Origin of the sequence: Brevibacillus sp. BD137 (assembly GCF_041644655.1) — a bacterium.
In the GTDB taxonomy this organism is placed as follows: Bacteria; Bacillota; Bacilli; order Brevibacillales; family Brevibacillaceae; genus Brevibacillus; species Brevibacillus brevis_D.
On the sequence record NZ_JAOTNO010000003.1, the window covers coordinates 403,701 to 634,386 of the forward strand.

Below are 230,686 nucleotides of genomic sequence, written 5' to 3' on the forward strand. Positions count from 1 at the left end.
AAACCTGCCAAATACCCTAATTCCAGTAAGAAAATAGGAGATTATTCAGGAATGTATACCTATGCATGAAAATTTATATGCTTCATTCGGGACTTTTTGATCAAAAAAAATTGCCTGCCGAAAATAATTTTCAGCAAGCAACTTTTATTACATTAAGAGCAACGGAACTATTTTCCCGTCATTTACATCAATCAACCCCAGATCCGTCAGCTTTAAGGCTGGACTGACTGGTAAAGAATGCGTGCTGATCGACATGATCGGGTTGTAATGATTGTAACCGAGCGATTCCATAGCACGGCGAAGCTGCTCGACTTCCTTTGCAGTCTTTTCCAATGGTTCCTCTGTCAAAATGCCTCCGACTGGCAAATGAAGGCTCGCGATCACCTTGCCATCCTCTACCACGTAAAAGCCGCCCTGATTGCGGATGACTTCATTGGCTGCGACCATCATATCGTGCGGATTGTGTCCGACAACCAAGAGATTGTGGTTGTCATGCGAGTAGCTGGTGGCTACCGCACCTCGCTTGATCGTATCGCCGCTGATCAAGCCGTAACCTCGATTGCCGTTTATGCCATAGCGTTCAAAGACGGCAACCAAGCCGTACGGGCTCTCCTCCCACAAGAGTTGCCCTTCCCGAACCTCAGCGATTCCACGGTGATCCTCAGTAAATGTAGAACCGTTTTGAACGAGCATGACCCGACATGGATAGCGATTGTCCGGCACATCTACTGTGACACGGAAGTCTTGCTCTGTCAGTGGCGATAGCTTGATGCTCTCATAAAAATGTGCAGGAAACTGCTTCTCTTTGACTGCTTGTCGGTACTCTTCCTTGGAATCGTAAGCTTTCTTCCCCTTTTTGTAGACGCGCTCGATCTTGAGTTCATGCAGGTCAGACAGCAGCAGGAAGTCCGCTATTTTGCCAGGAGCAATCGCCCCTCGATCCGTCATGTTCATACGTCTGGCTGGGGTAAATGTACTTGCGTAGATCGCACGTTCTGGCTGCATGCCCATTTGAATGGCTTTTTTCACGATATGGTTCAAATGTCCGCGATTGACCAGAGAGTCAGTCATCACATCATCCGTCACAAAGCAAAAATGTTCGGAAACATCTTCTTTGATCAAATAGTCCATGACTTCATCCGTCATCGATTTTTCTTGAATCTCCAGAAACATGCCCGCTGCAATTCTCGCTTCCATACCCTCACGCGTCTGGTGCGTATGATCGGAATCCACCCCCGCATAAATGACGCGATGCAGGTCCAAATCAAGCAATTTCGGGACATGCCCCTCGATGACGAGCTTTGGATACGTCTTGCGGATATGCTCCAGGATGCGATTCGTTTTGCAGTCAGGGTCCTTGATGATGTCTACGTAGTTCATGATTTCGCCGAGGCAAATGATCTCTTCGGAGCGTAAGAGCTCGTCCATATCTGCAATCTCGACAGACCCACCTGTCGTTTCCATCGAGGTAGCTGGTACAGAGCTCGGGATCGCGTACAGCATATCAACGACACAATCACGGCTCGCACGAATCATTTCTTTGATCCCTTCGATTCCGAAAACATTGGCCATCTCATGCGGCTCCGGTACGATCGTCGTCACTCCGTTTTGAATCAAGCCAAAGGAAAACGTCTCCGGCGTCACCATCGTGCTCTCAATATGCAAGTGAATATCGACCAGACCAGGAATCATGTAGCGGCCTTGTCCGTCCACGATCTCGGCAGCTTCAAATGTTTCTGTACTGCGCTCACCAATATAGAAGAATCGTTCATCCAACACAGCGACGTTTCCTTTGATGAACTTTTTAAAATAGCTGTTAAACACTTGGACGTCTTGAATCAACAAATCGACCTTCACGAAAATAACCTCCTGTCTTTAGTCCACGAGTACCACTTTGTCTTTTGGAAACAGCAGATTGACGTTTAGGCCAGTCTTGTACGGCGTCTCCATCTCTTGATTGACCGTGAAGTCGCCCAGCTCTGTTTCCACGACATATTGATAGCTGCGTCCCAAAAACGTGCTTACCTTTACCGTCCCACGCAAACGGTTCATTCCCGGATCGGCGCTCTCTTCTGTCGTTACGAGAAGGTCATCTGGTCGCATTGCGCATTTTTTGCCGGACGGATTCGCCGTACCCGGATTTTTGGACGCGGTAAAATGATGGTCACCGACACGCAAGCCAATTTCTCCGTTCTGCTCGGTGCGCTCTGCGAAATCGATGAAGTTGGTAAAACCAATAAAGCGAGCGATAAACTCGGTCTTCGGATATTTGAAAATTGTGGCTGGATCGTCAAGCTGCTCGATCACACCCTTGTTCATAATCGCCACCTGATCAGAAATGGAGAAGCACTCCTCCTGGTCATGCGATACATACACAGTCGTAATTCCCAACTCCTGCTGAATGCGACGAATTTCTACGCGCATGTTGATCCGCAGGTTGGCATCGAGGTTACTGAGCGGCTCATCGAACAGCAGCAGGTCAGGCTGAATCACCAATGCACGCGCAATTGCCACGCGCTGTCTTTGACCACCGGACAGCTCTTTCGGGAAACGCTTTTCGTAGCCGCCGAGGCTCACGACTTCGAGGATTTGCTGCACCCGGGTCTTTACCTCTGTTTCATTGACCTTGCGCAGGCGCAAACCGAACGCCACGTTATCGAAAACAGAAAGGTGCGGAAACAGTGCATAGCTCTGAAACACAAACCCGAAGTTGCGCTTGTTGACCGGAACGCGCGTATAATCTTTTCCTTCAAACATGAATCGTCCATCTTTTGCTTCCAGAAAACCCGCAATCAAACGCAGCGTCGTCGTCTTTCCGCAACCGCTCGGACCGAGCAAAGAGATGAGCTGTCCTTTTTCGATATTGAGATTGAAGTTTTGCAAAATATATTGATTGTCATAGGCAACCGATACGTTTTCCAGCGTGAGCAATGCCATGAGTTGATGCCTCCGTTATCGTTTTGTAAAGTAGGAAAGCCCCATCAGACGTTCAATGATGAACATGAGAATAGCCGTAAAAATCATGAGCAGCACGGAAATCGCGGCGATCGTCGGATCGAAGTTGTTTTCTACGTACGTCAGCATCTGGATCGGCAGCGTGCTTACCCCTGGTCCCGTCATGAAAACAGAGATATCTACGTTGTTGAACGACTCCAGAAAAGCGATCAGAATCGCAGCAATAATCCCGGAGCGAATATTCGGCAAGACGACTTTGAAAAAGGTTTCGAGGCGACCTGCCCCAAGGCTTAACGCCGCTTCTTCAATGGCGAAGTCAAAGTTGGACAAGGAAGATGCAATGACGCGAATGATAAACGGAAGCATCAGCACCGTATGACCGACGAGAAGTCCCGCATAAATCGGCAAATGATATACAACAATGACGTATTTCAGCATGGCAAAGCCCATCACGATACCCGGAATCAGGACAGGTGAGATGAAAACGCCATTCAAGATGCCTTTGCCGCGAAAATCAAAGCGACTGAGCGCATAGGCTGCCGGAATCCCCAACAAGAGCGCCAAGAGATTGCCCAGCAAGGAAACGAACATCGACGTCTTGAACGTCGTCATGAACATTTCTACATTAAAAATGTTTTCGTACCACCGCCAGGAAAAGCCCTCCGGCGGAAACTTCAAGACGCTCCCCGGTTCAAACGACGTAAAAGAAATGATAATGAGCGGCCCTAGCAAAAACAGAAAGACGAGAGAGGTAAACAGGGCCAACCCGCGATTTTTCTCCTGCATAGCTTCTACCCCTTCGGATTTAATTTCGTCGCCAGCTTGTTCATGAAGTAGATGACAACAAATGTAATGACAATCATGATCGTGGCAATGACGGATGCCAAATGCCAGTCATTCAGCGTAATCGCATTTTGATATAGGAATGTGGAGATGACCCGCTGTTTTCCACCTAACAGGGCAGGTGTAGTGTAGGCGGTCAAGCTTCCGACAAACACGAGTATGCTACCGATAATGAGTCCGGGTACACTAAGCGGCACAATGACTTTCCAGAAGGCAGTCAACTTGGAAGCACCCAAGCTTTCCGCCGCCTTCAGCAAGTCTGGATCGATGTTTTCCATCACCCCTACCAGCGTAATAATGATCAGCGGCAGGAACAGATGAATCAAACCAATCATCATCGCAGTCGGCGTATACAATATTTCCAACGGCTTATCGATGAGCCCGATTGCAAGCAGCGAGCTGTTCAATAAGCCCTTTTTTCCGAGAATAATCATCCAAGAGAACGACCGCACGACAGAGCTGGTCAGCAAAGGAAAAATCGCCAATGCCAGCAGGATGCCTTTTTTGCGTGGGCCGAGCTTGGAAATGTAGTACGCGGCAGGAAAACCGATCAGAACACACGCAATCGTCGTGACCAGACTGACCTGCAACGTTGTCAGCATAATTTTCAGGAAGTACGCATCGGTAAGAAATTGGAGATAGCCTTGGATCGTAAAGCTACCCTCTTGATAAAAGGTGGACGCAATCGTCATCACGATCGGAATGACCATGAACAGCGTCAAAAACAGCACACCCGGCAACAGCAATAAATAAAGACCCGTTTTTCTCATCTGATTAACTCCTGTTCACGGTATCGTCAGGCTTTCAATGCGCCGAGAAAACGCGCAAAGAACGCATCTGCATCTACGTCCAGACAGACGTTTATGTTCGGTTCTTTTTTCAGGCGGTTTTGAAAGTCGCAAACCGTTTGCCCATCACACAGCTCACTTCTCGTTTCGATATCTACATACAGTTTCTGCGTCTTCACCAGCTTCGGATCGAGTGCGACCGCGACAGCCAACGGATCATGCATGGCGCACGCATAAATGCCATTTCGCTGAAAATAGCGATGAAGGTAATCAGACGTACTCTGTCTCACGTACTCGCCCATCGGGGTATCCCCTAGCCCGCGAATATGCTCCTCATTCAGCAGCACTCTTCGGGTTACATCCAGGCCAACCATCGTCAATTGCGGGAATCCGGCATGAAATACAATCTTCGCTGCCTCTGGATCGACGTACATGTTGTACTCCGCAACTGGCGTCACATTGCCATGCTCGCGGACCACTCCACCCATGAAAATGACTTCCTTGACGTGTTGAACAAGCTCCGGACATTTTTTCACCGCCAAAGCCAAATTGGTCAGCGGCCCCGTCATGACGAGCGTAATTTCTCCAGAATGAGCGAGTACGTTTTCTACGATGAAATCAGGGGCAAAGCCAGCAGTCGGTTCCTTGTAAATCGGAACTCCGGCAAGGGCACCGCCCAAACCATCCTCACCATGTACGGCATGCTCGAAAAACAACGGCCGCAACAACGGTTCAGACGCTCCACAGATGACAGGGATTTGCTCGCCGACTTGCAGGAAATCAAGAATTTTGCACGTGTTTTCCGTGGCTTTTCGCAGCGACACGTTGCCATTCACCGTAGTAATACCAACTAGATCGAATTGCCCGCTTTTCACAGCGAGAATAATGCCAAGCGCATCATCAATGCCCGTATCGACGTCAAGAATGATCTTTTTCACAAGTGGTCCTCCTCACGTTCATTCCTCATGAAAACAAGGGTATATCCGAATTGTCTATACCCTCGCCCATTGTTTTTCTATCGTACGTTATTGCGTTATTGCGTGATTTCACGATTCCAACGGTCAATCCATGCTTTGGAGTGCTCGTTTACGAATTTCATGTCCAGCATTTTCAGCTTGCTTACGGTTTCTTCCCCGTACGTTACACCTTTTGCTTCTTCTTCTGTCAGTTGAACGGTCTTGTTTACAGGGGAATCGATTTTCGCTTTTGCTGTTTTCTCTTGAACTTCCTTGCTCAGCTGATAGTTGATGAAGTCTTCTGCGAGTGCTTTGTTTTTCGAGCCTTTTACGATGTTAACCGTATTCATAACCGCATATCCGCCGCTTGCAGGTTGTATGAAAACAGCCTCTGGAACAGCAGCTTTGATGTCTTTGAAGTACATTTCCATGATCGGTCCTACGCCGATTTCTTCTTGTCCAAACATGTTCACGTATTCGGAGGTCTTATCGTAGAACTTCACGACACTTTTGTTGACTTCTTTCATTTTCGCGAAGGCTTGATCCTCGTTAAATTCCTTGCTGCCCGCGATCGCAGAAGCACTGTCGAGAACCATCGGGCCAGTTGTGGACGTAATGCTTGGCAGTGTCAGCTTGCCTGTCAGCTCTGGGTTCCACAGATCTTTCCAATCCTTGATCTCGGTTTTTACGATCTTTGGATTGTAGGCAATCCCGAATTGACCAACCGTGTAAGCTGGACCGTACTCCTCGCCCAGTGGTGCTTTGGCAATGTCGTAGATTTGATCCAGGTTCGGGATGCGGCTGCGGTCGATTTTTTCAAATGCGCCACTCTCAATCCCTTGCTGTGCATAGTAGTCAGAGAGGTAGATCAAGTCTACATCGGAGCTTCCTTGGCGGACCTTGTTCAGACGCTCTGCGTTGTTCCCGATTTCCAGCACGATTTTCACGTTATGTTCTTTTTCAAACGGCTCATATACTTCTTTGCGGAAAAAGTCTTCGGAGAAGCCCCATGTGGAGATAACCAGCTTTTGTGGCTCGCCCTTGGCTTCGCCGCCAGCTCCTCCCGCTTGTGGTTGATCATTGCTGCCACAGCCAGCGAGAGCCAGTGACATCATAGAAAAAGACAGGATTCCAGCAAGTAATTTCTTCATCGTAATTCTCCTCCAGTTGGGTTCATTTGATGACAAAATATGGTGATACAATAAAAAGAAAAGTACCCTTGATTAGAACGTATCATTCTAAACAAGAGCACTTTTCTTCGTAAACAAAGAGAAGTGACACCCGTTTTTACGCAAAGTCTACGGTCTCCCCTTAAGATAGATCAAAAGAGAAAATCCGAACGATTGCGTCAGGTATTCAGTTCTGATTCAGCTAAAATAACATTCGTGATCGCCCACTGCGTAGGCGCATCATAGTCCCTCAGCACGGCTTCCAACGGCAACCCCATCTCTTCTTCCAGTCGTTCTCTCAGTCTCTTCTTATAAAGAAGGGACATGCGAAAATCGACTTCGAGCTTGAGGGCCGGTGCTTCTCCTTCCAACGCTTGTGAGCGCGGAGAGCGGCGATGCTTAGCTTGGAACGTAATCATCTGATTTTCAATCGTGACTCGGAGCAAAGTCGTTCCAAATCCGAACAACTCTTTTGCTATCTCATTATAGATGGCAGACAGCTTTTTTCTAGTTTCATTGGAGTCCACGAGAGTCATGTCATCACCTGCGATAGCTGGCATCGGGTTCATTCGCTCTCATTATACATATGATTTTTTCATTCTTCAATAGAATATTCGTATTTAGATCAATTTCACATTTTTCCACCAAGTCATTCGTTTGCAAAAACTGTTGACACCGAAAAAATCAGTCGTTATAATCCAACTATCCAAATAAGAATTAACAACAATGTTTGGAATGATAATTTCATAGCACATTCTCTTATGAAGAGAGGTTGAGGGACTGGCCCTATGACACCTCGGCAACCTATCGCAAACGATACGGTGCCAAATCCAGCGGAATTTATTCCGACAGATAAGAGAGGTATTGTTGCAGTGTGGTTACATACTTGCAGTTTTCGCCTCTTCTGTCGGAAGAGGCTTTTTTCTTTTCCATCTTACATCCAGAGAAAAGGGGTATTTTCATGAAAAAAACTGGTCTACTGCTCACTACACTACTGCTCGCTACATCGCTCGTAACGGCTTGCGGGGGCAAACAAGAAGCTGCGCCTGCTAACGGCGGCACTGCTGCTGAACAAACCTCACTCAAAGTGGGTGTCACTGGCGGCCCACACGAAGAGATTCTTAACAAAGTAAAAGAAGTCGCCAAAGGCAAAGGACTCGACGTCGAAGTCGTCGTTTTCAACGATTACGTACAGCCGAACCAAGCTCTCGATAAAGGAAATCTCGATGTAAACAGCTTCCAAACCATCCCGTTCTTGGCGAAGTTCAATCAAGATCACAAAACAAAGATCGTCGAGGTCGGAAAAACCGTGACGTACCCGATGGGCCTGTACTCCACCAAGCATAAAAAAGTCGAGGACATCCCGGCAGGCGGCGTTGTCGGCATTCAAAATGACCCGACCAACCGAGCACGCGCCTTGCTGCTCTATCAAGCAGCTGGCTTGATTAAGCTCAAGGATGGCGTGGGCGACAACGCAACACCACTGGACATCGTGGAAAATCCGAAAAATTTGCAATTCAAAGAGCTGGAGGCTGCTTTCCTGGCACGCTCGCTGAGCAACGTAGAGGTTGCTTCGATTAACACAAACTTCGCGATGGAAGCTGGCTACTCCCCGAAAAAAGACGCGATCTTCGCTGAGACGGCTGACTCTCCGTACGTAAACATCTTGGCAGCCAACGAAACCAACAAAGACAACCCAGCCGTCAAAAAGCTGGTGGACATCTACCGCTCGGAAGAAGTGAAAAAATTCATCGACGAACGCTTTGAAGGAGCTGTACTGCCGTCCTGGTAAGATCGACGCCAGGAACATCAAGAACAACAAGGAGAACTCGTTATGATACAGCTAACCGATATTCATAAGTCGTATCAAGTAGGAAACAAGCAGGTAGAAGCATTGAAGGGCGTATCCCTGCAGGTGGAAAAAGGGCAAATCTACGGGGTGATCGGCTTTAGCGGAGCGGGGAAAAGTACCCTGCTCCGTACCATCAACCTGTTGGAGAAGCCGACCAGCGGTTCTGTGATCGTCAATGGCCAGAACATGCTGACCCTCAAGGAAAAAGAGCTGCGGCAAGCTCGCAAAAAGATCGGGATTATTTTTCAACACTTCAACCTGCTCTCTTCCTATAATGTCTTTGACAATGTGGCGGAAATCTTGCGGATGAATCACGTCCCCAAAGATGTCATAAAGCGCAAGGTAGAAGACCTTCTCGGATTGGTTGGCTTGTCTGATAAAGCAAACGCTTATCCTTCTCAGCTATCCGGTGGACAAAAGCAACGGGTGGGCATCGCTCGTGCACTTGCCACCGATCCGGAAATCCTGCTCTGTGACGAAGCGACTTCCGCTCTCGACCCGCAAACAACCGAATCCATTCTGGAGCTGTTGCTCGACATCAATCGAAAGTTCAACCTGACCATCGTGCTGATTACCCATGAAATGCAGGTCATCAAGAAAATCTGCGACCAAGTAGCCATCATGGAAAACGGCGTCGTCATCGAGCAAGGCTCTGTTCTGGATGTGTTCAGCAATCCGCAAGAGCAAACGACCCGTAATTTTATCAAAACAGTTTTTGACGATCAGGTACCACAGGAGATTTTGTCCAAGATAAAAGAATCCGGACCCGTTTCCAAAATTGTTCGCGTTGCTTTTCGCGGAGATGCCGCTCTCGATCCTGTTCTAGGTACCTTGTCCGCACGCTTTCCGATTAGCACCAATCTGTTGTACGGCTCGATTACGACCATTAAGGGAACAGCCCTTGGCATTTTGCTTTTGCACATTTCTGGTGAAGACCAGCCCATTCAAGATGGCATTCGCTTCTTGCGTGAATCCGTCTACCGCGTAGATATTGTGTCCCCAGAGGAGGTGCGTAGCTAATGGAGCGTTTGATTGAAATGATTCCGGTATTCGGGCAATCCCTGCAAGAGACCGTTATCATGGTTGGGTTTTCGTTGTTCATTGCGACACTGATCGGGATTCCGCTCGGGATTTTGTTGGTCATCACACAGGTTAACCACCTTTTTCCGAATAAAATCATTTATCACACCCTGAATACGATCATCAACATTGTGCGTTCGTTGCCTTTTATTATCCTGATGGTTGCAATCATTCCTTTTACAGAGTTGATCGTGGGCACATCGATTGGGATTGAAGGAGCCATTGTGCCGCTCATCGTCTATACGGCTCCTTACATCTCACGCCTGATGGAAACGGCCCTGCATGACGTAGATCGCGGCGTGATCGAAGCGTACCAAGCGATGGGCGCATCCCGGACGCAGATTATTTTTCGGATCATGCTGCGTGAAGCACGGCCTGGCATCGTCCTCTGCCTGACGATCGCGACCATCGGTTTGATCGGTGCTACTGCTATGGCGGGCGCAGTTGGTGCCGGCGGACTGGGCGATCTCGCCTTGCGCTACGGCTACCAGCAATGGGACATCGAAGTCATGATCATTACCGTCATTATCCTCGTCGTCTTGGTCCAGCTCATTCAATCGTTGGGTAACTGGGCAGCCCGAAAACTGAAAAAGAGCGCGTAAATCGAAGAACCCCTGACGAGATCGCTTGTCAGGGGCTTTTTTGTCGGTATTTAAACCGATCGTCACTGAAAGTGCATTGGAATTTCGTTCGATATTCATGTAGACTTATATGTACAAGTCATTCAAATGAGAGGTGCTACCTAAATAACATGAAAAAACTCATCATGATGTTGGTTGCCGTAATGCTCGTACTCGCTCCGGCCGGAGGATTCATTGATCACGCCGACGCGAAAGGCTATAAGTCCGGGAAAAAATCTTTTAACTCTAATACGGCTCCCACCAATACACAAACACCCAACAAAGCCGATTCAAATGTAAACGCATCAACCAATAAAGGTACGACAACAACTCCTGCTGCTACCGCAAGCAAAAGCGGCGGATTCATGAAAGGTCTCATGATTGGTGGTCTGGCTGGTTTGCTGTTCGGATCCCTATTCGGTGACATGGGTATCCTGGGCTCCATCCTTGGCTTCATGATCAACCTGATGGCGATCCTCGCAGTGATTATCCTGATCCGCAAAGCGTTCGTTTACTTCAAAAACAAGCGTGAGAAAGAACAGGAACTGAACGCATGGAAAAGATAACCTTTTCTGAACAAGATATCATTAACGCGATTTGCATTCATGCAGCTTTCAAAAAGCAGTTGAAGCCACAAGACATCTCCGTCGAGCTGATGTGGGACGAGGAGTATGGCTTCTCTGCTGAAGTACACTGGATGGATCGCCAACAAATCTTCGTCGAGATTAACATGATCGAAGCGATTCGCTACTACCTGGAGACCCAGATGCAGCGCAACCCTTATTCGGCCGGCATCGAGCTAGTATTGGACGACGAAGAAGGGATCATCGCTCATATCACCTACTAATTCAGGATAATCATTTGTTAACCCAAGGCCAATTTGTTCACACATGTGAGCAGGTTGGCTTTTTCATATTGAATTTGACCTCATTCCGTTATATACTTTACCTTAGTGAAAATGATTATCATTGTCTTTGTTTACACATACATGTACATACTTTCCTAAAAAGGAGTTGGCCCATTGTGGAGCGCTTATACACGCAAAAGCTGGACATCGGATACGGTGAGCTTTCCATTGTCAAAGACTTGAACATTAGCATTCCTTCTGGAAAAATCACTGCTCTGGTCGGTGCAAATGGTTCTGGTAAATCGACGATCCTCAAAACTCTCGCGCGGATTATGAAACCAACCGGCGGACAAGTATTTTTGGACGGAAAGTCGATCCATCAGCAATCGACCAAGGAAGTCGCCAAGCAACTCGCGATTTTGCCGCAAAACCCAACCGCACCCGATGGCTTGACCGTGTCTGAGCTCGTTACCTATGGCCGCTTCCCCCATCAAAAAGGCTTCGGCTCTTTGACCAAGGAAGACAAGGAGATTATAAACTGGGCTATCTCCATGACCGGGATGGCAGATTTCCATGATCGTCCGGTTGACCAGCTATCCGGCGGTCAGCGCCAGCGCGCCTGGATTGCGATGGCACTGGCGCAAGGAACAGACATCCTGTTCCTTGATGAGCCTACGACCTTCCTGGATATGGCTCACCAGCTGGAGGTTCTCAAGCTCTTGCAAAAGCTGAATGACGAAGAAAATCGTACGATCGTTATGGTCGTCCACGATTTGAATCACGCAACCCGTTATGCACAGCACATGGTTGCCATCTCTCGCGGTACCGTCGTCGCTGAGGGAAGCCCTACTGAAGTCATGACGCCTGAGATGCTGCGCAAGGTATTCAACATCGAAGCAGACATCCTGATTGATCCTCGCACGGGTGTACCGCTCTGCCTCCCATATGAGCTGTGTCATGCTGTGGACCAAAAACAAGCAAACGAAAACACGACCCAACCTGTTTACACGGAAGAGCGCAAGCTGGTTGGAGCCAGATAACCGTTAAATTCCGCTAGCAAAAAGCCGGTTTTCACCACGTTTTACGGTGTAACCGGCTTTTTGCTATACCGACTATTTATCTTTCCTCGTTACAGCAGCCGGCGTTTCCTCTGGTATCGACATGGCACTCCAACTAGTTGCATGGGAATTGGGAGAGGATATGAGCAAAGGGGTTCAGTTGATCTTGGAATACGATCCCCAGCCACCGTTTGACTCGGGGTCACCAAAGAAGGCACCTGCTTTATTGGTAGAAGAAATAAGAAGGATGTTACAAGAGTTTGCCAAGCGGGAGCCCCGTGTATAAATGAATCAGCACGTTCTATAAAATGAAAAGGCGACAGCCCTGGGAATGTTTTACTCCCTTGGGCTGTCGCCACTTTCCTTTCTAGCCTCTTACCACTTCACTTCTTTCAGAACTTCTTCTGCCATGCCAGCGGTGGATTCCAATCCGCCACCAGACAAGTACCAGTTGCTAGAATCCAGGTAAATGATGTTGCCAGTTTTGAATGCTTTCGTGTTCTTAATCAGATCGTTTTCTACTGTTTGCTGTGTAGAAGTAGACACTTCTTTATTCTTGGAAATCGCGTTACCACGATCAATTACGAACAGGTAGTCTGGATCTTTTTCTGCGATATATTCAAAGGAAACACTTTGACCATGATTTTCTACAGAAATGTTTTTGTCTACAGGCGTAAATCCGAATTCACCGTGCAGGATACCAAAACGGGAACCAGCGCCGTAAGCGTTCAGCTTGCCTTCGTTAACCATTACGATCAGAGCAGTCTTGCCGCTTGCCGTTGCTTTTGCATTCAATTCTTTGATAGATGCATCGATTTTGCCCAGCTCTTCTTCTACTTGTGCTTCTTTACCGAAGATGGTACCCAATGTTTTCATGTTCTCTTTGAAAGATTCCATGTACTTCGCATTGTCTACACCCATGAAGATGGTTGGAGCAATTTTGTTCAGCTCTTCGTAAGCATCTTGTTGACGACCAGAAATGAAGATGACATCTGGTTTCAATGCATTGATTTTTTCAAAGTCTGGCTCTTTCAAACCACCAACATTTGTGTATTTCGCATCTTTGAACTTTTCCAGGTACGCAGGAATGCTGGTAGACTGTGCAACACCCGCTACTTCAATACCCAATTTGTCCAAGGAATCCAGAACACCGAAGTCAAATGCTACAACCGTTTTTGGATTCTTTTTCAGTTTTGCTTCACCTAATTTATGCTTGATCGTAACTTCTTCGGATGTTTGTGCCGCTTCAGGTGCTTTGGTTGCGTCCGTCGCAGATGTTGCAGGAGCAGCGTTATTGGAGCCGCATGCAGCCGTGAATACAGCCAACAGTACTGCCATAAATAGCATGAGTAATTTTTTGTTCACTTCTCTCACCTCTATATAGAATGTAAAAGTATATAAAATTATTGACAGCTTGCTGATGAAACCCCCGGCAGGCCATCAAAATTTTAACGATAGGAAGATGGAGCTTACGCGAAATAGACACAGATTTTATTTTCTTCAATGTCTTCAATACGGATATCCATGTCATAGACATCTTTCAAGATCGGTTGGGTGATGATCTCGTCTGTAGTGCCTTCCTTCACGACCTTTCCATCCTTGAGAGCGACGATATAATCCGAATAGACGGAAGCAAAGTTGATATCGTGAATGACAATGACAACCGTTTTGCCCTTTTCGTCTACCAGACGTCGCAGCACTTTCATGATCTGGACGGAGTGCTTCATATCCAAATTGTTGAGCGGCTCATCCAAGAGGACGTATTCCGTATTTTGAGCGACAACCATCGCGATGTAAGCGCGTTGACGCTGACCGCCACTCAACTGGTCGAGGTACTTGTGTTGAATGTCCGTGAGCTCCAAATACTGGATAGCCTCGTCTACATACTTCCAATCCTCTTTTGTCAAATTGCCTTGTGAATACGGGAAGCGACCAAAGCTGACCAGCTCACGAATCGTCAACCGCACCGTTATGTGGTTCGATTGCTTGAGAATCGAGATTTTCTTTGCCAGCTCACTACTCTTTGTCTGCCCAATTTCCTGACCCTCAATGAAAACCTCGCCTTGATCCTTGGTCAATAGGCGACTAATCATCGACAGTAGCGTGCTCTTTCCAGCCCCATTGGGCCCGATAAAGGACGTGATTTTCCCTTTGGCAATCTTCACAGAGACTTTTTCCACGACATTTTTGCTACCATACTGTTTTGTGACATTCCGGACTTCTATCACGCTTTATTCTCCTTTAACAGAAGATAGATGAAGTAAACTCCACCAATAAAGTTGACGATGACACTGAGCGTCGTGGAGAACGCAAGTACACGCTCCACAATCAACAAACCGCCAACCAGTGCAATCACACTGATTAAAGCCGAGCCCACCAGCAAGTATTTATGCTGATAGGTTTTCATAAACTGATGGGCGAGATTCGCTACCAACAGTCCAAGGAAGGTAATCGGTCCAACAAGCGCTGTCGCGATCGATACGAGAATGGCAATGATGACGAGGAACCGTTTGATGACAAAATCGTACGGAATCCCCAAATTGATCGCCTGATCTCGACCGAGTGATAACACATCCAAGTACTTGATGTATCGCCAGAAGTAAATCATGATTCCGATGACCAGAGCAAAGCTCGTAATCAACAGGTCTGTTTTTACATTGTTGAAGCTGGCGAACATTCGGTCTTGCACAACCAGAAACTCATTCGGATCAATCAACACTTGCATGAACGTGGACAAACTGCTGAACAATGTGCCCAAGATCAAGCCGATGAGAAGCAGGAAGTAAATGTTTTGCCCTTCCCTCTTAAACAGGAATTTGTAGAGCAAGCCTGCGAAAAGCACCATCCCACCTGTCGAGATCAGAAAGTTCACGTTGTTGTTCATCAAGGTGAAATGGGTGGAGCCAAAAACAAAGATCACAAATGTTTGGATGAACATATAGAGCGAATCAAGGCCGATGATGCTAGGCGTCAAGATTCGGTTGTTCGTGATGGTCTGGAAGATCATCGTTGAGAAGGCGATGATGCAACCGGTTAAAATGATGGCAAGAATTTTCTTAGCCCGCCGAGGAAGGACGTAATCCCAGTTGCCACCGGCGTCAATCATCATAAAAATGGCTATCAAAGCAATGGCCACAATCGACAGGGCAGCTATCTTCGCTTTCATTGTTCATATGCCTTTCTTCTCATGAGTAAGTACACGAATATCCCGCTGCCTATGACCCCAACCATCAAGCCGATGGAAATCTCGTATGGGAAGATGATGAGGCGTCCCAGGATATCACAAGCAAGTACAAACACCGCGCCAAGCAAAGCGGTATGAGATAAGCTTTTTTTCAGGTTATCTCCCAGGTAGATCGTAACCAGGTTGGGAATGATCAGCCCCAAAAACGGGATTGTCCCTACTGTGAGAATAACTACCGAAGTCACACAAGCGACAATGACCAGTCCAATGTTGACGACATGCTTGTAGTTCAACCCGAGGTTGATGGCAAACTCTTCACCCATTCCGGCAATAGTGAACTTATTCGCATACAAGTAAGCGATAATCACCAGCGGAATGCTTATGTATAAAAGTTCGTAGCTGCCCTTCATAATGGTGGAGAAATCTCCATGCAACCAAGCAGACATGTTTTGCATCAGGTCATGCTTATAAGCGAAAAACGTCGTGATGGATCCGACGATGTTTCCAAACATCAATCCCACTAACGGGATGAAAATGGAGTCTTTAAATTTGATTCGTTCGAGAATCTTCATAAAGACAAAGGTTCCCAAGAGAGCAAATGCAAAAGCAACGAGTAGCTTCACCCAAGAGCTCGCATCAGCGAATACCAAGAGTGAAACCAATATTCCGAAGCGAACGGAGTCCTCTGTCCCTGCTGTCGTCGGAGAAACGAACTTGTTTCGGGTCAGCTGCTGCATGATCAATCCGGCGATACTCATGCTGACCCCTGCGATGATAATACTAATCAAACGCGGAATTCGGCTAATCCACAGCACTTGCACTTTGTCATCTGTGAGATTAAACAGATCCCACGGGGATATATCTTTCACGCCAATAAAAAGTGAAACGAACGATAGCAAAATAAGTGTTACAACCAAATATCTCTTTTTCATCGCGTCCCTACTCTTCTTACTTTTTCATGGAGTAATGTTCCGTATTGACTCGAGCATTTACCGAAGAGAATAATTCTCATAATCATTAATAAAGAGATTCATTCTCAATTAGAACTACATTTGTTATAGTAGCACTTCTTTATCGGAAGGGGAAGCTTTTTTTCATTAGTCGGCTAATTTTTTCCTCAACCTGTCAAAATACCGCCACAACAAGAAAACCGCCAGGGCAAAAACCCTGACGGTCCTGATTATTTGGATGTGTACGAACCTGTTACGTTTTGAACGAACCGATCTCCGCTCCCGTCACTCTCAATCAGCACATTTCCTTCGACTGTATCAATGACAATATCACCGCTTTGGTCCGATATCGTAACATCACCCTTATGCTTCCTCATATACATATCACCGGATTGATCGTGAATCGCTACGTTTCCACCCGTATTTTCCATGACGATCTCACCTGAATCGTCTTCGATCAGTTTGAGGGCTGACGCGTCCTTGATCTTGATATCACCGGACTGGTCACGAATCTCTACCTCTCCGTTCGTATTCGTTAATCGAATATCACCTGAGTCATCCTCAATCGTGAGCTTTCCTGTTAGATTCGTCATGTCAATATCCCCTGATCCATCGGTAAGGGCTATCGGTAGCTTGGCAGGAACAATTACCGTTATCGTCATATCCACATAGTTAAAACCGATATCTGTGTTCACTTCGGATCGTAGTGTTGCGGCGTTATTCCCATCCTTTTCGAGTGTAAGGATGATTTCTTCGGGTTTGACATTTTTCGATTTGATTTCAGCCTCTACATGAATCGCGGTTGCTTTTTCATCACCCTTGACGACCAAATCGCCCGAATCGGTCACAATATTCAACGCCTCGATGGACTCCGCAGGCAATTCAAGCTGTCTTTTTTCTTCTTCAATCTTGATCACGTTATTGTTGATCGTGCAGCCGGCCACGCCGATTCCCACAGCAATTAGGCCAACCCCTATCCACCGCTTCATTTGTTTCATCTGTTTCCCCTCGATACTTGGTTATTTTTACAAGATAAGTTCTTTTAACATCGTAGCAAAACAGCGTAGAAGAGAAATCAGGCTACAGGGTTGTTCTCTCGTCAGTCCGCAGACGGATATTCCATTGTAGAGATCCCGTCTTTTCCCTACACTACAAGTAAGCATATTTCTCTAATTGAGTTGTCGCGGAGGGTAAAACAATGGACTTGAATCGAATCCAACTTGTGACGGATGCTTTTCCGTGCTTTTCCCTTGTTCCGGAAGCCGCATGGCGCCATCCTGACATAACAGTGGAACGCTTTTCTCCCCAGCTTACGATGCAGCAGGGTCATCTGTTTGCCCATGCCGCTTTTGTATTGTCAGGCAAGGTCCGTATCTATATCATCAGCGAGACAGGACGTGAGGTTACGTTATATCGGGTACAGCGCGGGGGAGTCTGCGTCCTCATGATGGCCAGTATTTTAGGTGAGACGGGCTATGAAGCATCCGCACAGCTAGAAGAGGAAACCGAGCTGCTGCTTTTGCCTGTAGATGTTTTCAAAGACTGGATGGATCACTATAAGGACTTGCGTCAGTTTATTTACCGGAACATGATCAACCGAATGGTCTCCGTCACATCTCTGGTCGAGGATATCGCGTTTAAACCGATCAACGCCCGCATCGCCGAATTATTGCTCCGTCGTACCACAGATTCTCACAATCATCTTTCCATCACCCATGAAGCGATTGCCATAGAACTCGGAACTGCCCGAGAGGTAATCAGTCGGTCACTCAAGGAGTTTGAAAAAGCCGGGTGGCTTCAGTTAGGCCGAGGCCGAATCACAGCTATTCGCCGTGATGCCCTCCAGGAAAAACTTTTTCCTAGTGATTGGTGAGATTGGTGAGTAAGTTACAGAAGCAACCATTTTCTCTCTCTACAATAAAGTCGTAGTGACTACCCATGAAAAGGGAGAGGATGTTTCATGTCAAAAGCACGTTCGTATTATGAATCAGCAAATTTGTCGCATATCCCAGAATTGATGAAATTGGCGCCTGACGCTGCCGCTTCTTATTTTTCTTTCGAGCGGCAAATCTACCAGCAATCCCACCAGCTTCCGGTCAAAACGAAAGAGTTGATTGCCATTGTGGTCGCTCACGTGACTGGCTGCCCTTATTGCATCGATGTTCACGTCAAAAAGTATAAAGAACTGGGCGGCACCATGGAGGAAATTATGGAGGCTCTACTCGTTGCCGCAGTGACACGTTCCGGTGCTATCTTAAGTCATGGGGTCAATGCCTTGCTCGCCTATCATGATGCTCCTGGCAAGCCAGATTGCTTTTGCTAACCGAATACATGACCCATTTGGAAAAGCTAAACAAACGAATCCAGTTTTATCAAAAGCTGGAATTCGTTTGTTTTTTTGTATGTTTGTACACTTTTTATGATCAAATGATTGCGACATTTTTCCTATAAGTGTTATGGTAAAATTAGACTGCTCACTTACTAAGGTTAACTAACCGTTTCGAAACAGGAGGCTTTATGGCTCGTATACTGATAGCAGACGACTCCCTTGTAGTACGAGATTACATGAAAATCATTTTGGAACGGGCGGGCCATCAAGTCATTGCAGAAGCAACGAATGGATTGGACGCCTATCAAAAATATACGGACCACCTCCCCGATGTGGTGACGATGGATATCAATATGCCAGGAATGAATGGCATAGAGACTGTCAAAAAAATCATCGGCACCTTCCCCGACGCCAACATCATTATGGTCAGCACCAACGGATTAAAGCCGCTCGTTTTTGAAGCAATCAACGCTGGAGCGCGCCATTACATTCTAAAACCGATCGATGAAGAACGGCTTTTGGCTTCCATTACGAATTCTCTTTAGTCGATCAAACAAAAAACTGAGGCACTGTCGCCTCAGTTTTTTCTATGGATCTAGTGAATTTCTTCCAACGGAATACGGAAGGTAAAGCGGGTCCCTTCTCCTTTTTGGGTATGAACCTGGAGGGTTCCTCCCAACTGCTCAACCTCTTGTTTGACAATGGACAGGCCAATTCCTCTGCCCGATACGAGACTTGCATGTTCTTGTACCGTGACATCCTCAGCCAATGCCAGCTTCAGCTTTTCCCTATCTCCGCCACGTCCATCATCACGAATCGTGACGCACAGGGAAGTATCCTCTTGCCAAATGCGGCACTGAATCTTGCCGCTGCGTTCTTTTCCGCACGCTAATCGTTCTTGCTCTTCTTCCATTCCATGATCAATGGCATTGTTGAATACGTGAACCAGGCTCCTCGCAAAATTCTCGAATCGCTCCGGATCGACCAGTACTTCTTCCACATCCCATTCGACCGGATCGATGGTCTTATTCAGACGGATAGCGAGCTCGCTTACATAGTCTTCATAACGGGACAACATGTCCTTCATGGGACGATAACGCAGCTTGCGGATGCGGTGGAGCAGCTCCTGCTGAGCTTCCCCCTGTACCAGACTGGTAATCTCGTGCTCGAAGCTTTCCCATCGCTCTTTTGCAATGGTGTGCACATGCTCGTTATGATCCAGGAATCCGACCCCGAGCTTGTGCTGCATGATCGACAAATCCTGTTGCATCGCAGCTTGAACCTCTGCGAATGACTGCTGGGCACGCACATCCTCGTCGGACAAGCGTTCCTCGGACTTTGCCCATTGAATCAACCACGACTCCAAATCATGCAGCTTTTGTGGTGTATGAATCAGGTGTAATTGGCTGAAGTCACCTTTAAACTGATGAATCTGAGCGACCAATTTGAATAGCTTCTCGGATTCCGCCATCGCTCCTCCGAGGATCTGCTTCCACCCCTCCTCAACGAAAGCGTTAAAAGCTCGCAGTACCTTTTGGAAGAGCGGGAGACTAATCGCTACCGTTACGACCATATTCAACCTTTGCCATTCTCGCTCCATCTTTGATTTGAGCGCCCGCTGCTCACTCATATCAGTCAGAATCAGCATCAAGCCCTCTGGCGAATCTCGCCGATCTTCATAAATCGGCTTACATGCCAGCTTCAACGGCATTTGATTGATCTGGACTTCCGTAGGAAAGAGGCTGAGATACAGCTCTTTTTGCCCTTGGTCTTTTGCTTCAAAGTACTTTTCCAAAAGAGATTCAATGAACACGCTGTCCTCTGGACGATCTGGGTATAGTAGCTCTGCAACCGAAACTCCAGCCAGTTCTCTCCCAAAAATCCGCAGACATTCCCGACTGTATTCAGAATGGACTAGCAGGTTTTTGGAAAAGGAAAGGAAGCCTTGTCCCGCATTGTTTAACAGATTTTTATTCGCCTGCAAAAGTGCCTGAATTTCATTGGTACGCTCTGTCACAATCTTTTCCAAGGATTGATTCCATTGCTCCAATTGATGATACAGTCTCGCATTTTCAATAAAGATTGCAATTTGCGAGAAGATCAGCCTGAGGGGCTCTGAGCGTTTTTCGTTGAACACGTGTGTCGTCTCGTTGTTCTCCAAATAAATGACACCAATCATTTTCCCTTGCTGCCATAGCGGGGAGCATAGAATCGATTTCGGCTGGTGCTTCGCAATGTACGTATCACGGAAAAAGACGCCTTCAACCGAAGCGTTGTGGAGCACCAGCATCTCTTCTGTACGAATCGTGTAATTCACGACAGCGACAGAGAGCATCCCACTATGCTCATACGGGACAGACTGCATAATCTCCACGTCCAAATCGACAGAGCCTGCCGCTTCGATGAGCCAGTCACCATCTTTTTTCAGCAGGAGGATTCCTTTCTCCGCACCTGCATTGCTCATCACCGTGCGCAGCATCGTCGCCAACAGCATTTCCAAGCGGAGCTCGCTAGCAATCGTTTGCGACGCTTTGATGACACTCATTAAATCGACGAGGTCTGCTGTCTGGTCAGTCGTGGCAATCTCAGCGGAAGCCCCCAAGCTTCTAACCCGTTGCAAAAGATAAGGGTACCGTTCCCCAATCTCTCGTGCCTTGGCGACTGCTCCCCATAGCATGTAAACCTCGTGCGCCTCCGTCATGTATGCCTTCGCAATCGTTTCCATTCCAAGTGCCAAGTAATGCTGGGCAGCCAATTCATTTGCCATTGCCTCGTTTTGCAAGAAAACATCCTTTTTGGCGAGTTGAACCGCCTGTTCATAAAAAGGACCCGCTTCTTGTTTATGCTCTGTGACACGGAGCCACTCAGCATGCATCAGCAACCACTTGTGCTGAAAATTTTCCGGGCATTCGTTTGCCCACGTCTTCATCTTTTTGAGATTTGCTTTGATTTTTTTCCCATACCTCGATTTTTCCTGTCCGTTGGCGTTCTCATAGAGCCCCGTCAATGCCAGTGTTTGCATAAAAACTTGCTGGCTGACAAGTACTTGTCCGCTGACTGAATCCATCCATTGCTCCGCTTCAGCCAGCAGCTGGGCTGCCTCCAGGTGGTTCCCGTACATGAGGTGAACCATCGATTTATAGTAGTGGTACATGTACCGTTTGTAGCTGTTTCCTTCTTTTTGCAGGTTGCTTACATAGGCAACTTCATCAAAGCCATCATGGCAAAACTCCGTTCGTTCATTGTCCGTCCACCTTGTAAAAGTATGCAGCGCCTGGCGCAATAAGAGGAGCCGGTCATCGTGATCAACGACCTTGATTTGTTGAATCATATCGCTGTATTCCTCGATTTGCTGCTCCAATTCTTCTACTGGCACACCACAATAGAGCATGGCCTCCAAAAGCCCATGGGCATTGTAGGCAGCATAAATGTTTCCTCCGCCGTCCAAGCCGAGTTGAATCGCTTTTTTCAGGAGAGGGATGTTCGTCCGCGCATGCTCGCACCAGTGATTGATCAGTAGGGCAAACGCGCCATACGCCTTCGTCATGGCAATCGGATCGGCGAAGCTGTCTGCTACACGGCAAGCCAATTGTCCAAATTCATAAGCCTCTCGATAATTTCCGAATTGAGCAGCTTGTACAATTCCGTAACCGGTATAACCATTTGCCGAAGCGACTGCGTTTCCGTGCACGAGTGACAGATGAAGGGCACGCAAAATCGTTAAAGCAAACCAATTGAGATTGACATAGTAAGCTGATGGCCCGGCGTAGCTGATGATGCTCATCGCCATCTGATAATTTTCATCGGGAACATCCGGCAAATATAGCAACTCATCTATTTTTCTGCCTTTGAGGCGTCGCTTGATATGAAACATTTCCATAATGATATCGAGCTTGCCAGGCTTTTTCGGAATCGGTACCCCCAATAACCCCAAGGCTTCGCTTGCGATCTCCATGACACGCGGAAATTCAGCCAGTCGTGTATACATGCGAATTTCCATTTCCAAAATGCGAACGCGTTCCCGGTCTGTTTTGGCATGCTGCATCCCGCGTTCAAACAATTGTTTTGCCTCATCCAATTGGTTACAGAGGTACGTCGTCTCCGCAGACAACGCACACAGCTCCATGGTCAGATCATGATTGTGCTGCCAGCCCTCTTCCCCCACTAGCTCTAGTCCGCGCTGGAAATACTGCAAGGCTGACTCAAATGCCGCAGAGGATTTCGCTTTTTGTCCAGCGAGCAAATGACAATGCGCTACATGCATGCGCTCCGCTTGATCCTCCAGTATCTCTTTGCCCCGATACATATGATCGCAAATTTCGAACAGGAAGCCAGATTCGCTCCCTTGGGACATTTCCCACATCATTCTGCCCAGCTTGACGTGGATCTGTCCGCGCTCTGCCTCTGCTAACAACGAATAGGCGGCCTGTTGAATTCGATCATGCACAAAACGGAAACGAATCCTCATCTGAGACGCGACTTCTTCTTCCACGAGCGCAGCGTATGTCAGATATCCCGCTCCTTCAATCGGATAGATGAGACCTTCCTCAATCGCAGGCGATATATGCTGAATGGCTTCTGACTCCGTTTGATTCCGTGACTTGGCTATCAAATGAAGCAAAAACGAATTGCCCAGACAAGCAGCATAAGCGAGCTGCTGCTGAGTAGATTCAGGCAATCTTCTCATTTTTTCTACGAGAAGATCGGCCACATTTTCCGTTGTACCCAGCTTCTCGATTTCGACCAAATCCCATTGCCAGTTCCGCTCTTCTCTTCCATACCACAACAAGTTCCGATCATACAGCGTCTTAATGAATTCCCTTACATAAAACGGATTCCCGGCTGTTTTTTGCATAATAATCGTAACCAGCGGCTTCGTCATGTCCGTATCGCTATGCAATGTATCGGCTACTAACGCATTGAATTCGTGTTCTCGAAGCGGCAATAACGTGAATTGGCGCAAAATGCGGCTCTTGATGCCTGTCTCTGTCAAAATGGCAATCAACGGATTCATCATACTGCCATCATGCTCACGATAAGCGCAAATCAATAGAAAATGACTGATCTGCCTATCTGCAATCAACTCTCGGATCAGGAAAAGCGAAGAAGAATCCGCCCACTGCAAATCATCCAGGAACAAGACGAGTGGATGCTCTGGACGCGCCCAAATCCGAATAAAGCGTTGCATCACCCATTGAAAACGATTTTTTGCTTCTGCTGCAGGCAGCTCAGGTACAGCAGGTTGCTTGCCGATCACTGCTTCAAGCTGTGGAATGACATCCACGATCACTTGACCAAGGCCTTGCATGGCGTCGAGGATCATCTCTCGCCAAGCAAGCAGCTCGCGTTCGTGGCCTGCCAATAACTGCTTGATCAAATCCTGAAAGATTTGAATGAGGGCCGAATACGGAACAGCTTGATTATATTGATCGAACTTTCCTGAAACAAAACGTCCCCGGCCTCTCAAAAACGCTTTTTGCGCTTCCAGCACGAGGGCAGACTTACCCACACCGGGAGATCCACTGAGAAGAACCATCCTCGTAGCGCCGTTCGTGACTTGCTCAAATGCATCGATGAGCATCTGGATTTCTTGCTCACGTCCATACAGCCTCTCTGGAATCCGCAAGTGATCAGCACGATCTTCTAAAGCAAGCGGAAAAGGCGTAATCAAACCGTTTTGTTCAAGCTGGTCATAGCAACGCTGCAGGTCTGCCAGTAAGCCAGACATGCTAAAGTAGCGATCCTCTGTATTTTTTGACAGACACTTCATCACAATGTCCGATAGAATCTCTGGAACGGATGGTTTTACACTGGAGGGAGCGAGCGGCTTTCTCGCCATATGAGCATGTATGAGTTCAAGCATGTCCGAAGTTAAAAAGGGCAGCTTTCCCGTCAATAACTCGTAGAGCGTGACACCAAACGAATAAATATCGGAACGGTAATCGACGGTGCGATTCATTCTCCCCGTCTGCTCCGGCGACACGTAGCGAAGATTTCCCTTCCATTCTTTTGGATTCATCACACTTTGGTATTCTTGGTGGGATTTCGTCGCCAACCCAAAGCTACCAAGCTTTACCTCATAGGTTTCAGGATGAACCAGGATATGTTCGGAATTTACATCCTTATGAATGATTCCGTGCTGATGGATTTCCTTCAAACAGGAAGCCATGCGGACTGCAAGGAAGAGCATCTCCTTCAGTGACAGTCCTTTCATTTTCATAAGCAAGGAGAGCGGCACTCCCCCGAAATCTTCCGTAATCATTACCGTCTCACGGTTGTGATTAACCAGTTCGATGATCGTTTCCACTGCATGGGATTCCAATGATTGAAGAATGCGATATTCATGCTTCAGTTTCCACAGAGATTCCTTATGGGAAGGTCCTTCCATCGGTACTTTGAATAAGACAGGGAGATTGTCGTTATTTCTGTAACCCCGATAAATTCCCAATTTTGAATGAGTGGAAAGAAACTCTGCCACCCTATAACCTGGAACCACGATCATGCCGCTCATACTATCCACTCCATCTTTAGGTAGAACATCCTATCTTTCTAATTGTTGACCCGGAACAAATAATCTATATTTAATCTATATTCTGTCTTAATATAATCTCTTTTTACTATTTTTCAAGGAGGTATAGTTTTGTCAAATCTAAGTCGCAGTGTAAGCAACCCGCACAATAACGAAGTGGTCACCTTTTTAAAGACAACGGAAGAAACGAATGGCGAATATTTGTTATTTCGTACCGATCTCCCACCGGATAATGGGATTTTTCTACACTATCATACAAAACTTGTCGAAACCTTTGAAGGTGTAATTGGAAATTTAGAGGTAACCATCGATGGAAAAAAAGTAATCCTGAAGCCGGGAGAGAAGCTAAACATACCGACGGACAAGGTTCATGGGTTCCACAATCCCTCTAACGAATTCGTCAGCTTCCATGTCGAAATCCGTCCGGCAGGTACTTTTGAAGCATTTGTCCGCTGTGGATACGGGCTCGATACAGACGGGCGCAGCTTTTATTTGCCGTTTATCAAGCAAAATATCCCGAAAAATATTCTCCTCTTGGGAACGATCTTTCAGATGGGGGGGTTTTACCTCCCGATCATTCCGCGCTTCCTGCAAAAAGGCATGTTTGCTGTGCTCGCTGCATTGGCTCGTTGGACAGGCTCAGATAAGTCGCTGGAAAAGTACTACAAAACCCCAGTCTCCCATTCCAAGGTCGAGCAAACAGCGCAAAAGACGTTACAGGGATAAAATGAGAAAAGACACCATAGGGATTACTCCAGCTCTGGTGTCCTCCACGCTTCTTATATCCACATATTGCAGGATCAGGTAACTACTTCACCGTAGCAGAGCATAGAGCTGCTCTTGCACATTGTTTTGGCACATGCCTCCATGATAACAAATGATGCTAGTAATTTCCAAGTTCTCAAACTTTTTTAATGAGTTTACTGCCATTTCCATATCGAGAGTGTTTTGCGGAATCGGTCCTCGCAGTGCTTCGTTCATGTACACCATAGCATCGCCTGCTATTAAGGTCTTGCTATCTTGTACATATAAGCTGATATGCCCCGGCGTATGGCCGGGAGTATGAATGATGCGGATTCCCCCACAATACGGCAGAATCTCTTCGTCTGCCAGTGTCTTGTGCACCATTGCCTTGGGCGGATTTTCGCAAAGCCATTGCAAGTACTCGCGCTCCTTTTCAGGCAACATCGCAAGTAAAGGAGCCATGTTTTTGGGGTCTGCTTTGAGGAGTGGGCGTGTGCCTTCGATGTACGGCTGATCCAGCTCGTGCGCGTATATTTCAACCTGTCCGCCAAGCTCACGAACGATTTCTGGAAGACTGCCGATATGATCAAGGTCCTGATGTGTCAAAATGATAGCCTGTAAACGCTCAGGTGGTATGCCAGCGCGGCTCATTTCCTGACGAATGATCTCCCATGAACCCGGCATTCCTGTATCTACCAATACCGCTCGGTCATCATCCCAAAGCAAGGTGGGATAGATCACCATCGGCTTGCCAAATGCCTCTCCTTGTAGCGGAATCATTTTCACACCTGTGTTCGCTTTCATACCCTATTCCTCCTCACACCTTTTTATCGCACAACTACTTTTTATCACGGAGCGAGGAGTTTTTTCAACAGTAAAATATTTTATTATACCACAAATAAAAATATTTGTCAATATATGATCAAGGCGTCTTCTTGTACAAAAAAGACCCCCAAAATACGCGGTCGCTCCTACCCGAGCAGACCGCGTTGGCCTTCTATTATCTTAGGGTGTCGTTGTTTGAACAGGCGGTCCACCCGTAGATGCATCTTGGCTTCGCTCCCTAATAACACCACGGACAGGTTGGATGTCAGGCTCGTCCACCATCAACCGATAAACCGGCACGAACACAGCCGGTGGGCGAGTCGGTTCTGGCTGTGTTTCAGGTGGCTGTACGTGCGTACTCGTACCTCCCCAAACCATATAGCCTCCCCACGCTCCGGCACCTAGCAAGACAACTGCGCTGGATATCACCGTAGCTTTGTGCCGAAACAGCTTCACGAGCGGATTGGCTGTTTCGCTGCGTACCTCGTCCAAAAGCTTGCGGAAATCAGCATTTCGGATCGCATACCACCGTTTTCGCCATTCTTTATCCCGCAATCTCTTGCCTTTCTCTTCAAGGAAAAAGACCTTCAATGCTTGTCTGTATGCAGGCAGCAAATGCTTCCCTTCGAAAAACATCCGCTGGCTCATCGTCCATTGGATAAAAGACAACGTAACGGCTTCCCCACCATTTTGCTGAACATATCCTAGCAATTCTGCAAACTGGAATCCTTCCTGACCAAAATGATCTTCCCTGTAAAAGACCAGTGGGACCTGTGGGAACTCGTCTGCATGGAGTGGTTTACTCAACATATTCTGGATCATTCTTTGTTGCACAGAAATCGCTTCCCGATCCCATTTTCGGAAAAACTCTGCCGGATGTTGCGTGCTTCTCTCTTCGTGCAGCTTCGCCAGATTCATGAGCATTTCTTGCTTGTGGCGACTCTCCATATCCAGCGTTCCGAAAAAGCTCTGTGGCTTCTCCTCTAAGAGGGCGATGAGAACCTGGAAATCATCCTTGGATAGCGTGTCTAGCGCGACGAGCTTCATCAAGGATTTGTCCAGCTCATCCAACAGCTCATCGGCATAGCCGCGTGCCCCATCGATGTTTTCAAAGAACTGGTGGATGGTAATGGCGGCAGCGAGCTTTTGACGTTCCCGTGCAAAGAGACGCAAAACTTTTTCTGTTGTCGTAGCAATAAAGACGGCATTGCGTATCGCTTGCGGTTCTGTTTCTGACCAAAACCGGATTTCCTTTATCATCTGGTCCAAGCTGATCACGGCGGATACCCGCTCAGTCATATAATCCTCAAAAAGCGGCTTCACCAACTGCGGATAGCCAAAAATCGTCCGCATCATGAAGCCAAACAGCTCCCGGTTGCTGGACAAATGCTTATACACCTCTGCCACGTAGCTACTCTGTCTTGCGGTCTTGGCCTTCATCAACACGTCCATCAGGAAGCGGATCAAATCCATTTGCAAGCGTTCCTGCTTGGTGACCTGGTAGGATTCAATTATTTGCTTAATCGTCTCGCCGTCGGGCAGCCGTTTGGACGAAAGCGCCTCTATTTCGATCCGCATCAGCATTTCCTGAAGCTCGATCAGCCGTTTCTTGCGGGTCAAGCTACTGTGCCCCAAATAGCTGTTCAATGCCTGCCAAACGCCCGCCCGCTTGCTCTCATACACGGACGTTCGTCCCTTTTCAATTAAATACAGTGCGCACAGCTCATAGTACGTGCGAAGGTTCAAGGCTAGTGCATGGTCTGCTCCAGCCAGCACATCCTCACAAAAATCGTGAAAGGCATCCAGAATCCGTGGCTCATTGACATACTCCCAGGCAAAGTCGAGGTATTCGTGTCCTCCGTCCTGCAAATCGACGTTTTGAACGCGACCAAGGGAGAAGTCAAACAAAAAGTCTTTGTCGCTGTGCCCCCCGCCTGGGCGTAGGCTTCCTTTTTCTACGAACGTAACGTGGATATGCTTCTTGCTCTGCGGCTCGTTGCTAAACGTGAGAAAACCAAAATGTCTGCGCATCTCATAAGGCAGACAACTGTACAAAATCTCCAACAAGTGAGCAGCACTCTTGGATGAGGCACTAATATCCACGTCCAGGCTGATGAACACCTTCTTTTTCGCTGCGAGCGAGGACATCACCGCAAAGAGGAGCTGTTTGAATAAACGCTCATCGACACCCAACTGTCCAAGTAGCTGTTTTCGGTCTTGCGGCAAGCCTTTTTCTGAAGGGATGTCATCGACGGTAGGAAGCTCCTTACCCGCTGCATCATCGTGACGATCTGCAAAAGTACGGACTCCGAAGATCTTGCTCGGATTCTTGATAAACTCATCTCGACGCTCTACCGGAATGACATAGTTGTGACTGAAAAATGTATTGCGCTGCCCAGTAAAGTCCGCTCCGACAAATACACTTCTACCGAGAACCATCTCTCCTGATTCGGCTTGGAAGCTGACAAGCGCCTCCGGAAAGAGCGCCAGATTGCTTTCCGCCCGCTCTTGAAGCTGCCGCGGCGCGTCGTACACGCAAAACGGATGGAGCGTCTTCTTGATGAATTGGTTATCCAGCCCTGGCGTCTTGGCGACAGTATCGTATCCTTCGTTCGAACGGAAAACCCCTTGTCGCCCGCGGGTGTAGTACTGCTGCAAAATGGGCTGACGGTTGCTCACTACCGCTCCCTCCCCTCGATGTAATCAAGCTGGTGCATCAACCAAATAAACGGTTCGTCGACGCGAATCGGGGTCACGACACCACTTACCCTTTGATTGACGGGATTGCTCCCCAGCGCAGATACAGCGAAATAGGCCGTATTCGTAAAGTAAACATCCAACGCGTCTTTAAACGGTCTATCTACCTTTTCGATGAATCGGCGGATTTCTCCATCGATGTTCTCAAATTCAGCCGTATTTAAATATTGTTCATGGACAAAATTGCGGAAAACATTGCTGTTGGACTTGATGTATTCACCATCGTCTTCTTTGATCAGATGCAGCATGTCGCTCTTCGTCAACACGACAGCGGTCGGAATATGGGTTTTGCTCTGCTCCTGATAGCCGATGAAATTCTCAAACAGCGTAATGACAACCTCACGCGGCTCGTCGTACCTTGCCGTGAATTCCCCTGGCTCATCCCCAGCTTGCAGCATGACCCGATCGCGAATGGTCTTGATTTGCAGCGGATCGACTAGGAACAGGATGCCAGACGAGTTTTTCACATGCGCCGCATACAGCTCCAAATACTCGCGGTCGACCATTCCCTCGCCTGCTACGTCGAAAAACACCAGGATCAATGGTGCCTTGTCGCTATCCTTGAAAATGAATTGGAAGATGAAAGGCTCCTGACGCTTTTCTTTTTGCGTGGAATCAAGCAGCTGTCCGCGCTCAAACAAGGGTGCCTCGTAGTTCTCCCGGAACTTGCGGCTAATTTGCGCATTGAGCGGCATACACGCTGCATCGAAGTGATTCGCAGTCGTGTTCTGCAACGTATGGATCAGTGAGGTCATGTACACGGACTTACCGACCTGAGACGCCCCGACAATCGAAATAATGTTACTCGGCGCTTTCCCTGCCGTAATCGGTAGCTCGTTGTGGCATTTCGGGCACAGTCTGCGCTTGGAAACCATGCCATACCGGTCAGTCACACCTGCGAGGACGTTATCGACGTACAAATGGTTTTCCGACGGGATGGATTCTGGATCGATCACCGCTTCCAGCTCGTCGATAGCATCCAGGCCGAATTTATCCCGATACGCATTGAGAATCTCATCCTCCTGCAACGCGTAGTCTTCGTCGTCCTGGCGATGATGCGTGGCACGAAAGACAACTTGGTCCGGTCCGTATTTGGCGAAGCAGTACGGGCAGACAATATCGTAAAAAGGAAGCCGTTCCTTGACCTGCGGCTTCTTCTCAAACATGTTTTTCAAAAACGACAGCATGGCGCATCCCCTCCTATTCAGGAATCAGTTCGTACATTTCTCCGTATGTTTTCCCGTCCGTAAAAAACAGGCGGACGACGTCTTTTTTCCTGACCTCGATCTCCGGCATCAGATTGACACCGGGCTCGAGATCACGAATGAAATTGTATCGGGTACCGTCATCCTTGTGGGCGGGAGGAGAGCCTTCTTTTTTTACGTAGCAGAGTACGTCCCGCGCGATCGGAATCTCTGAAAAAATGCGAATCTGCAACGATTGATGCTTGCTGAACCAGCTTCCGCCCCGTTTGAACGAGTAGTAGATTTTGGCCTTTCCTGTGCTGACGTGGATCACATGGGCATCCCCGTCTGGCATGAGCAGTAGTGGCTTACCATTTTCCAATCGGCAAGGAAAGATGCGGTATGTGTACCTGCCGATGCCGTCTGTTTTTTCCCGCAGCCCTTTGTGGACTTTGTATTCCTCTCGGGTATACAGCTTGAACTGACGATCATCCAGCTCGCTTATGTCAAAAGGGGCGCCAAACTGCGACTTGTGTACGTACACGCACGGAATATCCTGCGCCCAATGCCAATTGAGCACGTATTCGCTCCCTTGATGCTGGCAGGTGACGTCCTTGATGAAGATTTCTGTTGTTTCCTCCCGATTAATCATGTTTCATCATGCTCCCTTTACTCAAACCGCTTGCTGCTTTGGTTCCCGGCGTCCAACGCACGAGGGTTTTGTCTGTTGTTCAGTCTGCGCTTTGCAAAAGACGATCCGCCACTCGTGGAAGCTGGCACAAAGAGAGTGAACAATATCAGGATGACGGCGAGCAAGGAGCACGCCAGCAAACGTACCACCATATCGAGCAAGTCGATCGACGACAGACCCATTTCCAAAACGAGTCCAGCTAACAGTCCTGATACCGCCCCGCCAATCGTGAAGCTTTTGGCCAGATGGCGATTGTCAAAAATCAGACCCAGCCCCAAGCCGAGCAAAGCACCGAGGATCAGAACACTGACCACACGGGTAATGGCGTAAAACATGCTTTCTTCTGTCGCTCCTGTCCGCTCGGAAACAATATTGCGGTCTGTTCGGCTCATATCGTAAATCTGACCAAAGATTCCTGTCATTTGGTCAGCGTGTTCAACATTGAAGTAGCTACCGCCAGTCTCAGCAGCGATCTTTTGAAGCAGCGCCGTTCCGTCTGCATCAATTTGGCTCATGCCTACCGTATGGACAATCACTTGGTTTTGCTTGTAGGGTGCCAGTGCGGCAGGGACATCCAGATCACTATAGCCGTCTGACATCAGCACGACCGTACTGTTCGCCATTTGATTAGCTTGCAGCTGGTCCAGCCCCGCTTGCAATGCCATGTCGATCCGCGTGCCTCCATCCGTGCGCGGAAATTGGAGTAGCTTCTTCACAACCTCATCCTTCACGGACTGGCTACTCAGCTCGGTGAGGGGTTGCAGCACGTTCGTTTGATCGTGAAACGTGACCACAGCTATTTTCATATCACTATCCATGCGCTGTACCATGTCGGCTGCTGCTTTGAACAATTGGTTATCCGGGTCAGACGACTGCATGCTGCCTGACGTATCCAGAACCATGACAATATTGTTGGCACCACTAGCCTGTTGAAACGATGACCCGTACAGCAGCTGAAGCAAGAGCGCCGCTACGCCCACCATCAAAAATGTGCTGGGCACGAGCATTTTCCAAGAAAAGCCCAGATAACGCTGCTTCCAGCCGATTCCATTCAGTCGTGGCGAGATCATTTCCGCAATGAGGCACATCAATCCTACGAAAAAGGCATATTGACCAAAATAAAGTCCCATTAACAACCATTGCGGTATTTCTCCGGACAACTTGCCGAGAATGACTTCCCCGACCAAAAATCCGATCACGCCACCTACCAGACTACACACCAGCATGAGTAAGCTTACTCTTCTCTGGCTCATGACGACTCATCTCCTCCCACACGGCGAAAGACAAACCCGCTATCCTCATAGGAAGCATGGTATTTCTTGTTATTGCGGTAAAACATCAACTCTTCCATGCCGAATCCACCCATCAGGTTCATTTTTTCTATCCCGCTTTTTTGTTCCTCGTGGATGCAGCCCAGCTTGTAGGTTCGCGTGCTCTCATCCTTGTGCAGCGCATACTGGACGAAGTCGTTGTGAATATCGGCAAACAAGTACTTCTCCTCATAGCGATGCTTTTGCAAGAAATGGAACACTTCGATGTGAACCGCCGCCCGCTCCTCCAGCACCAATGCCAGATCGAGGAATAAATCCTCCTTCGTCAGCACGGTTCGGTTATCATAAGCAGCCCCGACGTTGGCACGAGCCAGCAGCTCCGCCTCAAAAGATAAAGCAAATGGCGCACGAGTGAGAATCTCGTTCCGGCAAAACTGACACAGCCTCTCCACGAGTCCGGCGAGTCGATTCCCGCTGAGCAGAGCGCCGCTGCCAATATACCGTTGTTCCATGTAAAAATCACTGCCGCGTGAAGCTTCCAATGACCGGATCGTTTCCTGGACGACCGATTCGTAATATTCATCCACGTTTTTGCCCAAGTAATCAGTCGCTTCCCGAACGCTCGTCTGGGCGATTTCCCGGAGTTGCTTATGCAAGGCTTCCAACTGCTCGACTTGCTCACCTAACTGCCGGTGAATCTGCTCTGCCTGTTTCTCATAGCTCACCAGGATGGAGAGCATCATCTCCCAATCCAAAAGCTCCAGCTTTTTGCCATAAACAGCGTCCAGCAAATGGCGAATGAAGGTCCGCACACGCTCCTTATCCCGTGTGAAAAACCCTCCTACGCGAATGTCCTGCCGATCTACCCGCTCTTGGTAGAGATCGACCAGCTCGGCTTTCAACTGTTCAACCTGTCGAGATGTCTCGCGAATGCCTGTGCGCAGCTCATCCAGCAGGTTTGCTCCATTGGCGTGCTCTGCCGTGAGATAGTAAGCCGCATACAGCCCAAGCCGTTCATCCTCGATGACTGCTTTCTGAATCAAATCAGCCAAGGACTCCTGAGACAGCATGTGCTCCAGACGTTTACGCGCCCCAGAAACGACATTCGCCTCAAAAAAGGCTTGGCTGCTGCCGTCAAACAAAGCCAGCTCCGCTTCGCGCATATTCATAATGCAAAGCTCACTGTAGCTGATGCCAGAGGTCATGAGCCCCGTCATTTCCTCCAGAATGTGATCCTCCGGGAGAATGCCAGCCAATTTTCGCTGCAAATCATGCGCAGTCAATCCGAGCTTCTCTCTCGCTTTTGTTTTCGGCAAAACCTCGCCGTCCTGGAGTCGCTCCCAATAGCGGTCAAATACTGCGGACAGCACCGTCAGGGCAATAGCATGAGTCGGTCGCTTTACTTTGGATAGGCCAGCAGACGCGAACTTGGTCTGCCCGTGTTCAACCGAGATGCTGCGCATAAATTGCAGCTTGTTATAGCAGTCATTGCTTTCATGGAACTCCGGCTCTACCTTTTTGTTGTTCAAAAGCACCAGCTTGCTGATCAGCTCGTAATTTTCCTGCATGCCGCTTTCGATAAACAAGCCATGCTCTGTCTTGTCACTCAATAGGTACGCCAGCGAAAATAACGGTGCGTTCACATGCTCCACAGGCAGCTTCACGAGATCCTCCGTTACCAAGAGATTCGCTCGATAGCTGTAGTCACTCCGCTGATAGCGATTGACCTCTTCCAAAAAGCTGACCGAGAGCGCTGTCGAGAACCCGAATGCTTCCCCGTTGTTCTTTTCTTGGAGCAAGACATACAGGTCGACGGATACGTTTTTAAACAACTCATTGAGGTAGCTCTTGAGTAGTAGCGTCAGCTCTGGCAAAAGGATCGTGGCAGGGTCATCTGCCCTTGCCACGACGGAAATATTGACTTGCTGAAAAGCAGTGAACAACTTGCCCATTTCCGCTACACGCACGCTTGCCAGCTTCATGACCTTGTTCAGTTCCATGGTGACAGCCTCATCGAGTAAAAAACGCTCGTGGATCGAGGTACGCATCTTTTTCTTGTCGTCATCTGCCTGTGGCAAGCGGCAGCCAATTACTTGCGGATGCTCCCACGTTTTGTCCTGATACGCATGGACATAAAGAACACCGTGACCATTTTGCCAACTGCGTTCGTTGTGGGCACGAACAGCTTGCAGTGCCTCTACGCTCTTATCCCCGAGAAAAAGGAAGAGCACGGGGTTTTGAATGCTTCGCTGTCCGTTTCCGCTATCCAGTTGTCTTTCCAATTCCGTAACGTATTGGGTCGCGAACTCTCCAATCAAATCCCTCATGCGTCCTCCTCGGTTATCAAACGATCCTTATTGTTTATTGCAGCGTCTTGCGCATATCGTTTACTTTTGACCAAACTTTTTTGTAGAACTGGAACAGCTCTTCACCGTTTACGTATTCGTCGCGATCGTATTCCAGATCGTTTTTCGTTTCTTGGAAAGCAGTTGCGATTTCTTCGAGTTTTGCCAGCAACTGTTGCGTATCCTCTGCGGAAGTCATCGCATCACTGCGTTTTGCAGCCTTGCGCTGGATGGTTGCCATGCTCTTGTGATCCAATGCGCGGAATTTTTCATAGATAGCGAATTCGAAGTGCTTGTTGACCTTCATCAGGTTGATGAATGGCTCCCACGCATCTTCTTCCTCATCCTTGTCATAGACGTACAGCGCACCGCGCTTGCAGATGGTGCCTGTGTAAAGGGCTTCGATGAATCGGGTCACCAGCTCTTCTTCGTCCTTGATAGCACCTACGATCTGCTCCAGCTCCTGGATTTTGGCCTCGATTTCTTCGTATTTGCGCACTTCTTGCTCGATCAGACGAATCTGCTCTGGATAGCGAATCAGGTTTTCTTTTGCCATCTCTTCATTGATACTACCGAACACATCACGTGTAAATTCTTGCTGCAGACCCTCTCTCATGAAGCCTTTGAGCTCAACCAATGCACGCTTGATCTCGCCAGGGCTCAGCTTGGTCGCGTCTCCTTGCGCTTGGTGCTTAGCCAGGAAGGCGGCAAGCGAGAACGGTTTCGTCACGATGGATTCATAACGGTTGCTGGTCTGGCTGTCACTGCCTTTTTCGCGGATGGCTCCGTAGCGCACGGCACGGTCAAACAGTTCGCGTACTTTGGCGTTATACGCTTTGATCCGCCCGTTTTGGTACGTATCTCCCCACGATTTTTCCGGAATAGGGGATGGGAGGTACGCCCAGTTGTTCTTTTCCGTTTGAACGAGGTGGCGTCCGATACCCTCTCTGTCCAGAATTGTACGTTCGTAGCTTTCCTCGTAGACCTTCAGCGGTGTGTAAGCGAACAGTGGGACACCGTTTTTCGTATTCAGCCAGAAGATGCGGTTTTTGACTTGGCTTTCTTTGACGGTAAAGCGCGATCCGCTAATCGCTGTATTTTGATAGTTTTTAATCCCCTTCAAGATCGATGGTGCTTGCAGCGGTACGGATACAAAGCCCCAGGAAGGGAAATGCATATTGCCGAGATTGTTGCTCAGATGGAAGACCGGAATCGCCTCTTCATCTAGCTTGCTGGCAATCTTGCGCTCTACGATGCGATCGAGCGTCTCGTCTTGGCCGTATTTGATCACGAGGAATTCTTCCATCGACTTGGTGATCACCTCACCGAACTTCTCCGAGAGGAATTCGGAAATCGAGCTGACGATATCCAGCTCCTGCTCTTTGACCCACTGATCGGAGTGTCGCAGCAGCTCGCTGGTGAAGTCGCGGATCAGGTCATCCGCATCCTTTTGCTCCAGGATGTTGCTGACGACTTTGGAGATATCTGGCACACTGACGATGTTCCAGTAATACGTTTTGTTGCCAGTGCGGTCGCTCTCTTCTCCACCGTTGATCAGGATGTCGCCGTTTTGCTCGAAAATCTGATTGAGTGCGTTCAAAATCTCAGTAAACACGTTATAAATGCGGTTGTTTTCTGCATTCAACAAACGGTGCAGCTCTTCGTAGAATTCGATCATTTGCTCCAGCTTTTCCTGATCAGCCAGGAGCTGGTATTCGTTGATCTTCGCTTCGATATAGCTGTTTTTCTTCTTCTCCTTGGAGATGAAAGCACTGCGGGCATCACCCAGTTTTTCGTTCGCATTTTCGCGCGCACCCTCGATCTCAGGCGGGAAGCTCTCCAAATTCGCCTTGAGGCTCTCGATGTAGGAAAGGATCATTTTCATCAGGCAGTAGCCTTTGTCCGAATGAATCAGACGGGACGCATAGAATGGTCCTTGCTGCGGGTGCAGGAATACACGTGTGATCATTTCGCCAAAAACAGAGATCATGTCGCCTGGCATCTGCTTTTTAGACTTGATGTACGCTTCGCGCGCTTTGGCGAGATAGCCTTGTTCCAGCTCGTGGTCGATGCTGACGACTTGCTGGGTAATGACGTTGCTGTAGTTCAAACGCTCGCTGTTTTCATAGCCTGGCAACGGTTCAGGAACGCGCTCCTCGAACTTGCGGGAAATCGAGTCGATGTCGATTCCGAGCTTGCGGGCGAATTTCTCTGCATCTTCTTGCGTTGGTGCTACCGTGAACATTTTTTCCATCTTTTTAAACAAGCGATAGGCCAGGTACGTTGTCATCTCTTCGATCGGCAAGACAGCAGAGGAAGCACCGATGACGTTGTACTGATAGTTGGCTGCGTACGCTTTGGGCATCTGATTGATGTTCGTACGGATGTTGCTGATATAGTCGTGGATCGCAAACTCTTCACCCGAGCGCTTTTCTTCGCTCGCCATGAAGTTCGTAATGTTTTCCGCGGTCACGTTCATGCAGTAATCGTAGGCGTTTTCCAATGCTTTGCCTTCCAGATTGGTCGCAGAAATCAAATGGCACAGGTTGAATGGCGGCATCGGCGATTGTACGGTGAGCACATTGCCGTATTGCTGGCGGAAACGCTCGTTTCGCTCGTCCGCATTCATCCAGTAGTCCAGCTCTTTTAAAGCCGCATAACCATTTTTCATGATGTAGTCACGTGTGTGCGAGCTGAGACTCTTATTCGACAGGTTGACGTCAGGCGTGAACAGGTAGCCTAGCGTATTCACCTTGTCTACTCCCGCACTTCCGAAGTCGCGCTCCAAAATGCCGCGAACGATATAGGCAATGTCGAGGAAGCAACCGCTCCCCGTTCCCCCGGACAAACCACTCAAGAGGAATACAGTCAGCTTTTTGTTCGTGCCCTCACACAGCATCTTGACCTTTTTCTCAATGGTTTGGACGACTTGCGTAATTTTCGTAAAGAGGAGAAGTCGCCCTGCCTGGCGTACACCGGATGCGCCGCTGATTCCGTCCGTAATTGTCAGCTCTGGTGAGAGCCAGTCCGTGATGTACGGCTCCAGAATGCTGCGATTCTGCAACACACCGCCGATCTCAGGATTGGACAGGAGTACGAACTCCGTCACTGGGTCGAGTCCGATGCCTTTGTACTTTTTGTTGCGGTCATGCTCATTCGTTTCAAACGCGATGAATTCAATATTGTCCGGCTTTTCCTTGCGCTTCTTGGAAAGCTGGTCTACCGGCAGCTTGAAGCGTCTGTTCACTTGGTATTTCAGGCGCAAAAGCGCATCAATCCCTGTACCGCCTAGACCGATGACGAGCATCGGGTTATCAATGGTATCTACACGAATCTTGTCACTGACGATTCCCCCGCCGAGGGATACGTCCAATTGTTGAATGTGTTCTCTCACAACTGCTTTCATATTCGACTCACTCCTAGACGATGTAATCTACATATAAGGACTTGTTCACATTCGTTAACGAAATTTTGATACGATCGTTTTTCTTCAGCTCCTTGCCTTTGCTTGCATCGAGGACACGTCCTGCCTTTTCGATCCGGCAGCTCGAACGGTTTTCGATGATCAGCGTATCGTTTTTCCCTGGTAAAAAGATGACCTTCTCTGTCTCCGCAAACTCAGGGGCGAGCTGCATGAGCTGGTGCAGCTTCACTTTTCCTTTGAACGCGTTCAGTTTCTTGTACTGCGGATTGGACTTTTCGCCTGTATCCTCATCCACGATCTCGATGGCGATTTGGCCCGCGAAGCCCTTGTTCGCCTTGCGATAGATCGACAGTGCGTACAAGCCTGCACCGATCAACAGGAGGAGAACCACGATACCTCCTACTACGGTCAGCCATGGAAATGGTTTCGATTCTGCCGCAGGATCAGTGGTTGTGCTCGGCTTGCTCGTTCCAGAGCCTGCCGTTTTCGCAGCATCTACAAGGAGCGGCTTTGTCTCCCGGTAAAAGCTGGTGTCTTCTGCCTTGATCTTTATTTCGTAGGTATGGTCTGCAGGGATTGTGAAGCTGCCTTCGAACCCGCTGCCCGTATTGTTCAGGATGACCTCGTTTGTCTTATTGTCCGTCTTGTCATTGACGATCAGTGTCGCCTTCATTTGCTTGTACAGATCAGGACTCGCTACCTTCTGTCCGTTTGAAACAAGTGCAGCCTTGATCGGTACGACATCGCCAGCCTTGTAGCTCTTCGCTGTGACTGGCTCCATCTCCAATTGCAGATCGTAGTTGAAGATGAGGTTAATATCGATTTTTTCCTTCGGGACACCTTTTACCTGTAGCTTCCAATCACCCTGCTGTGGCTTGACCAGCTTGATCATCGTGTACGCATTGGACTTCGACAGTCTGACCTGGTTGGAAGGGATTTTTACTTCCTTGCCTGCTGGGTCATACAGCTTCACTTCCACTGCTTTTTGCGACATGATCGAGATGTTGGCTTCCATGACGCTGCCATTCGGGATGGGGATCGGAATCTCCTGAGCTTGGCCGTTTGCGATGAAGCTTTTAACCGGGACAACCTTCAGCTTCAGGTGATTCGCAAAGATTTCGCTCAAGATTTGCGGGAGCTTGTCCGCTGTACTCGTTTCGAAAAATTTACCATTTGTCTCCGCAGCAATCTGCTGTAATGTCGTGCGGTTAAGCTGACCGTCTGCGTTCAAGCCAATCGTGTAGACCGGATAGCCTTTGTCTTTGGCCTCTTTCACTGCTTGCTGCAGCTCTTGATCAGACTTTGCTTGGGTACGGCTTGATGCCTTGTTCAAAAAATTGTTTCCGTCTGCCAGCAGCACGATGATCGGCGCATTGTTTGGATTGCGTCCCGCATCAAGGATTTTTACTGCTTCCGTTACCCCGACAGCGATATCGGTGTAGGCTCCTTTTTGCAAGCTGTCGATGAAGGCTTTGATATCGTTCTTGTCTTCTTCGGAATTAATCTCAAGCAGTGCTTTTTCCCGCTCGATCTTGTCGGTATAGGCGACAACACCAACCTTGTTCGCTTGGATCGACGTCATGTCGACGAACATTTTCATTGCTTCGTTGCTGACTTTGTTCTTATCGCTCTGGGTCATGGAGTTGCTGACGTCCACGACCAGGACAGCGTCCATATTGTTTCCGCTCGTTTGCGCAAAACCTGGGTGAGTACCAGAGAGGACGCTGACCAAGAGCAGGGCAAGACATGCTACGTATCGATATAACATTCGGAATCGTATTATCTGCATAAGAGCTCCTTTTCTTGTTCGTTACAAAGAATTTGTGAAGTGTTGCAAAGAAAGTAAGACTATGACACTATTTCAAGAAGTAGAAGACAGATGATAAAAAAGTACTAGAATGATTGCCCCTTACTCGTAATACGATACGACATGATTCTTTGTTACAGATTTCGACAACTTCGTTAGGAGAAATTTTATGTTAACTTACTTTCTTTTGTTTGCGGCTTTTTTGCTGCTAGCGGTCCGGTTCCTCAAGCTGCTACGACTGAAACGGCGCAATCTCTCCAACGCCGAAATCGATCAGCATCTTCATGCCTTACTGAATGAGAAGAGGGATTCACCATGAGAAAACGAATCGGCGTCCACTTTCGCAAAACCCGTAAAACCACTCATACTTATGAAAGAATCCAAGCGTGCACGCGATGCCATACGTACCATGTCCTGTGGGAAACGCATTGCGAGAGTTGCGGGAGAGCCTACACACCGATCCGCCAGGTATCCCATACGGTGACACGCCGCTATGTGCAGACGCGCTTTTTGCTCTTGGGCTTGTTCGTCTGTCTAGCTCTCCTTTCTGCGGATACCCTTTTGCAATTGGCTCTCGCAGGTGGTATTGGCTGTGTGTTGTTCGTCTTGTTTTTCCTGATACAGAAAAAATACGGCATCTATGAAAGAGACGTACAATTCCAACACTTTTTAACACGGGAAATAGAGACGCTCAAGAAGTCACTCCTCCGTCATTTGGAGGAAGTGGGCAACGACGTCAAAGAAGGACATCTCAAGGAAGCTTATGAAAAAACGAGAGAGATCGGGCATTTCGTCGATTCCGATACGATCAAGATACGCAAAATCATGTTCCTCAATCATTACGTCCTGCGCAAAGACATGGAGCTAGAGCTCGAAACGCTCATCCCGTCTATGTACGACAAGGACTTCATGGAATATGTGCGCGAGGTCATCAAGGTCCAGCCTTCACTCGTCAAAAAATCCGTGCTTACTTATGTTAGACGTTATAAAAATCAAATATTGTTGCTGGAAAATGGGGATCAGCTCATCGGTCAAGTGGCAGGTGCGGCGCTCCGCATGAAGTCTTATGTGGACGAGTATCAGGATCTGATTATCGAATTCATCGATTTTTTGCCTCGCGAGCGCCTTCTGCGATTGGCAAAAATGGTACAAACCCATAAGGATGAAGGCTGGGAACAACTATATCATTCTACCAAAAACAGGGTGGATACGCATTACGCGTTTGACCCGGATTTCAAAGGCTTACTGTGAAGGAGGAGCCTTTTATGTTGCCTATCTCTCCCTATCATAGGTCCCTGTGGGTCCGTAATATTTTTCTCGGACTCTTTGCCTTGGGTTTGATCGCTGTTCTGTTCAAGCTCGGATTCGGGTACAAGCAGATTACGTTGTATAAACAAGCAAAGGCGTTTTATGAAAAAAAGAACCTGCTGCAAGCCGAGGAAACCTTTTCTCGTGCGCATGATATGGCCGTCCTGTCCTACGGGGATGACGAATGGAACTCTATCATGTTCCAACTGGCTTCGATCCGTACTGAGCTGGATGGGCTTCAACAGCAATCGCGGGCGGCCATTTTGGAAAAGAAGGTCGCAGAAATCGGTGCGGTCTATGAACAATATCAAGCTGTCAAAAAGAATTACCAGAATCAAAAGGACGTACCAGCAATGTTTTTCCAGCAATTGTCCGCTCGCTTGGGTATGGATAAGAGCTTTTCCGATTATTACTTGAGTGCCTTGCAAACAGCGAAGGCTCAGGCACAATCGAATCTCGAAAAGGAAAACTACCAGGACGAATCTTTCATCGAAACACTCCTTGCCGTTCCAGATGAATACTACGGCGGTAAAAAGAAGAAGCAGGCTGAGCTCACGGCCTTGTTCCAAAACTATGAAAAGACGAAGCTGCGGAAATTAATCGCTTCTGCTCCTTTTGAAGAAGTCATCACCAAGACGGCTACAAGCATACGCCATTACGAAAAGCTGGGTATTGAGACAGATTGGTTAGTGGGTCAGTTGGAAAAGTATGCGCTAGCTGAAATCAAGGAAGTCATTCGTTCAAAGGATTTGAGTGCCTTCGTTGACATGGCAGCCGCCTATCGCAAAATCGAGGATGTGCTTTCCAGTGATTCACCTGTCCTCGATTCGATCACCCGCTATCTGGAAGGCAAGCTCAAGCAGGCAGAACAATACATCAAGTCGTTTGAGTTCACCAAAGCGCGTGAATTATACGAACAGTTGAATCCGCTCCAGGATACGGCTACACTCCTGTCCGATCTGAATAAACTCTGGTTGGAATACGATCCAGCACGCTTATTGCAATTGAGATATCCAGACAGAACGTTCACCGACATGTTCTCCGGCACAGATCGCTGGGGAGCAAAGCTTTACTCATTTGGACTCTCTGGAGCAGATCAACGTCTTTACTTCGCAGCGAAAATGCCCAATGACTCGGTCCTCTATCTGGATAAGTCACTGGATGTGGACTTAAAAACGGCCAGGGCTAAGATCGACGATACTCTCGGTAGTAAAGAAAAGCCTGTGATTATCGTGAGTGCATCCGGCAATAAGCGTATTAACGCCTACACGGCACTCTCTCCGAATTTGACTAAAGAGTCGCTCGACAAGCGTTTTTCGGTTGAGGCAGATGAACTCAGCGTAGAAGACTCCGAGCATGTGATCCTAAAAAATGCAGTAGGGAAAGGGGAAAACGAAATCGCTTTGTTCAAGCTCGAGGACAATGGCTTGGCTTACATCGAAAAGCTGGCTGACTTGGAGCAGAGCTCCGAAGAAACGACCGAGGGAACTGGGTCAGGAGAAGCGCCTTCCCCTGCTGACAGCTCAACAGAGGCGACGGATCAACCTTCCCCTGCCACTCAAAAAACCGATGTTTTTGCAGGTCCCGGTGAAGAATATGAAAAGATCGGTCAGGTAGCAGCAGATGGTTCCTTCCAAGTCATCGCAGATCTGAATGGCTGGTACCAGATTGTGTTTGACGGAAAAGAAGGCTGGATACGCGCTACCGAATCAACGCCGTAATCAGTCCGCTTGAATAATGGGCTCCTCTCGCGATCATGGCACACACCCTTGATCTGCGTCAGGAGCTTTTCCTCATTTTTCGCATTGCGCCAGGTGTCTGATTATTCTATAATTTATTGTTGTTTTATAGACAGATGGGGAGTGAGAAGAGATGTTTGGAATCGTTCATTATGAAGCATTTCTGATGACCGCAATCATGCTGAACCTGATACCCGGCTCAGACACAATGTACATCATCACCCGCAGCATTTCGCAAGGAAAACAGGCAGGTATTCTTTCGGTTCTCGGCATTTTGACAGGCTCACTCATTCACACGCTCTTGGCTGCTTTCGGCTTGTCGCTCCTTTTGGCGCAATCCATCGTGCTTTTTAACATCGTCAAAATATTGGGGGTCGCCTATCTCGTCTATTTGGGCATTCGCATGCTCATGACGAAGGAATCACCAGCCTTTGACGCAGCCGATTCCAAGAAGCTAAAGGGTGAAAAGGTCTATCTACAAGCGATCCTGACGAGTGTCACGAATCCAAAGGTCGCCTTGTTTTTTATCGCCTTCCTCCCGCAATTTGTTAGCGCGACAGAAGCCGGACCACTCCCTTTCCTTATTCTCGGCCTCACTTTTACCGTTACGGGTGGCATCTGGTGTAGTCTCCTCGCCCTGTTTGCTTCCTTCGCTACGAAAAAATTGCGTAATAATCAGAAGTTCTCTGTCATTCTCAACAAGCTGACGGGGATTGTTTTTATCGGGATGGGGTTGAATCTGTTGCGGGCGAAAGCGAATCCTTAGGAGGTTGTCTGTGAAAAAGATTATTTCTGTACTCGTACTCATTCTTTGCTTTGCTTTTTTCCCTATTCAAATGATTGAAGCTCATCCAGGCAGAACAGATGCAAATGGTGGACACACCTGTAGAACAAACTGTGAAAAATGGGGATTACAGTATGGGGAATATCACTATCACAACGGTGGCGGTGGTTCTTCCAACAGCCAAGTGAAAAAATCGACCCCTCCAAAACCAGCGGCCCCCCGTACACAACCAAAAATACTCTCTTCAAAAACAATTGTAGCTGTAGACAATGCTACCGTTTATTCTGCTCCATCCCTTGACTCTGTCATTGCTGCAACCCTTTGGTATGGTTTTGAAATCAAAGCATCCGGTACACAGCCGGAGTTTATCTCCATCGATCAAGGTTACATTTCCAAAACAGTGGTCACCTCGTATACACCGATTACTCCTAAGACTGTCAAGATCCAAGGAGAGAAAGGCTACTTCTTCTCGACCCCTTCCACAGAAAGTCTAGGCAGGGGCTACGCTATCAAAGATGCACTTGTTCAAGTAGTCGGTGAATGTGGAGATTGGTATTACGGCTCCACCGTTGATGCAAATGGGAAGGTTTTAGTTGGATTTGTTTCGAAAAGCGTCGCCTATTAACCATAGAATGAAGACCAAAAAAGCCAGAAAGGAGATACTTTCTCCTCTGGCTTTTTTCATGTTCAGAAATTGTATAGTTCGAAAGATTATGATACCTCTAGGCATTTTTTCATAATTGGAACAGCAGGTGAATCTGTTGTTCTCGACTAGCAAGACTTGTACAACGAAGGATGCCCTTGCCGAACATAGTTAACGAAAAATTGGGACAAGGGGGGAAAGATGAATTGAGTTAACGGTGCGAAAAGGGAGTTGAAGAATGTGCGAGTGCTGTTAAGTGCCGGGTTTATCCTGGCAGGCTTATTCCTCCTTTTCTATCCTCAATGGGAAACGGCGGTATCTGCACAAAAGCAGGAACAGCTCATCGAAGCGTTCGAACAACTGAGCAACGTCAGCGAGCAAATAGAAACAGCTACATCTGAGGACCCACCAGCTCTTCAGATACAAGAGCCGCTCGCTATGTTGGAAGGTGCCAGAGGCGTGATTCGGATTCCCAAAATTGATCTGGAAATGATGATTTTTGAAGGCGCGGACAAGCATGCCTTGAGTAAAGGTGTTGGCCTGATCGAGCCAGACAAGGAATTCGGCGTGAACAATGTTGGACTGGCAGGTCATCGCGGGATTACTCACGGTAAGCAATTCAATCGCTTGGACGAACTAGCACCTAACGATGAGATTGAGATCAAGACGAAAACGGCAACCTACCAATTCGTTGTCGTGAAAGCCTTTATCGTAGATCGTACACAAGTAGAAGTTCTAGAGGATCAAAAGAAGCCATTGATCACCTTAGTCACATGCACCCCTGTTGGAGCAAAGGATCCGAAGGACAGACTGATCGTTCAAGCTGAATGGAAACAAACGACTTCATCTCAGCCCTAACACGTCCTACTAAAAGACGGAATGAGCTAGTTTTATTTAGTACAGGAGGAGCATATGCAAAGGAAATCTTGGATCGTTGTGGTGGCACTTTTGCTCATCATCCAAAACTTTTTCGGTTTCACGACAACCACGTATGCCCAAACACAAGGTGAGGTTGTCGTAGAGAATAGTGGGGAGCCGGGAACGGGCAACCCTACTGATCCGGGCACTGGGACTCCTACCGATCCGGGCACAGGCAACCCTACTGATCCGGGCACTGGAACTCCTACCGATCCAGGTACAGGGACTCCTACCGATCCGGGCACTGGAACTCCTACCGATCCGGGCACTGGAACTCCTACCGATCCGGGCACTGGGACTCCTACCGATCCGGGCACTGGGACCCCTACCGATCCGGGCACTGGGACTCCTACCGATCCGGGCACTGGGACTCCTACCGATCCGGGCACAGGAACCCCTACCGATCCGGGCACTGGGAATCCTACCGATCCGGGTACAGGGACTCCTACCGATCCGGGTACAGGGACTCCTACCGATCCGGGCACTGGAACTCCTACCGATCCGGGTACAGGAACCCCTACCGATCCCGGCACAGGTACTCCTACCAATCCAGGTACAGGTACTCCGACTACGCCACCTGTTGAACCACCAGTTCCTCTACCAGAGGTTCCGGTACCAGTTCCTGACCCTGAAGACAACATCGTCAAAGACAACATCATCACCAGCGTAGTCATGAAGGACAAAGACGGAAACAACATCGAAGACATCCGCCCCGATCAGGGCTCGCGTGTTCAAGTTGATTTCACCTGGAAAATCCCTGCCGGACATCCTTACTCAGAAGGTGCCACCTTTACCTTCCCCCTCCCAGATAAGTTCCGAACCGATCGCGTTTTGACCGGAGATCTGAACGGAGGCTACGGTACCTATGAAGTGACAACAGACGGCACCGTCACCTTCACTTTCAGTGATGCCATCAATGATGGCGCTGAGATCAATGACGGAACGTTCTATGTGTGGCGGGAATTCGATGAGAAAAAGTTTGAGGGCGGCACGAGACAGGAAATCGATTTCAAATTCGATGGCATCGCCCCGATTTCTGTCCATTTCAAAGGCAAAAACAACAATGAAATCGACAAGAACGGAAAAGCAAACAAGGGAATGAATCCTAGCTTTCTCGACTGGACCGTCGATTTTAACTTAGGTGAAAATCCGATTAAAGGCGCTGTCTTTACGGATGAGCTTCCAAGCGGTCTGGATATCGACATGAGCTCGATTAAGGTCTTCCCATTAGACGTTCAGTTGAATGGCTCTGTTAAACCAAAGGCTGAGGTAACTACCTTCACTCCTGAGAAATTGACAGAAGGAAATGGGTTCAAAATGAACTTTGGAGACATCGACGGTGCTTATCGCGTCACGTACAAGACCAACGTCACCGGTACGACAGATACAACCTACACGAATAAAGCCACTGTCACAGGAACGAACCTTCCAAAGGATTTAATCGATTCCGCAAATGTCTCTGTCCGATTTAGCCAGCCTCTGAACAAAAAAGCGATTGACTATGATTACACCAAACAGACGATCACCTGGGCTATTCAGTACAACTACAATGAAAAACTAATCAAGCAAGGTGATGCATGGCTCGAGGATCGCTTTGATACCAGTCATCAAGAGCTCGTGAATAATTCTTTTACCGTTCATAAAATGACCATCGACGACAACGGAAACGGAACAAAAGACGGGGCTGCCATCACAGGTTACAATGTAACCGAGTCGGCTACCGGCTTCCGCTTGGAGTTTGATCATGACGTATCGGCTGCTTACGAAATCACCTACAAAACCAAAGCTAAAAATCGGGTCCACCAAGACAGCTACCTCGTGAAAAATGAAGTAGAGATCTACGACGGAACCAAAAAAGATGCATCCAAAGAGATCACTCAAGCAATCTTCTGGAAAAACGCCAAAAAGGAAAAAGTTGATTACCTGAATAAAACAATCGAATGGACGCTGAGTCTAAACGAGGACAATCAGGTGATGGATGAAGTCGTCATTACCGACAGTTATGCGGGTCAAGGGCTGACTCTTCTTCCTGACAAAGTAAAAATCAACGATTGGACAAAGGATTTGGAAGAAGGTCCTGACAAAGACTACAGCATCTCTCCGAATCCAAAGTACGAGGATGGACTCAAGATCACCTTCCACAAACCAGTCACAAAAGCCCTTGTGATTACGTACCTGACGAAGTTCGATCCTACTTCCAAGGACCGTCCATCCGCGTACAAAAACAAGGCTGAACTGAACTGGAAGGAAAACGGGAAAGCACAAGACCCTATCACGAAATCCGCTACTGTTAAACCAGACAGCTACACCAGCAATAACGGCAACAAAACAGGTAAATACGACGCCCGCACAAAAGAAATCACGTGGACAATCGATGTGAACTATAACCTTCACAAGATTAACAACGCGATCATTCGGGATTTTTATACCGGAGAACAAACTTTTGTGAAGGACTCGTTACGCGTGCATAAGTTGTTGCTTACAGGTGGAGCAGACGGTGTGAAAGTGGTCGAAGGACCAGTTGTTCCTATCAAATTCGACCCATTAACCAACGGTTTTGAGCTGCATCTTGGCGAGATCGACTCAGCCTATCGCATCACGTACACAACCAGTTTGGCTGATCTGCCTGTCGGAGAAGTGTACGAAAACAATGCCACTATGCATGATAGTGACATAACTGGCACTCCACTCTATAAAGGCAAGACGACCGTCAGACCGACATACGGTGGGCAGTACGTCCTCAAAACAGGCGCACAAGGTACAGGAGCAGATTCAGAGTATGCAACATGGACAGTAAAAATCAATCCGAGCCAGTCGTACATTTCGGCAGGTGCTGCATTGACCGATACGCTGTCCAGCAATCAAATTCTGATGAAAGACTCCTTCAAGCTCTTTACGACAAACGTCTCTGAATCCGGTGCCCTGACTATCGGAAAAGAAGTGACCTCTGAGGACTACACATTAGAAGTAGTCGGCAACACCTTTAAACTGACTTTTAAAAACGACCTGCACACTGCCTACATCCTGGAGTACCGCTCCTTTATCAATGCTGATCATGGAGAGGTCATCAAAAACGAAGCCTCTTTTGCAGGGAAAACAGTTGTAGGTAAAGGGAAAGATGGACAAGAAGGTGTCAAAGTCAGCTTGTCCGGTGCTGGTGGCGGAGCCGGCACGCCTGGTAAAGGCGACTTGAAAATCGTCAAAACAGACGCAGATACGAAAAAAGCATTGGCAGGCGCCACGTTTGGTCTGTACGACAAGGCAGGGAAAACCTTGCTAGAAACAGTCGTGACCGATGAAAATGGCATTGCCACCTTCAAAGGCTACAAATTTAAAGCGTACAAGTTAAAAGAATTATCCGCTCCTGTTGGCTACGTCATCGCAGACGAGTACAGAAACGGAAAAGACATTACGCTAAAAGCTCCTGCAGGTGCTGACCCTGCTATTCCAGTTACGATCGAAATGACCATCGACAACAAGCTGCTCCGTCAAGGATTTGAGTTAACCAAAGTTGATGCAGAGAATGCTGGAAATGCACTGGAAGGCGCTGTCTTCAATCTGCAGGTTGAAAAGGGCGGAGCATTCGAAACGATCGCTGAGCTGACAACCGGCTCTGATGGAAAAGTCTCCAAAGGCGATCTGGCAGAAGGAAACTATCAGCTAGTCGAAACGAAAGCTCCGAAGGGATACAAGCTGGATGCGACTCCGATATCATTCAAAATCGCCTCCAACCAGACAGAAATTGTAACCCTTACGAAAAAGAACGCCAAAAATATCGGGTCCGTTCAATTGTTGAAAGTGGACCACTACACCAAAGAGCCACTTCCTGGCGTAACCTTTGAGCTTCAGGATGCTGACGGGAAAGTACTGCAAAGTGGACTCACAACGGATAAGAACGGTATCCTTCTCCTCGAAAACCTGAAAGCAGGATTCTACCAGCTCGTGGAAACAAAAGCCCTTGCTGATTATGAGCTTGCTGAACCACTGAAATTCGAAGTGACAGAGGAAGGCATTGCCTCTCTTACGTTGACCAACAGATTGAACCCAGGGTCTGTGAAACTGACCAAAGTAAGAACGGGATACCCAAATCATAAGCTCAAAGGAGCTGAATTTACGCTCCGAGATGAAAATGGTCAGGTAGCCAAAGATATGAATGGTCAGGAGCTTACCAAGCTGACAACAGATGGCAACGGAGAGCTGATTGTCGAAGGACTGAATCCGGGCAAATATGAGTTTATCGAGACGAAAGCACCTGCTGGTTATGTAAAAAGCAGCAAGCCAATCGAGTTCGAGATTAAAAGAAACCAAGTAGCTGGCGACCATGTGTTGGTCATTGTCGAAAATGACGCGACCTCCGGTGGTGGAGGCGGTGGTGGCGGTGGCGGCGGAAATCCTGAGCCAAAACCTGAACCGGAGCCTGAAAAGCCAGAGCCGAAGCCAGAGCCTGAACCAGAACCAAAACCAGAGCCCGAACCGGAAAAACCAGAGAAGCCGGATAGACCAGACAAACCAGATAGACCAGACAAACCAGGTAAACCTGGCAAACCGGATCAACCTGGCAAACCAGACCAACCTGGTAACCCAGACCAACCTGGTAACCCAGACCAACCTGGTAACCCAAACCAACCTGGTAACCCAGACCAGCCTGGTAACCCAGACCAATCCGAAAACCCAGACCAACCTGGTAACTCGGATCAACCTGGCACTCCTGATGCAAACAACAACAACAACACCAACACTTCAGGAGAGTCGAATCAAACAGAAAATACGACCAAACCGAACGATTCGGAAGCTGCTAATAACTCCAACGTCCTGGAAACCAGCAACGAATCTCCATCAACAGGTAAAGTATTGCCTCAAACGGGAGAGCAAGCTAACCCACTCCCTATCGTTGCAGGTATCGTTTCGATCTTGATCGGTATTTCGATCATGTATCGCAGAAATAAGAAGGCGTAGTTCATCTAAAGAATGGACCGAGTCCAGGGATCTTCCCGGCTTGGTCCTCTTTTTTCCCCCTACTCTAGCAATTGCCGGAGAAGCGGTTCACTTTTATACAAAATCTCCAGATGTGTAGCCTCTACGTAATAACGCTCCCCTTCTAGTGCGAATACACTGTTCGCCATGACACTCCCATCCCCAGCATCACTATTGATCGAGCCCACTACTCTTCCATCGACCCATTTATCGGGAGAAAGCGAAGGGACTGTTCGCAGGTAATGAATCGTTTCATGTCCGATGCCAGCTACCAGCGTGACGCGAATATTGCGGGCTGCGATAATCCCCATCGTTGCGTTCAAATTGTCCATGTATTGATTTTTCACGACCATCTGTTCATAAGGCACAAAGGCTTCTTCTCCCTGTTTTTTCTCCAACAAATAATCGCCATATGCTGCTGACGGAGTAAGGTCAAGGAGACTGGGAAAGTGTCTGTGAATAGCTTGTATGCGATGAAAAGGGATGCTTTGCTCCAAATAGGCCAGATATACGCTCATGTATAGCTCCACGACATTTCTTTTGCCAGAAACGGAGCGCGGCAGCTTCCCTCCCGCCCAATAGCTGTAGGCAACAGGCGATCCTGCGTTAGGAGTCGCAAAGATGAGCAGCTGATCCACATCGTTTTGATAAAATTCCCCCTGGACATAGGCTCTAGCAACAAGCCCCCCCATGCTATGGCAAATGAGATTGACACAAGGGGCACCAGTCGTTTGCTTCGCTCGCTCGATGACAGGCAGTAAAAAGCGCTCGGCTGAAATATCGATCTGCCTTCGCCAATCATAAAAAGCTACAAACAATTGTTCATTGAGAGGGTAACCCATTTTTCCAAGCAAACGGATAAATGGCTCGTAAGCCGTTCGAGCAAACCCGAAGCCCCAGTCACCAGTACCCGGAATAATTTGATCACTCATCGACCCAAACAGCCCCGGAACAAAAACAATCGGTGCCTTTGGCGCAAGAAAAGAACTCATGCTTGCACTCCTTTCCCTCTCTTTTGTCCCATGGCCAGAAGGAAAACAACATATGCTTTTGCCTATGCCAGTGAAGCTTGGGAGGTTCCCTTGCTTCGATGAGTCTCATCATTTTTTACCGAAATGGAGCGAATCGTTACAATAATCTTCCCACTTGAGCGTAACAAAGCGATATAATAAAGCGTCTAACGAATTGGCTAATGTAGTAAGCAAATCTATACTTGTCGGAGGATTGGCAAAAATGAAGGTACGCAAGTGGTTTATGCTCTTGCTAATGTTCGTACTATGTATTCCAACGATGGGGATATCCGTGCAGGCCGCGCAGACATCCTCTGGCATCAGCATCTATTTGGACGGGCAACAAATCAAAAGTGACGTCGCTCCGTATATTGTTCCAAAAGCAGATGTAACGATGGTTCCAATGCGGGTGATCGGTGAAAATCTGGGAGCCGAAGTAAATTGGGAGCCAAAGTCTCAAACCGCAACGATCAGTAAGCAAGATACCTTGTTGTCCCTAACGGTTAATCAAAAGAACGCTCGCGTGAACAACAACAGCATCCCACTCGATGCTTCGGTTCAGAACAAACAAGGGAGAATTATGGTTCCGCTGCGTTTTGTCTCTGAGCAGTTGGGCCTTGCGGTAAACTGGGAAGACAAAACAAGAACCATTCGCCTGCAAAGCGGCAACGTCGCTACCATGACTCCGCCACCACAGGATATATTGAGTGAAAACGGCGCGATGGAACCAGGCACACCTGTCGTGACAAATGGAAATTTGCGCGGGGTATGGATATCTACAGTCTACAACTTGGACTGGCCTTCTTCCGGTTCATACGGAAATCCAGCAAAGCAGCAACAAGAATACATACAGCTGCTCGATGAGCTGCAAGCCATGGGAATGAACGCTGCCTTCGTGCAAGTTCGCCCATCTGGAGATGCACTGTATCCTTCTACACTCACTCCATGGTCGAGATTTTTGACGGGAACTCCAGGGAAAGATCCTGGCTACGACCCGCTTGCCTTTATGGTACAAGAAACGCATAGACGCGGGATGCAATTCCATGCTTGGTTCAACCCGTTCCGTGCCACTACAGATGCAAAAACAGACCAATTGCCAGCGAATCACGTGATCAAGCAGCATCCTGACTGGATTGTGAATGCCAACAAAAAGCTGTACATCAATCCGGGTGTTCCGGCAGCACGTCAGCAAATTATTAATGAAGTAATGGAAGTCGTACAACGCTATGACATCGATGGTGTCCATTTGGATGATTATTTCTATCCTTCCAATGTCGCCTTTGCAGACGATGCAGCATTCAAGGCTTACAACAGCAAAAAAATCGTGTCCAAAGCAGACTGGCGCCGCGATAATATCAATCAGTTTGTTCAACAAATGAATCAGTCTATCAAGAGCGTCAAGCCTCACGTTCAGTTCGGGATTAGTCCATTCGGTGTATGGCGCAACAGCAACGTCGATCCGACGGGCTCCGATACAAAAGCTGGCGTTACTGCTTATGACCACATGTTTGCCGATGTGCGCACGTGGATTCAACAAGGATGGATTGATTATGTGACTCCGCAAATTTATTGGAGCTTTTCCTTCGCCCCTGCCCAATACGACAAGCTCGTTACTTGGTGGGCAAACGAAGTACAAGGCACGAACGTCAAGCTCTACATCGGTCATTCGCCATATAAGCTGGGAACGGCCGAAGCTGGCTGGCAGAGTGCCCAGGAGATTATCAACCAGTTGAATTTCAACGCGATGGTTCCTCAGGTTCAAGGCAGCATTTTCTTTAGTGCCAAGGACTTGCGGAAAAATCCATTGGGTCTGCTCCCAGCTCTTAGCAGCTATTACAACCGCTAAATAAATTACCCCCGAATACTCGTAGCAGAGCATACTTGCTACATGTGTTTCGGGGGTTTTCTTCTACGTTGTTATTTTTTTGCCGACAAACGTTTGTACTGTATACACCCTCCGGATTGGCATCATCTCCAGACCATGCACTGGTAAAAATGTAGTCTCCCGCAAAGTCCGGGAGTGTTTCTAGCGAGACCTCAAATCAGAGCTCATCGCCAGTACTTTTTCTAGCGATGTTCCGTCGCCCACGCTTTCGATACCATCCAGCTTCCCTTTAAAATACGGGTTTCCCATAGCATGGTCCGAGATACCCTTTACAATCCGGCATAAAAAAATGCCGCGAAGCATGTTCGCGACATTTGAGGACCTTATTTTTTGCCGAGCTCCGGCTTGTCTTGGTAAAAGAAATTCGGCGTATGAATGGTGTTGTCGTACAGACTGTGGAAAATGTGTGAAGCTGTTCCGGAGATCGGCGGAACCAGCCATGTCCAGTCACCCGTAACGGCTCGACCACATTTCTCTTCTCTTTCCTCAAATCGTTTGAATTGCTGGCTTGCCGTATGGTGATCGACAATCGATACTCCTTTTTCCTTGAAGGAATGCAGGACGGCTACGTTCAGCTCGATAAGCGCTTTGTCTCTCCACAGCGTCACTTCCCTGCTCGTATCGAGCCCCATGACCTCTGCGACCTTTGGCAGCATGTTATATCGCTCTTGATCGGCAAAATTGCGCGCACCGATCTCCGTCCCCATGTACCAGCCGTTAAAAGGCGCGGCCAAATAGTCGATACCGCCAATCTCCATGCGCATATTCGAAACAATAGGAACCCCATACCATTGCAATTTCATATCAGCAAAGCCCGGCAAATCGGGATGTACGATCGGCACCTCCAAGACCAGCTCCTGAGGAATCTCAAAAAACTGCGGCGTCCGATCTCCAATTTGCACGACAAGCGGCAAAACGTCGTAGTTTGTACCTTTCCCTTGCCATCCCAGGCTCTCACATAGCTTCGTCAACGAAAGCGAAATCGGGTCACCCAGTATGCCGTGCTCTGTCTCGTATCCCGCGTAGCGAATCAGTTGGTCATTCCAGATACGCATGGGAGCTCTGCCTGCTACAGTAGGTGCAAAAACGGTGATGGTCGGGCGTATTTTCCCGCCATTGGTAGCAAAGTTGATGTGCCGGAGCATGGCCTGTGCCATCTCCTCTTCTGTTTCGACATGCCGCTCATCTATCACCACTAACGATTCCCAAAAGAATCGCCCAATACATCGATTGCTATTGCGCCAGGCCATTTTCGCTCCATGACGAAGCTCCTCGGCCGTATGCTCATAGTATCCCTGCTGGTGAATCAGCTGTCGTACTTCTTGCAGCCGTTGCTCGGTTTCGTCCGTTGTCTTGTCCAGTTCACGATAGCATGTCCGGATAAATTGCTCTGCCGCTTCCATCAATTGAATTGGTTCCATATTACCCTCTTTTCACGCTGAAGGGTGTCACTTCGCTGTTATTTTCTTCATCGTAGAATTTTGTTACTTACATTATAAAATTACTCTTGTGTGATTACCAATCATGTAGGCATATGGACACATATCTGTAAGAAACATGGATGGATGGCAAACCAGATAAAATGGTAGGCAGAAGGGCGTAAAGATTTATTACATACAAAACGGTCATGACCGTTTTGTTGACCGCAAGCGGTCGCATCCACCTTTATGAAAAACGTCGAGACGTTTTTCACAGAAAAAAGACAGATGCTTTCACACCTGCCCTTTCTCTTAAACCGTCATATGGTTCCACATCTCCGACTTACTCAGCGAAACAGCATCCGCGCCACTCTTCAACGCTTCGTTGACCTGTTCCATATTCCAAATCAATCCACCCAAAATAATCGGCTGCGACAAATGCTCCTTCATATAAGAAATAATAGACGGCGCTATCCCCGGCATGATTTCAATCGCATCCGGCTGGTTTTCCAATACGTTTTTGATAGTCGTCGTGAGAGAGGTCGAATCGATCAAAAAGACTCGCTGGATCGTCAGCATCCCTTCCTTTTTGGCCGCGCGAATCATTGGACCTTTGGTAGTGACAATGCCCGTTGGTTGGATATAGGTGGACAAAAAACGAAAAGCCTCCTTGTCATTGGACAAGCCATTCATGAGGTCTGTGTGCAAAAAAATCGGCTTGCTCGACTGACGGATGGTTTCGGCTTCCTCCATCAGCTTAGTCAGCTTTCCGTACATCAAAAGGATCGCGCAAGCTCGGGACGTCATCGCCTCTCCCAAGCGATCCTGTTCGGTTGCCGCAATAACCGGATTCGTTTTCAAAATCGTTTGCATGTCCATGTTATTTGCCTCCTGCCCTCAGTAGCCGTTCCACACTTACCTCAGCGCAGCCAAGCTGCTTTGTCTCTACAACCCAATGACCCGCAAAGCCATTGTCTTTTAAAAGTGACAGGATAGGCTCGAACGGGATCGTTCCTTCCCCCACTGCCAAATGATCGTCGAGCTTGCCAAAGTTATCACTCAAGTGCAGAGCGGACAAATAAGGAAGCACCTCCTGCAATGCATTGATCGCATATCCTGAACGAATCAAATGGGCATGACCCACGTCGTACACGATTCCCACTCGGGAGGAGTTTACATGACGGCATATACGCATGAGATCCTCGACGTTCCACCCCAGCACTTTTGGATAAGGGGGTACATTTTCGACCGTCAGTATGGTTCTACTCTCTGCGGACAGCTCGGAGGTCAACACGTGGAGTGCCTGACTCACATTTTCCACACCTCTGGCACGCTCTGTTTCCGCGAGTCGATCTTCTACCTCCCCTGCATGCATCACGACGTGCGTGCAGTCGAGAAAGCTGGCAATCTCCAGGCAGCGCTTCATCGTGTCCAACGTTTGATCCCGGGTTGGTCCTGCATCCGCCGCCAGATTGCAGCCACTAATCGGCGCATGAATCGACCAGGCAATCCCTCTCTCGTTTCCCTGCTGCTTCAACTCTTTCAGCTGCTCCCAGGACCAGTCCAAGAGGTCGACATGATTCTCTTCACACATAATCTCGATGCCCTTCCAGTCTTTTTGCAAAAGCTGAACAATCGCATCACGCAAGGGCAGATCAAATAACGCATAGGTGGATACGGCAAACGAGCCTTTGTCTCTCATGATTCATGACCCTCCCTCTTATTTCACGCCGGAGTGGATGAAGCTGTTGATAAACTGCCGCTGGAACAACAAAAATGCCAGCAACAAAGGAAAAATCACCATGACCGTTGCTGCACTTACCTCGGCCCACTGCGCCCCCGTCTCAAACGATTGGGCAAAAATCGCCAGACCGACCGTCAATGGACGATTTTCCACGGAATTCGTAATAATCAGCGGCCACATGAAGTTGTTCCAATGGTAGCTCACCGAGACCAAACCAAAAGCAATGTAGGTCGGCTTCGCTAGTGGAACGTACACCCGCCACAAAATCTGGAACCAGGAGCAGCCTTCCATCCGTGCCGCCTCCTCCAGCTCGTTCGGGATTGTCTTGAAGGTTTGCCGCAACAGAAAGACCCCGAAGGCCGAAGCGAAGTACGGCAGCATAATGCCGATTTTGGTATCCAGCAAAGATAAGTCACGCAGGACGTTGTAGTTGGGGAAAATCAAGATATCTGCCGGGACCATGAGCTGAACCAGGAACAGGACAAACAACACATCCTTTCCCCAAAATTGCAGCTTCGCAAAGGCATAGGCTGCCAGTGTAGCCGTAATCATTTGCGCCACCAAAATACCGGTCACGATCAAAAAGGTATTGATGTAGTACTGGTCAAAGGGTGCTGCGTCCCACACCTTCGCAAAGTTATCGAGTGTAAAATCTGTACTGAACGACCACGAAGTCGCCAGCTCCCTCGGGCGAAAGGAAGTCCAGACCGCCCAGAGCAAAGGAAACAACCAGAGAACGGCCAAGCCGTACATTCCAACCGTTGTGATTTTGCGAAGCATCTGCCATCCCCCCTAGTTGTAATGAATCTTTTTATCCATACCAAAAAACTGAAAAGCAGCGACTAGCAACAACAGCACGACCATGACAATCGTCAATGCCGAAGCCATTCCTTGATCCCAGAAAGAAAACGCCGTCTCGTATATGTAGTACAGCAAGAGATTGCTGGCATTATCCGGCCCGCCTTTGGTCATGATCACCAAATGGTCTACCAGCTTGAAAGAGTTGGTGAAGGCGATAATACTGACAAACATCGTCGTTGGCATAAGCAATGGAAAGGTAATGCGGCGAAAAACCGTCCAAGACGATGCCCCTTCCATGGAGGCGGATTCGTATAGCTCCTGTGAAATGTTTTGCAGCCCAGCCAAATAGAAGATCATGAAATAGCCCGCTTCCTTCCAAATGACCATGAAGATCATCGCCCACATCACATTTTTCTGATCGCCGAGCCAGTTCATGTCGCCTTTTCCGAACCACTCCATCACATGACTAAGCGCTCCGTACTCCGGTGTGTAAATAAACAGCCAGATGTTCGCCACGGCAATCATCGGAACAACTGTCGGGTAAAAATAAGCCGTGCGGATAAAGCTCTTCCCTCGTAATGCCTTGTTGGCGAACAGAGCCATAGCCAGAGCGAGAGCCACACTCGTCGGCACTGTTCCGATGGCAAACCAGATATTATTGGTCAACACCTTCCAAAACACTTCATCTTCCAGCATTTGTTTATAATTATCTATCCCGTTAAAAAACGGCTCTGGAGAACCCAGATCCGCTTGATGAAAACTGAGTATGAACGTTTGTATAACCGGATAGAAGGTAAACAACAGCAGGAAGATGAGGGAGGGAAGGAGCAAGAGCCAGGCGTACATGTTCACTTTCCATTTTGCGCGTAGTTCCCCCATTGTCGCTCCCCCATTGCCTTGCTTGATTATTTGTTGAACGGCGCCAGCATCTTGTCCGCTTCTTCCTGCGCTTTTTTCAATGCTTCCGCAGGCTCAGATTGACCAGTGATCACGGATTGCAGTGTGTCGTTCAAGAGCTTTGTCACTTTGCCGTTATTGTGCGTAGACAGCTCAGCATGTCCGTATTCCAGCTGGTCACGAGCTACTGCTGCTGCCGGGAAGTCCTTAACGTATTGCTTCATCGTCTCTTCTTCGTATGCAGATTTGCGTGTAGCAACATAGCCAGTATCGACACTCCACTGAGCAGCACGCTTAGACTCGGTCATGAAGCGAATGAACTTCCATGCCGCTGCCTGTTTCTTTTCATCGGTTCCTTTGAACATGTAGAAGTTACCGCCGCCTGTCGGGCTGCCGTAGTTCTTTTTCGCTGGCAAAAACGCTACGCCAAAATCAAACTTCGCGCTTTTCTTCACGTTCGTCAGATTCCCTGTCGTATGGAACATCATCGCCGTTTTGCCTTCCAAGAAATCAGAAGGCACAGTCGCCCACTCGTTGACACCTTCAGGCATGACTTGATGCTTTTTGGACAAATCTACCCAAAATTGCAGAGCTTCTACATTTTCTGGCGTATCCAAGAACACTTTCTTCCCATCTTCGGACATCAGGTTCTTGCCGTTTTGCAGGGCCAGCGCTTGGAACATCCAATACGTAAAGCTCGAGGAAGGAATCTCGACGCCGTAGCGCCCGTCCTTTTTCAATTTGGCCGCGTACGAAACCAGCTCATCCCAGGATGTCGGCGGTTTTTCCGGATCAAGACCGACTTCCTTGAACGCGTCTTTGTTGTAATAGAGCACGATGGTGCTGCGCTGGAACGGGATGCTGTATGTCTTGCCGTCTACTTGGGAATTCGCTAAGAAGCCTGGGAAGAAATCATTTACGTATTCGCTGCCGCCATCCTTGGCAATGAGGTCGTCCAACGGAAGGATTGCATCCATGTCCATCATCGTATGCAGCTCAGTAGAGAGCATCACTGCTACGTCGGGAGGAGTCTTGCCCTGTACAGCCGCCTGCACTTTTGTCGTTGTATCCTGATAACTGCCCGTATAGACTGGCTTGACTTTGATATCTGGATTTTCTTTGTTAAATTCTTCTGCCATTCCGTCCACGATCTTGGTCAAAGGACCGCCAACCGCAACTGGATAATAGAAGGACAGCTCTGTTGTGCCAGACGAATTGGCTCCTTGCGTCGCGTTGTTCGTGGACGAAGAATTGCCACTGGAGCAACCCGTGATCAGACTCATACTCATGACGACCGCAAACAAGCTTTTGACAACTTTACGCATCGCAGTACCTCTCCCTTTTCTTTTCTCAATTGGTCGTAACCGCTAGATTTTTTCCGGTTTCTCCATCAAACACGTTCACCTGAGCTGGATCAAAACGAACATGCATGGTTTCGCCTCTTTTGCAGTGCCATTGCCCGTTCCATTTGGCCTTCCACAGCTTGTCTCCCACGGTGAATTCCACAATGGTCTCAGAACCGAGAATCTCTACTCCTTGTACGGTGACAGGGAACTGGAAGGAAGCATCGACAGATTGCCCTTCAAGGGCGGGTTGAAGTGACTCTGGACGCAAACCAAGAACGACCGGGGTCTGGTCCTTGATACCGTGAAACATAGGGAGCGGCAAAAACTGCTGACCTGCCAGCTCAATTCCTGCCTGATCGCCTGCCCGCCAAATGGCAGGAAACGTATTCATCGGGGGTGCCCCCGTAAACTCCGCCACGAACAAATTCGCTGGATGATTGTAGACATCGAGAGGTTTTCCGACTTGCTGAACCTCGCCGTCGCGCAGGACCATCATGCGGTCTGCCATCGTCATCGCTTCCACCTGATCGTGCGTAACGTAAATCATCGTGATGCCCAGCTCTTGCTGCAAGCGACGAATTTCCGTGCGCATGTGCCCGCGCAGCTTGGCATCCAGATTGGACAAAGGCTCGTCCATCAAGCAAATAGGATGCTGACTGACGATGGCCCGTCCGAGTGCAACACGCTGTCGTTGTCCCCCGGATAATTCCTTCGGCTTGCGTTGCAATAGATGCGCGATGCCCAGCATCTCTGATACACGCTCCAACCGCTTGCCCTGCTCTGCTTTGTCTACCTTTCGCACCTGCAAACCAAATAAAATATTATCTTTTACCGTCAAATGCGGATAAAGTGCGTAATTTTGAAAGACCATGGAGATGTTTCGCCCACTCGGAGGGACTTGATTCATCGGCTTGCCGCCAATCAACAGCTCTCCCGTGCTGATCTCCTCCAGCCCGGCAATCATGCGCAGTGTGGTTGATTTCCCACAACCAGAAGGCCCTACCAGCACGAAAAACTCTCCTGGTAGAATACGAGCACTCACTTCATTGACTACCTTCTGGCCCCCATACATCTTGGAAATGCGCCGCAATTCCACTTCAGCCACGACTTTCCCCCCTGAATCTCTCGCTGTTTTTTACGTATCCCTCGACTATACCAATTGCTTACTGAGGTAATATTTGGGTATTGTAAAGTTTTTGTGCATAGTCGGTAATGATTCCCCCGACTCCCGCCTCGGTTGCCCGCTTCATATCCGCTTCCTCGTTGACTGTATACACGGTCAAAATGATTCCCCGATGCTTGGCGAAGCGGATTAGCTCTGGCGTGACAATCTGATGGTTGATATAGTATTGGGCATTCAGTTGAACCGCGTCTGTTATCTGCTTTTCGGCATACTGTTCCAGCTGTTCCTTCGGCTTGGTTCCGCTCAAGGTAAAGCCGAGTCCCAGTTCCGGATTGAGCTTGGCAAAACGCTCCAATACTTCTGAGCTGAAGCTGCTGACAATCACATCTTCAACCATGTCGTGCTCCTTGATGACCTTCGCCATTTCCTTTTCGTACCCAATCCCCTTTGCTTCCAGAATGACCACCGCTTTGCCCTTGGCCGCTTCCAGCAATTCATCCATGGTAGGAATGACAGCATCGGTAATTTCAGGCTGGTACCAGGAAGGATTTGCTGGATCGAGCTTGTTCGCATTCAATTCACGCAGTTCCTTCAGCGTGAAATCCTTTACCTTCCCAGTCCCGTTGGTGGTACGCTCCAGATCAAAATCATGGATCAGGACAAGGTGGCCATCCTTTGTTTTGTGGACGTCTGTCTCGATGATTTCTACACCCAACTCCATCGCTTCTTCAAAGGCGTACATCGTGTTTTCCGGCTTTAAGGAAGGGATACCTCGATGCGCCATGACCATCGGAGGTTGCGTGATGCTTTTCTCTGGGTAAGCAGCAAGCAGCTCATGCACCTCTTTTGGATCGTGTGAGACAACCCCCGCCACTCCCATCTCGATCATTTCACTCGCTTGGCTCTTGTTCGCCCGATCAATTCCCCACACGGACAACCCGCGATTGCGGAAGTAACGAATGACATCCTCCGTCATTGCAGTTTGCGAGAGAACGATCACATTGGAACGACTGCTCCTGGCTGAGCGTACGAGCTCCTTTTGCTTCTTTTCGTTCAGCTTGCCGTCGATATATACGAGGGCACCACGGTATTCATTGTTTTTCTCCCGCATCTCTTGGACAATTTCCGGTCGGGAAGACACAATGTGCACATCAGTGAGATTCTCTTTCTGGAGCAGGTGATCAACCTCGGCTACCAATTTCTTGTCCTCGATATGAATCACCGGGATCGCCTTGCCCTTGATCTGCTCCAATACCTCGTCCAGCGATGTGCCGTCCTGAGTGACGACTCCGTTCTTCCCGGATTTTTTCACCGGAATAAAAACGGAAGACGCTTCTGCTTCTAAAATTGCATCGAGCTCGGACTTCTTGTCGTACATGGCAATCACCGTCGGCGGAAGGACAATTCCCGTCTTAGGTTCAGGGACAATCAGCACGTCGTCTTTTAAGTCAGAGACTGGAATCTTGTCTTTTTGGGCATTCGGTCCAAACAACAACTCACCAGGGGTTGGCTTGGGCTGATCAACAAAATCTTTGGAAGCATCATTCGTATCCTTTTCCGTCAGGCGTTCCATCGAGTGTCCGCCAGCTACTCCCGGATGAGAGATGACTCCCGGAACCTTCGCATCCATATAAGCCATCGAATCCACCACATTGTACGCAGGGTCCATCAGAATGACGTGGTCGCCGCCATTGGCCAAATAAATGCTGCCTGTCGCCCAATCCGTCGGCAATAGCTCAGGGACGTCCTCCATGGAATCGAACAATTCAAAATCTGGCGTGACGCCATGGCGTTCCACGATTCCGTCTGCATAGCGGGAAATGACAATCGTCTGGTAAGGCTCAATCATGGTGCCTTCCGGAAACGCATGCATCCCTTCATTTCCGCCACGCTTTTCCTCGTCGCCGATCATGTATCCACTCAAATCAATCGAATCGTTAGAGATATTGGTGATTTCGATAAACTCGCCTGTGCTTTCATCAAAAAGAGGATCATTGACAACTTCTGTGATGAGCAGGGTTTTGCTCACCGCGCTTTGCGCCATTACGGACGGCATACTGCCTGTCACCAGACTTGCTGCCATTAGTGACCACAACCACTTTTTGCTGCTCTTTCCCAACTCCATCTCCCTTGCCTCCTCGTTTTCCTACTCGACTTGCACCATGGCTTCCATCGTCGGAAGGATGTAATCTGGCTGAATCTCTGTGGCTTCCAGTTCGCGGCTGGTCGTCACACCCGTCATGACCAGCGCCGTTTTCATGCCGCTGTTTTTCCCAAGTAAAATATCTGTCTCCAAACGATCGCCCACCATGACGCATCTTTCTGGCTGCACTTGAAGCAGTTGAAAAACCTGATCGGCGTAGTACCGAGACGGCTTGCCAGTCATCGCCCAGACAGAGGCTCCACCAGCCGTTTCAATCGCTCTCGCCAACGCCCATGTATCAGGAATGGCCCCCCCTGGCACCGGACATACGGGATCGGGGTTCGCTACGATCAGGAGGGCTCCCTTTCGTACAGCGTCAGCAGCCTGTTGCAGTTTTTCATACGTAAATCCACGGTCCATTCCAACCAATACATGCGTAGCTTCCTCCGCATCTTGCACCTGCTTTATATGAAAGCTCGCAATCTCTTCCTCCAATGCAGGCTCTCCAACAATCAGGACACGCGCTTGCTCCGCATTTTCTTGAAGATACAATCCCGCTGCGTAGGCAGCCGTCATGATTTCTTCCCGCCCGGCAGCCAATCCGAGCTTCTGGAGGCGAGTTTGACAAGCTGTTCTTGTCTGTACCGTCGTATTGGTCAAAAACATGATTTTCTTCTGCTTCTCCCGCAGCGTGGCAAGTGTCTTTTCCACCCCAGGGAGTAGTTCGTTCCCGAGAAAAATCGTTCCATCCAAATCAAAAAAATACGCTTCGTACCTATCTGTATCTAGCAAATCCCCTGCTCGCTCCTTTCATTCGAAAACACAAAAAGCCCTCATACACGGCAATAGCACAAAGAAACAAACCGATCGAACGGTCTTTTTCAATCTATTGCTGTATGAGGGCTTTCTCCACGTCTCGACCCACTTACAGACGTTATTCATTTGGTTGATAGCTCGATCATAACAGGTCATTGTTAAGGGATTGTTGAGCTATTTTTGGTTTTATGTGAACAACACCAAAACTATCCATTGGTAGTTAGCCAAAAAAAGATTGCAAACTGTCTAAGAAAGAGTAAAATTCTTTGTGGATGATAATGATATTCATTATCGCAATATAATCTTATAATTATACACTTATATCATATGAAGGGATGTCTTTTCATGATACAAAAATGGAGTTATCCACTCGCGGCAGTTGTTCTCGGCTCTTCCTTGCTCGCTGCTTGCGGAAACGCACAAACACAAACCGAAGAGAAAAAACCAGAAGCTACGCAGCCTGACAAGCCTGCCGCTGCTGATCAATCCGCGACAGCGAGCACTACTCCTTCTCCTGAGCTGCAAGCCTCTATTGATCAATACCGAAAATGGGTCGTTGACCAAACCGACCAATTCGTAAAAGCAACAGAGAGCTTTACCAACGCCGTCAAAGCAGGCGATATGGAGAAAGCGAAAAAGGAGTATGCTCCAGCCCGTGCTTACTTTGAGAAAATCGAGCCTATCGCTGAATCTCTCGGCGATTTTGACCCTTGGATCGATGCCCGCGAAGGCGATGTGCCTGACAACGAATGGCGCGGCTATCACAAATTGGAGAAAGCTCTCTGGGAAACCAAATCGGTTGCTGACCAAGGTAAAGTTGCGGATCAACTGCTGCAAGATGTGAAGCAGCTCCGCGTGAAGGTAGAGAGCGTCGAAATCGATGTGCCTATGCTGGTAACGGGTTCGGTAGAGCTCTTGAATGAGGTATCGTCAAGCAAGGTGACTGGTGAGGAAGAACGCTATTCCCACACAGATTTGTACGATTTCGCTGCAAACGTGGAAGGCGCTCACGAAATTTACAAAGTATTGAAGCCTGCTGTTACGGAAAAAGACGCTGCTCTTGCAACTGAAATTGAAGCTCGCTTTGCTGATTTGGACAAAGCCCTCGCACCATACCGCAAAGGCGACGGCTATGTGCTATACACGGAATTGAAGGAAGACCAAGTGAAAAAGCTGAGTCAGTCCCTCGATGCATTGGCTGAGCCTTTATCCAAAATGGGTAAGATCGTAGGAGGCTAACAAGATGAATGACAAGCATCTCGAAAACACCACAGCGAACAAATTCACACGTCGAGAAGCTCTGAAGTTGGCTGGTGTCGGGGGGATTGGACTGCTGTTAGGAGCGACTGGGGTTAATACCCTTATGCCCTCCTCTCCTAAAAATGAGCAGACGAGTGCCACTCCGACCGGTGCAGATGAGGTCATTCCCTTTTATGGCAAGCATCAGTCCGGGATCATTACACCTATGCAGGATTTTATCTGCATGGGTGCTTTTGATTTGACGACGACCTCGCTAGGGGATGTCCGCAGCTTGTTTCAAAGCTGGACGCAGGCAGCAGCACGCATGACTGCCGGCAAAAACGTCGATGAGGAGAGCGATCACGCCCTTCTTCCTCCTGTCGACACGGGAGAAGCCATGGGCCTGCGCCCAATGAAATTGACGATCACATTTGGACTTGGCGCTTCTTTCTTTGACGAGCGCTTTGGTCTCGCATCCAAACGCCCAGCTCCTTTGGTCGATTTACCTCGCTTCAACAGCGATGAAATGCGAAAGGAATGGTCGGGTGGCGATATTGTCGTACAGGTCTGTGCCAACGATCCACAGGTCGCCTTCCATGCCCTGCGGAATTTGGCCCGGATCGCTCGAGGCAAAGCTGTCCTCCACTGGCTACAGGAAGGCTTCCAGCGTACCAGTGCATCCGACCCGACTGGCTCTACACCACGAAATCTGCTGGGCTTCAAGGATGGCACGAACAATCCGCAGGTGAACGATCCTGCTACCGCCAATGAAGTCGTCTGGGCAAACACGGCTGAAAGTCCCGCGTGGATGGCAGGCGGAAGCTACATGGTTATGCGTCGAATCCGCATGCGGATCGAGGTGTGGGATCGCTCCTCCCTTTCCGATCAGGAGAATACATTTGGTCGTCACCGTTTAACCGGAGCTCCTCTTGGCAAAGCAAATGAGTTCGACGAGCTGGAGCTGGATCGAAAGGATGCTAAGGGTAAACCCGTTATTCCTGTGAATTCCCATACCGCCCTGGCCCATATGGAGGGCAAAGTGAAAATTTTGCGGCGCGGATACTCTTATTCAAGTGGAATGGATCTCAAGACTGGTCAGCTCGATGCTGGACTGTTGTTCATTTGCTTCAATCGTGATCCACGCAAGCAATTCATTCCGATGCAACAAAAGCTCGCATCTGTCGACCTGCTCAATGAATATATCACCCATGTCGGCAGTGGTTTGTACGCCTGTCTACCTGGTGCAAGTGAGGGCGGATACATCGGGGACACGCTATTTTAACCAACTACCTGAGATGGAGTGAACACCTTGAAACGCTATCTGTTTATCCTTTGTACATGCATGCTGCTATGGACATCTGCTCTGTCTGCCGCTGTAGCCGCGCCGCTGGTGCCAGAGCAGCTCAAGCAAATGATCGCCCTCTCTAGCGATGCCTTGATTAGCAGTGGAGATAACAACTGGGAAGAAGCAGCGAAAGCGATCAGCGGTATGAAGAGCGTCTGGGAGGGCAATTCGGAAGAAACCTCGGCAGATGCAAAAGCTTTGACGCAAGCAATCGTGGAAGCAGAACAAGCCCTTGCTCAAGCAAAGGCGAATCCCGACACTGCAAAAGCAGCCATCTCCACTTTGGCAAAAGCAACAGATCGTTACGTCTCGTCCAAAGAAGAAGGCGGTCAGCCAAAAGAACGCGCACACAAGCAAATTGCGGCTTTGCTCCCGCTCTTGCAAAACAGCATGACAGCCATCACGGAAGGCGATCTGACAAAAGCCAAGCAATCATACAACAGCTTCGTCGCCGGCTGGTACAAGGCAGAGGGTCTTGTTCGAACGGAAAATGCCGCCGTCTACGGGGATATGGAAATCAAAATCAGCGGTGCTCGCATTGCCCTGAACACTGAACCACCCGATCCTAAAAAGAGCGCAGAGAAAGTACAGGCACTCATTACTACCGTGGACAATTATTTGTCAGGAAAGGCAGTCAAACAGGACGCTGCGAGTCCTTCTTCCGAGCAGCCCACCATCTCGTCTCTACTGGCACTCCTTGCATCGGTAGAAACAGATATCGCCAATCAGGACGCAAACGCTGCTTCGGACAAAATGGAGACCTTTATCACCTCTTGGCCCTCTGTAGAAGGCGTAGTCATGACCAAATCGCCTGCTATCTACAGCAGTATCGAAGCCAAGATGGTCGCCGTCCCGACACTCATTCTGTCCAATCCCCCGCAATGGGAAAAGGCGTCCGCTAATCTTGCGGAAATGAAGACAGAGCTTGAGCCATTTGCGACAGCGTCCTCATACACCGCGTGGGATGCGGGACTCATCTTGTTCCGCGAAGGACTCGAGGCTATCTTGATCATCGTCTCTCTCCTTACTGTCCTGAACAAGTCAGGCAATGCCGACAAGCGCAAATGGATCTGGTCTGGGTCAATTGCCGGGATCGTAGTTTCCGCTATTCTTGCCGTCATCCTCAGTGTCGTCTTCTCCAACCTGTCCACAGGCAACTCGCGAGAGACGATTGAGGGAGTAACCGGACTGGTTGCCGTCTTCTTTATGGTGACGATCGGTGCCTGGTTGCATAAGAAGTCCAATTTGCAGGCATGGAATCAATTTGTCGAGAAATCGATCGGCTCTTCTTTGGCAACAGGAGCTCTGTGGTCACTCTCATTTACCGCGTTTCTCGCTGTCGCCCGCGAAGGGGCAGAAACGATTATCTTTTATATGGGAATGGCCGCTACCATCTCCATGACAGACCTAATGATCGGCGTTTTGAGCGCGCTTGTCGTCTTGGCCGTGATTGGCTTTGTCATCATCAAGCTCAGTGCACGCATTCCGGTGCGTCCGTTCTTTTTTGTTGCCAGCCTATTGCTCTATTACATGGCATTTAAATTCGTCGGCGTCAGCATCCACGCTTTGCAGGTGACGGGAAACTTATCTGCACACAGCAGCGATTACTTGTTGTACGCACCGACTCTCGGCATTTACGCGAGCTGGGAAACGACGATCCCGCAATTGATCGTACTTGTGATCGTTCTTTTCAATTTGTTCCTGTATTCTCGAAAAAAAGCCGCCACTCCTATTCCACGGGTGAACTAAAAAAGAGAAAACCTGAAAAACGCAGCTCCATCACGAGGGCTGCGTTTTCTTATAAACCCCGCTATTATTTTTGACAATCATTCTTTCTCGCAAGTTCACATTTTTTCTGTTATCCTTAAATTTTTATGGAGGAAGTTGTGTTACCATATTACAGGTGTAACCTTCTTTTTACATTTATCGTCATTAGAAGGTACAAGATTCGATATTAGGATAGGGGTTAGATATGGGGGCAACATCAAATTCTGTTAAAGTTGACGTCAAAACAACGCCACGCGTTCGACAAAATATGGTCTACCTATTAGTGAAGCAGCTTCGTCCACATCAATGGACGAAAAACTTGCTTGTCTTTGCTGCCTTGCTATTTTCCTTGCACAAAGTAAGTCCGGATGTCATCGGAAAATCAGTGCTGGCCTTCCTGCTGTTTTGTTTTGTATCCGGCTGTGTGTATATCCTCAATGATTTTGTCGATATCAAAAATGACCGAAATCACCCGGAAAAACAGTTCCGGCCCATGGCTTCTGGTGCATTGCCGCCAGCCCTCGCATTAGCATTCGGTGTATTTTTGCTACTAGGTTCCCTGTTTAGTGCTTATTACTTTGACCGATTATTCGCGCTCGTACTGCTGGTTTACTTTGTGCTCAATGTCGCTTATTCGCTGAAGCTGAAGCATGTGGTCATTCTGGACGTCATGATTATCTCAGCCGGTTTTGTTTTGCGTGCCATCGGTGGAAGTCTGATGATCCAAACACCGTTCACGCCGTGGTTTCTGCTCTGCACGATGCTGCTCGCGCTGTTTTTGGCCATCAGCAAACGTCGCCACGAGTTGATCTTGTTGCAGCAAGATAAAGGAACGCATCGCAAAGTACTCGACAGTTATTCGTCCGAGTTGTTGAATCAGTTGAATACGATTGTGACGACCATGACAATCATCAGCTATTCCTTGTTCACTTTTACATCGGGACGCACGATTCACTTGATGTGGACCATTCCGCTCGTGATCTTTGGTATTTTCCGTTACCTGTATTTGATCACCGTTGCAGGCCAGGGCGGCAGTCCGGAAAAAGTTTTGTTGCAGGACAAGCCGATTCTCATTACGGTGTTCCTGTATGTCGTTATGGTAGCCGGGATTATTTACGTATTTGAATTGAAATAAGGAAGTAAGGAAGTTCAAAAAGTTGTCTTTTGATCACGAAGTAGTCTAGAAAGCTATTTCGACATCGAATATGGCGTTCACCTCCGAAGTCCGGTGCTCATGTAGATTACCTACACTGCGCTCCTCCTTCGTTCGGTTCTCGCCATCTTCTCGGTGCTGAAAAGCCAAATTTTTGAAATTGTTTTGTACATGAAGTTACTTGCTCAGATAGGTTGTGGATCAGACTATGCCATCAATTGTTCTCATCATCATTTCTGTGATCCTCAGTGCGTGTGGACAAGTCGCGATGAAGATGGGCGCATCCTCGCTCACCAGCAACAATGACATGCTGCTACTGAAGTTCCTGCACTATTTTACGAACCTGCCGATTATGGTGGGACTTGCGCTTTACGGACTTTCTGCGTTTATCTGGATTGCTGCGCTCGAAAAGGTGCAGCTCTCCTATGCTTATCCCATGGCAGCACTCGGATACGTGTTGGTAGCTGTGCTGTCCTTCTTGATCTTCAACGAACCGTTGTCCCTTACACGTATTGCCGGTCTGGCGATTATCGTCGTGGGCGTCGTCGTCATTTCTCAATCGTAATCATCACGTAGAGGAGTTTTCTCATGTTATATGCGCTAGCGCCGTTTATCGGCTGGCTCGTGTCCGGAATAACCAAATTTTTGATTAATTACCTCCGTTTTGGGTCCCGGGCCAAAGAAATGGTCGGGAACGGCGGATTTCCCAGCACGCACACAACTGTCATGGTCACGACTGTGTTTTTGATTGGTTTGCAGGAGGGCTTTACTCATCCTGCATTCGGGCTGGGTGTGGCTGTGACATTTATTGTGATCATCGATGCGACTGGCTTGCGCAGAGCGGTAGGAAAACATGCAGAGGCACTTAACAAGCTCGCAAAGGAACATCCGGACGTGTTTCCCACCAAGCCTTTGCGTGAAAGCATGGGACATACCAGATGGGAAATTGCCGGGGGTCTGGTGCTCGGGGTACTGCTTGCGACCGTATTGCATCTGCTGGCAGCGAACCTCCCTAACCTCATTGGCTAGTAGATTCGTAGACAGGAGATTATGTTCATGAATAACCGTACAGCTACGTACTCGTTCCTGCTCGGGACGGCTTTGCTATTGTTTATGGCTACGATTGTGCTTAGCACATCGGTTTTATTTTTGTTCGGCGTATCCCTGACGGCCGCCAGCTTTTGGATTGGCCTCTTTGCGGCTTTGGCTGCGATGGGCGCGATGGTGTCGGTCTTCGTAAGTTCACGTCGTCGGGCCTGGTTTTTCTCCGTGTTGGCTGGACTGGCGATCGTTTCAGGCATCAGCTACTTCATCAGCGCTAATACGTTTGATCTCTCTTTTGACGGACAAACGTATCATCAAGAAGCAATCGTGAAGATAACCAACGGCTGGAATCCGGTTCATGACCAGCCCATCCTCAAGCCTCCTGGTTCAAAAGAAGTGGATGAGATGGATAATCGGGAGGTTCTCTCAGCCTTTCACCTGTGGATCAATCATTACGCCAAAGGTCCATGGATGCTCGATGCGGTCATGTATAAACTTACTGGTCAGATTGAGGTTAGCAAAATATTCAACCTGTTGTTGATTGCATCGTCCTTTTTCCTGACACTCGCTGCCATCCGAACTGCTTTCCCTGAGAGAAAAGGGGCGGCAATTGCGTTCGCGCTTCTCGCAGCGTTCAATCCCACGGTGATTACGCAATCGACTTCCTTCTATATTGACGGACAGCTTGGTTCACTCGTGCTGATCCTCTGTGCTCTCGGGTATCTGCTGTATAAGCGCTACCATGCCTGGACGCTACTAGCACTATGCGCAGCGCTCATGCTGCTGGCGCAGATCAAATTCACGGCATTAGGATATGCCGGATTGCTCGGCTTGGCTATTCTCGTGCTCTTCTTTTTCTATGATCGCCGTCAGCACATCAAAAGCATGCTCGTGTGGCTTTCGATTAGTCTGGTTATCACTGTAGGGGTTGTCGGGTTCAATCCGTATGTCACCAACACGCTAACGAAGGGACATCCGTTTTATCCGTTGGCGGGCAAAGGTGCCGTTGACATCATGACCTCGAACAGCCCGCATGGCTTCAAAGACAATTCTGGTATAGAAAATCTGGCTATCTCCTTATTTTCCAAATCGGAGAATATTGCAACACCCCATAGCCCTACATGGAAGGTGCCATTTACCGTCACCTTGAAAGAGCTCACCGTGTTCTACTCTCCTGACGTGCGTGTAGCCGGATTCGGACCGCTTTTCGGAGGAGCTGTGATTGTTACATTGCTGCTTCTTGTCGCCTTGCTTTTGGGGACCCATCGAAAAAAAGCGGCACCTTTCTTGTGGATCAGTCTGGCGCTCTTCGTGACCGTGCTGATTAACCCGGAAAGTTGGTGGGCGCGCTATGTTCCGCAGCTTTGGTTGATTCCACTCTTGATTGCGCTGGCAGTCTGGGATGTTCAGAAGAGCTTTTTCCGCCATGCGGGCAAGGTTCTGGTCGTCATTTTACTCGCCAATATGGTGATGGTAAATGCTTCTCATATCATTGGACAGTCTGGCGCCAATACCTTGGTGAAAAAGCAGCTTGAAGAGATCAAAGCAAGCAACAAAACGCTGGTCGTAGACTTCCACCATTTCAATGCGGTGAAAGTCCGTCTGCAAGAAGCTGGCATTCCTTTCGTCGAGCAAAAGCTGGATAAAGGTGAAGATGTCAAAGGCTTTATGACTACGCGTGCGGTTTATCTTTTGAAATAAAAGATAGAAGGGGCGTCTCTCAGTCGGGAAATCGACTTTTGGGACAGCCCCTTTTTCTTATTAGCTGTGTGTAGTGGACGAGACACCCGTTTGCATAAATGTAAAAATTTCCATAATGGTCATTAGAAAACTATGGTAGAGTTTACTTGTGTTGATTATCCAGAAGGGAGTGTGCATCATGCCTGTTGAAACATTCAAAGCAACTGCACATCTACAGAAGGGAATGGTTGTGAAGGCCAGTTCCAGAAATTTCGAGATAACCATCGATGAACCGAAAAGCTTGGGAGGTACGGATACCGGCATGAACCCGGTTGAACTGGTACTCTCCGCATTGGGCGCCTGCCAATCTATCGTTGCCAGAGTATATGCCAGGAAGTTTAACGTTCAACTCGACGATTTTTGGGTGGAAGTTGAAGGCGATCTCGATACGGATGGCTTCATGAACAAATCTGATGTCCGACGTGGGTATTCTGAAATCCGATACACCTTTCATATCAAAACCGATGCTCCTAGAGAGCAAGTCGAGTCTTTTGTGGAATTTTTAGAACAGACATGCCCGGTTGGAGATACGATTGCGAATCCTGTCACTCTTAAATTAAACGGTATTGTTATTGAAAAGCCGAGCGAGATAAAGGCGAATGATTAGTATAAAATAAGGCTCCCAACTGGGAGCCTTTTTCGTCTTTTTGATTTTACATAAACCCACAGTAAATGACCGCTGCCATTGAAGAGATTAAGGCCAGCAACAAAACGCTGGTCTTAGACTTCCACCATTTTAATGCGGTGAAAGTGCGTCTGCAAGAAGCTGGCGATGCTGAGGTTGTCCACGATCGGCATGATCAGCAATTCACGAATCACCTGCCATCCAATGTGTACGTTTTCACTGTAACCCCTCCCGTTTCCACCCTACCTTCACTGAAAATTAAATAAAATATAAATATTGCTATAAAAAATCAGTATTGGTAATATATAGTAGAAATATAGATTTGATAAAAGGGGATGTACATAATGAAAAAACTAGCTGTTGCTCTTACTATTTTTGCTGTTTCTCTCGTAGGAGCTTCAAGTGCCTTTGCGACTGAACCTGTCGCTGAATCAAAAGCAAGTGTTACCGCAGTTAACTCGTTTTCACAAACCTTGGCCCCTAAAGGAAAATCCGGTGATTATGAATTATATGAGTTTTACGTGGTTCAACAAGGCAATGTAACCGTTGACCTAACACAGCAAAGTACTGCCGGAGCCAATGGAAGTTATCTCATTCTCAGAAATTACGGCCCAGACCAATGGGTATCTTCCGGAAATCCTGCCACAGTCTTTACTGGGAACGGGAGCTTTTCCTTTACCACAACAAACCCTCTTCAACCAGGACATTACGCACTCAAGATGACCAATCGTACAAATGCAAAAGCGACAGTGAACGGTACTATTACCTCCCCATAAATTAACAGAAAATGCTATTGGACAAGCACCCTTGTGGTGCTTTTCTTATGCCCAAAAATCGAAGCAAGACAGTTAAAGGCTTATGATCAATTAAATCAGTCTCAGGTTGGTTATTTTCGTTTTTTGGCTTTAGTAAAATAGAGGGATAAATTACCACAGAGAGAAGCGATGAAGGAGTGACATGATGCCCTTACTCCCCCCTAAAACTTTAACTAATTTCCCGATCGGAGCTATAAAAAATCCCGCAATAGTCAAACAGATAGACGCAACTGGACTCGAGGAGCTATACATCGACGTGAATGTCCTCGGAAACCTGATCATTTGTTTTGACGCAAAATCCGATGCTACAGTGGTTTCGGCAGGTGAAGAGCACCTTCTTCCTGCGCGTATCGAACGGGTTGATCGTACTCTTGTTATTGAAGGACGTAATATCGGGACATACTTTCGCCATAGACAGAAGCAAAAAATCCTTTCAGAGGTTCATGTTCCCATACAAACAAAGGTCAGTGCCTCATTTACCGGGGGCGTTATGATTTTGAATGGTGGAGAAGGAGATGTAGCGATACAAGGTCAATTCGGAGAAGTTGCCGGAATCACACACTCCAAAAACATTAACATTCAAATGCGTGGCGGTGACGTCTCCCTCAATGAGTTATCAGGAAATGCTTCGATTCACCTTTCTATTGGGAGTGCCACTTTGGGTTGGACAGAACTACGAGGAACCGAGCAAATCAATATCCAATGCGGATTTGGTGGGGTTGGTTTATTGTTCCCTCCTCACATTACTCCTGTTGCAGAATCTGGCGGACCCTTCAAAGGGAAGAAAATTACTACTCTTCCGGGTACAAATATCCATGCAAGGGTTGGTTTCGGTGGATTAGATCTTTTAAATTGGGCTTAGAAGAATCGGATGAAAAGGAATAATAACCTCCCATTCACTTCAAAAAAGCCGGTTAACGCTTAAAGCGTAACCAGCTTTTTTTACCCTACTTTTATGGATCTTACATAAACACAAAGTAAATAACTGCTGCCAGCACCAGACGGTAAATCGCAAAAGGTGTCAGCTTGATGCGATTAATCAGCTTCAAGAAGAATCGGATCGACAGGAGCGCAAACACAAACGCGCTAATAAAACCGATGACGAAAAACGGAATGCTGTCCATTGTAATCGCATCCCAACGCTTCAACAGCGACAAAAAGCTCGCGCCCGCCATGATCGGCACCGCCATAATAAACGTGAAGTCTGCCGCCGCCCGATGGCTCATGCCCAACAGTACGCCCCCTGAAATCGTGGAACCCGAACGGGAAAAGCCAGGCCACAGGGAGAAGCATTGAATAAGTCCGACCAGAAATGCTTGCTTGTACGTAATCTGATCAACCGACTCGATCTTGGGACGTCTTGGTCGGAACCAATCCGCAGCCAACATAAGCAAAGCGCCCAGCACGAGTCCGATTACCACAGTCTTCGTCGAGAACAAATACTCATCGATGTAGTCGTCAAACAGAACACCCAGAATCCCCGCAGGAATCAAACCGACAATGACTGTAGCCAAATTCAGTCGAGGTCCTGCCTGAACCTCACGCTTACCCGCCAGTCTGTTGAGTCCGAGCAAGCTCATGAACCGATCCCACATCAGAACCACGACAGCCAAAATCGAGCCGAGCTGAATGACAATTTTGAAGGTGTTGGCCACTTCAGGTGAAAACAAATCTTTCGTGTGGAACAAAAAGTCATCCACGATGATCATGTGACCCGTAGAGGAAACAGGGGCAAACTCAGTCAAACCTTCTACTAGCCCCAGCACAATCGCAACAAAAGCTTCCCAGAGACCCAAAAATTCCACGCTCCTATGAATGATGTCCAAAATCAATAGGCAGCAGCCGCCCTGTAAAAGAGCAGACTACCGCTTCTAGCATTATAACGTTCATCTCCGGTACAAAGTTACATCCTGATCGAAAAACATTCTAGTAAATTCCGGATAGATTGTCCCCACAGTGATAGCCATCTTGCTTTTCGTATTTCATTTTTCTTCGCAAGATGTGAATCCAGAGCCGCGTAGGAAGAAGCGAATTTCCAGTCAAGCGCCTCTGGAGCCCGCCCCAGCGTAGAAATAAATGGCGGGGAATTTAAGCTTCACTTATGAGTGACATCCTCGAAACTTCTACGTTTGAAGCGCTCCCGCCATTTATTCCGAAGCGGACAGTCAATCCCCCCTTGCGGGGCGTAGGCCGAAGCGTAGACTGGAAATTCGCTTCTTCCTTCCACCACAGCCCCTCATCGATTCACATATTGCAACGTCCCATCCCCCATGTCACCAAGTCGCCAAAGCGCAATTTTCTCAATACCCGCTTTCTTTGCAACCGCAACCCATTGGGACAGCGTTTCTTCATCCGCATACCAGACTGTGTGCTTTTTGCCGTCTTCACCGATATAGTCAAAGTACAGACTGCCGCTCGCTTTATCCCGCTTGGGTGGCTCGATACTCGACACAGCAAAGTCTGCTGCCTGCTTTTCCGTCACTGCCGTCACTTTTCCATCACTAGCCCAGTCAAATCCGCCTACAGATAGGGCCATGACTTTATCACCCGGCACTTTTTGCATGCGATGGGCAAGCTCCTCAATAAATGCATGATCAGCTTTGGGACCTGGCTCTGTATTCGTACCGAACAAATTATAAGCCATCATGACGTAAGTAGGACCCTTTGGCAATGCCAACTCTTCAATCGGCGCGCGCGGCTCCAATACGATGCGAAGCGACTTCCCCTCCTGCTCCATATGCTGATACAGGGTATGGATAAAAGTAAGGAAGTTGTCCCAGTCTTTCTCGTTAATTCTCTCATAATCGATTTCTAAACCATGAAAGCCATTCTGGATCACGGCATTCTTGATCTCCATAATGTGCTTGGTACGGCTTGCATCTGTCGCCATGAGCCGGCTGACAATCGACGGGTCCTTTTGAACCTGCGTACCATTACTGTTAAGGCGATCATTCACAATGGTCAAATCGAGATCGACATAGCTACCCTGCTTCGATGCTTCCTTGATCTCAGGCATCGCCTTGGTCATGCGATCAGTAAAGTGCAGCTTGTCATTTTCATCAAAATACGCCGCGAAGACCTGCACACTGGATAAGCCATCCGTTATCCTGCGGAAATCCTCCAAACCGGATTCCCACTGCCAGTCTACCACCCAGGCAGACAATTCGGTCGTGTTGTTAGCCGCATTTACGCTCTCTAAGCTTTCGGTATCATTCCATTTCATCATGTACCATACGAGGATGACACACACTACTATCAGAAGAGCAGTCAAAATGATCGATCGTTTCTTGATGTTTGACACCTTACACGAATCCCCCTTGTTTTGGATTTAAAAGGTGTCGATGACCCAGTCCACTGCGGCAGAAATAGCTTTCTTGGTTGAACTAACGACTCCTGCAAGCCCTGTCTGCACATTACTGAACAGCATCTGTTGCTCACCATTTGGTTGTTCCAGGGATGCAATCTGTACGTCCGCAAACACCCCGTCGTAAATGTCGTCCTTTTTGTTCACATCACTATAGGCCGCTTCCAATGCAATACCACCGCTGCTAATGCTTGGGTCGATCTGTTGCTTGTCCAAGAGTATTGTCTTATCCACGGAAACACTGAGACGATCGCCTTGAACAGTCATTTCGATTGGACGCGTATTTTTAATGTTGATCGGGTATTTTTCCAGCTTGGGAGCACCAGACTCGCCTTGCTCTCTCGTATAAACAGAGGCACGGTCGAAGGTCAAATCCTCGGGATTCCAAATCACTTGGCTCAATTCCGTCTTGAAAAGCTCCTGTACTCCGCCTTTTTCCTTCTTCTGCTCGACGCGCAGCTCATTATCATGCAGGACGACTCGTACAAAGCTGCCTTTTTCCCGATCATAGCGCAAATATATGGACTGTTTGCCAATTACATTCCCTTCCAGCTTGGCAGAAAGCTTGATATCCTTCTGGCTGTCGCTGTTTTTTAAATATAACATGCCAGAGCCAGCGGCTGGAGAGGTCAAGACGATCTGATCCTCCATAAATTGCGCGGTGCCACCGAGACGGTCCCACTCTTTGGCTTGCTCTTCATCGCCGCGAACGAAGCGAATCTTCTCGCCGGTGTCTTTTTGGATGCGCATCAACAAATGATTGGTGTACCAGTAAGGCTCTGGCTGCACGCGAGTCAGGTTGTACAGATCGCCCTCGCTGTCGTTGTAGGCGGTTCCTTCCCGGTTAAAGTGCATCGTAAAATACTTTTTGATATTCGCGTCGTTCGCATCCGCTACCAAGCGATTCATCCCGCCATACAAGGTGTTCGCATGCATGATCATATAGGCACCCGGGACAAAGCCCAATTGATTCATATACGTATCATTCATCAGCTTGTAGTCTTCGTTGATTCTCGCTTCCATCTTGCTTCTGTCTTCTATCGGGATCATATTGCTGTCACGGATAAAGTCCATCAAGTAGTGATTATAATAGCCTACCTTTGTTTTATTCGATAACTCACTCTCATCCTTCACCCCGATGAAATTGCCCTGATCATCAAACACATTGATGTACGTCAACCGATAGCCGTTGGAACCGAGCTCCCAGAAGCCATTTTCCATCATTTTTTTCATGTCTTCCGGCTGCAGGAATTTGTTCTCGCTGTTTCCCATCTTGTTGCCGTAAGACAATGCCGTTGCTTTGAAGTTGTACTTCTCCAAAAGCGGTTGGGCAAACAAGCTCGAATCGTTGCGGCCATCTTCAAAGGCTAAGAACAGCGCCTTCTCAGGAAGTGGCTTCTTTTTCTTGTAAAAGTCCAAAATATCTTGTTGCGAGATCGTTTGATAGCCCTGGTCATACAACGCCTGCAGCTGCTCGTCCAATTGCTCCTTGGCTACTAATTTCGGTGTACCCGTACGACCTACGCCAAAATAGGAGATGGCGATAAAGCCTTTGTCATTCGTCCAGCTTGCTTTATTCGGCTCCTCATACTTCTTCCAATCAAATACGGCATTATATAACATGACACCCAGGACGACTAAGATAGCGACCTGGCTCAGCGTTTTGATGAATTTATTGCGATCTTTTTTCCGATAGTCCAAGACATCGCTCGTCGTTTTCCCCATAACTCCTGACACCCTCACTCCCTTTGTCTTTCCCTCTTAAAATGGCAACCCAAAGCCTTTTTTGTTCTTCTTTCGGGCTTCTTTTTTCAATCTCGCTTCGACGTCCTGCGGCGTTTCTCGTGTACCCCACGTAGATTTCCAGAATGTCACCCAAGCCACAGGCATCTGCCACAACAGTACCAGCTCATAAAACACACAAAAGACAATCCCGAAAACCCATAGCTTGCTTCTGCGGAAAAACAGATGGGCCAAGCTCATTAAGAGCGCCATCAGTAGCAAGCCCATTAAAAACGTGCCCGGGAAAACGTGATGAACGAGCGGGACGTATATGAGGTTGTATAGTACGATGACGGGAGCAGCGATAGGAACAATCAGACCAATGTAAAAGAAGATCGCCATAAAAGGCTCCTTGCGCCAAATAAAGCCGCTGGCACGCAAAGATTCCCTCAACCACGAACGCTTCCAGCGCATCTGCTGCTTCAAAAATACATTCATGTCAGATGGCACAATCGTCGAGCAAATCGCGGAATCCTGATAGCCTGTCCGATGTGTTCGCAAAATAAAGTTGGTCATGCTTCGGTCATCGCCAAAAGTGGCAGGCTGCCCTAGAAACTTCTGATTCAGCCATGCTTCGGAATGCTGCAAAATCAATTCCTTGCGATAACAAGACAACGGCCCAGACAAGCAAGTAACACTGTCAAACCACGACTCAGCCGCTTTCATGATGCGAAAGGCAATGTAGTAACGAACGGTTTGCAGCTTGGTGATCGCGTTGGTGAACTTGTTTTCCACATCTGTACGCCCTGCAACACCACCCATTTTCGGGTCTTGGAAGGGCTGTACGAGGTTGCGAATCGCAGTCGGTTCCAAAAAGCTGTCTGAATCAACAAAGACAACCAAATCGTGCTTGGCCATTTCCACACCTTTGACCAAAGCGACCCGTTTCCCGCCGTTTTCAGAGAGAATATGCATCTTTACGCGCTCGCGGGTCATATAGCGCTCGGCCTCGTTATGAATCATATCGATGACCTTTTGAATCTCTTCTGCTGATCGGTCTGTTGAGCGGTCGTCTACCACGATGACCTCCAGCTTATCAATCGGGTAGTTCTGATTCACACAACTCAAAATCGTCCGGTGAATCCACTGCTCTTCGTTGAAGCACGGAATAATGATGCTCACGCCCGGTGTATAGTCCGGATTGACAGGAATCCCCCGATAAAGAGCACCGAATAAATACCGTGTCAGCAAAAAGGCAGCGGCAATCAAGCTGTACAAATACAAGTACATGTTGTATTTGAAATAAATCACACTCTCCGCGCGCATGAGCACGATAAACGCCGCAGCGAAAAACAGGAAAGTACTTGCAATATAAATGGCGTATCCCCAGCGTTTTTTGCGAAAATAGTCAGTCAGCGGTTTGGAAAACTCGAAGGCGAGCATGAACTTCTGACACCCGTCCTCTTCCTGGGTAAACGAGCGAACAACCGCTGCATCCAGCTTCACCGTTGACTCATAGCCTTCTGGCATTGTACCCGGCGGGATTGTGCACTGGATCATAAACACTTGTCCCACCTGGATGTCTTCCCTCTCCGAATCTAGTTCAACTAATAGTCCAGTCGAAGAAATGTCGACGGCTCTGGCCTTGATTCCGTCCTTGATCCGCTGCTTTTTGGTCAATAGCGTCACCGGGAAATCCGCCATATAGCGCAGACTCAGCATCCGAATGCGATTCAGGTATTCCGGGTCCTCCAGCTTTCCTGACTCATCCGAATCTTTAGCACCGCGGCGGTCCACTTGGACACGAATTTTCTCCGGGTCCGGCACATTCGATAGCACGCGCCTCTCTGTTTTGGAAACCGTCAGTACTTCTTCGATTTTCTCTTTCTTTCTCCGCTTTATTTTCTCTATCAACTGTTTCATGACTGCCGCTCTCTCCCCTCCACTGCTTTATAAGCTCCAGTAATGAAATCCACTGTTTACAAAGTCAGCTTTGGAATAAATCTCTTTTATATCGATCATGATTTTTGCCGCATTCTTGCCGTACATCGTGGCAAAATCAGCGACTTCCATCTGGGCAAAGGGAGCATGCGGGACCGCTACAACCACAATGTCCAAATCGTGGAGAGCCTTCATCTCTGACAGCTCGATGCCGTATTCCTCGAATGCCTCCCGCGGATTCACCATCGGGTCCACGACTAACGGATTCATGCCGTATTCTTTCAATTCTCCAATGATATCCGTCACCTTTGTATTTCTAATATCTGCGCAGTCTTCTTTGTAGGACAGACCTAATATGCCGATCCGTACATTTTGAAGATCAAGCTTCGCGCGAACGGCCATCTTAATAATTTGTTGGGCGACATATTTCCCCATGCCATCATTAATGTGTCTAGCTGCCAAAATGATGCGGGAGCGATAGCCGCTGTCTTCTGCTTTGTACGTTAAATAGTAAGGGTCGATACCAATGCAATGTCCTCCGACCAACCCCGGTGTAAAAGGGAGGAAGTTCCACTTGGTTCCTGCCGCTTGCAATACTGCTTTTGTCGGAACATCCATCTGATTGAACAGCATCGCCAGCTCATTCATAAACGCAATATTGACATCCCGCTGGGCATTTTCAATAACTTTTGCTGCTTCCGCTACCTTGATGCTTTCCGCTCGATAAACGCCCGCCTTGATCACGAGCTCGTAGACGTTTGCAACGATTCCCAGTGTTTCTTCATCCATCCCCGATACGATCTTGACGATGTTTTCCAGACGATTTACTTTGTCTCCCGGGTTGATGCGTTCTGGTGAATAGCCGATCTTGAAGTCTATACCACAACGCATGCCCGATTCCGTCTCCAAGATCGGCAAGCAGACATCTTCGGTTGCCCCAGGATAAACGGTTGATTCAAAGACAACGACTGACCCTTTTTTCAACTGTCTGCCCACCATGCGGGACGCGCTTTCTACATATTTCAGATCTGGAACATTACCGCTTTTGACCGGGGTAGGCACGGCCACGATAAAAAATCGCGCTTCCTGCAATCTATTTTCATCTGAAGTGAATTCAATAGCAGCTTCACTCATCAGCTCCTGATTCACGTCCGCATCATGAAAGTTTCCCTTTTGATAGGCTGCTACCTTCTCTTTGTTTACATCAAATCCGATCACAGAAGCACGTTTAGAAAGTGCCATCGCTATCGGCAATCCTACGTACCCAAGACCGACGACAGCAATTTTTTCCTTCCTCTCCACAATCCCTTCGTACAAATTCATAAGCTGGCTCCCTCTCCCTGTTTTATTTTGGGCTTTATTGGCCAAACATCTCTGTCATGGGTACAAGTGTGTATCCTTTGCTTCTTAGCTGGTCAATTACGATTGGTAACGCCTCTATTGTGTGAATGTCATCAAGCATGTGTAGTAGAATCACGCTTCCGCTCCGCGTCTGCTCCATAATGTCTTTGACGATATCGTTCGCACTTCGTTTCTTGTCGTAATCGGACGGCGTCACATCATAAATCGTAATATCCTTGTAGCCCGTTGCCGCAATCGCTTGGAGTGTCTGTTCGTCGAACGCCCCGGTTGGCGGTCTGAAATACATCGTCGGCTTCTGCTGAATTGCTTCGGTAATGATCTGATGGGCTTTGACAATTTCTTTTTGCAATTCTTCCGGCGCAATTTTGGTATTCACCGGATGAGAATAGGTGTGATTGGCTACATCGTGTCCCGCTTCGGCAATCGCTCTCGCCAAATTTGGATTCCGCTCTACACCATCTGCGCGAAGGAAAAACGAAGCCTTTACTCCTTTTTTGTCCAAAATATCGAGAATCTTCGTAACCGTTTGATCCGTACCCCAATCATCGAAGGACAAGGCGACCATCTTTTTGTCTGTTTCTTTTCGATAGATGAGATTTGGCTTGGCTTCGTAATAAGCCGCATTCATTTTTGCTGCATCAAAACCCGGAATTTCTTGCAGCGGCTTACGCTCCTGACCTTGTGCAATCAACTTATGTAATGGGACGAATCTGTATCCGACATCAGTAGCTGCCTCTGCGAGAAGACGGATGTTTTCGATTACAGACTTGTTCTCTTCTGTATCCATCTCAATGATGCCGCCGCGATTCATATATTTTCGTAAATAGTGTCTCTTGTCAGCTTCCGTCTCTTTTTGCCAATTGTGCAGAAACAGACTGGAGGACACGACGGCTTCTTGTCCATTGTGAGCAGCTACCAAACGGAGATCGTCGTTGTATTCACCCGACTTCGTTCTGACATACCGCGGTGTTTTGCCCGTTTCTCTTTGAATAACCTCATTGGTCAACTCGATGTCTTGGTACATTTTCTCGTAAGGTTGGCCTTGTAAGTCCGATTTGTTCAACGTATTGTTTTCAATCTCGTGACCTCTGGCGACAATTTCTCGTGCAATGTCAGGCTCCTCAGCTACTCTCATTCCTGGCATGAAAAAAGCTGCCTTGATGTGGTACTTGTCCAACTCATCTAGCAATCTATTCATCGTGTCCTTATCCGCCATCCCATTAAAAGTAAGAGCAAGCTGTCTTTGCGTCGTGTAGACCATCGACACTGCCTTGCTCTTTTCCCCTTGGTAACGCTCGATTTTTTCAGGTTTGGCTGGCGCAGGCCCGTTATCTGCACCGTTTTCATTCCCCTGAAACGGTGAACATCCTGCCAACAATGCCACGATCGCTACCAGGGAGATCCAGTGAAAAAATCGGAACCCACTGGCCCCTTTCCAATGACTAATCATGATTGTCCCCTTTTCATGTAAGAAATGCCCTTTACGCATAAAAAAACGACTATTTCATCTGCGCAACAAGCCAAGTGTAATCAAACACTCCTCCGCAAAAATGAACATAGTCTACCTCCACACGCTAGACTAACATAACCATCTAAACCAAACAACTTTATGAAGCGGTTTCATATATGACAATTTATGGTGATGAAAAAATTCTCCTTCCAGACGCTATTTTCAAAAAAAGACGAGCCTCATCGGCCCGTCATTCGCTGTTACAGCTTGATCGCGATTAACTTTAGTTCCGTTAATTCCTCGACCGCGTACTTGATACCTTCGCGGCCAAAACCACTGTCTTTCACACCGCCATATGGCATGTTGTCTACGCGGAAGGTCGGGATGTCGTTGATCATCACGCCTCCGACCTCCAGCTCTTCCGCTGCGCGCATAGCCGCGTGAATGTCACTCGTATAGATGCCTGCCTGCAAGCCGAATCGGGAGTCGTTTACCGCTTCAATCGCTTCGTCCATCGTCTCAAACGGTGTAACGACTACGATTGGACCGAATACCTCTTGGCAAGAGACGGAAACATTCGCACCCACATTGGTCAGAATCGTAGGGGCAAAGAGGTTGTCACTGACAGGCTTCCCGCCAGTAACTACGTGTGCGCCTGCTTCTACTGCTTCCTGTACCCATGCTCCCATGCGTTCATGATCCTTGGCGGAGATCACGGAGGACATGTCTGTCGCTTCGTTCTGCGGATCACCTAGCACGAGCTTTTCTGTGCCAGTCTTAAACTTCTCCAGGAATTGTTCGTACTTGCTCTGGTGTATATAGACGCGTTGCAGCGAGATGCACACTTGACCACTAAAGGAAAAAGCACCCGTCACGCAACGATCAATCAACGCTTGCGTAATTTCCACGTTGTGGTCGATGATCACTGCGGAGTTGGAGCCAAGCTCCAAGGTCACGCGCTTGAGTCCCGCTTTGTTTTTCATGGCGATTCCAACCGCAGGGCTTCCCGTAAACGTAATCGCGGCAATTCGGCTGTCACTGACCAGCTTTTCGCCTACGACTGCGCCTTTTCCAGGCAAAATGTTGAGCGCTCCTGCTGGCAAGCCTGCCTCTGCGAAAATATCAGCCAGGATCAGCGAGCTAAGCGGCGTCTGACTCGCTGGCTTCAGCACGACGGTATTTCCTGCGGCAATGGCAGGCCCGACCTTGTGCGCCACGAGATTGAATGGAAAGTTAAAAGGCGTGATCGCGCCGACTACGCCAATCGGCTTGCGTACCGTAAAAGCAAGACGACCTTCACCACCCGGTGCTGCATCGAGCGGCACCGTCTCTCCGTGAATGCGCTTCGCTTCTTCCGCCGCGAACTTGTAGGTCTGGATTGTCCGAGCGATTTCTACACGACCTGTGCGAAGTGGCTTGGCGGCTTCCTGTGCGAGAATGACCGCCAATTCCTCCTTGCGTGCTTCCATAATCGCAGCGGCACCCTCCAATATCATGGCGCGCTGACTAGCTGGCATTTTTGCCATGACTTTGGCAGCAGTTTTTGCCGCCTTAATTGCCTCGTCGACGTCATGATCATCTGCCTGAGCGATTTCAGCCAGCAGCTCCCCGGAATAAGGGGAGTAGAGCGGCGCGTATTCTTTTGCTTCTTTCCATTGTCCGTTGATGTAGAGATGCTTTTTCATGAGTATGGAGACCCCCCTCGGGCGTTTTAGTTCGTCACGTATTGGCTTTTCAGAACATCCGTCATAATGTCCAGCGCCTCTTCCAGTTGCTCGTCTGTAATAACCAGCGGAGACAAGAAGCGCAGTACGTTGCTGTGAACGCCAGCAGAAAGCACGATGACGCCAGACTCGTAGCAGCCTTTGGTCAAGCCAGCAACGAGCTCTTTCGCTGGTTGTTTGGTTGTGGGATCGATAAATTCTACGGCGCACATCGCACCCAGTCCGCGCACCTCTGCGATTACAGGGAACTCTTTTTGCAACGCGTGGAAATGCGCTTTGATCTTGTCCCCGATCACCTGTGCACGGCCAGAAAGGTCTTCGCGCTCCATTTTCTCAATGACTGCCAACGCTGCTACGCAGCCAAGCGGGCTTCCTCCATAGGTACCGCCGATCTCACCCGGGTTTGGCGCGTCCATGATTTCTGCGCGTCCCGTAACCGCAGAGATGGGCAAGCCTGCCGCGATGGATTTGGACATGGTGATGATATCTGGCTCGATACCGAAATGGGTAGAAGCAAACATGGCGCCAGTACGACCGAAGCCTGTTTGGATCTCATCGGAAATAAATAGGATTTGATGCTTTTTACAAATGTGATAGACACCTTGAACGAAGGACACAGGCGGAACAATAAAGCCGCCTTCTCCCTGAATTGGTTCCATAATCACGGCAGCCACTTCTTCCGGTGCAACCTCGGTCAAGAGGAAGTCCTCGAACTGACGCACGCAGAATTGCGCGTACTCATCATCTGTCATGGATTCTGGCTTGTTCAGTGGATACGGGAATTGTGCTTTATAGGTAGCGGGAGCGAATGGACCCATCTGGAATTTGTACGGCTTCACTTTGGAAGTCAGTGACATGCCGAGAAGCGTACGACCATGGAAGCCGCGGCTAAAAGAAATGATGCCTGGGCGTCCTGTGTATTTGCGGGCAATTTTCACCGCGTTCTCTACTGCTTCTGCTCCGCTGTTTGCGAGCATCGTCTTCTTTTCAAAGCTGCCTGGGGTGATTTGCGTCAGCTTCTCAGCCAAGGCCACATATGGCTCATACATCCCTACATGGAAGCAAGGATGAATGTATTTGTCGAGTTGCGCTTTCAGTGCCTCAACTACTTCCGGCGGGCAGTGTCCGGCATTCAGTGTCCCGATCGCTCCGGCAAAATCGATGTACGTATTGCCGTCTACATCCGTAACCAATGCACCTGAAGCTGACTCTACAAAAACAGGGGTGTTGTTGCCGACACCTTTTGGAACGAACTGCTTTCTTTTTTCAATCAGGGCCGCTCCCTTTGGACCTGGCACACCTGCAGCTACGTTTACAAATTGACGTTGTTTGGACATATCGTTTCCTCTCCTCGTTCGAGATGGTATTGGTTGGATTGCTTGTTTGTAAACTCAACTACGATATGTAGCAATACCTATGCCAAACGCCAGAGCATGATGAAATCACGTTTCCCACACTACGGGTATATCAAATTATTCAAAAATGAATCAAAAACACCAGAATGCTCGATTCATTTTTGAATAAAATATTCATTTTCGAATCATCTGGAACGAATCCGATACTTTTGCAGCTTCCGTACGACAGAGGGCTGGCTAATGCCGAGAAACTCCGCGATTTCTCCCGTGGTCCGGCAGTGCTCGGATGCATAGCGCAGCCATTTTTCCTCTACCTGCTCCAGTGCCTCCCGAAGCGACATCTTGGAAGTAGCCAGACTCGGCTCCATAGCTGCCTGCTCTTCCCCTGCCAACCTGATTTCCGCAGGTAGATGCGAAGAAGTGATCACCTCTTCGTCCGCTGTGACCACCATTCTCTCCAAGACGTTCTCCAGCTCGCGCACATTGCCGGGCCACTCGTGCTGCATCAAGGCTTGTGTTACAGCCGGGTCCAGACGCTTGTCCATTCCATAGCGTTCATTGAGCGAGCGCACGACGCGCTTTAGGAGAGCTGCGATATCCTCTGGCCGATTTCGCAACGGCGGGACGTGGATCGGGACAACATTTAGGCGGAAATACAGATCCTGCCGGAACTTCCCTTCCTTCACCATCTTCTCCAAATCGCGATTGGTTGCAGCAATCAGCCGAAAATCCACGTCGCGGTACTGTGTGCTCCCAACACGTTGCAGCCGTTTTTCTTGAATCACCTTCAACAGCTTGGCCTGCAACGTCAGCGGCAATTCCCCCAGCTCGTCCAAGAGGAGAGTCCCTTGGTTCGCCATCTCGATAATCCCTTGCTTGCCCTGCTTGGCGGCTCCTGTAAACGAACCAGCCTCATAGCCAAACAGCTCGGATTCCAGCAAGCCCTCCGGGATCGAGCCACAGTTGATCTCCACGAATTGTCCACCCGCACGACGACTATTGCGATGAATCTCTTTTGCGATCACATTTTTCCCGACCCCCGATTCCCCGAGGATCAGGACAGTCGAATCGACAGCCGCCACTTTTTTGATGAGACGCTCAATGGCTTGCATCGGCTGACTCACTGCCACGAAGCCCTCCTGATGCTTTTCGCGCAGCTCCTCAATCTCGGTTTCAAACTGCTTGAGCTGTTCTGTCAGACCTTCGTAGCGCCGTTTCAATTCCATAATTTCAGTCAGGTCATGGGAATAGCTGATGACCGAATGCATGCTGCCATCCTCGTTCCAGACGGGAAATGCCGTCACCATCAGCTTTCGACCGCCGGGTATTTCCTGCATGATCGTCTGCGGCGTCTTGGCATCCATGACTTTTCGCGTGACAGATGGAGAAAAGACTTTCCTTTTTTCCAGCTCGATGACGTTCTTGCCCAAGAGCTCTTCCTTCCCGATGCCGTACACTTCATAGGACGAATCGCCAACCAAGCGGATGTACCCCTCATGGTCCGTAATTAACAAATGATCGCGAGACGTTTCAACAATGGCTTCCAATACGCGGCTCATCCACTTCTGTGTGCTCTCTTCTTTCTTCATTTCTTCGCCGCCTCTCACACGCCGTTATGTCCGATCTGTGTTTATTTTTTCATTATAGAAAACAGCAAGAACAACGACAACCTATGAAAAATATGTAAAAATGGCGATAATAACATGCCCTGCAAGATAGAGAGGATGGTAGGAATGACGCCCACAGTCGGAGACATCTACTGTGTTTTTGTTGAGAAGCTGCAAAAGTACGCAGCTTGCCAGGTCACATCGATAAAAGAGTCGGGCACGAGTAAATCCAACCTCATCAGTATCCTCGGGCTGGACTGGAGCAGCGATACATTGCCTGATGAATCAGAGCTGTACCAGATGAAGCCCTTATATTGCGACTACTTCTTCTGGAACAACAAGCTCGATCATATGTATGTTGATCCAGCGGTGCCCAAGGGTTACATAAAAGTAGGGAATGTTCCACCTCTCGTGACAGAAGAGACGAGGAGTTACGGCAGTTGGGATGTCGGAGGGAGCCTGTACCGCCAACACAAGTGGAATCAAATTCCCGAGGAACGTCGCAAGCAGTTTAAACAGGCCGCAAAGGATGACCAGATGATTTCGTTGGGCGGAACGAGCCTACGCCGATCTAACAACGTCATTCATGCTGACATCCTGCGAAGCCTGACGGACATCTCTGAATTGGAAAAGCTCCCTTGCCTGACAAGGATCTATGCAGAGGAGCCGACCGATTCCTTGCTTGCCTTTGTCAAAAGCAATCCGTTTATTCTGGAGCTTCACCTGGAAAAAGCCAATGGCTCCTCTCTAAATCTGACAGGAAGCCGTCTCAGTAAATTCTCTCTCCAAAACGTGGACGGGCTGGAGTCACTGCATCTGAACGATTGTTTAAGAGATCTCATACTGGGCAAGGGCATTTCATCCAACCTGTTCATAGAAGCCGAGCAGGGTGGGCATTGGCTGACCGCCTCATTCTCAGATTCGCTGCCGCTTCACCGTGGACTAGACCAACTAGGGGGACTCAATCTGCACAATGTAGTGGAGCTGGATTTGCAGCCACTCGTCCAGCGATATCCTTCGCTTCAGGACATCCGTCTGCGGGGCAAGCCTGGTACCCTCAGCAATCTGGGCAGTATCAAGCACTTGAAGGAGCTACTGACGTTTACGACCTACGATCTGTTTGGCTTCTCCGGGGACGAGTTTCCTTCGCCAGATCAATGTCCCAAGCTCTCCAGTCTCTGGATGACAAGCCTCCCAGCGGAAGCGGCTAAGACCATTAAAGCCGCCTACAAAAAAGAAGTGAAAAATGGGCTGGATTTGTCCATCACCAAGCCGCGCAAGCCCGAATGGCTGGCCAATAATTTGACCAATCCGTTTCGCGATTGGGATGGCAGGGAGCACATCTCAACAACCCACGCCAACAAAGCCGCCAGTCTGTATAAAAAAATGAACACCGCGATCAGCGCGCTCGAAAAGCAAAGCAGCGAAGACGCGACAAATGCGGTAGAAATACAAACTGCTTTGCGTGCATTGGTTAAAGAGTACACAGAGACTTTCAACAAAATGGATCGCCGGACTGGCTTTATTGAAACGGTTGAGCGGGAAGAAATTTTCGTTGTGCTGGATGAGCTGCTTCAGTCGGCAAAACAGAATTTGGCTACTGCGGGTGTAGAAGTAGATGTGGACGAGCTTTTTACTATTTTTGATCAGACACGTGATTTTTGAGTGAGAAAAAAGACGCCGCCTCTCCTACAGGAAGGCGGCTTTTGGTGCTTAGCCATTCTTTTTGATTACCCACGTACTCATGCAACGCTGTCCGGCTACATTCACCGTTTTGATTGGCTCCAGAAACACGCCTTGCAGTTTTTCCGTCATACCTAGCATCGTCCGTTCATTTACGAGAAAACGAGTGCTTCCGTCCGGCAACAAATAACGTTCGTTTCCTAGTGGCTGTACAGCATCCTCAATCCCAATCGAGGAAGCAAGACGCATGAATAGAATGCCTCCTGGCTTCAGTACCCGCCACAGCTCCTCTAGCATCTGGCGAAAATGCTCTTCGTTTTCAGCAAAATGTAGAACGGCATTACTGATGATGAAATCAAAGCTTTCGTTTTCAAAGCTCATGCTCTCAATCGGTTCCACACGAGCGTGCTCCGCTGACCAGCTCGGCGCCAGTTGCGATGCCATTCGCTGTACAGCCTCGATGGCTTTTACCGATTGGTCAACGGCGTACACCGAATAACCATTTCGCAAAAAGTAGACCAAATTCCGCCCCGAACCGCAACCGGCATCGAGTATCTGCATTTCCTTCGTAACCCGTCCCTTTAACAACTGATCAAACAAGTAAATATCCATATCGCCAAACTGCTCGGCCAGATTCATCTCTATCACAGCCTTTATCCGATTTTTCTTCAGTGTATCAATTCGCTCGTCATCCTCCAACGATGCTCATCTGGAACGGATTTACAAAATGATAGTTGACACCCAATGACTACAAGTGTAATCTTTAAAACAGAATCAACGACTACAAACGTAATCGAGGGAGGTGTCTTACATGGACGAGCAACCGCGAATCTCGGATGCCGAGTGGGAAATTATGAAGGTCATCTGGGCAAAGTCACCCGCTACAGCAGCCGAAGTCATCCACGCCCTGCGAGACAACAAGACGTGGAAAGACAACACAATCAAAACCTTGCTCAGCCGCCTGTTGCAAAAGGGTATTCTCACCTATGAGCAGGTCAATCGAGTCTACTATTACTCCCCTGTGCTCACTGAGGAAGAATGCAAGCGCCAAGAGCGCCAATCCTTTTTGCAGCGCGTGTATGGCGGAGCCTTAAAGCCCATGCTGGTTCACTTTTTAAAAGAGGAAAAGCTATCCTCCCAAGAGATTGACGAGCTGAAAAAAATCCTTTCCGAAAAGGAGAAATAAGCGGGTGGATTGGCAATGGCTCACACTCACCCTCAATCAAGCATTTACGTGGACACTGTATAACTCCCTCGAGGCTAGTCTTCTTGTGCTCCTGATCTTGCTCTGCCAGCAGCTCGGCAAAAAGCATTTCTCCATCCGCTGGCACCACGCCGTATGGTTCCTGCTTCTCTGGAAGCTCGCGGTTCCTTGGTCGATAGACAGCTCGATCAGTTTGTATAACTGGCTGCCTCCTTCGCCTTGGACATCCATGCAGGAAGCGCACCCGCCTACAGAACCGATTGTTCTCGCTGCTGAGGCTTTACATCGGCAAGAATCTGCCCTCCAACCAGATGCCTCTCTGGCAAACGAAACGAGCTTTTCCTGGATCAGCCTGCTATCCCTCATCTGGATCTGCGGTGTGGCCGTTTTCGCTATCACCATGACTCGCAGTATATATCGATTGCTCTCTCAGCTAAAAAACGATCTGTTCGTACAGGATGAAGCTGTTTTGCGCGTCTTTTCCCAATGCCAAAAGCAGATGGGCATCTCCAAATCCATTCCCCTGCGCACGAGTCATCAGATGACAAGCCCAGCCTTGATGGGAATCTGGCGACCGCAAATCTGGTTGCCGGCAAATCTTTTGGACAAGCTCAATGAGCATGAGCTGCGCCACATCTTTTTACATGAGCTGGCGCATTGGAAAAGACGAGATATTCCTGTGAACAGCATCATGAGCGTGCTGCTGATCCTCAACTGGTTCAACCCTTTGTTATGGTACGCCGCTTCCCGCATGCGTCAGGATCAGGAAATGGCTTGTGATGCCTTGGCTTTGACTTATTTACAGGAGACAGAGATACCTCGCTACGGATACACCATGATCAAAATGCTCGAGCTGTATGCCGACCCCAAACAGCTTCACTTCACAGCCGGGTTCTCCAGCTCCAAAAAACAAGTAAAAAGGAGAATAGAAATGATTCGTCACTTTCAAAAACGGGCGTATACGTGGACCTTATCCGGTATTGTGGTCGTCTTGGCTTTAGGCTTCTTTACTTTGACAGACGCAAAAAAAGCGCTAGGGAACGAGCAGGCCTTCGTCGTCCCCGCAGAAGGTACAATCAAAAGCCCTATGGATCAAACAATCGGCTTGCAAATCTTAAATGACCTGAATACACCCGTTCAGGCAGCCGCCTCCGGTAAGGTAGTCAAGGCTGAATACGATACAAACACAGGGAAGGGCAATCAGGTCATTCTGGAGCATGAAGGCGGGTATCAAACCGTTTACTCTCATTTGGAAAAGCTGGAGGTCACCGCTGGCACTACTGTGACCCAAGGCCAGCTCATTGGTCTGTTGGGAAGTACGGGACGCAGCACGGGACCGCATCTTGCTTTCCAGGTTCTCGAAAATGGAATACCCGTTGATCCGATGAAGCTGCTGGAAAATTCGAAAACACAGCAGTAACCTCATGATGAAACCCATCAGGTTACGAACATCTGATGGGTTTTCATTGTTTTTAATCGTTTCTGCTTTTTTCTTATAACCCAAAATGCTGCTTCGCCAGCTTTTTAAACCGTTCCTGATCAATTGTCTCTTTCGTCATAACACCATCTACCCATTGCGTAAAAGAACTGTTCGTCAACGTAACATTGCCTCTCTCCGTCAGCTGCGTAAGCAATGGGCTTTTGTTGAAGGGAGACTGTTCATGATCAGCGATAATCGTCTGAATCTCGGTTAATTCCGTTTCATCCGTCACCAGCTTCTGCGAATCAAACGTATAGCCTATCCTCCAGTCCGTATCCTTGTGCTGCAGCTTCATTTCGAGTACATAATCGCCATACTCCGTCTGCTCTTTCTTAATCCGAAACTCACCATTGCGCGAAGACACGGTCTCCCCGGTTAACGGAACAGGCTTCAACGGCAGGTTCGAACCGAAGCCCGTGTCGAGCAAATACGTTTGCCCCTCATGTGTAAGCAAAATCGTGGCATGCGTCCGGCCAATCGTGTAATACTCGCCAACGTCATGCCTGTAAACAACGCCGCGAATCAAATGGGCGTCAAAGCCATTTTCCACCAAGAAGAAATACAGCATCGGATTTAGCTCGTAGCAGAGACCGCCTTCGTTTCTGACCAATATCTTCTCCATAATGGACTGTCTGGAGACTACACTCGTTCGCTCATCTATAACGCACAGGTTTTCAAAAGGAATCGCCAATGCTGTCAGATCAAGGAGGCGATCCAATGTATCGAAGGTAATCGTTTCATTTTCAGGCATGCCGATTCTTTTCCGAAATAAGACATTCAGCTCACTCATGCTTCTTCCTCCCACATCGTTTCTCCCACAAGTTTACACCAAGCTCCTGCCCGAATTCCTTAAATACCGAGCAGCTTTAGCTTTCGATACAAAGTACGGAGCCCAATCCCGAGTTCTTCCGCTACCCGCTGCTTTCCTTTCAAATCACTGCCGTGTTTTTGAAGGGAAGCGCGAATGGCATCCGCCTGTGCATCGGCGACCCTCGCTTTGATAGCTAGACCAGAATGCGAAGAAGCCACAAGAGGACGAGCACGAAGGCGCGGAGGCAGGCTGTCCGCAGTCAGAACCGTGTCTTGCTCCATGTTCATGGCGTACTCGATGGCGTTTTCCAGCTCCCGTACATTGCCCGGCCAATGATAGTGTGTGAGCAGGTTGATCGCCTCTCGTGCTATTCCGAAGAAGGTGCGTCCTGCTTGTTCTCCGTACTTTTCCATAAATGAAACAGCCAAAAGCTCGATGTCTTCCTTGCGCTCTGCAAGTGACGGGACGTGTATCGGAATGACGTTCAACCGATAGTACAGATCGGCACGAAACGCTTTTTTCTCCACAAGCTCCTCCAGGTTCTGATTCGTCGCCGCGATGATTCGTACATGGATGGGAAACGACCGCGTGCCGCCGATGCGTTCCACGACCTTTTCCTGCAAGACGCGCAGTAGCTTTGCCTGTAACGAGAGCGGCATATCACCGATTTCATCCAGAAAAAGCGTACCTCCCTCTGCCATTTCGAACCGCCCCGGCTTTCCTCCCTTTTTGGCCCCCGTAAACGCGCCGTCTTCGTAACCGAACAATTCGCTTTCGAACAGATTTTCCGGAATGCTGGCACAATTGATGGCGACAAACGGGTAGTAAGCCCGCGTGCTTGCCTCGTGAATCGCTTTTGCCAGATGCCCTTTGCCTGTCCCTGTTTCGCCGGTAATCAGTACCGTGGAGTTGCTATTACCGATTTTCAACGCCATTTCTTTGACCTGCTTGATGGCTGGGCTGTTTCCCACGATTTGAGCAAGACTATCCGCTTTGCCTGGCGAACGGCTCCCTTGATGATCCATCAAACGCGGAACGGTTAGCGATCCTCTCTGCACGCGGAGCACGCCGCCGATGAACTGATTGTTGACGATGATCGGCGTGGCCTCGGTCGGAGCGTCCAGCTTGTCAACGAGACAGTTGGCGATCGGCAAGGAATGCGCGGCCATCCCGGATAATGACGGCAACAGCATCCGTGAAACCTCTGCTGGCAGCAGTTCATGTTGGGACAGCAATCTACGTGCGCTGGCGTTCGTATGAATGACATTGCCACTTCGGTCAAAGGTGAAATACGCATCGGCGACGGTATCTAGCGCTCCCTCCAACAGCCGCATAGAGTCATCAGACGATTCGGTCTGTCTCGTCGCATGGGACTGTACAATCGCTGTAATCATCTCGCTGACTTCTGTCAGGATTTGCTGGTATCTCTCTGTATGCTTGGACAGGCGATTTTGTCCTTCCTTCGTAAAGGATGTGAGGGAAACGACCCCGATTGCATGATTGGCTACCTTAATAGAAGAGAGCAGCTCGACTTTGGCGGGGCAGCTGTCGAGAAAACGGCATCCTTTGCACATTTCCATGGAGCCGGGTTTGTCTACCACATACTGTCCTTTTGCCAACACGAATTCAATCGAGGGCACATGCACGTTTTCCCCTTTTTGTTTCAAGTAGCGCTCTGTACTCACTACCAAGTGGCCGCTCTCGTTAATCACCGCTGCATCCACGTTCAATATATCTGAAATGCTTGTAATGACCTTTTCGATGGCTGGTTTGCACAGATCCAACGAAACCATGGATATCCTCCCTGCTTATTGTTCTTACCCTCTATTTTATGAAATATTTAGATAGTTCACAAATATTTTGCCACTGATGTTTGCCAATCATGACAACTCATTGCCATTTTTGTCACTGTCATGAGGGTACGAAACACAGTCGGAGCCTCGTTTTTTGCGATCCAGTAAGGAGCATGTTACCAAGCGGGATTCACTCCGCACTTGGCACAGTGATTGCAATATAAACTTTTCAACTAGGGGGAGTGATCAACCATGGTAAACACGAACGAGGTATTCCATCTGCAAGGAAAGGTAGCCTTGGTGACAGGTGCTGCTTCCGGTATCGGACTTGCCACAGCGAAACGACTGGCCCAATTTGGAGTAAACGTCATGCTGCTTGACATCAACGAGGAGCTAGGGGAAAAGGCGGCACAAGAAATCGTAGCAGAGGGCGGGTCAGCCCGTTATTTTACATGCAATGTAGTTTCCCAACAGGATTGTCGTGAAGTAACGCAAGCGATCGAGGAAGCGTACGGTCGCATCGATATTTTGTTCAACAATGCAGGCGTGATCAGAAGAAAGACGGTCGTCGAGCTGGAAGAGGACGATTGGGATCTGGTCGTCGATGTCTCCTTGAAGGGTGCTTACAACCTCTCCAAATTCGTCATCCCGGTCATGGCGAAAACAGGCGGGGGCAGCATCATCAATACTGGCTCTGGCTGGGGCATCAAGGGCGGTGACAAGGCGGCGGCCTACTGCGCGGCAAAAGCAGGTGTCGTCAATCTGACACGGGCAATGGCAATTGACCACGGTCCGCAAAACATCCGAGTAAATTGCGTATCACCAGGCGATACCGACACACCTCTGTTGCGTGAAGAAGCGCGTCAGCTAGAAAAGGATGAAGGATCATTCCTCGCCTCCTCGGCTCAAGGACGTCCGTTGGAGCGTCTCGGTACTCCGCAAGATATTGCCAATGCTGTCCTGTTCTTTGCCAGCGATCTGTCTTCCTGGGTGACGGGTTCCGTACTGGTCGTCGACGGCGGCGGTTTGGCTTAATTTTTCGCTATTACGACTGAATATTCCAACGAAGAGATGGAGGAACCTGAGATGAGTGTACAGCGTTATGCCCACCCGTATATTCCGAATTCTGCACCTGAAGTCAAAGAGAAAATGCTTACCGAAATCGGCTTTTCCAGCATCGAGGATATCTATGCAGACATTCCCGAGGAGCTGCGCCTAAAAGATAAAATGAACATCCCGAAAGCTCTAACCGAATACGAGCTGGAGCGCCACGTCAATCAGCTGATGAACAAAAACCAAACCACGAAAGAAAATATCAGCTTCCTCGGCGCAGGCTGCTGGCCGCATTTTGTTCCGGCTGTCTGTGATGAAATCAACTCCCGTGCAGAGTTTGTGACCGCCTATGCTGGTGAGCCTTATGAAGACAAAGGGCGCTTTCAGGCGTTGTTCGAGTACCAAAGCCTCGTAGCTGAGCTGGTCGATATGGATGTCGTGAACGTTCCGACTTTTGATTGGGCACAGGCCGCTTCTACCGCTTTGCGCATGGCAGCACGTATCACCAAACGTACCGAGCTATTGGTTTCGAGAAATATCCATCCCGACAAGCTCATGATCATCAAAAACTATACGTCTCCTGATCTTACCGTCACCTTGGTCGATTTTGAGAACGAAACAGGCAGACTTGACCTGAATGATCTAAAAGCAAAGCTCAGTGTAGATACAGCAGCGGTTTACTTCGAAAACCCGACCTTCCTCGGCTCTGTGGAAGTAAACGGACAGATGATTGCGGACTTGGCTCATGCAGCGGGTGCCATTTGCGTAGTCGGTGTCGATCCCATCTCTCTTGGCGTAATGGAATCTCCGGCGAATTACGGCGCGGACATCGTGTGCGGAGATTTGCAGCCGCTTGGCGTACATATGCATTACGGCGGTGGGCAATCCGGCTTTATTGCGACGCATGACGATCCGACCTACGTCATGGAATATCCGTCCCGCTTGTTTGGAATCGCTCCGACAGAGGTCGAAGGCGAATATGGCTTCGGAGATGTCGCGTACGACCGCACCTCTTTTGCCAAACGTGAAAAAGGCAAGGAGTCCGTCGGAACGCAAACCGCGCTATGGGGCATTACCGCAGGCGTGTACTTGGCGACGATGGGACCTGTCGGCATGGAAGAAGTCGGGCAAGGCATCATGCAGCGCTCCCAATACGCCGTCAAACAGCTCTCTTCCATTCCCGGAGTTGAGGCCAAATTCGCCGCTCCATTCTTCAAGGAGTTCGTGATCGATTTCTCGCAAACAGGCAAAACCGTCAAAGACATCAACGCTGCGCTTCTCGCCAAAGGAATTTTCGGCGGAGTTGATTTGACTGAACACTACCCGGAATTGGGTCAATGTGCGCTCTACTGCGTCACGGAGGTTCATACCCAGGAGGATATTGAAACACTCGTCGCTGCTATGAAAAGCATTTTTTAAAAACGAAAAAGGAGGAAACCGCCCATGAAAACATCCGAAGGAACCATCGACAAAATGAAACGGATTCCGAGAGACCATAAGGTACGCCGCTTCCACCAAGCAAAATGGGATGAGCCTGTCATTTTTGAGCTGAGCCAGCCCGGTGAGCGTGGCGTCGAGGTACCACCCGTCGAGCCACAAATCGTAGAGGCCGTAGGCGATGGCATCTCTTCGCTGCCAGACAGCCTGCGCCGAAAAAAACGGCCGAATCTTCCCGAGATCAGTCAGTACCGTGTGATCCGTCATTACTCCCGCATTTCGCAGGAGGTTCTGGGGTCGGATTTTAACGTAGAGATCGGGCAAGGCACCTGCACGATGAAATACTCCCCGAAAATCAATGAACGCTTCGTGCGCTCGCCGAAAATGGCGGAGCTGCATCCGTTGCAAGACGAGTCCACTGTCCAAGGGATGCTGGAGATGACGTATCAGCTCGATCTGTACCTGCGCGAGATTTCGGGAATGGACAAATTCTCGTTCCAACCGGGCAGCGGCACACAGGCGTTGTTTACCCAAGCCTCTATCGTTCGCAAATACCACGAATCCCGCGGCGAGGGAGAGCAGCGCAACGAGTTTATTACCACCCATTTTTCTCACCCGTCCCAAGCCGCAACGGCCGCAGTCAAAGGCTTCAAAATCATTTATGTACCTGCTGACGAAAACGGCTACCCTGATCTGGAAGCGCTAAAGGGCCTCGTCTCGGAGCGAACCGCTGCCTTTGCCGTAGCGAATCCTGAGGATACAGGCATTTACAACTCTCGTATCAAGGAGTTCACAGATGTCGTCCACGCCGCAGGAGGACTGTGCTGCTACGACCAAGCAAACGCGAACGGCTTGCTCGGCATTACGCGCGCGCTGGAAGCAGGCTTTGACATGTGCTTCTTCAACCTGCACAAAACCTTCTCCGTCCCACACGCTTGCGGCGGACCTGCCACAGGCGCCATCGGGGTCACTGCCGAGCTTGCGCCATTCCTGCCAGGACCGATCGTAGACTTCGATGGAGAGCGTTACTTCTATAATCGTGACTTGAAAAACAGCATCGGGAAAGTCCGCAGCTTTTACGGCGTTCCGCCTGCTGTCCTGCGCTCTTACGCTTGGGTCCGTGCTCTTGGTGCTGACGGCTTGAAAGAAGTTGCCGAGATCGCTTGCCTCAACAACAACTATCTCTATCACAAAATCCTACAAATCCGCGGTGCGAGCGCTCCGTATATACAAGGCAGACGTCTGGAGCAGGTTCGCTACAGCTGGCAGCAGCTAAAAGAAGACACGGGCGTCACAACATACGATGTTCAGCGCCGGATGGTCGACTTTGCCCACCATTACTGGACCAGTCACCACCCGTACGTCGTGCCGGAGCCGTTTACGCTAGAACCGACGGAGTCCTATTCTATGGCAGAGCTGGACGAATACGTTGCGGCACTGACCCATATTTCACAGGAAGCTTATGAAAACCCGGAGATTGTCAAAACAGCGCCGCACAATAGTACAGGTCACCGTGTGTTAGAGTCCGTGCTTGATGATCCTGATCAATGGTGCATCACTTGGAGAGCTTATTTGAAAAAGACGGCACAAGGATAAAAAGAAAGAAACGCCAGCACGGGATACGACAAGTGCTGGCGTTCTTTTTGTTAGGGAAGTTCTTTTAGAACTGGTTCGGGAACTGCTTAATGATGCCTGCTGTCAGTACATCCGCCAATGAGATGATATGATCCTCTCCTTGATCAAACGCAGCAATATCCGCTTGCCAGTCTTTTCTCAATCTCGCCTGGAGATTATCAGTGAGCAGCTTCAGATGCACGTACATCATCTCTTTTAGTTCTTTCTCGTTCCAATTGGGGTTGGCGCTACTTAAGAACTTGGCGATATCATCCGCATTCCGGTGCCAGTCCTTATCCAGCTTTGCCACAGTAGCCTGATCGCCTTTTTTGGCTGCGTCAATGATTTTGCCGCCTATCGTAATATGCTCTGTCAGCAATTCGGTAAGCTTTTTACCTGCTTCCTCTCCGTAATACGGCTTGATTGCGTTCCCGATATCCACCTGGTTTTTCAAGAGGCGTGCCTGTACGGCGTCTTTGTCTTCCAGCCCTGCCAAAGCACTTACCATATAGGTATGGTCCCACAGCATGTGGTCAATCCAGAGCCTGCGCATATCTCCCTGTAGCTTTACTTCTTTCGGCCTTATACATTCTGCCTGCTTTACATTTCCTTGCGATTCCTTGGCTGCTGCCATTCCCGGCACAACAAGTAATGCCGCGCAAATCATCAACATGGTTACTTTCCTAAGCATTGGAGTCATCTATTCCTTCTCCTTTTTGATAAGTATTAAATCCCGCTGTTATTTTGAGCAAATTTGGCTTTTTCATGCGTCCAACATATCAGCCCTGCAAATTGACACTTTTCGGAAGCATCCTTATAGTTGTCTTATCAACAGTTGCCCTGACTGCCTAACCTAGGAGGTTTCGCAATGAGATTGGATGAGTATATCGGCGTCATCGTGAAACGAACGGATTTAAAACTGAACAACTATTATCAAAAAGTATGCAATCCGTATAACATCACCATCGATCAGTGGATGATATTTGTCGTGTTATGGGAAGAAGAAGGTCTGACCCAGAACGAGTTGGCAGAACGCACCTATAAAGATAAAACGAATATCGCGCGGATGCTTTTCCTCCTGGAAGAAAGAGGGTTCATTCATCGCGAAACAGATAAAAAGGATCGCCGCTCCCTTCGCGTCTATCTGACTGAAAAAGGGCGACTTTTAAAAGACGAGGTCCTTCCTCCCTCCATTGAAGCGTACGAGAAAACCATTACAGGATTGACCGAAGAAGAAGTGAACCAATTCCGAAGAACCCTCAATATCATTTATGAGAACGTGAAAGACTTGTAAAAACAAAAACCATTGCAGGATGTCATTTTTTGTATATAATTAGTTGTTGTAGCAACAGTATTTATAACAACTTTCAAGGCGAAATATATACAAAAAAGGAGTGAAAATAATGAGCACAGAAGGGATTTGGAGCACGCATTACCGAGCGTTGACAATTGGGATTATTCTGGTGGTGACTGCTACAGCATTTGAAGGCTTGGCTGTCACGACAATCGCCCCCGGTCTTTCCCGAGAGCTACAAGGTGAGGATCTTTATGGGTGGGTATTCAGTGCTTATTTGTTGGCTCAGCTGATTGGTACTGTGGTCACAGGTCAATTCGTCGATAGAAAAGGGCCTGCCCAGCCTTTTATTGTCACTATCGTGCTCTTTGCCCTTGGCATTGTAGTTGCTGCAATTGCGCCAGATATGCTTACTTTACTGCTTGGGCGAGTGATGCAAGGCTTTGGAGCCGGTGCCTTGGTCAATTGCGTGTATACCATGATTACTTTGCGTTACCCTGATTCCCTTCGCCCTCAGATTCTTGCTGTCTTCTCCAGCGCTTATATTCTTCCAGGCCTGTTCGGACCGTATGTCGCTGGGATTATTGCTGAACAGTTGTCGTGGAGATATGTCTTCTGGTTGATCCTTCCCTTTATCTTTCTGTCTGCACTCTTAACCACTCCCTCTTTCCGAGGCTTACAGCCACCAAAAGCAAGCGCAGCAAACAATCGTAGTCTTCTTCTGCCTTTTTTCTTGGCTATAGGGACTGGTGCCTTGCTTTTTGGACTCGGCAAAATTCCCTCGATCTACGGTTTTTTGCTATCCATCGCGGGTTTGCTTGCCCTCAGTGTCCCGTTGTATAAGCTCATGCCTAAAGGAACGCTCGTCGCACGCCCAGGCTTACCTGCCGTCATGGCGTCTCGGGGTCTATTTGTCGCTGCCTATTACGGGACGCAAACGTATCTCGTCCTTGGACTCACTTCGATTTTAGGATTAACCGCCGACAAAGCTGGTTTAGCTGTTGCCTCCGCAGCAATCAGTTGGTCGCTGGCAGCCAATGTACAGGCAAAGCTGGATAAAAAAGACCAAGGGGCCGGTCGAAAAAAACGAATTATCATCGGTCTCGTCATTATGCTCATCGGAGTCGCTTGCACCGTACCGCTTACGTTGATTCAACAGGATCTTTTCGGTATTTTGGTCGCGATTTTTAGCCAGATCATTATGGGCTTCGGAATCGGTTTGGCTCACCCGACAAGCGGTGCTATTGCGTTTTCTCTTGCAAAATCTGGTGAAGAAGGAAAAGTATCTGCTGAACTATCTATCGCGGATACGTTCACGCCTGCGATTGTCATTGGGATGGGAGGAGCCATTGTTTCTGTGATGACTGCCTTTGCGTTTTCACTTTCTGTTGGTATTACCGTTTCCCTGCTCCTTCAGACCTTTATCGTCATACTGGGGTTGGTATCTGCTGCCCGACTAGCGACAGGTTTCGTACCTGTTCAGGAAAAAGGGGACACCTCGGGGTAATCTCACGAAAATGAGAAACTCGATTTTCAACGCTAAGGAAATCGAGTTTTTCATAGTGGTAGCATCACTAGGCGTCCTCTCCCCCGACATCTCTACTCAGTCTCCTGCTTATACAGGTTCTGTAATTCCCCGAGTTTTTTATCTGTCTTATGGAATCGTCTTTCCAGCCGATCCTGAACTAATCTAGGCAGTTCATTTTTCAAAATGTGTACAATATAAAACAAGGTTCCGATTATGACGAACATACTCAAAATAAAGGTGATTTGTGGAGTAATGACAAAAAAGCACACACCGCCTATCAAAATCGTCAGTAGAATGTATCCAAACCATCTCCCCATGGTTCACTCCCCCTTTATGATTCATCAATCACCCATATTTTACCAAAAATACAAAATCACTTGTCCTTAAAAAAAGGGTGACCTCCAGTAGTAATATCTACGTGAGGACACCCTGCTAATTCCAATCAACTTCCGTGTAACCTTTACCCAATAATCTTGGTCTTCTTCGCATTCTCCATCGACTTTTCAATGATTCCGCTCAACGGACGCTTCAGCGCGAGCGCCACAAACAGGCTGATCCCGATAAAGCCGAATAGGACGAGTATATCCCGGATCACCGTTTCCCAGAGGATGCCGCCCACCCCTTCACGCAATAGGCTGATCGCATACGTGAAGGGCATGTATGGGTTCAGCGCTTGGAAAAATGGCGCGGTCATGCTGATCGGGAACGTACCGCCCGAGCTGGAGAATTGGAATACCATGAAGATGATCGCTATACCTTTACCCACGTTGCCGAAGACGGACACGAGCGTGTACGTAATCGTGACGAACACCAGGCTAACCAGCATACCGAACAATACAAACGGAGCTTTATCCGCTACAAAGGCCCCGAGGATGTAAATATCACCGAGCGTGACGAACAGCGCCTGAAACAGCCCAATTGTCACAAACGTTCCCAAGCGGCCAAGATACAATTGATACGGCTTGTACACTCCGCCTGGATTTTCCGGATTCGGCTTCAGCAGGGAAATCAACAAGGTCGCACCTACCCATAGAGACAGCACACCGTAAAACGGCGACATGGCCGAACCATAATTCGGAATCGGGTATAGGCGGTTTTCCTTGATCTGCACGGGACTTGCGAGGAATTCGCTCTCCTTTTTTATGTCGCCGCGCAATAGCTTGGCAAGGTCGGCGAAATTGTTGTTCGCTTCGACTTCTCTCAGCTTATCGGCGGCCTTCCCAATGGCACTCTCCAGCTTAGGCAAATCATCGCGAACCAATGCGGCAACTCTATGGACTCCTGTCTCCACCTCCGGGAGCTTGTAGCGCACAAAATCAGCCAGCTTGGTCAAATCCGCCTCCGCTTTGGGCAAATCGTTCTGGACAAATGCCGCTGCCTCGTTGAGCTTTTTCCCGATGGCAGGAAGATTGCTCTTCAGGAATGGCGCTGCTACGCGAATGGCATTTGCAAAAGCATCCGACTTGCTTCTGAGTGTTGTTGCAAGCTCGTGGACGTGTGACCGTATTTGCGGCATCTCCTGCTGGATTCGCTTCAATTCTGCCAATCCCAGCTCCAATCCTGTCTTTGTTTCTTTGAGAATCGCTTCGATATCCGGAAGTTTTTCTTGGGCCTTATGCAGTAGATCGGTAGTTTCTCCTGTGATCACCTTCAGCCTGTCAATGCCCTCAGATATTTTCGGAACGATTTCGCTATCGTAACGGGACAAGATGTCTCCCAATTCCGCGCTAGTGTTTTTCGAGAGCTGATTCAGACTCTCCACCAAATCTTTCGCAGGCTGCTTGCCGTTTTCAATCGCGCTTGCAATCATGCCGAGAATCTCGATTTGTCGGTTCATTCTGTTCTCAATCGTGCGCAGCCTCTCTGCGAAATGACTCAATAGCTGCCCAGGAAGATAACTGTTTACTTTCTCTACAAGCGATGCGGTATGCCCCAAAACATTTGCAGCTCTGGATAACCTGTCTTTCACGGCATTTACCTCACTGGCAGTAGGCAGGCGATCCGGATTGATTTGCAACAGCCTGTCTGTGAGTTGTGTGAGCGCATCTGATGCTTGCTGGGCTAAGATGAGATTTTGCTTAATCAGCGGTGCAATCGTTTCAAAGGCACCGTCATGCTTCGTAAAAAAGTCATTGAGCTGATCGGCAACAGACGCGCCCTTATCAGTCAGATCAGCGATACGCGGCAACGCTTGTTGCGCAGCCGAAACGATCTCAATGGCTCGACTCGCTTTTTCTGTGGCCGTAGTCACTGCGTTTGCGACCTTATCAAAATTTTGATCCAGCTCTTCAATGCGTCCAACGGCTTGCTCAATCACAGGCAGCTTGTCTTCCATCGCGATAATGACAGACGCCGCCTCATTGATTTTCGGCCAGTTTTGCTGAATCTTGAGGACTGCCTCCCCGGCTTGATTGATCTCGGGGATTCTTTTTTCCACTTCCAAAATGATCTGCGCTTTCTCGTGAATCTCGGGAAGTTTCTTCTCAATCTCCAGTACTTTTTGCCCTGCGGCATGAATCTCAGGCAGGTTTTTTTCCAGTTCGAAAACGCCACTCTCGATTTTACGGATGGTCGGCAATTGCTCTTCAATTTTAATGCCGATCTCTGTAAGCTTCGTGAGCAAGGCTTCACTGACGCTTTCCGTAAAACTCTCGTTGATCTGCTTGGCAATCGCCGAAACGCCCGATGAAGTGATTTTGGGTGCAACGGCGTTCACTTTTTCATTGACCGTATAGATCACTTCGGGCTTGTTAAGGTTGCCATGAACAATTCCCGTGATTCTTGTGGAAAAGTCAGCCGGGATCAGGATGCTGGCATAGTAATCGCCCTGCTCCACGCCCCTTCTGGCCTCTTCTTTGTCCACAAAGGTCCACCCTAGTTTCTGGTTGTTATGCAAGCTCTTTATGAGCTCCTCTCCGATGTTGACCTTTTTATCCTCAACCGTAGCTCCCTGATCCTCGCTCGTCACCGCTACCTTGACCCCTTGCGTATTGGCGTAAGGGTCCCATACGGATTTGATGTTGATCCAATCGTATAAACAAGGAATGAGAATGATGGCGATGATCAGAAAAATCCCAGTCGGGACCTTGAAAATGTTAATCCAGTCTGTTTTGTATATCTTCCATATAGACCGCATGTATGTACCACCTAATAGGACAGAATGGATGAAGCATGACACTTACATGACAGTTTACCATGAAAGGAAATGGTCGGGAATGAGCTGTCAGTAGTAGGATGATCAGCTGCACGCCAATTTATGAAGGACTAAAGCGATGGCTTCCTCAATGCGCTGGACTTACGATGTCAAAGCTCCAATCCACATTTTCATACCTTTTTATTAGCTTAGTGCCTATAATCGTTACCGGTTGATTCTCTCTTCCTGCTCCTTTTGGGAAATTGTGTATGGTGATCATTCTTGTATGTGGACGCTTACTGTCCTTGGAGCGATCGTCTTTCTCCATTTTGACAATGCCTAATCCAACGGCATCCATTCGATAGTACTCTACAGTGTCCTTGTGGTAGGTGATCTCTGCCTCAATGATACCGACGTACCCGGATGTACCGGTATCTGGATCAGGATCGGGCTCGATGCGAAACGACTTCAAGACAAACGTATTCCCTTCATTTGTAAAGGTTACAGGCTGCTCGTTGAGTTTTGCAGGTGTAAAAGTCATGAGCAAATCGGATGGTTCTGCCTTCTCGATGTAGACAGTACGATACGTCAGCTTTTTGTTTGGTTCAATCGGACCGTAAAACTCGCCATCCGCCCCGTTTGTATCCATCACAACCTTGCCTGTCTCATCGACGATTTCCCACATGACTGTCGCATTCGGTCCAATGGAATCCCAGACTTCTTGGGTGGTGACCTTGTCCGGGTAAAGCGAATTGTGAACCTTCATTCTTGCTTCCACTTTCGACTCCATACGCGCCTTCTCTTGCTCATTCATCTTAGAGGAGAGAATCAGCTTCGATTCCATCGGTGTCAGCACTAGTCTGTCAGCCTCCAGGGTATACCCTTGCAGAGAGGTGTATGTTTTCTTAATCGGGATCGTTTGCGTCGCCGATTTGCTTTTTTCCAGAGAGACGGGAATTTTCATATGCCAGCTTCCGTAGGTGGGATTTACCTTCTCTTCGTCTTCTGTAGATGAATCGTCGCGCAGATCCACTCTGTTTACTTTCAGGTTGAGAATCAAATCATTTGGAACATTCTCCGGCAGATACAACGTCTCGAAGTCATATGAATTCTGCACTTCCGTTCCGATGTACTTCCCGTTTTTGTCAGACAGAAAAATCCGGTTGTCCTTGTTTTCAAACTCAATCGAAGCTTCCAGCTCCTTCTGTTGTTCCGTGAAAAATCGAATCGACACATACATCTTTAATGGATCGACCAAAATCTCATCCACCAGTACGGTAATGCCTTGATCCGTGACTGTTTGATTCACTTTTTGAGAAAAGCCCAGATCGCCTCCACGCTGCATTTCTGCGATAAACGACTCGGAAAAAATTGACGTGACATAGTTAGCGAGCGTGGGGGATGATACGACACCTACTGTCAGGACAAGCAGCAGTATGGCTGCGGTAATGCTTACTCGTTTCCATAGACGACTAGGCCATTTTTTTCGACGTAACGATTCTTGTTGTTGCTCTTCTACTTGTAAAATTTCCGCCATGACTTTTTCGGTGAAAGGATCCGAAGCAGATACGATCGGCCAAGGTTTACTCAAGTCTGCATCCACTTCATCGACTTTCTGAAGCAGTATGGACTGACAATGCCCACAACCAGCGATATGGTCCTGAAGCTGTCTTCCTTCCTCATGTGAAAGCTCTCTGTCGATTTGATTGATCAGTCTGATACAATCAGCACATTTCATGAAGTTCCCCCCTTTTCCCCATGAGCTCACGGAGCTTTTTCTTCGCGCGGTACAGGTGAACTTGCACGGTTGTTACCGGCACTTGCATCGTCTCAGCAATTTCTTGATAGCTCAGCTCTTCAAAATATCGTAGAGTAAGCACGATCCGGTAATGGGAAGCGAGTTCTCCCATGACAGCGAATATTTCGTTTTGTTTTTCACGAGCCAGGTAAAACGACTCCGGGTTTTCATCATTGGTGTGGGCCTTCATGGATTCTTGAAAAGGCACGATCGGATTCTTCTTCTGTGCCGTCCGCCATGCTTGCAGACAACAGTTGATTGCAATTTTATTTAACCAAGCTGAAAACGGACGGCTCGCATCATATTGCTGCAAGCTTTTATACGCATTGACGAAAGCAGTCTGTGCGAAATCCTCTGCATCCTCTGGGGAATTGCCCATCCGTACGAGTAACGAGCACACCCTGTTTTTGTACTTGTTCACAAGGTGGGCAAAGGCATGCGGGTCGCCACCCAAGACTTGCTTCACCCACTCTTGATCCTCCTCCATGACTTGTCGCTCCCTTCTATTTCTATCACCAGACATTCCGTTCACTTCTACTGTCCAGCAACCATTCTACTTTTACTATGAAAAGATCGGTTTTTTTCTTACAAGGATTGGATAAATATTTTCAGGACAGGAAAAAACCCAACCATCACTGGTCAGGCTCTTCTTAGTAAATTGGTATTCACGGTCCGTTCCTTTAAAAAGTAACGTTATCTTTTGGAATTGACGGCTTCGTTTGAATGATGGATGTGCGTAAGCAGATGTTGGCTACTTTGGAGAAGCTCACTAAATTCCTTAGGATCGAGCCTACTATTATTTAATAAAGCTTCTGGCAGTTTACAGGATTGCTCTTTTAGAGAATGTCCTTTTTCTGTCAAGCGAATCACGACAACTCGTTCATCCTCTTTCGAACGGTCTCGTGTGACCAATTTTGATTCTTGCATTCGTTTCAGGAGTGGGGTTAACGTGCCTGAATCTAGGTAAAGCTGTTCTCCAAGCTCTTTTACTGTACAGTCGCCATACTCCCATAAAACGAGCAGAACTAGATACTGTGGATAGGTTACGCCCATTTCTTCCAGATAGGGGCGATACATACGAGTAATTTCACGGGACAGTGCATATACGGTAAAACAAAGCTGATTCTTTAGTTGTAGAAATTCATCATTATTCATGGATAAAATCCACTCCGATATAGCATATTTTGAAAGAATGATAACGTCCAGGGTAAGTAATGTCAAATTTAATAGCGCGAAATTAAATAGCTATTCTTGTTGACAAGAATTCAAGTGAGTGGTAAATTAAATTGCGTACAATATAATCGTTAACAACTAAAGGAGAGAGTGTTCATGCAACCAATTTATACAACTTCTGTAACTGCTTCCGGCGGACGAAACGGAGTAGTGAAATCGTCCGATGGCGTACTTGATCTTGAAATTCGCACTCCAAAGGAAATGGGTGGACCTGGCGGTGCTTACACCAATCCTGAACAACTTTTTGCTGCTGGATATTCCGCTTGCTTCGATGGAGCACTGAACCTCGTTGCCCGTACAAAACGGATCAAGCTGGAGAGTACGACGGTTACGGCAAACGTTTCGTTTGGAAAAGATGCGGAGGGCGGATTCCAATTACACACGGTTCTTGAAGTTAAAGTAAACGGCGTTGACCGAGACACAGCAAAGGAATTGGTAGAAGAGGCTCACCAAGTATGTCCGTATTCAAGAGCAACTCGCAACGGCAACATGCATGTTGAATTAAGAGTCATCTAAACAAAAAGGGCCCGGAAGTAGGATGCTTCAGGCAGGGAACGGACATTCGCAATATTTTTTTACCTAATTGATTGTGTGCAATTAAATTTATGTAAACTTAATTTGTGGTGATTACTTTTACCGCTACAAAACCGAATACAAGATACAGTTCAACTCATGTGAAAAAATGTAAGGGAGAATTTATTCATGAACAAGAGTAAAGCATTACTTTCTGGTATTGCGCTCACATTACTGGTTGGCGGTTACAGTGTTAATACCTTCTTACACGCAGATGCTTCTCAACAAACAAAACAAGGAAAGTTGGAAAAGAAAATGGAAAATAAAGTAGTAGTGCTCGAGGCTGAAGCTCAGAAATTCGCAGACGCAACAGCTAACCCTCCGTATTTATTCGATCTTGGACCAGTAGAGGGGAGAAAGGCCGTGGATCAGGTTCAGTCTGGTCCTGTGAAGAAATCACCTGTTGATATTCAAGACCTTACCATTAACGGAGGGCCAAAAGGGACTGTGTCCATCAGGATTGTGAAGCCGCAGAACGCCCCTCAAAACCTCCCCGTAATTTTGTACACGCATGGAGCTGGCTGGGTATTCGGAAACGAGCATACGCACGACCGATTGATACGTGAACTTGCAGTTGGTTCCCAATCTGCAGTCGTGTTTACCAACTATAGCCTCTCTCCGGAAGCAAAGTATCCAGTTGCGATCGAAGAAGTTTACACAGCATTGGAGTGGGTATCGAAAAATGGAAAACAGCACGGCATGAACCCTGAAAAACTGGCAGTAGCAGGGGATAGTGTTGGCGGAAACATGACAGCAGCTATTACTCTCATGGCGAAAGAACGAAAAGGCCCACAAATTAACAAGCAACTGCTATTCTATCCTGTAACGGACGCGTCATTTGATACTCCTTCTTATCATCAGTTTGCCAAGGATTACTTCCTTCGTCGTGACGCCATGCAATGGTTCTGGGATCAATATACAACCGATCCGAAACAAAGAGCGGAAATCACTGCTTCCCCTTTGCGTGCAACGACAGAACAGTTGAAAGGACTTCCGGAGGCATTAATTATCACAGCGGAAGCAGATGTATTGCGCGATGAGGGGGAGGCTTACGGAAATAAACTTCGTGAGGCTGGTGTACCTGTAACAACGGTACGTTTCCAAGGGATCATCCACGATTTCGTTATGCTTAATGATTTGGCGAATACGGAGGCAGCACGTGGAGCCATGACATTGGCTAACGCATGGCTTAAACAAGAGTAAAAAGGGAAAATGTGAACATTGAAAAAAACCTAGACTGCTAATACTAATATCCCCTTTGAGTAGACAGTGTAAAAAGTTCGCCCACAAAGTGGTGGGTGGTACACTCTACTCGGAGGGGGTTTCTTATGGTTAGAAAAGGAGCGGTTCGAGAAAAAAACAAACCAGTGTGCCCCTGTACAATACAGGAACGCACTGGCTACATATGCTTTTTTACTTTCTCTTCTCTTGACGCACCAAATACAAGAAGTACGGAACACCGATGACCGCCGTCACGATACCCGCGGGAATCTCGAACGGAGGATTCAGTCCCCTCCCCAATGCATCTGCAATGACGAGAATCAACGCTCCCAAAACAGCCGCACCTGGCAACAGATAACGATGCTGATGACCGAACAGCTTTCTCGCCATATGTGGCGCAATTAATCCCACAAAACCGATCGAGCCAATCGCCGCTACACATGCGCCTGCCAACGCAACGGCGAGCAGCAAGAGCATATAGCGTGTTCGCACGACATTCAGTCCAAGCCCGGTGGAGCTCCCTTCATCCAGACTAATAATGTCCAGCTTTCGATGCAGGGCAAAGCTAATCGGAATGAATACGAGCAGCCACGGCAGCAAAGCGTAAATTTCATCCCAGCCTTTCCCCCACAAGCTCCCTGCCAGCCAGACAAGAGAATCATTGGCTTGCATCGGATACTTCACCATGATGAATTCCGTCAACGCTTGGCAGATCGCCCCTACTCCCATTCCAACCAAGGCAAACGTAGTTGGCTGTGCACCGCTTTTCCGAGCGAAATAGATGAGGGCAATCGCTACCGCTAGTGCTCCCAAAAACGCGACAATCGGGAGGAGAAGTGGTGAAGCAGTCGGAAACAAAATGATGACCACAACTGCAAACAAGCCCGCACCTTTTGTTACCCCTACGACATCCGGTGATGCCAGCGGATTACGAATCATTCCTTGCAAAATCACACCAGCGATCGCGAAGCCCGCTCCAGCAAGAATCGCGAGCAACGCCCGCGGCAATCGATAGTTTTCAATCATAAACGTAAGCGATGAAGCTTCGCCCATAATCACTCGAATGAGTTGATCAGGGCCGATAAAGATCGGACCGATCCCCATGCTAAGCAATGCTGCCACTAAGACTAAGGCACCGAGGCCCATCAGGAGCAGGGTGTTTTTTCGCGAAGTCATACCATTTCCCTCCCCTTTTTTCTCGCCAAGTACAGAAAGAACGGGGTTCCCAAGAGAGCCGTTACAATTCCTACAGGAGACTCAAACGGATAGGAAATCAAGCGAGCCAGGATATCGGAAAAGGTCACCAAGACAGCGCCACCAAGCGCAGACACAGGGATAACGCCGCGATAGTCCGTACCCACGAGCCTCCTTGCGATATGCGGAATCATCAGTCCGACGAACCCAACAGCTCCGGCGACAGCAACAGAGGCGCCTGCCAAAATAACGACAACAATATAAGACAGCAGTCGGACGCGGGCGATTTTTTGTCCCAACCCCATCGCGACTTCCTCCCCCAGTCGAAACACAGACAAAGAGCCAGACAGCCAGATCGCCAGCAGGAGTCCCGCCATCGACCATGGCAAAATCAATTGCACATCCGTCCAAGCCGCTCCGCTAATGGAGCCAGACAACCAGTACAATACATTCGAGATATGTTCGTTAAAAATAATAATTCCCTTCGTAATGGAGGTGAGCAGCAGGTGGATGGCCATTCCTACCAAAGCGATCTTGAGATTAGTCATCCCGCGGGAAGCTGCAAATCCAAAGACAACAAGTCCCCCGAGAATCGCTCCAGCAAATGCAAAATAAATGAGATTGGCTTTCCCGATATCCGGTAAAAACACAATCGCAAGTACGACCACCAGACAAGCCCCCGCATTCACGCCAAACACTTGCGGGGATGCCAGCGGATTGCGGGTAACGGCCTGCATCACGGCGCCTGCCACAGCCAAATTCGCCCCAATGATGGCTCCCAGCACGGCTCTTGGAACGCGGATGGTTTGGAAAATCAAGAGCTCCTTGGAGTATTCACCCGATAACCAATGCGTTACTAATGATCGAATCTGCAGCGAAGCTACTCCGGTAAACAAGCTCAGCAACAAACCAATCAACAAGAGAATTACCAAGCCGATCGCAAGGAGGACAAAGGTACTTTTTCGTTGTCGTGTCGTTGTTTTCTGCAATACAAGCCACCTCGATCTACTACCACGTGCAGGAACACGGAAAAGACCAGATCAGCGATCGGTCTTTTCCAGAATTTGCATCGTATATTATTTTTCCTTGCTATATAAGAGGTTCACTGCCTCTTCCACAATGCGTTCTGCGGATTTCAGTCCGCGATAGCGCGTCCAGAGGTCACGATTTACTTTGTGTACTTCCTGATTTTTGACTGCGGTGATATTGTTCCAGAGTGGATTTTGCTTCCATTCGTTCAACAGCGCGTCGTCAGCCTCCGCCAGGAAAATCACATCTGGGTCCCACTGCACCATTTGCTCCAGACTGATTTTTACCGTTGGCTCTGGCGCGTCTTGAATTGCATTTTTGATTCCAATCATTTCGAGCAATTCGCCATCAAACGATTTCGCACCATGTGCAGACAGCGAATCTGCGCGGAATACTCCCAGCATGACATTGCGGGAATCGCCAGCTTGTACCTTCTTTTTAAACTCCGCGATGATCTCCTTGTGCTTGATCAGGCGCTGCTCTGCTTCTTTTTGCTTGTTCAGCGCTTCCCCTATCGTGGCAAACGAGCTCAGGTTTTCCTGATACGTCGAGTTGCGGCTTTTCAAAATGATCGTCGGTGCGATTTTTTGCAAATCCTTGTAAATGTCCTTGTGGCGATTCAAATCACCGATAATCAAATCCGGCTTCAACGAGCTGATGACTTCCAGACTCGGCTGCTGGCGAGTCCCCACAGGGGTATACTCGATTTTTTTGCCGATCAATCCTTCTACGTCCTTATCCTTCTCCTGCGCGATTCCTACAGGCGTCACTCCCAGCTCCCATAGTCCGTCTACAAAGGAGTACTCCAGCGCGACGACTCTTTTCGGGTCTCCGATGATTTCCGTTTCGCCCAGCTCGTGTTTCACGATGCGCTTTTGTGCAGTTTTCGCGTTATCTTGACCTGCTGCTGGCTGTTTTTGCTCTGCGCTGCCGCACCCAGTCAGTAAGACCGTACCTGCCAGTGCAAGCGTCCAAAGCATATAGCCGAGACGTTTCATTCCATATGTTCGCTTCATCTTTTGTCCCTCACTCGTTGTGATTGATAATGATTATTATTACCGATAAAATGCGTTTTTTATTGTAACAATCCGCTGCCACAAATGAAACATTATGTTTATTAAACCTTTTACCGTAATAAAGATGATTAACGTCATTTTGTTCATGCTCTGCCATTACAAAAAAAGCCGTTACGTCTGAACTATCGACGTAAACAGCTTTTTGCCACAATGCTATTTGTTGTTTGACGTATGACTCACTTCAGCCGTCGAGCACAGCTTCTCTAATGCTTTCTTGGCAGGCGCATGATTCTCCGCCATTGCCAATGCCGTCTGATAAGCGGCCACAGCCTCCTCCACTTGATCCAATCCTTCGTAGCAAAGCCCTTTGTAGTACCAGGCGTGAAAACTTCCAGATCCCTTCAAGGTCAGATGCCGAATGTTGCTCTCCCCTAACTCCAAGCAGTGATCAAATGTCATCAAAGCACGTTTATAGTCCTTTTTCAAATACTGAATGATCCCTTTGTACAAATGCAAATCAACATAGTCCGGATACATCTCGATTGCCTTTTCAATTCCTGGCCAGGCTCCCTCAGCACTGCCGATCGCGATCAACGTAGAGTATTTGAGCTTATAAAGAAGCGAAGGAGGCATCATATGGTTTTCGAGAAACCCGATAATAGACAGATTCACGAACTTGAACGTTTTCTCATGCTCCTGGATACGTGAGAATTCACTGGCAAGATGATACTCAATCCATGGAGAGTGGTCCTCTTTTTCCAATTCCTTCATAAGTAGCCCAATATTGCGCTCGAACTTGTTCTTTCTGCCAGTACATTCATTCATGTAGCCGTAATGGTATATCCGTACAGGCAAGATTTGAATGTGGAGATCTTCGGTCAGATTGGGAAGAACCTCTTCTACGTTGAGCGTTTCATGGATGGGAAAATGGAAGCGAAAACCGATGCCATTGCGAAACAAACGTGAGTGAGCGATATGAAAAGCATCGTCTTCATTTATCTCATCTCCAATGTAATTAATTAGATGGATATAAAAAAGAGAATCTTCTTGACCACGAAGCAGCTCCTTCAAGCTCTTGCCATCTTCCTTATTCATTTCCTCATCGGCATCCATCCACAAAATCCAGTCGCCCGTTGCTTTTTCCAGTCCAAAGTTTCGGGCTTCTGCGAAGTTATCCTGCCACTCATACGAATGCACGACCGCTCCGAATGACTTGCATATCTCTACGGTGTTGTCAGTACTCCCCGTGTCTACAATAATCATTTCATCCACAAGATCTTTCACGCTTTCCAAGCACTTGTGAAGGCACTCTTCTTCGTTTTTTACAATCATACATAAGGAAATTTTGGGTGCCTCGGACATGCTGCTCATCTCCTTTTACACACATCACTGAGATCGTAGTCTATCCCCCCTTTACTCTATGAATGGACTGCTTCTTTCAGAACGCCGCCATTTCCTTGGCTTTCGAACCTTTTGCTGGAGCCGTGCATGACTCATGTCCTTTGTGCAACAGCCCTCAGGTTTTGCCTCCTTATCGAATGAGTACGATTAAGTTGTCATATTAAGATCGCGGTTACATAACATGTACTGCGAGGAAGATTCCGTTTATTCACTACCAATTACGCGATCCTGTGACGATCCTATCGTTTTTACGTACGCCTTCTATTTCGGGTAAGTCTTATTTTGTATACAAAGCCATACAAACAAAGGATGTGGATAACGATGTCAATGCCCACGGTCCCCAATATAACACCGGAAATCATATTGAAACGAAACGAAGTATTAAATCTGCTTCTCACCTCCATTGCGCTGGAGGAAATCGGACTTTCTCACATTATTAATACAGAGGGGGAAAAGATCCAAAGGATCGTGAAGGAGCAATCCCTCTCGCTCAATGATGCACTTGCCTTAAACAACAGCGTAGAACGCATGCTGCGCAATGTCATTAAGACCGAGATGCTCCTACAATTCAGGCTGGAGGATATTATCAAGCTGGAGCAGATGCATAATCATGAGGAGCATCATCACGATGACTTACCTGACACCCCTGACATCCCCGACCTTTCTTGCTTCAAAGAATAACCCTTACTACCTACACTGCTTTTCACGGGATCCTAATTTTATTGAAGAGGGATGATGATGACCTTACAAGATAAAGTTCCTTCATATGATGTGCCTACGCGCGAAGAAGCTCTGAGTCATTTGCTGCAATCGATTGCCCTAGAGGAAGAAGCCTTGTCCAGATTGCTAAACGCCGAAGCTGACAAAGCCCTTGCGTTCGTTGGCAAAAATCTGGACTTCCCCAACAACCCCTCTAATGATGAGATCATTACCTTTAATCGTACAGTCATTTCGATTCTGGATTCAGTGCTCATGGCTGAGTGGCTTTTGTTAAAAAAGCTGAACGCAGCCATTCACATGTACCCTGTGGCGCTTAAATCAAATTTTGAGATGGAAGCATCTAATTTCGGGGATGAATTGGATGACGACTTCACCATCGACTATTAACGATTGATCATTTCAGAAATTCGAGGTCAATTGCCATGAAGAACAAAGGTATCGATGACCAAACCGCTCTAAAGCTGACCTATTCCATCCTCCAGTTGGTCAAAGGATTGGAATCTCGCTTTCATCATGCCAAAGATTATGAGCTCATGCTGTTTGGCTACCAAATATCAACGATGATCAATCTGCTCGTCAGACTGCATACCCACATACATAATAAGCAGATTGCTCACAGCTTCCTTTTTGAATCGCATCCCCCCCTCCATCCCACTAGTGAAATGCACACTCCTGTCCTTACTGCGATAGCCCAGTTATCGGAATGGGTAAAGACATGGAGGATTCCACATAAACAAATCACCACCTTGATAGAAAATCATCTGCGGCAATTACAAGCTTTTTACTCGATAGAACCGGAAGAGAATTCCCCCTACGACAAGCCGATGCAATTGGAGCTAGAAGGAGATATTCGAGACGACGAACCTGTACAGCTTGACGTTCCACCTGTGCCTACCCCAACCCCTCCATTGCTCGCAAACAAAGCACGCATCGATACAGCCAAAAACCGGAAATCAGCACGTCAAAAACCCCCATTACTAGCACAGGCTGCGTCCGTCCCCACTCCCGATAAAAACAAAAGCAAAACCAAGCGTCCCAAGCATGTAACAAACGTGGCAAAAGTGCGTGGCCAGAAAAAAATGCTCGCTAAGCGAGTGTCTGCACCTACAAAGCCTCCCTTTGTACCGAACTCCGTAAAGGTACGTATCGGCAATGTCACCAAGGTCATCCACATATGAACCTGAATCTAATGAAGGAGTAAGGGATATGGCTCGTTTGGAATTGATCGAAGTGGCCGGCAACAGTTATGTGGTCTCCGGTAAATTCGGGATCGGTGTCTATTTGGATAGGTCCAGCAAAACTGCTGTTTGCATTGATAGCGGCCCGAATACCACTGTCATCGAGAAAGTATGCGCGAGAATCAGCGATCGAGGGTATCAAATCCTTGCCGTTGTTCATACACATGGTCACGCTGTTAACCACGGTGGCAATCCCTATTTGATAAAAAGGTTCCCCAACCTTCGCATCTATGCGACACATCTAGCATCCTATATCATCGAAAATCCGCATCTTGAGCCTTTGGTTTTTGACGCAGGTGGAGGGTCTGATACGAAGCCTGATGAAAGCAAAGAGAATACACGTGCGCTCGTAACGGATTATCTTCCATCCACCGATGGAATCTTTCACGTCCATACCATTCCATTCAAAATCGTCTCCTTACCTGGACATTCGCCGGGAATGGTCGGCATTATTACCCCTGATCATGTCCTTTACTGCGGCGATGCCTTGTTTGGTCCCAAAACATTGAACAAGCAGGATCTCCTTTTTTTTAACGATCTGAAGGCTGCCAGAAGAAGCTTCAAGAAGCTCTCGATGATGAAATTGAACGCTTATGTGCTGTACCATGGCGGACCTTACAAGACAGTCACAGGGCTAATTAACAGGCATCTCACCCTTATGAAAGACACCTCTGCTTTTCTTGAAGCATGGATTCATGAGCAGCCAAGCACTCTCGAACAAGTAGTCCAAAAGGTCATGAAAAAGTATGCGTTTGAAGATGACTTGCACCGCTACGGTTTGACTACCTCGATTGTCCGCTCTTATTTAAAAGAACTACAGCAAGAGAACAGAATTGTCGCAAAGGTGGACAATGGTTTACTGCTATTCAGCAAACCCGCGCCAAACACTTGAACAAAGGCTGTATATGGGGGTGTACCATGGGTAAAAAACGTATTTTAATCGGGAGTCCCATTCAACAATTCCCGATTATTTTGGAGGAATTTCTTCAATCCCTCACAGAGTTGACTACCAAAAATGAACTGATCCATTACCTGTTCATTGACGATAACAAAGACCCACTTTCCAGTACACTCTTGGCTGATTTCGAGAAGGAGAACAAACGAACCGTCATCCTCAAAAACACAGACGATGATACGTATGTCCGAAATGAAATGACCCATTATTGGACGGAACGGAATATTTGGAAGGTAGCGCAAATGAAAGATACGATTATCTCCTATGCGCTCAAAGAGGGTTTTGATTACTTGTTTTTGATCGATTCCGATCTCGTTTTACATCCACACACCCTGCAACAGCTGCTTCAAGCCAATAAAGATATTATCTCCAACATTTACTGGACACGCTGGCAGCCTGATTCGATTGAGCTTCCTCAAGTTTGGCTGATGGATCAATACACGTTAACACGCGAGGGCGCTTCCGAATCAGCGGAGAACCTAAACTTTTTGGAGATGCTGCGTAAACCGGGTGTGTATGAGGTAGGAGGCCTCGGTGCATGCACATTAATCCACCGAAAGGTCTTGGAGGCAGGCGTCAGCTTTAAACGAATTGCGAACTTGTCGTTCTGGGGAGAAGATCGGCATTTTTGCGTTCGGGCTGTAGCTATGGGCTTTTCTTTGCATGTGGATACACATCTTCCCGGGTACCACATCTACCGTCAGTCGGATCTGGCAGGAGTGAGCGATTATCGCAAAAAAAATGGCATGACAGCGAGGAAAGCGAATCAGATTTCAATCAGTTTATGCATGATTGTCAAAAATGAAGAAGACTCTCTGGAGCGTTGCCTCTCCACCGTTGCGGATCTCGTCGATGAAATCATTATCGTCGACACGGGTTCAACAGACCGCACGAAAGAAATTGCGTCCAACTATGGCTGTACCATTTATGATTTCGAGTGGATTGATGATTTCTCAGCCGCACGCAACTATGCGTTCAGTAAGGCAACCTGCCCCTATATTTTGTGGCTGGATGCAGACGATATCCTTCTGGAAAAAGACCGTCAGCTCTTCCGCGAGTTGAGGTTTACATTGAATTACAACATCGACAGTGTCACGATGAACTACAACCTTTCTGTAGACAGCAATGGGAATGTGGCATACAGCATTCGCCGCAATCGCCTCGTAAAACGCGACCGCGGATTTCGCTGGATCGGACCCGTCCATGAGTATTTGGAAGTGAGCGGTAACGTCATCAACAGTGACATATCCATCACGCATAACAAGCAGAAGGAATACACGGACCGCAATCTACAAATCTATCGACGCAGGGATGCCAAAGGGGAAGAATTCTCCCCACGGGACTTGTACTATTATGCGAATGAATTACGCGACAATCAGTATCATGAAGAGGCCATTACTTTTTACACGAAGTTCCTGAACACCCAACAAGGCTGGGTAGAGGACAACATTAACGCTTGCTTGAAGTTGGCGAGTTGCTATTCCCACCTCTATGAGAGACAAAATGTTCTGTCGTCGCTATACCGTACGTTCAACTACGATCGCCCACGGGCGGAAGCGTGCTGCCAGATTGGAGCCTTTCACGTCGAAGATAAAAATTGGCTGCTGGCCATTTTTTGGTATGATCTCGCAACAAAAGTAGAACGACCTGGTGAAAAGCTCGCACACATCGACCATGTTTCCTGGACCTGGCTACCTCATCTGCAACTCTGCTTATGCTATTCTCAAATGGGGGACAACGAGAAATCACGTCACCACAATGATATTGCCTATTTATACAACCCAACTCACCCTAGCATTCTCTACAACAAAAAGTACTTTGAGTCTCTGACCTGATTCCCCTCGTGATCATGAAAAAGTTACCCACCCTGTGGGTGAATGTCTACATGCCATAAGTAATGGTGGTCTATTTTTTGATGAGCACGGTGCTTACCAGTTAACACAAAGGTCAATCTGGAAATCAGATTGGCTTTTTTCCGTTTCTATACAGCCAGGCACGCGCACAGATAAAGCCTCATAGCATAGTAATAAGTTTTTGAATGTAACAGGAAGGATGAATGCCATGTCTCAAGCCAATATTCCCAATATTACTCCCACCATTACTGTAACGAGAGACGATGCTATCAATCTCCTCCTTACTTCCATCGCCATCGAAGAGCTCAGCCTCGGGCATATTATTCATGCAGAAGCAGAAAAAATGCAATATGCCATTGGTACACTACCAGGCTTGACTGTTCCTGCTTCGGTAAGCGATCTCCTTCTGGTGAATGCAAGTGTTCGCCAAACCTTGCAAGACGTTACGAAAAGTGAAATGCTCTTGCAATCGAAACTGGACAACATCCTGTCTGTTTCATCCAGCAGCACAGGTGCCATAACGGGGGCTACAGGGGCCACGGGCGTTGGTGTGACGGGTGCCACCGGGGCTACAGGTGCGACGGGGCTTACTGGACCGACTGGTGCGACGGGTGCCACCGGAGAAACTGGCGCTACCGGGGCCACTGGCGCGACTGGACCTGCATTCACCACTGAAAACTTCTCAGCCTTTTTATCAACTGTAACCCTTGGCGAATCTTCCCAATTCGTTAACTGGTCAACAGCAAGCCCCTACTATGGCAGCCCAAGTTTCAATCCGCTAACTGGCACTTATACAGTACCAGCGACTGGAACTTACGCCATCAAAGCAACCATTAACTATGAAACAAGCGAAGCCATTACCGTTAGTTTAGGCCCGGAAATCACCCCTGCAATTGAAGTACAGAGAATCACCCCTACTGCAACAAATCTCATTATCGGTGATTTTCCTGTTCTCAACGTAAACATTGCGCTCGTACTCATATTAAGAACCATCCTGGGGGCGGGAACCGTCACACTCGCGGGTGACGTTCAACTCAATGCAGGTGATACACTCGGTTTGTTCTATGTGGCCAATGGATTGACCATCAATCTCAACTTAGGCGGAAGCGGCGAGGGCATCGTCTGGTCCATTCACCGTCTCACCTAACAAGACCTTTCCTTTACGAAAAAAGCTGACTGCAATCTACCATGCAGTCAGCTTTTTCCTGTCCGTTACATTCCCAGCTTACACCTTTTTCACAAATTCCGATTTCAATTTCATTGGACCAAAACCATCGATTTTGCAGTCGATATCATGGTCTCCGTCAATCAAACGGATATTTTTCACTTTTGTTCCGATTTTCACGACCAAAGAAGTCCCTTTAACCTTGAGGTCTTTAATGACGGTTACGGTGTCGCCATCGTTCAAGACATTTCCATTCGCATCCTTGATGACCCTGTTATCTTCACCGTTGTCGCTGTCTGCTTGCAACGTCCACTCATGGCTGCATTCCGGGCATACCAAGGAGCTTCCATCTTCGTACGTGTATTCTGAATGACATTTTGGGCAATTTGGCAATTGACTCATTTTTGATATAACCTCCATTCGATACTGTCCATTCTACCATAACTACCAAAAAATACTTGCCATCTAACCAGTAAGCCCTTCGTCCCGTGCTTTTTTAACGGCCTCTTCGCGATTCTTTACACCCAATTTTGCATAAATCACTGTGGTGCAATTGCGCACCGTTCCTTCAGAAAGGAAGATTTTCTCCGCGATTGTTTTCATGCGAAGCCCCTCTACTAACGAGGTCAGTATGCTTCTTTCCCGTTCCGTCATCCCATAGGGACACTCGCGTCCTTGCTTTTGGCGAAGTCCATTCAGCTCTTCTTGCTGCAAGCGCATTTCTTTGAAAAGAACATCCGCAATTTTATGGTTAATCAACGCTTCACCCTGATGAACAACTCGTATCGCCTCTACCAGCTCGATCGGACTAACCGATTTTAACAAGTAGCCATTCGCGCCTCTCCCTAGCGTTTCTGCCGCAAGAGCTGTTTCTTCGAAGGTCGTCAACATAATGACACGCATATCCGGCCACCGCTCACGTATCGCTTGTAGTGTCTTCGCCCCATCCATAACAGGCATTTGAACGTCCAAAAGTACGACGTCGGGCTTTTCTTTTGGAATGATGTCCAGTGCCATCAAGCCGTTCTCTGCGACCCCGACCACCTGCAAATCCTGCTGATTCTGTAAAACGAGTTGCAAGCTTTCCCTCACAAAGGGCTGATCATCGACGATCAGGATACGTATGCCTGCACTTGGTACAGCCTGCATAGCTGGCAGACTACAAATGACCGTCACACCGCCTTCGTCCATACAATGGATCGATAATCGTCCCTGAAGTGCTTCCAGCCTTTCCTTCATCGATTGCAAACCAAAGCCGAATTCGATTGTCCCATTTCCTTGCCCATTATCTTCGACCTGCAACCGGATCTGGGCTTCTTCAAAGTAAAGCCCCACTTGAATTTGTGATGCTTTTCCGTGTCGCACAGCATTGGTCAGTGTTTCTTGCAAGCAACGGTACAAAGTCAGCTTTAAGGAACGGCTCAACGCATACTCAGCGCCGTACATACGCAGCTTGACGGACACCCCTGTAGCCACTTGAAACTGCTCGATCAATTCAACGAAGGCGGACTCCATCGTCGTAGCAGATTCATAGCCATTCTGAGCCCACTTGTGGAAAATCCCTCTGGACTCGTCCAAACCTTGTCGGGCCATCCGCAAAAGCATGTCCAGCCGACTAGCCTCCGCATCTGGTATTTTAGACCGAAGCATCTCCATCCCCATAATAAGCGATGTCATCGTGTGTCCGATCGTGTCATGCAGCTCTCTGGACATTTTGTTCCGTTCTTCCAGCAGCGTGATTTCCTCCACCCGAGAAGTGTATTGCTCCAATATTTGGTTCTGGTGCTGAATAATCAGCCCTTGCTTGTGCATACGACTAAGCAATTGAAAGGCAAAACCAAGCGCATATGCCGCGAAATGGTACACAATTAGATCACTTACGACTATTGGCTTGAAATCAACCCCAATTGCCTCTCTCACAAGAAACGGAATCGCCAAAATCGCCAATGGTCCCGTCCAGCGATAAGATCGTTCCACACTGTGATACCCGATGAGAAAAGCGATGGGGATAAACTGCCATCTTACTCCTTCAAAAAAGAAGTTCAAGGCAATGCACAAGCTTCCACTCAAAATAATCTCAGCGAACAAATATAGGTTACGAGAGTATCGACGCAAACAACTGGGGACGACAAGCACGAAGAACAAAACGATCAATGTAATCGCTAGCGGATAAGGCAATTGATCGTGATGGCTGACAAAACCGAGAATAATCGTCAATCCCCACATAAAGTGGATGGTGAAGATCATCCAGTCAACCCATAACCATCGTTTAACAAAAGCAAGCAATTGGCACACCTCATCTACACCCAAACTTTCTCTCCATTATAGTATCAGATGACGATCAGCTACTATCACGATAAACAATGACATTCTGTTACTTCTCACCGTGACACTCATCGTCCTATACTCATCCCTGTCGCTGGCTTACAACAATTGACTGACGCAAAACGCGAAAGGTGATGAAACATGACATTATTTGCTTTACGAAAATGGTTTGCCGTTCTGCTCGTATCCTGCCTCATGCTGATACAGCCCCTATCTGTGGTCAATGCTCGCTCCCCTCTTACTGCTCTTTCCATCGAACAAGTAGTTGATCCCGTCATGAAAAATGAAATGAACAACTTGCATATCCCGGGCGCAGCCATTGTCATTACCCAGGGAGACCGCATCATTTTTAAAAAAGGCTATGGTTTTGCCGACGTCGAACAGCAAATCCCCGTTGATCCTGAGCGTACGGTGTTTCGAATCGGTTCCGTGACCAAGTCGTTTACTGCTACTGCAGCGATGCAGCTCGTAGAAAAAGGCAAGCTTTCCTTACGCGAAGATTTGAATACCGTCCTAAAAGACTACAAAATTACGAATAATCGTTACGGCCCGATCACACTTCACCACCTGCTCACACATACAGCCGGTATAGATGAAAAAATTTATAAAAGAGACAACCACGAGAGTGTAATACCGGAATTCTCGACCGAGCCCGTAAATGAAACGCTTCAGATGCAGGAGACGATTTTCACTCCAGGCAGCAAATTTCAATACAGTAATGCGGGCACCGGATTGTTGGGAAGTGTAATTGAACAAGCTTCCGGTCAATCTTTGCATGACTATATGCGGGAGAATATCTTCCGCCCGCTAGGTATGGACTCCGCCGAACTGTATCTCCCAGAGGACAGAAGCAAGCTGGCTAAAAGCTATTATTACGACGGAAACGGCTATCAAACGATTCCTTATTCGGGGATTATTTTCCCAGGGAGTGGTGCCGCTAATATGACACCAGTCGACTTCGCCCCCTATATGATCGCCCATCTTTCTGGCGGCAGCTATAACGGCACATCTCTACTCAAACCAGAAACTGTCCAGAGCATGCATGCCCAGCAATTCGCAGCCCATAAGCGCATGTACGGGATCGGCTACGGCTTTTTTAAAGGAGAGACGAAAAACGGCATTCCTACCCTATGGGCAAACGGTGGGATTGATGGCTTTATCTCGAAAATGGTGCTGATTCCCTCAGAATCAATCGGCATCTTTGTTGCGGTGAACGCCACGCATCCGGGCTTGGAGCTGCATGGCAAGGTCGTGAACGCGTTTACCGACAAGCTACTGACAGAGCAAGTCCGCAAGCCCCTAACTCCTGTTGATGGTACCATAGACGAAATGAAAAAGCTGGAAGGTCAATATCTGCTTACCCTGACGCCCGAGAATGGCTGGGGCAAAGGGCTTCAGCTGCTTAGTAGCTACCCTTACACAGTGAAGGCATTGGATGGCCAGACGATATCCGTGACTGGTTTATTCCAGAATGAAGGACAGCAATCCCTTGAGAAAAAGTTTGTGCAGGTAGACGATCATTTCTTTCAAGAGATCGACGGTGAGGAACAGCTATATTTTCACGAGGAACAAGGGAAATTTTATATGACAGGACCGATGAACTTTTCGCTCCCTCGTATCTCCTTCCTCGAAAGTCCGCCTGTTCTCCTAGCTCTATATGTGATTCCCGGAATCGTGTTCATCCTTCTTTCGCTCGTCTGGATCGCTCGTTTCGGGCTACGCAAATGGCGCAAACAATCGCACGCTATTTCGAAGATCGTTCCGATTATGGCTCTGCTTCATAGCTTGTTTTTTATCATCCAATTCACCTATGCAAATGCGGAGCTTGTCTATGGCTACCCAGCCTTCTACCAAGTCGTTGTCGCATCCCTACCGATTGTTTCGTTGGCCGCCGCCGCTTATTTACTCCTGCGAATCGGAACAGCCAAGGAGCGAGATCGCTGGAAGGTAGTAAATAGCGCAGCAGCGATACTTTCTATCCTGTATACGGGCTATTTATTTTACTGGAACTTTCTTTCGATTCATTACTCATAGGACTTCGAGGCCGCATAAGTCCAAAATCAGCTCGGGACTAATAGAAAAATGACTAGCAGCGATATCTGCTAGTCATTTCTATTTCGTTCCTCACTCATATCGCAACGCATCAATCGGATGGAGCCTAGCTGCCTTATGAGCCGGATAGAGCCCAAAGAAAATACCAATGGCACTGGAAAACCCGAAGGCGATTACGATACTTTCCCATGATAGTAGCGTCGGTACATCGACATATTGCGAGGCAAACATGGCTGTCCCGATGCCGAGCAGCACCCCAATCGTTCCACCAATCAGGCAGACGATCATCGACTCGATCAAAAACTGCAGCATAATATCTCCGTACCGCGCCCCTAACGCTTTGCGAATGCCGATTTCCCGCGTCCGCTCCGTGACAGATACGAGCATGATGTTCATGACGCCTATCCCACCGACAAACAGCGCAATCCCGGCTGCGACACTAAAAATCGTGGTGAGCGTGCCGGAAAAGGAATCCATCTCCCCCAGTGCATTCTCGATACTATCGATTTGGTAGTAGTTTTCGCGATCGTGCCTGCGGTTTAAGTACTTCTCTGTCTGACTCTTGGCTGCTTCCATCGTTTCCTTCGACTTGGCTTTTACAGTTATCGTATGAACGTACTTGTACCCGTCTATATTGTGCAGAAAGGTAATCGGCATATAGGCACCCTCGGATCGACCATCGTCAATCATCAGCTTGGCTTCCCTTACCACGCCGATAACGACGACTGATGCTGCTTTGAAAGTCAAACGCTTGCCAATCGGGTCTTCACGTCCGAAAAGCCCTGCCGCTAACTTTTCGGTTAAAACGATAACCGGCTTCCCCTCTCTTACTTCCTTCGTAGTAAAATATCTGCCTGCAACTAGTTTCAAGTTGGGTTGAACCTTTAACAGATCCTCATTTGTTCCTTGTATACTTGCGTCCTTCCCCTTTTTCGGGCCACGAATTGTTCCATAAAGACTTGTGAACGGCACGGCCTCTTCAATGTAGGGCGATTGTTTGGGAAGTGCATAAGCATCCTCCACTGTCAAATCAGTAATCTTGCTTCCTTGGCCCCACCAAACAGTAACGCTGAAATTAGTAGCACCCAGCTTCTCTAACTGATCGGTATAAGCCTGTTGACTGCCGTTTCCTAGTGTCATCACAGCAATAACAGACATGATTCCGATGATGATCCCAGACATCGTCAAGGTAGCTCGGAGCTTATTTGTCCCAATCCCTTCCAGAGCCGTACGAAAGCTTTCGAGTAAATTCACGTGAGGATCACCTCCTCGGACGCAGTAGCAAACAAGCGCTTCTCCACTCGATCATCTCGGATGATATGACCATCTCGAAACGTAATGACGCGCTCGGCATGCTGAGCGATATCCGCCTCGTGCGTGACGAGGAGAATCGTTACCCCTTGCGCATGCAGCTCCTGAAAAATCGCCATGATCTCGATGCTGGAACGACTGTCCAGATTCCCTGTCGGCTCGTCAGCAAGTAAAATGGCTGGCTGGTTAACCAACGCTCTGGCGATAGCTACCCGCTGTCTTTGACCGCCGGACAGCTGCGTTGGTTTATGATCCATCCGCTGGGCAAGTCCGACACGCTGCAACGCCGCTTTCGCTCTTTTTTTGCGTTCTGTCATGCCGACGCCCGCATACATCATCGGCAACTCTACGTTTCGCAGCGAAGTAGCACGTGGCAACAGATGAAACGATTGAAAGACAAAGCCGATTTTTTGATTGCGTACCTGCGCCAGCCCACTATCCTTCAACTGCGTAACATCAATTCCATCCAAGACATACGATCCGGAGGTTGGCCGATCTAGACAACCCAGCATGTTCATAAACGTCGATTTTCCGGAACCAGAAGGTCCCACGATCGCCACGAATTCACCTTGAGCTACGTGGATATTGATATTTTGCAAAGCGAACAGCTCCAGCTCATCCGTCTTGTACTGTTTGGTTAACCCCTCAATATTCAGCATATGTATCCTCCTTTACCCCGCAAACTCTTCGGGAGATGCTTGGAAGATCACTTCATTTTCTTGCAAGGTTTCCGGTGGATTCGCTACCAATTCTTCACTGCCATCCAATCCGCTTTCAATTTGGATAAACAATTCACTTTCAATTCCAGTCGTCACTTTTTTCTTCTTGGCCTTGCCATTTTCCGCTACCCAGACAAAAGAAGATCCATCTTGATCCGTCACGACTGCCTCAATGGGGACTTGCATGGCGTTTGTTGCTTTTTGCAGGACGATGTTCACATCCACGTGAAAACCTGGCTTCAAATACTCCCTCGTCTCATTTATATGGACAGCGACCGGCACTCCCGTACTCTCTCCACCCGGCTCTTTGCTGGTTACAGCCATAGGAGATATGCGCAACACCTTACCTTGCAACTGTTCTCCGCCTAAGGAAATGCCTGAGACCACCGCATCCTGTCCGACTTTGATTTTACGCAAGTCAGATTCTCCAACTGCTGCTTCGACCATAACATCATTGGTATCTCCAACCGTGAGAATTTCCTCGCCTTTACTTAGGTACTTCCCTTGTTTCACCTTCATGGAGAGCACCGTCCCCTCAATCGGTGACACGATGCTGCTTTGCACACGTTGCTTTTCATATTTTGCTTTTTCCAAATTCAGCTTTTGAATTTGCGCCTCGTAGGAGCGAATCTCTGCCTTGTCTGGCCCTTTTTGCTTCAAAAGTAAGTCTTGCTTCGCGACCCTTACTCTTGATTCTGCGGTCTGTAGCTTTTGCTTCGCCTCCTCTACAGCCTGTTGGGTAGACACGCCTGCGGTAAACAGCGATTGCGTTCGCTGGTAATCTTTTAATGCCGTTTGGTATTCGCGTTCATGCTGGGCAAGCTGCTCCTGCATTTTCGTGACTTCCTCAGGCTCCACACCTTTGGAGAGCCTTGCGATATTCGCTTCCTGAATGGTGATCTGTGCCTCGATATCCATGATTTCATTGCTGACATCGGACATGTCGATATTGCCGATCACCTGCCCTTTCGTCACTTTGTCTCCCTCCTTGATGGAGAAATTCCGCAATTCGCCTGCATAGTTAGCGAACAATGTATGGTCATTTCGTACTTTGACCAGGCCCGACGTCAAAATCGTGCTTTCCAAATCGGCCGTTACCACCGTTGATAACATGACAGGAGTGCCATTCTTCTTTTCTCCCGAAGAAGCTGCATAGCCACCGAACCCGGCCACAAGCACGCCCACGCCCACACCCAGCCAGATCCACAAACGTTTTTTCATATTCCTTACCTCCCCAAAAACTTTAAACCCCGATCATTTTTAGCCAATCAAAAAACCCCACTGTTTCTATTACAGGTTCCACCCTGGCTCGTCACCCGATCAGGATAAGGAAAACTTATAAAAGAAAAAGTGGGGTAATCCTTAAATTTTTTTAAAGTGAGGGAGTCTGTTCGTAAGGTAAGCGTATTTCAAAAATCGTCCGGATCAAATTGCTCTCGGCAGAAATCGTCCCTTCGTGGCGCTCGACGATATTTTTGGCGATAAATAGCCCGAGACCTGTGCTTCCGTTTTGATGGCTTCGGGCCTTGTCACCTGTATAAAACACCTCGAAAAGATGCGGCAGATCTTCCGGGGGAATCTCGTGACCATAATTGATAATCTGCACAACGACCTCGTCACCCGCAAGAAAACCGTTGATATCAACAAACTGCCCATCGTGCCCGTAACGGATGGCATTCGTCATGATGTTCTCGAAAACGCGTGCCAAGATCTCGCCATCTCCGTAAACCGTCAATCGTGAGGCCACATTCATTCTCGTTTCCAACTGATTTTTCTCCAAGGAAGGATATAGCTCCTCGTTTAACTGCATGAGCAATTCACTCAGGTCAATCAGGTTCTGTTGGATGGTGAGCATGCCGTAGTTCATTCTCGTAATTTCGAAGAGCTCGTCGATTAGCTTTTCCAAACGCTGCGACTTGGTAAAAGCAATATTCGTGTAATGTCGGGCTTGTTCCACCGTTAACTGCTCGTCCCGCAAGATGATGTCCAAATACCCTAAAACAGAGGTCAGCGGCGTCCGCAGGTCATGCGCCAGGTTTAAAACCAACTGATCCTTGCTGCTTTCGGCAAAATCTCCTCTTTGTACAGCTTCCTGCAATTTTTCACCCGCCAGATTGATGTCCTTGGCAATATCTGCGAACTCATCGTTCGAAGGTATTTGAACATGTTTGGTAAAGTCACCATTCGCAAGATGATGAATCCCTCTGGAAATCTCCTGAAAATAGGTGGCATACCGTTTGGTTAGCAAGAAGAAAAACAGTATAGCTAGTGGAACAAAAATAATCAGAAAGAAGTAAATGTCCCCTATTTCTCGCATAAAATAGCGAATCGCCGCTAAAAAGCTTTCGTACTTCACCTGTGATCGATAGTAAAACTGTAGCGCTTTAAAGATCACATAGGTAACCGAACCAGACAGAAGCAGACTTAGGCCCAGTAGCTTGACCATTTGGAACCGAAAGCTCCGTATCATCTTAGCCATGAAAGGAATACCCTACTCCCCAAACCGTTTTGATCCACTTGTTTTTCGTTTTTTCTTCTCCCAGCTTCTTTCGTAAGGTGCGAATGTGCACCATGACTGTATTGCTGCCTTCATAGTACGCTTCGCCCCACACCATCTCGAAAATATTGTCCGCACTAAACACCTTCTTTGGATATCTGGCCAGCAGGTAGAGAATATCAAACTCTTTCGGTGTTAACTCAATCGTTTCTCCGTACAGGCTCACAGTTCGCTCCTCTGGATAAATGACAAGTCCACCTGCCTCTAAGACCTTGTTACTCGCTACTGCTACTGCTGGTTGATTCAGCTGCTTAAAGCGTCGCAGCTGGGCATTCACACGAGCGACCAATTCCATTGGATTGAATGGCTTGGTCATATAATCATCTGCGCCCATCACCAATCCCGAAATTTTATCCAGATCGGACGTCTTGGCACTCAAAAAGATAATCGGCATATTGTGCTGTTCACGAATGAGACGGGTGACCTCGTAGCCATCCAGCCCAGGCATCATAATATCGAGAATCGCCAAATCAATCGAATGCGTCTGCACAGCTTGGAGTGCTTCCTTTCCATCTGCTGCGATAATTGTGTGGTAACCTTCTTTTTTCACATGCAAGGCAACGAGCTCCGCAATCTCCGCTTCATCGTCGGCGATCAATATGGTGACGTGCTTCATCGTTTTCCCCATCCCTTGTATACATTTCCTACCATTATAGCAGGTATGAACTAACTTTTCTGTTATCGTACACAGAGCTCGTTCATACAATTATGGATAATAATTACTTTCAGTTTGTTTTGACTTTGCAGACTTTTCTATATTACTATATTCATGTCCATATCATATCTAACATAAATATACTTGGGGGTAATTTATGAAAAAACTAATGTTTGCTGTGGTTTCTGGTTTGTTGGCGCTTACGGTAAGTGCGTGTGGCACTGGCACAGATCAGGCTACCTCAACATCTGGGCAATCCGGTGCAAAAAAGTACGTGTTTGGTACAGATGCAACATACCCACCCTTTGAGTTTGAAAAGGACGGAAAATACGTAGGAATTGACATCGACCTGATCAATGCAATTGCTAAAGAAGAGGGCTTTGAGGTAGAAATTAAGCCGATGGACTTCAAAGGGATCATTCCAGCTGTTCAAGCGAAGCAATTGGACGGTGCCATTGCGGGGATCAGCATTAATGATAAGCGCAAAGAAATTTTAGATTTCTCTGAACCTTACTATCAAGCAGGTCTTTCCTTGGTCGTACGTGAGGACAACACAACGATCAATGGAGAGGCAGATTTGGCTGGCAAAACGATTGCGATCAAAAAAGGCACGACTGGCGCGACCTTTGCTGATGAGCTCGGGCAAAAGTACGGCGCGACTGTCAAATACTTCGACGATAGCCCTTCCATGTTCCAAGAGGTTCAAAACGGCAATGCTGATGTAACCATCGAGGACTATCCGGTTATCTCTTATAAAATTACGGTAGACCCTGCTTCCAAGCTGAAAATTGTAGGCGATCGTCTCAATGGAGACCACTACGGCATCGCGGTTTTAAAAGGGAACAAAGAGCTGCAAGACAAACTCAACTCCGGTCTGAAGAAGCTGAAAGAGAACGGGAAATACGACGAAATCATCAACACATACTTGAACACGAAAAAGTAAAAGGCGCAAGACGCGCCTTCTTTTCACCTTAGAAAGAATGGAGTTGTCCAAATGAGCAGTAGTTGGGATGTCATTGCTGACGCACTTCCTGTCTTGGCCCAAGGCTCTGTGGTCACGTTAAAAATAACGGTTATTTCCCTGTTTTTCGCTCTCTTGATCGGATTGCTTTTTGGCTTAATGAGCACTAGCCGTTCTAAACTACTCCGCGGCATTGCAACCGCTTACGTTGACTTTCTCCGCGGCACACCGCTGTTGGTTCAAATCTTCTTTATTTATTTTGGATTGCCTCCTGTCCTGGATATCAAAATTCCAGAGACAACCGCAGGTATTCTAGCACTCAGCCTCAACGCCGGAGCGTACCTGGCTGAAATTTTTCGCGGAGGGATTCTCTCTATCGATAAAGGACAGATGGAAGCTGCTCGCTCCCTCGGACTATCCCACGGAAAAGCCATGCGCCTGGTCATTTTGCCTCAGGCTGTTCGCCGCATGATTCCTGCTTTCGTCAACCAATTCATCGTGACGCTAAAAGACACCTCGCTCTTAACGGTCATTGGTATCCGTGAGCTGATGAACAGTGGTGAGATTATCATCTCTAGCAACTTCCGCTCATTCGAAATTTGGGCTGTAGTAGCGGTCTTCTATTTCCTGATGATTTACATCCTCAGTCTGGTGTCCCGTTCCCTTGAGAGGAGGTTTGCGAAATGATTCATGTAGAGAATTTGAAAAAGAGCTTTGGCTCGTTGGAAGTTTTAAAAGACATCTCGACTACCATTAAAGAGCGTGAAGTTGTTTGTGTCATCGGTCCCTCCGGCTCAGGAAAAAGTACGTTTCTGCGCTGCCTGAACCAGTTGGAAGAAGTAACATCTGGCAAAGTCACCATTGAGGGCATGGAGGTTACTTCCCCCAAAGTGGACATTAACAAGCTGCGAGAGCGTGTCGGCATGGTGTTTCAGCGATTCAATCTCTTCCCGCATCTCACTGTTTTGGAAAACATTATGCTCGCACCCAAGCACGTCAAAAATTCAGAGCGCCAGCAAAATGAACAAAAGGCGTTGCAACTCCTCAAAAAAGTAGATTTGGCGGACAAGCGAGACGTGTATCCCGATCGGTTGTCTGGCGGTCAACAGCAGCGCGTAGCCATTACCCGTGCGCTCGCCATGGACCCTCACATCATGCTGTTCGACGAGCCTACCTCTGCACTCGACCCGGAAATGGTCGGAGAGGTTCTTCAGGTGATGAAGGATTTGGCCAAAGAAGGAATGACAATGGTCGTGGTTACACATGAGATGGGCTTTGCCCGTGAAGTAGCCGATCGCGTGATTTTCATGGATGGCGGATACATCGTCGAAGAAGGCACACCTGCCGAGATTTTTGACAATCCCCAGCATGAGAGAACCAAGGCATTTCTCAGTAAAGTGCTGTAAACAAGCAACGGGCATGATGCGATTTTTTCATCCATCATGCCCACTTGTTTTTCCTTTAAAACTACCTTACACATATTCATGCGCCAGCATCAAAAACACGCTGGACGTCCACGTAAAGGCCCGGTCCCTCAGTCCATCACCTGTCAGCGCATCGAAGTTTTCCGCCATGCCACTTCGCGCGGCCATTCGGCAAAAACGTCTGGCAATCTCCTGAGAAAACGCGACTTCACCTGCTCGCCGCAATCCATCGACCAAGAGCATCGTCACTGGCGCCCAAATCGGGCCTAACCAGTAGCCATCAGCGCGGTAGAAGGAGCTGGTTGGACTCTCTGTAGCCAGTCCATTCTCTGTCAAAAATCGCTCCTGCAAGTCCGTAATCAGCCTGGTCCGGATGTCCTGCGGCAGCTTTTCGCCAAGCACAAGAGGCATATAACGGATCAAGCTGTCTCCTTGTGTAGGCTTGTCGCTACCGGAGTGAGTCGCGAAGAAGTTATCGCCATTCCAGTGCTTCTCCAGCAGTCGTTGCAGCGTCATTTCGGCCTTTTCCTGCCACCTCACTGCCTCTTCAGGACGGCCCAGCCTATTCGCCAATTCCGCCAGCACATCCATTTGCAAAATCAAATACGTAGGCAAATCCGGGCTTTCAATCGGCGCCCCCTCGAGGAAAATCGTGCTGTTGTCCCAACCGCAGTCATAGCCGTGATTGTACTGCGGAATCCCGTCCTGATCATCATCGCGGTAACGGAACCACCAATCGGTCCAGCGACAAAGCGGCTCGTACACCTCTTCCAGCATCTCGTTTGTAATCGCGTCGTTCCGATCCAGCATCCAGCGCAGCGTCCAGCCGTGAATCGGAGGCTTGCAGCAATTCCACAACGCATACCGATCATTGATAAAATCGGGGAAGACACCACTCTCATCCTGCCTGTCGATAAAAATCATGAGCTGATCCCACGCCAGCGGCAAGTTTGCTCGCGTCAGTGCCATCGCATTGAAGCAATGATCCCAGCTCCAGATATTTGTCATCCAGTTTTTGGACATGTACATCGCGGACCGTGGTAGGTAGCCTTCAGGTCTCACCACACAAGACCAGGTAATGTACGCCGCGAGTTCCCTTGCTTCGTTCAAGCCATCGCGACGCTCCTCAGATACAGGGAGTGTCCGTTCCAGCCACTCGTCGTACTCCTTTTTTACCTGTGCCCATCCATCGGCAAAGGCAGGGTAGCTGCGCTCCTTCCATACCGTGTGGAACTCCTCCAATACGCCTTCCAGTACACCCGTTTCCTCGTCGGGAAGGAAGGTTATTGCGACTTGCTGTTCACGCGATGCCTTCGTAGGGTTGACCACAAGTGATCCAGCAAGTGGAGTCACTCGCAAGCGAATTTCCGTGGAAAAGTGATTGATTTCCCAGCATCCGGCTCCAGCTTGAATCGCATAATCTGCTGCCGTCGATTCGAGCACCAGTCGCAAACCAACGCCTTGACCACGTACCTGCACCAGCTGCGGCTCGCTCATACACAGCTTCACTTCGCCTTTAGCCCCGTAAAGTCGCAGCAAGGTTGGCGTAGCCTCCGTCTCAAATGGAACTGCCGCACCATCGGCTACCATTTCGATTCGAAAAATCGCACCATCGTGGTTGTCTCCTCCACGAATATTGCGCAAATAAAGTCCTTCTTTTCGCTTGGCGTTACCCAGTCGCGAGAGTACGAGATACGACCCGTATCGGCTAAAAGGGACCATTCCTAAATCAAACAGCATATGTCTCACCTCGAGGTTGCTTGGTCGATCGTTTTCGATCGCGCTTTTCCAACAAACGATTCATTCTCGCGTTCATCCACCAGACAGGCAGGCTCGCCCCCAGCAAGATCGGCAAAACAGGAATCGCCAGCAGGAGAATCAAGAGAAGGAGTAAGCCTCCCAGCGTGACGAGCGAATGCAACGGAAAGGCCGCGACAAGCCAAAACGACTGCTTGAGCGTCCGCTTCACATCTGCATCCTCCCGAACAAGCAGGGAAAAAGCGTGGCAAGTGGTAGCCGCATGCAAGAATCCAATCCCCGCAAAAACAGCGGCGATCGAGAGCCCCCACAGAGAGCCCATGCGAAGAAAAAACACCACATCGACCCACAGGATTGCCCCCGTTAGCACCGTCCCTGCGCCAAGCCATTGGCTCCTCCAAAAATAGTGGCGAAAAGCATGCCAGAAGGCAGATGGAAGCCCGCGGTCATTCCACTTGCCGCTAAGTACGTCGTGTAGAGCCGCTGTCGCTGGAAAGATTCCAAAGACGACGCCTCCCAAGAGCGTGCACGCCACCCACATGAGATGCGCTGCCGCCATCCGCAACAATCGCTCACCAAATTGATGAAATGACCATGCCCAGCCTTCCCACTTCGCCCGATTCCCCACTGTGGCTCTCCCTCCTTACTTGATAGCTTCTTACTTAATAGCAACACCAGCTGAATTGTCTACGATATATCGTTGTGCAAGGAAAAAGAGGAGTAACGGCGGAAGCGAGATCAGGAGCGTTACCGCCATCAGCCCTGTTGCCTCTACTTCATACATCCCTTTAAATTGCGCCAGTCCCAGCGTCAGCGTGTACTGACTTTGGTCATTCAAGAAAATGAGTGGACCCAAATAGTCGTTCCATGTGCCCAAGATGTTGAATACACTCACCAAAATCAGAGCAGGCATCATCAACGGCATAATAATCCGGGCGTAAATCTGAAATGAACCCGCACCATCAATACGCGCCGCTTCATCCAGCTCACGAGGAATGGTCAAAATAAACTGTCGCATGAGGAAAATATAAAACGCTGACCCAAAGAACGAAGGCACAATCAACGGCTTGAGTGTGTTGATCCAGCCCAGATAGTTGAACTCCATGTACAGCGGAATCATCGTCACTTCCCACGGAATCATCATCGTCGCCAGAACGACCATAAACAGAAAGTCTCTTCCTTTAAACGTAAACCGGGCAAAGCCGTACGCGACCAGCGAAGACGATATCAACTGCCCAATCGTAGTCAGGATCGTCACCGTCAACGAGTTTTCCAAATACAAATTAAACGGCTGCGACATCCACGCATTCCCGAAGTTCTCCCAATGCAGCACATCCGGAATCCATTTGGGTGGATACTGCAAAATCTCAGCATCCGATTTGAGCGCAGTAGAGATCATCCAGTAAAACGGTGCGAGAAACAGGAAAGAGAAAAAGATCAAGCTCGCATAAGCGATTGTCTTGCGTATCAAGCTTCTTCCCCTCCCCTGCGGTTGTCGCCCTCGTAATACACCCATTTGCCGGACGTTTTAAATACGAGGAAGGTCAATACCAAAATGATCGCAAACATAAACCAGGAGTTCGCCGAAGCATACCCCATCTTGAAGTATTTGAAGGCGTTGTCATACGCGTACATGGCATAGAAATACGTGGACTGCAACGGTCCTCCTCCTGTGAGCAAGAGTGCTAGACTCAGCTGCTGGAACGCACTAATGATCGTCATAATCAGGTTGAACAAAATTGTTGGGCTGACCATCGGCAGTGTAATGCGGAAAAACTTTTGCACCGCCCCTGCCCCATCAATCGAAGCCGCTTCATACAAGCTCTCCGGGATGCTTTTGAGCCCCGCCAGGAAAATCAATACCATGGAGCCTTGCCCCCACAGACTGGCGATTACCATGGCAACGAGTGCCCACGACGTATCGTTTAGCCAATCTGGACCTGTAATCCCAACCAGACTGAGCAAATAGTTGAAAATACCGTATTCCCCGTCATATACCCACGCCCATATCATTGCCAGCGCCACACCGGAAATCACGCTCGGCAAGTAAAACACTGTGCGGAAAAAGCCGCTGCCTTTTACCTTCTGATTCAGCATCATCGCCAAAAACAACGCAATGAACAAATTCAACGGGACAAACAACAGCGCAAATTTAATCGTGACCCAGAGTGATTGCCAAAACAATGGATCATCCGTAAACATATTGATGTAATTGTCCAAGCCGACGAACGTAACCTCACCAACGACAGGCCAATCAAAAAAGCTCATGACGAGCGAAAACAGCATCGGTCCCAGCGTAAAAGCGAGAAAGCCGAGAATCCAAGGCAAGATAAAAAGATAGGGCGTAAGAAACGCCCTTCCCTTGAGTTTTTTCGGTTGAACGGTCATGGCAGGCTGTTTGTGTGTCACAACACTCTCTGTATTCAATTTCCTGACCCCTTCCCGTTATTTCAAGAATTTCTGGGAGTCTTTGACTGCCTTATTCAGTAATTCCTCGGCGTTTTGTCCCATCATGATCGCATTGACCGCTGCGGAAAGGTTCCGGTTGATTTCGTTCCAATGCGGATTCAACAGGAAGGCTGGCGTGTCAGTCGATTGCTCCAATGTCTTATAGAACGGCGCGTAGAGCGGGTCCTGATCGAGCTTCTTCTCTTGTACGACACTAATACGCACAGGCAAATCAGATGTACGCATCTTGATCGCATCGCTGGAAACGAAGAACTTCAAAAACTCCCAAGCCAGTTCTTTGTTTTTGGAATCCTTGGCGATCGATACGGAGGAGGTTGCAATGACTCCCTTGCCAGGCTTGCCAGGGAATTGCGGCATCACGACCGTACCAAAATCGACATTCGCCTTCTTGTATGACTCGAGCGACCATACGCCGTTGTCATACATCGCGAGCTTGCTTGCTTTGAACAAGTCGTTGCCGCTTTGCTGGTTTTTGCCACCGACGAGCAAAGCGCTCTTGTCCTTCGCCAAATCACTGAAAATTTGCAGGGCTTCTGCTGTTTCCTTGCTGTTCATGTAGCCCTCGATGGCTTTTCCGTCAGGGCTGATGAAGCTGCTGCCGTTGCTCCACACGAACTGCTGCAAATCGTACGTATCCGGCTCCGAACGAACAGCGAAGCCGTACTGCTTCTTTTCGCGAACGGTCAGCTGTTTGGCTGCCGATTTGAAATCCTCCCACGTCCAGTCGTCTGTCGGAAGTGGTACATTTGCTTCGTTAAACAGCTTTTTGTTATAGAAGACGACCCGCGTCGAGAAGCCCGCTGGGAGTCCGAACAATTTTCCATCGAATCGATTATAGTTTAAGAGGCCTTGGTAAAAGTCGTCGATTGCCACTGATGGGTCCTTCTTTACGTACTCATCCAATGGCTCGAGCGAGGCGTTATACGTGGGGAAATCCCACATGTACATGACATCCGGCGGGTTTTTGGCTCCAAATGCCGCTACCAGCTTTTGATCAAAACCATCTGCATATGCCTCGACTTGTACCTTCACACCCGGATTTTTCTGTTCGAATTGTTTCGCGATATCTTGTTGGATCTTCAGCATTTGGTCCGTATCCCATGTCGCGAAACGCAATGTAACCGTTTCCTTTTTATCAGACGACGCTGGCGTTGTCGTACCTGTGCTACTAGACGTGCCGTCTGTTCCTGCTGGCTGGGCTTGTGAACAACCAGCTACGACGGCCAAAAGAAGTGCCATGCCAGTTGCCATCCATTTTGACGCAACCTTTCTCATCTGTGATCCCCCCTAGATTTGCCCCTCATTTTCTTTATTTTAATGAAGGGGAAAAAACGGTGAAACCGCTAATTGTTCGCAATAGTGCGTGAATTTGTTTCCTCTTTTTCGTTCTGATCAGGTTTGCGCGGTGGAGTGGACGATTGTTCGACTGGACTCCTCCTTTTGTTTGAAACGGTAGTGGCTCGGGGTCATCCCTGTATATTTTTTAAACCATTTGCTAAAGTATTTCGGGTCAGGAAGACCGACTCGCTCCGCTACCTCCTGAATGGACAGAGTTGTTTCATTCAGCATCGCTTGGGCCATTTTTACCCGGCGCTTGTCGAGGAACTCCCCAAAGCTCTCGCCCACTCCCTTTTTAAACATCACGCTAAAATGACTGCGGCTCAGTCCCACCTGTGAAGCTACCTCACTAACGGTCAATGGCGTATCCAAACGATCGAGTGCGTAATGAACAGCCTGCTTGATCGGTTCCTGCCACGGGTCTTGAATGACGCCGTACTTGCGCGCCCGCTCCGTGCGCTGGTAGAGCATCCGTACCGTCTGCATCCACGGTTCGAGTCCAGCAAACGGGATTGTTGTCTCCCAGCTCGTCACCCTTCCAGCCAGCTTCCACTCCACGAGCAAGGATTCTACCTGCCTGCCAGTACTTACGGGGGTCAGCAAAAAACGAATATCGCCACATGCAAGCCATTCCCATTCGCCTTCCAGCTCACTTGCTACCCATGCGCGCTCCTGCTCCTCCCGGTTCGCACTGCCCATCCCTTCCAAGAGCCATACACGCATGGAATCGTTCATCCACGACCAGTGTGTTTGCAGGAGGGAGGACAAGCTTTGCTCGAAATCCCGGCTCAAGCCAGTCAACCACGCACCGAATTCCCGCTTCCATTCATCAGGGCGTTCTCGAATGTTTTCAGGTCGCGCACTCTCGCCTGCCAGCTCAGTCCGTAGCTTTTCCAACAACGTACCCCATTCCTCATCCTGGAATTCAGTCTTCAACAAATATCCCGACACCCCGAGAGAGATTCCCTGCTGGGCAAAAGAAAAATCGCGATGACAGCTGAGCAGAAGCACCTTTGTTTGTGGTGCGTGCTCCTTCACTCGCCTGCACAGCTCCAGCCCATCCATTTCTGGCATAACGATGTCCGTAATCACCAGCTCGGGCTGTATTTGCAGGAAAGCCTCCCAGCCTTTCCGACCATTCGGTGCATCTGCTACTACTTCCATCCCATAGCGACTCCATGGCACCATTGCCTTCAATCCTCTTCGCACCAGCACTTCGTCATCCACAATCATTACCTTGATGCTCATCAGGAATTTCCTCCCTTTTCGGCCATGTGATTTGAATTGTGGTTCCTTCTCCTCTGACAGATGAAATCTTCATGCCGTGCTCCATACGAAAATGAAGCTTGAACTTCTGATCGACGTTGTACACGCCGAGTCCCCGTTTGCTAGAACGCTCCAGATCAGGCTCGAGAAGTTTGGCCAATCGCTGGGGCACAATTCCTGCGCCGTCATCTTGCAACAGCAGCGTCACAAGCCCTTCTTTTTCACTGACACTGATCCGGATCGTTCCCTGTCCGTCTTCGAATGCGTGGAAAAAGATATTTTCCAAAAGCGGCTGAAGAGTCATTCGCGGGATTAAATAACGGCGGCAAGCCTCTACTCCGGTCTGTTCAAATTGAAAAACAGGTCCGTACCGCAGCTCTTGGATTTGCAGAAAATGCTCGACAGTTTGCAGCTCCTTTTCCAACGGGACGAGCTCCTGCGTGATATCGAGATTGCCCTCTAGCACTTTGATGAGATGATAGAGCATATTGCCGATTTCATTGGCACCAGATAATCTGGCTTTCCACTGGATCGAGTTGAGTGTATTAAACAATAGATGCGGATTGATTTGGTAGTGAACGGCCCGCAGCTCTGCTTCCTTTTTCAACTGCTCGGTTCGACTCACCTCGGCGATTAGCGTCTGAATCCGCCTCACCATTTGGTTGAAGCTCACCCCTAACCGCCCCAGCTCGTCTTCCGTGTCTACCTCTGCGCGAGTTTGTAGCTCGCCTGTTCCTACAAGCCGCATCGTTTCTTGCAGTCGTTTGATTTTTCCTGTAATCCGTCTGGAAAATAAATACGCCAAAAGAAGTGCCAGCACTGCCGAAAGAATCAGCGCTGCGATAAAGAAAGATTGAATCACTTCCGCAGAGCGGTTCATTTGCTCGTACGGCAAGCGCACTTGAATCATCCAGTTGTTGGACTCCAGCGGTTTGTTCCAGACGATATCGCTCTCTTGCTGGACGAACGTACCCGCAGTCTGGTAAATCAGCTCGCCATTTTTGGCTGTGATCGTCACATGCGCACTCATGTCCTTTTCCAGCTGGGAAAACAATTGAAACAGCTTGCCTGCTTTCATCTCGATCAAAATCCGGCTGTCCTTCAACACGCCATAACCGCTGAGAACGGGAACGACCAGGCCGAGCACCTTCTCCTGATTCCGCAGCTCCGCTTCATCCTGAAACCCGACATAATGCCTGGGCGTGTAAAAGCCGATCCATCGCTCCTCATCCAGCTTGGCGGGCAGTGCTCTCCACCACGATTCCCGCATTAGATCCTTGCCGTTGATGACATTTTCCCCGAAAAAATAACCGGAGGGCGTCACGATAAAAATGCCTTTTGTATCAAGGTTGCGATGCGCCCCCAGGTATCGCTCGAAGTTTTTTTGTTCCAGGAAGCCTGTGTACGTCTTCGGTTGTTCCTCCCGCATGACGACCAATGTCGGGTCTGACACGTACGTATTGATGTCATAGGCCATGTATCTCATTTGACTCAGGTAGTTGTCGATCTGGATTTGCAGCTGTGTCGCGATATACTCGCCTGACTTGCTAAATTGCTCGCGAACGACCATCGATGATTTCCAATACGCCATACTCCCCAGAGTCATCAGCGGAATAATGGCTGCAATCAGCATAAAAGCGAGCAGCTTGGCATGAATGCTTCTGCGCGGGAAGAGCGACCATGACTTCATGTGACAAACCACCACCGTATTTTGATTAGTTGCACTATTCTATCTTCAACTAGATTGTACAACGTTTCGGCGATGCCTTCGAGAGCAATCAGCGGTTAGTTACACAAATTCAAATTCCGCTTATACAGATGAACCGGAGAAATCGTATCCTTCGAAAAAGGCGTTAGCCTCACCTGGAACTGGAACTCCTCTGGACGCAGTGCATGCTGCTCGGATTGCTTAGGTCCGCAGCTATTGCTACCCAGCCCGTTTTGTCGATAATCGAGATGCAGTGTGACATACTCTCGTTTTACGAGATCTGTCGTGTGCTTTGCTTGCTCCAGATCGTCCGTATCATAGCGAAGTGCGCTAAATTCCAAGGTCGGTTGACCCATCGCGAAAAGTCCAACGCCTCGCTGATCCGTGATCGACATCCATTTGACGTCCGTGCGATTGCCATTTTCCTGCGGGAACACGTACGGCGTGTACAGCTCATCCACACTCGCCTGATACACCCCGATGCGATTAGCTTCCTTGCTGTCGATATACGCCTCTCCCGGGCCGCGACCATACCACGAGACGCGCTCCATATCTTCGGTGACCAATAGCTTCAAGCCGATTCGCGGCAGCATCGCTGGCGGGGTGCCTTTGGGTGTGCCTTGAACCTCTACCTGCACTTCGCCATTTCCGAACACGGTATACGTGTAGCGACATGCAAAACCCCAGTCGTATACAGGTGGAGCAATCCGCACATCGCAGGTAATGACCACTCGATCTTCCCGATCCTGCTGAATGCTTACATGCTCCACCCGGTTTTGCAAACGATCGAGGTACACCTTGCGCCACTCTTCCACTACGTACATGTCATTGTCAATCGGAGCACGCCAAAACGTGAGGCGAGGTCCTGCCACCAACAGCTCCTTGCCTGCAAACACCCAGCTCGTCGGCACACCGCTCACTTTGTCAAAAACGAACTGAAAATCTGCTCCGGTAAGGGTGACGTCCGTTTTCGTTTCTTTCGCATCGACGCTGCCAAACACAGGCGGATAGGAAGCGACTGTAACCTGTTGGGCAGCGGTCATTGGCAAGGCAAATTGTGCCCAAGCCAGCTCATGTCCAGCCTGTACCCAGCTCTCATCTTGGTCCAGCACAAAGGATAGCGTCAGCCAGTAGTCGGTTCGATCCTGCACCTGCGCAGGCAAGGTATACGGAACAGCTACATTGGTACGACTTCCTGCTTCCGTATGTGGTAGCGACAGCGTGCCGCTCTGCACCACTTGTCCGTCTGCAGTCACACTCCAGACCATTCTCACGTGCGCAAGCGTGCGGAAATCATAGCGATTCGTAATGGTGACGAGCCCGCTTTCTAGATCAGTTGCTTCAACGACGATCGGCTCTATCACTTTTTTGTATTCGAGCAGCCCTGGGGATGGGGTGCGATCTGGACGAATCAGTCCATCGATGACGAAGTTGCCATTCGTCGGGTAGTCCCCGAAGTCGCCTCCGTAGGCATAATACTCTCGCCCATCCGGCGTATACTGGCGCAAGCCGTGATCAATCCATTCCCACACAAAGCCGCCCTGCAAGCGTTGATATTTGTCAAACACATTGGCGTAGTCGCGCAAGCCACCGGGTCCATTCCCCATGGCATGAGCATACTCGCACATGATATGCGGCTTTTGCAGATGTTCATTTTCACCATGCTGGATCATTTTTTCTACCGAGGAGTACATAGTGGAAAATACGTCGCACACTTCTGCTTCGCGATCCTCCTCGTAGTGGATGAGACGAGTCGGGTCCGCTTGCCGGCACCAAGCGGCCATTGCCCGGAAATTGCAGCCAAAACCAGATTCGTTGCCAAGCGACCACATGATGATCGACGGATGGTTTTTATCCCGCTCCACCATGCGCACCATGCGCTCCACGTATGTCTGCTCCCACTCTGGATCATCGCTCAGCTGACTGATGTTGCCCGTCAACTGGAAGCCATGCGTCTCCAAATCGGTTTCGTCCATGACATACAATCCGTACTGGTCGCACAAATCGTAAAAGCGCGGATCATTCGGATAATGCGCGGTACGAACGGCGTTGATGTTGTGACGCTTCATCATGAGCACATCTTCACGCATCGTTTCATACGGGACAGCACGCCCGAGATCGGGAAGATGATCATGGCGATTCACGCCGTTCAGGCGAATCGCTACACCGTTCACGTAAAAGTTGTTTCCTTTTACTTCGATACGTCGGAAGCCGACGCGAATTGGGATGACTTCTGTCTTTTCACCCGACTCCTGCTCAATCGCAAGCAGCAGGTGATACAGGTTCGGCTCCTCCGCCGACCATTTTTTCGGCTCCTGCACCGGAAGCTCCAAGGTCACGACCTTTTCCTGTCCGGCTGCCAGCTCGCCTGCTTCGGTGTTAGTTAGCGAAGCGATAAGCGTGCAGGATTGATCCAGCAGCTTTGCGGTCACGCTCACCCTGTCATAGGCAGCAGTGGAACTGTTTTCTACATGGACACGTACGCGCAGCACACCATGGCGGAATTCCTCATCCAGATCAGTCACGACTGCCAGATCTCTCACATGCAGCTTCGGTCTGGCAATCAGGGAAACATCCCGAAAAATTCCGCTCAAGTACCACATATCCTGATCCTCAACATACGTACCGTCCGACCATTGGTACACTTGAACAGCCAAGCGATTCCTGCCTTCCTGCAACAGCTCCGTCACATCAAACTCAGATGGCAAGCGGCTTCCTTGGCTATAGCCGACTTCCTTTCCGTTCAGCCACACATGAAAAGCGCTGTCGACCCCTTCAAAGCGCAGGATTACCTGCTGATTTTTCCACCCGGGCGCAACCGTAAACTCTCGCAAATAGCAGCCTGTCGGGTTATCTGACGGGACATGCGGCGGATCGACCGGAAACGGATAGTACAAGTCCGTGTAATGCGGTTTCCCGTACCCTTGCAGCTGCCAATGCCCCGGCACCTGAATTCGCGCCCACTCCTTCGCATCGTAATCGGCGGCAAAAAAGTTTTCCGGCACACGCAGTGGTGATTCTGCGTAAGCAAACTGCCAATGCCCATTCAACAATTGAAACCACGGTGTCGCGCCTCTTTCATACGTTAGTGCTCCCGATTCTTCCGGGTAAGACAAAAAGTAAGCCCGCGCCGCCAAGCGGTTTCGCTCTAGCAGCTGATGATTTGCCCAGTCATACCGTTGATGCATCGATGTACACTCCTCTTTTTACAATTTCACGGTTCCTTGTTCCTTACCCGTTGCCTGTAGGGCCAAGGCGCCAGCACCGAGCATTCCTGCATCTGCACCGAGCTCGGCCAAGACGATCTTTGTCTGTTGGTGTACGACATCCATGGCATGCTTTTTTACACTCGCTTGTACAGGGGCCAGTAAAAGCTCCCCAGCCCGGCAGACGCCACCACCGATCACTACCAGTTGTGGGTTGCACACGTTCACCAACACAGACAGAGCCCAGCCCGTTACTTCACACGCTTCGTTCCATGCGCAGGTCGCCACCGCATCACCTTGTTCCACTGCCGTAGCCACTTGCTCAGCCGTAATGCGCTCAAGCTGCCCATCGCACAAAGTAAACAGAGGAGAGGCTTTTGCTTGCCGCGGATTTGCATCGAGCTCCTTGTCTAAGCGTTCACGGGCCAATCTGGCAATACCTGTAGCAGATGCGACCGTCTCCACACAACCGAGCTTGCCGCAATTGCATGGAGCAGTAAGCCCTGGATAACGCACATGACCAATCTCTCCCGCGAATCCATGACTGCCCCGAACCAGCTTTCCTTCGTTTACAATCCCTGCCCCCACCCCTGTACCAAGCGGCACAAAAATGAGGTGACTTACCTCCCGACCCGCACCGAATGTGGCTTCTCCGAGCGCAGCTGTCCGTAAATCGTTTTCAAAAAAAAGCGGCAGCTCCACCAGCTTCGCGAGTGGTGTCCGCAAGTCTGCCTGATGCAATTGAAAGTTGGGCGAGTGAACCGATATCCCGTTTTCCGCATCAAAAGGACCAGGGAATCCGATCCCTACTGACTCTATGGGAACGGGTGATTGATCCCACAGTTCTATAATCAAGGCAGCCATTCGCTCGATCAAGATGGGCAAGTTGTTATGAACTTTTGTCTCCGTGGCAGCCCGGAGGAGAATTCGCCCATTCTCGTCCATGACCGCCCCTTTCATTGTCGTACCACCGACATCGAGGCCAATTACATGGCGCATGCTACTCCTCCCTTCTAAACCAGCTATTTTACTCGACTCGCTCCACATGCATCGGTTGACTTCTCAACCTCTGCACATCGTCGGGCGCGATCATGCCCGCTCCAAACGACCGTGTATTCGCGGCGCCGCATGCCATCCCCAGCCAAATCGCATCTGGCCAAGCCAAGCCTCGCAGTCTTCCGACAAGGACACCCGCAAGCATGGAATCACCGCAACCCACTGTATTTTTCAATTCGGATTCCGCCAAAGGGATCGCGGAAATACGCCACGTTTCCTTGCCATCGCCAAACCACGCGCCCTCCTCTCCTAACGAGAGAAGGACTCGCTCGGCACCGCGCTCACGTAACTCGCGTATCGCCTTGCACCGTGCCTCCTCGCTATCCAGCGAAAATCCGAGAATCGCTTCCGCTTCCGGTCGATTGGGCTTGATGAGCGCGGGTGTTGCTTTTAATCCTTCTAGCAGGGCCGGGCCGCTCGTGTCGAGCACGCATGCGCTTCCTTTCCCGGCGACACCTCGGATGAGCGCAGCGTATGTTTCGGCTGGAACGCCACCTGGCAAGCTTCCGGAAAAAACCATGTACTGGGCCTGATCCGCCAGCTCGATCAAACGCGTTTGCAAGCGACCGATCTCTTCTTCACTGGGCGCAGGACCTTGTTCAAGCACTTCTGTCACCGTTTTCTCCTGTTCGTCGAGAAAAGCGAGACACAGTCGGGATTCTCCGCTCGTTTCAATAAAGGAGGACGTAATCCCCTCACGTTCGCAGCCTTCCACAATGAACCTCCCGTTGTGACCAGCGACAAAACCGCTGGCGACTACATCCTGCCCCAATGCTTTCGCTACACGCGCTACATTTAGCCCTTTTCCGCCGGGCAAGCTTAGTACATCAGTCGTGCGATGCAGCTCTCCTGCACGAAAATGCGAGAGTCGATACGTCTTATCGATGGCCGCGTTCAGTGTTACCGTTACGAGCATGCTATCTCACCTGCACAGTAACGAGCGGCTGCCCCATTTTTTGTTTGAACAAATTGATCACTTCTACCGGGGTTGGATCGACGCCGCGAATCAGAGCAGCATACAACGACACGAAGTCTGCCAAGTACACGATCGAAAACAACCGAGCCATTCGGGACACGCCGTGGGAATGAACTACCCTTACCCCACCAGCGCGCTCACGCAAAATGTCAGCACTGATTTCTACACGTTGGGTCGTCTTCTCGCTGTCCTCCTGATCGCGAATGAGTGTAAAATGAACGCCCTTCAGCAGCGCGGACGGCGAATCCCACCCCACAGCCTCGTCGTGGTGAAGGCTCGGTATGGCGTTCCAAAATGCCATCAGCTTGCTGTTTTCCCCGAGCTGGTTTTTCCAACGCCATGCAGGAGCATCGAAAAACGGAAGCGTTCCGTACACGACAGGTATCAGTCCATCCATCTCGATGGCGATTTGTTTGGCTGCATTTTTCTCGATCGGAGAATCGGTTCCATAGATGTGCTTCCACTCCTCGAACAGAGCAATCGTCTCCTCGACCTCCGCACGCTTGTCGGAAATCAGCCCGAGCTTCGTCAGGATGGCGAGAATCGGCAAGAAAATGTAGCCCAATACGATCCGCGGCATCATTCCACCTGGCACGAGCAAGCACGCATGATTGTGTTCCCGAGCCATCTCCAATACTTTTCCGCCCGCCGTAATGACGGCGATCTGTGCTCCTTTGGCGATGGCCGCTTCATAGCCGCTGACGACTTCTTCTGTATTGCCGGAGTGGCTAACGACAATGACAAGCGTTTTCGCATCCACAAAAGCCGGAATGGTGTAGCCTTGATTTAACTGAAGCGGCACTTGCAACTCGTCAAACAAATACGACTTGATCAAATTGACGCTCGCAGCCGAACCGCCACCAGTGCCAAGCACGACAATATTTTCAATTTTAACAGAAATATTTGATGCATCTAAATCATCAGATAATTTTAGACCTGTTTTAAACTGTTCATCGTAGCTTTCTGTATCTTGCAGGGCAGAAATCGTGTCCAGTTCGCGCAACGCTTTGGCATCATCGAGGTTTATACGCATGTAAAATCGTCCCTTCCTGTCTTTTTTTCGTTAACGTACCTTCGCTTTTCCGATACAACCACACATCTCCATCTTGGCGAGTGCGACTTCTTTGACCGCCTGCTTGGCCTGCTTCATATAGGTACGCGGGTCGTTTTCCTGCGGGTTGTTGTCAAAAACGCCCTTGATCGCTTGCGAAAACGCGATACGCAGCTCTGTCGCTACGTTCATTTTTGCCATGCCGAGCTGAACTGCCCGCTTCACCTGCTCTTCGGGAATTCCCGAGCCGCCGTGCAACACGAGTGGCACAGAAACACGACGGGCAATCTCCTCGATGCGAGCAAAATCAATGCGCGGCTCCCCCTTGTAAATCCCGTGAGCCGTACCAATCGCCGGTGCCAACGTATCCACGCCAGTCAACTCGATAAATCTCTCGCACTCAATCGGGTCAGCCAGTGCAGCATCTGCATCATCGACGACAAGATCGTCCTCCACACCCCCGACCTTGCCGAGCTCTGCCTCCACATTCACACCGCGCTCCCGAGCCAGCTCCACTACATGCCGCGTCATCGACGCATTTTCCGCAAAAGGATGCATCGACGCGTCGATCATGACCGATGTGTAACCCGCTTCGATACATCGGATAATCAGTTCCTCTTCATGACAATGATCCAAATGCAGGGCAATCGGCACCCGGGCCTCCTCTGAGGCTACCCGGGCAATTGCTGCTACATACTCCGGTCCGAGATGCCGGACCGTACCGACTGTAGTCTGTAAAATGAGCGGTGCGTTTGCTTCGCAAGCCGCCTCCACTACTGCTTGGAGCATTTCCATCGTGTGTACGTTGAATGCCCCCACACAATATCCTTGCTCCCTTGCTGTGCGCAGCATCTGTGTCGATGATACCAACGCCATATCGATCCCTCCGCTTCCTTTCTGATCTGGTAGTTATCTGCTCACAACCTGCAAGCTCGCCAGCTCCAGGTTGATGCCCAGCTCCGCATACTTACTGACAAGATGCTGTGCCGCCGCATCCGTAATAATCCGATCGACATCGGACACCCCGGCGAATTTTGCCAAATGCGTCTCTCCGAACTTGCTATGGTCAGCGAGCACATAGACTTTTCTGGCGCGTTCCATCATGACTTGGTTAATTTGCGCTTCGGCCAGATTGAGCGTCGTCAGTCCATTTTCCGGATGAATTCCATCTGCTCCGATAAAGCATTTGAATACAGAAAGTCCTCGCAAATTGTCCGCTGCGACAGAACCAACGAGCGCAAAGGATTTGTGGCGCATCTCTCCACCGATCAAGATGACGTGATGCTTACCTTGACTGTTCAGCTCCATCGCGATATTGACCGCATTCGTCACGACCGTCAGATCATTCAGGCCGCGCAGCAGCTTGGCGAGCTCCATCATCGTGGTCCCTGCCCCGAGAATAACCGTGTCCCCCGGCTGTATGTGCGTCAGCGCCTGATGGGCAATCGCTTGCTTCTCTTCGCTTCTCTCTTCCAGCTTCTCTGTAAAACTGCGCTCCAATGGCAAGAAATTCGTAATCGTCGCGCCTCCATGAATGCGCGTCAGCAGACCATCGTTTTCGAGCTTGATCAAATCTTTTCGAACCGTTACTTCCGACACATCCAGCGCCAGACTCAATTGGCTGACGGTTACGCTCTGTTCGGCTTTCAATTGTTCGAGGATCTTGCTGTGCCGTTCGGCTGCCAGCATATGACTTCACTTCCTTACGATATTAAAATATATAGTTTCGTTTTATTTCTAATTACCTTTCGTTTACTTTCATTTCGATCTTAGCATTGTAGAAAAACGAATGTCAAACAACTTATGAAATTTTCCAAAAATAAAACCAGCCTGCTCTGGTTCTCGACCAAAACAGACTGGTTGGTTGCCTCTTTACCCGATATCCCGACTTTCCAGCATGAGATCAATAAACTTCTTATGCGCCCGTGAGAGCCACTTGTTTTTATGGTAGGCAATTTGCGCATAGAACAACAGCTCTTCCTCGCACGCTATCATTTTCACTTTTTTCTCATTCAACAAGGCTTCGACGCTAATATACGGCATCAAGCTCACGCCTAGCCCGTTCGCCACACTCTGCTTGATCGCTTCCATACTGGAGAATTCCAGGTGATGCTTCGGCTTGATCTCTCTTTTTTCCAGGAAGCGTTGAAAAAACCGCCGCAGAGCACAATGCTCCCCGCTGAAAATCATACATTCCTCGCCAGCATCCTCTATTTTTTCAAACGAATGATCCCGCCCCCCGATAAAAACCAAACGTTCCGTAGAGAACGGCTCCACGACCAGATTCGGATCATCGAGCTTTGGCTCCAGCGTGATCACGATATCCAATAGACCATCATGCAGCTTTTCCCGCAGTCTACTGCAGTCGTCCATTACAAATGAAATATTCACACCCGGGTAGCTCGCTCTGTACTTGGACAAAATGTCGCCCAGCCGATAGATCGTAATCGTCTCCGAGGCTCCGATGCGTAACTCGCCTTGCAGTGATTGCTCATTTGCCGATATATCCTTGATCTTCGCATAGGAAACCAGCAGCTCCTCCACATACGTGTACAGCTCGCGGCCATAGGCGGTTAACTGAATTTTCTTTCCCAGTCGATCAAACAGAGGAACACCCATTCCTTCTTCCAGCTGTTGAATATGGGATGTAATCGTCGCCTGTGAATATTGCAGTGCTTGTGCGGCCTTCGTAAAGCTGTTGAAATCGACGACTGCCTTGAAGGTTTGAAACTGGCGAATCTCCATCCTCGCTCCCCCTTGCCCGCATGTTTTATCATTAGAAATCCTGAAGATCATCTTCAGAACTTTCATTTTTACTAATAACTAATGATAGCATATGATTCTTGGTAAGTACCGGTACGGCTTGAACGATTCGAACAGAGGAGCTGATTTTCGATGAAAAAAGTGTGCTTGTTATTACCGAATGGCTTTGAGGCAGTAGAGGCTAGCGTATTTACAGACGTAATCGGCTGGAACAAGGAAGAGGGCGACGGAACAACCGAGCTGGTGACGGTGGGCACGCGCAAGGAGTTGAAATGCACGTGGAATTTTACCGTGATCCCTGAAATGGTGATCGACGATGCGGATGTAAATGACTTCGATGCACTGGCACTGCCTGGCGGTTTTGAGCATGCAGGCTTTTATGAAGATGCTTATCGCGAGGACGTTCTTGCTTTCATACGTGAATTTGAAAAGCAAGGCAAAATGATTGCCTCCATCTGCGTGGGTGCTCTGCCCCTCGGGAAAAGCGGGATTTTGCAAGGACGAAACGCAACGACGTACAACCTGAACAACCAACTGAGACAAAAGCAGCTGGCAGCGATGGGTGCCACTGTTATCCCTGACCAATCCATCGTCATCGACAACAATATCATCACCTCGTACAACCCTTCGACCGCTTTTGATGTGGCATTCACCTTGCTAGAGTCACTGACATCCCGCGAAAACACCGACCATGTGAAGCGCTTGATGGGGTTCTTGTATAATAAAACCGGCATTTTGCCCAGTGCTCTTGGGTAAATGCCGGTTTCTTTCTGCTATTTAACGAACAAGCTCGCCAGCGCTCACTGTGTCTATATGAATGAGAATATCAAATGCTTGCCCAAGCGAAGTTGTTATAGAGTTTGGTTTGCTTGGATCAGCAGAACCGAATCCAATCAAAAACGGCCGTTCTTCCTCTAACCATTTTTGGGTGAGACCTGTAGCATTCCGTAAATCAACAAAGTATTGATCCTTTGAGACTTGATCCAGAGTATGATTAAATGTTTTTGGATCATTCGATTGAATGGTAGCTGGAACAATTTTATTTTCAATGTTAAACGCGTTATATTCGCCTTTCCCGAATGAAGTTCCAATCGTTACATATTCCTTTCCATAATGCTCCAGTAAATACTGACCGGCGAGCTTCGGGTATACCTCTTTCAACATATTGTTCTTTGCGATGTGCCCATTGTGACCCCATACGATTGTTTTTCCCAGCTGTTCATGAGCCCACTTCGCATTCTCAAACATCGCGATATCATGCTTCAAAAATAAATCAGATGGATTCTCCGAGAAGTTGAAATACATGCCAGTAAATTGCTCAATGACCTTGGCGTGTTGCTTAATCCTTGCGAACTCCTTGGATTGGCCGTTCAGACTGCTTTTGTTTTGTTCCAATATTTCCGTGATTTCTTTCGCTTGCTCCTGATGTTTTTTCTGAATGGCCACTGGCAAAGCTGAATAGGTTTCCAGGTCCTGTGTAACTTCGGCAAGTTCCTTCATTTTATTATTCACACGGGGCAGCAGGTCAGGCTTATATTTTTTTATATACTGTCTGATCTCATCGTATACATTTTCGCTGACATTTTGTACATCCATTCCGACCACCCGCAGTTTCGTTTCGTTCTCGGGATCGGCATTGTACTCACGCATCCATTCCAGCATGTCTACGATTTCTTTTGTTTGAAATATAGGCATTAGGAATTTACTCGGATTCCCTTCTCCTGTGAGAACGTAATGATCAAGTTTCAATGCATTGCCCCAGTTTTCTTCTAATACAAGGGTGGTAAAGCCCATTTCCATGACGAGAAATTCAACAAACCGGTGTTTCATCGTATAAATTTCACGACTTCCATGATTTCCCTCACCTAAACCTACGATTGAAGCAGAACCGATCATTTGGCGCAGCGGTTCAATATCTTTAAGATCAGTCCCAGGCTCAGCGCTATTCAATTTAAAAGAGTTCAGCTCTAACCATTCTTTTGGACTTAGATTTTCTGCCTTCTTCCCTTGTTGTTGTTCGCTGTCCGTCTCGGTTAATGGAGCTGTATTCGTGCATCCTGTTATGAGTAAACCACAAATCGATACCGCGACGATGCTACTTCTGTAAAAGGCCGTCTTGTTCATTTCTCTTTCCTCCAAACAACTTTGTATGCTCAAAGTATGGCCCGGGCACTGCCTGTACAACAAGTAACGTTTTGTCATAAGGTTCAGACGCCCTGTTACCAACGGTTTCTCCCTACCCCAGATGACAATTTGTCATCAAAAAAAGCGCCTGATCTTGAAGATCGGTGCGCTCGGGGATAAGAATAGGCCAACCATCGTACCCTACCTACTAAAGGAGTGGTGAATCATGGGTAATAAAAAGCGTTCCTCTGAGCACGATCCAACAATTGCGCCAAGTATGCACGGTCATGATCCTTTGGAAGAAAAGGCGACGGAAAAAGAAGTGGAAAAAGGGGATTACACAAAGGTAACGCGGCTGTTCCTCGACCGAACGCCGGAAGAGTAAAGACGGGATTTCTCCCGTCTTTTTGTCATCTATAGGATACTCTCGGTTCTCGCCAGTTCAATTGCTTCTTCCCGGTTGCTGACACCGAGCTTCGAGTAAAGAGTGGAACAGTAATTCCGTACCGTTCCCTCCGATAAATATAGTTTGGTGGCAATCGACTTGTAACGAAGCCCATCCGATAAAAGCTGTAAAATCTCCCTTTCCCGTTTCGTTAATCCATAAGGATCATTCGGGCTGTACTTCTCTAATTGCTCACGTTGGCGCTTCATCTCTTCAAATACGCGTGTAGCGATCGACTGATCAAGCCACGTTCCCCCGCTATAGATGAGCTTCAGCGCTTCCATCATCTCTTTTGGACGAGTAGACTTCAGCATATATCCTTCCGCCCCGTGCTCCAACGCTGATGCTGCCTGTACCGAATCCTCGAACGTTGTCATGACCACAATCTTCATGTTCGGCCAACGTTCTTTCATTTGAAGGAAGGTCTCCAGTCCGTTCATCCCTTGCATGTGCACGTCCATTAACACGATATCCGGCTGGTGTCGCTCACACTGTTCTAAAGCTTCTTGCCCATCACTCGCTGTACCCACAACGATAAAGTTGTCCTGCTGGCTTAAAATTTGCTGTAAGCTGTCGGCAATCATCACCTGATCATCAACAATAAGCAGGCGGATACTTCCCTGTCCAGCTTCTGCCTGTATGGGAACATTACAAATGACAACGGTCCCTTGCCCTGATTGTGAATGAACGGACAGCGTACCTTGCTGTTGCTCAAGCCGTTCTTTTATTCCCTTTAGTCCTAAGCCGAATTCGATGGACTCTAGTCCGTTTCCATTATCTTCAATTTGTAAACGGAGTTGCTGACTTTCGAAATACAGATCAACAGCTATCACACTTGCTTGGCCGTGACGAACCGCATTTGTAAGCAATTCTTGCAGGCAACGATATAAAGAAATGCTCATTTTTTGCATAACGAGCGTCTCACTTCCGATCACACGGAAGTTGACCGTTACACCTGTTGACTTCATAAATTCTTCCGTCAGTTCCAGGAGCGACTCACTTAACGACTGGTTGAACCGAGCATGAGCATGAGAGAGCTGATGCAGATGCTTTCTGATATCATCCAGGCTGCCCTGTGCTATGGAGACAAGTTTATCAACTCGTTCGACCTGTGAACCAGGAACCGAGGATCGGAGCGATTCCACGCCAACAATCAGAGAGGTTAGCGAATGGCCAATCGTGTCATGTAACTCATGTGACAGCCGATTACGTTCCTCGATCAGTGTCAGCTCCTCGATTTGCTTAATATGCTGCTCCAATAACTGCTTCTGTTCTTGAATGATACGGCCTTGCTTATGAGACTCAATTAATATACTAAATGCCATCCCCATCGCAAAACCAAAGCTGCAACTAAACATGAACTCGTACGGGAGACGATTGGTAATCAACCCGTTCAAAACCGGAAAAATAATCCCACTAGTGATTCCCGTCCACATATACGTTCTGCGACTACTGGCCACACCAATTATGATTACTAGTAAAACGAAAGGCCAAGTCCATCCAGGTGCTACAAAGGCCACAAATAGATAAAAAAAGCCTGTCATTACGACTTCGACTGCCAGATACCAATCTTTTTTTCTATATTGAACGATCAATGGAATGGCATAAACCAAAAAGGCAATTAGGATGATGACTCCGAACGGAACAGCTATCATTGCCGGATACTTAACATCTGCGATGACGATGATACCTAGCCAAATCGTTCGCAAGGCAAAAATCACCCAATTGTACCAGAACCATTTTTTTATCATAGATAACATTTTTGTCGTGTACTCCTGCTCGTTTGAATGGTAAGAAATTTCCCGAATGTTTCTGACTCATCATGCCTCACCAATTCCCGATTCGTCAAGCAGAATGCGCCGTGTCATATAGCCTTTATGACATTTTATCATGCCGCAAATATGAACGGTTAGCACGATGTCATACATAGATAGAACGGTATTGTCACTATGTGATTTTACAGCCCTGAGAATAAGGTGGATGTGTAAAGACCAACACAAATCAACTTACAGGAGCGATGAGAAATGAAACCATTCCCTATGCAAAAAGGAGCGTCCCTTACGTTATCTGCATTATTGATAGGAACGCTAATACTTCCTACTTACGGTTGTGCGGAAGCAAGTGTGGACCAAGCAATCACGCAACAAAAGAAAACGGATCATGCCAAAATAAAAGAAGCGATTGATAAAGCTGCTGCCAGCGAAAACATTCCAGGTATCCTCTTTGCAGTAAAGAAGGGAAATGATTTCTGGTCGTATGCTTCCGGCGAAGCGAATATAGAAAGTAAGAAACCGATGGAAGCCGACTTTTCATTTCGAATCGGGAGTATAACGAAATCGTTCGTCGGTGTAGTGACCCTGCAACTAGCTGAGGAAAAGAAGCTAAGCCTCGATGACTCGTTGGAAAAATGGCTGCCAGGTGTCGTCCAAGGAAACGGATATGATGGTAACAAAATTACGATTCGTCAGTTATTAAATCATTCGAGTGGAGTGGCAGACTACTTAGATGATGAACTCAAGGAAAGTATAATCCAGAACTCCACTCAAACGTTTACAGCTGAACAACTCATTTCTCGCGCATTAAAGCAAACACCGACCACAGGTGGCTATTCGAATACGAATACAGTGCTGATGAAACTCGTTATCCAAAAGGTCACAGGAGAAACGGTTGCCGAACAAATCAAGAAACGAGTGATTGAGCCGCTTCAACTAACAGAAACGTTTTTCCCGGAAAACTCTCGATCCATTCCGAAAAACAGTCCGAATGGATACTTTAACAATGCCGGTACATTAATGGATATAACTGACCTTAACCCTTCGTTTGCAGACGCAGCAGGGGCTATGATCTCGACTACGAAAGATTTAACAACGTTCTTTAGCGCTTTATTGGGAGGAAAATTGTTAACACCTGAGATGCAGAAAGAAATGTTAACCACTGTTTCTAATCCACACGGGAAATTCGGACTCGGTATTCAGGAAGTAACATTGCCGGATGGCACTACCATATGGGGTCATCAAGGCGGCATTCCTGGATTCACCAACTTCGCAGGTGGAACAAAAGACGGCGAGCACGTGATCGCGATGAGTATCAATGCATTAGGAGATACTGTTTCTCATATGGAGAACATCCAGATGACTGAATTCTCGGGACAAGCCAAGCAACCATCCACCCCGGATCAAGCAGCTCAAAAACATGGGGAAGAAATGAAGGACTTCATTGATCAGAAAGCAAAAGTCGAGGGAGTCCCTGGAATCATTGCTGCTGGGTTAAGAGACGGAGAATACTGGTCTTATGCAGCGGGTGTAGCCAACCTCGATCATAAAAATCCGATGGAACCAGACTTTACTTTCCGTATTGGCAGTGTCACAAAGGCGTTTGTTGCTACCCTTGTCTTACAGTTGGCTCAGGAGAAAAAGCTGAATCTGGAAGACTCGGTAGAAAAATGGCTCCCAGGTGTGGTAAAGGGTAATGGGTATGACGGCAACAAAATCACGATTCGTCATTTATTGAACCAAACGAGCGGGATTGCAAGCTATACGAGTACAGACATGCGGTACGCTACTTCATTCCCCCAATATACCGTTAATGACCTTGTACGTATGGGACTGGCAAAGCCGCCAGTATTTCAACCGGGAGCGGGCTGGGACTATTCGAATACAAATACCGTGCTAGCCGGTCTTGTTATTCAGAAGGTGACAGGAGAAACGTACGATGTGCAGATGAAGAAACGGATCCTCGACCCACTTCAGATGACAAATACATCCTTTAGTGGTAGTAATCCAAAAATCCCGGGCCAGCATGCCACAGGCTATAGCATGAATCGGGCAGGGAAACTGTTTGATTTCACAGAGTATAATCCTTCATGGGCGAATGCTGCGGGGGAAATGATCTCGACTGGCAAAGATTTGACCACCTTTTTTAGTGCGCTTTTGGGTGGGAAACTATTAAGTGACGAGATGTTGAAACAGATGACAACAGGTGTGGACTCACCTTTTGGCAAATATGGACTGGGACTTTATGAAGTAACACTGCCGAACGGAAAGACCTATTGGGGACATGGAGGCGGCATTCATGGATTTGAAACGTTAGCGGGTGGTACCTTAGGCGGGAAGAATATTTTGGTGACGAACATCAATGCGGTCGGTCCAGAACCTGTCGTCACTAATCAAGCCATGTTCGAAAAGGAATTTAGCCGTTAAGTTAAGAAGGCTTTTGCCTTGGGAACTCCAAGAGCAATAAGCCTTTTTCCTTTTCAATTATATCTATAAATTTATTTATGTATATGCTATTAAAACATAATTTGTTTTATTGATAACTCGACCTTAGAATAGCAACTGTATCCCAATCAAAAAATACAGGAGGCAATATAGTATGACCCCATCAATTAAATAGGTACTGACATTGCTCCTTCATATGGCTGCGGAATGTTTATTGATTCAGAATGTCACGTATGGCTGCATCGATCTTCTGGGCAGTTATTGCACCCGTATCCATCGGTAATCCGATCAGGAAAATGTCCCATGCGTTCGCGCAGGTGTGAGTTATAACGTAAATTGAGACTGTTTATAAGATAGTTTGAGACTGTTTATCTCGGACATTCCGTCGCGGGCCGAGGAAACGGTCGGGGCCGAGATGGCAGCAAGCTGGCACCGGAATAGGAAATTTCCGGTGCCAGCTTGCTGGTGTTCTTAATGTGATGAAGAGCCAATGAGTTGCTCGGCAATGCTTTTGGAAAGAGTCAACGTATTAATTTCAGAAGGCATCGCATTGATATTAAGGGTTTGTACATAATCCCCGCCGCGAGTTCCACCTGTGAACGTTGCGAATCCTGGAACGTTGCCGCCATGCCCCCAAATCGTAATACCATTCGTCAGCTTTGTTCCAGCGATCCCCAAGCCGTATTCACCTGCTGGAGATTCAACCCCAGTTAACATCTGATCTAAAGTAGCTGGTTTTAATAGCTTGCCACTAAGTATAGCACTGAAGAATGTATTCATATCATCCGCTGTGGAGATCATAGATCCCGCAGCATCTGCCCAAGAGGGATTCATTTCGGTTCTGTCTATGAATTGACCGTCGAGTACGAAGTATCCTCGTGCATGTTCACCTGGAATAAACGAGTAGTCGTCGGGTACATACGTGCTCGTTAGGTTAAGGGGAGCTATGAAACGTTTCCTAATATGTTCCCCGTATGTTTCTCCAGTAGCCTTCTTAATAATCATCCCTGCCAGTACCGTATTCGTATTGGAATAAACCCATTTCTCTCCAGGCTTAGAGATTGCCTTCATGTTCAGTCCAGTACGAACTAATTCGTCAGCAGTAAAGGAATGTAACGGGTTTGGGAGAAATTTATCGAGAAAATCCTTGTGTTCTGAATAGTCAGGAATACCGCTTGTTTGGTTTAATAGTTGCCGAATCGTGATATGATCCCCTTCATATTCAGTACCCTTAACAACATCAGGCAGCCATTTTTCTATCGTGTCATCCAGGTTCAGTTTTTGTTCATCAACAAGCTGAAGAACGACCATTGCAGTAAACGTCTTTGTTAGACTACCGATCCGGAAAGTAAAGTTCGTCTTAACCGGGTCAGTACCGTAAATGCTTGCTTCACCGGAAGCATATGCCCATTTTGATCCTTTGTTTGAGGAAGCTACAATTATGCCCGGTATATTTTGACGGTTAGCAGCTTCATCGATAAGTTGCTTGGCTTTGGTCTGCGAAGCTTGACTGTAAGTAGTAACGAGGGGATCCACCTGCTTTGCAAAACCAGTTCCTTGTAATGACAGTAATAGAGTCGCGGTAATCATTGTCGATACAGTGAGCATAGAAATTTTGTTCATTTCGTTTCTCCTTTTGATTAAAGAATCGTATTATTCATTCATTCGTTGCGAAGCGATTTGTCTCCCCGAGTATTGCAAAGTAATTGTCATACTGCCAAGATGCCATTATGTCACCATGATGCGTTTTTACTGTCATATGACAGCTTATCGCCCGATTAGGACGGGATTATGATGGTATCATTAGAGAATGGAAGAAAATAACAGAAAGTTAATGGAGGATCAATTTTTAAGCCTTCTTTCCTACGTAGCTGATTATCCGGATAATGGTCAAGTAATCATTAATGAAAAAGGGGAAATTTCTTGCATAATTTTTTTCCAAATTTCGATTTTACAAATCCCTTTAATGCGAGCGCCACAACTGGCCAAAGTAACGGAAGAGCAAGGGGTTCAACCTTATCTCCGGAACTATACTGAATCATTTCACTTCTTGGTCCATTTATGTTTTCACTACCATATTTTAATACAACCGAGGTGATACTCGGCAAAATTGTAGGTGAAAGCTCATTAGCGTTAAACTCTTCTTCGATATCTTCTTTAATCTGATCAACCAGTGAGTATAATTCTTCACTTTTCTTCATTCTTTATTTCTAATACAGATTCTAACTCTTCCTTTAGATCATCGTTTATGGTTGATTGATTCATAAACAACTCTCTATATTCTTGATCCTCCTGTAAAGCAAATACGATGTATTCCAAATGAGTAAATACAAATTCAGTTGAGTAGCGAAACTCGTCTTCACTTAAATTAAGTTCAACGACTACATCTTCTAAATATTTACTCTTAATCATTTGTTTTAAAACTTCGCTATCTATTTTTGGGATTTTATTAATTTGTGTATTTGCAGATGCTGTTGATAGTAATACTGTGTTAAAAAATAAAACAAAGGCTAACACTATTGCTGTGGTATGCCTAAGTTTATGCAGCAGCGCTTTCATATTATCCCTCCGTAGATCTAGTTCTAGCTAATAATATTGAATATGCATGAATTACAAGAAAATAGATCACCCCTTCTTTCGCGTTATTATCAGCTGTAAATAAATACTAATTAATCAACAAAACATCATTTTTGTATGAATAAATGGGTGTAATAGGGAATTAAAGCGAGCTTGCTTTTTCATCAATTGAGTAGTAAAGTGATAATAAGCTCAGCGAAGGGAGGCAAACTAACATGCGTAATAACACCATAGGCTCATTAATCTGGTTACGCTTGATGCGGTTTACCACCCAGAGCAACCAGCTATCAAATGAGTTTCTCAAACGCTTCGATTTAACAACAGCGCAATTCGATGTCCTGATACAAATAAGCGTCTACCAGCCTCTCACCCAGTCAGAGCTAGCTGAGAAGGTAACCGTTACACAGGGTGGCATTTCTCGGATGCTCGTAAGACTTGAAAAAGAGGGCTACATTGCACGCAAGCAGGATTGGAAAACGAAAACGATCAGCCTAACCGAAAAAGGGAAAGCCGTACTGGAACAAGCCCTTCCTGAACAACTAGCGTTTCAGTCGTCATTCTTCGATGAGGTACTAAGTGAAGAAGAACAAAAAACGCTTTACTCCCTAATGACACGGGTCCATAAGAATAGCCAAAAAAAAGAGTTACCGCCCGAGTAATTTTTTTGCACCATCACTTGATTAGTCAAGTTAAATAAGGAGGAACTACCATGCACACCATTCCAGGCCATCACCATGTATCGATGTTAACCAAACATGCTCCATCGAATAATCACTTTTACCAAAACGTATTGGGACTGCGCAGAGTGAAAAAAACCGTCAACCAAGACGATCCGTCGATGTATCACCTGTTTTATGGAGATTTGACAGGCAGTGCTGGAACAGAGTTGTCGTTTTTTGAAATGCCGATGGTAGGAAAAACCGTACGCGGCACGAACGCGATCACTCGAATCGGACTGCTCGTTCCGTCACTGGAGAGCTTGACCTTTTGGAAAAATCGTTTTGAGCAACTAAATGTCCACCATGGCGAGATTACCAAGTACGCTGACCGCGATGCCATACATTTTGAGGACCCGGAAGGCCTGCGTCTGATCCTGATCAATAACAACGGCGAAGGGGTTCCATCCAATTGGGCTCCATGGGATGAATCCGTGGTCGAAGAAAAGCATCGCATCTTGGGTATCGGCACGGTCGAGATTACCGTCCGCTCCTTGAACAATTTAGCCAGTCTGCTGACAGACACATTCGGTTATACCGAAGTATCGCGCTCAGAACAAGAAGCCATTTATCAATCCGTCCCTGCGAAATCTTTCGGTGAAATTGTCATCAAGCAGGAAGAGGGCAACCCTGAAAAACCGGGTCGAGGAAGTGTTCATCACTTGGCAATTCGTGTGAGAAACGATGAGGAGCTGCAATACTGGGATGACGCCGTTCAAAAACGCGGTTTCCGCTCAACAGGAATTATTGATCGATTCTACTTCAAGAGCTTGTATTTCCGTGAATCAAACGGCATCTTGTTCGAAATTGCAACAGACGGTCCTGGCTTCACAGCAGATTCAACCGTCGAGGAGCTCGGAAAAGCTTTGGACTTACCTCCATTCCTCGAAGATCGCCGTGCAGAAATTGAAGCGAAATTGACACCGATAGACTAAAAAGGAGTGAATCAACATGGAACAATATCGTATCGACGCCAAAAAGGGACTTGAATTCGGCTTATATTCGATTGGCGACCATGTCCCGAATCCACACACTGGCTCCAAGATTTCGCCTGAACAGCGCATCAAGGAATTAATCGAGGCAAGCAAGCTGGCAGATGAAGCAGGGCTTGATGTATTCGCTGTCGGCGAAAGCCACCAGACATATTTTACGACGCAGGCGCATACCGTCATTCTGGGTGCGATCGCACAAGCTACGAAGAACATTAAAATTGCTAGCTCCGCCACTGTATTGAGTACATCCGATCCGGTCCGCGTGTACGAGGATTTTGCTACCCTGGATCTGATCTCCAATGGCCGGGCAGAAATTGTTGCCGGACGCGGTTCCCGAGTAGGAGCATATAGCCTCCTCGGCTACGATGTGCGCGACTATGAAGAATTGTTTGAAGAAAAAATGGACCTTCTTCTCAAGCTAAATAACGAGGATCGCGTTACGTGGGAAGGGCAGTTCCGTGCACCGCTACAAAATGCAACGATCTTGCCGCAGCCTTTACAAGGACGTCTGCCCATCTGGCGTGCAGTAGGGGGACCACCTGCAAGTGCGATTAAAGCCGGTCAAGCTGGCGTGCCTATGATGCTGACCACACTCGGAGGTCCTGCCATCAACTTCAAAGGCTCCGTCGATGCTTACCGGGAGGCTGCGAAGCAAAATGGTTTTGACCCAGCGATTCTGCCAGTAGCGACAACGAGTTTGTTTTATACAGCCGACAAAACTTCGGATGCGCTTCGCGAGTTCTATCCGCATCTAAATGGCGGGTTTATCGCATTGCGTGGCGGTGGCTATCCGAAGCAACAGTTTACACAATCAGTCGATTATCGTGATGCATTAATGGTAGGCAGCCCTGACGTCATCATCGAAAAAATGCTTTACCAATACGAAATGTACGGACAACAACGCTTCATGGCGCAAATCGACTTTGGAGGCGTACCTTTTGATAAAATTGCGAAAAACATTGAACTGATCGCAACGAAAATCTTGCCAGAAGTGAAAAAGCATACCACCAAATCGTAAAAAGCCTATGAAAGTCGTCGTCTTCAGTGACAATTATCTCAAATTAGAGACACTCTGTTCGTTGATACGGCCTGCTGACCGAAAGCCTCCAAGACACGGATCTTCTTCTCACAAGGAAAGAAGGTCTGCGTCTTTTTTATTTTTCCATGATAGTTAATATTATCCTCATTAGATTATAATCATGAAGCAACAGATGAATCACACGTAAAAGGTGGCGTGAAGACTTGTGAATATTTGGAGGATACTGGACCTTGATCCTACCGAAGATATTTCGACGATAAAAAAAACCTATGCGAAAAAGCTAAGGCTACATCACCCGGAAGATGATCCAGAAGGCTACCAACAACTGCGTGAAGCATACGATCTGGCCATTAAAATGGCAAAGCAGGGCCAGGGAAAACCAAAGGCAGAAGTGACATCCATAGCCGATGCAGAAACCCCTGTACAACCGGAAGAGGATACTCCCATTCTCACTGTTCCACGTCGGCTGTCCTTTCAACATATTGACGCCGCACCAGATCGCAATGATCCGGTTGAACAGACAGACACTTTCAGGCAAGAGGATACTCCCATTCTCACTGTTCCACGTCGGCTGTCCTTTCAGCATATTGACGCCGCACCAGATCGCAATGATCCGGTTGAACAGACAGACACTTTCATAGAAGAGGATACTCCCATTCTCACTGTTCCACGTCGGCTGTCCTTTCAGCATATTGACGCCGCACCAGATCGCCATGATCCGGTTGAACAGCTAGACACTTTCATGCAAGAGGATACTCCCATTCTCACTGTTCAACATCGGCTGTCCTTTCAGCATATTGACGCCACACCAGATCGCAATGATCCAATTGAACAGCTAGACAGTTTTATGGAGCAAGTAAAAGCTTTGTACAACGATTTCCCTTCCAGAATTAATCCTGAAAATTGGACAAAGCTGCTCCGTTCTGACTTAGTGTGGAATATACATCTGAGAAGAATCGTCAGTGATCGCCTGTTTCACTTTCTACACGAGCACCACCATTTGCCCAAAAGCGTCTGGTTAATACTAGAGGATGGCTTTCAATGGCGGGAGCTTATTCAAGAGCCTTTTTATATGGACAAGCACTCGAAAAATTTTTGCCAATACTATCTGAAGCAGCTAGACCATCCAGGATTGCGTTTTGACACTTTGCTTGCGGCGCCCCATCTCGATCGTGATCTATTTTTGTCTTACCGCGATGCAGCTTATCAAGCCTTGAAAGAAAATCAACTGGAGCAAGCAAGCAATTCACTTAACGCGGCTATTGCCTTATTTGCCGATGACCCCGAATTGCTTCGCCTTCAGGGAGAGTATTGCCAGCGAGTCGGTGACACGGCTGGTGCACTCGACGCTTATTCCCGTATCATCAGCATTCAACCAGACGATATCGACAGCTACCTGGCTCGAGCCTACATATGGTACCACAAACACCATGTCACCGAGGCTCAGAAGGAATGCGAGTACATCTTGTCTCAACTCCCAACCCATCCGGAAGCACTGAGCCTGCTCGGAAAGTGTCAACTGAAGCTGGGTAATGAAGCTCAGGCAAAAGTCACATTTGAACAGCTGCTCGCAGCCAGTCCACACGATTACGAGGCGCTCATTTTGCTCACGCAGATTCGTGGAAACATGCTGAAACAAGTCAAGAAGCTACCAGCCAAAGAACGAAAGCATGCCTTGCAGCAATTGACTTCGGAGCTGGGAGAACGGAAAGACTTGAATAAACAAATAAAGCCAGCCATTCATTTCCAAGTAGCCATAGCTACAGTGACACTTGCGCTCATCATGCTTTTTCAATCTCTTCTATACAACGCGTTTGTGGATCATACAAAATTAACTCCCATTTCATATATACAGCTTCACCAGAATGGACTGGTCAAATTATCTTCGCCAGAGGATTTAAAACAGATTGGACCCAACCAATTCGTTCAGGCCAAGTTAACGAATCTCCGTTTTCTGAAAATCTATCAGTATACGAAAACAGATAAAGACGGAAATAGCTACACGGCATACGAAAATTATTTGACGCTTAATGAAACCGGAGACATAGGAAAAGTTAATCCTTCAGGCTACGTAAAAATCGGCTACTTGGGGGATACACCCATCCTCGTCATTACGAAGTATAGTACGATCGAGATTGAAAAAACCGGAATCTTAGAATTTGAAATGGGCCAGGTAATGGATATACCTCCTAAGGTACTGACTGACACAAAGAAAATGTTACTGGATTTGGAGCTGACTTCTTTGTTCGATTTCAACAAACTCAATCAAAATCAAATGATCGACGTAAGGTATATGACGATTCCGAGCCCTCCGTTGGAGATTTATTTCTATGGGCTGATTCTTTTGGTCTTGTGTCGGTTCTTCTTTGGTTCACTGTACAAGCTGTATATCATCACTCGAGTCTATTAACAAGGAGTGGACTTTTCATACATGTTCACATTCAAGCGTAAAAAGGAAAAACAATTTCACTTCTTCACCGGCAGTATGAATTCAGCTATTGGGATTGGGTCAGATTCGATCTACATCGAAATTAAAGATAACTATACCAAACGGGGAATAAGAGACGCCGCGAGTCAGAAAGAGAGACTATCGTGGATGCTAAAAGAAGGCGAGCGGAAAGAATTTGCCCGGCTTCACCATTTCTTATCAGCGTTATCAGAGTCAGGACGCGTGGAATATATCAACTCTCTGGAACCAGATCGGGATCGCGTCGGCAAGGCAAAGATCGTTCATTCCTATCTGCGAAGACTCCCAGATGAAGGGATCGCCGCCTATGATTATGCCTGGGTCTCCCACTTGAGTGGTACGAGACGGGAAGGCGGCTATATCAGCAAAGAGGAAGCTCGACAGTTTAAGCTAGAGGCTGTGAGACAAGCGCAGCAAGCCTATAACAGCTGGAGCGAGTTTCTCACGGGATATATCGCCGGCTATCAATTTATGACTGCGCAAACATCGCTGGATCACCTGCGCCAAAGTGATTGGAATTTTTCACGCTCCTTTGTTTCCAAACACTGCATGCTATCCAAATCTAACTGGCATACCGACTTTTCAAATTTTTGCTAATCAATAAAAGCTCTTCCCATTTTGGGCGAAGAGACATGACGGATACATGCTGCCGCCACCTTGCATTATGTTACAATTATTGTAAGAAATTCGAAACCGCAGGAAGCGAGTTGATCTTATGAAAAAGAAAGTGATCCTGGCCGGCGGCACTGGCTTTATCGGCAAGTATCTGGCAGACAAATTCAATCAACTTGGCTATGATGTCATGATCATCGCTAGAACTTCCCCTCATATCACGTGGGACAATCACGCAAAAATCGTAGAAGCTTTGGAAGATTCCGAGCTGCTCATCAACCTGGCGGGCAAATCCGTCAACTGTCGTTACCATGAGAAGAACAAAGCAGAAATCCTGAAATCCCGGACAGAGACCACTCACATACTCGGCGATGCTGTTTTGGCTTGCAAAAACCCGCCCTCGCTCTGGCTCAATTCCAGCACAGCCACCATCTATAGGCATGCGGAGGATCGTCCCATGACGGAAGAAGGCGGAGAGATTGGAACAGGCTTTTCCGTTGATGTCGCCAAGGAGTGGGAATCTGCCTTCTTTTCCTTTGATTTGCCGAATACGAGACAAATAGCCTTACGAATGGCGATCGTGCTGGGCGAAAACGGTGGGGTTATCGATCCATACAAAAATCTCGTTCGCTTTGGACTCGGGGGTGTACAAGGGTCTGGCAATCAGCGTTTTAGCTGGATTCATGTCGAAGATATCTTCCAGATCATTCTCTTTTTGAAAGAGCGAACGGACTTAAGCGGCGTATTCAATTGTTCTTCTCCCCATCCCGTCACAAACCGTGAATTCATGCAGCATTTTCGCAGCGTGATGAATCGGAGCTTCGGACTTCCTTCGCCCAGATGGATGCTGGAAATGGGGGCTATGATGATCGGAACGGAAACAGAGCTGGTGTTAAAAAGCCGCTGGGTCATTCCTGAAAGACTTGAGCGTGAAGGATATCAGTTCCGATTTGCCCATATCGATAAGACGTTGCAGGATATCGTGAAATGACCGACAAGCCTTCCAGGAATTATGTTCTTCACGCAAAAAGCAAGCAATTTTACTGGGAAGGGGACGGGCAGCTTTCCATTAAAACATTTCGTAATGGAAGGGCACATTACAAGACGAGTAAAGGCTTTTTTGCTGTAGATGAGGGTAGGTATCTCTTGCTGAACGAAGGGGAATATACCATTTCCATTGACGAAGATGAGGATGTGGAATCGCTTTGTATTTTCTTCCGGCATGGTTTTGGCGAGGAGATTTTAAGCACGTTCGTGGATTCAACCGACCTCCTTCTCAGTGATCCGTATAAGGAAACGGCTTCGATCGGTTTCTTTGAAAAAACCTATCATACGAGCCATACACTGGCATTTCAGTTAGCGGCTTTGAAAGAGCGCCTCACCATCCTTGATCGGGAATCCATTGGTTATGAAGAACAATTTCACCAGATTATGCAGACCCTATTGCTCGGGCATCTCGATGTAAGAAAAGAAATGGACGCTTTGCACGCGCTTCGGCAATCAACGCGCGAGGAGCTATACCGAAGAATCAGTACCGCCCACGATTATATACGGGCTTTTTATGATCAACCAATCAGGCTCGATGAGATCGCACAAATTGCTTGTTTATCCCCCAACCATTTATTGCGAGCGTACGCCCAAGTGTATGGCAAAACGCCCCACCAGCATATTTCGGAATACCGGATACAACGAGCCAAACAGCTGTTAGCCAAACTGGATTTCAGTATGACCGACATCGCCTTTGAGGTTGGATTCAGTAACCCTGTTTCCTTTAGCAAAATGTTTAAGCAGCATGTCGGGATTTCTCCTCTGTCATTCAGAAAAAAAGTGATTTTGGATAAGAAATAATCATTGGATTCGTTTATGCTGATAAGGAAACGCGAACAGAAGGGGGACTTTATCATGCAAACGAACCTGATTCAAAAAGTAGGGCAAATCGGCATCCCTGTCAAAAACCTGGAAAAGGCCGTCCATTTTTACAAAGAGCAACTCGGGCTCCCTCTTTTGTTTCAGACAGGCAATATGGCGTTCTTTGAATGTAACGGACTTCGCCTCATGCTAAGCCTACCGGAAAAAGAACAATTTGCACACGCCAGCTCCGTCCTTTACTTTCAAGTGGATGACATTCAAATCGCTTTTGAAGAATGTAAAAAAAGGGACGTTACGTTTATCGACGAGCCACATCTCGTAGCCAAAATGGGGCAAACGGAAACGTGGATGACCTTCTTCAAAGACACAGAAGAGAATACACATGCCTTCGTGAGTGAAGTACAAGGGCAAGGGGAGACCGTTTAATTCTGAACGGTCTCTTTTTTATTCCTATCAAGAAGAAAAGCCTCCGAATGCTCGGAGGTTCCTATCTAGCCTTTCACCGTAGCAATCGGCGCCACTTCGGCCACAATCTCAGCCATCCCATGATCCACATGCGACTGAATCACCGGAGTAATATCTTTATAGGCATACGGCGCCTCTTTTTTTAGCTCTTCTTCCCATTTCTTCAAAATATCGCTCCGTCCGCGCAAGTCCGCCCGCTTCGGATCAATTGGATTGATCACACGGAAGTTGGCGAGAAACTCGCGAAACCGGTCATCATCCACTTTCACAGCATCGCCGCGAGAAAGTGCACGACCTGCGCCATGGCTTGCACTATACAAGCTATCCCGGTTGCCTAGCCCCGCCAAAATAAAGCTATGCGAGCCCATGGAACCGGGAATAAACACTGGTTCGCCCGTATACTGAAACGGCGTGCCCATCATTTGCTCAGCCGATTTCGCCGTACACGATCCTTTTCGATGCAAAAATCCGCCCACCTGCTCTAGCTGTTCTTCCCACAAATAATTATGTGGCGCATCGTACAACAGCCTGTGTTCAAAATCGCCCAGCACATCGGAAATCGATTTGTACATCATCAGCCCCAGCATCAATCGATTGGCAAATGCAAAGTTCGCCGCATTGTGCAGGAGACTCCAAAACATTTTCCACTGTGGAAGGGAACGCTCCGAAAGAGGCAGTGGATACATGCCGTTATCTGGATGCTTCAAGGACGTCGGGTACATCTTTTTCAGCATCTCTTTGATCCATGCCCCGCTGTGATAACCAATAGAAACAGAGCCGGTATGAATCATGAGGACGACTTGCCCTTCCTTCAGCCCCCACTGACTGGCGATAGAGCCCTGATGCACTTTTTTGACCACCTGAATCTCAAAAAAATGATTCCCGCCGCCAAGCGAGCCGATTTGTGCATCCCGGGAAAGCTCGGCAGGACCGAGAAAGTCATCGAGGCCAATCGTCGATTCCGCGATAAAAGACCCCATTTTATTGACATGGTTCAAATCTAGCTCCTGCTGCTTCTCGTTGTAATAACGCCAAATTCCCTCGCCATTCGCTTCCTTGTGGCTGTCCAGTATGCCGATCAGGCCTTCCTTGAACATTTTCTCGCGCATATTCCGCGTCATGGGAATATTGCGACCCCCTTCAAAAAAAACATGGCGCACATTCCTTTCAATGGCATCCAGATTTGTGCGAATCTGTTCCTCGTGCAAATCCGTGACATACAGACGCATCCCGCAGTTAATGTCGTTGCCAATCGCTTGCGGCAGTACAAACCCACGTGTAAACAGCGTCGTGCCTACAGGGATGCCGCTTCCTTTGTGAAAATCGGGCGTAATGGCTACTTCCAAAACCCCGGTATTGGGATCGTCAAAATAATCGGGTGAATGCTTTTGCAGCGTTGCAATTGTTTCATTCACCTCTAAAAGCCGCTGAAGCTCCTCTACCGCATTGTTTTCCACTTTTACTTCCGGATTGATGAAATATTTGAGCGGCGTGTTGCTCAAAAGAAGACCACCTTTATTTGTTTTATAGGAACATATGTTCTTTGTTTTTCAATAGAAAAAGCCGCTTTCATGCTCATTTCTTCCGTCTGGATGAAAAAATGCAGCATGGTATCGCAGCCTTTACGCTTGAGGCTATTCAGTTATCGTAGGAGCGTTATCCGCAGTCTAAGAGAAACGGAGTTGGCTCACCCTTCAACAGCGCAATTGCGTAAAAGGCATACCTATGGAGTTGGATTTTATCGCTACATTGTTTGTTTCAGGCTTGATTACGTATGCGAACATGTTTAATCCTCCTCCTTTCGTTTCTTGCTCACGATCTTACCATTGGATAAATTTTACTGTCAAGCCCCCGAATTATCGAGGGCGCTTGTGATCTTTTCCTTTTACATCGAATCTAATTCGCCTTCCATAAACTTGATCAGATACACCTCTGGCTGCGCAAGAAATTCCGTAAAACTGCACAAGTCCGCATACTCCTTATGCTCCTCATCATAGCAGCCGATGCTCCCTTTTTTCTTCGGATTCCACACGAGATGCAGATGGGAGTAGTTGTCGATTTCGGCAGACAAACGCAGCAGCTTTTGCCGACCGATTTTCATCTCAATCGTATCGGTCAATGTGAAAAAGTCGATATACGCGATGTCATACTCATTGTCCGCCAGCTCAAGACGCAGCTCTTCTCCGGTAAGAAAGCCAATCAGTTCGTCGGTCAGTTTATATTTTTGCAGCTCGTACTTTTTATTCTCCACATCATGTAGCTCGGCAGGTTCCAGCGATTTCAAATACGCAGCCAACTCCGTATTTTTATTGCTGACGGCGATGGTATAAGGCCGCTCTCCACCCTTTTCCGCAACCATAACGTCCGCACCGCGTTCAACCAAATACCTGACCATGGCGATATTCCCCATGCGCGTGGCAACTGTTAATGGGGTCGCTTGATACGGATACACCATATCCGGTTTGTTGTAATTGATGTCCACCCCATGATCGAGCAAGTAGGCCGTAGTCGAAAGGTCATGATCCGACACGGCTTTACGCAATACATCGCCGCCATGCAGTCTTATATCCAGTCCAAGCTCTTGAATGAGCGGGATGTTCTTTTTGTTGCCGTAGTAAGCCTCCGAATAAGCGCCTGAGCGCACCTGATTGACCATGTCCAGCTTGGCGCCTTGCGCTACAACATAGCGAACGATCTCTTCCTTGCCATAACGTACGGCCTTCAAAAAAGCCGGTTTATTTTTGACATTCAGATTAACGCCATGCTCTACCAGCAGCTTAACAACATCTAGTTTCTCCGATACAAGTGCCAGATCCAACGGACTTATCGTCGTATATTCGCTTAGCACGATCCCCTTTTCTATATCCCAGCCCGCCGCAATCGCTTCTTGCAAAGCCGTGACATTTCCTTGATAAATATGCATCGCGATTTCCGGCAGCTCTTGGAAACTCCCGATATTTTTCAACTTGATCATCGATTATCCTCTCCTGACCTATGTCTTATGAAAAATATAGAAAATAAATTGGCAAAAAACAACAAATTTCTACCATATTCTCCCTAAATAGATCGAGAATACAGTCTATTTTGTCATTTTTTGACGAATTTACCCGATAAAAAGCTTTTTCTCAATAAAAGGAGTAGTCTTACGAGAAGAGAAATACTTATGCAAATCGTCTTATACATATTTTTTAAAGGAGAGTGGACTGATGAAGAAGATGCGTACACTCGCTTCTCTTACGCTTGCAGCAGCACTCATGCTGAGTGGCCTTCCTTACAATGCACTGGCAGCGGCGGAGTTTAGTGAACAGGATTGGGAAAAAGTAAACGAGTATACCAATGCGGAAGTAGAGATTGGCTCCGAAATCTCGAAAATCTCCCCCCTGCTGAACACCAGTTCCAGCAAAAACGTCAATGTCATTATTGAGCTGCAAAGTGAACCTTCGATCACAGCTAAACATAGTGAAGGTTCAGAATCTTCCGTTAGATCGTTGCGAGCGAAAGTAGAGGATGAACAAGCCTCCTTCCTCGATGAAGCAAAAGACAACAAGGTCAAATTGAAGGTAAAGCGCAAGTTTGAGCATGTATTCAACGGAATGGAAGTAACGGTGTCAGCCGACGAGCTGGAAGAGCTGGCTGCACTGCCACAGGTGAAACGCATTTATCAAAATACGTATTATGAGCTTCCCGAAATTGATGCCGTCAGCGAGAAAGCATCGTCCACCAAATGGGATCAGGCCCCTCTCCAACAAATTGGCGTGCTCGATATGTGGAAGGAAGGTTTGACAGGGAAAGGATTGAAGGTCGGCGTCATCGATACGGGTGTCGATTACAAGCACCCTGATCTCAAGGATGCTTATAAAGGCGGATATGACTCTTTCGACAATGACAAAGACCCGTATGAAGAAGCACCCATCCCTGTGGAAGATGACCGCGATGGAAAAGGATATGAAGGCTCCAGCCATGGAACTCACGTATCCGGCACGATCGTAGGACGCGCCAAAAACAAAACCTCAGATGTGCAGGTAAAAGGGGTTGCCTACGGTGCAGACCTCTACGTTTACCGTGTATTGGGCCGAGGCGGCGGAAGCTCCGCTCAGGTCATCGACGGTATCGAAAAAGCGGTGAAAGACGGCATGGATGTCATTAACCTGTCGCTTGGCTCCGCTTTGGAGAAGGACTCTGACTCCCCAGATGCCATCGCTGTGAATAACGCGGTGCTGTCTGGTGTGATTACGGTTGTATCGGGTGGGAATTCGGCCGACGATGAGCGCGGCAGACATTACTACACGGCGGGATCACCTTCTGGAGCGAGGCTACCGATCACAGTTGCAGCGGTAGATTCCCCTACCGTGCAATATGACGGCTCAGCAACCTCGTCCTTCGGAGCCAATTACGAATTCCCTGTGATGGCATGGCAGGTCAGAAAGGATAACTTCGCCTCCATCATCGGAACCAAACCGCTGCCAGTCGTCTATGCCAACCTTGGCTCTCGCAGCGATTTTGAAAAGGCAAATGTAAAAGGCAAAGTCGCTCTCGTTTCCCGCGGTTCTCTCGGCTTCACGGAAAAAATCGAAAACGCCCGAAAAGCTGGTGCTGTCGCTATCGTGGTCTTTAACGGTAACGACGTCGACGGGGATGGCGTAGCTGACCTGGATATCCGTGATCGCGAGGGCTATGTCGACACGATCCTGGGTGACCAGATCGAAGCAATCCCTACCTTTGACATGAAGGGTCTGGAAGGCCGGACACTGGCAAAAGAGCTGCTGGCTAACTCTGAAAAAGCGAAAACACTGACGTTTACGTTCTCAGAAAAATACCCAAGCACAAATGACCCGGGCGACCGCATCGCCGGCTTTAGCTCACGCGGTCCAATCATGGGCGACGATTACAGCATCAAGCCGAATCTGGCTGCGCCAGGTGTAGCGGTTCTGTCCAGCTATCCATCTTGGAGCAAGCTGATCCCTGACGCTAAGTACGATAAGGCATACGCTCGTTTAAACGGTACAAGCATGGCGGCTCCGCACGTTTCCGGTCTTGCTCTGTTGATGAAACAGGCGCATCCGGACTGGACACCTGCCGATATCAAGGCAGCGCTCGCGAATACCTCCAAACCGCTGTATAGCCCAGACGGCACGCTGTACGATGTGTACTCCCAAGGTGCAGGCCGCGTAAACGGCCATGCCGCATCCAAAACACCTGCTGTTCTGACAACGGTAGAGCAGCTCACCATTTTGGGCGAAGATTTTGAACCGAAGACCATTCCGTATTATGCGGATAACGTTTCCTTTGGCTTGCTGAAGGCTGGCAGCAATACCGTCACGAAAACACTCCAGCTGAAAAACCTGTCCAAAAAGGATGTTTCTTACGATGCAAAAGTGATCATGCATCCATCCGTCACGACAGATCCGTACAAGCCAGGCTCCAAAACGCCAGATGTGGATGACATCGATGTGGAAATCTCCGACAATTCCATCTCCGCTAAAAAAGGCGCTGAAGCCACATTTGAGCTCAACCTGACTGTGGACTCCGATGCAAAAGACGGCGTGTATGAAGGGGAAGTCCTGCTGACAGCCAAAGGAAACCCTGACCTGCGCCTGCCGTTTGCTGTACACGTGGGAGAAAAGCGTGAGGATACCAACTTTGGTTTCGACAACCTGAAGCTCTCCGACACGACAATTACGCCTGATGGCGATGGCAATGAGGATTCGTTCACACTCGAAGCCGAGCTGCAAGCCAAAGACGTGAACCAGATCTCTGTTGAGGCATGGAACTTGGACGATAAATACGTCGGTACGCTCGCATCCGTGTTCAACAATTACGCGTTGATCGCGCCAGGCCCTATCACCTTCTCTAATCTCGATGGTACCTACTACGATGGTGGCCAAGTAGCGAAGAAGCTCGATCCAGGCAAATACAAGCTGAAGCTCGTCGGTCGAGTCGTTGACCAAAGCAAGCCGAAGGGTGAACAGATTGTAAAAGAATACGAGGCTTGGAAATCCTTCATGATTAAGGCCTCTGATAAAAACGCGGTTTTGTCTAAGGTAGTGGAAGAAGCCGAGGAGCAATTCGAGTTTGAGGTTGCGAACATTACAGAGCTGGATCAACCAGTGCTTGCCCTGCCGGAAGAGAGCAATGATGTGACTTATCAGGTGACGAAGAGCTCTGATGAGGCGCTTATCGACGATGAGGGGATTTTGAAGGAGCTGCCTGCCGAAGGTGAAGAGACCGTTACGCTGTATGTGACGATTACTTCTAAGGAAGATGAGTCGGTTACAAGGACTGTGAAGGTGGATGTGACATTAGAGGCGGTAGTAGAGTAGTGTTGGTTTAACGTTTTTAGATGAATGAAGGCTCCGCCACACATCATGGCGGAGCCTTATCATTTTCCCAACTATACCGGCCATTACAGCTTGTTTAAAATTTCCTCTTTGATAAAGGCTCTGATCTCTTCGCCGCTCTCCAGGGCGAGGACGTGTTGTGCTGTTTCCTGTAGCGACTTGTAATCCAGCTTTCTCAGCAAATCGCGGGCCCGGAGAACGGAAGTGGCACTCATGCTGAATTCATCCAGTCCCAACCCGAGCAGAATCGGGATCGCCAATTCCTCCCCGGCCATTTCTCCGCACATGCCGACCCATTTGCCTTCCTGATGGGCCGCCTTGATTACCTGATTCACCAGCCGTAAAATGGCGGGATGGTACGGATCGTACAAGTAGGCGACCTGCTCGTTCATTCTGTCCGCTGCCATCACATACTGAATCAAATCATTGGTCCCGATGCTGAAGAAATCGGCTTCCTTGGCGAGCTGGTCTGCGATAATCGCGGCAGCTGGCACCTCGATCATGATTCCTACTTCCAAATGATCGTGAAACAAAATGCTTTGGTTGCGCAGCTCTGCCTTCACTTCGTCCAGGATCTGGTTCGCTCGACGCAGCTCAGCTATAGTGGCGATCATTGGATACATGATTTTGATATTGCCGTATATACTTGCCCGAAGCAAAGCGCGTAACTGCGTCTTAAACAGTTCCACGCGATCCAGGCAAAGCCGGATGGCTCGATAGCCTAGAAACGGATTCAATTCTTTCGGCAGATCGAGGTAGGAAAGCTCCTTGTCCCCGCCGATGTCCAATGTTCGAATGACAACTGGTCGATCCTTGCCCATGGTTTCTGCAACTGCTTTGTAAGCCGCAAACTGCTCTTCTTCCGTAGGGAACTGCTCCCGCCCCATATAGAGAAATTCGGTACGAAACAATCCGATTCCCTCGGCGCCGTTTTCAACGGCCTGCACGGCGTCCCGCGGATTCCCGATGTTGGCTGCCAATTCCACGCGGTGCCCATCGGCGGTAACACTTTCTTCATGAACCAGACGAGCCCAGTCCTCTTTTTGTTTCCAGTAGGCCTGCTGCTTGGCTTCATAGGCTGCGACGACAGCTTCGTCCGGTCGAATGTGTACCTCGCCCTCAAGGCCGTCGACGATGACCAGATCCCCGGTTTGCAGCTGCTCTGTAATGTCCGACATGCCTACCACCGCCGGGATTTCCATGGTGCGTGCCATGATGGCGGAGTGAGACGTGCGACCGCCTATATTCGTTGCAAATCCTTTTACCTTTTCCCTGTCCAACTGTGCCGTATCGGATGGCGTCAGATCGTGTACAACCAGCACCACCGCCTCAGCGAAATCCGCTTGCAACTGATCGTGTATGCCGAGCAGATTCTTCAGCAGACGCTGACTGACATCGCGCAAATCCGCCGCCCGCTCCCGCATGTACTCGTCATCCATGCTCTCAAAAATGGCGACAAAGCTGTCACGAACCTCCTCCAGAGCTGCTTCCGCATTCACTCTTTCGCATTCCAGCTTCTCCTCAATGGCACCAATAAACTCCGGGTCCTGCAAAAAAAGCTGGTGGGCTTCAAAGATTCTCGCTTCTTCTTCGCCCATCTCGTGGCGGACCTTCTTCTTGACTTGCTCGAGCTCCAGATCTGCCGCTCTCACACTTTCCCGAAATCGCGCAAGTTCTGCGGCCACCTCATCTTGGTCAAGGATGCGTCGTTCATACTGAACCATCTCTTCCTTTTGTACAACAGCTCGTCCAATCACGATTCCGGGAGCTGCAGCGATCCCTTTTTGCAGCATTACAATCGCTCCTTATCGAAGCCGCACCCCCTGGTGTCCAGAGGGGGCTTCCTGTCATGTTACCCGTGAACTGACATGAGCAATTTGCCAAGCTCCTCCATTGCTTGCTCTGCCTGATCTCCAGTGATTTCAAGGGTGATTTGCTCCCCCATCTTCGCACCCAGTGTCATCAAGCCCATGATGCTTTTACCATTGATCTTTTTCGTGCCCTTGATCACGTTTACCTCACAAGGAAACGAGGTAGCCTTTTGTACGAATAACGTTGCCGGACGGGCGTGCAGTCCAGTCGGATTTTGAATGGTGAAAGTTTTGGTCAACATCTGGTTCCAGCTCCTTTTACTCTACCGCATCTTTTTTCAGAACTTTTAGCATGAGTGCCGTAACCATTGTTCCGGCAAGAATGGAAACAAGGTAAAGCGGCCAGTTGCCGATTACCGGCAAAACGAATATTCCGCCATGAGGGGCTGGCAATGTGCACCCAAACAGCATCGATAACCCGCCAGCTACGGCAGAGCCAACTACGAGCGAAGGAATGACGCGTGTCGGATCAGCCGCCGCAAACGGGATCGCCCCCTCCGTAATGAAGGATGCTCCCAGGACGTAAGCAGTTTTACCCGCCTGCCGCTCTTCCGTGGTAAATTTCTTCTTGAACAACGTTGTCGCCAAAGCGATTCCGAGCGGTGGAGTCATCCCTGCCGCCATAATGGCTGCGTGAGGGGTATAATTTCCATCAGCAATCATCGCAATCCCAAACGTAAATGCTGCTTTGTTGACAGGGCCACCCATGTCAAAGGCCATCATTGCACCCAAAATCACACCAAGGATGACGGCGTTACCAGTGCCCATGTTTTTCAACCAGTCACCCAGCGCCGTATTGGCGGCAGCGATTGGGTCAGATACTACGTACACCATGACAAAGCCTGTAAGCAAAATCCCAAACAGCGGATACAACAGCATCGGCTTGATACCTTCTAACGATTCGGGTAGTCCAGCCAACACTTTTTTCAATCCGACCACAATATATCCGGCCAGGAACCCTGCGATGATTCCTCCGAGGAACCCCGAGCCGGAAGTAGCCGCCAACAAGCCTCCTACCATACCGGGAGCAAAACCCGGGCGGTCAGCGATGCTCTTGGCGATAAACCCGGCCAATACCGGGATCATCAGCTTGAACGCAGTTCCTCCACCTATATCCATCAGGACTTTAGCCAGCGGATGGAAGGACGGATCGTTTGGATCAAACGCCTTGATCCCAAACATAAAGCTTAGCGCAATGATAATCCCGCCACCCACGACAAACGGGAGCATGTTGGATACACCGTTCATCAGGTGCTTGTAAAAAGCAGGCTGCTTCGCTTTTTTCTCCGCCTTTGCTTCTTGGATATCGTCCTGATAGCTGGTCCCGCCTCCGCGGTAAATGCTTCCCTTTTGCTCTACTGCGCGCTGAAGCAGTTCTTCGGTATTGCGTATCCCTTCGGCAACCGGCACTTCAATCACGATCTTGCCAGCAAAGCGTTCCATCTCCACTTGCTTGTCAGCAGCTACAATCACCGCTGTCGCTTCCTCAATATCCTGCAAAGAAAGCTTGTTTTTCACACCCCCGGAACCGTTCGTCTCTACCTTGATGGCAATCCCCAGCTCTGCTGCTTTTTTCTTCAGCGCATCGGCGGCCATGTACGTATGGGCGATCCCGGTCGGGCAAGCGGTTACCGCAACTACTTTTATCGGCTGTTTCTTTGAGGTCTCTTGTCTTTCCTGTTGCTCTTCTAGCTCCTTGCTCTCTACAACGCTTTCATTTTCGCCCTGGATTTCTTTTTCTTTGCGCGTGATAATCTCCAGCACCTGTTCCTTCGTTTCTGCACGCGTCAGCTCCTGACGAAATGCTTCATCCATGAGCATCTGAGAAAGCAACGCCAATGTTTCGAGATGGGCCTGGTTGGCGTTCTCAGTAGCCGCAATCATGAAGAAAAGATGTGCTTTTTGGTTATCCAACGAGTCAAAATCAACACCCTCTTTGGAAAAACCGTACGCAATGCTAGGAGTTTTGACCGCTGCTGTCTTGGCATGCGGGATAGCGATTCCTTCTCCAATTCCGGTGGAGCCTTGTGCCTCGCGGGCGAGAATGGCCTGCTTCATTTCTTCCTTGCTGTTGAGCCGTCCAGCTTCGTCCAATTTTTCAATCAACTCATCTAAGACCGCTTCCTTGGAGGAAGCAGACAGAGGGAAAAGAATCGTTTCAGCTTTTAGCAAATCGGCAATGCGAATCTCGTTATTCATCGTTGAACCCCCTTTATCAAATGGCGGTTATTGTGATTTCCGGAAGAAATGCTTTTATCTTTTCATGTGTACAGAAGCCTTCCGACAGGGCAGTCGTGCTCCCCGCAGCGACGGCAAAACGAAACGACGCTTCCGTATCCATTCCCTGCCTATAGCCATAAAGGAATCCGGCAACCATCGAGTCTCCGGCACCGATCGAATTGACTGGTTTGCGCTGCGGAATCTGGGCGACATAGGCCGCTTGCCGATTGACAAATACAGCACCCTGACCAGCCATCGACACGATGACGTTCTTTGCACCCATTTGCAAAGACTTACGCGCCATCTCGATCGCCTCTGCTGGTGTGGCAATCGTCACCCCAAACAGTTCCCCCAACTCATGATGATTGGGCTTGATGAGAAAAGGCTCCTCCGACAAACCGGTTTCAAGCGCTTTCCCCTTTGCGTCGAGGAAGATACGTGCGCCCTTGCCACGCAGCCGCTTCATGATCGTCTGGTACATATCAGACGGCAAGCTTTTCGGCACGCTTCCCGCGAGTACCAGATAATCGCCGCTCTGCAAGCTGTCGATCTGTTGCATCAGCCTTTGGAGCGCTTCTTCCGGGATGTCCGGTGAGACACCGCTGATATCCGTTTCGGTCTGCGCCTTTATTTTTAAATTGATTCTGGAATCCTGTCCGATTTGAATCAAGTCATGAGAGATGTCGGCTTGCTCGATCTGCTGTTGAATAAACGCTCCCGTAAACCCGCCGACAAACCCCAGCGCCGTGCTGTTTTCCCCGAGTACGCGGAGAACCTTTGATACATTTATGCCTTTTCCGCCAGCGACCTTCCACTCTTTTTGGGCCTGATGAATAGTTCCTTGCGACAGAGCAGTGATCCACAAGTGGTAGTCAATCGATGGGTTCAGGGTTACTGTGTAAATCATGCTTTCACCACTTTAAGAGTTGATAATCTGCCGTAAACTTGTTGTTCCTCTTCGCTCAAACCGTCATCCGTGATTACCGTGATGCCTTGCAGGTCTCCCACTTTGGCAAAGGTGACCCTGGAAAACTTGTCAGAGTCGGTCAAGACAAATCGCTCGTCAGAAAATTGCAAGGCCAGTTGCTTGACGTATGCCTCATCCGGGTCAGGTGTGGTCAGGCCGTGATGCTGGTCAATGCCGTTGGTCCCGAGAAAGCATTTGTCGAATCGGTATTGACTGAGCGCAGTGATCGCATCACGCCCCACCATCGACAGTGTAGCCGCTTTCAATTCTCCGCCCAGCAGGATCGTCCTGATATTTCGCTTGATAAGCTGAAGGGCAATGTCCACCCCGTTGGTAACGACCATGATATTTTCGTAAGGTAAATAGGGCAGCATCTGATACGTCGTAGTTCCCGCATCGATGAAAATAGAGTCGTGTGGTTTTATCAAACTGGCGGCATATTTGGCGATCGCAAGTTTCTCCCGCTCATGCTTGACCGATTTTTCCAGAATCGTCGGCTCTTCGATTTTGCTTTGTAGCACAGACGCCCCTCCGTGCACGCGTTTAAGCAAGCGCTGTTCTTCCAATTCGCTTAAATCTCGCCGGATCGTCGATTCCGATGCTCCAGTCGCTTCCACAAGCTCATGAATGCGCACAATATCTTTTTCTTTCACTAAAGCTACTATCAGTTGATGACGTTCAGGGGTTAGCATCGTATCCTCCCTTCTCCTAGTTGCACCAGGATTGATTTTGATTATACATTCAAATTCAATCAAAAACAATCATTAATAGTCATAATCAGTCAGTGATCGTTCACTCCTTCGGATAACAGACAAAGCCACCCCAAATCATCAGAGTGGCTTCGATATGAATCTATGCCTAAACTTAGCTTGCCGAATGAACGCGGCCCTGACTTACTCTGCTTTCATTTTTTCAAGGACAAGCTCTATCGATTTCTCCTTGATGTGGGGGAAATCACTTATGATCCAGTGAGGAACGACATATACATGATTGTTTTTGACTGCTTTTAACTGCTTCCATACAGCGCTGTTAGTTAACTCTTGGAATCTCTTATCGGATTCTTCGTCTGGACCCTTGGCTGGATTTCCGATCTGGATGAAAATATGATCTGGATTCAGCTCCGGCAATTTTTCCATAGAAATAACTTCAAACTTTTTCATAGCTTCCACTTGAGGGAGCGGCTTCAATCCCAAATCGCGGGCAATCGTCGCGCCAAACAGTTGATTCGGACCGTGAACCCGATATTCTTTTGCCATGACCCGCATGTAGAGCACAGTTTCATCTTTGCCAACTTTTTTCGCCAGCTTTTTCTTGGCTTCCTCGGCTTTTTGATCATAGCGTGCCAACCATGTGTCAGCTTCCCTTTCCTTGCCAAGCATGCTCGCTAATTCACGGAAAGCAAATCGCCAATCATTCTGGTCTGGTAAAATGATTGTAGGAGCTATTTTCGATGCTTCGTCATAAATTTTAGCATGGACTTCCCTGCCTATGATCAAATCAGGTTCTGCCTCCAGAATCGCTTCCAGATTCGGGTCATCTCCCAGATTTTTCACGCCTTCAAACGGGTTCCCCTCCATGTATTCCAGGTTCGTTTCTCCCTGGTAGGATGCCATGGCATAGGGCTTGATGCCAAGAGCGTAAAGAGAGTCAGCCAGCCGATAATCAAGCACTGCAATTTTCTTCGGTTCCCCTTTTATCGTCGTTTTTCCGGAATAATGTTCAATGACCCGCTGGGCAGATGATTGATTGTTACCGGCAGTAGACATTTGTTCCTGGCTAGCACCGCAGCCGGTGAGGAACAGGCAGCTTGCCAGAATGAAAGAAAGTGCTGCGAACAAATTAGTGCTATTCTTTTTCATAAATCAGTGTCTCCTATTCCTATTTCCCTTTTGGTAATGATAATCATTTTCATTATATCGTAGCACAGTATAGTATATTTATTTCTTTTTATTTTTTCAAGCTTTTCATCCTTGCTCTGCTTTCCTCTTGAATTTTGTCCTTTAGCCTTCTATGAAAAAAAGAACCTCCAATCCAAAAACGGATCGAAGGTTCACTGTAAGATTGCCATTAACTAATTAACTATAAGCCAGTTCCTTCTCGCTTAGACCCAGCGCCTCGTCAGTCGAACGTTGAATCTCGTGGAGAAGCTCTTGGTTTTGCATGAGTGACACGCCATAAGAAGGAATCATTTCTTTGATTTTCGGTTCCCACTCTGCCATACGTTGCGGGAAGCATTTTTCTAATACCTCAAGCATAACCTGAACAGCTGTAGAAGCACCCGGAGATGCGCCGAGCAATGCAGCTACGGAGCCATCAGCGGCACTAACCACTTCTGTACCAAATTGAAGGGTACCTTTTCCTGCTGGTGTATCCTTGATAACCTGCACGCGTTGGCCCGCTACCACGATACCCCAATCCTCGCTTTTCGCATTCGGAATGAACTCCCGTAGTTCTTCCATGCGTTTTTCATGCGACAACATAACTTGCTCAATCAGGTATTTGGTCAATGCCATTTCTTTTACGCCTGCCGCCAACATCGTGATGACGTTGTTCGGTTTTACGGAAGTGATCAAATCCATATTGGACCCTGTTTTTAAGAACTTTGGCGAGAATCCCGCAAAAGGTCCAAACAGCAAGGATTTTTTGTTGTCGATGTATCTGGTATCCAGATGCGGTACCGACATTGGAGGAGCGCCAACCTTTGCTTTACCGTACACTTTTGCATGGTGCTGCTCAACGACTTCCTGATTTTTACAAACCATGAACAATCCACTTACCGGGAAACCGCCGATATGTTTGGACTCTGGAATACCGGTTTTTTGGAGCAGATGCAAGCTACCGCCGCCACCGCCGATAAAGACGAATTTGGCAATATGCTCTTCGATGTTACCAGTGCCCATATTGTACACTTTCAATTTCCACATGCCGTCGCTCGTACGTTTGATATCCTCAACAGCATGTTTGTAGTTAATCGCGACGTCTTTCGTCTTCAGATAATCAAACAACATACGTGTCAAAGCACCAAAATTGACATCCGTACCAGAGTCTATTTTTGTTGCAGCTATTGGTTCATTCGATGCGCGGCCTTCCATGATGAGCGGAATCCATTCCTTCAGTTTTTCAGGGTCATCAGAGAATTCCATCCCTTGAAAGAGAGGATTGTTTGCCAGCGCTTCAAAACGCTTCTTCAAAAAGCTTACATTCTTTTCACCTTGCACCATACTCATATGAGGTATTGGCATGATAAAGTCTTGCGGATTTTGGATGAGATTGTTTTTTACAAGGTAAGCCCAGAATTGTCTGGACAGCTGAAAATGTTCATTGATTTTAATCGCTTTGCTAATATCTATAGACCCGTCAGCTTTCTCGGATGTATAGTTCAGCTCACAGAGTGCCGCGTGGCCAGTACCCGCATTATTCCATTCGTTCGAGCTTTCCTCGCCTGCTTTTGCGAGTTTCTCAAAAACTTTGATTTCCAACTCCGGTGCCAATTCTTTTAGTAATGCTCCCAGAGTTGCGCTCATGACACCTGCACCAATCAAAATAACGTCTGTTTTTTGCTGTATGGAGCTCATATTACCCTTCCTTATCTACTGTTTTTGTAAAAAAGAAGTAGTAGCTCCTTGCCCCGTTGCAAGACGCTACGAAAACATCTTACCTTTCACAACTATAACTATATCATAGAAATTATTTATTGATTCAATTATCTATTATAATTAGAGGATTAATAACTATTTAATGTTGGTAAAAAAGAGAGGATTGTCTAGAAAAGGTTATAGGAACATAAAAAAACCAAGGCCTTAACTCTGCTTCTTGCAAGGGTTAAAGCTTTTGGTTTGCTGTTCCCATTGAATCAACAACCTTTTATTTTCTCCGCTACACCGATATGGTTCTCTACATTTTCTGTAAATGTAAAAAGGAGAGTGATCCTAATTGGTTCATCACTCTCACTCATATATAATCTCCTTGGCTAAAAATATTAACTAATGCTAAAAGGTTGTATGTTCTTCTTTAATTCTTGCTTTCATCCGTATCAGATGAATTTCCAACAGCAACATCGGCATGTTTGCTAGCCTCGGCCATCGCCATGAATTTAGTAAGTAATTCTACTAGTTCTAGTGGCCCTTCCTTCTGTCCTGCTATTTTTTCGTAGAATTCGATCGATAGAGTAATAAGGTCTGGTTGTTTGACTAACAAGCGGGACAAGCTATTAATATGCATATCGTGATGCTTAATATATTCAGCCTGAATTAAATCTTCGATACCTTCCTTTACTTTACCTAATCGAATATAACAACAATATCTACTCCAATACCAATTATGATTTTCGGGATCTAATGCAATAGCTTGACTATAGTCCTCAATGGAATGTGTTAATAATAAAGTTTTCTTTTCTTGATTTTCCTCCAAATCGCTTAATTCCAAGTAACTTCTGCCTCTAGTATAAAAGTTTCTTGTTGATAGTCTGCTGAAAAGAGTTCGCTCTAATTCAATGGCTTGGGACAACCAATCGATTGCTTCCGTTAACTCCTTTTTATAATCATTCTTGTCGTTCTTCAATTCCAAAGCGACTGAAAGGTAGCTAGATCCTATATTTCCCAAGTAGCTTTGCTTGCCTTTGTTATTAACCTTGTCTTCAATTGCCAATCGGTACATGTTGATAGAATCCTCATATCTCTGATCATAATAATAACAATTGCCTAACAGATTATAATATTGAGGGGGAATATAGCTTTTCTCTGCCCTCTCGTTACCATATTCGAAAAAGTCGATGGCTCTCTCATATTCATCATTTTCATAGTACACTTCAGCAATATTAAACAACCAATCGCTATCGACAATTTTTGATTGTAGAAGGATATCTTCCTTCTCCTTCAGTTTTTCTCCATCGGGAGTCTCTTCATAAATCATGTCAATGATTTCTTCGGCTAACGCAAGTAGCATATCTTCATGTTCCGATTCTGGAATCAGGTCTACCATGCCATCCTCAGAGATAATGACGATGACGCATTTCTTATGTTCATCGTCTTTTAGCTTATACAAATAGCGATGTGCGGAATTATATCGAGCACCTCGGCTGGCATCTCCAATATACTCCTTAGCTATACCGTCTAAAATAACCCCAATAGCATGACAATTTGCGTCTGTATCAAAATAGATCGCACCATCAATCGAGGTTAAAAACTTTATATATTCTGGATTGATGATTCCAGGCTCGATTAGTGTCGACTGCTTACTGAGCTTGCTCATTTCTTGCTTGGCAGTTAACGGTTCGGTGATTACCACCATAGTACCGTGCTTTTGCTCCCGTGCTTTGCGGACGATATAGTCAAGACTCTCCATTTTGTGCTTAATTTGATCGTAGTCAACCTGCTCCCAAAATATTTTTTTTAAGAGGTGTTTAAATTTCTCGGAGCTGTAGCCTTCTTCCCCCAATCTTGGATTTTTGAAGGAGACAGATAGGAGCCTCGTTTCGATTAAGCTAAGGTTCGAGCTGTAATATTTTTTCTCATCTTCAATGAACAACTTACCACCAATTGCAGTCTCAGCCTCTGTACGCACGAGAACAAGATTGTACTTCGATAGTCCAGTGAAATCGAGCCTCAGCGCCAATGCGCCCTTTTGCAAATTCCAATTCACTTCCCCTAAACCGTATATTTCCTTTTCGTCGGAAATCAAATACAGGTCCTTGTCCACATTGGTAAGCTCTAGAAGCTTACGAATCCGCTTGGCATCCTCTAATCCAATGCGATCCTCTTTCGTAAAAGTGATCGTAAAACGAATAATTGATTGCTGCTCTATGACGTCTTTATTGATGAAAAGGATCGAACCAAAGGGACTGGAACTTTCATAGGTTAAATTTGAAATATCATCCATTTTCTCAAGCAAGTTATTTACGTAGTATTGATTGCGCTGCTCATGGTCAAATATAGACCCCAATTCATCAAACTTGGAATTGTTCTGGAGATAACTTTGCATTTTTCCGAAAAAAAGCCTTGTTAATCTTCTATTGAACTGAGTACTATCCTCGTTATATTTTCTCGTAATGATGTTGTCTTTTTTGATTTTCACAGCATTATTGGTAAGATCGAAAAAATCACTGAAGAAATAATCCATTAGCATTCTTAAGAAAGAAATTTCGGGTTTCGTATAAAACAACTGTCGAGTTTCTTGCTCGATATTTCGAACTTCTAGTATGTATACAACGAAAAAAGTGGATTTACCAGATTGAAAAGGGATTCGATTTACGTAGAGGATACGAGTGTCATTCATATGACTCTCAACACTTTCGGTATGTTCACCTTCAATGCCAGAGAGGGAAGTTGTCTTACTTTGGCTTTTGATTGTGTCTGTTTGGCGATACTGCTTATACCAAATCCGATTCACATAGTTTTTGAAATCGTCATAGGTACTTCCTGTATACGCGGGATCAACCTTGAGCTCGGCGTACACATTCGCTATTGAATGCAGTGCATCCTGGGAGATGGATGTTGAATTTTCTCCGTTTGCCACCGTTTTCTTCACACGGATCGTCTCTACGAGAGATTGCTTTTTATCGTAAACGAGTGCATACATCTTGATATGAATACGTTTGTTCAGCTTTTTTAGCATTCGTGCCAAATTATCGTAAACGAGCTTATTCAATATTTCTAGTTTGTTTACTTTGGTTTGCAACGATATCCCCTCGCCCGATAAAATTATATCTATTTTCCTACATGATACTACACTCAAGCATCACCAATATATACCATTTTATCAATTATATGAAAATAGAACCCGCGGTATTGCTTCTGCTAAATTTCACACTCCTCTACTACTTTCAATTGTTGGACAATAGAGAAAAAAATTGCAGGAATATCGCTCATCAACGAACATCTGGCCACGTTACTCACTAAACTATGTTTAATGCGGGCAATATTGATTGGCAAAAGAGGGCTTTTCGACAATAAGAGAGAACCTAGGTGACTAGAAAATACTGCAACTATTTTTAGGGAGAGTCTGGGTGAAATCGATATATACAATTCTTCTTGCCGTAATCGACGAGTTCCCCCAAAGCATGAGCAGATGGATATTCACCAGCAACACTAAGTGCAAATATGACCTGTAAGGGAGGCTATTGAGATGTACACTTTCCCCCACCTGACAAACAACATTCCTTGGCAACGTTTGACGACAGCCTATGGCAGAGGGACGGACATTCTGCGGCTTATAGAGTCCGGGCAATATGCGGAATTGGCCAATCTAATCGAACACCAAAGCACCTTGTGGCAGACGACGCCGTGGGTGCTGCTGATACTCCTGCAGGAGCTTTCCAAGCAAAAACCAGAGCAAGTCTCTTTGCAGGAAATTCAGTTGTACTTGGCTGTAGCTTCTGCTATAAACGTGGACGAAATGGATTCACAACATGCGGTTGAGACCATGAACGAGCTATTGGACGAAAAGTACTTGTGGCCGGAGGACGAGGAAGACGATGAATTATGGTGGGAAGAAGAGGAGCCGCGGGGCTACGAGCAGGAAGCATTTTTCAGCTATTATTCCTTCAGTTATTTGCTGCTAAAAGACGCCATTCCCGTTTTCACTGCGATTATGGAAGAGAATGATAAGCTCGCTCCCGCTATTCAAGAGCTGCTGCTTATGCTCCAGTCAGAAGGGGAACGTGCTGTCGAATAGGCATCGGTGTCTCCTATGATAGTCTGTACCCCACCCACGTCTCCTTATGACGGGGTGGGTATTCCCAACTGCTGTACGTAATATCGATGGGCAACTTCTGCAATGCGATCCTGGTCTTCCCAGAAGCTCTGATCAAGCTTATCCAGCCGTTCTGCCTCTTCCTCAGTAAGAAACTGTGGAATATCCCAAAGTTGGGTGAGGCGGTTGTCCTCTGACAAATGCTCGATGCAGGCATATCCCGACTGGACGATTTCGAGTGCATGGACTGCCCCGATGGCTTGTAAGGCCCGTACCGCGTAGATATATGCCTCTTCCCCCCAGTTGCAAAAAAACTGCAAAAACCCGCCGTTATATACATCAGCTTCCAACAACCATAAGGCGGCAATCTCTTGTTCCTGTGAGGTCAGTGTGTTCCAGCCCGAAGCATTCTTTTTCTGTACAAAGGCTGCGGCAAAATCGAACCATACATCATGGATATCCATCTTACTCAATCCCCTTCTAGATCAGCTATGCACAAACAACACGAAATAAATTAATCTTATAGGAATACATAATCATTTGGTAGATGGTGGTAGCCCCGCGTGGCTGGCATCTAAGAAAAAGAATCGTTTAGGAGGTTGCAATGGATCAGGTACTTATCGAACAATTGAATCGCTGGCATGAAGAAGACGAACAGCAGCGAATTGTGGACTTGCTGCTAACCGTTCCCGAGGAGGAACGAGAGTATGAGGCGGTCAGCCGACTGGGCAGAGCTTATAACAACTTGGGGCTTTATGATGAGGCGCTCAACCAATTGGAGAAAATTGCTGAAGCAGGTCAACAAGATCCGGTCTGGCACTTTCGAGTAGGTTATGCCCTCTATTATTTGAAAAGATATGAAGAGGCGGCACAAGCATTCCGTACCTCAGACAAATTAGAAACCGGCAATCAGAATACCGAATCATGGCTAAAGTGGAGCTTGCAAAAAGCGGAAAAGCAGCAAAGACAAGAGCTTCGGATGGCAGCCAAAAGGGCAGCGGCTGTTGAGGGTTCAGCATCGGAGGAAGTTCCTTTTTCGAACATGTCGTTTGAAGACTTTTGGGACGACAGCGAGTACGCAAAAAAGGCATATCAATCCGCGCCACCCACGGATGAACTGATCGCATCGATCGAGGAAGAGCTAGGATACAAGCTCCCTGCCTCCTATCTTGCACTCATGAAACAGCAGAATGGCGGCATTCCGAAGAACACGTGCTTCCCAACAGAGGACCCTACCTCCTGGGCTGAGGATCACATTGCCATTACGGGCATTCTAGGCATTGGCCGCGAGAAAAGCTATTCGCTCTGCGGGGATCTCGGCAGTCCATTTATGATTGAAGACTGGGGCTATCCCGACATTGGAGTGGTCATCTGCGACTGTCCTTCAGCAGGTCATGACGTAGTGATGCTAGATTATCGGGCATGCGGGAGAGATGGTGAACCCGAAGTCATTCACGTCGATCAGGAAAGCGATTATGAAATTACTTTCCTGGCTGAAAATTTCGAGGCGTTTATCAGAGGGTTGGTAAGCGAAGAAGAATATGATACCTCCGAGGAGGACAAGGAAGCGGCTCTTTATAAAGTAGCCCACGGAAAGTTTTCTTCCTTGCTGGAGGAGCTGTGCACGCCCGTATCGGAAGTGGAACAAATCGAACAGAAAATACGCAGCATTTGTACACGAATTGTAGAGGAAAAAGGCTTTTTCTCTTTTCATGCGGATGAACTCTCGTATCTGATGTACGATGTGCAGTTTTGGCTTTACACGAAGTCATATCCCGATACCACTCGCGAACAGTACCTGGCTGTCTATGAGAAAATGATCGCATTTGGCGGAGAATTCGGGCAAGGCGGCTACGCTCCGGGCTGGATTAGCGAGTGGCTGGATCGTCGCAAGGAGGAAGGTCGGATCGTACAGGAAAATGGACACATCCATTTTACAGATCAGTTCGCAGCAGAAGTGATTCAACAGCTTCGAGAAGCCTAAAAAGCATGCAAGCAACAAAGAGCCCACGTCGTCGCGGGCTCTTCTTTTATTCAATTGACTGCTAGGCCGTACTACTCATGAAAATCGAGTCCCGATTTGACTTCTTTCACATACCCTGCCCGAATGACGAAGTCTCCGAAATGTTCGCCTTCTTCGCGTTCCTTCGCATACCGATTTAAAATTGGCCGCAGTTCATTCAGTATTTCTGCTTCCCCGATGTTTTCACGATACAGCTTGTTCAATCGATTTCCGGAGAAACCGCCGCCCAAATACATGTTGTATTTACCGACAGCCTTCCCAATAAAGGAGATTTCTGCGAGTGCAGGTCTTGCGCATCCATTTGGGCACCCTGTCATACGAATGACGATCTCCTCATCGCGCAAACCCGCCTCATCCAAGATCAGCTCGATCTCATCCAGCAGTGTAGGCAAATAACGTTCTGCCTCAGCCATCGCGAGTCCGCAAGTCGGCAACGAAACACAAGCCATGGAGTTTCTCCGCAACGCAGAATAGGAAGCTCCATCGGCCAGCCCGTATGCTTGAATGATCTGTTCAATTTCCGGCTTCTTTTCACTGGTGACATTCCCAATGAGGAGATTTTGATTCGGCGTCAGGCGGAAGTCCCCTGTATGCACCTTGGCAATCTCTCGCAGGCCGGACTTCAGGAGGTAGTTGTCCTCGTCTTTTACACGGCCATTCTGAATGAAAAGGGTAAAATGCCAGTTATCGTCGCTCCCTTTTACCCAACCGTAGCGGTCGCCATTATGCTCGAAGTGATAGGGGCGTGCCTGTTCCAGCTCCCAGCCCAGTCGCTGCTCCAGTTCATGGATAAACCATTCGATACCGCGGTCGTCGATCGTATATTTGAAGCGAGCGTGCTTTCGTACCGCGCGATCTCCGTAGTCTCTCTGAATCATGATCGTTTTCTCGGCGACTTCCAGTACTTGTTCCGGTGTAACGAAGCCGATCACCCTCGCCACCTGTGGATACGTCTTCGGATCACCGTGGGTCATTCCCATTCCACCCCCGACCGCTACGTTGAAGCCCAGCAGTCGACCTTCCTCATGAATGGCGATAAAGCCCAAATCCTGCGAAAAAACATCAACATCGTTGGCAGGTGGTACGGCGATGCCAATCTTAAACTTGCGCGGCAAATAAACAGGCCCATAGATCGGTTCTTGCTCTATCTCATCCCGACTGTCGACGACCTTTTCTTCATCCAGCCAGATTTCATGATAGGCGCGGGTTCGGGGGTCGAGATGATTGCTTATTTTTTTGGCCCATTCGTAAACCTCTTGATGAACTTCCGACTCATAGGGATTCGGATTGCACATGACGTTGCGGTTGACGTCCCCACAAGCAGCTAGTGTACTTAGCAAGGCTTCGTTTACTTCTTGAATCACCTGCTTCATATTCCACTTAATCACGCCATGCAGTTGAAAAGACTGACGAGTCGTCAAGCGAATCGTTCCATTCGCAAACTGCTGGGCGATATCGTCCATCATCAGCCATTGCTCTGGTGTGACAACGCCACCAGCGGCACGCACGCGCACCATGAATTGATAGGCTGGCTCTAGCTTCTGTTTACTCCGTTCATTGCGAAGATCCCGATCATCCTGCATATAGCTGCCATGAAATTTCATCAGGCGGTTATCATCCTCAGGAATGGACCCCGAAATCCTGTCTTCCAGCGTTTCCGCCAGGCTTCCCCGCAAATAATCGCTTTTGCGTTTAATATCCTCTACGTCGCTGTGAGGAGCACTGTTTGGCGAAAGCAAATGATTTTCTGACATGGTTCCTATCTCCCCTCTCATTCTTTCTCGAAAATCAGTAGACATCTCGCTGATAGCGTTTTTCCTGCTGCAACCGTTTCAAGTACGCAACGGCCTCCTCTGAATCAAGTCCACCCTCTTGTTGGAGAATGGTGACCAGAGCTGCGTGAACGTCATGCGCCATCTTCTTCTCATCTCCGCATACGTATACGTGCGCCCCATCCTGTAGCCATTGGTAAAGCTCCTTACTCTTCTCAAGCATCCGGTGCTGAACATACACTTTTTCGCTCGTATCTCGGGAGAACGCGACATCCATATGCGTCAGTACGCCCTGTTTGAGCCAACGCTGCCATTCGAGCTGATAGAGAAAATCTGTGGAGAAATGCTGGTCGCCAAAGAAAAGCCATGTCTTGCCCGTCGCCCCAAGCTCCTCCCGTTCTCCCAAAAACGCACGGAATGGAGCGACACCCGTTCCGGGACCAATCATGATCAACGGGGTGTCCGGGTTGGCTGGAAGCTTAAAGTTGGGGTTATGCTGCACAAATACTGGCAGCGTATCCCCCGCCTCCAAACGATCCGCGATATAACTCGAACAAACGCCGTACCGATCTCGACCATGAGCCTGATAGCGAACATTGCGAATTGTCAGATGCACTTCATCTGGGTAGGACTTCAAACTGCTTGAGATCGAATAGAGGCGAGGCGGCAGCTTTCTAAGGATGGAGACAAATTCTTTGGGAGACACGCCCTTCAAATCGTAGTCCTCCACCAGGTCTAGCAAATCCCGATTTCGAACATACTCGCGAAGCTTTTGCTCCTGTCCTTCCGCAAGCAGTTCCCGCAACCCGTTTCCTGATGATAGCTTTACGGCTTGTTCCAAGAGAGGCTTAGTGAGAACCGTGATTTCAAAATGACTGGACAAGGCCTCTTCCAACGTGCGCTCTTCCCCGTTTTGATGAGTGGGAACGAGTTCTTCTGGCTTCCAGCCCATCGCGTCTATCAGCTCACGGACAAGGTCAGGATGGTTTTTAGGATAGATCCCCAAACAGTCACCTGGTTCATACTCGAGACTGGAACCCTCAAGGGAGATTTCCAGGTGGCGAGTTTCTTTTTCTGATCCCCGACCGTTCAGATTTAAGTTCTCCAAGACCACAGCCTGAAAGGGATTCGACCGTGAATATTCGGTCTGTAACCCTGACCCGATCACTGCTATTGCGCTTGCCGCAGCAACCTGGGTTGCCGAAGTTTCACTGAGAGAAGCCAGGACCTGATTCATCCATTCGGAGGCGTGCTCGTCGTAATCCACATCGCAATCGACCCGGGGAGTAAGACGCTTGCCGCCTAGCTCTTCCAACCGCTTGTCGAACTCCTTGCCAGTTTGGCAGAACCATTCATAAGAGGTATCGCCTAATGCCAGCACGGAAAAACGCAGGCCCTCCAATTGCGGTACTCTTTTGCTGTGTAAGAATTCATGGAAGGAAATGGCGTTGTCTGGTGGTTCACCATCCCCGTGTGTGCTTACCACCACAAGCAGGTTTTCAACCTTTTTCAACGCATTCGTCTTGAAGTCGCTCATAGAGGAAAGTGTTACGTGGAAGCCGTGCTCCTGAAGCTTTCCAGTCAGCACCTTGGCAAGCTTTTGGCTGTTCCCGGACTGAGATCCGAAAAGCACTGTCACCTCTTTGGAAATGACTGGCCCATTCGTAGCTGAAGTGGCTTGAAACCCAGCAGCTATCGGTGCCTCCGCTTTGTGAAGAGCTGCAAGATATCCGCTCAGCCAAATCTTTTGCACCTCCGAAAGCGTGGGCAACAACTGATTTAGGAGCTCTACTTGTTCCTGACTAAAAGGACTGTCTGTCACCTTAAGTACCAACGATATGCACCTCACACGAGAAAAAGTTAATTCCGAGTAATCTTATATGATTATTTACTTTAAGCTACCACAGTGAGTAGAACCCGAGCAATTGGAATTCGTTATTGTCATCATAAGTTTTACTAATCGTTGGAAAACAACAAAGAACCCCGATCCTACGATAAGGAATCGGGGTATTTTTCACTCAAATTCTTGCTATTCAACTTGTTGCGTACATGAAAAGTTACCTTTGTCCCTGTACCTAGCGTACTTTCGATATGAAGCCCTGTTCCAAAGTGCCGTTTTAACCGCTGATCGGTATTGATAAATCCGACTCCTGACCTGCTATCTGCTTTTCTTTCTAACAGTCGTTGTATTTGATCTTCGTCCATTCCGATCCCATCGTCTTCAACGGTTATTTCCACATGCTTTTCCTGAACAGAAATCCGAATCGTAATTTCCCCCCCACGAATGCGGTTCATCACACCATGTTTGATCGCATTTTCAACGAGAGGCTGGATCGTAAGAAAGGGAATTTTTACGTCCTCACAGTCATCTATCTCCCAAACAACTTGCAGTCTTTCTTCAAACCGAACCTTTTCAATATACAAGTAAGAGCGCACCAAACTTAGCTCCGTTTCGATCGGAACAAGCCCGTCCATATCTTCAAATTTGAATTTATTCCTCAAAAAATTGCTAAACTCGTAAAGCAAATCGCGCATCTTATCCAAATTAATGTCACTTAAAGCTGTTACCGCGCTCAACGCATTAAATAAAAAATGGGGCTGGATTTGCGCTTGCAGCCATGCAGCTTCTAATCGCAGTTGTTCCCGGACGGATTGTTTAATCGTAGTGAGCGCCTCGATCCGCGATTTTATTTCCATTCTCTCTACTGGTTTGGTCACGTAATCGTTTGCTCCCGCTAAAAAACCACTTTGAATATCTTTTGGTTGGCTTCTCGCGGTAAGGAGCAAAACAGGGAGCTCTGTGAGTGTAAACCGCTCGCGGATCATTCTTGTCAGCTCATAACCGGACATCTGCGGCATCATAATATCGGAGATGACCAGATCCCATTCCCCTGTATCCAATATGGCTAATGCTTCCTTCCCACTGGTCACCATTGTTACCTCATACTCGTCTGGAGGTAGTATGGCTTCCAGCACCTGAAGGTTAACAGGGTCATCATCCACAATTAACAGGCGCGGACGATCGCGATTTACTTCCAATAAAGTTGTTGGTTTCGTAGCCCAAGAGATCTCCACTTTTTCCTGAATCGGCATAGGTTGTATGACTGACGGTTCGAACGACCGAGAAACAGCTACCTCTACCTCCGCTTCCATAGGTGCCAGCTGTAACGAAAAGGTAAATGTCGAGCCTTCCCCTAAAACGGAGGACACATCCAACGTACCTCCATGGAGCTCAACCAGCTGCTTGCTTATACTCAGACCTAACCCAAATCCACCTTCAATCATGGTCTCGCTCGTGCTGGCTTGCTCATACGGGTGGAACAGGCGCTTTTTCATGTCCTCGTCCATTCCGATCCCTGTATCATGAATCTCAATAAAAGCTCTTCCGTCCTTGGCAAACGCTTGAATGGAAACGATCCCTTCATTCGTATATTTCACAGCATTGTGAAGTAAATTGAAAACGATTTGAATTACCCGGTTCTCATCCGCGAGTACGGGAGGAAAATCTTCTGGGATTTCATTTACGATTTTTACAGACTTCACATCTGCGTTAAATTGCAGCATATCAAGTACCCCGGTCACGATGGGCTGAATCCATATGGCTTTTTTCTGTAAGCGCGGGTTGCCCTCCTGTAAACTCATCACATCAATCAAATCATTTAATATCAAGGTCAGCCGTCTTCCTACAGATAAAACCGTTTCAAGCTCCTTGATACTCCTTTCCTGCAACAAATGTCGCTCCCGATTTAAAACGGATTGTGACATGTTCAGAATGCTATGGAGTGGATTTTTAAATTCATGTGAAGTGTTGGCCAGAAATTGATCCTTATGGTCATTCATTCTTTGCAAGGTTGCAGCAATTTCTTTTGTGTTGGCATGCATGATGAAATAACCCTTGAACCATACAGTGGCTAAGCACCCCATCGAAATAATCAGATCAAATGGATAGTAAACAAGACTCATACCGCTTTCCCGCCAGATTAACGACCAAATAAAATGGTGAAGCAACGCAAGAAATGAAAAAAGCAGTAAAAGATTGCCCTTGATGTCTTTGATCAATTTCCTAAGGATGGTTATCAACGTGATCACTGCAGCAATACCGGCCACCAGAAAATAAACTGGAAATAACATCGTCACCTGATCAGGGTTTAAAAACAACGTAATGCCAGCAGTCCCAAGATTCATCACCCTGTATACAGGATACATCCTGCTCCAATAAGGAAGTTCGCGATGATTCATACACTCCAGCAAAGCATAGGCCCCAATGACGAGGGCAAAATTCGTTAATCGAAAATCCCACTCAATGCCGATGTAAATTAATTGGTGGAACAACTTCTCATCATTGCTTAACACGCTAGTAAGCGCTACACAAAATGTCAGCAAAGAAAAATACAGTAGATTCTTTTTCTTATCTCCCAGCAAAAATAAAATAAACGCATAAACAGAATGTATGAGAAATATCATGGCTGCCAGAAGCTGCGTAGAAACGGAGACTTTTATTTCCTTTGCAATGGCTTCTTCTGAACCAAATTTAATGGATCGAACAATGCCGCTGCTACGACCATCCACATAATTTGCCGCCTGAATGACGATGTCGATTACACCGTTTTCGTCTGCCGTAAAGGTTGAAGAATAAGGCAGATTCTTCGCAATATATTCATCCTCCGACTCGCCCACCTGCCCGGATTTCGCAAGCAAACGACCGTTTACGTATAATTCCGATGCCGTGCGCACGCTAGGTACACGAATGCTATAATTCAGGTCCTTTTCTGGATCCACATACAGACGCAAGCGATAAGAGCCAAATCCATAGGGAGTTGACTTGTCTGTATGTAAAGCTTCATTCCATCTTCCCGGAACCTGAATAAGCGATGGCCCCTTCTCGTTTACACCTTGTTGCCGTCTGCCATCCATCAGCCATTGAGAGGGATAAAACTCCCACTCTCCATCTAGCAAGAGAGTGTCGCCACCTTCTGCATTCCAATCACGCAAATCAAATTGCCCGTTCTTAATGTCCGCTTGTTGATCACGAAACGATTCCATCCACAAAATCCGCGCACCGGATAGGATGATGAGTAATAACCCGAGTAATAGTAGGATATGGCTCTTTTTTATTTGGTATTTGGGTGAATGCTTTGCCAAGAAGTATTCCTCTCCTAGTCAGTTTCTTCTCTGACATTTCAAATAGAACCTTTCCATAATTTAGCATATAGATTTTGACAGAGAAATACAGTTGCCATAGAAAAAGCTACGTTTATCTGAAAGACAACGTAGCTTATCAAATAGAGTTATCACTCTATGTAGTGGCTATCAGGAATTCTTCTCCACTTGGTAGCGAAAGACCATCGGTGCGGCCAGTAAAGTAGCGCTGGTTAAGTTCTGCCGAGGAAACATGCTGGACTTCTCGAAAACCAGCTTCGCGGGCCAGTGCCAGCATCTCCGGCGGTGTGAAAAAGCTGATGAAAGGCGTGCCGCTTGACCGCGCTCCTTTTTCTGCCTCTTCAACTTCGGGACGCTTCTTCGTTTCTGTAAAGGTAAAGGGAAGCAAAAACGTCATAGCCAGCGTGGAGCCTGGAGCAAGCGTCGCTACTTGGCGCAGCGTAGCCATAATCGCATCCTTCGTAAGGTACTGGGTGACGCCAGTGGATGCTACCACCGCTGGTCGGCTAGCTTCAAAGCCGGAGTCCTTTAGTTGCTCCCACCAGGACCAGCCTGCCTCGAAGTCAACGGGTAAGAGTCGTAACCACTCGGGGATGCCAAAGCCCAGCTCGTTCAAGCGTTGCTTCTTCCAACCCTGCGTGTCTGGCTGATCGACCTCGAAAATCCGCATCTGAGAGGCGATTTCCGGTCGGCGCTGAGCAAAGGTGTCGAGGCCAGCGCCGAGGATAACGTACTGGGTGACCCCTTGTCCGAGCTGTTCGGTGACCAAATCCTCAATAAAGCGAGCACGAGCCACGATAGATGCTCGAAACCCGCTGGTGCTCTTTGGGTCCATGTCGGGACGTTGGCGCCAGTCGTCTTCCGGAGCCACCAGTCGCAGACCGATCTCGTCTTCTAGCACATGCGGTGAAGAATCGATCTGTGCGTGCAATGCCCGCCACAACGCGACCCGCACCGCCGTGTGGTCTGGCACCGTAGTTTGCTTATCATGCATGGCTGCTCTCTCTCCTCTCGATTCGTTTCCTTCTCGTTTTCGATACAAAATGACTTCATTTTAATATGCTCCCATTTAATAGGACAATCCTGACCAATAGAATTAGTTCGCAGCATAAACTATAAGCTTCTTAAATAGTCTTTCGTCCCTGTTAATTCTGACCATCTGGCTGAGAGAAACTTCGCATAGTTTAAAGGCGCGATTCCATAAGTCCCTAAAGAATGACCATCATTAATCTCTACCAGCTTCATATTCCCATCTCGATCAATTCCAAAATCTAAACCATAAGCAGCTGGCGCATCAATATAATCCTTAACCGCACATTTTATAATAGGTAGATCTAATTTTGAATCCCAGGCACCTTTGTACTGCCTAATATCAAGTATTTCTCCATATCGTATAAAGCAACGCCATTCCGTCACAAAATCAACGATTTCCGAACACCAAATCTTCGTATCCTCATCCTGTTCAATCAATCCTATAAAATCTTTGTATTCTTTTACCACTTTTCCAGCAAATTTTTTTGTTATGTCTTTCGGTTTTACAAAAACGTTCCAATCCTGTTTATTCTCAAAAAGCTGTTGAATAGTTGTAGTCCATATTTTCCTGCCAAAATAACTGGATAAAGAATCTGGATAATCAATCTCTCCTTGGCTTCTTTCTCTCCCCAATATTTCAAGACGTTTTCTCACGTTGCCAATACCGCCAACTACTATGTCTTCTGGATTCTTTTCTTTTATTTCATGAACATCATGGAACTTAATGATCTCCCATCCTAATGAAGTGAAACCTTCAAAAGCAATAAATGCATTTACATTGTAGAATTCTCCACTTTTGTTTGCCTGTATATACGCCCTCATTCATATCACTCCATCATTTCAAACGGGTTTTTCTTTCTCCATCGCCTGCTTGAGCCATCCATCGATTCGATCCTTAGGCAACAGGATGTTTCCTCCATAAGCATTATTCTTATGAAAGCCCCAATCTCCATATACGAGCATATGGTACTGACTATCTATTCGCTTTACGAGTCCCCATACGCCGATATTCCCCTGCGAACCAGCACTAATAAATAGCCAGTTCTCGTAGTTGAATATGTAACGATCTCCAAACATATCAAAACTCTCTAAATAACCTTCTCTTCCATCTCTTTCTAGAAATCTCTCGTTGTAATCCTTAATCATCCATACATCTAAAATCTCTACGCACAGCCAAGCTGTAAGCTCATTCCGCTCAATGACACGTTCAATGGAACACTGTACAAAAGAAGATTGTTCAATCTCTTCCGGATGCGAATCCCAGCCATTAAAACTGGAAAGTACCGGCGTGTACATGATCCAAAAGGGTTCTCCCATCCTCATATGGAAAGGATGGGAGACCTTCACCGTTCTAACCTGACCGCGCTCAGGCGGGCGATTGGAACGCATCCAATGTCGCTCATCCAACAGGGGAACTTCGTTTTCAAAATCTGACCATTCCATAATGTCATTTTCAAAGCCAGCAATATCAAACAGCTCACTTTCCATCCTAATGCGCTCTGATACGCCTTTGCATACTCCGCACGTTAAAGCAATGAGCTCTTGTTCCATTTGCTTCACCCCTTCATCTTGCCAATCCAGTCTCTATTAAATAGAGTTGCTTCATGCTAAACGAGACTCGTCTATCAGATCTTTTAACTGTTCATCAGTCCCCGTGTTTTCGATTGGTGTATATACCCTCATCACGAAGTCACCACTTTCGGGCACAGCAAAAGAATGGTAACGAAAACTCAACAAGCCAGCTTTAGGATGCTGTATCACTTTTTCCCCTTTCGAAGTCCCGGATACATCATGTCTTCGCCACCACACTCTAAACTCCTCACTCTGTTCACTCAATTTGTCAACTAATTCCCGATACCACGAATCATTCATATACAAGGCGTATCGGCTTCTAAAATGAGCCAGCAGCATCGTGGCGACGTTTTCCCAATTCACAATGCGAGCCTCGTTATCCTTCATCATGAAGACTCTCCAAAGTATATTTCTCTCGATCTCTGCTATCTGATTAAAGTCGCCACAAAGCGTACTTGTCATTTTGTTCCACGCTGTTACGTTCCAGCGTCTATCGATGACATAGGCAGGGTAGCTCCCCATCCTGTCGAGAATTTGTTGCAGGGCTGGAGAATTTGATTCGCCTACTGTGACGTATGGAGCTACAGAACAATTAGCCAATACAAACAAATGATTGCGCTCGTCATGGCTGAGTTGGAGCGTCCGCACCAAGCTCTCCAGCACTTGTTCCGACACCTGAATATCCCTCCCCTGCTCCAGTGCCGTGTACCAAGGCAAAGAAATCCCTGACAGAGTCGCCACTTCTTCCCGCCTTAGACCAGGCGTACGACGACGTGCAGTTTCAACAGGTAATCCCGCCTCTTGCGGGGAAAGGCGGGAACGACGGGTCCGGAGAAAATCAGCTAGCTCCCTTCGCCTTCTTTCACCATTCATACGATCATACACCTCTATATCCTAATAGGATTTATACTACTTTTCCGAATCGTACTGTAAATACAGAGCTGTTTGTCAATTTATGAAGCTGATTATAATCGACTCATCACCTATAGAAGGAGGACGATCTTATGGGAAATCTGGAACTTTGCAGTAGTTTGAAAGGCAAGCGTGTTATCCTGCTCGGCGGAACTTCTGGAATGGGATTTGCGACAGCGGAAGCCGCTGCGCGGGAAGGGGCATATGTTGTTGTAGTATCCAGTCGAAAAGAGAGAGTGGACGATGCTGTCTCGCGTCTCCCCCAAGGTACGGAAGGATATGTGGTTGATCTATCAAATGAGGAGCAGATTCGCGTATTTTTCAGCCGTATTGGTGAATTCGATCACTTGGTATTCACCGCTGGAGAGCCATTTCAGCCCGAAAATCTCAACACGGTTGACATGGACAAGGCACGCCAATTCTTTACCATCAGGTACTGGGGTGCGGTTATGGCAGCGAAATATGGCTCAGAGAAAATCAGGCAGAATGGTTCCATGATTTTCGTTTCCGGCACCGCTTCAGTTCGACCTCCAAAAGGATTGACGATCGCAGCTAGCATTTGTGGTGCTATCGAGTCCCTGACAAGGGCGCTAGCCGTCGAACTGAGTCCACTTCGTGTCAACGCCATACGTTTCGGATTCATGCGTACTGAGTTGTGGGACAATATTCCTGAAGAGGAACGAAACACCATGTACGAGACTGTCGGGAAATCCCTCCCTGTTGGGCGAGTGGGCGAACCCGAGGACGCGGCCGAAGCGTTTCTCTATTTAATGCGTGAGAAATACTCCACCGGTCAGGTCATCGTCGTAGATGGCGGTTCTACGCTGGTATGACAACGAATCCAATCAGCTTTCATCGGCGAAATGCCCTCTTATCGAGGGTATTTTCCATGTCGGTCATCCTCCCTTATGATATGGCTCACTGGGTTGTCTGTAACAACAGCACTCGAAAAAAAGAGTCTCCGGTTTGGAGACCTCTTTTCGTTTCCCATACTTTTCTCGGGTCCAATTATTCGCTTCTCAAAATGTGCTCGATTCGCTTTTCTGGCACGACCCAAATCGCGGCAACGAGTACGTAAAAGAACCCGGATACCCATGGACCCACATACGCGGTCAATATCGCGAGCAAATAGAGAACGGGAGATATTTTCACCTTCCAGTCTCTGCCCATTGACTTTACGAATGCAGAATCTCCAGAATGCTGGCTAATGATTGCGAGCTGAAGCAGTCTGTAAGAAATCGCTGCAAGCAGAAGAATAATCCCGTACAATGCCATCGGAGTGGGCGCAAACTGGCTTTCCCCCATCCACGCGGTCGTGAATGGAATAAGGGATAGCCAGAAGAGCAATTTCAAATTCAGCCACATGAGCCGCCCGTTCATTGTGCGAACCATGTGCAGCAGATGATGGTGGTTGTTCCAGTAGATGCCGACATAAACGAAACTGAAGATATAACTAAGAACTTTTGGGCCTAGTTCGATTAACGAATGCCAGTCGTGGCCTTCTGGTACTTTGAATTCTAGTACCATAATCGTAATGATAATTGCCAGCACGCCATCGCTAAACGCTTCCATCCGGTTTGCTCTCATTTGGTGATCACCTATTTCCCGCTTCTCGCGCTGAATTCATCGAATAGATATCCATAGTTTATTCTAACTTTTCTTCATACTGTCAAGCACAACCTTTCCCTCATTCGGGATCGTTTTAACGGACCTAATGGCGATCCATTTATTATGGGAACTAGAACGTTTACATATTATGTATCTCTTTTGCCAAAATATATCTATTGATGTAAGATTGTAGAATAAACGTATAAGTGAGAAATTTGTCGATGGAGGTAATAGAATGTCATTTTCTGGCACATTTACGAATTGGCTTAAAAACACACAAACATCCTTGCGAGACCAGGTAAAGAAGTTTCAGAATCGTGACTTCATGGATGCAGTCGTTGCCGGATGCGCATTGGTTGCCGCCGCTGATGGACACATTGAATCCTCTGAAAAGCAAAAGATGGCCTCTTATATCAATCGAAGTGAAGAATTGAAAGTTTTTGATATGAACGATGTAATTAGCCGCTTCAACCATTTTGTCAGTGGATTTGAATTTGACCACGGCGTCGGGAAGATGGAAGCACTCAAGGCAATCGGCAAATTAAAAAATAACCCAGAAGCAGCGCGAATTCTTATCGGCGTCTGTTGCGCAATCGGTGCCGCTGACGGTGACTTTGATGAAAAAGAGAAAATAATCGTTCGGGAAATCTGCCAGTCTGTTAATTTGAATCCAGTTGATTTCCAGTTGTAACACGCGAGATTGCCTCGGGCCAAGGGGCAGTCTTGTTTTTTATCAATGGCGAGTTGGGATGAAGAGGGGAGCCGTTTCTTTTATGAGGCATTTTGATTACTTGCTCGAGAACGAAAAAGAAGAATTATTCAGTGTACACCCCCTTCCTATCAATCGAAACACCGAGAAGGAAGTGCTAGCCCACGCGTTGGGAGCTACACTCTACATGCCCGCCATTCGAACCACCATCTCTCATGATGTAATGACGCAAAAGCACGAGGGCTTGGTCTCCATGGTCATCTGCCTGGAAGACGCTATCGGCGATCATGAGGTTTCCGAGGCAGAGCAATCGCTGATTCGGCAGGTCCGTGATATTTCCAGCCGTCTACGAAACGGCTTGATCCAGCAGGACGATATACCGATCATGTTCGTGCGTGTCCGGGATGTCCACCAAATGAACCGGCTTGTGGAAGAACTGCAAGAGGATTTGATCAGCTTGACTGGGTTTGTGTTCCCGAAGTTTACAAGCCGCAACGCTGAGGAGTATCTGGAAGCGCTGCAATCGTGCAACCGATACGTTCCTTTCCCTGTGTACGGCATGCCGATTCTGGAGTCCGCCGACATTATTTACAGAGAATCCCGAACAGCCGAGCTACTGTCGATCAAAAAAATTTTGGACAAATACCGGCACCTTGTCCTGAACGTGCGCATGGGAGCAACTGATTTTTCCAGCCTGTTCGGATTGCGCCGTGGACCAGATGTGTCTATTTATGAGATTTCCACGATTCGCGATTGCATCGGCGACATTGTGAACATGTTTACACGACAGGGCAGTGAATACGTCGTATCTGGTCCAGTCTGGGAGTATTTTAGCAACGGTGAAAGGTTGCTAAAACCACAGCTCCGCCAGTCTCCGTTTGAACAAAAGCTAGGCGGCGCATCAGGGCGCAGACTTCGCCAGCAATTATTGAATCAATGGCAAGATGGGCTGATCAAAGAAGTATTGCTAGACAAGGAAAACGGCCTGACCGGCAAAACGATCATCCACCCAAGCCATATCAAAATTGTCCACTCACTTGCCGTGATTACACGCGAAGAGTACGAGGACGCCAGGGCAATCCTGCAAAGCCAAACAAACGGAGTAACGAAAAGTCACTACGCTAACAAGATGAACGAAATCAAGCCACATACGAGCTGGGCGAAAAAAATAATGATCAAATCAAAAGTGTACGGGGTGTTCCATGAGCATAACAACTTTATCAACCTGCTCGCTCGAACAGCAAATATCCAGTTTCAATATTCTCGGTGATTTGAATATCACCATCCACGTTCGACAAAATCCGTACGATCTTCCATTGGAAGCACTATTCCAAATGGCTGCCCGAATCAATAAGAAACGAAGCTTCCTGTTTGTCAGCAAGGTTCTGGGAAAGCATTTGCCCGTGCGGCCGTCAGCGTCTGTGCTAAGCGGTATGGCATTGGCGGCACGTCTCCTTGAAGAGTTTTATTCTCATGAAATCAGTGATCTTCCGGCTATCGTGCAAGGTATCATTCAGCAGGAGAAGAGCGAAGAGATTCTTCACAAACTGCTGCAACATCCCCTCGAATTACCCGAGCCCTTGTTGTTCATCGGATTTGCCGAGACTGCCACTGCGCTTGGACACAGCATGTTCAGCGCTTTTGGCAGCAAGGCAGAATACATCCATACAACAAGAGAGCTGATCAAAGAGGTTCCGTCCACGATTGATTTTGAAGAAGAGCATTCTCACGCAGTAGCCCATCACTTTTATCCATTGGATAAAAACTTGCTACATTCTGCGTGTCCGATCGTATTAGTAGATGATGAGATTACGACAGGGAAAACAGCGCTTAACATCATTCGCGAGATTCAGCAGCATTTTCCGAGAAAGCAATACATCGTTGCTTCCTTATTGGATTGGCGCTCGCCTGACGATCACCGCAAGTTTCTGGAGCTTGAAGCCGAGCTGGGTATCGAGATCACAGCCATCTCGCTAATTAAGGGAGAGATTGAGGTGAACGGCGTTCTTGGCGAACAGCAGGCTGAGCAGACGAAGCCTGCCTTTGTCGAACCAGAAGCTGAGCCGACTGTCATCACGCTGGAGACCGCTGCGCTAACCAAACTGTCCTTTTCTTCCATCGATCAGACAGGCTTTGTGAATACCTTGCCGTATTTGCAGCAAACCGGACGCTTTGGCATGACTTCCGAGCAGCAGCGTCAATTGCATGACACACTTCGGGAGCTGGGCCAGTTTTTGCAGCAATATCGTAAGGGTACGACCTTGTGTATGGGAACAGGCGAGTTTATGTACGTGCCGATGATGATCGCCGCTTCTATGGGCGATGGGGTTTGGTATCAATCAACGACGAGAAGCCCGATTCATCCGGCAACAAAGGAAACATATGCCGTTCAAAATGCATTTGCGTACGAAAGTCCGGATGATCCTACTGTTCGCAACTTTATGTACAATATCCCGGAGCAGCGGTATGACGAGCTGTTCCTGTTCCTCGAACGCGGGACAAGCGTGGAGCGGCTGAATAGTCTTTATGCGGCCTTGGCCCAACTGCCGATTCCGAACAAGTATCTCGTAATGTTTCGCTAACTGCAGAGAGGAGGGGTAAACCGAATGGAGCAAGGCTCATTATACACAGCAGAACTCATGCAGCCGATTAAAATGGGGAGCTACCCTGCAGAGGATGTTACATTCCTGTTGAAAGAAATCAGCGGATTGATGGAAGAAACCAACACGGAGGACCGGGAAGAATTGATTCAGGCGGGGACACATTACTCCGAGATGCTGCCTGTTGAGTATCAGCCCTCCGCCGAGTACATCTCATTGTTTCATCAGGCCTTGCAGACGACAGCACGAAAAGTGGCGCTGGCGTCAGGAGTAGTGGCTGAATCCATCCTTGCACGCAAAGGCAAGGGGGTTGTGCTTGCCTCGCTTGCAAGAGCAGGAACGCCGATCGGTGTTTTGATCCGCCGCTATTTGAGACAAATTCACCAGCTGGATACGCCGCATTACAGCATCTCCATCATTCGCGGCAAAGGTATTGACGAGAACGCACTGCGCTATATTCTCGAGCATCATCCGGGCAAAGGAATTCAGTTCGTAGATGGTTGGACAGGCAAGGGCGCTATTACATCGGTCTTGCACGAGTCGATCTCCCGCTTTAACCAGAAATTCCATACGCGGCTTGATGCCGATTTGGCTGTTCTCGCTGACCCAGGGCATTGCGTGCAGACGTTTGGCACTCGCGAAGACTTTTTGATTCCGAGCGCTTGCCTGAACTCGACCGTTTCTGGTTTGATCAGTCGTACCGTGCACCGTGACGACCTCATTGCAGCTGGTGAATTTCACGGAGCCAAATTTTATCGGGAATGGGCGGACGAAGATGTTTCCAACCTGTTCGTCAATACGATTTCGGCGCATTTTGCGGATATTGCCGACGAGGCAAAGGCAAAAGCAGCTGAACTGATCAGCCACGAGGACGACCACGTGCCGACCTGGAAGGGAATGCGCGATATTGGGCGGATTCAGCAAGAGCTACAAATTGATGATGTGAATCTAATTAAACCGGGAGTTGGCGAAACGACACGCGTGCTTTTGCGCAGAGTTCCATGGAAAATTCTTGTCGATTCAGTCGAAAATCCTAACCTTGCTCATATCATCATGCTCGCCAAGGATCGTGGTGTATTAGTGGAGGAACGTTCGGATATGAGCTATTCCTGCTGTGGTATTATCCGATCGATGGGAGGGGAAAACCAATGATTTTTGCAAGTGACCTGGACCAGACCCTCCTATACGGGAAACGATTTCTCACAGACGAAATGCAGTCGTTTCAGGTAGTCGAAGTGCTTGAAGGCGAACCAATCTCGCACATGTCTGACCGGGCAATCCAGCTTCTTCATGAGGTTCATCAACAGTCTCTGTTTATACCCGTGACAACAAGAACGATTGAACAGTATCAGCGAATTTTGATTTTCCAGAATGAGCTTTTACCGCGCTATGCAATTACCAGCAACGGCGGCAATGTAATCCGTGACGGACGAATAGACGAGCAGTGGAGTCGTCAGGTACATAGCCGAATGGTCAACGAATGCGCGCCGTTTCCCGACATGCTGGCCGGCTTCGCCCAGATCAGCAATGACAGTTGGGTGATTCGGGAGAGAATGGCAGAGGATCTGTTCTTCTACAGCATCATTGATCGAGAAAAAATGCCTGTCGACGAGCTGCGCGACTTCGAGCGCTGGGTGACGCAACAAAACTGGAGCATGTCCATTCAGGGCCGAAAGCTCTACCTCGTGCCCCAGGCCGTCAACAAGCGCGATGCGACCTTGTACGTGTGCGAGCTGGAGCAGGATGAGCAGCTGATCGCAGCTGGCGATTCGCTACTGGACCTACCTCTGCTGGAAGCAGCGCAACTGGCGATCGTTCCGCCGCATGGGGAGATTTATCAGATTCGTAATCACGGTGGCGTTGTGGGCAACTTCCACTTTACGCAGGCATCGGGAATCAGCGCTGCAGAAGAGATTTTGCAAACCGTTCTGTCATGGTATCGCCAACTGGTCAAAGCAACATAAAACAAGGCGTGAACCTGCGGCGCTTAGATCCTGAGAGATGGAAAAACGCCACCGCTCAAAAAAAGACACAAAACGGATGTAATTTGTTGTTTTTTGCAAAAAAATGTAGATTTTATTGGATAGCAATGGAATAATCGAATTGTAATCTGCAAAATACTGGGGTATAGCCTGGACAGAGTAGGAGGGTGACATGTCAGTTATCAGTTTGCAAAAAGGGCAAAAAATTGACCTGACCAAAGGAAATGCCGGCTTGAGCAAAGTGCTGGTTGGACTTGGCTGGGACCCGGTAAAAAAATCCGGCGGACTACTTGGTGGACTGTTTGGTGGTGGACAAGCCAACATCGATTGCGATGCGTCCGTAATCATGCTGAACGAAAATGGAAAATTTACAAAAGAAACAAATCTCGTCTATTTCGGAAATAAGCGAAGCGGTTGCGGAAGCGTCAATCACTCGGGGGACAATCTTACCGGTGAAGGGGAAGGCGACGATGAGCAGATATCTGTCGAGCTTTCACGTGTCCCTGCCGATGTTCACAAGCTGATTTTCGTGGTCAATATCTACGATTGTGTCAGTCGTCGTCAGGATTTCGGAATGATTGGCAACGCATATATCCGCATCATGAATCCATCTTCTCGTCAGGAACTGTGCAAATTCAATCTGACGGAGAATTACTCAGGGAAAACCTCACTAATCGTGGGTGAACTGTATCGCCACTCAGGCGAATGGAAGTTTGCTGCTATTGGTGAAGGAACAACCGATACGTCGATTTCCCAGCTGGTCAGACGCTACACATAGCACCTATTAGATTATACTTATTACATTAAAAAATCGAAATTTCGGGAGGAATAACACATGGCAGTATCTTTGCAAAAAGGACAAAAGGTTGATTTGACAAAAACGAACCCTGGCTTGACCCAAATCAAGGTAGGTCTTGGCTGGGATACCAACAAGTATGATGGCGGCGGCGAATTCGACCTGGATGTGTCCGTATTCCTGCTGAACGACCAAGGCAAAGTGGAAGACGACAAACATTTCGTATTTTTCAACAATCCATCCAGCCCTGACGGCTCCGTTGTTCACTCCGGTGACAACCGCACTGGTGATGGCGACGGTGATGACGAAGTGATCGAAATCGACTTGTCCAAAGTTTCCGCGAATATCCAAAAGGTTGCTTTCACCATCACGATTTACGATGCGGCTACCCGCAACCAAAACTTTGGTCAAGTTTCCAATGCGTATGCGCGTGTACTGAGCGCAAGCAGTGGCGAAGAACTCATTCGCTACGATCTTGGAGAAGATTTCTCCATTGAAACCGCTGTTGTAGTTGGCGAACTGTATCGTCACGGCAGTGAGTGGAAATTCAGCGCAATTGGCTCAGGCTACAAAGACGGTCTTGCTGGTCTGGCGCGTGATTTTGGTGTTAACATCGGCTAATTAGCCAGTACGAAACGTGGAAAGGATGAACTTACCATGTCAGTAATCAGCTTATCCAAAGGTCAAAAAATTGATCTGACGAAAGGCAATCCGAATCTGACCAAACTGGTCGTTGGACTCGGTTGGGATACAAACAAATATAATGGTGGATTTGATTTTGACCTCGATGCAGCGGCGTTTTTGCTCCACGCAGACGGCAAAGCAACCAACATTCAGCACTTTGTTTTCTATAACAACCTTCAAGGCGGAAACGGTTCCGTTATTCATACTGGTGACAATCTGACGGGTGAAGGCGATGGCGATGATGAGCAGATCAAGATCGACCTGACCAAAGTACCGTCCGAGATTGAAAAAATCGCCATTACGATTACGATTCACGATGCAGAAAATAGACGCCAAAATTTTGGACAAGTCTCCAACGCATTCGTTCGTGTCGTTGATGAAAATACGAACCAAGAAGTTCTTCGTTACGACTTGGGCGAGGATTTCTCCGTTGAAACCGCTATCGTCGTATGCGAATTGTATCGCTATCAGGGCGAGTGGAAGTTTGCTGCGGTGGGCAGTGGTTTTTCCGGCGGCCTCAAAGCGCTTTGCAATAACTTCGGATTACAAGCAGGTTAATTCGTACCAGCCAAAGGATGCTAGTTTGATAGTAGGGACTAGCATCCTTCCTTCATTTTTTCGACAAGACGCAACCAAGGCAACGCCACGGACTTGGCGGAACCGAGTTTTCTAAAATAGGTGATAGCGATGACGATGATGGTTGTTAAGGGACAAAAGGTTGATGTAACGAAGCAGTTTCCAGGGCTGACCAAGGTGATTGTCGGTCTTGGCTGGCATACCGGCAGCGAACTTGATCTGGATGCATCGGCATTTCAGTTGGGCGCAACCGGGAAAGTGAATCGTGAGGAGGATTTCATATTCTACGGAAATCCTAAATCAACGAACGGAGCTGTCTCCCTGCGGGACGGCGCTGGAGATAAACAGCAATTCGAACTGGAACTTTCCGCAATTCCGCTTGACGTAGAAAAGATCGCCTTTACGATTACCATTTACGACGCCATTTCACGTGGCCAAACGTTTCGTCAGGTTTCCGATCTTTATTTGCGAATCTTGCATCCTGTCACATTCGCTGAAATGATCCGATTTCCATTAGTTGATTTTTCTACAGAAAATTCAATCGTGACAGGTGAATTATATCGCTACAATGGCGAATGGAAGTTTAATGCGATTGGAAGCGGCTTTAACGGTGGACTAACTGCCTTATGCGGTAATTTCGGCGTAGAGGTGGCACAGGAGCACTCCTCTTCACCACAACCGTCTCCAACCATTCCGGCGCCACCTCCAAAGGTTGAGCAACCACCTGCACCGCCGATCAATCTATCCAAGGTTGAGCTGACGAAAAAAGGTGAAACGATCAGCTTGCGAAAATCAAGCGGGGCGTTGGGGCAAATTAGTGTAAACCTAAACTGGAATAGAAAAGCCAAGAAATCAGGCGGTTTTTTGGGCTTTAATAAATCCGATGGCATCGACCTTGATCTTGGATGTTTGTATGAGATGTCAGACGGGAATAAAGGTTGTATCCAAGCGCTGGGCCGGCATTTTGGTGAATATCTCCATTTCCCGTTTATCGAGCTGGACGGAGATGACCGTACAGGATCCAGAACTGATGGGGAAAATCTCCGCATTAACGGCAACCATGTGAGGGAGTTTAATCGTGTCCTGATCTATGCCTATATCTATGAAGGTGTAGCGAAATGGGCCGAAACGGATGGCGTTGTCACGATCAAACAGGCTGACAACCCGGAAATTGTGGTCCGCATGGACGTGCACGACCCTCGGAAGATTATGTGTGCCGTTGCCATGATAGAGAGAAAAGGAGATACCTTTGAGATCAAGCGTCTCGTTGAATATTTCAACGGACATGAACCGATGGATCGCTACTACGGTTGGAACATGCGTTGGGCCGCAGGCAGCAAATAACCTAGGAGGAAGAAGAAATGGAGTTTTTGAATGGGCTAATTGAAACCTATTCAAGTTTTTTTTCATGGGAGGTTTTGCAGGGGGTACTGACCAATCCTGCTAACTGGACAATTATTCTCTCATTGGTCATCCTGGAAGGATTACTTTCAGCTGACAATGCACTGGTATTAGCAGTAATGGTAAATCATTTGCCAGAAAAGCAAAAGAAACGCGCCTTGTTTTACGGCTTGCTCGGTGCCTATTTATTCCGTTTCCTAGCAATCGGTTTAGGTGTTTTCCTGGTCAAGATGACCGCGATCAAAGTAATGGGTGCACTCTACCTGCTCAAGATTGCAGCAGACCACTTCTTTGGCCATAATGAAAAAGCCCAAAAAGCAATCGATTTGCTGCTATATCTGGGAATGGCAGCGTGCTTGTACTTTATCCCAATCCCGGTTGTACAAATTCTCGGTGGATTGCTCATCGTCTGGCTGCTCTACCGCTTATTCAAGTCTGGTGGGGAAGAAGAAAACGAGGCCGAGAACAAAGGAAAAGGCTTCTGGCAAACTGTACTTGCAGTTGAGATGATGGATATTGCCTTCTCTATCGACTCCGTTTTAGCTGCATTTGGTGTCAGCAACCAAGTCTGGGTTCTGTTCCTGGGCGGAATTCTCGGTGTCCTGATGATGCGGGGGGTTGCTCAAATCTTCCTGAAACTGATCGAACGAATTCCGGAATTCGAAACAACCGCATTCGTACTTATTGCGCTCATCTCCGTGAAAATGTTCTTGGGCGCAGCAGGCATCCACATCGAGTCATACCTCTTCTTCGGCGTTCTGGTTCTCACCTTCCTTGGTACCTTCATCGTGCATAAGATGAAAAAAGGAAAACATGGGGAACAAGAAGACTCGAAGGAAAACGTTGCGTAAATAGCATGAGGTAAGGAAAGCGAGGTCGAACAGACACTCGCTTTTCTTTTCGAATAAAGGAGGGCAACCAATGAGAAAACGGATTTGGTTCAATCGAACGTTCGCTACGGCTTATCCAATCGTCGAAATGATTCGCAATAACCCGGATAACTTCACTTTCGAGATTTATGTAACTCACCCGAAACGTCATAGTGTGATGCTACAAATCGCCGACTATGCTGAACTGGAGCCCACGCTGGATGTGCCAGAATACATCGACTATTGCCTGTCGTTTTGTAAAAAACACCGGATCGACGTATTTCTCCCCAACTATCGATTGGTGGAAATCTCCAAGCATATCAAAGAGTTTGAGCAGCAGGGCACGCAGGTTATGATTGCTCAGGAACATCAGTTGCTAGAGGATATTTCGGATAAGGGGAAGCTGTTTCAACTGTTTCAGGACGTACCGGAAGTACCGTTACCCGCTTATGCGATTGTGAATACAGCTGAACAATTCCAAATCGCATATGAACAACTGAAACAAGACGGGAACAAGGTTTGCTTCAAGCCTGCCCGAGGCGAAGGCGGAGCAGGCTTTTATATTGTGGAGGAGCAGCTTGATCCGATTGACCGACTGTTTCGATCAACCCACCAGCAAATCACGATAGAAGAAGTAGTCCGCACACTGTCCACACGGGAGACGTTTGAGGATATAATGGTCATGGAGTATTTGGACTCGTATGAGTACAGCATCGATTGCCTCGCCTATGAAGGGCAGTTGCTGGCAGCGGTGCCCCGCAAGAAAGTAGAAGGGCGTATTCGCGAGCTTGAGGACAACGATGAACTGCTACGAATTGCCGAAGCCGTGCAGCAGCGATTGCAGCTTTCGTATTTGTTTAATGTGCAAATCAAATACAAAGAAGGTATCCCCAAGCTGCTGGAAATCAATCCGCGAGCTTCCGGTGGCATGTATATCTCTTGCCGGTCCGGAGTGAATTTTCCTTACTTGGCACTAAAACTGCTATTGACTGGAGAGGCGGACGTTCCTGTTCCAAAGCTTGATATTTTAATGACCCACGTTGAACGAGAGAGAGACTTGACGAGGATTTTGTAAAATATATGAAAAGCTAAAATTTTTCAAGGGAGAAACCCTCCCTGCCCATGCGTGGGGAAAAGTACAAAAACCGTTGTCTGGTATATTATGAAAGTGGTGGGGTTTCGTTGAAAACAGCGAGTGAGATACTTTCGATAATCAGTAATGACAGTTTCTTAGAGAATGTCTTCAATAAAGATGTTGATTGGGACGCTAAATTAGACGCTAGGGATGCTATTGGATTTGATGTAGCCTGGACTTCTAGTTACAAAAAAGTTGATCAAATTGCCCCCTCTGAAAATACGGTGATCAGAGAAATTAGGGAATTTGTGTTCAAAGGAACTTTTCGGATAACCCAGAATTCAGAAGTGGCAGGGTATGCATCGGACGACTTTGGCCTCATTTCCAAGGCGTTTGAAAACAAGATCAATATTGAGTTTATCAATGACCTTTGGGATTCCTACCTGCAAGGGGAATTCCCGAATTCCAGTATATGTGAATGAATTTTCATACATTACAATTATAAGAGTAGTCGAAAAAGACCGGAGAAGCATATAAAATATGCACTCCGGTCTTTTTGAATTAGGAAAGAGAGTTCCCTTTACTTTTTGGTTGCTGCTTCAATATCTTTGTACGCCCAATGGGTTGGAGGTACATCCGGCCAGCTTTGTCCAGTTACCAGACTTAACTGTTCATGGTTCAGCAAACGATTGATAATAGTGACTGTTTCTGCTCGAGTCAATGTCTTTTGGGGATGGAATGTACCATCTGGATAGCCAGCCAAGTAGCCATCTTTACTTACTGCCGCAATAATCTGAGTTGCCCAGTGATCTGCTGGTACATCGTAGAAGTTGTTCGGCATACCGTCTCCATTTAATCCCAAATACTTGTATACAATGGTCGCCATTTCCGCGCGCGTGATTCCGCCTCCCGGATTGAACGTGCCATTCGCATAACCGTTCATCAGACCTGCTTCATTTGCCCTTCTAATCGCATCTGCTGCCCAATGCTGGTCGGCTACGTCCATAAACATTCCGCTTGCGGATGTAGTCTTGACCATTCCTGTGTTTACAAGAATCATGGCCATTTCTGCACGAGTCACTTGGCGATTTGGATCGAAGTTTCCGGTTGGATAGCCGTTCATGTAGCCTGTTTGGTCATTTTTCTCTTTTGCTGGCTCACTTGGCTTCGATTCTACATTACTGGAGCCGCCTCCAGTAAAGAACGGATTTTGAACTTGATGAGTGTTTTTCCGATCTTTTTTCCGTTCTTTATCCCGGTCTCTGTCTCGTTTATCGACAGATTCTAAATCTCTTCTTGCTTTTTTAAGCTCAGCCAGTGCTTCGTCTACCTCTTCTTGGGTTGCGTCAGGATCTTCTAGTACGTCTTTTGCTCGCTTCAATGCTTTTTCGAGCTTTCTCCAACTTGAAGATGTATAGTCATCTTCATCCAAATCTTCATCGTCGATTTCATCTACTTTTGCTTGCAGCTTTGATTTGTCGACTGTAGGTGTAGGCTCATCTGGTTTTTTCAAACCGTCTCTGGCCTTTGTCAATGCCGAGAGTGCTTTGTCTACTTCTTCTTGGGTTGCATTTCGATCAGCCAGAACCGCATTCGCTTTTTCTAATGCTTTTTGCAGTTCTTCCCAGCTCTCGCTTGTGTAGTCTTCACCCACAAGATCTTCGGATTGGATTCTATCCGCTTTGGCTTGTAGCTTCGATTTGTCGACTGAAGGTGTTGGTGTAGGCGTAGGCACGCTTGGTTTTTTCAAACCGTCTCTGGCCTTTTTCAATGCCGAGAGCGCTTCGTCTACTTCTTGTTGGGTTGCATTTGGATCAGCCAGAACCTCGTTCGCTTTTTGCAATGCCTGTTTCAGTTCTGCCCAACTCGCGCTTGTGTACTCTTCTTCCTTCAAGTTCTCAGCCTTGATTTCATCTGCTTTGGCTTGCAGCTTCGTTTTGTCGACAGTAGGCGTAGGCTCGTCTGGCTTTTTCAAACCGTCTCTCGCCTTTGTCAGTGCCGCCAGTGCTTCGTCTACTTCTTGTTGGGTTGCATTTGGATCAGCCAGCACTGCATTTGCTTTTTCCAATGCCTGTTTCAGTTCTGCCCAACTCGCGCTTGTGTACTCTTCTTCCTTCAAGTCCTCAGCCTTGATTCCATCTGCTTTGGCTTGCAGCTTCGTTTTGTCGACAGTAGGCGTAGGCTCGTCTGGCTTTTTCAAACCGTCTCTCGCCTTTGTCAGTGCCGCCAGTGCTTCGTCTACTTCTTGTTGGGTTGCATTTGGATCAGCCAGCACTATATTCGCTTTATCCAACGCCTGTTTCAGTTCTGCCCAACTCGCGCTTGTGTACTCTTCTTCCTTCAAGTCCTCAGCCTTGATTTCGCCCGCTTTGGCTTGCAGCTTCGATTTATCAACGACAGGTTGGGTTGGTGTTGTATCGACGGTAATAGACTTTGTCGCTTTAGCTGACTTGCCGTCCACTGTCGTCGCTGTTACCTCAACGGTGTATTCACCATCTTTTAAATCTTGGGTTGGTGTAAACGTCCATTTGCCTTCTGCATCAGCTGTTACTGTTGGAGTATCTACTACATTCCCATCTTTGTCTTTAATCTCAACAGTCACCTTAGATCCCGCTGTTGACGTTCCTTTGAACTCCGGTTTCGTTACAGTGACTCGATCGGCACTTGGTTCAGTAATCGTAACTGTCGCCCCAGGATTCTCAACATTTTTGTTAAATGGATCTACTGGAGCGCCGTTTGTACCTTTTAAGTTCCCCAAGCCATCATAGGAAATGTTTACTGCTTTATTGGAGACATTCGTACCTGCTGGCAAGGTGATCACTAGCTTTGTAGCATCGTTTTCGTCAACTTTGAAAGTGAGACCGCCGTTTTCTACAGCTGTACCATCAACTGTAATTGTAAATCCAGTTAAATCGGTTAACTCTACTCCTCGATCAAACGTCAACGTTATTTTATTGCCATCCGCTACTGTTTGCTCAATTGTAGCAGCTGTTGGTACGGGTACAGTTGTGGCAATCGTAAAATAATTGCCAGTAGCAAATTCAGCACTATTCAGTGTTACTTTGCCATCTGTTAGTAGATGGAATGCATCGTTCTGATCGAATTGCTCATCTCCACTAACAACCAGATACAAAGGCCACTCAGAAGCGCCTTTTACTTTGTCTGCTTGCAGCGTAATGTCTGTATCTTGCCAATTCGTTTTCTCTACTTTATAGGTGCGTCCAATACGTTTTAGACTTTCTGTACCTTTTGTTATTGGCGTCACGAATGTAACGTCTCCACCATTATCGCTAAAAACAAAGAATGATTTATCTTCTGCAATCGTCTTGGTATTCAGAGCATTCGTCTCTTGAATCGCATTGCCTATTGCAAGCGTGACATTGGCACCGTCAACCTGAGATTTCGATTGCTTTTGATACAAAGCACCTACTTCATCACGACCGATCCCTGTGATGCGGTTGCCGTAGCCAGTGTTGTTGCTAGCTTTCCACATCGTTGAGCCATTGCTAGCAACATAATCAATCGGAGCATTATTTTCATCTTTCAATGTCAATCCGTATTTTAAAGCAAGGTAACTGTTGACTTTGTTTCGGTCTTCATCAGTCAATTTACGGTTATAAAGGATCGTTTCAGACATCTTCCCGTAAAAGCGACTGTTATGACCTGCACCAAAATAATAAGGTTTACTTCCGCTTGTTATCGGAGATGCAAAGTTGGGAGTATTACTATTTGTCGTCTGTAGTACTTTCCCATTTAGCGAAAGTGCCCAATCATTTGGTGCACTCCAGATGTTTAACATCGCTCCATTTTTTAATTGGTAATCACCGACGTCTGCGCTTAAGCTACCTTCGTCTCTACCCAAATATGAACTTATGGATTTTCCATTATTAGCTCCATAAACAACTGCAGCGGTATGTTTTCCTCCAAACTCCCATGGAAATCCGCTATATTTGTCACTTGCCTGGACGGAGAATATTTCCCGAGCCGTAGTAGCATTATTATTAAAATCAATGGAAGAGCGAGTATAATATCCTTTAGTTGCGTCAATTTGGATTCCGCTATTGAAATTCAGAGCATTAGGCACATTGTCATTGGTACTAGCACCGCTAGGTATCCATGCTCCGCGATCTGCCAAGTCTGTTAATTGATTGATTTGGTTTCCCGAAAGCACAGCACTGCGTTCTACATCAACCCAAGAGATTAGGCCTTCACTCACCCCACCTGGCGCTGACGTAGGTCCTGGCGTAGGTTCCACAGCGGAGATCGTTCCCGTTGCAATCGCGCCACCAACGGCGACTGCTCTTACGTCAGTTGTATCTAAAACGTTATCGGGAGCAAAGTAAACTGTCACTTTTCCTTCGCCGTCTGTTCTTACCATTGACCAGTCTGTGATTGGGTTGCCGTCCACATCCGTCCATGTTCCTTCTTTACTGTTTGCCAATCTAATCGAAACATCAGTGGCTGCAGACCTGTCAGGGTTGTACGCGGTAACAACTACTTTGTGTTTCCCTGGCTTGTCCGATTTCTCCACTGTCATGTCAATGGATGATGGGGCTTGTCGATAATCACTCGAACCCTCTGGGGTACCGAAGTTGTCTCCAATCGGTGCAAAGTCGTTGACGAAATACCAGCTCAAAATTTCATGCGATTCGTACCAGCTTGAAGTGGAACCAGTGAAACCAGCATAAATTCCCTTTGTGTCACCAAAAATCCCCTTTAGATTGATTCCATTCGCATCAATCAAGGGTTCGCTTGGTTTGCTCCCCGAATCGTTCAAGTACACCTTTACGTTACTGGATGCACCATCGTAATCAATCCAGGCATAATACGTGTTCCCATTCGCCAAAACAAACTTGGGGTTACCGGATTCATCCTTAATATCGTTGAGATTCTTGTACCACGCCGGATTGTCATTTACCAAATTTCCATTATAGGCAATTCCAATATAGTTGTTTGATGGATCGAGAAATTTTTGTTGATTATAATTGTTCAGATAGGTGTCAAATTTTATGCCTAGACTTGGACTAACTCCTGCTAGCCCCAGATTGCCACCAAAGCCGCCCAACTTTGTAGGGTCCCCCACAATGGCAAAGGTCATTCCATCAGCGGTATTCGGTTGATTACCGTCAATCCGAAATGAAAATCCTGTGCTAAATGAAAACTCTTCATGCGGTTGGAAAGATTGTTTGTTAAAAACGCTCCCGGTTTGACTTGCTTGCTTCGGGGTCACAACCAATCTTCCATCAAGGATTGTCGAATTTCCATTTAACTGAAATAGTTCTTGCAAAGATGGATTTGAAAAATCATTAATGTCAAACTTGTACGTCAACCACTTGATAGATTCAGCCGCCTGCACTCTCTCAGGCACTCCTGCCATGGAGAAACTACTTGTTACTAGCGCCAACAAAAGCATGAACGCTAGTGGACGTTTCCACCAATTTCGCAGCTTCGCGATTGTTCTCATTGCCCTTTCTCCCTCTCCTCTCAGCCTCTGGATATTTTGTGTATGAATAGACTTCTCCTAATTTGCCATCTTAGCAGGGTCACCTCTACAAAACCTCTACAAAGCCCCTTATCCACCATGAATCCATAAACACCCGATATATTCATTTTAAGAGGTGTCCTGAAAATCTTGTCGAAAAGTAAGAGCTTAAGAGGTTGCTACTATTACGAATTGAGGGTACGAAATGAAAACAGTCGCCTGGAAATGGACGAAAATGATCGTTGTTGCTCTACTAGTAGTAACAGCCGTTCGCTTACTCTGGATGAGTTTTCTTACCACCTTTGACTACGCTGAAAAACCAGTGGCTGTACAAGGTGTGCTTGATTTACGCGGGTGGGAGTTTTCGGAATACCAAACATTACGGTTGGATGGGGAGTGGGAGTTCTTCCCTTCTCAGTTCATAGAGGGAAACGGCCTAAAGAAACCTGAGGGACAGACATACATTCAAGTACCCAATAAGTGGGATGAGGCATTTGTTCATGAGCAGGGTGTATCGGACTCTTTCCACTTCGGCACGTATCGACTACGCATCTTGCTTGATCCGGAACAGGAACAGACACTTGGGCTCAGGATCAATGAGCTTCGAACTGCCTCGACCGTCTATGCCAATGGGAAATTAGTCGCCCAGGTGGGACAACCGGCAACCAGCTTATTAGAGCATCAAGCACGCAATATTCCCTATACTGTCAAACTGACGCCACAACAAGGCCAAGTAGAGTTGCTTATCCATGTTTCCAATGATGCCGGGGCAGGAGGAATCACGAAACCAATTCGCTTCGGTACGATAGAAGCTGTACAGATGCGGACGACCCTCTCCATCAGTTTGCAACTATTATTACTCGTCGTGTTTCTGATCCATAGTTTATATGCCTTGCTCCTGTACTTCTTGGGTGCCAGAAATAAAGGGTTGGTATATTTCTCTTTGGTCATGATTTGTGGAATATTGACTGTGGTAACAGCCGACGACAAGTTATTATTTGTCTGGTTGCAACTCGATTATGATTGGACAGTTAAGTTGACGTATCTCGTCTATGTTGGTGCGGTCGCCTTCATACCTGCCTTGTTTCATCATCTACTTCCTGCTTATCTGAACAGAAGGATTTTACAAGGTTTCGGTTGCTTGTGCAGCCTATACGCCATGTTCATCCTCTTCGTACCCGTTGGAACTATCTTAGCTATGATCAGAATACTCTCTATCGTGATGCTCCTATCCGTCATTATTTCTGCCTACATACTCTGGAAAGCCATTCGGGACAAGGAAGACATTATCTTTCTCCTGCTAGCTTGCTTGTTTGTAGGGGTGAATGTGATCTGGACGATCGCTTATGGCATATTAGGATTGGAATTTATTCACTACCCCTTCAACCTGATCTTTGCCGTACTTGCTTTTGCGGCATATTGGTTTAGACGATTTTTCCGGGCAACGACTGAGACGAAACATCTTGCTGAGAAATTACAGCAAGAGGATAAGCGCAAGGATGAATTTTTGGTGAATACTTCTCATGAACTGAGAAACCCATTACATGGCATCATCAATATCACACAAGCGATTATCGAGGATACAAACAATCCCCTTCATGAAAAACACAAAAAGCGTCTGGATATTCTCCTGCATGTCAGCAGACGTCTGACACTCATGCTAGATGATTTGCTGGATGTAACCCGATTAAAGGAGAACAGCATTCGCCTGCATAAGAAAAAATTAAACCTGCAGTCTATCTTCGCTGGTGTTTTCGATATGGCGAAACTAATGCTGGACGGAAAACCGATTGCTTTAAAAGTGGAAATAGACGATTCGTTTCCTGCTGTTCGGGGAGATGAAAACCGGCTGATTCAAATTCTTTTTAATTTGGTGCATAATGCCATTAAATTTACAGATGAGGGAACTATCACGATTCGCGCGACAACGTCTAACGGATTTGCGCAGATCCAAGTAGAGGATACTGGGGTCGGTATCGAGGAAAAGGCTCTACAAACTATTTTTCAACCTTATGAACAAGCGGAACTGAATGCAATCAGAGCTAGTGGCGGATTCGGGCTTGGCTTACACATTTCCAAACAGTTAGTTGAGCTGCACGGCGGTACTCTATCGGTTCAGTCCACCCTGGGAAAAGGCTCTGCCTTTACTTTTACACTCCCACTTGCTTCAGATTCCGTTCTAATAGAAGAAAGTAGCGCTCAGACATGGATGCAGACTTCACTAGAAATGGCCGCTGCAACGACTGATCGAATCACTACATCGACAGAAACCGTTTCTTCTATGAATAGAAGAGCAAGAATTATCGTTGTAGATGACGACAGTATTAACCTGAACATCCTTAGCAAAATGCTTGAATCAGATCAATACGAAGTAAGCACGGCAACCAGCGCTCAGCAAGCCCTGTCCATTCTGGAACGTAACCCGGTCGATCTGGTCATCTCAGACGTCATGATGCCTCACGTATCCGGCTATGAACTTACACGCATCATTCGGGAACGATTCTCTGTTTTAGAACTGCCTGTCCTGCTCTTGACCGCGCGCAGTCGTTCCGAGGATATTATAGCCGGCTTTCAAGCAGGGGCGAACGACTATGTTAAGAAACCTGTCGATGCCTGGGAATTAAAAGCAAGGGTAAAAGCCTTAACAGAGTTTAAAATATCCTTCGATGAACGTTTGCGTATGGAAGGAGCATGGTTACAATCACAAATTGAACCTCATTTTTTATTTAACGCATTAAATTCAATTGCCGCCTTGGGACTCCAGGACTTCACGAAAATGCAGACACTGCTTGAGGAGTTTAGCAACTATTTGCGTTTAAGCTTTGACTTTCATAATTCTGAACCCGTTATTTCGCTTCACGATGAACTTGATCTTGTTCGATCTTATTTGTATATCGAGAAGCAACGATTTGGCGATCGATTGCAAGTGGAATGGGATCTGGACCCTGATCTCGATTTTTGTTTACCACCCTTATCCATACAACCGCTAGTCGAAAATGCCATCAAACACGGCTTAATGCAACGCACAAGTGGGGGAACAGTCTGGATTCACATCAAAGACAAAGAGGAGTATTTCGAAGTCTCAATCCAAGACGATGGGGAAGGCATAGCAGAGGAAGATCTGAATCAACTATTCAGCCAAACAAGGCATGGCAAAAAAAGAGCAAGCGTAGGACTGCGAAATATTGAACGGCGACTAAGACAACTATATAACCAGGGATTAACGATTGATAGCTCACCTGAACAAGGTACGATCGTCACTTTCGGAATCCCCAAATAAGGAATAAGCCACTTGGTTTATTCCTTATTTTTCTGCTTCCAAAGTTGATACCATTCTGTAATTGCCGGATTAGGCTGTTCTTGCAATTCATTCCATAACACACTCGTTAAATGATCGTATTGCTTATGAACCGCAGAGTGCCTACCCATGTCAGCAAATATTTTCATAAGGAAAAAATAGGCTTCTTCCTCGAGCGGATAACGCTGACAAATGTCCAAACATAGCGTGATGGCTTTGTCCCATTCATCATTGGCGTAATACCAATCCACCATTTTCACGGCGGTTTGCACCCATTGCAGTTGTAATCTTTGACGCTCGCTTTCTGCCCATATGTAATTATGCTCTTGCAGATAATCTCCTTTACACAGAGCTATGGCTTGTTCATACTCGTCAATCGTCTCCGCAGATAAGGATAAGTCAGAGCGGAAAAAACGCTCAAACTGATCCACATCTAAGATGGTTTGTTCTAGTTTTACCTTATACCCTTCTGATGTATTGCTGATTTGCAAATATTCACTAAATGGCGCCAACGTTTTGCGAATATGATAGATAGCCGTATACAATTGATGATGGGCTTTTTCCGGTTCAAGCTCTGGCCAAAGCAACTCAATGATCGCCGTTTTATTAACCGTAGTTCCCCTGTGTTGAACCAAATACAAGAACAACTGCTGCACCTTGGCAGTTCGCCAACGAAGTGGGATTTCCTGGCCTCCATCTACAAACGTTACTTGTTGAAACAGACTCATTTGTAAATTCTCCGATTTCTGAGGGGAGAAGGTCTTATGTTCCTCCATCATCGATTGAATTCGTTTCATGGTATTTTGCAGACGTTGCTTACCAACCGGCTTTAATACATAGTCAAGGGCGTTCAGTTCAAATGCTTTAATCGCATATCTCTCATATGCCGTGACGAAGACAATTTGTAATTGAGGTTTCACTTCCAAAAGCTGTTCGGCCAACTCGATACCGTTTAGCTTTGGTGTTTGAATATCCAAAAAGACTATATCAATTTCATTTTTTTCAATCTCTCGTTTGCCGATCATTGGATCCGTAAACTTGCCAACAATTTCAAAATCGCCGATATTTAATAACTGATGCTCCAAATAATTTAATGCCAACTCTTCATCGTCGATTAAGATCGCTTTCATACTGTTCCCCACTTTAATATTCTATCTATTCTCTAAACTATTCCCTCCCTGAACATTTGCTCAAACATTCCCGCTCCACTACTTAGTTTACTACTCAACTTACTTTTAACTCTGCTCCCCTTGTATCGTTGGATTTTCATTAAGTCGCGCTTTATAAGACTCGCCCCATACTTTCATTGACATAATGATCGGTTCGAGAGTCCTTCCGAAATCAGTAAGGGAGTATTCCACTCTTGGAGGAACCTCTTTATATATTTCGCGATGAATGATGCCATCCTGTTCAAGCTCTCTTAACTGCAAGGTGAGCATAAATTGCGTGATTCCCGGATTGATTCGCCTGAATTCATTGAATCTTTTCGTTCCGTTCAGGAGCTGATAGAGAATGATCCCCTTCCACTTTCCACCAATGACATCCAGCGTTGTTTCAACCGGACATGCTTGCATATCCGGACTTTCTCCATATTTCTTTCTTCGGTCTCCCATCAGCTTATCCCCCAATGGTTTGATTTTTAATACTATACCATAAAAATATGCGTACTTACTTAAAGTAATTGAATCGATTTACAATGCAACTGTACAACATTTCCTATTTGAGAGGATGGATCCCCATGAATACTCACCAAAAGATGAAAGCTGTCGTTGCTTACCGATACCTCCCTATATCTAATCCGGAAAGCCTTATTGATCTGCACGTGGATAAACCGGAACCTACAGGCCGTGATTTGCTTGTACGTGTAAAAGCAATCTCCGTCAACCCTGCAGACGTAGGCGTCCGGGAAAGTCATAACTACGAAGCCGATTCACCGAAAATTCTTGGTTGGGATGCTGCTGGAATCGTAGAACAAGTTGGTCCTGACTGCCAATTGTTTCAACCTGGGGACAAGATCTATTATGCGGGCAGCGTGTCCCGACCTGGCAGTAACAGCGAATTTCACTTAGTTGATGAACGAATTGTGGGAAATATGCCGCGAAGTTTGGATTTCGCTGCCGCCGCCGCATTACCACTTACCTCGATAACTGCATGGGAGGGCCTTTTTGATCGCTTAGGAATTAGCCTAAATAATACAGGTGAAAACAAAAGCATACTGATTATCGGTGCCGCCGGAGGAGTTGGCTCGATTGCTATTCAACTTGCAAAATTAGCAGGTTTGACGGTCATCGGTACTGCTTCACGTCCAGAGTCAATTCAATGGGCTAAAGGTCTCGGTGCGGATTTTATCATAAACCACAACAACCCTTTTCTTCCTCAACTCAAAGAAGTTGGTATTGACGCCGTCGATTATATCCTTTGCTTGAATGATACGGTTCAACATCTTGAGAATATGGCAGAAGTCATTGTCCCCCAAGGTAAAATTTGCGCTATCGTTCCTGCAAATAAAACTACCTGGGCAGGGAGCTTGAAAATGGACTTGCTGTTTTCTAAAAGTGTAACGTTTGTATGGGAGTTCATGTTCACACGGTCCTTGTTTCATACCGATGACATGATCAAACAACACCAATTGTTGAATGAACTGGCGGACTTAATCGATGATGGAAAAATAAAAACTACGCTGACTGAACGACTGGAGCCTATCCATGCAGCAAACCTACGTCTCGCGCATGAGAAGTTGGAATCTGGACGGACCATTGGAAAAATCGTTTTAGAGAACTTCTGATAGTATGAAGACGAAGTCGAAGTAGGTATGTTTGGTTCGAAAAAGCGATGATGTGAATAGACAACTCAAAGGCCCCGTGCTACTATGGGGCCTTTTTGCGTACAACAGTATGTGCTGACGAGACAAATCCTCCCCGGATTCTGTAAAAACCTACTTTTAGTTGTGAGACGGCTCAGCTTAACGGGTCTATCGGCGAATTTATTAGGAGAACCTGACAGACTCCAACCCTCTGAGCAAGCATCGTCGGAAAAACAGCCTTTTCATATTTACAGATCTATAAAAATAGATATAATAATCTATATGGAACCTTCATTGATTTATAAAGCTTTGTCTAACGAGACTCGTAGTCAAATTATGCAATGGTTAAAGAATCCAGAGGAATACTTTGATGAAAAGCTCTATTTACAACAAGGCCTCAATTTTCGGATTGGTGTATGCGTGGGAGATATTCAGGCAAAATCGGGACTTGCACAATCTGTTATCTCGAGTTATTTGTTGACTATGCAAAAAGCTGGTTTGCTAGAATCTGAGCGAATTGGGAAGTGGACGTACTATCGTCGGAACGAAAAGATAATACAGGAATTTTCCGAGTACGTCAAAACGAAACTATAAACGGAAAGGAGCTCTTTTTTTGTTTGTTTATATCTATAATTCTGTATATATGAATATAATCGGAGGCTTACATTTAACATGAAACAGGTTAACCCTTTGCTTATTATGATTTTGGCTTTAGGCGTATTCGGCATTATTACAACGGAAATGGGAATTATAGGTGTTTTACCCCAGGTCACTCAAAAATTCAATGTTTCGACTGCGCAGGCCGGATGGCTTGTAAGCATCTTTGCGTTAGTTGTTGCCATTTCAGGTCCATTCCTGACATTACTCGTTTCTGGTATTAATCGTAAAGTCATTTTATTAACCGCTGTGCTTATTTTTGCGATTTCAAATATTGTTTATGCCTTCACAACCAGGTTCGATGTGATGCTAGTTTTCCGTATTCTCCCTGCTATTTTTCATCCCGTCTTTTTCTCGATAGCCCTTGTGACCGCAGCCAAACTTGTCCCTCCGGAAAAAAGCAGCAAAGCGGTCACAAAGGTTTTCGCCGGAATAACGGTCGGATTTGCTTTTGGCGTGCCTTTGACTTCTTATCTCGCGGACAAGATATCGTTAGAAGCTGCTTTCCTATTTGGAGCTGTTGTAAGCATGATTGCCTTTATAGGAATACTAGCTTGGCTTCCTTCCATGCCTGTTACAGAAAAAATGTCATACGACCAGCAGCTTGGTATATTACGCAAACCTCAATTGTGGTTAACGATCGCGACCGTTATTTTTATCTTTGCAGCTATGTTTTCTGTGTACAGCTACTTTGCTGAATATTTAGGACAAGTAACACATATGAACGGGTCATGGATTAGTATCATGTTGATGGCCTTTGGAATCATCATGATTTTCGGAAATTTTTTATTTGGGGGCTTTTTGCATAAAAGCATTACAAAGACCGTTATCTTGTATCCTCTGCTCTATACGGTTATTTACTTATTCACTTATTATTTAGGTTCTTCTTTCTTTCCAATGGCTGTTATCGTATTCCTTTGGGGGACAGTGCATTCCGGAGGGCTTATTGTCAGTCAAGCATGGTTAACGATTGAGGCAAAAGAAGCTCCCGAATTCGGCAACAGCTTGTTTGTCTCATTTTCCAATCTTGGAATTACTGTAGGGACTTTTATCGGCGGTTGGTTTATTTCTCACTTGGGCATACATCAACTCATGTGGAGCGGCATTACGTTTTCACTTCTAGCTTTCTTATTGATCATGGTAAAAATAAAAATTTCCAAATCGAACACAGAGGAAGTAAACGTACGTTAAACGAACGGAATCGATCGATCAATATAACGTGGCAGTCTAGAACATTGTTTCCGTGTTCAGGACTGCCACTATGTTGTTAGCTCGTCTTCGATCAAAAAAATTTGTACTTACTTTATCGTAAACTTGTTTAAAGTAGCCTCAGCGGCAAGCAAGGTAGCTCCAAGAAGCTCGAGTTGCACCGCTGCATCACTCTCCGGGCACTACACTAACCCATCCAAAGCATCCGCACCATGGGCTGCGCTGTGAGCCCAGCCTCCTTCGGACAGATAAATAACCGCGCAGATCCTTCTCCTCTTTATAATAGCAGAGCAGTGAATGCTTCAGGTGCTGGAAATCAGCTTGATCCAGAAAAAGCTGCTTCCTGTGATATTACATAATCAAAGCATGTATGTAATCAATGTAATATATGGTTGCCTATCGTGGTCATTATATATTTTCTATTAATTATTTTCTCCTTGTCCTACTAAAACTGTTGCTGTCACTTGTGATAAGCTCACCGCGCTGTCCGTAACGGCAAGTTCGCAAAAGAATTCGTCAATCTATATCCTACCGTGTTGAATCTCCTTCCACTTCTCCTTCAAAGCTTTCAAATCTTCTACGAAGAACCTAAGTAGATTAGGTCGTCTTCTTACTGCAAGCGGGTGATAGGTGAAGCCGATGGGTGTACCCTGAAACTCATACCAGCTACCTCGTAATTCCTTGACACTGGCACTCTCCTTATCTGAGAATATTGCTTCCGCTACGACATTACCAAATCCAAATAATAGAAGCGGCTGCTTCTGAAAGAGCTGCATCTGTAGATGAGGGAGACACGCCGCTCTAGCCTCGGGTTTATTGTAGGCACGCATCGGTCGGCATTTTAGCAAAAAGGTGACATAAACATCGTTTACATCTATCCCAGCCTCTCTCATGCCGAATTGGAGTGTTTCTCGGGTACCGCATAGAAACGAATTTCCTTCCCGATCCTCCCGGGCTCCGGGATTATCCAGAATCAACATAAGTGGGGCCTTCGGATTTCCTTCACCCCAGATGACACGATTCCGCTGCTTGGATAGTTCGCAAATTCCACAATGCTCTATACCATTGGGCGCTTGTTCTTCAGGGAAGATTACATAGGGATGATCCATTCTCTTGTGGTGCAGCTCCTTCCTTTCACACACAATGAGTCTATTATGCCCACCCAAAACAAAAACTTGCCCTTATGTAAGACTCAGCTTAACGGTCATAACCGCGAAAAATGCGAAAGGAGCGTACTTCGGCAGCTCCCGAGCTCATGCAGAGAAAATCGTTAAAAACCCATTCCTCGCTGGATGCACAGGTGGCCTTGAGGAAGGTTGGACATACCGCCGAATCATGGAACATCCTCATTCGAAGCAGGAATTACAAAGATCATGCAAAACTTCATGAACGATTTCGAAATGTGTCCGGCTTATGCAACGGATCAGCGGTGGGATATATTGATGTGGAATAAAGCTGCACAGTTGGTGTTCGGGGATTTTGAAAAAATGAATAAGAAAGAACGTAACGCAGTCTGGCGATGTTTCGCGTCAACCGACTATCGAAAACTTATGGGCGATTGGGAAAGCCACGCCAACGTCTTCTAGGGCAATTTCGTTCTACCAGTACACCGTTCGTCGGAGAGGACTGGTTTAAAGAGCTCGTCGGCGAACTGATGGAACTCAGTCCTGAATTCAGAGAATGGTGGCCGCGTTACGATATACAGGGTACTCCCATCGGGACAAAACAGATCAATCATCCGACTGCGGGTACGATGACGATGGAGCATATGACATTTCGGGTGTACGATGCCCCCGAGTTGAAATTAACCATTTATCGCCCTTTGAAAGAGAACGATTCAATAAAAAAATTGAACCTCTTGATGAATGGTGCGTAAAGTCTGTGCCTCACCAAAAGATCGGTGAGGACATCCAATTTGGTACATTGTAACAATTCATTCAAATTTCATACAAAAAAGTCTAATTTTTGTAAACCCTTATACCGATACACTGAAATATAAAGATAAATAAACAAATCTGGATGGAGAGAATTCATTATGGCTGGAGTGGACATTAAAAAAGGGTTTCAGTGGAAAATTGGTCAAAAATTATTTGCGGTTTTTCTCATTTTGGTTTTGGTCCCAAGTATTCTGATTGGCTACTTCTCGTATCGTTCAGCTACTCAAACATTAGATGTTCAACTACTCAATTCAGCTAATAAACAGGTCGAAAACCTCAGCACGATTATTGATCGTGTAGTTGTGCCCATCATGAAAGACACAGATGTTCTGGCAAGATCACTGCCTCAAAGCGTTTATCAAGACATGATAAAGGATGAAAAGACGAATTTGGCGTCAAATCAACAGGTGCAATCGACCCTTAAGCAGTTTAAAGCCGTGCATACCGATGATACCGAAGTGATTGGACTTGCCACCGAAGATGGACGCTTTGCGATGGAGCCGCAAAGTCCATTATCAAAAGAGTATGATGCTCGCACGCGAGAATGGTACACAAAAGCGATGGAACAGAAGGGTCAAGTGATTATTTCCAAACCCTATGTATCAGCCGCCTCTAAAAATATTGTGGTATCGGTAGCAAAAACTACGGACGATGGCCATGGAGTTGCCGTAGTAAATTTATCGTTGAAAAAGTATGTGACTGATACCGTTAATGCGGCAAAAGTAGGGACGCAAGGTTTCGCGTTTATCCTGGATGAGAGTCAGAAGGTTATTACCCATCCAACCATTGCTGCTGGAGAAGTGCCCCAAGATGACAGCTACAAATCATTTTATGAGCAGCAATCGGGAGTACTGTCAGCCCAAATCGACGGAAAACCTTCCCGGATCGTCTTTACCACGAACAAGATAACCGGCTGGAAAATCGCCGGGGTGCTTTATGACAGCGAACTTGACGAGCTGAAGAAGCCAATTATTACACAAACAGTTGGGATGATTATCAGCTCCGTTTTATTGTCGCTTGTCATTTTGTACGTGATCAACCGGATTTTTGTACACCCGTTAAAACAAATGACGCGTTTATCCAAGCAATTGGCAGCAGGGAACCTTGCAGAGACCCACATTACTGTGAAAAACAGAGATGAGTTGGGAGATTTGGCGCAAGCCTTCAACTCTCTTGCCCTCCAATTGCGCCAACTCATCGAAGACCTGCTGAAAAATGCGCAAAATCTTAATCAAGTCACGGACGTGTTAAATTCGGAAGTGACTGAGGTTGCCAATGCCTCCTCAAAAATCGCTGAAATGAACAGCCGGGTTACCAAGGGTTCGATGGATCAGGCCCAGGGAATTTCGGAGATATCCCGGACGATGCAAGAAAGCGTGCTTGCTGTGAGCAATTTTGCTGAAGTAGCTTCAGAAATCGGCGAAATTACGGAACAAACGCATCAGAGAGCAAAAGAAGGAACTTCGATTGTCTCAGATTCACTGAATCAAATGAGGACGATCAATTCCGCTGTTTTGCACTCTTCCAATCTCGTGGAAACGCTCATGCAAAAAACAATGGAAATCGATAATTTTGCTACTGTCATTAATGAAATCGCCAATCAAACCAATCTCTTGTCTCTCAACGCCAGCATAGAAGCAGCGCGTGCGGGAGAACATGGCAGAGGTTTTGCCGTTGTTGCTGAAGAAGTGAAGAAGCTTGCCGTACAATCCGCTGATTCTGCTACACAAATTACCAATCTGATTTTGGAGATCAATAAAGAAACTAGAAAATCAGTGGAATCGTTGACGATGGTGCAGCAGGAAGTTGAAGACGGATTGACCCTAAGCTCCAAAGTGGAAACCCTGCTTTCCGATATCATTGAAGATATGGCTAAAATCAATGATGAAATACAAAATCTCAGCAGCATTTCGGAAGAGGTTGCAGCGGGTTCCGAGGAAGTGAGCGCATCGGTTGAAGATCTTTCGAATATTGCCAATTCCAACTCCAGAGATTCCAGCGATACTCTGTCCAATATTGAAAGACAACAAGAATCTTTGCATGAATTAATGGAACAAGTGAAAATTGTTCTGGATACCGCACAACAAATCAGGAATAATGTGCAAAACTACAAACTTCGTTAGCAACAAATTTTATATAAAGGTGGAGGGAAAAACATGAGAAAAAATATCATCACATCTATCACATCTCTGGCTCTGGTTGCCGGGCTGTCTTTGACTGCTTTTGCAACTACAGCGACTACTGTGCCAGCACCACCTGCCAAGCAGGAATCCAAATCTGCGGTTGCCGCTAATCCGGCACCAAAAAATGTACTGTTTCAATACTCAACGATCAATGCACTCATGCTTGGACAATTCGAAGGGGACTTGACTTTGAAAGACTTGAAGCTGCGAGGCGATATGGGGCTTGGTACCATCAATGATCTCGATGGAGAGATGATTCAGATGGGTACAAAATTCTACCAAATCGACAGCACCGGAAAATTATCGGAGCTGCCAGAAAGTGTGAAAACTCCATTTGCGGTTACTACACATTTCGAGCCGAAAGAAAAAACTACATTAACCAATGTGCAAGATTACAATCAATTAACAAAAATGCTTGAGGAGAAATTTGAAAACAAGAACGTCTTTTATGCCGTAAAGCTGACCGGTACCTTTAAGATGGTAAAAGCTAGAACAGTTCCAAAACAAACCAGACCTTATCCGCAGCTGACTGAAGTAACAAAAAAACAATCCGAGTTTGAATTTAAAAATGTTAAGGGAACCCTGATTGGCTTCTATACGCCAAATTATGCAGCAGCCCTGAATGTTCCCGGATTCCATCTCCACTTCATCACAGAGGATAAAACAAGTGGCGGACACGTATTAAATCTGCAATTTGACAACGCGAATCTGGAAATTTCTCCGATCCATGAGTTTGATGTACAATTGCCGCACACAGATGATTTTGCCCACTCTGATCTGACACAAGTTACTACTAGTCAAGTACACCAAGCTGAGTCAGAAAGAAAATAAAGCAGCCTCATGCGAGAAATTTAGCGAGGACATGAAAAAGCTGGCCTATTATAAGTGCCAGCTTTTTCATATCTAGGAGTCCCCTCCAGCTTGGACTTCTGCCTGGTAATTGGTGCTCTTTCCTGTACCAATAGTGTTTTTCTAATCCTGAAACTTCAAATCTCTATTTTTGTCTCCAAAAACTCAAGGTATTTTGGGTCATCTTCCATAAAGATCGCAATCCCTGCACCCATGTAAGCCCGGGTCAGCTCGTCTGCCGCTTTTTCATGGTTGTCCTGTTCGTAATACAATTGCCCTAACCGAAGATGAATGTAAGGATTCCCCAGCCCCTCCGGACACTGTACAGCGTTAAAGAAACACTTGAATGCCTTATCGTAATTCTTCATTTGAAAATGGACATCCCCAATAGCCACATATATCCACGTTGCGGCCTCCCATTCTCGATGATTTTCCGGGAGTAATCGGAGAGCCGCGACGTACTTATTCTTGCCCTCCTCAAGATTGCCTGCTCTCACCAAATCATCGCCTTGTTTACACAGCACGGTAATTTCGGCATGGGTGGAATCTGAAAGTTGCATTGTCGTCTCTCCTATCCTGTGTGATTTGAAGCCCCGTAGGTATTCGTCTCTTTATCAGCAACTCACTATTGTTTTTTGACTTTCATCAAAAATGATTGCGTCTGGTATTGCCGACAAATAGTCTATCGCCCAAATGATATGATTCGTGAAATCCCGTCCTTCATCAGGTGAGAATACGAAGCGAATGCGTTCGGAACAGTCTTTGATTTCAGGCGGACAATCCTTGGTGACGCTCGCAATGTAATTTACATCTTCAGCTACACTACGGCCAGTTTCAAAATGAGCTGTAAAATTCCAT

Annotated in this window: 185 protein-coding genes, 3 pseudogenes and 1 riboswitch (1 of these 189 running past the window's edge); of the genes and pseudogenes, 83 read left to right on the plus strand and 105 right to left on the minus strand. The window is 47.6% G+C overall.

The window, feature by feature from the left end:
• Nucleotides 1–147: 147 nt before the first annotated feature.
• The 7 genes from ODZ53_RS08530 to ODZ53_RS08560 all read right to left on the minus strand — a co-directional run bounded on the left by ODZ53_RS08530 (nucleotide 148) and on the right by ODZ53_RS08560 (nucleotide 7,247).
• Nucleotides 148–1,857: an adenine deaminase gene (locus tag ODZ53_RS08530; RefSeq protein WP_372676636.1), complete on the minus strand. Its 1,710-nt coding sequence runs from the start codon at nucleotides 1,855–1,857 to the stop codon at nucleotides 148–150.
• A gap of 18 nt (nucleotides 1,858–1,875) precedes the next feature.
• On the minus strand, nucleotides 1,876–2,937 hold the full coding sequence (locus ODZ53_RS08535) for an ABC transporter ATP-binding protein (RefSeq protein ID WP_372676637.1): 1,062 nt from the start codon (nucleotides 2,935–2,937) through the stop codon (nucleotides 1,876–1,878).
• A 15-nt stretch (nucleotides 2,938–2,952) separates the two neighbouring features.
• The gene (locus tag ODZ53_RS08540) at nucleotides 2,953–3,741 is read right to left on the minus strand and encodes an ABC transporter permease (protein WP_372676638.1); all 789 of its coding nucleotides are present in this window, start codon (nucleotides 3,739–3,741) and stop codon (nucleotides 2,953–2,955) included.
• Nucleotides 3,742–3,746: 5 nt separating this feature from the next.
• Nucleotides 3,747–4,568, minus strand: a complete 822-nt coding sequence (locus ODZ53_RS08545; RefSeq protein ID WP_015893850.1) for an ABC transporter permease — start codon at nucleotides 4,566–4,568, stop codon at nucleotides 3,747–3,749.
• 26 nt (nucleotides 4,569–4,594) lie between these two features.
• On the minus strand, nucleotides 4,595–5,524 hold the full coding sequence (locus ODZ53_RS08550; RefSeq protein ID WP_372676639.1) for a nucleoside hydrolase: 930 nt from the start codon (nucleotides 5,522–5,524) through the stop codon (nucleotides 4,595–4,597).
• 95 nt (nucleotides 5,525–5,619) lie between these two features.
• The gene (locus tag ODZ53_RS08555) at nucleotides 5,620–6,693 is read right to left on the minus strand and encodes an ABC transporter substrate-binding protein (protein WP_372676640.1); all 1,074 of its coding nucleotides are present in this window, start codon (nucleotides 6,691–6,693) and stop codon (nucleotides 5,620–5,622) included.
• A 197-nt stretch (nucleotides 6,694–6,890) separates the two neighbouring features.
• The gene (locus ODZ53_RS08560; protein ID WP_015893853.1) at nucleotides 6,891–7,247 is read right to left on the minus strand and encodes a hypothetical protein; all 357 of its coding nucleotides are present in this window, start codon (nucleotides 7,245–7,247) and stop codon (nucleotides 6,891–6,893) included.
• A gap of 220 nt (nucleotides 7,248–7,467) precedes the next feature.
• A riboswitch (SAM riboswitch) is annotated at nucleotides 7,468–7,570 on the plus strand.
• Nucleotides 7,571–7,672: 102 nt separating this feature from the next.
• Here ODZ53_RS08560 and ODZ53_RS08565 point away from each other — a divergent pair.
• The 7 genes and pseudogenes from ODZ53_RS08565 to ODZ53_RS08595 form a co-directional block, all read left to right on the plus strand.
• Nucleotides 7,673–8,503 carry a MetQ/NlpA family ABC transporter substrate-binding protein gene (locus ODZ53_RS08565; protein WP_372676641.1) on the plus strand — a complete coding sequence of 277 codons (831 nt, stop codon included), beginning with the start codon at nucleotides 7,673–7,675 and terminating at the stop codon, nucleotides 8,501–8,503.
• Between the two features lie 42 nt (nucleotides 8,504–8,545).
• A complete protein-coding gene (locus tag ODZ53_RS08570) occupies nucleotides 8,546–9,583 on the plus strand; it encodes a methionine ABC transporter ATP-binding protein (RefSeq protein WP_372676642.1) in 1,038 nt (345 codons plus the stop codon).
• Nucleotides 9,583–10,245 (plus strand): methionine ABC transporter permease, encoded by a 663-nt coding sequence (locus ODZ53_RS08575; protein WP_372676643.1) that lies wholly within the window; start codon nucleotides 9,583–9,585, stop codon nucleotides 10,243–10,245. The genes ODZ53_RS08570 and ODZ53_RS08575 overlap by 1 nt, the downstream gene beginning before the upstream one ends.
• 149 nt (nucleotides 10,246–10,394) lie before the next feature.
• Nucleotides 10,395–10,829 (plus strand): hypothetical protein, encoded by a 435-nt coding sequence (locus ODZ53_RS08580; protein ID WP_087350538.1) that lies wholly within the window; start codon nucleotides 10,395–10,397, stop codon nucleotides 10,827–10,829.
• Complete coding sequence (locus tag ODZ53_RS08585; protein ID WP_015893858.1) at nucleotides 10,817–11,110, plus strand: YxcD family protein; 294 nt, start codon at nucleotides 10,817–10,819, stop codon at nucleotides 11,108–11,110. Before ODZ53_RS08580 ends, ODZ53_RS08585 begins: the two co-directional genes overlap by 13 nt.
• Nucleotides 11,111–11,286: 176 nt before the next feature.
• Entirely contained in the window at nucleotides 11,287–12,150 is an 864-nt protein-coding gene (locus ODZ53_RS08590) for an ABC transporter ATP-binding protein (protein ID WP_372676644.1), read from the plus strand.
• An 85-nt stretch (nucleotides 12,151–12,235) separates the two neighbouring features.
• Nucleotides 12,236–12,454 (plus strand): annotated as a pseudogene (locus ODZ53_RS08595) (DJ-1/PfpI family protein); the annotation flags it as partial.
• 89 nt (nucleotides 12,455–12,543) lie between these two features.
• Here the strand turns inward: ODZ53_RS08595 and ODZ53_RS08600 are convergent.
• From ODZ53_RS08600 to ODZ53_RS08620, 5 genes are all read right to left on the minus strand, one after another.
• Entirely contained in the window at nucleotides 12,544–13,533 is a 990-nt protein-coding gene (locus ODZ53_RS08600) for a siderophore ABC transporter substrate-binding protein (protein ID WP_289675130.1), read from the minus strand.
• Nucleotides 13,534–13,637: 104 nt separating this feature from the next.
• Nucleotides 13,638–14,396, minus strand: a complete 759-nt coding sequence (locus tag ODZ53_RS08605; protein ID WP_372676645.1) for an iron ABC transporter ATP-binding protein — start codon at nucleotides 14,394–14,396, stop codon at nucleotides 13,638–13,640.
• A complete protein-coding gene (locus ODZ53_RS08610; protein ID WP_064200130.1) occupies nucleotides 14,393–15,334 on the minus strand; it encodes an iron chelate uptake ABC transporter family permease subunit in 942 nt (313 codons plus the stop codon). The genes ODZ53_RS08605 and ODZ53_RS08610 overlap by 4 nt, the downstream gene beginning before the upstream one ends.
• Nucleotides 15,331–16,284 (minus strand): ABC transporter permease, encoded by a 954-nt coding sequence (locus ODZ53_RS08615; protein ID WP_372676646.1) that lies wholly within the window; start codon nucleotides 16,282–16,284, stop codon nucleotides 15,331–15,333. Before ODZ53_RS08615 ends, ODZ53_RS08610 begins: the two co-directional genes overlap by 4 nt.
• Before the next feature lie 248 nt (nucleotides 16,285–16,532).
• Nucleotides 16,533–17,300, minus strand: a complete 768-nt coding sequence (locus tag ODZ53_RS08620; protein ID WP_372676647.1) for a DUF4097 family beta strand repeat-containing protein — start codon at nucleotides 17,298–17,300, stop codon at nucleotides 16,533–16,535.
• A gap of 200 nt (nucleotides 17,301–17,500) precedes the next feature.
• Here ODZ53_RS08620 and ODZ53_RS08625 point away from each other — a divergent pair, with 200 nt between their 5' ends.
• The 3 genes from ODZ53_RS08625 (at nucleotide 17,501) to ODZ53_RS08635 (ending at nucleotide 19,176) form a co-directional block, all read left to right on the plus strand.
• Nucleotides 17,501–18,175, plus strand: a complete 675-nt coding sequence (locus ODZ53_RS08625; RefSeq protein ID WP_372676648.1) for a Crp/Fnr family transcriptional regulator — start codon at nucleotides 17,501–17,503, stop codon at nucleotides 18,173–18,175.
• A gap of 87 nt (nucleotides 18,176–18,262) precedes the next feature.
• Nucleotides 18,263–18,625 carry a carboxymuconolactone decarboxylase family protein gene (locus ODZ53_RS08630; RefSeq protein ID WP_015893867.1) on the plus strand — a complete coding sequence of 121 codons (363 nt, stop codon included), beginning with the start codon at nucleotides 18,263–18,265 and terminating at the stop codon, nucleotides 18,623–18,625.
• Between the two features lie 194 nt (nucleotides 18,626–18,819).
• On the plus strand, nucleotides 18,820–19,176 hold the full coding sequence (locus ODZ53_RS08635; RefSeq protein ID WP_015893868.1) for a response regulator: 357 nt from the start codon (nucleotides 18,820–18,822) through the stop codon (nucleotides 19,174–19,176).
• Nucleotides 19,177–19,226: 50 nt separating this feature from the next.
• On the opposite strand, the gene ODZ53_RS08640 is transcribed toward ODZ53_RS08635, so the two are convergent.
• Nucleotides 19,227–25,142 (minus strand): AAA family ATPase, encoded by a 5,916-nt coding sequence (locus ODZ53_RS08640; protein ID WP_372676649.1) that lies wholly within the window; start codon nucleotides 25,140–25,142, stop codon nucleotides 19,227–19,229.
• Nucleotides 25,143–25,271: 129 nt separating this feature from the next.
• On the opposite strand from ODZ53_RS08640, the gene ODZ53_RS08645 reads away from it, so the two are divergent.
• Nucleotides 25,272–25,886, plus strand: a complete 615-nt coding sequence (locus ODZ53_RS08645) for a cupin domain-containing protein (protein WP_372676650.1) — start codon at nucleotides 25,272–25,274, stop codon at nucleotides 25,884–25,886.
• A gap of 87 nt (nucleotides 25,887–25,973) precedes the next feature.
• Here ODZ53_RS08645 and ODZ53_RS08650 read toward each other — a convergent pair whose 3' ends face one another.
• The 8 genes from ODZ53_RS08650 to ODZ53_RS08685 form a co-directional block, all read right to left on the minus strand.
• Nucleotides 25,974–26,708, minus strand: a complete 735-nt coding sequence (locus tag ODZ53_RS08650) for an MBL fold metallo-hydrolase (protein ID WP_372676651.1) — start codon at nucleotides 26,706–26,708, stop codon at nucleotides 25,974–25,976.
• Nucleotides 26,709–26,909: 201 nt separating this feature from the next.
• On the minus strand, nucleotides 26,910–29,408 hold the full coding sequence (locus ODZ53_RS08655) for a GAP1-N2 domain-containing protein (protein ID WP_372676652.1): 2,499 nt from the start codon (nucleotides 29,406–29,408) through the stop codon (nucleotides 26,910–26,912).
• Nucleotides 29,408–30,673, minus strand: coding sequence for a TRAFAC clade GTPase domain-containing protein (locus tag ODZ53_RS08660; RefSeq protein ID WP_016739559.1), 1,266 nt, complete (start codon nucleotides 30,671–30,673; stop codon nucleotides 29,408–29,410). Before ODZ53_RS08660 ends, ODZ53_RS08655 begins: the two co-directional genes overlap by 1 nt.
• Nucleotides 30,674–30,686: 13 nt before the next feature.
• On the minus strand, nucleotides 30,687–31,322 hold the full coding sequence (locus tag ODZ53_RS08665; protein ID WP_372676653.1) for a beta-mannanase: 636 nt from the start codon (nucleotides 31,320–31,322) through the stop codon (nucleotides 30,687–30,689).
• 17 nt (nucleotides 31,323–31,339) lie between these two features.
• The gene (locus ODZ53_RS08670) at nucleotides 31,340–32,614 is read right to left on the minus strand and encodes a vWA domain-containing protein (RefSeq protein ID WP_372676654.1); all 1,275 of its coding nucleotides are present in this window, start codon (nucleotides 32,612–32,614) and stop codon (nucleotides 31,340–31,342) included.
• Nucleotides 32,611–34,959, minus strand: coding sequence for a hypothetical protein (locus tag ODZ53_RS08675; RefSeq protein ID WP_372676655.1), 2,349 nt, complete (start codon nucleotides 34,957–34,959; stop codon nucleotides 32,611–32,613). The genes ODZ53_RS08670 and ODZ53_RS08675 overlap by 4 nt, the downstream gene beginning before the upstream one ends.
• Nucleotides 34,960–34,993: 34 nt before the next feature.
• Nucleotides 34,994–38,383 carry a tubulin-like doman-containing protein gene (locus ODZ53_RS08680; RefSeq protein WP_372676656.1) on the minus strand — a complete coding sequence of 1,130 codons (3,390 nt, stop codon included), beginning with the start codon at nucleotides 38,381–38,383 and terminating at the stop codon, nucleotides 34,994–34,996.
• Nucleotides 38,384–38,396: 13 nt separating this feature from the next.
• Nucleotides 38,397–40,190, minus strand: a complete 1,794-nt coding sequence (locus ODZ53_RS08685) for a vWA domain-containing protein (protein ID WP_372676657.1) — start codon at nucleotides 40,188–40,190, stop codon at nucleotides 38,397–38,399.
• A gap of 187 nt (nucleotides 40,191–40,377) precedes the next feature.
• Between ODZ53_RS08685 and ODZ53_RS08690 the strand changes: the two genes are divergently transcribed.
• The 7 genes from ODZ53_RS08690 to ODZ53_RS08720 all read left to right on the plus strand — a co-directional run bounded on the left by ODZ53_RS08690 (nucleotide 40,378) and on the right by ODZ53_RS08720 (nucleotide 50,556).
• On the plus strand, nucleotides 40,378–40,527 hold the full coding sequence (locus ODZ53_RS08690; RefSeq protein ID WP_007724683.1) for a hypothetical protein: 150 nt from the start codon (nucleotides 40,378–40,380) through the stop codon (nucleotides 40,525–40,527).
• On the plus strand, nucleotides 40,524–41,459 hold the full coding sequence (locus tag ODZ53_RS08695) for a hypothetical protein (RefSeq protein ID WP_372676658.1): 936 nt from the start codon (nucleotides 40,524–40,526) through the stop codon (nucleotides 41,457–41,459). The genes ODZ53_RS08690 and ODZ53_RS08695 overlap by 4 nt, the downstream gene beginning before the upstream one ends.
• Before the next feature lie 14 nt (nucleotides 41,460–41,473).
• Nucleotides 41,474–43,237: an SH3 domain-containing protein gene (locus tag ODZ53_RS08700; protein WP_372676659.1), complete on the plus strand. Its 1,764-nt coding sequence runs from the start codon at nucleotides 41,474–41,476 to the stop codon at nucleotides 43,235–43,237.
• Nucleotides 43,238–43,388: 151 nt separating this feature from the next.
• Nucleotides 43,389–44,021, plus strand: a complete 633-nt coding sequence (locus ODZ53_RS08705) for a LysE family translocator (protein WP_087348420.1) — start codon at nucleotides 43,389–43,391, stop codon at nucleotides 44,019–44,021.
• A 10-nt stretch (nucleotides 44,022–44,031) separates the two neighbouring features.
• Nucleotides 44,032–44,664, plus strand: a complete 633-nt coding sequence (locus ODZ53_RS08710) for a YHYH domain-containing protein (RefSeq protein WP_372676660.1) — start codon at nucleotides 44,032–44,034, stop codon at nucleotides 44,662–44,664.
• 258 nt (nucleotides 44,665–44,922) lie between these two features.
• The gene (locus ODZ53_RS08715; protein WP_372676661.1) at nucleotides 44,923–45,540 is read left to right on the plus strand and encodes a class D sortase; all 618 of its coding nucleotides are present in this window, start codon (nucleotides 44,923–44,925) and stop codon (nucleotides 45,538–45,540) included.
• A gap of 54 nt (nucleotides 45,541–45,594) precedes the next feature.
• On the plus strand, nucleotides 45,595–50,556 hold the full coding sequence (locus ODZ53_RS08720; RefSeq protein ID WP_372676662.1) for a collagen binding domain-containing protein: 4,962 nt from the start codon (nucleotides 45,595–45,597) through the stop codon (nucleotides 50,554–50,556).
• Between the two features lie 59 nt (nucleotides 50,557–50,615).
• Here ODZ53_RS08720 and ODZ53_RS08725 read toward each other — a convergent pair whose 3' ends face one another.
• Complete coding sequence (locus tag ODZ53_RS08725; RefSeq protein ID WP_199929591.1) at nucleotides 50,616–51,566, minus strand: lipase/acyltransferase domain-containing protein; 951 nt, start codon at nucleotides 51,564–51,566, stop codon at nucleotides 50,616–50,618.
• Nucleotides 51,567–51,807: 241 nt separating this feature from the next.
• Between ODZ53_RS08725 and ODZ53_RS08730 the strand changes: the two genes are divergently transcribed.
• Nucleotides 51,808–53,430, plus strand: a complete 1,623-nt coding sequence (locus tag ODZ53_RS08730) for a family 10 glycosylhydrolase (protein WP_199929590.1) — start codon at nucleotides 51,808–51,810, stop codon at nucleotides 53,428–53,430.
• Between the two features lie 362 nt (nucleotides 53,431–53,792).
• Here ODZ53_RS08730 and ODZ53_RS08735 read toward each other — a convergent pair whose 3' ends face one another.
• The 9 genes from ODZ53_RS08735 to ODZ53_RS08775 all read right to left on the minus strand — a co-directional run bounded on the left by ODZ53_RS08735 (nucleotide 53,793) and on the right by ODZ53_RS08775 (nucleotide 63,733).
• Nucleotides 53,793–54,890: a nitric oxide synthase oxygenase gene (locus ODZ53_RS08735; RefSeq protein WP_372676663.1), complete on the minus strand. Its 1,098-nt coding sequence runs from the start codon at nucleotides 54,888–54,890 to the stop codon at nucleotides 53,793–53,795.
• Nucleotides 54,891–55,199: 309 nt separating this feature from the next.
• Complete coding sequence (locus ODZ53_RS08740) at nucleotides 55,200–55,766, minus strand: glycerol-3-phosphate responsive antiterminator (protein WP_199929587.1); 567 nt, start codon at nucleotides 55,764–55,766, stop codon at nucleotides 55,200–55,202.
• Nucleotide 55,767: 1 nt separating this feature from the next.
• On the minus strand, nucleotides 55,768–56,589 hold the full coding sequence (locus tag ODZ53_RS08745; RefSeq protein ID WP_372676664.1) for a sugar phosphate isomerase/epimerase family protein: 822 nt from the start codon (nucleotides 56,587–56,589) through the stop codon (nucleotides 55,768–55,770).
• Nucleotides 56,590–56,607: 18 nt separating this feature from the next.
• Entirely contained in the window at nucleotides 56,608–57,411 is an 804-nt protein-coding gene (locus ODZ53_RS08750; RefSeq protein WP_016739540.1) for a carbohydrate ABC transporter permease, read from the minus strand.
• A 12-nt stretch (nucleotides 57,412–57,423) separates the two neighbouring features.
• Nucleotides 57,424–58,311, minus strand: a complete 888-nt coding sequence (locus tag ODZ53_RS08755; protein ID WP_015893894.1) for a carbohydrate ABC transporter permease — start codon at nucleotides 58,309–58,311, stop codon at nucleotides 57,424–57,426.
• 26 nt (nucleotides 58,312–58,337) lie between these two features.
• Nucleotides 58,338–59,654, minus strand: coding sequence for an ABC transporter substrate-binding protein (locus ODZ53_RS08760; RefSeq protein WP_173604041.1), 1,317 nt, complete (start codon nucleotides 59,652–59,654; stop codon nucleotides 58,338–58,340).
• A gap of 25 nt (nucleotides 59,655–59,679) precedes the next feature.
• Nucleotides 59,680–60,780 carry an ABC transporter ATP-binding protein gene (locus ODZ53_RS08765; protein ID WP_372676665.1) on the minus strand — a complete coding sequence of 367 codons (1,101 nt, stop codon included), beginning with the start codon at nucleotides 60,778–60,780 and terminating at the stop codon, nucleotides 59,680–59,682.
• Nucleotides 60,781–60,838: 58 nt separating this feature from the next.
• A complete protein-coding gene (locus ODZ53_RS08770) occupies nucleotides 60,839–62,923 on the minus strand; it encodes a glycerophosphodiester phosphodiesterase family protein (protein ID WP_372676666.1) in 2,085 nt (694 codons plus the stop codon).
• Between the two features lie 21 nt (nucleotides 62,924–62,944).
• Nucleotides 62,945–63,733: an HAD-IIA family hydrolase gene (locus ODZ53_RS08775; protein ID WP_372676667.1), complete on the minus strand. Its 789-nt coding sequence runs from the start codon at nucleotides 63,731–63,733 to the stop codon at nucleotides 62,945–62,947.
• Between the two features lie 369 nt (nucleotides 63,734–64,102).
• On the opposite strand from ODZ53_RS08775, the gene efeO reads away from it, so the two are divergent.
• The 10 genes from efeO (at nucleotide 64,103) to ODZ53_RS08825 (ending at nucleotide 74,347) form a co-directional block, all read left to right on the plus strand.
• A complete protein-coding gene (gene efeO, locus ODZ53_RS08780) occupies nucleotides 64,103–64,996 on the plus strand; it encodes an iron uptake system protein EfeO (RefSeq protein ID WP_087348453.1) in 894 nt (297 codons plus the stop codon).
• A gap of 4 nt (nucleotides 64,997–65,000) precedes the next feature.
• Nucleotides 65,001–66,278 (plus strand): iron uptake transporter deferrochelatase/peroxidase subunit, encoded by a 1,278-nt coding sequence (gene efeB / locus ODZ53_RS08785; protein WP_372676668.1) that lies wholly within the window; start codon nucleotides 65,001–65,003, stop codon nucleotides 66,276–66,278.
• A gap of 27 nt (nucleotides 66,279–66,305) precedes the next feature.
• On the plus strand, nucleotides 66,306–68,090 hold the full coding sequence (locus ODZ53_RS08790; protein WP_372676669.1) for an FTR1 family iron permease: 1,785 nt from the start codon (nucleotides 66,306–66,308) through the stop codon (nucleotides 68,088–68,090).
• A gap of 223 nt (nucleotides 68,091–68,313) precedes the next feature.
• Nucleotides 68,314–69,243: a decaprenyl-phosphate phosphoribosyltransferase gene (locus ODZ53_RS08795; RefSeq protein ID WP_015893902.1), complete on the plus strand. Its 930-nt coding sequence runs from the start codon at nucleotides 68,314–68,316 to the stop codon at nucleotides 69,241–69,243.
• A 226-nt stretch (nucleotides 69,244–69,469) separates the two neighbouring features.
• Nucleotides 69,470–69,826 (plus strand): SMR family transporter, encoded by a 357-nt coding sequence (locus tag ODZ53_RS08800; RefSeq protein WP_041749727.1) that lies wholly within the window; start codon nucleotides 69,470–69,472, stop codon nucleotides 69,824–69,826.
• Between the two features lie 23 nt (nucleotides 69,827–69,849).
• Nucleotides 69,850–70,290: a divergent PAP2 family protein gene (locus ODZ53_RS08805; protein ID WP_015893904.1), complete on the plus strand. Its 441-nt coding sequence runs from the start codon at nucleotides 69,850–69,852 to the stop codon at nucleotides 70,288–70,290.
• Between the two features lie 27 nt (nucleotides 70,291–70,317).
• Nucleotides 70,318–72,006 carry a spermidine synthase family protein gene (locus ODZ53_RS08810; RefSeq protein WP_372676670.1) on the plus strand — a complete coding sequence of 563 codons (1,689 nt, stop codon included), beginning with the start codon at nucleotides 70,318–70,320 and terminating at the stop codon, nucleotides 72,004–72,006.
• Nucleotides 72,007–72,184: 178 nt separating this feature from the next.
• Nucleotides 72,185–72,652: an OsmC family protein gene (locus ODZ53_RS08815; protein ID WP_015893906.1), complete on the plus strand. Its 468-nt coding sequence runs from the start codon at nucleotides 72,185–72,187 to the stop codon at nucleotides 72,650–72,652.
• 362 nt (nucleotides 72,653–73,014) lie between these two features.
• Nucleotides 73,015–73,446: a hypothetical protein gene (locus ODZ53_RS08820; protein ID WP_372676671.1), complete on the plus strand. Its 432-nt coding sequence runs from the start codon at nucleotides 73,015–73,017 to the stop codon at nucleotides 73,444–73,446.
• A 181-nt stretch (nucleotides 73,447–73,627) separates the two neighbouring features.
• Nucleotides 73,628–74,347, plus strand: a complete 720-nt coding sequence (locus tag ODZ53_RS08825) for a hypothetical protein (protein ID WP_372676672.1) — start codon at nucleotides 73,628–73,630, stop codon at nucleotides 74,345–74,347.
• Nucleotides 74,348–74,447: 100 nt separating this feature from the next.
• On the opposite strand, the gene ODZ53_RS08830 is transcribed toward ODZ53_RS08825, so the two are convergent.
• The 9 genes from ODZ53_RS08830 to ODZ53_RS08870 all read right to left on the minus strand — a co-directional run bounded on the left by ODZ53_RS08830 (nucleotide 74,448) and on the right by ODZ53_RS08870 (nucleotide 87,992).
• On the minus strand, nucleotides 74,448–75,281 hold the full coding sequence (locus ODZ53_RS08830; protein WP_015893909.1) for an undecaprenyl-diphosphate phosphatase: 834 nt from the start codon (nucleotides 75,279–75,281) through the stop codon (nucleotides 74,448–74,450).
• A 440-nt stretch (nucleotides 75,282–75,721) separates the two neighbouring features.
• A complete protein-coding gene (locus ODZ53_RS08835) occupies nucleotides 75,722–76,786 on the minus strand; it encodes a glycosyl hydrolase family 18 protein (protein ID WP_372676673.1) in 1,065 nt (354 codons plus the stop codon).
• Between the two features lie 27 nt (nucleotides 76,787–76,813).
• On the minus strand, nucleotides 76,814–78,574 hold the full coding sequence (locus ODZ53_RS08840; protein WP_372676674.1) for a polysaccharide deacetylase family protein: 1,761 nt from the start codon (nucleotides 78,572–78,574) through the stop codon (nucleotides 76,814–76,816).
• 36 nt (nucleotides 78,575–78,610) lie between these two features.
• Nucleotides 78,611–80,494, minus strand: a complete 1,884-nt coding sequence (locus ODZ53_RS08845; protein ID WP_372676675.1) for a glycosyltransferase family 2 protein — start codon at nucleotides 80,492–80,494, stop codon at nucleotides 78,611–78,613.
• A gap of 27 nt (nucleotides 80,495–80,521) precedes the next feature.
• Nucleotides 80,522–81,835, minus strand: coding sequence for a nucleotide sugar dehydrogenase (locus ODZ53_RS08850; protein WP_372676676.1), 1,314 nt, complete (start codon nucleotides 81,833–81,835; stop codon nucleotides 80,522–80,524).
• A gap of 34 nt (nucleotides 81,836–81,869) precedes the next feature.
• Nucleotides 81,870–83,324: a polysaccharide deacetylase family protein gene (locus tag ODZ53_RS08855; RefSeq protein WP_372676677.1), complete on the minus strand. Its 1,455-nt coding sequence runs from the start codon at nucleotides 83,322–83,324 to the stop codon at nucleotides 81,870–81,872.
• Between the two features lie 260 nt (nucleotides 83,325–83,584).
• Complete coding sequence (locus tag ODZ53_RS08860; protein ID WP_372676678.1) at nucleotides 83,585–85,009, minus strand: aldehyde dehydrogenase family protein; 1,425 nt, start codon at nucleotides 85,007–85,009, stop codon at nucleotides 83,585–83,587.
• A 26-nt stretch (nucleotides 85,010–85,035) separates the two neighbouring features.
• On the minus strand, nucleotides 85,036–86,385 hold the full coding sequence (gene gabT / locus ODZ53_RS08865; RefSeq protein WP_234125965.1) for a 4-aminobutyrate--2-oxoglutarate transaminase: 1,350 nt from the start codon (nucleotides 86,383–86,385) through the stop codon (nucleotides 85,036–85,038).
• A 203-nt stretch (nucleotides 86,386–86,588) separates the two neighbouring features.
• Nucleotides 86,589–87,992, minus strand: coding sequence for a sigma-54 interaction domain-containing protein (locus ODZ53_RS08870; RefSeq protein ID WP_372676679.1), 1,404 nt, complete (start codon nucleotides 87,990–87,992; stop codon nucleotides 86,589–86,591).
• 144 nt (nucleotides 87,993–88,136) lie between these two features.
• Here ODZ53_RS08870 and ODZ53_RS08875 point away from each other — a divergent pair, with 144 nt between their 5' ends.
• Entirely contained in the window at nucleotides 88,137–89,675 is a 1,539-nt protein-coding gene (locus ODZ53_RS08875) for a hypothetical protein (protein WP_372676680.1), read from the plus strand.
• A 48-nt stretch (nucleotides 89,676–89,723) separates the two neighbouring features.
• Here ODZ53_RS08875 and ODZ53_RS08880 read toward each other — a convergent pair whose 3' ends face one another.
• A complete protein-coding gene (locus ODZ53_RS08880) occupies nucleotides 89,724–90,392 on the minus strand; it encodes a class I SAM-dependent methyltransferase (protein WP_372676681.1) in 669 nt (222 codons plus the stop codon).
• Between the two features lie 112 nt (nucleotides 90,393–90,504).
• On the opposite strand from ODZ53_RS08880, the gene ODZ53_RS08885 reads away from it, so the two are divergent.
• Together ODZ53_RS08885 and ODZ53_RS08890 are read left to right on the plus strand one after the other, a co-directional pair.
• Nucleotides 90,505–90,879: a BlaI/MecI/CopY family transcriptional regulator gene (locus ODZ53_RS08885; protein WP_064200174.1), complete on the plus strand. Its 375-nt coding sequence runs from the start codon at nucleotides 90,505–90,507 to the stop codon at nucleotides 90,877–90,879.
• Between the two features lie 4 nt (nucleotides 90,880–90,883).
• A complete protein-coding gene (locus ODZ53_RS08890) occupies nucleotides 90,884–92,317 on the plus strand; it encodes a M56 family metallopeptidase (RefSeq protein ID WP_372676682.1) in 1,434 nt (477 codons plus the stop codon).
• Nucleotides 92,318–92,390: 73 nt separating this feature from the next.
• On the opposite strand, the gene ODZ53_RS08895 is transcribed toward ODZ53_RS08890, so the two are convergent.
• A complete protein-coding gene (locus tag ODZ53_RS08895) occupies nucleotides 92,391–93,167 on the minus strand; it encodes an arylamine N-acetyltransferase family protein (RefSeq protein WP_372676683.1) in 777 nt (258 codons plus the stop codon).
• A gap of 59 nt (nucleotides 93,168–93,226) precedes the next feature.
• A complete protein-coding gene (locus tag ODZ53_RS08900) occupies nucleotides 93,227–94,981 on the minus strand; it encodes a sigma-54 interaction domain-containing protein (RefSeq protein ID WP_372676684.1) in 1,755 nt (584 codons plus the stop codon).
• A 252-nt stretch (nucleotides 94,982–95,233) separates the two neighbouring features.
• Between ODZ53_RS08900 and ODZ53_RS08905 the strand changes: the two genes are divergently transcribed.
• The 3 genes from ODZ53_RS08905 to gcvPB are packed head-to-tail and all read left to right on the plus strand — an operon-like array spanning nucleotide 95,234 to nucleotide 99,067.
• Complete coding sequence (locus tag ODZ53_RS08905) at nucleotides 95,234–96,016, plus strand: SDR family NAD(P)-dependent oxidoreductase (protein WP_372676685.1); 783 nt, start codon at nucleotides 95,234–95,236, stop codon at nucleotides 96,014–96,016.
• A 51-nt stretch (nucleotides 96,017–96,067) separates the two neighbouring features.
• Nucleotides 96,068–97,453 (plus strand): aminomethyl-transferring glycine dehydrogenase subunit GcvPA, encoded by a 1,386-nt coding sequence (gcvPA, locus tag ODZ53_RS08910; RefSeq protein WP_372676686.1) that lies wholly within the window; start codon nucleotides 96,068–96,070, stop codon nucleotides 97,451–97,453.
• Between the two features lie 24 nt (nucleotides 97,454–97,477).
• Entirely contained in the window at nucleotides 97,478–99,067 is a 1,590-nt protein-coding gene (gene gcvPB, locus ODZ53_RS08915; protein ID WP_372676687.1) for an aminomethyl-transferring glycine dehydrogenase subunit GcvPB, read from the plus strand.
• A 64-nt stretch (nucleotides 99,068–99,131) separates the two neighbouring features.
• Here the strand turns inward: gcvPB and ODZ53_RS08920 are convergent, their stop codons facing one another.
• Complete coding sequence (locus ODZ53_RS08920) at nucleotides 99,132–99,785, minus strand: glycosyltransferase (protein WP_372676688.1); 654 nt, start codon at nucleotides 99,783–99,785, stop codon at nucleotides 99,132–99,134.
• Nucleotides 99,786–99,953: 168 nt separating this feature from the next.
• Between ODZ53_RS08920 and ODZ53_RS08925 the strand changes: the two genes are divergently transcribed.
• Nucleotides 99,954–100,379 (plus strand): MarR family winged helix-turn-helix transcriptional regulator, encoded by a 426-nt coding sequence (locus ODZ53_RS08925; RefSeq protein WP_372676689.1) that lies wholly within the window; start codon nucleotides 99,954–99,956, stop codon nucleotides 100,377–100,379.
• Nucleotides 100,380–100,488: 109 nt separating this feature from the next.
• Nucleotides 100,489–101,886 (plus strand): MFS transporter, encoded by a 1,398-nt coding sequence (locus ODZ53_RS08930; RefSeq protein WP_372676690.1) that lies wholly within the window; start codon nucleotides 100,489–100,491, stop codon nucleotides 101,884–101,886.
• Nucleotides 101,887–101,978: 92 nt separating this feature from the next.
• On the opposite strand, the gene ODZ53_RS08935 is transcribed toward ODZ53_RS08930, so the two are convergent.
• The 5 genes from ODZ53_RS08935 to ODZ53_RS08955 all read right to left on the minus strand — a co-directional run bounded on the left by ODZ53_RS08935 (nucleotide 101,979) and on the right by ODZ53_RS08955 (nucleotide 107,993).
• Entirely contained in the window at nucleotides 101,979–102,224 is a 246-nt protein-coding gene (locus ODZ53_RS08935) for a hypothetical protein (protein ID WP_372676691.1), read from the minus strand.
• A 143-nt stretch (nucleotides 102,225–102,367) separates the two neighbouring features.
• Nucleotides 102,368–105,043 carry a YhgE/Pip family protein gene (locus ODZ53_RS08940; protein ID WP_372676692.1) on the minus strand — a complete coding sequence of 892 codons (2,676 nt, stop codon included), beginning with the start codon at nucleotides 105,041–105,043 and terminating at the stop codon, nucleotides 102,368–102,370.
• Nucleotides 105,044–105,188: 145 nt separating this feature from the next.
• Nucleotides 105,189–106,778, minus strand: a complete 1,590-nt coding sequence (locus ODZ53_RS08945) for a DUF4179 domain-containing protein (protein WP_372676693.1) — start codon at nucleotides 106,776–106,778, stop codon at nucleotides 105,189–105,191.
• Nucleotides 106,765–107,325, minus strand: coding sequence for an RNA polymerase sigma factor (locus ODZ53_RS08950; protein WP_289675218.1), 561 nt, complete (start codon nucleotides 107,323–107,325; stop codon nucleotides 106,765–106,767). The genes ODZ53_RS08945 and ODZ53_RS08950 overlap by 14 nt, the downstream gene beginning before the upstream one ends.
• A 206-nt stretch (nucleotides 107,326–107,531) precedes the next feature.
• Nucleotides 107,532–107,993 (minus strand): MarR family winged helix-turn-helix transcriptional regulator, encoded by a 462-nt coding sequence (locus ODZ53_RS08955; RefSeq protein ID WP_372676694.1) that lies wholly within the window; start codon nucleotides 107,991–107,993, stop codon nucleotides 107,532–107,534.
• Between the two features lie 174 nt (nucleotides 107,994–108,167).
• Between ODZ53_RS08955 and ODZ53_RS08960 the strand changes: the two genes are divergently transcribed.
• A complete protein-coding gene (locus ODZ53_RS08960; RefSeq protein ID WP_015893936.1) occupies nucleotides 108,168–108,587 on the plus strand; it encodes an organic hydroperoxide resistance protein in 420 nt (139 codons plus the stop codon).
• Between the two features lie 312 nt (nucleotides 108,588–108,899).
• Nucleotides 108,900–109,847, plus strand: a complete 948-nt coding sequence (locus ODZ53_RS08965; RefSeq protein WP_372676822.1) for an alpha/beta hydrolase — start codon at nucleotides 108,900–108,902, stop codon at nucleotides 109,845–109,847.
• A gap of 210 nt (nucleotides 109,848–110,057) precedes the next feature.
• Here the strand turns inward: ODZ53_RS08965 and ODZ53_RS08970 are convergent, their stop codons facing one another.
• The 4 genes from ODZ53_RS08970 to ODZ53_RS08985 form a co-directional block, all read right to left on the minus strand.
• Nucleotides 110,058–111,041, minus strand: coding sequence for a FecCD family ABC transporter permease (locus ODZ53_RS08970; RefSeq protein ID WP_372676695.1), 984 nt, complete (start codon nucleotides 111,039–111,041; stop codon nucleotides 110,058–110,060).
• Nucleotides 111,038–112,048, minus strand: a complete 1,011-nt coding sequence (locus ODZ53_RS08975) for a FecCD family ABC transporter permease (protein ID WP_372676696.1) — start codon at nucleotides 112,046–112,048, stop codon at nucleotides 111,038–111,040. The genes ODZ53_RS08970 and ODZ53_RS08975 overlap by 4 nt, the downstream gene beginning before the upstream one ends.
• An 87-nt stretch (nucleotides 112,049–112,135) precedes the next feature.
• A complete protein-coding gene (locus tag ODZ53_RS08980; protein WP_372676697.1) occupies nucleotides 112,136–113,104 on the minus strand; it encodes an ABC transporter substrate-binding protein in 969 nt (322 codons plus the stop codon).
• Nucleotides 113,105–113,317: 213 nt separating this feature from the next.
• A complete protein-coding gene (locus ODZ53_RS08985) occupies nucleotides 113,318–114,466 on the minus strand; it encodes a glycosyltransferase (RefSeq protein ID WP_372676698.1) in 1,149 nt (382 codons plus the stop codon).
• 360 nt (nucleotides 114,467–114,826) lie between these two features.
• On the opposite strand from ODZ53_RS08985, the gene ODZ53_RS08990 reads away from it, so the two are divergent.
• The 6 genes from ODZ53_RS08990 to ODZ53_RS09015 all read left to right on the plus strand — a co-directional run bounded on the left by ODZ53_RS08990 (nucleotide 114,827) and on the right by ODZ53_RS09015 (nucleotide 120,418).
• Complete coding sequence (locus tag ODZ53_RS08990; protein ID WP_372676699.1) at nucleotides 114,827–115,186, plus strand: alpha-helical endospore appendage domain-containing protein; 360 nt, start codon at nucleotides 114,827–114,829, stop codon at nucleotides 115,184–115,186.
• Between the two features lie 57 nt (nucleotides 115,187–115,243).
• Nucleotides 115,244–115,612, plus strand: coding sequence for an alpha-helical endospore appendage domain-containing protein (locus ODZ53_RS08995; protein ID WP_015893947.1), 369 nt, complete (start codon nucleotides 115,244–115,246; stop codon nucleotides 115,610–115,612).
• Nucleotides 115,613–115,647: 35 nt separating this feature from the next.
• A complete protein-coding gene (locus ODZ53_RS09000) occupies nucleotides 115,648–116,403 on the plus strand; it encodes a hypothetical protein (RefSeq protein ID WP_372676700.1) in 756 nt (251 codons plus the stop codon).
• A gap of 28 nt (nucleotides 116,404–116,431) precedes the next feature.
• Nucleotides 116,432–117,355: an MBL fold metallo-hydrolase gene (locus tag ODZ53_RS09005; RefSeq protein ID WP_372676701.1), complete on the plus strand. Its 924-nt coding sequence runs from the start codon at nucleotides 116,432–116,434 to the stop codon at nucleotides 117,353–117,355.
• A gap of 26 nt (nucleotides 117,356–117,381) precedes the next feature.
• Entirely contained in the window at nucleotides 117,382–119,253 is a 1,872-nt protein-coding gene (locus ODZ53_RS09010) for a glycosyltransferase (protein ID WP_372676702.1), read from the plus strand.
• Between the two features lie 226 nt (nucleotides 119,254–119,479).
• Nucleotides 119,480–120,418 carry an alpha-helical endospore appendage domain-containing protein gene (locus ODZ53_RS09015; RefSeq protein WP_372676703.1) on the plus strand — a complete coding sequence of 313 codons (939 nt, stop codon included), beginning with the start codon at nucleotides 119,480–119,482 and terminating at the stop codon, nucleotides 120,416–120,418.
• A 78-nt stretch (nucleotides 120,419–120,496) separates the two neighbouring features.
• Here the strand turns inward: ODZ53_RS09015 and ODZ53_RS09020 are convergent, their stop codons facing one another.
• Together ODZ53_RS09020 and ODZ53_RS09025 are read right to left on the minus strand one after the other, a co-directional pair.
• Nucleotides 120,497–120,838, minus strand: coding sequence for a zinc ribbon domain-containing protein YjdM (locus ODZ53_RS09020; protein ID WP_173626431.1), 342 nt, complete (start codon nucleotides 120,836–120,838; stop codon nucleotides 120,497–120,499).
• 63 nt (nucleotides 120,839–120,901) lie between these two features.
• A complete protein-coding gene (locus ODZ53_RS09025; RefSeq protein ID WP_372676704.1) occupies nucleotides 120,902–122,746 on the minus strand; it encodes a response regulator in 1,845 nt (614 codons plus the stop codon).
• A gap of 156 nt (nucleotides 122,747–122,902) precedes the next feature.
• Here ODZ53_RS09025 and ODZ53_RS09030 point away from each other — a divergent pair, with 156 nt between their 5' ends.
• Nucleotides 122,903–124,795, plus strand: a complete 1,893-nt coding sequence (locus tag ODZ53_RS09030) for a serine hydrolase domain-containing protein (protein ID WP_372676705.1) — start codon at nucleotides 122,903–122,905, stop codon at nucleotides 124,793–124,795.
• Between the two features lie 90 nt (nucleotides 124,796–124,885).
• Here ODZ53_RS09030 and ODZ53_RS09035 read toward each other — a convergent pair whose 3' ends face one another.
• The 5 genes from ODZ53_RS09035 to ODZ53_RS09055 form a co-directional block, all read right to left on the minus strand.
• The gene (locus ODZ53_RS09035; protein ID WP_064200204.1) at nucleotides 124,886–126,067 is read right to left on the minus strand and encodes an ABC transporter permease; all 1,182 of its coding nucleotides are present in this window, start codon (nucleotides 126,065–126,067) and stop codon (nucleotides 124,886–124,888) included.
• A complete protein-coding gene (locus ODZ53_RS09040) occupies nucleotides 126,064–126,783 on the minus strand; it encodes an ABC transporter ATP-binding protein (protein WP_372676706.1) in 720 nt (239 codons plus the stop codon). The genes ODZ53_RS09035 and ODZ53_RS09040 overlap by 4 nt, the downstream gene beginning before the upstream one ends.
• Nucleotides 126,784–126,795: 12 nt before the next feature.
• Entirely contained in the window at nucleotides 126,796–128,064 is a 1,269-nt protein-coding gene (locus ODZ53_RS09045) for an efflux RND transporter periplasmic adaptor subunit (protein ID WP_199929537.1), read from the minus strand.
• A 151-nt stretch (nucleotides 128,065–128,215) separates the two neighbouring features.
• Nucleotides 128,216–129,322, minus strand: a complete 1,107-nt coding sequence (locus tag ODZ53_RS09050) for a sensor histidine kinase (protein WP_372676707.1) — start codon at nucleotides 129,320–129,322, stop codon at nucleotides 128,216–128,218.
• Nucleotides 129,315–130,016: a response regulator transcription factor gene (locus ODZ53_RS09055; protein WP_064200208.1), complete on the minus strand. Its 702-nt coding sequence runs from the start codon at nucleotides 130,014–130,016 to the stop codon at nucleotides 129,315–129,317. The genes ODZ53_RS09050 and ODZ53_RS09055 overlap by 8 nt, the downstream gene beginning before the upstream one ends.
• A 196-nt stretch (nucleotides 130,017–130,212) precedes the next feature.
• On the opposite strand from ODZ53_RS09055, the gene ODZ53_RS09060 reads away from it, so the two are divergent.
• The 3 genes from ODZ53_RS09060 to ODZ53_RS09070 are packed head-to-tail and all read left to right on the plus strand — an operon-like array spanning nucleotide 130,213 to nucleotide 132,422.
• Nucleotides 130,213–130,998 carry a transporter substrate-binding domain-containing protein gene (locus ODZ53_RS09060; protein WP_372676708.1) on the plus strand — a complete coding sequence of 262 codons (786 nt, stop codon included), beginning with the start codon at nucleotides 130,213–130,215 and terminating at the stop codon, nucleotides 130,996–130,998.
• Nucleotides 130,999–131,049: 51 nt separating this feature from the next.
• Complete coding sequence (locus tag ODZ53_RS09065) at nucleotides 131,050–131,703, plus strand: amino acid ABC transporter permease (protein ID WP_372676709.1); 654 nt, start codon at nucleotides 131,050–131,052, stop codon at nucleotides 131,701–131,703.
• Nucleotides 131,700–132,422: an amino acid ABC transporter ATP-binding protein gene (locus ODZ53_RS09070; RefSeq protein WP_372676710.1), complete on the plus strand. Its 723-nt coding sequence runs from the start codon at nucleotides 131,700–131,702 to the stop codon at nucleotides 132,420–132,422. The genes ODZ53_RS09065 and ODZ53_RS09070 overlap by 4 nt, the downstream gene beginning before the upstream one ends.
• Nucleotides 132,423–132,488: 66 nt before the next feature.
• Here ODZ53_RS09070 and ODZ53_RS09075 read toward each other — a convergent pair whose 3' ends face one another.
• From ODZ53_RS09075 to ODZ53_RS09140, 14 genes are all read right to left on the minus strand, one after another.
• Nucleotides 132,489–134,180 (minus strand): amylo-alpha-1,6-glucosidase, encoded by a 1,692-nt coding sequence (locus tag ODZ53_RS09075; RefSeq protein WP_372676711.1) that lies wholly within the window; start codon nucleotides 134,178–134,180, stop codon nucleotides 132,489–132,491.
• Complete coding sequence (locus tag ODZ53_RS09080; RefSeq protein ID WP_199929534.1) at nucleotides 134,170–134,826, minus strand: YesL family protein; 657 nt, start codon at nucleotides 134,824–134,826, stop codon at nucleotides 134,170–134,172. The genes ODZ53_RS09075 and ODZ53_RS09080 overlap by 11 nt, the downstream gene beginning before the upstream one ends.
• Nucleotides 134,827–134,856: 30 nt before the next feature.
• Nucleotides 134,857–135,669 (minus strand): carbohydrate ABC transporter permease, encoded by an 813-nt coding sequence (locus tag ODZ53_RS09085; RefSeq protein WP_081437287.1) that lies wholly within the window; start codon nucleotides 135,667–135,669, stop codon nucleotides 134,857–134,859.
• Entirely contained in the window at nucleotides 135,666–136,586 is a 921-nt protein-coding gene (locus ODZ53_RS09090; protein ID WP_070105190.1) for a carbohydrate ABC transporter permease, read from the minus strand. The genes ODZ53_RS09085 and ODZ53_RS09090 overlap by 4 nt, the downstream gene beginning before the upstream one ends.
• Nucleotides 136,587–136,643: 57 nt before the next feature.
• Nucleotides 136,644–137,942 carry an ABC transporter substrate-binding protein gene (locus ODZ53_RS09095; RefSeq protein ID WP_372676712.1) on the minus strand — a complete coding sequence of 433 codons (1,299 nt, stop codon included), beginning with the start codon at nucleotides 137,940–137,942 and terminating at the stop codon, nucleotides 136,644–136,646.
• Nucleotides 137,943–138,059: 117 nt separating this feature from the next.
• A complete protein-coding gene (locus ODZ53_RS09100) occupies nucleotides 138,060–139,253 on the minus strand; it encodes a response regulator transcription factor (RefSeq protein WP_372676713.1) in 1,194 nt (397 codons plus the stop codon).
• Nucleotides 139,225–140,961, minus strand: coding sequence for a cache domain-containing sensor histidine kinase (locus tag ODZ53_RS09105; protein WP_372676714.1), 1,737 nt, complete (start codon nucleotides 140,959–140,961; stop codon nucleotides 139,225–139,227). Before ODZ53_RS09105 ends, ODZ53_RS09100 begins: the two co-directional genes overlap by 29 nt.
• Before the next feature lie 95 nt (nucleotides 140,962–141,056).
• Entirely contained in the window at nucleotides 141,057–144,167 is a 3,111-nt protein-coding gene (gene ebgA / locus ODZ53_RS09110; protein ID WP_372676715.1) for a beta-galactosidase subunit alpha, read from the minus strand.
• An 18-nt stretch (nucleotides 144,168–144,185) separates the two neighbouring features.
• Nucleotides 144,186–145,184, minus strand: coding sequence for an ROK family protein (locus tag ODZ53_RS09115; protein WP_372676716.1), 999 nt, complete (start codon nucleotides 145,182–145,184; stop codon nucleotides 144,186–144,188).
• A 28-nt stretch (nucleotides 145,185–145,212) separates the two neighbouring features.
• Entirely contained in the window at nucleotides 145,213–146,157 is a 945-nt protein-coding gene (locus tag ODZ53_RS09120; protein WP_372676717.1) for a 1-phosphofructokinase family hexose kinase, read from the minus strand.
• A gap of 1 nt (nucleotide 146,158) precedes the next feature.
• Nucleotides 146,159–147,250 (minus strand): bifunctional phosphoglucose/phosphomannose isomerase, encoded by a 1,092-nt coding sequence (locus tag ODZ53_RS09125; RefSeq protein WP_372676718.1) that lies wholly within the window; start codon nucleotides 147,248–147,250, stop codon nucleotides 146,159–146,161.
• A 30-nt stretch (nucleotides 147,251–147,280) separates the two neighbouring features.
• Complete coding sequence (locus ODZ53_RS09130; RefSeq protein WP_372676719.1) at nucleotides 147,281–148,144, minus strand: class II fructose-bisphosphate aldolase; 864 nt, start codon at nucleotides 148,142–148,144, stop codon at nucleotides 147,281–147,283.
• A 33-nt stretch (nucleotides 148,145–148,177) separates the two neighbouring features.
• On the minus strand, nucleotides 148,178–148,957 hold the full coding sequence (locus ODZ53_RS09135; protein WP_372676720.1) for a DeoR/GlpR family DNA-binding transcription regulator: 780 nt from the start codon (nucleotides 148,955–148,957) through the stop codon (nucleotides 148,178–148,180).
• Nucleotides 148,958–149,140: 183 nt separating this feature from the next.
• On the minus strand, nucleotides 149,141–150,013 hold the full coding sequence (locus ODZ53_RS09140) for a LysR family transcriptional regulator (protein ID WP_372676721.1): 873 nt from the start codon (nucleotides 150,011–150,013) through the stop codon (nucleotides 149,141–149,143).
• 150 nt (nucleotides 150,014–150,163) lie between these two features.
• On the opposite strand from ODZ53_RS09140, the gene ODZ53_RS09145 reads away from it, so the two are divergent.
• Entirely contained in the window at nucleotides 150,164–150,787 is a 624-nt protein-coding gene (locus ODZ53_RS09145) for a DJ-1/PfpI family protein (RefSeq protein WP_372676722.1), read from the plus strand.
• A 21-nt stretch (nucleotides 150,788–150,808) separates the two neighbouring features.
• Here ODZ53_RS09145 and ODZ53_RS09150 read toward each other — a convergent pair whose 3' ends face one another.
• Nucleotides 150,809–152,155: an erythromycin esterase family protein gene (locus ODZ53_RS09150; protein WP_372676723.1), complete on the minus strand. Its 1,347-nt coding sequence runs from the start codon at nucleotides 152,153–152,155 to the stop codon at nucleotides 150,809–150,811.
• 226 nt (nucleotides 152,156–152,381) lie between these two features.
• Between ODZ53_RS09150 and ODZ53_RS09155 the strand changes: the two genes are divergently transcribed.
• Nucleotides 152,382–152,540, plus strand: a complete 159-nt coding sequence (locus ODZ53_RS09155; RefSeq protein WP_372676724.1) for a hypothetical protein — start codon at nucleotides 152,382–152,384, stop codon at nucleotides 152,538–152,540.
• A 29-nt stretch (nucleotides 152,541–152,569) separates the two neighbouring features.
• Here the strand turns inward: ODZ53_RS09155 and ODZ53_RS09160 are convergent, their stop codons facing one another.
• The gene (locus tag ODZ53_RS09160; protein WP_372676725.1) at nucleotides 152,570–154,360 is read right to left on the minus strand and encodes a response regulator; all 1,791 of its coding nucleotides are present in this window, start codon (nucleotides 154,358–154,360) and stop codon (nucleotides 152,570–152,572) included.
• A gap of 264 nt (nucleotides 154,361–154,624) precedes the next feature.
• On the opposite strand from ODZ53_RS09160, the gene ODZ53_RS09165 reads away from it, so the two are divergent.
• Nucleotides 154,625–156,799, plus strand: a complete 2,175-nt coding sequence (locus tag ODZ53_RS09165; RefSeq protein WP_372676726.1) for a serine hydrolase domain-containing protein — start codon at nucleotides 154,625–154,627, stop codon at nucleotides 156,797–156,799.
• 489 nt (nucleotides 156,800–157,288) lie between these two features.
• Here ODZ53_RS09165 and ODZ53_RS09170 read toward each other — a convergent pair whose 3' ends face one another.
• The 3 genes from ODZ53_RS09170 to ODZ53_RS09180 form a co-directional block, all read right to left on the minus strand.
• A complete protein-coding gene (locus ODZ53_RS09170; protein WP_372676727.1) occupies nucleotides 157,289–158,440 on the minus strand; it encodes a serine hydrolase domain-containing protein in 1,152 nt (383 codons plus the stop codon).
• Nucleotides 158,441–158,718: 278 nt separating this feature from the next.
• The gene (locus tag ODZ53_RS09175) at nucleotides 158,719–159,018 is read right to left on the minus strand and encodes a hypothetical protein (RefSeq protein WP_372676728.1); all 300 of its coding nucleotides are present in this window, start codon (nucleotides 159,016–159,018) and stop codon (nucleotides 158,719–158,721) included.
• A complete protein-coding gene (locus ODZ53_RS09180; protein WP_372676729.1) occupies nucleotides 159,005–159,376 on the minus strand; it encodes a hypothetical protein in 372 nt (123 codons plus the stop codon). The genes ODZ53_RS09175 and ODZ53_RS09180 overlap by 14 nt, the downstream gene beginning before the upstream one ends.
• Before the next feature lie 233 nt (nucleotides 159,377–159,609).
• Between ODZ53_RS09180 and ODZ53_RS09185 the strand changes: the two genes are divergently transcribed.
• From ODZ53_RS09185 to ODZ53_RS09220, 8 genes are all read left to right on the plus strand, one after another.
• Entirely contained in the window at nucleotides 159,610–160,053 is a 444-nt protein-coding gene (locus ODZ53_RS09185) for a MarR family winged helix-turn-helix transcriptional regulator (protein ID WP_372676730.1), read from the plus strand.
• A gap of 50 nt (nucleotides 160,054–160,103) precedes the next feature.
• Entirely contained in the window at nucleotides 160,104–161,045 is a 942-nt protein-coding gene (locus ODZ53_RS09190; RefSeq protein ID WP_372676731.1) for a ring-cleaving dioxygenase, read from the plus strand.
• A gap of 16 nt (nucleotides 161,046–161,061) precedes the next feature.
• Entirely contained in the window at nucleotides 161,062–162,120 is a 1,059-nt protein-coding gene (locus ODZ53_RS09195) for an LLM class flavin-dependent oxidoreductase (protein ID WP_372676732.1), read from the plus strand.
• Between the two features lie 226 nt (nucleotides 162,121–162,346).
• On the plus strand, nucleotides 162,347–164,551 hold the full coding sequence (locus ODZ53_RS09200; protein ID WP_372676733.1) for a J domain-containing protein: 2,205 nt from the start codon (nucleotides 162,347–162,349) through the stop codon (nucleotides 164,549–164,551).
• 21 nt (nucleotides 164,552–164,572) lie between these two features.
• A complete protein-coding gene (locus ODZ53_RS09205) occupies nucleotides 164,573–165,205 on the plus strand; it encodes a DUF1266 domain-containing protein (RefSeq protein WP_372676734.1) in 633 nt (210 codons plus the stop codon).
• A gap of 118 nt (nucleotides 165,206–165,323) precedes the next feature.
• Nucleotides 165,324–166,211, plus strand: a complete 888-nt coding sequence (locus ODZ53_RS09210; protein ID WP_372676735.1) for a TIGR01777 family oxidoreductase — start codon at nucleotides 165,324–165,326, stop codon at nucleotides 166,209–166,211.
• Complete coding sequence (locus tag ODZ53_RS09215; protein ID WP_372676736.1) at nucleotides 166,208–167,068, plus strand: AraC family transcriptional regulator; 861 nt, start codon at nucleotides 166,208–166,210, stop codon at nucleotides 167,066–167,068. Before ODZ53_RS09210 ends, ODZ53_RS09215 begins: the two co-directional genes overlap by 4 nt.
• Before the next feature lie 54 nt (nucleotides 167,069–167,122).
• A complete protein-coding gene (locus tag ODZ53_RS09220) occupies nucleotides 167,123–167,515 on the plus strand; it encodes a VOC family protein (protein ID WP_372676737.1) in 393 nt (130 codons plus the stop codon).
• A 65-nt stretch (nucleotides 167,516–167,580) separates the two neighbouring features.
• On the opposite strand, the gene ODZ53_RS09225 is transcribed toward ODZ53_RS09220, so the two are convergent.
• Complete coding sequence (locus ODZ53_RS09225; protein WP_372676738.1) at nucleotides 167,581–169,056, minus strand: RtcB family protein; 1,476 nt, start codon at nucleotides 169,054–169,056, stop codon at nucleotides 167,581–167,583.
• 383 nt (nucleotides 169,057–169,439) lie between these two features.
• A complete protein-coding gene (locus ODZ53_RS09230; protein WP_372676739.1) occupies nucleotides 169,440–170,528 on the minus strand; it encodes an ankyrin repeat domain-containing protein in 1,089 nt (362 codons plus the stop codon).
• A gap of 232 nt (nucleotides 170,529–170,760) precedes the next feature.
• Between ODZ53_RS09230 and ODZ53_RS09235 the strand changes: the two genes are divergently transcribed.
• On the plus strand, nucleotides 170,761–173,874 hold the full coding sequence (locus ODZ53_RS09235; protein WP_372676740.1) for a S8 family serine peptidase: 3,114 nt from the start codon (nucleotides 170,761–170,763) through the stop codon (nucleotides 173,872–173,874).
• An 83-nt stretch (nucleotides 173,875–173,957) separates the two neighbouring features.
• Here the strand turns inward: ODZ53_RS09235 and ptsP are convergent, their stop codons facing one another.
• The 8 genes from ptsP to ODZ53_RS09275 form a co-directional block, all read right to left on the minus strand.
• The gene (gene ptsP, locus ODZ53_RS09240; protein ID WP_372676741.1) at nucleotides 173,958–175,685 is read right to left on the minus strand and encodes a phosphoenolpyruvate--protein phosphotransferase; all 1,728 of its coding nucleotides are present in this window, start codon (nucleotides 175,683–175,685) and stop codon (nucleotides 173,958–173,960) included.
• 59 nt (nucleotides 175,686–175,744) lie between these two features.
• Complete coding sequence (locus tag ODZ53_RS09245; RefSeq protein WP_372676742.1) at nucleotides 175,745–176,005, minus strand: HPr family phosphocarrier protein; 261 nt, start codon at nucleotides 176,003–176,005, stop codon at nucleotides 175,745–175,747.
• Between the two features lie 16 nt (nucleotides 176,006–176,021).
• Nucleotides 176,022–177,962 carry a PTS fructose transporter subunit IIABC gene (locus tag ODZ53_RS09250; RefSeq protein ID WP_087348619.1) on the minus strand — a complete coding sequence of 647 codons (1,941 nt, stop codon included), beginning with the start codon at nucleotides 177,960–177,962 and terminating at the stop codon, nucleotides 176,022–176,024.
• A gap of 16 nt (nucleotides 177,963–177,978) precedes the next feature.
• A complete protein-coding gene (gene pfkB / locus ODZ53_RS09255; RefSeq protein ID WP_372676743.1) occupies nucleotides 177,979–178,890 on the minus strand; it encodes a 1-phosphofructokinase in 912 nt (303 codons plus the stop codon).
• Complete coding sequence (locus ODZ53_RS09260; protein WP_142497324.1) at nucleotides 178,887–179,642, minus strand: DeoR/GlpR family DNA-binding transcription regulator; 756 nt, start codon at nucleotides 179,640–179,642, stop codon at nucleotides 178,887–178,889. Before ODZ53_RS09260 ends, pfkB begins: the two co-directional genes overlap by 4 nt.
• Before the next feature lie 201 nt (nucleotides 179,643–179,843).
• Nucleotides 179,844–180,809, minus strand: coding sequence for an ABC transporter substrate-binding protein (locus ODZ53_RS09265; protein WP_372676744.1), 966 nt, complete (start codon nucleotides 180,807–180,809; stop codon nucleotides 179,844–179,846).
• 216 nt (nucleotides 180,810–181,025) lie between these two features.
• A complete protein-coding gene (locus ODZ53_RS09270) occupies nucleotides 181,026–182,525 on the minus strand; it encodes a malate:quinone oxidoreductase (protein ID WP_199929495.1) in 1,500 nt (499 codons plus the stop codon).
• A 436-nt stretch (nucleotides 182,526–182,961) separates the two neighbouring features.
• Nucleotides 182,962–185,625 carry a tetratricopeptide repeat protein gene (locus ODZ53_RS09275; protein ID WP_372676745.1) on the minus strand — a complete coding sequence of 888 codons (2,664 nt, stop codon included), beginning with the start codon at nucleotides 185,623–185,625 and terminating at the stop codon, nucleotides 182,962–182,964.
• Between the two features lie 447 nt (nucleotides 185,626–186,072).
• Here ODZ53_RS09275 and ODZ53_RS09280 point away from each other — a divergent pair, with 447 nt between their 5' ends.
• The gene (locus ODZ53_RS09280; RefSeq protein WP_372676746.1) at nucleotides 186,073–186,621 is read left to right on the plus strand and encodes a hypothetical protein; all 549 of its coding nucleotides are present in this window, start codon (nucleotides 186,073–186,075) and stop codon (nucleotides 186,619–186,621) included.
• 44 nt (nucleotides 186,622–186,665) lie between these two features.
• On the opposite strand, the gene ODZ53_RS09285 is transcribed toward ODZ53_RS09280, so the two are convergent.
• Complete coding sequence (locus tag ODZ53_RS09285; protein WP_172139685.1) at nucleotides 186,666–187,112, minus strand: DMP19 family protein; 447 nt, start codon at nucleotides 187,110–187,112, stop codon at nucleotides 186,666–186,668.
• Nucleotides 187,113–187,243: 131 nt separating this feature from the next.
• On the opposite strand from ODZ53_RS09285, the gene ODZ53_RS09290 reads away from it, so the two are divergent.
• Nucleotides 187,244–188,623 (plus strand): SMI1/KNR4 family protein, encoded by a 1,380-nt coding sequence (locus ODZ53_RS09290; protein WP_372676747.1) that lies wholly within the window; start codon nucleotides 187,244–187,246, stop codon nucleotides 188,621–188,623.
• A 71-nt stretch (nucleotides 188,624–188,694) separates the two neighbouring features.
• On the opposite strand, the gene cysI is transcribed toward ODZ53_RS09290, so the two are convergent.
• The 7 genes from cysI to ODZ53_RS09325 form a co-directional block, all read right to left on the minus strand.
• Nucleotides 188,695–190,416, minus strand: a complete 1,722-nt coding sequence (cysI, locus tag ODZ53_RS09295) for an assimilatory sulfite reductase (NADPH) hemoprotein subunit (protein ID WP_372676748.1) — start codon at nucleotides 190,414–190,416, stop codon at nucleotides 188,695–188,697.
• Nucleotides 190,417–190,450: 34 nt separating this feature from the next.
• Nucleotides 190,451–192,268 carry an assimilatory sulfite reductase (NADPH) flavoprotein subunit gene (locus ODZ53_RS09300; RefSeq protein WP_372676749.1) on the minus strand — a complete coding sequence of 606 codons (1,818 nt, stop codon included), beginning with the start codon at nucleotides 192,266–192,268 and terminating at the stop codon, nucleotides 190,451–190,453.
• Between the two features lie 155 nt (nucleotides 192,269–192,423).
• The gene (locus ODZ53_RS09305; protein WP_372676750.1) at nucleotides 192,424–195,576 is read right to left on the minus strand and encodes a hybrid sensor histidine kinase/response regulator; all 3,153 of its coding nucleotides are present in this window, start codon (nucleotides 195,574–195,576) and stop codon (nucleotides 192,424–192,426) included.
• A gap of 154 nt (nucleotides 195,577–195,730) precedes the next feature.
• Nucleotides 195,731–196,636, minus strand: coding sequence for a class I SAM-dependent methyltransferase (locus tag ODZ53_RS09310; protein WP_483862217.1), 906 nt, complete (start codon nucleotides 196,634–196,636; stop codon nucleotides 195,731–195,733).
• A gap of 71 nt (nucleotides 196,637–196,707) precedes the next feature.
• Complete coding sequence (locus tag ODZ53_RS09315; RefSeq protein ID WP_372676751.1) at nucleotides 196,708–197,448, minus strand: ATP-grasp domain-containing protein; 741 nt, start codon at nucleotides 197,446–197,448, stop codon at nucleotides 196,708–196,710.
• Nucleotides 197,449–197,466: 18 nt separating this feature from the next.
• On the minus strand, nucleotides 197,467–198,177 hold the full coding sequence (locus ODZ53_RS09320) for a hypothetical protein (RefSeq protein ID WP_372676752.1): 711 nt from the start codon (nucleotides 198,175–198,177) through the stop codon (nucleotides 197,467–197,469).
• Between the two features lie 51 nt (nucleotides 198,178–198,228).
• A complete protein-coding gene (locus ODZ53_RS09325; protein ID WP_372676753.1) occupies nucleotides 198,229–199,071 on the minus strand; it encodes a helix-turn-helix transcriptional regulator in 843 nt (280 codons plus the stop codon).
• 131 nt (nucleotides 199,072–199,202) lie between these two features.
• Here ODZ53_RS09325 and ODZ53_RS09330 point away from each other — a divergent pair, with 131 nt between their 5' ends.
• The gene (locus tag ODZ53_RS09330; RefSeq protein ID WP_372676754.1) at nucleotides 199,203–199,943 is read left to right on the plus strand and encodes an SDR family oxidoreductase; all 741 of its coding nucleotides are present in this window, start codon (nucleotides 199,203–199,205) and stop codon (nucleotides 199,941–199,943) included.
• Nucleotides 199,944–200,118: 175 nt separating this feature from the next.
• On the opposite strand, the gene ODZ53_RS09335 is transcribed toward ODZ53_RS09330, so the two are convergent.
• Nucleotides 200,119–200,697 (minus strand): TMEM175 family protein, encoded by a 579-nt coding sequence (locus tag ODZ53_RS09335; protein ID WP_064200261.1) that lies wholly within the window; start codon nucleotides 200,695–200,697, stop codon nucleotides 200,119–200,121.
• Between the two features lie 256 nt (nucleotides 200,698–200,953).
• On the opposite strand from ODZ53_RS09335, the gene ODZ53_RS09340 reads away from it, so the two are divergent.
• From ODZ53_RS09340 to ODZ53_RS09395, 12 genes are all read left to right on the plus strand, one after another.
• A complete protein-coding gene (locus ODZ53_RS09340; protein WP_372676755.1) occupies nucleotides 200,954–201,409 on the plus strand; it encodes a tellurite resistance TerB family protein in 456 nt (151 codons plus the stop codon).
• Nucleotides 201,410–201,491: 82 nt separating this feature from the next.
• Nucleotides 201,492–202,697, plus strand: coding sequence for an HpcH/HpaI aldolase/citrate lyase family protein (locus ODZ53_RS09345; protein WP_064200263.1), 1,206 nt, complete (start codon nucleotides 201,492–201,494; stop codon nucleotides 202,695–202,697).
• Nucleotides 202,630–204,009: a phosphoribosyltransferase family protein gene (locus tag ODZ53_RS09350; RefSeq protein WP_372676756.1), complete on the plus strand. Its 1,380-nt coding sequence runs from the start codon at nucleotides 202,630–202,632 to the stop codon at nucleotides 204,007–204,009. The genes ODZ53_RS09345 and ODZ53_RS09350 overlap by 68 nt, the downstream gene beginning before the upstream one ends.
• 24 nt (nucleotides 204,010–204,033) lie before the next feature.
• Nucleotides 204,034–205,179, plus strand: a complete 1,146-nt coding sequence (locus tag ODZ53_RS09355; RefSeq protein WP_372676757.1) for a cysteine protease StiP family protein — start codon at nucleotides 204,034–204,036, stop codon at nucleotides 205,177–205,179.
• Nucleotides 205,176–205,991: an HAD family hydrolase gene (locus ODZ53_RS09360; protein ID WP_372676758.1), complete on the plus strand. Its 816-nt coding sequence runs from the start codon at nucleotides 205,176–205,178 to the stop codon at nucleotides 205,989–205,991. Before ODZ53_RS09355 ends, ODZ53_RS09360 begins: the two co-directional genes overlap by 4 nt.
• 190 nt (nucleotides 205,992–206,181) lie before the next feature.
• Nucleotides 206,182–206,787, plus strand: a complete 606-nt coding sequence (locus ODZ53_RS09365; RefSeq protein WP_372676759.1) for a TerD family protein — start codon at nucleotides 206,182–206,184, stop codon at nucleotides 206,785–206,787.
• Nucleotides 206,788–206,844: 57 nt separating this feature from the next.
• Nucleotides 206,845–207,426 carry a TerD family protein gene (locus tag ODZ53_RS09370; protein ID WP_016739422.1) on the plus strand — a complete coding sequence of 194 codons (582 nt, stop codon included), beginning with the start codon at nucleotides 206,845–206,847 and terminating at the stop codon, nucleotides 207,424–207,426.
• Between the two features lie 36 nt (nucleotides 207,427–207,462).
• Nucleotides 207,463–208,047: a TerD family protein gene (locus ODZ53_RS09375; RefSeq protein WP_234126044.1), complete on the plus strand. Its 585-nt coding sequence runs from the start codon at nucleotides 207,463–207,465 to the stop codon at nucleotides 208,045–208,047.
• Between the two features lie 129 nt (nucleotides 208,048–208,176).
• Nucleotides 208,177–209,409 (plus strand): TerD family protein, encoded by a 1,233-nt coding sequence (locus ODZ53_RS09380; protein ID WP_372676760.1) that lies wholly within the window; start codon nucleotides 208,177–208,179, stop codon nucleotides 209,407–209,409.
• 17 nt (nucleotides 209,410–209,426) lie between these two features.
• Nucleotides 209,427–210,317 (plus strand): TerC family protein, encoded by an 891-nt coding sequence (locus ODZ53_RS09385; RefSeq protein ID WP_173606607.1) that lies wholly within the window; start codon nucleotides 209,427–209,429, stop codon nucleotides 210,315–210,317.
• Between the two features lie 70 nt (nucleotides 210,318–210,387).
• Nucleotides 210,388–211,410 carry an ATP-grasp domain-containing protein gene (locus ODZ53_RS09390; RefSeq protein WP_372676761.1) on the plus strand — a complete coding sequence of 341 codons (1,023 nt, stop codon included), beginning with the start codon at nucleotides 210,388–210,390 and terminating at the stop codon, nucleotides 211,408–211,410.
• A gap of 107 nt (nucleotides 211,411–211,517) precedes the next feature.
• A complete protein-coding gene (locus tag ODZ53_RS09395; RefSeq protein WP_372676762.1) occupies nucleotides 211,518–211,892 on the plus strand; it encodes a hypothetical protein in 375 nt (124 codons plus the stop codon).
• Nucleotides 211,893–211,990: 98 nt separating this feature from the next.
• Here the strand turns inward: ODZ53_RS09395 and ODZ53_RS09400 are convergent, their stop codons facing one another.
• Nucleotides 211,991–216,874, minus strand: a complete 4,884-nt coding sequence (locus ODZ53_RS09400) for a DUF8202 domain-containing protein (RefSeq protein WP_372676763.1) — start codon at nucleotides 216,872–216,874, stop codon at nucleotides 211,991–211,993.
• 223 nt (nucleotides 216,875–217,097) lie between these two features.
• Here ODZ53_RS09400 and ODZ53_RS09405 point away from each other — a divergent pair, with 223 nt between their 5' ends.
• The gene (locus tag ODZ53_RS09405; RefSeq protein ID WP_372676764.1) at nucleotides 217,098–220,172 is read left to right on the plus strand and encodes a hybrid sensor histidine kinase/response regulator; all 3,075 of its coding nucleotides are present in this window, start codon (nucleotides 217,098–217,100) and stop codon (nucleotides 220,170–220,172) included.
• A gap of 17 nt (nucleotides 220,173–220,189) precedes the next feature.
• Here ODZ53_RS09405 and ODZ53_RS09410 read toward each other — a convergent pair whose 3' ends face one another.
• Together ODZ53_RS09410 and ODZ53_RS09415 are read right to left on the minus strand one after the other, a co-directional pair.
• Nucleotides 220,190–221,320, minus strand: a complete 1,131-nt coding sequence (locus tag ODZ53_RS09410; protein ID WP_372676765.1) for a response regulator — start codon at nucleotides 221,318–221,320, stop codon at nucleotides 220,190–220,192.
• Nucleotides 221,321–221,425: 105 nt separating this feature from the next.
• A complete protein-coding gene (locus tag ODZ53_RS09415) occupies nucleotides 221,426–221,803 on the minus strand; it encodes a winged helix-turn-helix transcriptional regulator (protein WP_372676766.1) in 378 nt (125 codons plus the stop codon).
• Between the two features lie 125 nt (nucleotides 221,804–221,928).
• Between ODZ53_RS09415 and ODZ53_RS09420 the strand changes: the two genes are divergently transcribed.
• The 3 genes from ODZ53_RS09420 (at nucleotide 221,929) to ODZ53_RS09430 (ending at nucleotide 224,841) form a co-directional block, all read left to right on the plus strand.
• Nucleotides 221,929–222,975 (plus strand): zinc-binding alcohol dehydrogenase family protein, encoded by a 1,047-nt coding sequence (locus tag ODZ53_RS09420; RefSeq protein ID WP_372676767.1) that lies wholly within the window; start codon nucleotides 221,929–221,931, stop codon nucleotides 222,973–222,975.
• Nucleotides 222,976–223,275: 300 nt separating this feature from the next.
• Entirely contained in the window at nucleotides 223,276–223,587 is a 312-nt protein-coding gene (locus ODZ53_RS09425; RefSeq protein WP_372676768.1) for an ArsR/SmtB family transcription factor, read from the plus strand.
• A gap of 78 nt (nucleotides 223,588–223,665) precedes the next feature.
• Nucleotides 223,666–224,841, plus strand: coding sequence for an MFS transporter (locus tag ODZ53_RS09430; protein WP_372676769.1), 1,176 nt, complete (start codon nucleotides 223,666–223,668; stop codon nucleotides 224,839–224,841).
• A gap of 203 nt (nucleotides 224,842–225,044) precedes the next feature.
• On the opposite strand, the pseudogene ODZ53_RS09435 reads toward ODZ53_RS09430, so the two are convergent.
• Together ODZ53_RS09435 and ODZ53_RS09440 are read right to left on the minus strand one after the other, a co-directional pair.
• Nucleotides 225,045–225,207 (minus strand): annotated as a pseudogene (locus ODZ53_RS09435) (DUF2785 domain-containing protein); the annotation flags it as partial.
• 173 nt (nucleotides 225,208–225,380) lie between these two features.
• Nucleotides 225,381–225,968, minus strand: coding sequence for a uracil-DNA glycosylase (locus tag ODZ53_RS09440; RefSeq protein WP_372676770.1), 588 nt, complete (start codon nucleotides 225,966–225,968; stop codon nucleotides 225,381–225,383).
• A gap of 291 nt (nucleotides 225,969–226,259) precedes the next feature.
• On the opposite strand from ODZ53_RS09440, the pseudogene ODZ53_RS09445 reads away from it, so the two are divergent.
• From ODZ53_RS09445 to budA, 3 genes and pseudogenes are all read left to right on the plus strand, one after another.
• Nucleotides 226,260–226,735, plus strand: a pseudogene (locus ODZ53_RS09445) (MmyB family transcriptional regulator).
• Nucleotides 226,736–226,894: 159 nt separating this feature from the next.
• Nucleotides 226,895–228,919, plus strand: a complete 2,025-nt coding sequence (locus tag ODZ53_RS09450) for a methyl-accepting chemotaxis protein (RefSeq protein WP_372676771.1) — start codon at nucleotides 226,895–226,897, stop codon at nucleotides 228,917–228,919.
• A 33-nt stretch (nucleotides 228,920–228,952) separates the two neighbouring features.
• On the plus strand, nucleotides 228,953–229,810 hold the full coding sequence (gene budA, locus ODZ53_RS09455; RefSeq protein ID WP_372676772.1) for an acetolactate decarboxylase: 858 nt from the start codon (nucleotides 228,953–228,955) through the stop codon (nucleotides 229,808–229,810).
• Between the two features lie 155 nt (nucleotides 229,811–229,965).
• Here the strand turns inward: budA and ODZ53_RS09460 are convergent, their stop codons facing one another.
• Together ODZ53_RS09460 and ODZ53_RS09465 are read right to left on the minus strand one after the other, a co-directional pair.
• Nucleotides 229,966–230,388: a tetratricopeptide repeat protein gene (locus ODZ53_RS09460; protein ID WP_173606390.1), complete on the minus strand. Its 423-nt coding sequence runs from the start codon at nucleotides 230,386–230,388 to the stop codon at nucleotides 229,966–229,968.
• A 54-nt stretch (nucleotides 230,389–230,442) separates the two neighbouring features.
• Nucleotides 230,443–230,686, minus strand: the 3' portion of a protein-coding gene (locus tag ODZ53_RS09465) for a hypothetical protein (protein WP_372676773.1). It continues 170 nt past the right edge of the window; 244 of the gene's 414 nt are visible here — the last part of the coding sequence; its start codon lies beyond the right edge, outside the window — the gene reads right to left on this strand; the stop codon is at nucleotides 230,443–230,445.

Bases quoted from the DNA above. Each gene is read 5' to 3' on its own strand.
- ODZ53_RS08535 (WP_372676637.1), bottom strand. From the start codon at position 2,937: ATGGCATTGCTCACGCTGGAAAACGTATCGGTTGCCTATGACAATCAA.
- ODZ53_RS08540 (WP_372676638.1), bottom strand. From the start codon at position 3,741: ATGCAGGAGAAAAATCGCGGGTTGGCCCTGTTTACCTCTCTCGTCTTT.
- ODZ53_RS08545 (WP_015893850.1), bottom strand. From the start codon at position 4,568: ATGAGAAAAACGGGTCTTTATTTATTGCTGTTGCCGGGTGTGCTGTTT.
- ODZ53_RS08555 (WP_372676640.1), bottom strand. From the start codon at position 6,693: ATGAAGAAATTACTTGCTGGAATCCTGTCTTTTTCTATGATGTCACTG.
- ODZ53_RS08560 (WP_015893853.1), bottom strand. From the start codon at position 7,247: ATGACTCTCGTGGACTCCAATGAAACTAGAAAAAAGCTGTCTGCCATC.
- ODZ53_RS08565 (WP_372676641.1), top strand. From the start codon at position 7,673: ATGAAAAAAACTGGTCTACTGCTCACTACACTACTGCTCGCTACATCG.
- ODZ53_RS08570 (WP_372676642.1), top strand. From the start codon at position 8,546: ATGATACAGCTAACCGATATTCATAAGTCGTATCAAGTAGGAAACAAG.
- ODZ53_RS08575 (WP_372676643.1), top strand. From the start codon at position 9,583: ATGGAGCGTTTGATTGAAATGATTCCGGTATTCGGGCAATCCCTGCAA.
- ODZ53_RS08580 (WP_087350538.1), top strand. From the start codon at position 10,395: ATGAAAAAACTCATCATGATGTTGGTTGCCGTAATGCTCGTACTCGCT.
- ODZ53_RS08585 (WP_015893858.1), top strand. From the start codon at position 10,817: ATGGAAAAGATAACCTTTTCTGAACAAGATATCATTAACGCGATTTGC.
- ODZ53_RS08610 (WP_064200130.1), bottom strand. From the start codon at position 15,334: ATGAAAGCGAAGATAGCTGCCCTGTCGATTGTGGCCATTGCTTTGATA.
- ODZ53_RS08615 (WP_372676646.1), bottom strand. From the start codon at position 16,284: ATGAAAAAGAGATATTTGGTTGTAACACTTATTTTGCTATCGTTCGTT.
- ODZ53_RS08620 (WP_372676647.1), bottom strand. From the start codon at position 17,300: ATGAAACAAATGAAGCGGTGGATAGGGGTTGGCCTAATTGCTGTGGGA.
- ODZ53_RS08625 (WP_372676648.1), top strand. From the start codon at position 17,501: ATGGACTTGAATCGAATCCAACTTGTGACGGATGCTTTTCCGTGCTTT.
- ODZ53_RS08630 (WP_015893867.1), top strand. From the start codon at position 18,263: ATGTCAAAAGCACGTTCGTATTATGAATCAGCAAATTTGTCGCATATC.
- ODZ53_RS08635 (WP_015893868.1), top strand. From the start codon at position 18,820: ATGGCTCGTATACTGATAGCAGACGACTCCCTTGTAGTACGAGATTAC.
- ODZ53_RS08640 (WP_372676649.1), bottom strand. From the start codon at position 25,142: ATGAGCGGCATGATCGTGGTTCCAGGTTATAGGGTGGCAGAGTTTCTT.
- ODZ53_RS08650 (WP_372676651.1), bottom strand. From the start codon at position 26,708: ATGAAAGCGAACACAGGTGTGAAAATGATTCCGCTACAAGGAGAGGCA.
- ODZ53_RS08660 (WP_016739559.1), bottom strand. From the start codon at position 30,673: ATGCTGTCGTTTTTGAAAAACATGTTTGAGAAGAAGCCGCAGGTCAAG.
- ODZ53_RS08665 (WP_372676653.1), bottom strand. From the start codon at position 31,322: ATGATTAATCGGGAGGAAACAACAGAAATCTTCATCAAGGACGTCACC.
- ODZ53_RS08670 (WP_372676654.1), bottom strand. From the start codon at position 32,614: ATGAGCCAGAGAAGAGTAAGCTTACTCATGCTGGTGTGTAGTCTGGTA.
- ODZ53_RS08675 (WP_372676655.1), bottom strand. From the start codon at position 34,959: ATGAGGGATTTGATTGGAGAGTTCGCGACCCAATACGTTACGGAATTG.
- ODZ53_RS08680 (WP_372676656.1), bottom strand. From the start codon at position 38,383: ATGAAAGCAGTTGTGAGAGAACACATTCAACAATTGGACGTATCCCTC.
- ODZ53_RS08685 (WP_372676657.1), bottom strand. From the start codon at position 40,190: ATGCAGATAATACGATTCCGAATGTTATATCGATACGTAGCATGTCTT.
- ODZ53_RS08690 (WP_007724683.1), top strand. From the start codon at position 40,378: ATGTTAACTTACTTTCTTTTGTTTGCGGCTTTTTTGCTGCTAGCGGTC.
- ODZ53_RS08695 (WP_372676658.1), top strand. From the start codon at position 40,524: ATGAGAAAACGAATCGGCGTCCACTTTCGCAAAACCCGTAAAACCACT.
- ODZ53_RS08700 (WP_372676659.1), top strand. From the start codon at position 41,474: ATGTTGCCTATCTCTCCCTATCATAGGTCCCTGTGGGTCCGTAATATT.
- ODZ53_RS08705 (WP_087348420.1), top strand. From the start codon at position 43,389: ATGTTTGGAATCGTTCATTATGAAGCATTTCTGATGACCGCAATCATG.
- ODZ53_RS08720 (WP_372676662.1), top strand. From the start codon at position 45,595: ATGCAAAGGAAATCTTGGATCGTTGTGGTGGCACTTTTGCTCATCATC.
- ODZ53_RS08725 (WP_199929591.1), bottom strand. From the start codon at position 51,566: ATGAGTTCTTTTCTTGCGCCAAAGGCACCGATTGTTTTTGTTCCGGGG.
- ODZ53_RS08730 (WP_199929590.1), top strand. From the start codon at position 51,808: ATGAAGGTACGCAAGTGGTTTATGCTCTTGCTAATGTTCGTACTATGT.
- ODZ53_RS08735 (WP_372676663.1), bottom strand. From the start codon at position 54,890: ATGGAACCAATTCAATTGATGGAAGCGGCAGAGCAATTTATCCGGACA.
- ODZ53_RS08740 (WP_199929587.1), bottom strand. From the start codon at position 55,766: ATGGACATGCAAACGATTTTGAAAACGAATCCGGTTATTGCGGCAACC.
- ODZ53_RS08745 (WP_372676664.1), bottom strand. From the start codon at position 56,589: ATGAGAGACAAAGGCTCGTTTGCCGTATCCACCTATGCGTTATTTGAT.
- ODZ53_RS08750 (WP_016739540.1), bottom strand. From the start codon at position 57,411: ATGCTTCGCAAAATCACAACGGTTGGAATGTACGGCTTGGCCGTTCTC.
- ODZ53_RS08755 (WP_015893894.1), bottom strand. From the start codon at position 58,311: ATGGGGGAACTACGCGCAAAATGGAAAGTGAACATGTACGCCTGGCTC.
- ODZ53_RS08760 (WP_173604041.1), bottom strand. From the start codon at position 59,654: ATGCGTAAAGTTGTCAAAAGCTTGTTTGCGGTCGTCATGAGTATGAGT.
- ODZ53_RS08770 (WP_372676666.1), bottom strand. From the start codon at position 62,923: ATGGAGTTGGGAAAGAGCAGCAAAAAGTGGTTGTGGTCACTAATGGCA.
- efeO (WP_087348453.1), top strand. From the start codon at position 64,103: ATGATACAAAAATGGAGTTATCCACTCGCGGCAGTTGTTCTCGGCTCT.
- efeB (WP_372676668.1), top strand. From the start codon at position 65,001: ATGAATGACAAGCATCTCGAAAACACCACAGCGAACAAATTCACACGT.
- ODZ53_RS08795 (WP_015893902.1), top strand. From the start codon at position 68,314: ATGGGGGCAACATCAAATTCTGTTAAAGTTGACGTCAAAACAACGCCA.
- ODZ53_RS08800 (WP_041749727.1), top strand. From the start codon at position 69,470: ATGCCATCAATTGTTCTCATCATCATTTCTGTGATCCTCAGTGCGTGT.
- ODZ53_RS08805 (WP_015893904.1), top strand. From the start codon at position 69,850: ATGTTATATGCGCTAGCGCCGTTTATCGGCTGGCTCGTGTCCGGAATA.
- ODZ53_RS08810 (WP_372676670.1), top strand. From the start codon at position 70,318: ATGAATAACCGTACAGCTACGTACTCGTTCCTGCTCGGGACGGCTTTG.
- ODZ53_RS08815 (WP_015893906.1), top strand. From the start codon at position 72,185: ATGCCTGTTGAAACATTCAAAGCAACTGCACATCTACAGAAGGGAATG.
- ODZ53_RS08820 (WP_372676671.1), top strand. From the start codon at position 73,015: ATGAAAAAACTAGCTGTTGCTCTTACTATTTTTGCTGTTTCTCTCGTA.
- ODZ53_RS08825 (WP_372676672.1), top strand. From the start codon at position 73,628: ATGATGCCCTTACTCCCCCCTAAAACTTTAACTAATTTCCCGATCGGA.
- ODZ53_RS08840 (WP_372676674.1), bottom strand. From the start codon at position 78,574: ATGGGGAAAACGACGAGCGATGTCTTGGACTATCGGAAAAAAGATCGC.
- ODZ53_RS08845 (WP_372676675.1), bottom strand. From the start codon at position 80,494: ATGAAACAGTTGATAGAGAAAATAAAGCGGAGAAAGAAAGAGAAAATC.
- ODZ53_RS08850 (WP_372676676.1), bottom strand. From the start codon at position 81,835: ATGAATTTGTACGAAGGGATTGTGGAGAGGAAGGAAAAAATTGCTGTC.
- ODZ53_RS08855 (WP_372676677.1), bottom strand. From the start codon at position 83,324: ATGATTAGTCATTGGAAAGGGGCCAGTGGGTTCCGATTTTTTCACTGG.
- ODZ53_RS08860 (WP_372676678.1), bottom strand. From the start codon at position 85,009: ATGAAAAAGCATCTCTACATCAACGGACAATGGAAAGAAGCAAAAGAA.
- gabT (WP_234125965.1), bottom strand. From the start codon at position 86,385: ATGTCCAAACAACGTCAATTTGTAAACGTAGCTGCAGGTGTGCCAGGT.
- ODZ53_RS08870 (WP_372676679.1), bottom strand. From the start codon at position 87,992: ATGAAGAAAGAAGAGAGCACACAGAAGTGGATGAGCCGCGTATTGGAA.
- ODZ53_RS08875 (WP_372676680.1), top strand. From the start codon at position 88,137: ATGACGCCCACAGTCGGAGACATCTACTGTGTTTTTGTTGAGAAGCTG.
- ODZ53_RS08885 (WP_064200174.1), top strand. From the start codon at position 90,505: ATGGACGAGCAACCGCGAATCTCGGATGCCGAGTGGGAAATTATGAAG.
- ODZ53_RS08895 (WP_372676683.1), bottom strand. From the start codon at position 93,167: ATGAGTGAGCTGAATGTCTTATTTCGGAAAAGAATCGGCATGCCTGAA.
- ODZ53_RS08900 (WP_372676684.1), bottom strand. From the start codon at position 94,981: ATGGTTTCGTTGGATCTGTGCAAACCAGCCATCGAAAAGGTCATTACA.
- ODZ53_RS08905 (WP_372676685.1), top strand. From the start codon at position 95,234: ATGGTAAACACGAACGAGGTATTCCATCTGCAAGGAAAGGTAGCCTTG.
- gcvPA (WP_372676686.1), top strand. From the start codon at position 96,068: ATGAGTGTACAGCGTTATGCCCACCCGTATATTCCGAATTCTGCACCT.
- gcvPB (WP_372676687.1), top strand. From the start codon at position 97,478: ATGAAAACATCCGAAGGAACCATCGACAAAATGAAACGGATTCCGAGA.
- ODZ53_RS08920 (WP_372676688.1), bottom strand. From the start codon at position 99,785: ATGACTCCAATGCTTAGGAAAGTAACCATGTTGATGATTTGCGCGGCA.
- ODZ53_RS08925 (WP_372676689.1), top strand. From the start codon at position 99,954: ATGAGATTGGATGAGTATATCGGCGTCATCGTGAAACGAACGGATTTA.
- ODZ53_RS08930 (WP_372676690.1), top strand. From the start codon at position 100,489: ATGAGCACAGAAGGGATTTGGAGCACGCATTACCGAGCGTTGACAATT.
- ODZ53_RS08935 (WP_372676691.1), bottom strand. From the start codon at position 102,224: ATGGGGAGATGGTTTGGATACATTCTACTGACGATTTTGATAGGCGGT.
- ODZ53_RS08940 (WP_372676692.1), bottom strand. From the start codon at position 105,043: ATGCGGTCTATATGGAAGATATACAAAACAGACTGGATTAACATTTTC.
- ODZ53_RS08945 (WP_372676693.1), bottom strand. From the start codon at position 106,778: ATGAAATGTGCTGATTGTATCAGACTGATCAATCAAATCGACAGAGAG.
- ODZ53_RS08950 (WP_289675218.1), bottom strand. From the start codon at position 107,325: ATGGAGGAGGATCAAGAGTGGGTGAAGCAAGTCTTGGGTGGCGACCCG.
- ODZ53_RS08955 (WP_372676694.1), bottom strand. From the start codon at position 107,993: ATGAATAATGATGAATTTCTACAACTAAAGAATCAGCTTTGTTTTACC.
- ODZ53_RS08960 (WP_015893936.1), top strand. From the start codon at position 108,168: ATGCAACCAATTTATACAACTTCTGTAACTGCTTCCGGCGGACGAAAC.
- ODZ53_RS08965 (WP_372676822.1), top strand. From the start codon at position 108,900: ATGGAAAATAAAGTAGTAGTGCTCGAGGCTGAAGCTCAGAAATTCGCA.
- ODZ53_RS08970 (WP_372676695.1), bottom strand. From the start codon at position 111,041: ATGACTTCGCGAAAAAACACCCTGCTCCTGATGGGCCTCGGTGCCTTA.
- ODZ53_RS08980 (WP_372676697.1), bottom strand. From the start codon at position 113,104: ATGAAGCGAACATATGGAATGAAACGTCTCGGCTATATGCTTTGGACG.
- ODZ53_RS08985 (WP_372676698.1), bottom strand. From the start codon at position 114,466: ATGTCCGAGGCACCCAAAATTTCCTTATGTATGATTGTAAAAAACGAA.
- ODZ53_RS08990 (WP_372676699.1), top strand. From the start codon at position 114,827: ATGTCAATGCCCACGGTCCCCAATATAACACCGGAAATCATATTGAAA.
- ODZ53_RS08995 (WP_015893947.1), top strand. From the start codon at position 115,244: ATGACCTTACAAGATAAAGTTCCTTCATATGATGTGCCTACGCGCGAA.
- ODZ53_RS09000 (WP_372676700.1), top strand. From the start codon at position 115,648: ATGAAGAACAAAGGTATCGATGACCAAACCGCTCTAAAGCTGACCTAT.
- ODZ53_RS09005 (WP_372676701.1), top strand. From the start codon at position 116,432: ATGGCTCGTTTGGAATTGATCGAAGTGGCCGGCAACAGTTATGTGGTC.
- ODZ53_RS09010 (WP_372676702.1), top strand. From the start codon at position 117,382: ATGGGTAAAAAACGTATTTTAATCGGGAGTCCCATTCAACAATTCCCG.
- ODZ53_RS09015 (WP_372676703.1), top strand. From the start codon at position 119,480: ATGTCTCAAGCCAATATTCCCAATATTACTCCCACCATTACTGTAACG.
- ODZ53_RS09020 (WP_173626431.1), bottom strand. From the start codon at position 120,838: ATGAGTCAATTGCCAAATTGCCCAAAATGTCATTCAGAATACACGTAC.
- ODZ53_RS09030 (WP_372676705.1), top strand. From the start codon at position 122,903: ATGACATTATTTGCTTTACGAAAATGGTTTGCCGTTCTGCTCGTATCC.
- ODZ53_RS09040 (WP_372676706.1), bottom strand. From the start codon at position 126,783: ATGCTGAATATTGAGGGGTTAACCAAACAGTACAAGACGGATGAGCTG.
- ODZ53_RS09045 (WP_199929537.1), bottom strand. From the start codon at position 128,064: ATGAAAAAACGTTTGTGGATCTGGCTGGGTGTGGGCGTGGGCGTGCTT.
- ODZ53_RS09050 (WP_372676707.1), bottom strand. From the start codon at position 129,322: ATGGCTAAGATGATACGGAGCTTTCGGTTCCAAATGGTCAAGCTACTG.
- ODZ53_RS09055 (WP_064200208.1), bottom strand. From the start codon at position 130,016: ATGAAGCACGTCACCATATTGATCGCCGACGATGAAGCGGAGATTGCG.
- ODZ53_RS09060 (WP_372676708.1), top strand. From the start codon at position 130,213: ATGAAAAAACTAATGTTTGCTGTGGTTTCTGGTTTGTTGGCGCTTACG.
- ODZ53_RS09065 (WP_372676709.1), top strand. From the start codon at position 131,050: ATGAGCAGTAGTTGGGATGTCATTGCTGACGCACTTCCTGTCTTGGCC.
- ODZ53_RS09070 (WP_372676710.1), top strand. From the start codon at position 131,700: ATGATTCATGTAGAGAATTTGAAAAAGAGCTTTGGCTCGTTGGAAGTT.
- ODZ53_RS09075 (WP_372676711.1), bottom strand. From the start codon at position 134,180: ATGCTGTTTGATTTAGGAATGGTCCCTTTTAGCCGATACGGGTCGTAT.
- ODZ53_RS09090 (WP_070105190.1), bottom strand. From the start codon at position 136,586: ATGACCGTTCAACCGAAAAAACTCAAGGGAAGGGCGTTTCTTACGCCC.
- ODZ53_RS09095 (WP_372676712.1), bottom strand. From the start codon at position 137,942: ATGAGAAAGGTTGCGTCAAAATGGATGGCAACTGGCATGGCACTTCTT.
- ODZ53_RS09100 (WP_372676713.1), bottom strand. From the start codon at position 139,253: ATGAGCATCAAGGTAATGATTGTGGATGACGAAGTGCTGGTGCGAAGA.
- ODZ53_RS09105 (WP_372676714.1), bottom strand. From the start codon at position 140,961: ATGAAGTCATGGTCGCTCTTCCCGCGCAGAAGCATTCATGCCAAGCTG.
- ebgA (WP_372676715.1), bottom strand. From the start codon at position 144,167: ATGCATCAACGGTATGACTGGGCAAATCATCAGCTGCTAGAGCGAAAC.
- ODZ53_RS09115 (WP_372676716.1), bottom strand. From the start codon at position 145,184: ATGCGCCATGTAATTGGCCTCGATGTCGGTGGTACGACAATGAAAGGG.
- ODZ53_RS09120 (WP_372676717.1), bottom strand. From the start codon at position 146,157: ATGCTCGTAACGGTAACACTGAACGCGGCCATCGATAAGACGTATCGA.
- ODZ53_RS09125 (WP_372676718.1), bottom strand. From the start codon at position 147,250: ATGCGTATAAACCTCGATGATGCCAAAGCGTTGCGCGAACTGGACACG.
- ODZ53_RS09130 (WP_372676719.1), bottom strand. From the start codon at position 148,144: ATGGCGTTGGTATCATCGACACAGATGCTGCGCACAGCAAGGGAGCAA.
- ODZ53_RS09135 (WP_372676720.1), bottom strand. From the start codon at position 148,957: ATGCTGGCAGCCGAACGGCACAGCAAGATCCTCGAACAATTGAAAGCC.
- ODZ53_RS09140 (WP_372676721.1), bottom strand. From the start codon at position 150,013: ATGGAGATTCGCCAGTTTCAAACCTTCAAGGCAGTCGTCGATTTCAAC.
- ODZ53_RS09145 (WP_372676722.1), top strand. From the start codon at position 150,164: ATGAAAAAAGTGTGCTTGTTATTACCGAATGGCTTTGAGGCAGTAGAG.
- ODZ53_RS09150 (WP_372676723.1), bottom strand. From the start codon at position 152,155: ATGAACAAGACGGCCTTTTACAGAAGTAGCATCGTCGCGGTATCGATT.
- ODZ53_RS09155 (WP_372676724.1), top strand. From the start codon at position 152,382: ATGGGTAATAAAAAGCGTTCCTCTGAGCACGATCCAACAATTGCGCCA.
- ODZ53_RS09160 (WP_372676725.1), bottom strand. From the start codon at position 154,360: ATGTTATCTATGATAAAAAAATGGTTCTGGTACAATTGGGTGATTTTT.
- ODZ53_RS09165 (WP_372676726.1), top strand. From the start codon at position 154,625: ATGAAACCATTCCCTATGCAAAAAGGAGCGTCCCTTACGTTATCTGCA.
- ODZ53_RS09170 (WP_372676727.1), bottom strand. From the start codon at position 158,440: ATGAACAAAATTTCTATGCTCACTGTATCGACAATGATTACCGCGACT.
- ODZ53_RS09175 (WP_372676728.1), bottom strand. From the start codon at position 159,018: ATGAAGAAAAGTGAAGAATTATACTCACTGGTTGATCAGATTAAAGAA.
- ODZ53_RS09180 (WP_372676729.1), bottom strand. From the start codon at position 159,376: ATGAAAGCGCTGCTGCATAAACTTAGGCATACCACAGCAATAGTGTTA.
- ODZ53_RS09185 (WP_372676730.1), top strand. From the start codon at position 159,610: ATGCGTAATAACACCATAGGCTCATTAATCTGGTTACGCTTGATGCGG.
- ODZ53_RS09190 (WP_372676731.1), top strand. From the start codon at position 160,104: ATGCACACCATTCCAGGCCATCACCATGTATCGATGTTAACCAAACAT.
- ODZ53_RS09195 (WP_372676732.1), top strand. From the start codon at position 161,062: ATGGAACAATATCGTATCGACGCCAAAAAGGGACTTGAATTCGGCTTA.
- ODZ53_RS09205 (WP_372676734.1), top strand. From the start codon at position 164,573: ATGTTCACATTCAAGCGTAAAAAGGAAAAACAATTTCACTTCTTCACC.
- ODZ53_RS09210 (WP_372676735.1), top strand. From the start codon at position 165,324: ATGAAAAAGAAAGTGATCCTGGCCGGCGGCACTGGCTTTATCGGCAAG.
- ODZ53_RS09215 (WP_372676736.1), top strand. From the start codon at position 166,208: ATGACCGACAAGCCTTCCAGGAATTATGTTCTTCACGCAAAAAGCAAG.
- ODZ53_RS09220 (WP_372676737.1), top strand. From the start codon at position 167,123: ATGCAAACGAACCTGATTCAAAAAGTAGGGCAAATCGGCATCCCTGTC.
- ODZ53_RS09230 (WP_372676739.1), bottom strand. From the start codon at position 170,528: ATGATCAAGTTGAAAAATATCGGGAGTTTCCAAGAGCTGCCGGAAATC.
- ODZ53_RS09235 (WP_372676740.1), top strand. From the start codon at position 170,761: ATGAAGAAGATGCGTACACTCGCTTCTCTTACGCTTGCAGCAGCACTC.
- ptsP (WP_372676741.1), bottom strand. From the start codon at position 175,685: ATGCTGCAAAAAGGGATCGCTGCAGCTCCCGGAATCGTGATTGGACGA.
- ODZ53_RS09245 (WP_372676742.1), bottom strand. From the start codon at position 176,005: ATGTTGACCAAAACTTTCACCATTCAAAATCCGACTGGACTGCACGCC.
- ODZ53_RS09250 (WP_087348619.1), bottom strand. From the start codon at position 177,962: ATGAATAACGAGATTCGCATTGCCGATTTGCTAAAAGCTGAAACGATT.
- pfkB (WP_372676743.1), bottom strand. From the start codon at position 178,890: ATGATTTACACAGTAACCCTGAACCCATCGATTGACTACCACTTGTGG.
- ODZ53_RS09260 (WP_142497324.1), bottom strand. From the start codon at position 179,642: ATGCTAACCCCTGAACGTCATCAACTGATAGTAGCTTTAGTGAAAGAA.
- ODZ53_RS09265 (WP_372676744.1), bottom strand. From the start codon at position 180,809: ATGAAAAAGAATAGCACTAATTTGTTCGCAGCACTTTCTTTCATTCTG.
- ODZ53_RS09270 (WP_199929495.1), bottom strand. From the start codon at position 182,525: ATGAGCTCCATACAGCAAAAAACAGACGTTATTTTGATTGGTGCAGGT.
- ODZ53_RS09280 (WP_372676746.1), top strand. From the start codon at position 186,073: ATGTACACTTTCCCCCACCTGACAAACAACATTCCTTGGCAACGTTTG.
- ODZ53_RS09290 (WP_372676747.1), top strand. From the start codon at position 187,244: ATGGATCAGGTACTTATCGAACAATTGAATCGCTGGCATGAAGAAGAC.
- cysI (WP_372676748.1), bottom strand. From the start codon at position 190,416: ATGTCAGAAAATCATTTGCTTTCGCCAAACAGTGCTCCTCACAGCGAC.
- ODZ53_RS09315 (WP_372676751.1), bottom strand. From the start codon at position 197,448: ATGAGGGCGTATATACAGGCAAACAAAAGTGGAGAATTCTACAATGTA.
- ODZ53_RS09320 (WP_372676752.1), bottom strand. From the start codon at position 198,177: ATGGAACAAGAGCTCATTGCTTTAACGTGCGGAGTATGCAAAGGCGTA.
- ODZ53_RS09325 (WP_372676753.1), bottom strand. From the start codon at position 199,071: ATGAATGGTGAAAGAAGGCGAAGGGAGCTAGCTGATTTTCTCCGGACC.
- ODZ53_RS09330 (WP_372676754.1), top strand. From the start codon at position 199,203: ATGGGAAATCTGGAACTTTGCAGTAGTTTGAAAGGCAAGCGTGTTATC.
- ODZ53_RS09335 (WP_064200261.1), bottom strand. From the start codon at position 200,697: ATGAGAGCAAACCGGATGGAAGCGTTTAGCGATGGCGTGCTGGCAATT.
- ODZ53_RS09340 (WP_372676755.1), top strand. From the start codon at position 200,954: ATGTCATTTTCTGGCACATTTACGAATTGGCTTAAAAACACACAAACA.
- ODZ53_RS09345 (WP_064200263.1), top strand. From the start codon at position 201,492: ATGAGGCATTTTGATTACTTGCTCGAGAACGAAAAAGAAGAATTATTC.
- ODZ53_RS09350 (WP_372676756.1), top strand. From the start codon at position 202,630: ATGAGCATAACAACTTTATCAACCTGCTCGCTCGAACAGCAAATATCC.
- ODZ53_RS09355 (WP_372676757.1), top strand. From the start codon at position 204,034: ATGGAGCAAGGCTCATTATACACAGCAGAACTCATGCAGCCGATTAAA.
- ODZ53_RS09360 (WP_372676758.1), top strand. From the start codon at position 205,176: ATGATTTTTGCAAGTGACCTGGACCAGACCCTCCTATACGGGAAACGA.
- ODZ53_RS09365 (WP_372676759.1), top strand. From the start codon at position 206,182: ATGTCAGTTATCAGTTTGCAAAAAGGGCAAAAAATTGACCTGACCAAA.
- ODZ53_RS09370 (WP_016739422.1), top strand. From the start codon at position 206,845: ATGGCAGTATCTTTGCAAAAAGGACAAAAGGTTGATTTGACAAAAACG.
- ODZ53_RS09375 (WP_234126044.1), top strand. From the start codon at position 207,463: ATGTCAGTAATCAGCTTATCCAAAGGTCAAAAAATTGATCTGACGAAA.
- ODZ53_RS09380 (WP_372676760.1), top strand. From the start codon at position 208,177: ATGACGATGATGGTTGTTAAGGGACAAAAGGTTGATGTAACGAAGCAG.
- ODZ53_RS09385 (WP_173606607.1), top strand. From the start codon at position 209,427: ATGGAGTTTTTGAATGGGCTAATTGAAACCTATTCAAGTTTTTTTTCA.
- ODZ53_RS09390 (WP_372676761.1), top strand. From the start codon at position 210,388: ATGAGAAAACGGATTTGGTTCAATCGAACGTTCGCTACGGCTTATCCA.
- ODZ53_RS09400 (WP_372676763.1), bottom strand. From the start codon at position 216,874: ATGAGAACAATCGCGAAGCTGCGAAATTGGTGGAAACGTCCACTAGCG.
- ODZ53_RS09405 (WP_372676764.1), top strand. From the start codon at position 217,098: ATGAAAACAGTCGCCTGGAAATGGACGAAAATGATCGTTGTTGCTCTA.
- ODZ53_RS09410 (WP_372676765.1), bottom strand. From the start codon at position 221,320: ATGAAAGCGATCTTAATCGACGATGAAGAGTTGGCATTAAATTATTTG.
- ODZ53_RS09415 (WP_372676766.1), bottom strand. From the start codon at position 221,803: ATGGGAGACCGAAGAAAGAAATATGGAGAAAGTCCGGATATGCAAGCA.
- ODZ53_RS09420 (WP_372676767.1), top strand. From the start codon at position 221,929: ATGAATACTCACCAAAAGATGAAAGCTGTCGTTGCTTACCGATACCTC.
- ODZ53_RS09425 (WP_372676768.1), top strand. From the start codon at position 223,276: ATGGAACCTTCATTGATTTATAAAGCTTTGTCTAACGAGACTCGTAGT.
- ODZ53_RS09430 (WP_372676769.1), top strand. From the start codon at position 223,666: ATGAAACAGGTTAACCCTTTGCTTATTATGATTTTGGCTTTAGGCGTA.
- ODZ53_RS09440 (WP_372676770.1), bottom strand. From the start codon at position 225,968: ATGGATCATCCCTATGTAATCTTCCCTGAAGAACAAGCGCCCAATGGT.
- ODZ53_RS09450 (WP_372676771.1), top strand. From the start codon at position 226,895: ATGGCTGGAGTGGACATTAAAAAAGGGTTTCAGTGGAAAATTGGTCAA.
- budA (WP_372676772.1), top strand. From the start codon at position 228,953: ATGAGAAAAAATATCATCACATCTATCACATCTCTGGCTCTGGTTGCC.
- ODZ53_RS09460 (WP_173606390.1), bottom strand. From the start codon at position 230,388: ATGCAACTTTCAGATTCCACCCATGCCGAAATTACCGTGCTGTGTAAA.